Here is a 230,686-nt window from a genome sequence, read left to right as displayed (position 1 = left end):
TTGCACGCTACAGCAGCCTGATCGAAAGTCTCGGTCTGCGTCGCTAAGTCTGAAGAATCTGATCGTCGGGGCATTATGCGGGCTTTTGCACTCTGTGCAGCTTACGATCAGATTTGTGCGAGTTTCGTGAAGAGGGGGCCTTTATGGCCCCTTTTTTCGAGCAATCGGCAGCAATCCGGACCAAACTGATGTATTGTTGCTTAGTGTGATCTTTAGTTTGCAGAATTTCGCGCGGCTAATGAGAGGCTTTACCGCAGGGGCGGTCGAGGGTTGTCATTAGTCGCGAGGATGCAACTGAAGATTGGTAATCAATGGCGGGCTACAGATAGCCATGCCCCGAAGTTAAGGACTTTGATTTTGCTGAATCCGATCGTACGCAAATTCCAATATGGTCAACATACCGTCACGCTGGAAACCGGCATGATGGCTCGCCAGGCGACAGCCGCTGTTATGGTGAGCATGGACGATACTGCAGTATTCGTCACTGTAGTAGGTCAGAAAAAATCTAAACCAGGTCAGGATTTCTTCCCACTGACCGTGAACTATCAGGAGCGTACTTACGCTGCTGGTCGTATCCCAGGCAGCTTCTTCCGTCGTGAAGGCCGTCCAAGCGAAGGCGAAACCCTGATTTCGCGTCTGATTGACCGCCCGATTCGTCCGCTGTTCCCGGAAGGTTTTGTTAACGAAGTTCAGGTTATCGCCACTGTTGTCTCTGTGAACCCACAGGTTCATCCGGACATCGTTGCCATGATCGGTGCTTCTGCTGCACTGGCGCTTTCTGGTCTGCCGTTCAATGGCCCAATTGGTTCTGCGCGTGTTGGTTACATCAACGATCAATATGTCCTGAACCCAACCGCAGATGAGCTGAAACAGTCTCGTCTGGATCTGGTGGTTGCCGGTACGCAGAATGCCGTTCTGATGGTTGAATCTGAAGCTGAGATCCTGTCAGAAGAGCAGATGCTGGGCGCCGTGGTCTTTGGTCACGACCAGCAGCAGATTGTTATCGAAAACATTAATGCTCTGGTTGCTGAAGCGGGCAAACCACGCTGGGACTGGCAGCCAGAAGCGGCCAATACCGCACTGATTTCTCGCGTTGCTGCCCTGGCAGAAGCGCGCATCAGCGATGCTTACCGCATCACTGACAAGCAGGAGCGTTACACCCAGGTTGGCGTCATTAAAGACGAAACCATCGCTGCGCTGCTGGCTGAAGATGAAACGCTGGATGGTTCAGAAATCGGCGATATCGTGCATAGCCTTGAAAAAACCGTTGTTCGTACTCGCATCCTGAATGGCGAGCCACGCATCGATGGTCGTGAAAAAGATATGATCCGTGGTCTGGACGTGCGTACTGGCGTATTGCCACGTACACACGGTTCATCACTGTTCACCCGTGGTGAGACGCAGGCACTGGTTACTGCAACGCTGGGTACGACCCGCGATGCGCAGAACCTTGATGAGCTGATGGGCGAACGTACCGACAGCTTCCTGTTCCATTACAACTTCCCTCCATACTCTGTCGGCGAAACCGGCATGGTAGGTTCGCCGAAGCGTCGTGAGATTGGTCACGGTCGTCTGGCGAAGCGCGGCGTGTTAGCGGTAATGCCTAAAGCGGAAGATTTCCCTTACACCATTCGTGTTGTTTCTGAAATCACCGAATCTAACGGCTCTTCTTCAATGGCCTCTGTCTGCGGTGCCTCACTGGCGCTGATGGATGCAGGTGTGCCAATCAAAGCCGCCGTTGCCGGTATCGCAATGGGTCTGGTGAAAGAAGATGAGAAGTTTGTTGTTCTGTCTGACATCCTGGGCGATGAAGATCACCTGGGCGACATGGACTTCAAAGTAGCCGGTAGCCGTGAAGGTATCACCGCGCTGCAGATGGACATCAAAATCGAAGGCATCACGCGTGAAATCATGCAGGAAGCGCTGAACCAGGCCCGGGGTGCACGTCTGCACATTCTGGGCGTTATGGAACAGGCTATCAGCACGCCGCGTACTGAGATTTCTGAATTCGCACCACGCATTTACACCATCAAAATCAGCTCTGACAAGATCAAAGATGTGATCGGTAAAGGCGGCTCAGTGATTCGTGCACTGACCGAAGAGACCGGCACAACGATTGAAATTGAAGATGACGGCACCGTGAAAATCGCTGCGACCGATGGTCTGAAAGCGAAAGAAGCGATTCGTCGTATCGAAGAGATTACCGCAGAGATCGAAGTGGGCCGCGTTTACAGTGGTAAAGTGACCCGTATCGTTGACTTCGGCGCCTTCGTTGCAATCGGTGGTGGTAAAGAAGGTCTGGTTCACATTTCACAAATCGCTGATAAGCGCGTTGAGAAAGTGACTGACTATCTGCAGATGGGTCAGGAAGTACCGGTTAAGGTGATGGAGGTTGATCGCCAGGGCCGTGTACGTCTGAGCATCAAAGAAGCGACAGAATCTAAGCCGCAGGCTGAAGAAGCTGTCGCGGTGACCACGCCTGACGCTGCTGAATAAGTCGTTGCTGATTTGCCCCTCTCTGCCTGGCAGAGAGGGGCGTTTGTATCATCGCGAGGGCGGGAATCCTTGTGCACAGCAGGCGGATGACAGGATGGTTATCCCAATGTTTGTATTCGGGAGTGGGAAATGAAGCCTTTTCTGCGCTGGTGTTTTGTTGCGACAGCTTTGACGCTGGCAGGATGCAGCAACTCCAATTGGCGTAAGAACGAAGTTCTTGCAGTGCCTTTACAGCCCACACTGCAGCAGGAAGTGATACTGGCGCGCATGGAACAAATTCTTGCCAGTCGCGCTCTCACCGATGATGAACGCGCACAGCTGTTATATGAGCGCGGAGTGTTGTATGATAGTTTAGGTCTGCGGGCATTAGCGCGGAACGATTTTTCGCAAGCGCTGTCTATAAGACCAGATATGCCCGAAGTGTTTAACTACTTAGGCATATATTTAACGCAGGCGGGCAACTTTGATGCCGCCTATGAAGCGTTTGATTCTGTACTTGAGCTTGATCCAACTTACAACTATGCGCATTTAAACCGTGGTATCGCCCTCTATTACGGCGGTCGATACAAGTTAGCGCAAGATGATCTGCTGGCGTTTTATCAAGACGATCCTAACGATCCTTTCCGCAGTTTGTGGCTCTATCTCGTTGAACGTGAGATGGATGTCGACAAGGCAAAAGTCGCGCTTCAACAGCGTCACGACAAAGCGGTCAGAGATCAATGGGGATGGAATATTGTCGAGTTCTACCTTGGAGATATCAACGAGAAAACGTTGATGGAAAGTCTCAAGGCGGACGCAACGGATAACACCTCGCTCGCTGAACATCTCAGTGAAACCAACTTCTATTTAGGTAAGTACTACCTAAGTCTGGGGGAGAAGGACGACGCGAAAGCGTTGTTCAAACTGGCGGTGGCCAACAACGTCAATAACTTTGTTGAACACCGATACGCATTGTTGGAACTGGCGCAACTCGGCCAGGCACAAGACGATTTATCAGAATCTGACCAGCAATAGCTGACGAACTTAATTTGCCTGTAAAACCTGTTAAGTCATCATCTTAAAGGATGAAGGCTTTTCTGTTCGTCAAAACTTTTAATTTGAGCCGGTTCACACTTTTTGATGAAAATGACTGAAAGTTTTCACGACGAGTTATGTAGACTGGCCGCCGCAATCTAAGAGGCACGTGTACTACATGACTGATATTCAAACCACTTTTGCTGACCTTGGCCTGAACGCCGACATCCTTGAATCACTGAATGGCATGGGCTACGTAAAGCCATCCCCAATCCAGGCTGAGTGTATTCCTCACCTGCTGGCGGGCCGTGACGTGTTAGGCATGGCGCAGACCGGGAGTGGTAAAACCGCGGCGTTCTCTCTGCCGCTGTTACATAACATTGATCCTACTGTTAAAGCGCCACAAATCCTGGTGCTGGCACCTACCCGCGAACTGGCGGTACAGGTTGCTGAAGCAGTTACCGAATTCTCTAAACACATGCGTGGCCTGAACGTGGTTGCCCTTTACGGCGGCCAGCGTTATGACGTGCAGCTGCGCGCACTGCGTCAGGGACCACAGGTTGTTGTGGGTACGCCTGGCCGTCTGCTTGACCACCTGAAACGCGGCACGTTAGACCTTTCTAACCTGCGTGGCCTGGTGCTGGATGAAGCAGACGAAATGCTGCGCATGGGCTTCATCGAAGACGTTGAAACCATCATGGCGCAAATTCCAGCCGATCATCAGACCGCGCTGTTCTCTGCAACCATGCCGGAAGCGATTCGTCGTATCACCAAACGCTTCATGAAAGATCCACAGGAAGTGCGTATTCAGTCAAGCCTGACCACGCGTCCTGATATCAGCCAGAGCTACTGGACCGCTTACGGTCGTAAAACAGACGCACTGGTTCGCTTCCTGGAAGCAGAAGACTTTGATGCTGCCATCATCTTCGTGCGTACCAAAAACGCAACCATGGAAGTAGCAGAAGCGCTGGAACGTAGTGGCTATAACAGCGCCGCGCTGAACGGTGACATGAACCAGGCTCTGCGTGAGCAGACGCTTGAGCGCCTGAAAGATGGTCGTCTCGACATTCTGATTGCAACCGACGTTGCGGCCCGTGGCCTGGACGTTGAACGCATCAGCCTGGTTGTTAACTACGACATCCCGATGGACTCAGAATCTTACGTTCACCGTATCGGCCGTACCGGTCGTGCTGGTCGTGCTGGCCGTGCGCTGCTGTTCGTTGAGAACCGCGAACGCCGTCTGCTGCGTAACATCGAACGTACCATGAAGCTGACTATTCCTGAGGTAGAACTGCCTAACGCAGAACTGCTGGGTGAGCGTCGTCTGGCTAAGTTTGCTGCTAAAGTTCAGCAGCAGCTGGAAAGCAGCGATCTGGATCAGTACCGTGCTCTGCTGGCTAAAATGCAGCCAGAAGAGGAAATGGATCTGGAAACACTGGCAGCCGCACTGCTGAAGATGGCACAGGGCGAACGTCCTCTGATTCTGCCACCAGAAGCACCGCGTCCGGCACGTCGCGAATACCGCGATCGTGACGAGCGTGATGGCCGTCGTGACAGCCGTGAAGCGCGTGGCGATTCTCGTGCTCCGCGTGAAAACCGCGAAAGCCGTGATGGCGATCGTCCACGTCGCGAACGTCGTGACGTTGGCGAAATGCAGCTGTACCGCATCGAAGTAGGCCGCGATGATGGTGTTGAAGTTCGTCACATCGTTGGCGCTATCGCTAACGAAGGCGACATCAGCAGCCGTTACATCGGTAACATCAAGCTGTTCGGTACCCACTCGACTATCGAGCTGCCGAAAGGCATGCCAGGCGATGTGCTGCAGCACTTTACCCGTACCCGTATTCTGAACAAGCCGATGAATATGCAGTTACTGGGTGATGCACAGCCGAACGAAGGCCGTGGTGACCGTCGTCCAGCTGGTGCTGGCGGTGAGCGTCGCAGCGGTCCAGGTGCAGGCGGTCCGGGCGCAGCTAACCGTGAAGGTGGTCGTCGCTTCTCTTCTGAACGCCGTGAAGGTGGTCGTGAAGGCGGCGGACGTACTTTCAACCGTGAAGGTAGCCGTGGTCCACGTCGTGAAGAGGGCGCAGCCGCCGCTCCACGTCGTCGTGATGCATAACGACTTAGCGTCGTAACAAAAAGGGAAGCCAATGGCTTCCCTTTTTTTATGCCTGTCAGGCACCGCCGCTGATCATCACGCGCTCGCCGCTGACCCAGGCGGACTCTTCAGAGGCCAGAAACAGCGCAACCTGCGCCACATCTTCCGGCAGACCAAAGCGTCCCAGCGGCGTGGCAGCCAGCAGTTGCGCTTTGAGCTGCGGGCTCATTCTCTTCGCGGCCAGTAATCCCTCCGTCAGAATCATGCCTGGTGCCAGGGCATTAACCCGGATGTTCTTTGCGCCCAGCTCGCGCGCCAGTCCCTGGGTCAGGGTATCCACTGCGCCTTTGGTTGCCGCCCAGAGCACGGAACCTGGCGTGCTGTTTTTACTGTTCAGGGCGCTGAGATTAATAATGCTGCCGCCGTGCGCCGGGAAGTGACGAATCGCCTGCTGACAGACCATCAGCGTACCCAGCAGGTTAACGTTAATCTGCTGCTGCATCTCCTCCAGCGTCAGCGCCGCAAACTCGCCGTGATGAAAACTGCCCGCATTGTTCACCACAATGTCGGGCGCGCCGAAGCACTCTGCGGTGGTGGCGAACAGCCGTTCCACATCCCGCAGGAGAGAGATATCTGCCTGTACCGCCACGGCTTCACTGCCCAGGTTGACGATATCGCTGACCACGTCAGCCGCTCCCACTTCATCCTGACGATAGTTGACCACGACGCGGGCGCCAGCCGTGGCAAAAGCGATGGCAATCGCCGCACCAATGCCTTTTGAGGCGCCTGTTACCAGCGCGATTTTATTCTGCAGTGCCTTCATTATGTTGTTCTCCGCCGTAATGATTGCGTCGAAAGACTATGCGCGCTGGCGCCGAAAAGCGGGTAGTGCAATCCTGCAAGCTTCTTGCACGATCCTGCAAAAGTAACGCAACGGGACAGGTATTCCGCTCAGCGTCAGGTAATATCAGCACAGATAGCGGGAGGGGAGAACACAGTGACAGAGAGTGAGAAGTGGCAGGGGCTGGCACAGTTAATTGCCCGTCATGCTCCGGAGGATGGGCGGCATTCAAGTGCCATAGATTGCCTGTTTTTTGGCCGGGTTTCAGCACCGACTGAGCCGATGCACTTTGCTCAATGGGCCAGTTTTGCCCTGGTGGCACAGGGCGGTAAGGCGCTGCATATCGGTGATGAGGTGCTGCACTATGGTCCGGGCGATCTGCTGCTGGTGACGCTGGATATGCCGGTGCGCGCCTGCGTCACCGTCGCCACGCCGGAAAAACCCAATCTGGGGATTGGTATTGCCATCAATGAATCCCGGCTGATGCGCTACCTCGAACAGTTTCCCCCGACGCTGCCGCTGGTGACACCAGACAGTGAACGCGGCGTCACCGTGCATAAGGTCTCACCTTTGCTGGTGGATGCGGTTATCCGGCTGGTACGCCTGCTTGACCATCCTGAGGACATTGAGGCGCTGGCCCCGCTCATTGAGCAGGAGATTTTCTACCGGCTGCTGACCGGGCCGGAAGGTTCGCGCATCCTGAATATGGCGCTGGCTGAGCGGCCGGGCAACCGGGTCGCGCAGGCTGCCCGCTGGCTGCGGGAAAATTTTCATCAGCCACTGAAGATCGATCGGCTCGCCAGCAGTGTCGGCATGAGCATCTCTTCGCTGCATCATCACTTCAAAGCCGTGACGGCTATGACGCCGATGCAATACCAGAAACAACTGCGGCTGAATGAGGCGCGACGTTTGATGATGGTAGAAAAGCTGGATGCCGGTACGGCAGGCTATCGGGTGGGGTATCAGAGCGCGTCACAGTTCAGCCGGGAGTATCGCCGCCTGTATGGGCAATCTCCGGCCAGGGATAGTCGTCAGCTGGCGGTGAGCCCGGAGAGATTGCGCCCACCGCAGAACTGATTACAGGCTGTTAGCCGCTTCCATCGCAATGGCGAAGGAGCGCAGGCGCGCTTCGGAATCAAAAATCTGGCCATTGACCATAATTTCATCCGCCTGGGTTTCACGCATCAGCGAGGCCAGCCCATGACGCACTTTGTCCGTATCGCCGACCAGCGACATGCTGAGCGCCTGCTGTACACCATACTGTTCTGATGGCGACCAGAGGTTATCCATATTTTCAACCGGTGCCGGTAACGGGCCCGGTTTGCCGCGGCGCAGGTTGATAAACTGCTGCTGCTGCGAGGTAAACAGGAAGCGCGCATCACGCTCACTGTCTGCGGCGATCACGTTAATGCAGACCATGGCATAAGGCTTGTCGAGACGCGCCGATGGCTGGAAGTTTTCACGGTAGACGTGCAGCGCCTGGAACAGTTGGTCAGGGGCAAAATGGGAGGCAAACGCAAACGGCAGGCCCATTTTCGCTGAAAGCTGTGCGCTGTAGAGACTGGAGCCGAGCAGCCAGACCGGAATCTGCAGGCCCAGACCGGGTACAGGCTGCACTGGCGGCTGCGCATCCGCTTCGGCATCGAACCAGCTAATCAGTTCAGCCACATCCTCGGGGAACGTGTCGATGTGCATGTTGGCCTGATGACGGCGCAGTGCCATCATGGTGCGCTGGTCAGAACCTGGCGCGCGACCTAAGCCGAGATCGATACGGCCAGGATAGAGAGAGGCCAGCGTACCAAACTGCTCGGCGATCACCAGCGGCGCATGGTTAGGCAACATAATGCCGCCGGAGCCCAGCTTCAGAGTCTCGGTATTCGCCGCCAGATAGCCAATCAGCACGGAGGTGGCTGCGCTGGCAATCCCCGTCATGTTGTGATGTTCAGCCAGCCAGTAGCGTTGATAGCCCAGTTTTTCAGCCTGACGCGCCAGCGCCAGCGAATTATGGAACGCATCCCGAGCGGTCGCGCCCTGTGGAATCGGCGCGAGATCCAGCACGGACAGGCGAAGAGGTTTTTTATCAGACATGACTACTCCCGTTGTATGGCGCAGGCGTTAAGTTAAGGCCTGCACCATTTAGTATTACGCATCATTCCTTATATTAAAACTGCTAACCTCAGCAGGAATATAGCCGGTATGTGCTTTTATTCAGGATGCCAGCGTCATGCCCGCCAGTTTGCGCCAGTAACCGTTACAATCACTGCCTTTTGCGACCATTAGCGGAGCCTGACCGTTTTCATTGGCGCGGAAACGGTCGATCTCTGCCAGCGTCGTCACATCCTGCGGCGAGAGCCGTATGCAATCGACCTGGCCGTGCATACCAGCCAGATCGTTACCCAGGTTATAGCAGTAGCCGCTCATGGTCTGAATGCCATTGAGGACGAACACCTGCTGCCCCTCCTGTGAGTTGACGCGCCGGCCTGTCGGATAGTTGATACAGCAGGTTTCGCAATCATCTTTCGCGCGGTTTTCCGAGCGGGCGGTGAAGCAGCGCGCTGAGAGCGCCAGCGGCAGATGACCGTAGCCCAGCACCTCCACCTCAAACTGCTGCCGGATACCCCGCGTCTCGCACTGCTCCAGCAGCTGTAGCAGCCAGTCACGTGACATCTCCACCGGCATACACCAGCGCGTCATGCCCTCTTTGACCAGCAGCTGCAGCGTGTCGGCGTTATAAACATTGAGCGTCGGACCCGCGACAAAGGGCAGATGACGCTCAGCGGCCATGTTAACCGTGCCGATATCATTGGCTTCAATCAGGAACTCACCGTTCTCTACGTAACGCTGCAGCTCTTTCAGCTCAGAGGGCGATTGCAGCAGCGCCAGCGTGCTCAGCACCACCTGTTTGCCGCTGGCCGCGAGTTCACGAGCCAGCGCCATCCAGCGGGCATAGGGCGTGGCGCGACGTTTACTGCACACCGCTTCGCCAAGGTAGATAATATCCGCGCTACTGCGGGCAGCCTGCTGGTAAAAATCTTCCAGCGTATCGGTCGGCCAGTACCAGAGCACCGGCCCAAGGGCATATTGCATCATGACTCCTTATTGCCATTCACGGTGATAAGCACCCAGCGTGGTTTGCGAACCTTCTGAGAGATCGCCCAGCGTCTGCATCCACTGTGGTGCGACTTCAAACTGTTCCGGCTGCGCCTTGCAGCGATCAATTGCCTGACGCCAGACGCGCGCCACGTCAGCGACATAGGCAGGGCTGCGCTGACGGCCTTCGATTTTCACCGAGGCGATGCCTGCCCGCAGTAGTTCCGGCAGCAGCTCCAGCGTGTTCAGACTGGTGGGCTCCTCGAGCACGTGATAACGCTTGTCGTTAACCATATAGCGTCCTTTGCAAAGTGTCGGATAACCCGCGCTTTCGTCCGGGGCGTAGCGATCGATCAACACTTCATTAAGACGTGACTCCATGCCCTGCGGCGTCTGCTGCCAGCGCACAAACTTCGCCGGAGAGCAGGCACCGGCGCTGTTAGGCGATTCACCGGTCAGCCAGGAAGAGAGGTAGCAGCGGCCTTCCGCCATGATGCACAGGCTGCCAAAGGCGAACACCTCCAGCGGCACCGGTGTGCTGCGCGCCAGCTGTTTAACCTGGTGAATCGACAGGACGCGCGGCAGCACCACACGCTGCAGATTGAAGTGGCGATGGTAAAAGCGAATCGCCTCCAGATTGGTTGCCGAAGCCTGTACAGAAAGATGACGTTCAACCTGGGGATAGTGCGTCGCGGCATACTCCAGCGTGGCGATATCCGCCAGGATCAGCGCGTCGGCTCCGTTTTGCGCCGCCACATCAATCGCCCGCTGCCAGCGACCCATGCCATCCGGATGGGCAAAGGTGTTGATCGCGACATGCAGTTTGCGACGATGCTGATGAAGATAGCGCGCGGCTTCAGCCAGTTTCTTATCGGTGAAATTCAGACCCGCAAAATGACGGGCATTGGTGTCATCTTTCAGCCCCACATACACCGCATCAGCGCCATTCTCTACAGCGGTGCGCACTGCGGGTAAGTTTCCTGCCGGGCAGAGCAGTTCCATAGATATTCCTCTCAACATGCAGATGGGCGTCGAGTCTAGGCATCTGGTCCGGGCAGCGTGTTGATTTGGGGCAGTGAAATTCAAATTCATCCGCCCGGCGGCGCTTTTTTTACCTGCATGGCAGCGGTTTTTATTGATCTCAGAGGAGGCGCGCAGAAAAGGATATGGCAATATACGTAAAATTTTCTGAAGGGAGTGACGAAAGTGTTAGAGCGGATACATGCCCATTGTGTGAAAAACGGTCCTAAAATCTTAGGGTTACCCGCTGCGTTCACCCCATTCCCGGTCAAAAAGTTGCTTCTGCAACAACTCTTAAACTGGCAATTTCGTCATGCTTTGGCTGAAGGTGAGTTAGACTTTCTGGATGGTCGACTGCTGGGTATTGAAATTGCCGATCTCAATCTGCAATGGATAACCACGCTGCAGGACGGCCGACTGGCGGTATTGCAACAGTCCGAAGCGGATGTCTGGTTTCGGGGCAATGCCAATGATCTGTTGCTGGTGGCAGCACGTAAAGCAGATCCCGACATGCTGTTCTTTCAACGCCGGCTGGTGATTGAAGGTGACACTGAACTGGGACTTGAGGTGAAGAACGTAATGGATGCTATTGAACCCGAGGCTATGCCCACCGCGTTACGCACGGCAATTGAGCAGATGGCGGCATTTGTCGACGCCGGCATGAAACAGGACGCGAAGGCCGCACAGGCGCGCGCAGGTGCTGCATGTTGATTCGTAGTGAAATTGGCGTGGATGCCGCAGGCATCGACGCGCTGCTCAGACGCTGCTTCAGTACCTCTGCAGAGGCGGAACTGACTCAGGCGCTGCGTGAAGATGGCTTGCTGACCTTAGGTGTGGTCGCGACGGATGACGAGGGACAGGTGCTGGGTTATGCCGCATTCAGTCCGGTCAGCGTGCAGGGTGAAGATCGCGGCTGGGTTGGGCTGGCACCGCTGGCCGTCGATGAGACGCTGCGCGGTCAGGGAATTGCCAGCAAGCTGATCTATGAGGGGCTGGATACGCTCAATGAATTTGGCTACAGCGCGGTAGTGGTGCTGGGCGATCCGGCGCTGTTCAACCGTTTTGGTTTTGAACCGGCGGCACGCCACGGCCTGCGCAGCCGCTGGCCGGGCACAGAGGCAACGTTCCAGGTCTACCGTCTGGCGGATAATGCGTATGACGGGGCGGAAGGGCAGATCGACTTCGCCGAACCCTTTAATCGCCAGCCGTAATACCCAGCCAGCTCTCCAGACAGCCGGGCTGGCCCGCCACCAGCAGTAATTTCTGCTGGCGAGTCAGCTGCTTGACCTGATACTCCAGTCTGGAGGCGCTGGCGCGATCGCCCGCGTCACAGTGAAACACCAGGTCCAGCGGCCCTTTGCCGCGCAGCGCGCGGGCGCCGCGTCCGCTCTGGTGCTGAGCGACCCGACGCACCACATCCGTGGTGATACCGGTGTACAGGCTCCCTTTCGCCGTACGGACGATGTAGAGTTGCCACTGCTGACTCATCGCAATCATTTCCCAAAAAAAGGTGCCGGGCAGTGTAGCGCGCTTCACTCTCCGGTGCACCGCCAGGAGTTTATCTTGTCCGATCACGCCCATCTGGTTCGCTATCTGAGAAAGCAGCATGTGCTTTCACTCTGCTGTACCGCCGACGATCAACTATGGTGCGCTAACTGCTACTACGTCTTTGACGAGACGCGCATGGCCTTCTGGATCATGACGGAACCCGATACCCGCCACGGTGAGTTAATGGTGCAGAATCCGCAGGTTGCGGGCACCGTCAATGGCCAGCCAAGAAGCGTGCTGCTGATTAAAGGCGTGCAGTATCGTGGTCATGTCAAACGGCTGGAGGAGACAACAGAGCAGATCGCCAGAGCCGCTTACCAGAAACGTTTTCCGGTCTCACGCAAAGTGTCGGCACCGCTGTGGGAGATTGTGCTGGATGAAGTGAAGATGACGGATAATGCGCTGGGATTCGGCAAGAAAATTGCCTGGCAGCGGGAGAAATAGGAACGCCCTTTTCAGCAGAAAAGGGCGTCGCGGCTTACAGCGCTTCGAGGATCCGCAGGGATTCACGATTAAAGGCCGGTAAATCGGCCGGGGTGCGGCTGGTGACCAGCTTATCGTCGTCTACTACCACTTCCTTATCATGGAAGTCGGCACCGGCATTGATCAGGTCAATGGCAACGGCCTTAACGGTAGTCATCTTGCGACCGCGCACGCCGTTAGCGCTAATCAGCAGCTGTGGCCCGTGGCAGATGGCAAAAATTGGCTTGCCGCTGGCGACAAACTCTTTGGTAAAAGCGACAAAACGATCGTCGCCGCGCAGGGCATCGGGCGAGTGACCGCCAGGCAGGAGCAGGGCGTCAAATTCAGCCGGGCTGACGTCATCAATGCTGCGATCGATGGTCACTTCCGCTTCGCCTTTCTTGCCTTTAACGACATTACCGGCTTGTTTCTCAATGGTAACCACCTCAAAACCAGCGCGTTTGTAAACTTCCGCAGGTGAGGTAAATTCTGAGTCTTCAAATTCATCGGTAATTAAAACCGCCACTTTCTTGCTCATTTTTTTCCTCCTTCAGCATGTGGAGCGCGAGACGCGCTTTCCGGATAACGCTATAAGCCTGGTCGCTGAGAGTGAGAACGCAAGCCAGCCCGTTAAGATCAGCTATCTTTTAACCAGTCAGCAGTGAAATAAGGATGAATCTGAGATGAATCGCGTATTACTGACCGGTGCCACCGGCTTAGTCGGGTCGCATCTGCTGCGCTTACTGATTGAGGATCCACGCGTCGATGAGATCATCGCGCCAACCCGTCGGCCACTGCCCGCGATGAACAAGGTGGTGAATCCGGTTGAGGCCGATCTCACCGATGTCCTCGGGCCGCTGCAAAGCTCGCTGGACACGGTGTTCTGCTGCCTGGGCACCACGCGTAAGCAGGCGGGCAGTAAACAGGCTTTTATCCACGTTGATTACACCCTGGTGGTGGACAGCGGGTTAAGCGGATTACGTCTGGGGGCGAAGCAGATGCTGGTGGTCAGCGCGCACGGGGCCAGTCGTCACTCACCGTTTTTATATAATCGCGTCAAAGGCGAAATGGAGAATGCGCTGCGCCATCAGGGCTGGCCGCGCCTGACGCTGGTGCGGCCTTCATTGCTGCTAGGGGATCGCGCGCAGAAGCGCCGGGGTGAAAGCCTGGCGGGACCGCTGTTCTCGCTCCTGCCGGGCAACTGGCGGGCGGTCAGCGCGCACGACGTGGCACGCTGTCTGCACCAGCAGGCTTTTACGCCGGGGAGTGAGAGCGTCAAAATCATTGAGTCTGGCGAAATCCCGCGCCACTCAGCGTAACTGCCAGATAATCTGATTACGGCTGCCGCGCCATTGCAGCGTGGCATCCTTCTCCTCTTCGACAAAACGGCCATCGATCAGCACGTCGAGATAGACCAGCACAGCGCGCTGCGCCGCATTCAGCTCCTGCATCCGGTAACCGGTCCAGAGCCAGATATCTTTACCGGGACACGTCTGTCGCACCCGTTTCACCAGACGGCGAATGTGCGGCACGTTATGCGGATGCAGCGGATCGCCGCCGCTCAGCGACAATCCCTGGCGCGGAATGCGGGTGTCCTGCAAATCCGCCAGCAGTTGCTCCTCCATCTCAAGCGTAAAGGGCACGCCGGAGTCGAGCCGCCAGGTGCTCTGGTTATAACAGCCGCGACACTGATGTTCGCAACCAGCGACAAACAGCGTGCAGCGGGTGCCAGGTCCATTAACGATATCCACATCATAGTAGCGATGGATATGCATCATCCCAGCGGTCCTTCAGACAGATGCTTCACCCGACGCTGCACTTCCTGCTGTTTACCGGCATTAAAGGGCCGCGCATCCGGGCTGCCCAGATAGCCGCAGACCCGCCGGGTGACGGAGACGCGCGCCGGATCGTGGTTGCCGCAATTCGGACAGGTGAAGCCGCGGCTGGTACAGGTGAACTCGCCGTTGAAGCCGCACTCGTAGCACTCATCAATCGGGGTATTAGTGCCGTAATAGGGCACGCGGTCGTAGCTGTAATCCCAGACATCCTCCAGCGCCTTGAGGTTGTGCTGCACATTCGGGTATTCGCCGTAACAGATGAATCCGCCATTCGCCAGCGGCGGATAGGGCGCTTCAAAGTCGATTTTGTCGTAAGGATTGACCTTCTTCTCAACGTCGAGATGGAAGCTGTTGGTGTAGTAGCCCTTGTCGGTAACGCCTGGCACCAGGCCAAACTGCGCCGCATCAAGACGGCAGAAACGGTCGCACAGATTCTCACTTGGCGTGCTGTAAAGGCTGAACCCATAGCCTGTTTCAGCTTTCCAGCGCTCGGTGGCATCGCGCATGTAAGCAATGATCTCTACCCCTTTGGCGCGCAGGGCCGCGTCATCGTAAGGATGCTGATGACCGCCGCTGAGCGCATTCAGGGTTTCATGCAGGCCGATATAGCCCAGCGACAGCGACGCACGGCCATTACGGAAAATAGGACCGACTTCATCATCCGCATTCAGCCGAACGCCACAGGCGCCTTCCATATAGAGGATGGGCGCGACGCGCGCTTTGGTCTTCTCCAGCCGCGCCACCCGCGTCATCAGCGCCCGCTTAGCCAGCTGCAGTCGCGCATCGAGCAGCCTCCAGAAGCGCGCTTCATCCCCGCCCGCTTCCAGTGCGATGCGCGGCAGGTTCAGGCTGATTACCCCGATATTGTTGCGGCCCTCATGAATCTGCTCGCCGTTCTCTTCATAAACGCCCAGGAAACTACGGCAGCCCATTGGGGTTTTAAACGAGCCGGTGACTTTAACCACCTGATCGTAATTGAGGATGTCGGGATACATCCGCTTGCTGGCGCACTTCAGCGCCAGTTGTTTGATATCGTAATTAACGTCGCCCGCCCGGCGGTTGACGCCTTCGCGAATGCTGAACACCAGTTTAGGGAACACCGCCGTCTTGCGATTTTTACCCAGTCCGGCCAGCCGGTTAAGCAGAATCGACTGCTGAATCAGCCGGGCCGCCCAGTCCGTCCCCAGGCCAAAACCAAAGGTGACAAACGGCGTCTGGCCGTTGGCGGTGTGCAGGGTATTCACCTCATACTCCAGCGACTGAAAGGCGTCGTAGCACTCTTTCTCCGTACGCTGGCGCGCATACTGCTCGGCCTGCGGGATCTGCCACTGCTCAGCAATCGCCAGATGCCGGGCATAGCTCTGCTCAACAAACGGGGCCAGCACTTCATCAATACGGTTAATGGTGGTGCCGCCGTAAATATGGCTGGCGACCTGCGCGATGATCTGCGCCGTCACGGCGGTAGCGGTGGCGATCGATTTAGGCGGCTCGATTTCAGCATTGCCCATTTTGAAACCGTTGGTCAGCATGCCTTTCAGATCGATCAGCATGCAGTTGAACATCGGGAAGAAAGGGGAGTAGTCGAGATCGTGATAGTGGATCTCGCCGCGCTCGTGCGCCAGCACCACATCGCGTGGCAGGATCTGCTGCTGTGCGTAGTGTTTTGCCACGATCCCGGCCAGCAGATCGCGCTGCGTCGGGATCACTTTGCTGTCTTTGTTGGCATTCTCGTTCAGCAGCGCCGCATTGGTCTGATCGACCAGTCCACGAATGGCGTGATGTAACTGGCTCTGACGATCGCGGGCGACATCGCGATCGTGGCGGTATTCAATGTAGGCGCGGGCCAGTTGAGGGTAAGGACCCGCCATCAGCGTCTCTTCTACTGCACACTGAATTTCACGGATATCCACTTCCGGACAATCGGCCAGCCGCAATGCCACGCGCTCAGCGACCTGCGCGCACCAGGCCGCGTCTTCTACTTCGGCTGCCCGTGCCGCCGCCGCCACGGCCTGCTCAATACGCTGCGCATCAAAGCCTGTCCGGCATCCATCACGCTTGATTACCACCGTCGCCATTTCTCTCTCCATAAACTACATATAGGGGTCGAAAGGATTCTATTCGCTACATGTAGTGATTGCTGAGAATTATTGCGATCAGATTTGACCTGAAACAAGGAAGCCTCAACCCGCTGGAAAACTCTGGCTGATGTAAAAAATCGGGTGCTGGTTCAGGTTTCCTGCAGGATCCACTGGCGGATTGGCGTGCAGCAACTTTAATCAACGTTCTGCCCTGTCAAAACGTTGACGTTACAAGGATGCCCGCCAATGTGGTTACCCCGTTCTTTGCTCCTGCTCCTGCTCCTGCTCCCGGCCCTCAGCCCAATCGCCCTGGCCAGTTCGCTGCCGCTGATGCCCTGGCCGCAACAGGTGGAACAGCCCGCCAGCGGCGGCACGCTTACCCTGACGCCGCAGCTGACGCTGCAAATCTCTGGCGATCATCTGGCGGGTGCTGAAGCGCGCTGGCTGGAGCGGATCAGTAATCAGACCGGCTGGCCGCTGTTGCCCGCCACCCAGCCGATAGCAGTACCGACTATCCGCATCGTCATTGCGAAGGCGGTGGATCCGCAGCCGCTGCCTGATAGCGATGAGAGCTATCAGTTGCAGGTCGATGGCGACGGCGTCCTGTTAACCGCGCCCAGCCGTTTCGGCGCGATGCGCGGCATGGAAACCCTGCTGCAGCTGATACAAAACGGCGCACAGGGGACAACCATTCCTTACGTCACCATCCACGATCATCCGCGCTTTCCGTGGCGCGGCGTGCTGATCGACACGGCGCGTCACTTTATGCCGGTGGAGACGCTTAAACGTCAGATCGACGGCATCGCCGCCGCGCGCATGAACGTCTTTCACTGGCATCTTACTGACGATCAGGGCTGGCGCTTCGCCTCCAGCCACTATCCCCAGCTGCAGCAGAAAGCCAGCGATGGCAACTATTACAGCCAGCAGCAGATGCGGGAGATCGTGAAATATGCCACCGATCGCGGGGTGCGTGTGGTGCCCGAGCTGGATATGCCGGGACATGCGTCCGCGCTGGCGGTGGCGATGCCAGAGCTGATTAGCGCACCCGGCCCCTGGCAGATGGAGCGCGGCTGGGGCGTCTTTAAACCGCTGCTCGATCCCAGCAACGAACAGGTTTATCAGGTGATCGACACGCTGGTGGGTGAGATGGCGGCGATCTTCCCCGATCCCTGGCTGCACATTGGCGGCGATGAGGTGGATCCGACACAGTGGAACGACTCGCCTGCTATCCAGCAGTTTATGCGCGATCACGATCTGAAAGATGCCCATGCGCTTCAGGCATATTTCAATCAGCGGGTAGAGAAGATCCTGGAAGCCCATCACCGTCAGATGGTGGGCTGGGATGAGATTGCCCATCCCGATCTGCCGCGCAGCATTCTGATCCAGTCGTGGCAGGGTCAGGATGCGCTGAGCGCGCTGGCAAAAGAGAACTACCGCGGCATCCTCTCCACCGGTTTCTACCTCGATCAGCCTCAGCCTGCCAGCTATCACTACCGCAATGAGGTCACGCCACAGGGCCTCAACGGCCAGGATCGTCTGCGGCCAGGCGATCAGGCGCAGAGCTGGTCATTCACCATGCCGCGGCTGAAAGGCAGCCCGGTGAAGGGCAGCTTTACGCTGATACAGGGAGAACCAGGCTGGCGCGGTTTTATCGACTTCGATGGCAAAGCCCGCCGGATGGTCAGTCAGATTAACTGGCTCTCGACGCGGCAGGTGCGGTTTAGCGTGGATAGCTGGATGGGGCCGTTCCAGCCGGTGGTCACGCTGCAACAGAACGCTCTTAAAGGTTATGCAGAGGTAGGCAACGTGCGTTATCCCACCAGCGGTCAACGGCTGGCGCAGACGCCTGCGGGCATCGCGCCCGCGCTGCCCACACCTGAGCAGGTGCAGCAAAATCTGCTGGGTGGCGAGGCGGCGCTGTGGGCGGAAAACATCAACAGCCAGATTATTGATACCAAACTGTGGCCGCGCGCCTTCGTGGTGGCCGAGCGGTTATGGTCGGCGCAGGATGTCACCAATACCGACTCGATGTATTCGCGGCTGGCGGCGATGGATCGCTGGAGCAGCGTGTCGGTCGGAACGCTGCAACATGCGCAGACGGAGCAGCAGATGATGCGGCTGGCCAGTGGGCATGACATCGCCCCACTGCGGGTTCTGGCCGAGGTGCTGGAACCGGCGCAATACTACACGCGTCAGCATCTCAAGTTTCAGGCGGGCCATTACGACTACCATGAACCCCTGAACCGGCTGGCAGATGTACTGCCCGCTGAGAGTGAGGCGGTACGTCAGCTGGAGCAGCAGGTCGCCGTGTTAATCGCCAATCGTAATAATCCGGCTGCCGCCTCTGCGGTTCGCGCGCCGCTGCAGCGCTGGCAGGCTAACACCAGCGCGGTGCTGCCGATCATTAACGCCAGTGCAACGCTGAAGCCGCTGGCACAGAGCGTGCAGCAGATCGAGGCGCTGAGCGCCATGGGCCTCGCGCTGGTTAATGCTTACGTTCGCAATCAGGCGTTTGGTGCCAGTGAAGTGGCGGAGATGCGTGCGACACTGGATGCCGCCGCAGAGGTACAGGATGAAACAGTGATTGCGCTGGTCAGGCCGCTGGAGACGCTGCTGCGCGCCTTTCAGTAAACGCTGCGGCCGGATTAACCGGCCATAGCGTCCTCAGGCCGGGCCGCTGACCGAGTGGCGGCGCACCAGGGTCGGGCTGAACATGTGGGTCACTTCCGGCAGCGGCTGATTGTTGGCCAGCGCCAGCGCCAGCTGGGCCGCCTGCTGCGCCATGGTGACAATCGGATAGCGGATGGTGGTGAGGCGCGGTCGCACATAGCGCGAAACCAGCACATCATCGAAGCCGATCAGCGACATCTCTTCCGGCACCCGAACACCGTTATCGCTCAGCACCGCCAGCGCGCCGGCGGCCATTGAGTCGTTGTAGCAGGCGACGGCGGTGAAATTCTTGCCGCGACCCAGCAGTTCCGTCATCGCCTGCTCACCGCCCACTTCATCTGGTTCGCCCCAGGTGACCAGCCGATCGCTGCACGGCAGGCCATGTTCTTTCAGCGCATCGTAGTAACCCTGCAGGCGATCTTCTGCATCGGAGATGGTGTGGGTCGAGCAGATAAAGGCGATATTCTGGTGGCCAAGCTGGATCAGATGACGGGTTGCCAGCCAGGCGCCGTAGCGATCGTCGAGCGCGATACAGCGCTTTTCAAAGCCTTTTATCAGCCGGTTCAGCAGCACCATGCCAGGCACCTGCTTCATCAGCACTTCCAGCTCTGCATCGGGGATTTTCTTGGCGTGAACCACCAGCGCCGCGCAGCGGTGACGCATCAGTTGTTCAATCGCCTGCCGCTCTTTTTGCTCATTATGGTAACCGTTACCAATCAGCAAAAAGTTACCGGTGTCACCTGCAACCTCATCCACGGCTTTAACCATTGCGCCAAAAAAGGGATCGGAGACGTCACCGACAATCAGGCCGAGCGTTTCGGTCGATTGCTGCGCCAGCGCGCGTGCGTTGGCGTTCGGGTGATACTGAAGCTGCTCCATCGCCTGACCTACGGCCTGTCGGGAGCTGTCGCTGGCTTTGGGAGAATTATTGATTACACGGGAGACTGTGGCGACAGAAACGCCAGCCAGTCGCGCAACATCCTTTATGGTAGCCATGCGTTGACCTGCTTTGGGGAAAACGTTTACACATCGCATCAGTGTTACGGAAAAGGGCGGACACATCAACCCGACAGAATGCCAGCGTCGTCGCAAAAAGGGGTAAAAACGGTCACTGCTGCACGTCTTCTGCTGAGGCGTCGCACCATGCTATGCTCAATCTCCCACCTGGCTACCGTGAAAAACAACGATGAAAACCAAAGTGCCACATCTGGCGCACTGGGGCGCCTTTACCGCCGTCACTGAAAACGATCGCCTGATTGGCTGCGAACCTTTCTTCGCCGATGCCGATCCGTCACCGATGATCCACACCATTCCTGAACTGGTCTATTCCGACAAACGCATTCGTCAGCCGATGGTGCGGCGCTCGTGGCTGAAGTCACGCGAAAAAAGCGACCGTACGCTGCGTGGCCGGGAGGATTTTGTTGCCGTCGACTGGGAAACCGCACTGGATCTGGTGGCGGAGGAGAATCGCCGCATTCGCGAGCGCTATGGCGCATCGGGCATTTTCAACGGCTCCTACGGCTGGTCATCGGCCGGACGTGTTAACCATGCCCGCACCCTGATTCGTCGCTTCTACTTTCAGGGCGGCGGCGGTGTTGATCAGCAGGGTAACTACAGCTGGGGCGCCGCGCAGTTCTTCCTGCCCTATGTGATTGGCACCTACATGCCGCTGACCGGGCGCGTCACCGAATGGCCGCAGGTGGTGGAACATGCCGAAATTTTTGTCGCCTTTGGTGGGCTGGCGCTGAAAAACGCCCAGGTCGCCTCGGGGGGCGCAGGGCAGCACAGCCTGAAACCGGCGCTGATGCAGCTGGCGGCCAAAGGCACGCCGGTGATCAACATCAGCCCGATGCGGGATGACTGCCCGGAATTTGTTAACGCCGAGTGGATTCCGATTCGCCCCAACACCGACGTGGCGCTGATGCTGGCGCTGGGTCATGAGATCACCCAGCGCGGTGCAGTTGACGAAGCGTTTCTCGCCAGCCACTGCACCGGCTGGCCGCAGCTGCGCGCCTATCTGCTGGGCGAAACCGACGGCGTGGCGAAAACCGCCGGCTGGGCCAGCCGTATCACCGGCATCCCGGCCGATCGCATTGTGCAGCTGGCGCAGCAGCTCACCGGCAAGCGCAGCTTTATTACCTGCTCCTATTCCGTTCAGCGCGCCCATCGCGGCGAGCAGCCTTACTGGATGATGATTGCGCTGTCGTCGATGCTTGGCCAGCCAGGCCTGCCGGGCGCAGGTTTCTCTTTTGGTCACGGTTCGATGAACAGCGTCGGCAACCCGCGCCAGGAAGGTCCTGCTCCGATGATGAGCACCGGCCCCAATCCTTCCGGGCTGTCGATTCCGGTGGCGCGGATCAGCGATATGCTGCTCAATCCCGGCCAGCCTTACCGCTTTCAGGGCGAAACCCTGCACTATCCCGACATTCACATGGTGCACTGGGCGGGCGGCAATCCTTTCCATCATCACCAGCAGCTCAACCGGCTGGTGGAGGGCTGGCAGCGGCCCGATACGGTCGTGGTGCAGGATATCGTCTGGACACCCGCCGCGCAGATGGCGGACATCGTACTGCCCGCGACCACCACGCTGGAGCGCAATGACATCGGCGGCTCCTCCCGTGACCGCTTTGTGCTGGCGATGCATCAGGCGATTAAACCGCAGCATCAGGCGCGCAACGACTTCGATATTTTTGCTGACCTGGCGGAGCGCCTCGGCTACCGCGATACCTTCACCGAAGGGCGCAACGAGATGCAGTGGATCGCCCATCTTTATCAGCAGTGTGCGACGGCGCATCAGCGTAAAGGCATCGATTTCCCGTCGTTTGAGGAGTTCTGGCAGCGCGGCTTTGTGGAGATCCCCGAAGGGGGCAAACCCTATCAGTTTATGGATGATTTCCGTGCCGATCCGCAGGCCAATCCGATTAAAACTGCCAGCGGCAAAATCGAGCTCTTCAGCCAGACCATTGCGGACTACCAGCTGGACGATTTCGCCGGCCATCCGGAATGGCGTGAACCGCAGGAGTGGCTCGGTTCGCCGGTCAGCCGCGACTATCCGCTGCACATGATCTCAATTCAGCCTTCCGACCGGTTACACAGTCAGCTGGATGCTACAGAAACGGTGCAGGGTAATAAAACCGCCGGACACGAAACGCTTTACATGCATCCGCAGGATGCGGCCGCGCGCGGGCTGGTGGAGGGCGACGAGATAGAGGTGAGCAACGCACGCGGCGTGATGCTGGCGGGCGTGCGGATCACCGAGGGCGTGACGCAGGGCGTGGTGATTATCGCCACCGGCGCCTGGTTTGATCCCGGCTTTGGCAAGGCGTGGCAGCCGCACGATCGCGCGGGTAACCCCAACGTGCTGACGCTCGACATCGGCACCTCGTCGCTGACGCAGGGGCCAAACGCCATGAGCTGCCTGGTGGAAATCAAAAAACATCAGGATTGCACAATAGCGTAAGGATCTCATGGCTGGTTACATTTTGCCGGTAACTGTTGCGTTTGAGAGATGGCAGCCGATCGATCCCTCTTGCTACATTCAGGGTCCCAGAGGTATTGATGGGTGAACATCAATAGATTTTCTTGATTACACCAACCTGCGCAGATGCGCAGGTTTTTTTTTGCCAGAAATCGGCTGCCGATAACGAACTGATACACAGTTTTCCTGTTATACGGCCAGCGCTTTCTTTATAACTGCTGGCACCAGCCCCTTTCTCTTTATTTTGCGCAGCGGAATGCCATGCCCCGGATTAAAAAACTACTGGGAAAAGACCAGATAAAAGCGCCGTTTAACCCTTTTCGTTTCCGACTGATCTGCCTGGGTGTCACGACCTGTCTGGTGGTGCTGCTGGCGCGCGTCGCGGACCTGCAGTTCCTGAATCAGCCGATGCTGGAGCACGAAGCGGATCAGCGATCGCTGCGTACCGTGACGCTGCCGACCAGTCGCGGCACGCTGCTGGATCGTAACGGTGAAGCGCTGGCGCTCAGCGTCCCGTCGCGCGACGTGATTGCCGATCCGCAGCGCGTGCTGGAGAGCAACCCCGATTTTACCAGTGCCAAATGGGCCTATCTGGCGGCGGCGCTCAACACCCGTCCCGAAGAGCTGGCGGCGCAGATCACCGCCAACCCGAAACGTCGCTTCCTCTATCTGGGGCGTAAAGTCGAGCTGGGCATCGCCAAAGATATTAAAGAGCTGAAGCTGAAAGGCATCAGCGAAGTCTATGACGACAGCCGTTTCTACCCGATGAGCGAGGCCTCTGCGCCGCTGATCGGCATCGTCGGGGCGGATAACGTCGGCCTGAACGGACTGGAAAAGGGCTTTGATAAAGTATTGCAGGGCGAGCCGGGCAAAGAGGTCTATCGGCAGGATGCCGCGGGCAATATCATCGCGATGATCAACTATCAGCCGCCGACCCAGCCGCCGACGGTACAGCTCAGCATCGACAAATATGACCAGTACACGCTCTACAGCAAACTGCGCGACGGCGTACTGATCAACAAGGCGGACTCCGGTGCGGCCGTGCTGGTGAAAATCGACACCGGCGAGATTCTGGCGATGGCCTCCTATCCGTCGTTCAACCCCAACAATTATGAAGGGGCAACGCCCGCGCAGATGCGTAACTCTGCCATCAATGACAGCTACGAACCGGGATCGACCGTCAAGCCGTTAGTGGTGATGGAAGCGCTGGAGCGCCACCTGGTGCGCCCGGATTCGGTGATCGACACCACGCCTTACAGCGTTAACGGCCACCTGATCCGCGACGTCGGCCACTGGCCGCGCCTGACCATGACCGGCATTTTGCAAAAATCGAGCGACATCGGCGTGTCACACCTCGCGCTGGCGATGCCCGCCGAAGCGCTGGTCAACACCTATCATGCGTTCGGCCTTGGCAAACCGACCGGCTTAGGGCTGACCGGCGAAAGCGTCGGCTACTTTCCGTTGCACCGCACCCGCTGGGCAGATATCGAGCGGGCCACCTTCTCCTTTGGCTATGGCCTGCGTGTGACGCCGTTGCAGATTGCCCGCGAATACGCCACGCTCGGCTCCTATGGCATTTACCGTCCGCTGTCGATCACCCGCGTTACGCCACCGGTCATGGGACGCCAGGTCGCCAACCCGGAAACGGTGAAAGAGGTGGTGCACATGCTGGAGAGTGACGTCCTGCCGGGCGGAACCGGGCTGAAAGCTGCGGTGCCGGGCTACCGTCTGGCAACCAAAACCGGTACGGCGGAAAAAATGGGCACCAGCGGCAAGTATGATGGCGGCTACGTCAACTACACCGCCGGTCTCGCTCCCGCCAGCCATCCTGAAGTGGCGCTGGTGGTGATGATCAACCATCCGACGGCGGGCGATCACTTCGGTGGCTCGGTTGCTGCACCGGTGTTCGGCAATATCATGGGGCCGGTACTGAAACACATGAATATTGCACCGGATGCCATCTACACCAAACCGGCCGCCACTCCTTCAGATAAATCTTAGAAAAATCAGAGTGTAAGCGAGGCGTGAAGGATATTCACACCTCGTTGCACTTCCCCGAATTCGGTTGCGTTTTCCTGCTGTCTCCGCGCGGTCAATCAGTGCGAGGATAGCAGTCCCAGAGGTATTGATGGGTGTGAAAACAACACCGCTTCGGCAGTGAGACCCTGTTATTACACCGACCCACGCAGATGCGTGGGTTTTTTTTGCCTGCTCGCCTGAGCCTGCCGTTACCGCTGTAAAAACCGCCGCTAAATCAACATCGTTCTTAACGAAACCCTGACAGTTTGCCAATAGAAAGGCGCGTCGCCTTTCACTGATAATGGCCGCCGTGAAGCCTGGCGCTTTTTTGTCCGCCGCCGCTCACTGCCGCATTCCGCACGTTCCGGGATTTCTTTTTCTGCTTATCTGAAGAGTTCGACGATGACTCACCTTTCTCGCCCCGCGCGTTCCTTTGGGCTTAAATGGCTGCTCCTGTTGCTGGTGGCGGCGATTGTCGCTGGGGTTATCTGGCGTCTGCTGGCGGCAGGTCACGGGCCGGGCGAGGGGATGCCGTCGGGCAGACCGGGTGCGCATGGCATGATGGGCGGAGGGGCAACGCTGGTTCACAGCGGTGTCGCCAGCACGGCGGATGTGCCGGTGTGGCTGAATGCACTCGGCACGGTCATCCCCAACGCCAGCGTCACGGTGACCAGCCGCGTTGACGGCCAGCTGGAGCAGGTTTTCTTTACCGAGGGGCAGAAAGTCAGCGCCGGGCAGCTGCTGGCGCAGATCGATCCGCGCAGCTTTCAGGCCACGCTGAACCAGTATCAGGGCGAACTCAGCGAAAACCAGGCGCTGCTGAAAAGTGCGGAGCTGACGCTGGCGCGCTACCGCAAACTGGCGGCGCAGGATGCACTGGCGCGTCAGGATCTGGACAGCCAGATTGCCACCGTCGGGCAGTATCGCGGTGCCGTCGCCGCCGATCAGGCGCAGATCGCCAGTGCCAGACTCAGCATTGAATATGCCCGGATCACCGCCCCGATCAGCGGGCGCGTCGGCCTGCGTCAGGTCGATCCCGGCAACATGGTTCAGAGTGCCAGCAGCACCGGTCTGGTGACCATCACCCAGATGCAGCCTGCCGCCGTGACCTTTAGCGTGCCACAAAGCGAAATCCCGACGCTGGTCAGCGTGCTGCATCAGGGGCAGAGCCTGCCCGCCACGCTGTATGATCAGGACAACCAGCATCAGCTCGGCAGTGGCGAAGTGAAGTTCATCAGCAACCAGATCGACACCGCCACCGGCACCGTGGCGCTGAAAGCGGTGTTCGCTAACCAGGATGAGTCGCTGTTTGCCAATCAGTTTGTGAATCTGCGGCTGCAGACCCGGGTGCTGAAAGGCGCGACGGTGATCCCGGCCCAGGCGCTGCAGCTGAGCAGCGACGGCAGCTTTGTCTTTGTGATCAATCAGGATCACAGCGTTACGCGCAAAGCGGTCACCACTGGTCCCGCTTTCGGAGACGAACAGCAGGCGATCCTCAGCGGCGTTTCGCCGGGCGATCGGCTGGTGACGGAAGGGATCGATCGTCTGACCAGCGGCAGCAAAGTGTCGCTGGCCGATGAGACGCCCGCCGCTGCGGGTGCTGTGTCGAAATGAACCCGTCGCGCCTGTTTATTCTGCGTCCGGTCGCCACCATTCTGCTGATGGTCGGCGTGCTGATCGCCGGCATTTTTGCCTGGAAATTCCTCTCTACCTCGGCGCTGCCGCAGGTCGACTATCCGATCATTCAGGTCACCACGCTCTATCCGGGTGCCAGCCCGGATGTGATGGCATCGTCGGTCACCTCACCGCTGGAGCGCCAGTTAGGGCAGATGGCCGGGCTGAGCCAGATGAGCTCCACCAGTGCCAGCGGCTCCTCGATCATTACCCTGAAGTTCAGCCTCGATCTGTCGCTGGATGTCGCCGAGCAGGAGGTGCAGGCAGCGATCAATGCGGCGAATAACCTGCTGCCCGACGACCTGCCCAATCCGCCGACCTACAAAAAGGTCAATCCGGCGGACAGCGCGGTGGTGACGCTGGCGGCGAGCTCCAGCACGCTGCCGTTGACCGCGGTGCAGGATCTGGTCAACACCCGGGTGGCGCTGAAGCTGTCGCAGATCTCCGGCGTCGGGATGGTGACGCTGGCGGGCGGCCACCAGCCGGCGATTCGGGTGCAGATGAATCCTCAGGCGCTGGCGGCGCATCATCTGACGCTGGAGGCGGTAAATACGCTGATTGGCAACAGCAACGTCAATGGCTCCAAAGGCGGCTTTGACGGGAAATATCATTCGGTGACCATTGACGCCAACGACCAGCTGCGCACCGCAACCGAGTACGGCAACCTCATCCTCAGCTATGAGAATGGCGCGGCGCTGCGCCTGAAAGATATCGCCCACATTGAACAGGGCCCGGAAAACAGCTTCCAGTCGGCGTGGGCCAACAACCAGCCCGCGATTGTAATCAGCGTGCAGCGTCAGCCGGGCGCGAACGTCATCCAGGTGGTGGACAACATCAAGGCGCAGCTCCCCGCGCTGCAGGCGGCACTGCCGGAGGGGGTGAAGATGACCATTCTCTCCGATCGCACCCAGACCATTCGCGCCTCGATCAGCGACGTGCAGTTTGAACTGATGCTGTCGATTGCGCTGGTGGTGATGGTGACTTTCCTGTTCCTGCGCAACGTTGCTGCCACGCTGATCCCGAGCGTGGCAGTGCCGCTGTCGCTGGTCGGCACCTTTGGTGTGATGTATCTGGCGGGCTTCAGCCTGAATAATCTGTCGCTGATGGCGCTGACCATCGCCACCGGTTTTGTCATTGATGACGCTATTGTGGTGGTCGAGAACATCTCCCGGCGGCTGGAGCAGGGCGAGTCACCGATGGAAGCCGCGCTGAAAGGCTCCCAGCAGATTGGCTTCACCATCATCTCGCTGACCTTTTCGCTGATTGCGGTGCTGATCCCGCTGCTGTTTATGGGCGATGTGGTCGGGCGACTGTTCCGGGAGTTCGCGATTACGCTGGCGGTGGCGATTCTGGTGTCAATGCTGGTGTCGCTGACCCTGACACCGATGCTGTGTGCATATCTGCTGCGCCACATTCCGCCCGAACAGCAGTCAACATTTGCCCGCAAGGGCGGCGAACTGTTCGACCGCCTGGTGCGCGGCTATGACCGGCTGCTGACCGTGGTACTGAACCATCAGAAACTGACGCTGCTGGTGACGCTGGCCACCTTCGGGCTGACGGCGCTGCTCTACATAATGGTGCCGAAAGGCTTCTTCCCGACCCAGGATACCGGGCTGATTCAGGGTATTACTGTCGCCTCACAGGATGTCTCGTTTAACGCCATGGCAACGCGGCAACAGGCGTTGTCGGCGCGGATCCTGAAAAACCCGGCGGTGGAGAGCGTCTCATCGACGATCGGCATCGACGGCACCAACACCAGCCTTAACAGCGGGCGGTTGCAGATCAACCTGAAGCCGTTTGGCTCGCGTGATGTGAAAGCGGGTGAGGTGATTAAACAACTGCAACAGGCGACCGCCGATGTGCCGGGCATCCGGCTCTATCTGCAACCGGCGCAGGATCTCACCGTCAACGATCAGGTCTCACCGAGTCAGTATCAGTTCACCCTCGATGATGCCGACAGTGAAAATCTGGTCAGCGAGTCGCCGAAACTGGTGGCGGCATTGCAGCAGCGGCCCGAGTTTAATGGGGTGGTGAGTAACCTGCAGGATCAGGGGCGCGTCTCTTACGTTGAGCTGAACCGCGATAAAGCGGCGCGCTTCGGCATTACTGCCTCGGACGTGGACACCGCGCTCTATAACGCCTTTGGTCAGCGGCTGGTCTCGACCATCTTCACCCAGTCGAATCAGTATCGGGTGGTGCTGGAAGTGGCTCCGGCATACCAGCAGGGTCCGGCGTCGTTTGATGATGTCTGGCTGCAATCGTCCGGCAGCAGCAGTTCGGCGTCGTCATCCACCAGTACGGCTTCATCAGCGTCAACGTCTTCGTCAACATCGTCGTCTTCGTCGACGTCCACTTCAGCCTCTGACACCAGCGCCAGCCCGACCAGCAGCGGCATGGTCAAACTCACTTCTATCGCCACCATCCACCAGCGCACCGGTTCGCTGATGCATATGCGGCTGAATCAGTTCCCGGCGGTGATGATCTCCTTCAACCTTAATCCGGGCTATTCGCTGGAGGATGGACAGCGGGCGATCGCGGACGTGCGGGAGCAGCTGCATCTGCCGGAGAGCACCACGCTGCGTTATCAGGGGGAAACCTCGGCGTTTCAGAGCGCTACCGGCAACACGCTGTGGCTGATTCTGGCGGCGCTGATCACCATGTATGTGGTGCTCGGCATCCTCTACGAAAGCTTTATCCATCCGGTGACCATCCTCTCTACGCTGCCGTCGGCGGCGGTGGGCGCGTTGCTGACGCTGCTGCTGGCGGGCACCGAATTCAGCCTGATTGCGCTGATTGGGGTGATACTGCTGATCGGCATCGTGAAAAAGAACGCCATCATGATGATCGACTTCGCGCTGGAGGCGGAACACCATCAGCAACTCAGCGCGCGCGACGCGATTCATCAGGCCTGCCTGCTGCGCTTCCGCCCGATTCTGATGACGACGATGGCGGCGCTGCTGGGTGCGCTGCCACTGATGCTGGCCTCCGGCTCCGGGGCGGAGCTGCGTCAGCCGCTGGGGCTGGTGATTGTCGGCGGGCTGATTGTCAGTCAGGTGCTGACGCTCTTCTCCACGCCGGTCATTTACCTCCTGTTTGATGGGCTGGCGCAGCGCGGTAACGCCTGGGTGAAACGCCGTCAGCAGCGGGCGCGGAGCGGGCAATGAATCTGACCCGGCTGTTTATCTTTCGTCCGGTGGCGACGCTGCTGCTGACGCTGGCGATCCTGCTGCTGGGCGCGCTGGGCTACCGGCTGCTGCCGGTAGCACCGCTGCCGCAGGTCGATTTTCCTACCATCATGGTCAGCGCCAGCCTGGCAGGCGCCAGCCCGGAAACCATGGCGGCGACGGTCGCTACGCCGCTGGAACGTTCGCTGGGGCAGATTGCCGGTATCAGTGAGATGACCTCCAGCAGCTCGCAGGGCTCCAGCAGCATCATCCTGCAGTTTGAACTGGACCGCGATATCAATGGCGCGGCGCGCGACGTTCAGGCGGCAATCAACGCAGCGCGCAGCCTGCTGCCCAGCGCAATGGCCTCGCTGCCGACCTATCGCAAAGCCAACCCGTCAGACGCGCCAATAGTGATGCTGGCGCTGACCTCTGCCACCCGCACACCAGGCGAACTCTACGATCTGGCGGAGAGCAAAATCGAACAGGCGATGGGGCAGGTACAGGGCGTTGGCGAAGTGTCGCTGATGGGCAGCGCCTTACCGGCGGTGCGGATTGATCTGCAGCCGCTGAAGCTGACCCATTACGGCATCTCGCTGGAGACGGTGCGTGCCGCCGTCGCCAACAGCACCACTAATCTGCCTAAAGGGATCTTACAGGGCAGTGACCAGTCGTGGCTGGTGGACAGCAACGGCCAGCTGGAGAAGGCGGCCAGCTACCGCGATCTGATCATCAATTATCAGCAGGGCAAGGCGGTGCGACTGCGCGACGTCGCCACGGTCTATGACTCGGTGGAAGATCGCTATCAGGCAGGGTTTCTGAATGCCACACCGGCGGTGATGATCGGTATCAAACGTCAGGCGGGTGCCAACATGCTGGAAACCATCGACGCGATAAAAGCGCAGTTGCCACAGCTGGAAAAGAGTCTGCCCGCTGACAGCCAGCTGAAGGTGGTGGTTGACCGTTCGCCTGGCGTGCGCGCCTCACTGTATGACACCGAAGAGACGCTGCTGATCGCGGTGCTGCTGGTGATTGCGGTGGTGTTTATTTTTCTGCGCAATCTGCAGGCGGTGATCATTCCGGCGCTGGCACTGCCGGTGTCGCTGATCGGCACCTGCGCGGTGATGTATCTGCTGGGATACAGCCTGGATAACCTGTCGCTGATGGCGCTGATTATCGCCACCGGCTTCGTGGTGGATGATGCGATTGTGGTGCTGGAGAACATCACCCGTCACATTGAGCGCGGGCTGAGCCCGTTGCGGGCAGCGCTGCGCGGGGCGCAGGAGGTGAGCTTCACCGTGCTGTCGATGACCGTGTCGCTGATCGCGGTGTTCATCCCAATCCTGCTGATGGGCAGCATTGTCGGGCGGCTGTTCCGCGAATTCGCCGTGACGCTCACCGTGTCGCTGCTGATCTCGCTGTTTGTTTCGCTGAGCCTGACGCCGATGCTCTGCGCCCGCCTGCTGAAACCAAAGCCGCCCGTCAGCCAGCGGCCGCATCCGCTTTATCAGTTGATTGAAAACCAGCTGAATCGCCTGCTGGCCGCCTACGGGCGCGGGCTGGCCTGGGTGATGCGCCATCAGAAACTGACGCTGCTCAGCCTGCTGCTGACCGTACTACTGAATGTTTTTCTCTTCGTCGTGGTGCAGAAGGGCTTCTTCCCCAATCAGGATACCGGGCTGCTGATGGGTGCGCTGCGCGCCGATCAGAACATCTCGTTCCAGGCGATGAAGCCGAAAATGCTGATGTTCACGCAGATCATTCAGGAAGACCCGGCGGTAGAGAGTGTGATGTCGTCGATGGGCAGCGGGATGTTTGGCTCCCGCAACAGCGCCAACTTCTTTGTGCGGCTTAAAGATTTTGATCAGCGCGATGCGACCGCCACCGAGGTGGCCAACCGGCTGACGCGCAAAACCAGTCACATCGCCGGGGCGCAGATGTTCCTGATGGCGGCGCAGGACCTGCACATTGGCGGACGCAGCGCCAACGCCACGTATCAGTACAGCCTGCAGGCGGACGATCTCGATCTGCTGCGCACCTGGACGCCGAAAGTGCAGGCGGCGCTGGCGGCGATCCCCGAGCTTAACAGCGTGGACTCCGATTCGCAGACCGGCGGCCAGGAGGTAGAGCTGAACATTGATCGTGATCGCGCCACCCGGCTGGGCGTCAACGTGAACATGCTGGATACGCTGCTGAACAATGCGTTCAGCCAGCGGCAGATCGCCACGCTCTATCACACTCTGAATCAGTATCACGTGGTGATGTCACTGCAGGATAGCGACACCGCCAATCCTGATACGTTGCAGCAGCTTTATGTGATTAACGACAGCGGTGACCGCGTGCCGCTCTCCGCCTTGGCCCGCTTCAGCGGCGGCAACGCGCCGCTGTCGGTGGCGCATCAGGGCCAGGCCGCGACCAGCACCCTGGCGTTTAATCTCAACGAGGGGGTGTCACTGGAACAGGCGCAGGAACTGATAAAACAGGCGATGGCGAAGCTGGGCCTGCCGTCGACCCTTCATGCCGGTTTTGCCGGCACCGCCGCCGCCTTTTCTCAGCTGACCGCGACCATGCCGTGGCTGATTCTGGCGGCGCTGGCGGCGGTCTATCTTGTGCTCGGCGTGCTCTATGAGAGCTACATCCATCCGCTGACCATTCTTTCGACCCTGCCGTCAGCGGGCGTCGGCGCGCTGTTACTGCTGCTGCTGACCGGCACGCAGCTCACGGTGATCGCGCTGATTGGCATCATCCTGCTGATCGGCATCGTGAAAAAGAACGCCATCATGATGATCGATTTCGCCATCGACGCGGAGCGGCAGCAGGGCATGTCGCCACAGCAGGCGATCACCCAGGCGTGCCTGATGCGCTTCCGGCCCATCATGATGACCACGCTGGCCGCCTTTTTCGGCGCGTTGCCGCTGGCGCTGGGCAGCGGCGGTGATGCCGATCTGCGCAGCCCGCTGGGCATCGCTATTGCGGGCGGACTGGCGCTCAGCCAGCTGCTCACGCTGTTTACCACGCCGGTTGTTTATCTTTGGCTTGATCGTCTGGGCCGTGCCACTCAACGTCAATGGCGTCGTCTGCGCCCTACGGAATCCTGATCCATGAAACCGCTTATCCCCTTTGTTGTGATGCTGCTGAGCGGCTGTAGCGTCGGTCCCGACTATCAGCGCCCCGCGGTGTCTGTGCCGGTCCACTATAAAGAGGCCAGAGGCTGGCAGCAGGCGACGCCGCTTGATGCGCAAAGTAAAGGCGAATGGTGGGCGGTTTATCACGACGCCACCCTGAGCGGGCTGCTGAACCAGGTGAGCATCTCGAACCAGAACGTGGCGAATTATGCCGCGCAGTACCGGCAGGCACAGGCGCTGGCGAGTGAGTCACGTGCGGCGCTGTTTCCCTCGCTGGGCTATGACGGCAGCGTGACGCGCAGCGGCAGCCACGCGACTGACAGCAGCGTTCGCACCACCAGCAGCAGCCATCAGGCGGAGCTGAGTGCCAGCTGGGAGCTGGACCTGTGGGGCAAACTGCGACGCACGCTGGAGGAGAACCGCGCCAGCGCCTCGGCCAGCGCGGCGGAACTGGCCAATATCACCCTGAGCGCCCAGTCTGAGCTGGCGCAGGACTATTTCCAGCTGCGCATCATGGATCAGAAAATCGCGCTCTATCAGCAGAGCGTTGATGCTTATCAGCGCTATCTGAAAGTGATTACCAGCCAGTATCAGGCGGGCACCGCGTCGCGTGCCACCCTGGCTCAGGCGCAGCTGCAGCTGGAGAGCGCCAGCGCCTCGGCGCAGGATTATCAGTGGCAGCGCGCGCAGATGGAGCACGCCATTGCGCTGCTGATCGGCAAAGCACCCGCTGAATTCAGCCTGACCGCCGCGCCGCTGACGGCCACGCTGCCCGCGATTCCGGCAGCCCTGCCGGGCGAGCTGTTGCAGCGCCGTCCCGACATTGCTTACGCCGAACGTAACATGGCCGCGGCCAATGCTGCGGTGGGCGTGGCGGTGGCCGGTTACTATCCCGACCTGACCCTGAGCGCCAGCGGTGGCGTCAGTTCTTCCGTGCTGCATTCGCTCTTCTCGCTGCCGAATCGCGTCTGGTCGCTGGGGCCGGAGCTGAGCGGCACGCTGCTGGATTTTGGTGCGACCGCAGCACAGGTCGATCAGGCACGAGCGGGCTGGGATGCCAGCGTTGCGACCTATCGTCAGACAGTGCTGACCGCAATGCAGGAGGTGGAAGATAAGCTGGTGGAGCTGAACACGCTGCAGGGTGAGATCGCCGCGCAGCAGCGCGCCACCGACGCGGCGCAGACCTCTGCGCGGGTAACCCGTTTGCAGTATGAGGCGGGCATGATTACGTATCTGGATGTGGCGACCACCGAAAACAGCCGCCTGAGCGCGCAGCAGAGTTTGCTGACGCTGCAGAGCACGCAGTGGGTCAGCAGTGTGGCGCTGATTGCGGCACTGGGCGGTGGCTGGCAGGCACCCTGAAGGCGGCGTCAGGTTACCGATAATTCTGTTGTCGAACCGCCTCAAATCCTGCATCGTGAGGGGCTATTTTCACGATGCTAAGGAGCCGGCATGGTTTTCACACTATTGCGCCTGATATTTCGCCTGTTATGGCGGGTCGAACTGCGTGGCGACGTCGCCGAACTGCATAAGCAGAAGGTATTGATCACGCCGAACCATATGTCGTTTCTCGACGGCATATTGCTGGCGCTATTTTTGCCGATTAAGCCGGTCTATGCGGTCTATTCGACCATCAGCGAAAGCTGGTTTATGCGGCTGGTTAAACCCTTTATCGACTATGTGCCGCTCGATCCCACCAAACCCATGGCGCTCAAACAGCTGGTCAGGCTGATCGACAGTGGCCGTCCGGTGGTGATCTTCCCGGAAGGACGCATTACCGTCACCGGCTCGCTGATGAAGATCTACAGCGGGGCGGGTTTTGTCGCGGCGCGTTCGGGCGCGAATGTGGTGCCGATGCGCATTGAAGGCGCAGAGTACACGCCGTTTGGTCGTCTGGCGGGCGTGTTTAAACGTCGCCTGTTCCCCCGCATCACCCTGACGATTCTGCCCGCCACCCGCATTCCGATGCCGGAGGCGAAACGGGCGCGCGATCGGCGCGTGCTGGCCGGTGAGCATCTGCATCATGTGATGATGGAAGCGCGCATGGCGGTGCGTCCGCGTGAAACCCTGTTTGAGGCGTTTCTGGCGGCGCGTACGCGTTATGGCGCGTTTAAGCGCTGCATCGAAGATGTCAATTTCAAACCTGACAGCTACAACGGACTGCTGAAGAAGGCGCTGGGCGTGGGCCGTATTCTGGAACGCTACAGCCAGCCGCGCGAAGTGGTAGGGCTGCTGCTGCCCAATACCACCGTCACGGCGGCGGCGATTTTCGGAGCATCCCTGCGCGGACGCGTTCCGGCGATGCTCAACTATACGGCCGGCGTGAACGGCATGCGGGCGGCACTGACCGCCGCGCAGATCAAAACGGTCTTCACGTCTCGCCAGTTCCTGGACAAAGGCAACCTGTGGCATCTGCCGCAGGGGCTCGATGATGTGCAGTGGATCTATCTGGAAGATCTGAAAGATACCGTGACCAGTAAGGACAAACTGTGGATCGTCGCCCATCTGCTGATGCCGCATCGCGCGCAGCTGCCCCAGCAGCCGGAAGACGCCGCGATGGTGCTGTTTACCTCCGGCTCGGAAGGCAACCCCAAAGGGGTGGTGCATTCGCATAAAAGCCTGCTGGCGAACGTTGAACAGATCCGCACCATCGCCGACTTCACCCCGCGCGACCGCTTTATGTCGGCGCTGCCGCTGTTCCATGCGTTTGGTCTGACCGTCGGGCTGTTTACGCCGCTGATGACCGGCGCCCAGGTGTTCCTCTATCCCAGCCCGCTGCACTATCGCATCGTGCCGGAGCTGGTCTATGACCGCAACTGCACCGTGCTGTTTGGCACCTCGACCTTCCTCGGCAACTACGCGCGCTTTGCCGCGCCCTATGATTTTGCCCGCCTGCGCTATGTGGTGGCGGGGGCGGAGAAGCTGCAGGAGAACACCCGTCAGCTCTACATGGAGAAGTATGGCATTCGCATTCTTGAAGGCTACGGCGTAACCGAATGCGCGCCAGTGGTCGCGATTAACGTGCCGATGGCGGCGAAGGCGCACACCGTCGGACGCATTCTGCCGGGCATGGATTCGCGGCTGATGTCGGTGCCGGGCATTGAGCAGGGCGGACGGCTGCAACTGCGCGGACCGAACGTGATGAAGGGCTATCTGCGCGTCGAGAATCCAGGCGTGCTGGAAGTGCCGGTCGCCGACGATGGCGAAGGCAATCAGGAATCGGGCTGGTATGACACGGGTGATATCGTCAGCTTTGATGACGGCGGTTTCTGCCAGATTCAGGGGCGTGCCAAACGCTTTGCGAAGATTGCCGGTGAGATGGTGTCGCTGGAGATCGTCGAGCAGATCGCTCTGAAGGCGTCGCCGGATAAACAACATGCCGCCTCGCTGCGCCCGGATGGTCAGCGTGGTGAGGCGCTGGTGCTGTTCACCACCGACGCTGAACTGGCGCGCGACAGCCTGCAGAAAGCGGCCCGCGAGCTGGGTGCGCCAGAACTGGCGCTGCCGCGTGATATCCGGGTGATGAAGCAGTTGCCGCAGCTGGGCAGCGGTAAACCCGATTACGTCACGCTGAAAAAAATGGCGGAAGAGGAGCAGGCATGAGCCTTGATCGTAATGCGCCGCTGATGTCACGCGGCATGATCGCCGTGATTATCGCCCAGTTCTTTTCGGCCTTCGGCGATAACGCGCTGCTGTTTGCCACGCTGGCCGTGCTGAAAAGCCAGTTCTATCCCGACTGGAGCCAGCCGGTGCTGCAGATGCTCTTTGTCGCAGCCTACATTCTGCTGGCACCGTTTGTCGGTCAGGTCGCGGACAGCATGGCAAAAGGGCGGGTGATGATGCTCGCCAACAGCCTGAAGCTGCTGGGCGCGCTGGTGATCTGCTTCGGCTTCAACCCCTTCCTCGGATATACCCTGGTGGGCGCTGGCGCAGCGGCCTACTCCCCGGCTAAATATGGCATCCTCGGTGAGATTACCCACGGTGAGAAGCTGGTGAAAGCCAACGGGCTGATGGAGGGATCGACCATCGCCGCCATTCTGCTCGGCTCAGTGGCGGGCGGGATGCTGGCTGACTGGCATCTGCTGGCGGCGCTGGGGATCTGTGCGGTGACCTACGGCATTGCCGTGGTAGCCAACCTGTTTATCCCGAAACTGCAGGCGGCGCGTCCTGGTCAGAGCTGGCAGCTGGGTATGATGGTACGCAGTTTTTTCAGTGCTGCCGCGCTGCTATGGCGTGATGCGGAGACGCGCTTTTCGCTGCTCGGCACCAGCCTGTTCTGGGGCGCAGGCGTGACGCTGCGTTTTCTGCTGGTGCTGTGGGTGCCGGTGGCGCTGGGCATCAGTGACAACACCACACCAACGACCCTGAATGCTATGGTGGCGATCGGGATTGTGATTGGGGCGGCGGCGGCGGCGAAGCTGGTGACGCTTGAAACGGTGCGTCGCTGTATGCCAGCCGGTGTGCTGATTGGTGTGATGGTCGTCGTCTTCGCGCTGCAGCATTCTCTGCTGAATGCCTATCTGGTGCTGATGCTGATTGGCGCGCTGGGCGGTTTCTTTGTGGTGCCGCTGAATGCGCTGTTGCAGGCGCGGGGCAAAGAGAGCGTCGGTTCAGGTAATGCGATTGCGGTGCAGAATCTGGGTGAGAACAGCGCCATGCTGATCATGCTGGGGTTCTATACGCTGGCGATCAAGGCGGGTGCACCTGCGGTGGCGACGGGCGTCGGTTTTGGCGTGCTGTTTGCGCTGGCGATAGCGCTGCTGTGGCTGTGGCGACCGGCTAAGCGTTAAGCGATTCACCGCCTCTCTCCGGGATAGCCGGAGAGAGGCGGGCGCCCTCGTTAACAATAGATGTTAACAACGGAGATTAGCGACGAAGGGCAATCGCTTCGATTTCGATCTTCACATCTTTTGGCAGACGCGCCACTTCGACACAGGAACGCGCCGGGAAGTGAGCTTCATGCTCGGTGAAAAACGCCTCATAAGCCGCATTGACCGTGGCGAAGTCATTTAAGTCTTTCACGAACACCGTGGTCTTCACGATGTCGCCGACCTTCAGACCCGCTGCTTCAACAATCGCCTTCACATTTTCCAGTGACTGACGCGCCTGTGCGGCAACGTCATCCGCCACCTGGCCGGTCGCCGGATCCACCGGGATCTGGCCAGAGGTGATGATCATGCTGCCCAGATCGACACCCTGAACATAGGGGCCGATAGCGGCAGGGGCTTTTTCAGTACTGATTTCACGAGACATCATTGCTCCTTTGATTACGTCGTCAGGCGGCCATGCCGCCGGTGTTGCCCATTATAAGGTCGGGCAGGGCGATTACCAGTGACCCAGCACCACATGGCGGGCGAACTCTTTTTCGCAATATTTGCACTTAAGATGGACATCGTCGGCGCGCTGCTTCACGGCAAAGCTGGAGAAGACCGGCTCGCTGCGGCTGATGCAGTTGCTGTTCGGGCAGGTCAGCACCCGTTCAACGTGGTCCGGCAGCGTCGGGGCGATCTTCGCCACTACTTCATAATCGTCGATGCGGTTGACCGTGGCATGGGGCGCATAGACCGCCAGCTGATTGACCTGATCGTCAGTGAGAAAGGTGTTCTCAATCTTGATCAGATCTTTGCGGCCCATCTCGCCTGAGGGCAGATTCAGGCCAATAGTAATGCGCTGATCGGTTTCGGTCAGCCGGAACAGAGAGAGCAATTTAAAGCCGATCTGCGCCGGAATATGGTCGATGACCGTGCCGCGTTTGATCGCTTCGACCTGCAGTTTGTTGTCCTGCGTCATGGGGGTATCTCCTTACAGGGCGAGTTCGCTGTTTAAAACCAGTGCCAGCAGAGCCTGGCGCGCATAGATGCCGTTACCCGCCTGCTGGAAATACCAGGCATACGGGGTTTTATCGACATCGGTGGTGATTTCGTCGATGCGCGGCAGCGGGTGCAGTACCTTCATATTGTCGCGCGCTGTAGCGAGATCGGCAGCGCGCAGAATGAACTGCGCTTTGACGTTGGCATATTCTGACGGATCGAGCCGCTCTTTCTGCACCCGCGTCATGTAGAGGATATCGAGCTGCGGCATCACCTCTTCAAAGCTGTCGTGACGTGACCAGCTGATATTCTTCTCATCCAGCATGTCGGTGATATAGGCTGGCATCGCCAGCGCATCGGGCGCGATAAAGAAGAAGCGGTTGCCGTCAAACTTCGCCAGCGCCTGGGTCAGGGAGTGGACGGTGCGGCCATACTTCAGGTCGCCGACCATCGCCACATTCAGCTGATTAAGACGGCTCTGCGTCTCCTGAATGGTGAAGAGATCAAGCAGTGTCTGGGTCGGATGCTGGTTCGCGCCGTCACCGGCGTTGAGAATCGGGATGCCGCCGGAGAACTCGGTCGCCAGCCGCGCCGCGCCTTCCTGCGGGTGACGCATCACGATCGCATCGACGTAGGTGCTGATCACTGAAATGGTGTCGGCCAGGGTTTCGCCTTTTTTGCCCAGCGACGTATTACTGCCGTCAGCAAAGCCCACCGCTGACGCGCCGAGGCGATGAATGGCGGTTTCAAACGACAGGCGGGTACGGGTAGACGCCTCAAAGAAGCAGCTGGCGATAACCTTGTGCTTCAGCAGTTCCGGCTGCGGGTGGGCTTTCAGCTTTGCGGCGGTGTGCAACGCCAGTTCCAGCTCTTCACGACTGAGGTCGTTAATTGAAATAATGTGTTTGCGATATAGCGGGTTAGCCATAGCTTTCTCCTCTGCGCGGCCGGATTGCGGACAAAAAAAAGCCCCTGCTTAAGGGGCTTTTTTAAGATCGGGTCGATGACCGAAAGAAACAGTAGCACCGCCTGCGGTCAGGCGTGATTGAGCGTCAAGTTGTCCGCTGTGCTGTAGCATATTTCCTCCGGCAAATTGGGCCGCATTATACCCGTTCGCGGTGGGTCAGCAAGAGGAAAACGTTTGCGCCTGCCTGGCCGATCGGAGGCCGGGCCAGATCAGACGGTGAATCGCCCGCTATGAGCGGGCGCGACTCAGCGTCCTCAGCTGCGCGGTGCTGGTCGATCAGCGCTGGCCCAGCGTGGCCACCATTACCGCTTTAATCGTGTGCATCCGGTTCTCAGCCTGGTCGAACACAATGCTGTGTGGTGACTCAAACACCTCGTTGCTCACTTCCATGCCGTTGGGCAGATCGTACTGTTCCGCCATCTGCTGGCCCAGCGTGGTCTGATCGTCGTGGAAGGCGGGCAGACAGTGCAGAAATTTAACCTGCGGGTTGCCGGTCAGATCGAGCATCGCCCGGTTCACCTGATAGTCACGCAGCAGCGCGATACGCTCGGCCCACACCGCTTTGGCTTCGCCCATCGACACCCAGACATCGGTGTAGATAAAGTCAGCGCCTTTCACGCCGTCGGCAATATGTTCGGTGAGGGTGATTTTCCCGCCGGTCTGCTGCGCGGCTTCACGGCACTGCGCCACCAGTTGCTCCTCTGGCCAGCAGCTTTTCGGTGCCACCAGACGCAGATCCAGCCCCACCTGTGCGGCGGCTTCCAGCATGGTGTTGCCCATGTTGTTGCGCGCATCACCCACATAAACCAGCGTCATCTCGCTGAGTTTTTTGCCCGGCAGATGCTCCTGCATGGTCAGCAGGTCGGCCAGCAGCTGGGTCGGATGAAACTCGGTGGTCAGGCCGTTCCACACCGGCACACCGGCATGTTCCGCCAGTGTTTCCACCAGTTCCTGTCCGTAACCGCGATACTGAATGCCATCGTACATCCGGCCCAGCACCCGCGCGGTGTCGCGCATCGACTCTTTATGGCCGATCTGGCTGCCACTCGGGCCAAGATAGGTGACGTTTGCACCCTGATCGTAAGCGGCAACTTCGAAAGAGCATCGGGTACGGGTCGAGTCTTTTTCGAAGATGAGCGCGATGTTTTTACCTTTCAGATGCTGCACTTCCTGGGCGCTTTTTTTCGCCCGTTTCAATTCAGCGGAAAGGGTAAGCAGGTGATCAATTTCGGCGGGAGTAAAATCCAGAAGCCTGAGGAAATGGCGCTGATACAGCTGACTCATACAACACTCCGGTAATCATTAAAGTGAATTAAAATTCAATCTAACCGTATGAATATGCATTTTCAAGTGCGGGGCTAATAAACTTTTCGTTTTGTGTAGTGGCGCGACGGGCAGTATGGGAAAATAATTGATTATTGCCGAACTCAGAGAGGATATCGTCATGGCATATGAAGCATTACTGGAAGAGCAGCAGGAAGAGACGCGGCAGATTATTGAAGAGCTGCTGGAGGATGGCAGCGATCCTGATGCGCTCTATACCATCGAGCACCATCTCTCATGCAATAATTTTGATTCGCTGGAAAAAGCGGCCGTTGATGCGTTCAAGCTGGGTTATGAAGTGACCGAGCCGGAAGAGCTGGAGCTGGAAGATGGCACCACCGTGATGTGCGTCGACATCATCAGCGAATCCGCCCTGAAGCCTGAACTGATCGATGTGCAGGTTGAGCAGCTGGTGAACCTGATTGGTAAGTACAACGTCGATTACGACGGCTGGGGTACCTATTTTGAAGATCCCGATGCCGAAGATGAAGATGACGACGCCATCGAAGATGAAGATGATGATGGTATTCGCCACTAAGTAGCCGGGGCGGAGAGTTCTCCGCCTGTCACCCCTGCCACCTGTTTTAACATCATGAACTACGCACCCTTACTTGAACCGATCTATCAGTTTCTGCACTGCCGCACGCCACAGGCCTGGATTGATGAGGCGCGCAAGCCGGAAAATCTGACCCTGCTGTTAACCGACCATCTGGTGTGCGAGCTCAAAGCCGCACAGACCGCGGTGTGGTTGATCCGCAAATATGTTGCCGACAAACCCAGCGGCGACGCCATTCTGGCGTGGCTGAAACCCTATGAAGATTTTATCTTCCGCGAAGATGGCGACAGCGACTTTATCAACGCCCATAAGAACCTGACAAAACGTATCATCGTGCGCAATGCGCTGCCGTGGGCGGATGAGCTGGTGGAGAAGATGGTGCTGCTGATTAAAGAGGAGCTGCATCACTTCTATCAGGTGTGGGAAATTATGCAGTCGCGCGGGCTGGTCTATCAGAAGATCACTTCCAGCCGCTATGCCAAATCGCTGCTGCGCGAAGTCACCACCCATGAACCGGAAACGCTGGTGGATAAGCTGATATGCGGCGCTTACATCGAGGCGCGCTCCTGCGAACGTTTCGCCAGTCTGGCACCTTATCTTGATGACGAACTGGCGAAGTTCTATCTGTCGCTGTTGCGCTCAGAGGCGCGGCATTATCAGGACTATTTAACCCTGGCGGCGCAGATTGCCACCAGAGATATCACGCCGCGGGTGCAGGTGATTGGGGCAACAGAAGGGCGGTTAATTAGCGAACCCGACAACGAATTACGCTTTCACAGCGGCGTACCGGCGTTCTGATTAGAGTAAACGGCGCTCTTACGATGGCCGTTTATTTTTTATATTGAACCGGGTTGATTTTATTAATAATAAAAAGATAAGTATTAACTGTTAATCTAATATGAACGCGTTACCTCCGAAAAATATAATTTGAGTGACCCCTCACAAAATATTTTATCTCTTCTGTTTTTTCTTTGCGGAATAACTATAGTGCTCTTGCCGGATTAGGATTGTTATTTTTCAAGCAAAACCTGATTCATAACGCCTCTTTGCCAGAGAGGGTTGTGAATCAGGTTTTTTTTGCACCGGCTATAGCCGGGGAAAAGAATCAGCGACTTTTTTTTGGCGTCCAGTTTTGCTAATAAGCATTTAATGGAAGGAGTCATTAACATGAGGGGAAAGCGCGGTATTCCGTTATTTATTTTACTGTTTTTGCAGCCACCTGGCGCATGGGCTGACTTTTCCGACGCATTATCGTTCTCTGACACTGCTTTCCTGCGTGATTCGCAACTCGATCTCAGACTGCGTAATCACTGGAAGTATCTCAAGGAAAATGAAGCGCAGCCTACCGCTGTTCATAATGCCTGGGGACAGGCGTCAAGCCTGAATTTTCGTTCCGGCTATCAGTGGGACTGGCTGGGTTTCGATGCAACTTATACCCGAGCGATCAGGCTGGGAGCCAGCGACTACTTTGCCACGCGCGGCCTGCTTTACGACAGCGGCGGTCATCAGCAAAAAGCTGACGCGCAGGGCTTCAGCAAGTTTGGTGAACGCTATCTGAAAGTGAAGCTGGGGGACGCGAATGCGGGATTTAAAGGAAAAGTGGGCTGGCAGGAGTTTAAAAACATCGGCGTGCTGACCACCACGGACCGCTTGTCACGCAACAGTTACTCAGGCTATAGCGGCGCGCTGAACGTGCAGAAGATACGGCTGGATTTGGCTTACGTGACCAAAACGCTTCGCCACGACTCGCCGGAGAGTCTTGCCCTGCAAACCCAGGACCGACGAAAAATTAATGCGATCTATACCGGCGCACTGAGCTATACCGGTGATCGCGGACGTCTCGCCTACGCATTTGGCGAAGCGGAAGCCTACCAGCGGCGTCATGTTATCGAAGCGAATTACTCGCTCTCGCCGGACTGGCGCTTGTCCTCTCAAATTTATGGCAGTCAGGGGCTGGAAAATTATAAAAGCATGGCGGCCAGCAAAAGATCGTTCGATAACCACGCGTGGCACTATGTCGGTGAAGCAGACTGGATTAACGACAGATGGACACAGAAATTCGCTGCCGCCTGGACTTCGGCGCCCAAACATAATGCGGTGGGATATTATGTGCGCCCGCTGACAAAAAATACCCGTGGGCGTTTCAACGCCCTGACCTCTGCCGGAAAAGATTATACCCGTGATAAAGAACTGGCGCTGGTGTCGCAGACGGAATTTGAAATTTCAAAAGGCATTTTTAGCGGATTTCAGATTAACTATGGACAGTTTAATTATCGTAATACGCGTATACGTTCGGGGGAAGTCGCGCTCATAAACCGCTTCATCGAACCCCATCCGGTCCTGAAGGATTTATCGGTCTTTACGCTATTCGGTTATGGCTGGTCATACAAGAATAATAAAGAAACTCCGGTTTTTAATGCGCAAGGGAAATATATGCGTTCTCCCAGCCTTTCTGCAGAGATCGCGGTTGAATATAAATTAAATCTGTTCAGATAAGGAAAATACGATGAAAAGAATTTTTAAAGCGTTGCTGATTCTTATTGTGGTTGGGGCTGTCGCAGGCGAAGCCCTTGCCGCCGATGTCACTCTCTACGTTACGCGGCATGGTAAAACGATGTTCAACACGGTGCATCGCGCGCAGGGATGGGCAGATACTCCGCTAACGCCAGCGGGGGTAGAGGTGGCGCAAAAGCTGGGACGCGGTCTGCAGACGATCCCGTTTATCGCCGTCTGGTCCAGCGATGCTGGCAGAGCGAGAGAAACCGCGCAGCTTGTGATGCAGGCATGGAAAACGCCGCTGCCGCTGAACGAACGCCGGGAATTGCGGGAAGTGGGCTTTGGCCTGTATGAGGGCGATCTGAATAATAATATGTTGAACGATGCCGCCCATCAGTTGGGATTTGCATCCGATACGGCGCTAATGGAGGCCTATGGCAAAGGCAAGGTTCATGTCGACAGGATCATAGACGCTATCCGGCAGGCGGAAGCGTCAGGCACGCCGGCACTGAGAGGCATTAAATCAGCAGGCATGGCCGAAAGCTATCAGCAGGTTGCGAAGCGAATGGTCGATAGCCTGACTGAGATAGCGCAGCAGGCCCGGCAGCAGGGCGGCGGTAACGTTCTGGTGGTCACGCATGGCCTGGCGATTACAGCGCTACTGCAGGCGCTTGGCGATACATCGTTAAACCAGACGCTGGACAATGCGAGCGTAACCCGGCTGCGCTATACCGACAGCGGAGAGTTCGTGATTGAATCCATCAACGATATGAGTTACGTAGAGCGCGGCTTATAACTTCCGCAACATACGCACTTCGCAGTCGACATGGCCTGTGCAGCCCATCGCGCTGTCGATATGCTCAAAGCCGAGTGACTCATAAAGTTTAATGGCCCGCGTCAGGCTGGCGGTGGTTTCCAGATAGCAGCGACGGAAACCGTGGCTGCGTGCATGTTCTATCGCCCGCAGCGCCAGTTCGCGTGCCAGACCCTGACCGCGCACCTCTGGCAGAAAGTACATCTTTTGCAGTTCGCAGATATCGGGTGCGCTGCAGGCGAGCGGCGCAACACCGCCGCCGCCGACCACCTTGCCCTGATACTCAACAATCCAGTAGGCGCTCTGTTCGGCACTGTAGAGCTCAAACAGCTGGTCGAGCTGCGGATCGGAAACGGTGTAGCCCTTGTCAGCCGTCAGGCCGAACTCCGCGGAAACATCGCGGATCACCTGGGCGATATGCGGATTATCGGCGGCAGTAATCGGCCGCACCTGGAGGTGCTGAGAGTCAGAAATCATGTGGGAGTTGAGCTATGTAAATCGGTTAGACATTTACCAGAAGTAACATTATCGTCATGTAAAAGCAATATTCCTGACAATGCAGGGAGGCTTTAAAAGCGTCATGTTTTTTAACGTCACTTGAAAATCTGTTTTATCATTTACACATTACTATGTTCAGTAATAAGGGATTGTTTCTATCTTCTGGTCTTAATAGTGCTGATTACTTCACAATCAATTTGTTTGTCTTAATTGATGTGAATCAAAAATGCTGACTGCTACTCCTGTAAGTTAATACCTTTAACGCTAATTAAAGGATTAATTTCATGGCAATTCCAGCTTACCTATGGCTGAAAGATGATGGTGGCGCAGATATCAAAGGATCAGTTGACGTCCAATATCGAGAAGGAAGTATTGAAGTACTTAGTTTCATGCATGGTTTGAGCATACCGGTCGATCCTCACACCGGTAAACTCACAGGGACGCGTGTTCATAGTGCATTAGAATTCGAAAAAGAATTCGACTCATCCAGCCCTTATCTCTATAAAGCAGTCTCCTCCGGGCAAACACTCAGGTCAGCTGAAATAAAATGGTACCGTATTAATCACGCTGGCCAGGAAGAGGAGTACTTCAATATGTTCATTGAAGGAGTGAAAGTGGTGTCGGTTAATCCACTCATGCATAACATCAAATCCATTGAAAATATGAACCATCTTGAGTCAGTAACGCTGCGCTACGAAAAAATCACCTGGAAGTACTGTGATGGCAATATTCAGCACTCCGATTCATGGAAGGAACGCACATAATTCAACTATCAATGGCGCTGCAATTCTGTGAGTCATTTTAAGGAGCGTGTATGACATGGGTCTATGACGTCAGGAAGCGATCTTTTACACGAGATGGTGTCTATAAATTCGATGCGTTATATGCCGGGGCTGAAGGATATAAAGACGATCCTGCATTAGCATGTGAGGTGAACAAAGGTCCTTTGCCAGCAGGAAAGTATAAGATTGCCAGTCCTATAGCAAAGCATCCTACAGCCGGACGATTTGTTCTCCGTCTGATACCTTATGCGGGTAACAATATGTGTGGTCGCGCCGGATTTCTTATTCATGGAGATAACGGCTTTGGTACCGCTTCGAATGGCTGTATTGTCGCGTCTTTCAATGTAAGAAAAAGTATTGCGGATAGCGGCGACAGGGAGTTAATAGTGAAATGAAATGGCTCATTATTTTGCTATTAGCATTTTTTTCCGTCTCCTGTTCATCAGGAAGGTTCAATTCTGCAGAACATGTTTTGTCAGATAAAGTGATTACGGCATCCCGCAATAACGACAGCAGTTCACTTTCAGATGCTGATTATGACAAGATAACAGAATATCTTTCTCAGGGCCGGACACGCTGGATTGAACTTTACCCCATTCTTAATCGATCGCCATTCTTAGGCGCAACCTCTTTTCAGGAAGGTCTGGACATCGCGATGGCCTATGCTCTACCTGAAAATCCTGGCGCGGTAATGAAATACGTTAATCAAGGCAATGTTAATAAGCTATGCGGCATGCCATTTATTGAGCCGACGCCGGATGAAACAGATGCGTACTTTTTAAAAGCCCGCACGGCGCTTACTCAGTTAACGTCAGAAAGTGACCGGGAAAAAAGATGCCTGTCTGTATTAGAAAAGAGTCATGATCATCTTGCTGCTGAAACAAGGACGGGAAGGGTGTCATCGAAAAAATGATTTAAAAAACCCCGCGCCAGAGCGCAGGGTTTTTTCAGAGCGAGGAATCAATCAGAGCGCCGCAATGACCGCCTGCTGTTCAATCAGTTTTGCTTTTGATTGTTGCAGGTCCGCTACGCGTTCGCGCTCTTTCGCCACCACCGCTTCCGGGGCGCGCGAAACAAAGCCTTCGTTCGCCAGCTTGGTCTCGATCTTCTCGATTTCTACATCCAGCTTAACCAGCTCTTTCGCCAGACGCTCCAGCTCAGCGGTTTTATCCACCAGATCCGCCATCGGGATCAGCAGCTCTGCGCCTTCAACCAGTTTGGTCACCGACACCGGACCTTTCTCGCCCGCAGGCAGAATGGTCAGGCTTTCCAGACGCGCCAGGCGCGACAGGAAGTTGCGGTTAGCTTCAACGCGACGCAGTGCCGCAGGCGAGCAGTCACGCAGCAGCACATCCAGCGGCTTGCTCAGTGCGATGTTCATCTCGGCACGGATATTACGCACCGCCACGATCGCCTGTTTCATCCACTCGATGTCCGCTTTCGCTTCGGCATCTTCTTTCGCCGCATCGTACTGCGGGAAAGGCTGCAGCATGATGGTGTCGTCGCTGATATTCTTCAGCCCCTTCACGCGCTGCCAGATGGTTTCAGTGATAAACGGAATGATCGGATGCGCCAGACGCAGCAGCGCCTCGAGCACGTGAACCAGCGTATGACGGGTGCCACGCAGTTCAGATTCACTGCCGCTGTTCATGACCGGCTTGGTCAGCTCCAGATACCAGTCGCAGAACTGGTTCCAGGTGAAGTCATACAGCAGGTTAGCCGCGATATCGAAACGGTAGCTATCCAGCGCTTCACGGTACGCTTTCACCGTGTTGTTAAACTCGGTCAGGATCCAGCGATCTGCCAGCGACAGCGTCATTTCGCCGCCATTCTGTCCGCAATCCTGCTCTTCGGTGTTCATCAGCACAAAGCGGCTGGCGTTCCACAGCTTGTTACAGAAGTTGCGATAGCCTTCCAGGCGCTTCATGTCCCAGTTGATGTCGCGACCGGTAGAGGCCAGCGCCGCCAGAGTGAAACGCAGCGCATCGGTGCCTGATGGCTCGATGCCGTCCGGGAACTGCTTCTCGGTACGTTTGCGGATTTTCTCCGCCAGCTGTGGCTGCATCATGTTGCCGGTGCGTTTTTCCAGCAGCGCTTCCAGTGAAATGCCGTCGACCATATCCAGCGGGTCAATCACGTTGCCCTTGGATTTCGACATCTTCTGACCTTCTTCATCACGGATCAGACCGGTCATGTAGACGGTTTTAAACGGTACCTGTGGTTTGCCGTTTTCATCTTTGATGAAGTGCATGGTCAGCATGATCATGCGGGCAATCCAGAAGAAGATGATGTCGAAGCCGCTGACCAGCACACTGGTCGGATGGAAAGTACGCAGCGCTTCGGTGTTTTCCGGCCAGCCCAGGGTGGAGAAGGTCCACAGACCTGAGGAGAACCAGGTATCCAGCACGTCATCATCCTGACGCAGCGCCACATCGGCGGCCAGGTTGTTCTCAGCGCGCACTTCGTCTTCGGTGCGGCCGACGTAGACGTTACCGTTGTCGTCATACCACGCCGGGATGCGGTGACCCCACCAGAGCTGACGGGAGATACACCAGTCCTGAATATCGCGCATCCAGGAGAAGTACATGTTTTCGTACTGCTTCGGTACAAACTGGATGTCGCCGTTTTCAACGGCTTCAACCGCGACTTTCGCCAGCGGTGCGGTACGCACATACCACTGGTCAGTCAGCATCGGCTCGATAACCACGCCGCCACGGTCGCCGTAAGGCACGGTCAGATCGTGGGGTTTGATCTCTTCAAGCAGGCCGAGTTCATCGACAGCGGCAACAATCGCTTTACGCGCCGCAAAGCGTTCCATGTTCTGGAAAGCCGCCGGGATCTCATCGGAACAGGCATCGCTGGCTTCGCCATTGGTGTCATACACCTGAGCACGGTCGCGGATATCGCCGTCGAAGGTCAGGATGTTGATCATCGGCAGTTTGTGACGACGGCCGACTTCATAGTCGTTGAAGTCATGCGCCGGGGTGATCTTGACGCAGCCGGTGCCTTTTTCCATGTCGGCATGTTCGTCGCCAACGATAGGGATAAGACGGCCAACCAGCGGCAGCATCACAAATTTGCCGATCAGATCTTTGTAACGTGGATCTTCCGGGTTAACGGCGACGCCGGTATCGCCCAGCAGGGTTTCCGGACGGGTGGTGGCGACCACCAGGTAATCTTTGCCGTCGGCGGTTTTTGCGCCGTCAGCCAGTGGATAGCGGATATGCCACATCGAGCCTTTGCTCTCGCGGTTTTCCACTTCCAGATCGGAGATTGCGGTACGCAGTTTTGGATCCCAGTTCACCAGGCGTTTGCCACGGTAGATCAGGTTCTCTTTATAGAGGCGAACAAACACCTCTTTCACGGCGTTGGAAAGGCCATCGTCCATGGTGAAGCGCTCGCGCTCCCAGTCGACGGAGTTGCCCAGACGGCGCATCTGGCGGGTAATGGTGCCGCCGGATTCTGCTTTCCACTGCCAGATTTTGTCGATGAACGCATCACGGCCATAGTCCTGGCGCGTCTTGCCCTCTTCAGCCGCAATTTTGCGCTCAACCACCATCTGCGTGGCGATGCCCGCGTGGTCCGTACCCGCCTGCCACAGGGTATTTTTCCCCTGCATGCGCTGGTAACGGATCATGGTGTCCATGATGGTTTGCTGGAAGGCGTGACCCATGTGCAAGCTACCGGTGACGTTCGGCGGCGGGATCATGATGCAAAAGCTTTCCTGGCTGGTATCGCCATTCGGTTTGAAGTAGCCCTGCTTTTCCCAATGCTCGTAAAGCGGCTGCTCGATATCTTGCGGGTTATATGTCTTTTCCATTTCTGCTATGTCGTTTGCGGCTGTGGTGGCGCTGCCGTATTCAATTGGAATCCAACGCTGCGATACGCTTTATAGCGGTCGCGCGCCAGTTGTTTGAGCGTGTCTTCGTAAGGAACGAAGTCTATCACTTCATGGAAAGCAGTAGCAAAATCTGCGAAGTGGGGCAGCAGGCTAATCAGCAGGTCGCGCGGTGAACTGCCGCGACGCTGTGGCCAGGCCAGCTCAACCGGCGCACCGTAGCGCGGGCCTTCACCCGCCAGATTATGCGGCACGAAGGCGTTTGCCGGTCGTTGCCACAGCGCTTCGTCAAGTCGAATGGCTTGCTGTTCATCTTCGCAGGCGATCAACACCCGCTTTCCGGCCCGCCAGCGTGTTTCCGCCAGATTGCACACCAGCGCTTCAACGGCGCTAAGGCCATCGCTCGTTGCATCGGTTTCCAGCACGTAGAAGGTTGCGTTTTTCATCGGTTTGCTCATCAGAAGATCAAGGGCGGAATGATATCCGCCCTTGCTGTCAGAAAAGAGGGCGCTTAATCGTCGCCGTTCAATCCTGCCCGATTCAACAGAAATTGCGACAGCATCGGCACCGGACGTCCGGTGGCGCCTTTGGCCTTGCCGGAGCGCCAGGCGGTACCGGCGATATCCAGGTGTGCCCAGTTATATTTGCGGGCAAAGCGTGCCAGGAAGCAGGCGGCGGTAATCGCGCCGCCGGGACGGCCACCAATGTTCGCCATATCGGCAAAGTTGGACTCCAGCTGCTCCTGGAACTCATCCGCCATCGGCAGACGCCAGGCGCGATCGCCTGACTGCTCCGAGGCGCTGATCAGCTCATGCGCCAGCGGATTGTGGTTCGACAGCAGGCCGCTGATGTGATGACCCAGCGCAATCACGCAGGCACCGGTCAGCGTCGCCACGTCAATCACCACTTCCGGATCGAAACGTTCAACATAGGTCAGCGCATCGCACAGGACCAGGCGGCCTTCGGCATCGGTGTTCAGCACCTCAACCGTCTGGCCAGACATGGTGGTCAGCACGTCGCCCGGACGCATCGACCGGCCATCCGGCATGTTTTCACAGCCCGCCAGCACGCCAACCACGTTCAGCGGCAGATTCAGCTCTGCCACCATACGCATCACGCCATAGACGGCGGCCGCGCCGCACATGTCATACTTCATTTCGTCCATGCTGTCGGCAGGCTTGATGGAGATGCCGCCGGAGTCAAAGGTCAGCCCTTTACCCACCAGCACAATCGGGCGCGCTTCCGCATCCGGATTGCCTTTGTATTCAATTACCGACATCAGCGATTCGTTTTGCGAACCGGCCCCGACAGCGAGATAGGCGTTCATGCCCAGCTCTTTCATCTGCTGTTCGCCAATGACGCGGGTGGTGACATTTTTGCTGAAGGCATCCGCCAGCTGACGCGCCTGTGACGCCAGATAGGCGGCGTTACAGATATTAGGTGGCATGTTGCCGAGATCTTTAGCCGCTTTCATACCGGCAGCGACCGCTAATCCATGCTGGATAGCCCGTTCGCCGCTGGTCAGTTCACGGCGGGTCGGCACGTTAAAGACCAGCTTGCGCAGCGGACGACGTGGCTCCGCTTTGTTACTTTTTAGCTGGTCAAAGTTGTAGAGCGCCTCTTTAGAGGTCTCTACTGCCTGGCGCACTTTCCAGTAGGTGTTGCGGCCTTTGACATGCAGTTCGGTCAGGAAGCAGACCGCTTCCATTGAGCCGGTGTCGTTGAGCGTGTTAATGGTTTTCTGAATGACCTGCTTGTACTGGCGTTCATCCAGCTCACGCTCTTTACCGCAGCCAATCAGCAGAATACGCTCGGACAGGATATTTGGCACATGATGCAGCAGCAGTGTCTGGCCCACTTTTCCTTCCAGCTCGCCGCGGCGCAGCAGGGCGCTGATGTAGCCGTCGCTGATTTTATCCAGCTGCTCGGCAATCGGTGACAGACGACGCGGTTCGAAAACGCCAACGACAATGCAGGCACTGCGCTGTTTTTCCGGGCTTCCGCTTTTTACACTGAACTCCATGCACTCTCCTGAATCTTAAAGACAACGGCCGCTGCTGCCGCTAGAATGTAGCGCGCTCATGACCCATTTATTCATCGTCGCAGCATGACATTCTGCTGCTGGAGGTCATAATGAATCAGGGTGACAAGATGTTGTTTTTTCACCACCCGGACGCGTTTTTCATACAAATTTAGCTACGGCGACGGCCATTGATGAAGAAAAATGGCTGATAAGCGTTGAAACTAGCGATTTTCCTGCAAAAAGACAAGTTTTCACAGGCGTACTAAGCGTGATCATCATTAGATATCTGGTTCGGGAAACGCTCAAAAGCCAGCTGGCTATCCTGTTTATCCTGCTACTCATCTTCTTTTGTCAGAAGTTAGTCAGGATCCTGGGTGCCGCGGTGGATGGCGAAGTGCCGACAAACCTCGTTCTGACCTTGTTAGGACTCGGTGTGCCTCAAATGGCACAACTTATACTGCCCTTAAGTCTGTTTCTGGCGATCCTGATGACGCTGGGGCGGCTCTACACGGAAAGTGAAATTACCGTGATGCACGCCTGCGGCCTGAGTAAGGCCGTCCTGGTGAAAGCAGCGATGGTGCTGATGCTGTTTACCTCGATAGTGGCGGCAGTAAACGTCATCTGGCTGGGGCCGTGGTCATCCCGCTATCAGGATGAGGTGACGCAGAACGCCAAAGCGAACCCGGGTGCGGCAGCAATGGCTGCCGGGCAGTTCCAGACCTCCAGCGACGGCAGCGCCGTGCTGTTTGTCGAGGATGTGAAGGGCAACAACTTTGGTAACGTGTTCCTGGCGCAGTTACGGCCAAAAGGTAACGCGCGTCCTTCAGTGGTGCTGGCTGACAGCGGTCACATGGAGCAGCATAAAGATGGCTCGCAGGTGGTGACGCTGGATAAAGGCACCCGTTTTGAGGGCACCGCTCTGCTGCGTGATTTCCGTATCACCGACTTCACCAATTATCAGGCAATCGTAGGCTATAAAGCGGCAACGCTCGATCCTAACGATGCAGAACAGGCGAGTCTGACTGACCTGTTCGCGAATAAGACACCTGAGTTTCAGGCCGAGCTGCACTGGCGTCTGACGCTGGTGTTTGCGGTGCTGGTGATGGCGCTGATGGTGGTGCCGCTCAGCGTGGTGAACCCACGTCAGGGGCGCGTGCTGTCGATGCTGCCCGCCATGATGCTCTATCTGATTTTCTTCCTGTTGCAGAGCTCGCTGAAGTCGAGCGGCGCGAAAGGGCGGCTCGATCCGGCGCTCTGGATGTGGGTGGTGAATATCAGCTATCTGGTGCTGGCGGTGCTCCTTAACCTGTGGGATACGGTGCCGATGCGTCGGATTCGCGCCCGCTTTACCCGCGGAGGGTCGGTCTGATGTTTCGCGTACTTGACCGCTATATCGGTAAAACCATTTTCAATACCATCATGCTGACGCTTTTCATGCTGGTGTCGCTTTCCGGCATCATCAAGTTCGTCGATCAGCTGCGCAAGACCGGCCAGGGCAGCTACAACGCGCTGAGTGCCGGTTACTACACCCTGCTGAGCGTACCGAAAGATATTGAGATCTTTTTCCCGATGGCGGCCCTGCTGGGCGCACTGCTGGGACTGGGCGCGCTGGCGCAGCGCAGTGAACTGGTGGTGATGCAGGCGGCGGGCTTTACCCGCATGCAGGTTGCGCTGTCAGTGATGAAAACGGCGATTCCGCTGGTGTTGCTGACTATGGCGATTGGCGAGTTTGTTGCGCCCTCGGGCGAGCAGATGGCGCGTAACTACCGGGCGCAGCAGCTTTACGGTGGCGCACTGGTGTCGACGCAGAACGGTCTGTGGGCGAAAGATGGCAATAGCTTTATCTTTATCGAGCGCATTAAAGGCGACAACGAAATTGATGGCGTGAGCATCTACAGCTTTAACGATCAGCGTCGTCTGCAGAGTGTGCGTTACGCGGCGACGGCGACCTGGGATGCGGCTAAGAAGCGCTGGATACTGTCGCAGGTTGATGAGTCTAACCTGACCGATCCTAAGCAGATTACCGGTTCACAGAGTCTGAGTGGCGAGTGGAAAACCAATCTGACGCCGGACAAGCTGGGTGTGGTTGCGCTGGATCCTGACGCGTTATCGATTCGCGGTCTGCATAGCTACAGCAAATATCTGAAGCAGAGCGGCCAGGAATCGGGACGTTATCAGCTGAATATGTGGAGCAAAATCTTCCAGCCGTTGTCGGTGGCGGTGATGATGCTGATGGCGCTGTCGTTTATCTTTGGACCGCTGCGTAGCGTGTCGATGGGTGTGCGTGTCGTAACCGGTATCAGCTTTGGCTTCCTGTTCTACGTGCTGGACCAGATTTTTGGCCCGCTGAGCCTGGTTTACGGTCTGCCGCCGATTCTGGGAGCGATTCTGCCGAGTTTTGCGTTCTTCGCTATCAGTATGTTTATGTTGATTAAGCGGCGCTAAGCGCAATGAATGCAGTAAAAGAAAAGGCCGCGCAAGCGGCCTTTTTTGTGACCGGTGTTCAGGCTCAGGACAGGCTTCCATCGCTTTACGTTTGGTCTCCGTCTGGAAGATGCGGTTTCAGCGGCTTTATTCTGCGCTGATGCCCTGTTTATGCGGAGTGCCGGGTCGTCTCATTCAGTGTCCTGGTGAGTTGCTCTCTGTTCAGGGCTACGCAATAGGCGGGCGTCCCACGCTCGAAACGCCAGCCTTCCGCTAACGAGCCCGCATCCACGGCATCAAATCCAAAGGCTTCATATAATGCCGTGGCGGTCGCTTTCCCTTCGCTATCATCCCCCGCCAGCGGTAACGCCTGCCGGTTAGCATCGCCCGGCGGCAGGCCCTGAGTTTCAAGATCGGTCATGCGGATGGCATTGAATGCCTTAGTGATGCGGCTGCCAGGAAGCAGGCGGGCAAGCCGTTCACTGGTGCTGATGCTGCCATTGAGCAGCTCTTCAATTTCGCCATCGCGGTCGGGATAGTAATTGACCGCATCAAGCACGATTTTTCCCCACAATTCTGTGGCCGGAAGTTGTTCCGTTGCCGTGAGCGGCACGGCAATCACCACCACGTCACCGAACTCTGCGGCCTCGGTGGCGGTGCCGGTTTCACAGCCAATCATCGGTTTCAGGCTGAACAGCGTTCGTGGATCGCGCGAGTTGCTGAGCATCACCTGATGTCCCGCCTGAATCGCCAGTTTTGCAATCGCCCGGCCAACAAAGCCTGCGCCAATAATGCCTATTTTCATACGTTTCTCCTCGATGAGTTTCACGCACTGACCTTAATTAAAAACAGGAGGTGAATAAATCGACAAACAGACGCAATATAAACAACCAACAGGAGGGAATCATGGATCGGCTTATCAGCATGAACGTGTTCGTTACCGTCGCGGAATCGGGCTCGTTTGCCGCCGCAGGCGGGCATTTGCAAATCTCACCGCAGATGGTGGCGAAGCATATCGCCATGCTGGAGAAGCATCTCGGTACGCTGCTTCTGCATCGCACCACCCGACGACAAAGCCTGACGGATGTGGGCCGCAACTATTACGAACGCTGCAAAATCGTGCTGGCAGAGGTGCAGGAAGCGGATGCGATCGCGCTGGATATGCAGCAGCGGCCGTCCGGTACGCTGAAGGTCAGCGCCCCGGTCACGTTTGGTTCTTTTAGCCTGGCGCCGTTTGTGACCCGCTATCTTGACCGGTTTCCGGAAACGCAGGTCGATCTTGAACTCAGCGATCGGCTGGTCGATCCGTTTGAAGAGGGTTATGAGGTGGTGATCCGGATTGGTGCGCTGGCGGACAGTTCGATCATCGCCCATCCACTGCAGCCCTACCGGCTGATAGCCTGCGCGTCGCCAGCCTATCTGGCGCGGCACGGTGTGCCCGCCACGCCAGCAGAGCTGGTGAACCACGCCTGTCTCGTTTATGGCATCTGGTCGCCCTCAAAACCCTGCCGCTGGGTATTCAGCCAGGCCGGTAAGGTTGAAGAGGTGCATCCGCAGGGGCGCATGCGGTCGAATGACTGGAAAGCGCTCCTGCATGCGGCGCTGGAGGGGTATGGCATTACCCTGGGGCCGGCCACCATTCTCTCTGAAGAGATCAGACAGGGTCGGCTGGTCCAGGTGCTGCCCGATTATGCCGGGCCAGCACGACCCATGCATGTGCTGATCCCGGCGGGCCGCCGCCAGACGGTGAAAATCCGCAGCTTTGTTAGCGCCATTATTGCCGAGTTTGGCCTCTATCCACCCACATCCGGCTAAACCAGGCGGTTATCGGCTCAGCAGCGGGAGTAACTGGGGCAGCTGCGACAACAGGTAGAGGAGCAGCCCGATGGTGCCGCCAACCAGCGTGCCGTTGATGCGGATAAACTGCAGGTCTTTGCCGATATTAAGTTCGATCTGCTGCGACATGTCGCGTGCATCCCAGCTCTTCACGGTGTCGCTGATGTGACGCGTCAGGAAGCCAGCAAACTCTGGCGCAACGCTGCGTGCGGCCTGTTCCAGATGCTGATTCATCGAGTCACGCAGCGCCGGGTCGGCCGCCAGGGTTTCGCCCAGCCATAAGGCTGCACCGCGCACTTTCTCCTGCACCCGTGAGTCATCACTGCTGAGATCCGCCTTAAGCCAGTTGCGCATATCATTCCACAGCTCGCCGATGTAACGATTGAATGAGGCATCTTCTTTCAGCCAGCCTTTGATCTCCTCGGCACGCTCTGCCATCTCCGGGTCGTTCTGCAGTTTAACGATCAGCTTGTCGACCGCCCGATTGAAGCCGAGGCGTAGCTCATGGCCCTGATCCAGCGCCACATCATCCAGCAGTGAATCGACCGCGTTTGCCACCAGCTCGGCGCTGTGCTCGCCCAGCCATTCGGTCGGCAACATTTTGGCTTTGATCGGATGCTCGCGTTTGAGCCAGCGCACCAGCTGCATGGCAATAAACTCGCGGGTACTGGGCTTATGCAGCAGCTTCAGCAGCTGTTCGATTGCCGCGTCCAGCAGCGCCTGATGACGGTTGTTTTTCGTCAGGCTCTCCAGCAGCAGGGCGCTGGTCTGGCTGAGATCGACCTTGTCGATGGCGCGATGTACTGCGCGGCGCATAAAGGTCTGGATCCGCGCATCATCGGTCAGATCAAGGAAGCCGCGCATGACCTGCAGCAGATGACGTCCGATGCGGTCAGCATTGCCGGGCGCATTCAGCCATTGCGCCAGCAGGTTGGAAGGATCGTGACGGCGAATCAGATTGAGCAGCGAGTCGGTATCAAGAAACTTCTCCTGCACAAAGCGACCGAGGTTTTCACCGATACGATCTTTGTTGCGCGGAATGATGGCGGTATGACGCGAGATAAAGGGCACCGGCACGCGCCGGAACAGGGCGACCACCGCGAACCAGTCCGCCAGCGCGCCGACCATCGCAGCTTCCGCAATCGCTTTTACGCCGCTGACCCAGAAGCCGGGCGGCAGAAAAAGCGTAACGATAAAGGTAATTGCAGCCAGCAGTAACAGCAGCAGCGCCAGACGTTTCGTCCGTTTCAGTTCGTGTTGTTTATCCATATCCTGATCTTAGCAGAGAGCCGGTTTCATCGGCGACGACCACCCAGCAGGCTGCCGAGTACGCCACGGATGATCTGATTGGTAATCTGGCGCGTGGCGCTTTTCGCCATGGTCTGCACCACGCCATCGTGCTTGCCGCCGCGCGGGCCGGTTCGGCCAAACAGGATCTCTTTCAGCCCGCCGAGAATGCCGTTATCTACCGCGACATCGTCGCCTTTCGCCGGAGGCGCGCTGGCCTGATCGCTGGCGGCCTGAAACCCTTTTTGCAGCTTCTCAAATGCCGATTCGCGATCAACTTCGCTGTCATATTTGCCATAGAGCGGTGAATGGTTGATCAGGCCGTTGCGTTCATCGCCTGTGACCGGACCCATACGTGAGCCGGGGGCGATCACCATGGCCCGTTCTACCACCGACGGACTGCCTTTGGCATCCAGGAAGGAGATTAGCGCTTCGCCGGTGCCCAGCGCCTGAATCGCCTCGACGCTGTCAAACGCCGGATTGGCGCGCAGGGTATCGGCGGCGGTTTTTACCGCTTTCTGATCTTTAGGGGTGAAGGCGCGCAGGGCGTGCTGAACGCGGTTGCCGAGCTGGCCCAGCACCCGATCGGGAATATCTGCCGGGTTCTGGGTGACGAACCAGACGCCGACCCCTTTGGAGCGGATCAGCCGCATGACCTGTTCTATTTTCTCCAGCAGCACCGGCGGCGCGTCGGTAAACAGCAGGTGCGCCTCATCAAAGAAGAACACCAGCTTTGGCTGATCGAGATCGCCCGCTTCCGGCAGATGCTCATAAAGCTCCGACAGCAGCCACAGCAGGCTGGTGGCGTAGAGTTTTGGCATCTGGTAGAGCTTCTCAGCAGAGAGGATGTTGATGACGCCTTTGCCGTTGCTGTCGACGCGCATCCAGTCGGCGATATCCAGCATCGGTTCACCAAAGAAGTGCTCCGCGCCCTGTTGCTCCAGCGTCAGTAACCCGCGCTGGATGGCGCCGACCGAGGCGCTGTTGATGTTGCCGTAGTGGGTCTGGAAGCTTTTGGCGTTGTCACCGATGTACTGGGTCATGGCGCGCAGATCTTTGAAGTCCAGCAGCAGCAAACCCTGGTCATCGGCGATGCGGAAAATAATCTGCAATACGCCGCTCTGCACCTCATTCAGGTTCAGCAGCCGCGCCAGCAGCAGCGGCCCGAGATCGGAGACGGTAGCGCGAACCGGATGGCCTTTCTCGCCGAAGATATCCCACAGCACCACCGGATTGCTCTGCGGCTGCCAGTCGGTGACGCCGATTTTCGCCAGCCTCTCCTGCAGTTTTTCGCTGGACTGCCCAGCCATCGCCACGCCGGTCAAATCGCCTTTAACGTCAGCCATAAAGACCGGCACGCCGCTGGCGGAGAACGATTCAGCCAGTTTCTGCAGCGTAACGGTTTTACCGGTGCCGGTCGCGCCGGTGATCAGGCCATGGCGGTTGGCCATTTGCTGCAACAGATGAAGTTCGACGTCTGGCGTACGGGCAATCAGTAGCGGGGAAGTCATGATTTTCCACTCTCAGGCATTGGATTATGCCTGAAGGATAGCAAGCCGGAGCGGCACAGGAGGAGAACTATTCACCAAAAAAAGGCCGCTGCCCGGGGAACAGCGGCCTGCAACAGTGGTTTACTTCTGAACCTCTTCAAAATTGAGCAGGCTGACCCCGATGCCCTGCTGCAGATGACTGAGGTTGCTGCGCACCGCCACCTGGGTTGCGCCCTGTAACAGCATGACAAACGGAGAATCCTGCTGGATGCGGGTTTGCAGCCCGGTGTAGAGGTTGCGACGTTTCACCGCATCGCTCTCTCCGGCGGCGGCGCGGGTCTGTGCACTCAGCTCCGGAATCGTCCAGCCGACGCGCCACGCCAGGGTTTTGCCGCCGCCCGGCACGTTATAGGCAAAGGTGCTGGCATTGGTGTTGGGATCGATGTAGTCCGCGCCCCAGTAAGTAAAGATGGCCTGGAAGTCCCGGCTGCGCATTTTGCTCCACAGCTCCGATTCCGCCACCGGCTGGATATCAAGCTGCACATCCGCTTTGGCAAAGCTGGCCTGCAGTGCCTGCGCCACATCAATGTAAGGCGGCTGGTTCACCACCGTCAGCGCGATATGGGTGCCAGGTTTGATGCCGCCTTTTTGCAGTATCGCCTGTGCCTTTTTCAGATCGTAATGGAACGGTGTCGTGTTCAGTGCACCATCGAAGCCGTCCGGCAGGAAGCTCTGATGAATGCGGTACTGACCTTTCAGCAGCTGGTTCGCCAGGCTGTCATAGTCAACCAGCCAGCGTGCCGCCTGCCACAGCGCCGGATTCCCCAGCGCCGGTTGCTGTGGGCTTTGAGTGTTAAAGCCGATGTAATAAACCAGGCTGGACGGGAAGGCATCAATACGCACATTGGCGGTGTTCTTCAGCGCGGTAATCTGATCCGGGCCGAGCTGATAGGCGACATCCACATCGCCCTGCTGGATCAGCAGACGGCGGCTGCCCGGATCGGCCACACCTTTCAGCAATACCCGCTTCAGATGCGGCTTCCGGATGCTATTGGGATTGGCTTCCAGCACCAGCGCCTGCAGCGGGACAAACTGTTTTATGGCATAGGCGGCGCTACCGGCGGAGTGCACCTTCAGCCAGCTATTGCCGTAATCGTTGTTGCTGGCGTGCTCTTGTGCCAGTTTGCTGTCGACGATGGAGGAGACTGGCGCGGTCAGCAGGCGCAGCGCCAGATCGCTGCCGATCTCCGCTGGCCAGCGCAGCTCAAGCTGGTGGTCATTAATTACCGTGAACTGCTGATCGATGTTTTCTGGCGTCCAGCCAAATTCACCCAGAATAAAAGAGGGCGCTTTATTGAGTTTTACCGCGCGGGTTAATGAGAAGACCACATCCTGTGCGGTCACGGGATGACCACTGGCGAAGCGGGCCTGCGGATTAAGATCAAACACCAGGCTATGAGGTGTTTTGCCTGCCTGCCAGCTCGTGGCAGCCAGCGGCGAGAGCTGCTGCGGATTCTGATGATCAGGTTCCAGCAGCGTCTGGTAGATATTGCGCAGGCTACTGTTGCTGACGGTCTCAAAACTTTCCGCCGGGTCGAAACTGATGATGCCATCAAGCGGAACGGCAATTACCAGCGTGTCGCCAGGCGTGGCGGCGTGTGCCGGGTGAACCAGTGCCAGAGCCGTAAACAGGGACAAGAGTGTTTTTCGCATGGAGGGTTATCCTGAGTCGTTGATAGCTCTACTCTATCGGGCGCCGGATAATCTCCAAATGCGGGTTTCTTATGAGCTTTGCACAATTATTAGCGTAGTCATTCAGGCAAAGAGACAAAATAAGATAATGACGGTCAGTAATTATTTTATTGTCATTTTACAGCGGGCGGAATAAAGCCGGTTTTACTCAGCCGATCACAAATTGCGCACAGTCTGATTGTATGACTATCAAAGTCACTATAGTGTTAACGATAAGAATGATTCTCTTGTATGGAAGTATGATATTTTTTTATCGGTTATCTGGCGTGATGATGTCAGGGCGAAAATAATAACCCTCATTCCTGCGTTAAAAGAGTTAAATACCCGATGTTTATGCGGTTTTACCCCCGATTTTCGCGCTGTAAATCTTTTACCTCTCCGCAACCCTTTCGCAACACCATGATAAACTTTTACTAAGACACATCTTAAATTCAATTTTTACATCCAGACATATCTATATCCCTAAGATTGCCAGGTTATTAACCGATAAGTTCCGTTAGTCACCGAACCATAATTCTACCTGCCCTTGTCTGTTCTGCCGTCGTCTGTGCCGCGTGCGTTGATCTCTGCGGGGAATTTTCCGCCTGCACTCAGCCTTTCAGCTTCATAACAAATAAAGCGGGTATTTAGCAGATGAGAGTCGTGCGGATATGCTTTTAGAAAAACCCACCACCAGGCGTAAATTTTTGCTCGGTTCACTGCTGGCGTTGCCATTAAGTGAACTGGTCTTCAAAGGCATTACTGCGGCACAGGCGGCAGAGATGGCCGCACCGGAGTTAGCCGATTACAAACCGATCTTTTTTAGTGCCGATGAGTGGCAGTTTATCCTGGCCGCCACTGACCGTTTGATTCCGGCAGGCGGCAAAGGCAAAGCGCCGGGCGCGCTGGAAACTAACGTGCCGATCTTTATCGATCAGCAGCTGCACAGCGAAGCGTTTGGCAGCGAAATCTACATGCAGGGGCCGTTCAATACGCAGGCGCCCGCAACCATGGGTTACCAGATCCCGTTCCGCCCACAGCAGATGTATCAGACCGGTATCCGGCTGATTAATCAGTGGTCGCAGAACACCCATCAGAAAGCGTTTCATGCGCTGACGCTGGAAGAGAAAGATGCGGTGCTGACCCAGGTAAACAAAAACGAGATCGACTTTGCTGCACTGGGCGAAGCCGATCTTAAGCCTGCGCATTTCTTCAGTCAGCTGCTTTCCGATACCAAGCATGGCTACCTTGCTGACCCGATGTACGGCGGTAATAAAGGCATGAAAGCCTGGATCGCCATCGGCTTCCCCGGCGCGCGTGCCAGCTTCACCGAATGGGTGAAACAGCACAACGTTCCTTATCCGCTGGGTCCGGTCAGTGTGAAGGGCGAACGCGCGTAGGGCGCGTCCACATCAGGTATTTGAAACAGGATTATCATGGCACAGGTTACTAAAAAAGAAGTCGACGTCGTGGTCTGCGGCCTCGGCTGGGCAGGCTCGCTGATGAGCATCGAGCTGGCACTGGCAGGTCTGGATGTGCGCGCCCTTGAGCGCGGCGGCGATCGCGATTATGACGAGTTCGCCTACCCGAAACCGGCGGATGAATACGCCTATGCGGTGCGCAATAAAGTGTTTGCCACCCCCGCCGAAGTGGCGGTCACCGTCCGCTACAACAGCAGCCAGACGGCATTGCCAACCCGTAAATGGGGTGCGTTTGCTCCGGGCACCGGCGTAGGCGGTTCCGGTCTGCACTGGACGGCGGTACTGATCCGTCCGACACCAACCGATATCAAACTGAAGACCTATGTCGACGAGGCTTACAAGCCGGGCATTCTGCAGGATGATATGCGGGTGATGGACTTCCCGTTCAGCTGGGAAGAGATCGAACCTTACTACTATAAATTCGAACTGATTTGCGGCCAGTCGGGCAACACCGGCAACCTGCGCGGCAAAATTCTGGAAGGCGGCGATCCGTTTGAAGGCCCGCGTTCTGAGCCTTATCCGCTGCCTGCGCTGGATGACACGCTGAACAACGTGATGTTCAAAGAGGTGGCGACCAAACTCGGTTACCATCCGTTCCCGAACCCGTCGGCCTGCGTGTCGCGTGCGTGGAAAAACCCGTACGGCAACCAGATCGCGCCGTGCAACTACTGCGGCTACTGCAGTAAATATCCCTGCCTGAACTATTCCAAAGCGTCGCCGCAGACCGCCGTAATGGATTCACTGAAGCGTATGCCGAACTTCTCCTATGAAGTGAATGCGGAAGTGATCAAGGTCGTGCTGAACGATGATAAGAAAACCGCGAAAGGCGTGATCTACATCGATGCACAGGGCAACGAGTGCTTCCAGCCAGCGAAAATCGTGGTGCTGAGCAGCTTCCAGCTCTACAACGTGCGTCTGATGCTGCTCTCCGGCATCGGCAAGCCTTACAACCCGATTACCGAAGAGGGTGTGGTAGGGCGTAACTACGCGTTCCTGTCCAACGGCGGCGCGACGCTGTTCTTTAAAGATAAAAACTTCAATCCGTATGCGACGGCGGGCGCGACCGGCCAGATGTTTAACGATATCTCGCCAGGCAACTTCGACGGCCCATCACTCGGCTTCCTCGGCGGCGCGAAGATCCACAGCTCACAGGCGACCGGTACGCCGATCAGCACCTCGCTGCCAAAAGGCACGCCGACCTGGGGCATGGGATACAAGGAAGGTCTGGAGGAGTGGTACGGTCATTCAATGAAGATCAGCATCACCACCACCTGTCAGTCTTACCGCGATATCTATCTGGATCTCGATCCGAACTACAACGATCACCGTGGCCTGCCACTGCTGCGCATGACCTTCAACTGGAAAGAGAATGAGCTGAAGCTGCAGCAGCACCTGAAAGGCATCGTCGGCAATATCGCGAAAGAGCTGAACCCTGACAGCATGAGCATGAGCTTCCTGCCAATGGGCGCGGATTTCGATCTGACCAAATATGTCTCTACCCACAACGTGGGCGGGGCCGTGATGGGCGATAACCCGAAAACCTCGGCGCTGAACAAGTATCTGCAGAGCTGGGACGTGCATAACGTCTTTGTGCCGGGCGGCAACGCTTTCCCGCAGAACTTCCAGGCGAACCCGACCGATACCATCGGTGCGATCACCCTGATGGCGGCACAGGCGATCAAAGATCAGTATCTGAAAAATCCCGGCCCACTGGTACAGGCATAAGCGCATGAATAAGCTGAAACTGAAATCTTTTATCTTTGCCAACGCGGTGCTGTTAGCCAGCGGATTTGCGCTGCCGGTTCACGCCGAAGATGAAGCGCAACTGATTAAGCAGGGCGAATATCTCTCGCGGCTGGGCGACTGCATGGCGTGCCACTCCCTGCCTGGTAAGCCTGACTATTCGGGCGGGCTGGCGATTGAGTCGAACCTTGGCACCATCTTCTCCACCAACATCACGCCCGATAAGCAGCACGGCATCGGCAACTACAGCGAGCAGCAGTTCTCTGACGCGGTGCGCAAAGGGGTATTACCGGACGGTTCGCATCTCTATCCGGCGATGCCTTATCCTGATTACGCCAAAATCAGTGATGCCGACATCCACGCGCTTTACGTCTACTTCATGAAAGGCGTGCAGCCAAGCGCAGAACAGCCGCCGGAAACCGATCTGAGCTTCCCGTTCAGCCAGCGCTGGGGCATGCGTTTCTGGAACTGGGCGTTCGCCTCGGATAAGCCGTTCCAGCCGATTGGTGGCGCTTCTGAAGAAGTTAATCGCGGTGCCTATATCGTGGAGAGTCTGGGCCACTGCGGCAGCTGTCATACGCCGCGCGGTCTGGGCATGAACGAGAAAGCGCTGGATAGCGGTGACGATAAATTCCTGGCAGGCGGCAGCCTGAACAACTGGGATGTGCCGTCACTGCGTGGCCTGCCGCGCTGGAGCGAGCAGGAAGTGGTGGACTACCTGCAGACCGGCCGTAACGATAAAGCGGCGGTGGGTGGCGAGATGACCTCGGTGATTGAGCACAGTAGCTCACACATGACCGACGCCGATCTGAAAGCCATCGCGGCCTACCTGAAGTTCCTGGGCGGCAACCCGCCATTGCAGGCGTACAACGTGCAGGCGCAGCAGGCAACGGAAGCGAAACTCACTGCCGCGAAGAACCTGAGCGAAGGCGAGCGTCTCTATCTGGATAACTGCGGTGCCTGTCACTTCGTGACCGGCAAAGGCGCCCCGGGGATCTTCCCGGAGCTGGATCAGGCGACGATCGTCAATGCCAAGGATCCAACCGGTCTGATCCACACCATCCTGGCCGGCGCACAGCAACCTTCCACCGCGAAGGCCCCGTCGAAACTGGCGATGCCAGGCTTTGGTCAGCGTCTGAGTGATGAAGAGGTGGCGCAGCTGGCGACCTTTATTCGCCAGGGCTGGAGCAACACCGCGCCAGCGGTGAGCAAAGATCAGGTTGCTGAAGTGCGTAAAACGCTGAAGTAATCGAGTTTTCCCCTCTGCCCGTTCGGAGAGGGGAAATCCCGGATTAGTGAAAGGTGCGCACCACTTCCAGCACGCCGTTAATGATAAACTGCACGCCCATACAGACCAGTAAAAATCCCATCAGGCGCGATATCGCCTCAATGCCGCTTTTACCCACCAGCTTCATGATGGCACCCGAGCTGCGCAGTGAAATCCACAGGATCAGACTCACCAGCAGGAAGATCAGCACTGGCGCGACGGTGATGACCCAGGCCGGAAAGTCGACGCCGCTTCTTACCGTCGAGGCAGAGGAGATGATCATCGCAATGGTACCCGGCCCCGCCGTACTCGGCATCGCCAGCGGCACAAAGGCGATATTCACCGGCTCTTTGGCTTCATCCAGCTCATCCAGTTTCTGCTTTGCTTCGACAGAATGGCCGGCAGGTTTAGCCGGAAACAGCATCCGAAAACCGATAAAAGCGACGATCAGGCCGCCCGCCATGCGCAGGCCAGGAATGGAGATGCCGAAGGTATTCAGCACCGCGCTGCCCGCATACCACGCCACCATCATGATGGCGAAGACATAGATTGAAGCCTGGCGCGCCTGTCGGTTGCGCTCCTGGAAGTTCATCTCACCCGCCAGCCCCAGGAACAGCGCCACGGTGGTGAGTGGATTGGCGAGCGGCAGGATCACCACCAGCCCCAGGCTGACTGCTTTAATTAACTCCAGCATGACAAATCGCCTTTTCCGTGGTGATTAGTGCTTAGGACGCTCCAGCGCCTCAAGCAGTTCCGGGAAGAAGTCCTGCAGGATTTCAGGCGTCATCAGTTCGGGATACTGCATCAGATGCTCGCGGATACGCTCATTGATGTCCGGCAGCAGACGCTGGGCCGCGGCGCTGGCGGTGATTTTGTGCTTCTTCATGGCGCGCAACAGATCGCCTGGCAGCGCGTCTTCGTCGTCGGCGTCATCCACCATCTCCAGCGCGTCCAGCTCGTCGAACATCTCCATCAGCGCTTCGGTCTGCGGCGTGCGCGACTCATATTCACGCGGATGTTCATCTTCCAGGAAACGCAGCATGGCGCGCATCGGCGTGCCGTCTGGCGTGGAGGGGGGCTCGGTGGCGAACCAGCTCAGCAGCTGATGCATGGTGACCTGATGGACGCGAAAGCCGCTGTCGACCAGCTCATCCGCCAGCAGCTCGGCAGTTTCGTTTTCAATCACGCAGATGTGGGTACGTTTGGGTTCGTACTGCTCCAGCCACTGGTAGATCTCTTCAATCACGCCATCGTCATACTCGAATTTTTTGGTGACATAGCTGTCGTCCTGTTCGTGAACGCAGGCCTGAATCTGATCGGGGTCGAAGTAAAGTGCGATGTTGATGCCTTTCATGCGTGCTGTCCTGTAGAAATCAAAACAACACTATAGCGCTCAACCCCAGGTTAAGGGAATGTCAGGCATCACAGCATGGGGGCGTTTAACGCTCCCCTCAGAGCAGAGAGGGGAGAGAGAAGGGAAGGAGATCAGGAGATAAAGTTTTTGCCCTGCTTCAGCACTACGTCACAGGCTTTGGTTTTCAGCTTCTCACCCATCGGCGAGTTGCTCAGGCTTTGCAGATTCAACTGCTGGCCGTTACCGGTATTCAGCAGACCGGCCACGCCCTGGGTGTAATCGGTTTTCTGTTCCTGCGCGGTGGTGGTGTTCAGACCGAGCTTGCTCAGCACCTGATCTTTTACCGACTGCACATTGTTTTTCACCACGTTGTGTTCGACGCAGTACTGCATCACACCAGCGGCGTTGGTCATGCTGTTGGCGCTGACCGCTTTATCGCCGCCGCCCAGCATGCTGGTAATGGTAGAAAGCGACATGCCGCCATTCTGCTGTGTGGTGCCGGTGGTGCTGCCGTTGTTCTGCTGGCTGAGCTGCGATGCTGCACTGCTCAGCTGATCCTGCCAGCTTGCCGCTGATGCACTGCCTGCGACCAGAAGTGCCGCCAGTCCCCATCCCCACGCACTGCGTTGTGCTTGCTTCATTTCAACCTCGGTATGTGCTTATTCAGTTTTCCTAAGAAAGGCTGACGGGCAGAAAGTTCCTGACTTCCTTTTATAAAAAGCGTCTTAAATAGCACTTTGGGAATCTTCTGTAATAAGAGCGATAAAATATTCAGATGCTTGTGGGTGTTATTATTCTGTGAAGTGATTAACTGAAGGCTGTAATAAGCACATCCCGCGGAAACATTATTTAATATCCTCACCACTTTTATCAGGAATTGTCCTGGTTTAAATTAAAGTTACCGCTTTGCTTATAGCGTGCTTTCTAAGCGCTTGCGTCTGGTCTGGTAATATTTACCTACGAAATCAGCTTAATATAACTTCATGTATTTTAGTTATTTTTTATTTTTAGCGTAGCGGTGATTTAAGCCAGGTTGCTGTTTTTTGATGCGGTTTTTTGTGCCGTAATTAAATTGAGTTGGCGGAATTTTTTATTATTCCGGCTTGCGAAATCAGCCAGAGTGTTCATGCTTAATCACTGTGTCAGGCAGTTGTGGCAGATATTTAATTTAACGGGAGCGATATTATGGCTGGACAGCCAGAGCACAATAATAATGCAGAGGTCACGCTTAAACTCGCTGAAGAGCAAATAGCCCTGACGAAGCAAAAGATTGTGGATGGACATGTCCGTGTTACCCGTTCCACAACTGAGCATGACGAGGTCATCAGTACACTGCTTAACCGGGAGAAGGTTGAGGTTGAGCATGTAGCGAAAGCGCAACCCGTTGAAACGATGCCCGAAATCAGGGAAGAGAACGGTGTACTGATTGTCCCGGTAGTAGAGGAAGAAATCCAAATCGTCAGAAAGCTGGTGCTTAAAGAAGAGATCCACATCCGAAAAGTGCAGGAGAATGTTCCTTTTCAGGAAGTGGTGACCCGACGTGAGCAGCAGGTGAACGTTGAAAGAGATGACGATCAAATTAGCTAACAGAGAGGAACCTATCATGGCACATGAAAAAATCGTAACACTGTTCGATTCTGCAATTCAGGCAGAGGCCGCGAAAAGAAATCTCGTGAAAGCAGGCTTTTCTGATCGGGACATCAGTCTTATCAGTGGAGAACGTTTGCAGGAGGAAGGACACTCTATCCGCCATCCCAGCATCTGGCAGCGTCTGTTTGGTCACTCCGTTGATAAAGAGCAGGCCGATGTTTACACCAGAGCGATGGACAAGGGCGGCGTCGTGCTGACCATCCGCACCGAGGAGGAGAAGCTGGCTCGCGCCATGACCATTCTCCATTCTCATGACTCGGTGGACGTTCCGTCACGTATGCAAAGCTCGGTTGAGAATGGCACCACCGCGCCGGGCATCAACCCGACGACGGCAGGCAAGCAGTTTGCTGGTGAGACCAACGACCGACAGGTTGAACCGCGACGCACCTCACTGACCGGTGATGAGAGCGAAGCTGACATTCTGCGTCTGGCCGAAGAGCAGGTTGAAGTGGGTAAACGTCTGGTGAGCGAAGGTTCCACCCGCGTACGCCGCTATACCGTGACCGATACCGTATCTGAAGATATCTCGCTGCATGAGCAGCACGCTGACATCTTCCGCCGTTCGGTGAATGAACCCGCGCTGGCTGGTGAAGTGGACTGGTCCGAGAAAACCGTCGAGGTCGCTGAGACCCATGAGCAGCCGGTAATCAACAAAACGACCCACGTGAAAGAAGAAGTGGTGGTGCGTACCGACGGCAGCGATCGTACCGAGACCATTAACGACACGGTGCGTCGTCAGGAAGTGGATATCGACCATGCACGAGGTGGTCTGGAGCGCGAACTGCCGGGTACGATCGCAGGGGTAAAACCTGCGACCGCCGCAGCAGGCACGCAGTCACCAGGTGCACATAACCGTGACCACAAAGAGAGCCTGACTGAGAAGGTGAGTGAAAAAGCCAGCGAAGTGAAGGATAAGGTCGGGAACAAACTGCACGATCACTCGCATTGAGGCGCTTATCCTGACAACAACAGGCGCTAATGGGCACCACTGATGCCCGATGCTGAGCATGCAAGATGCAAGAAGGGGCCAACCGAGAGGTTGGCTCTTTTGCGTTATTTTTTCCTGATAATCGCATTCAGCCAGACTTCGTCGCCGCGTCCCGCACGTACATCACCGGTCTGCCAGATTGTTTCTGCTTTAAGAGCGAATCTATTTACCGCTATGTTCTTAGTGCCAGCCTCTCTTTTTATCCCTATCTTATTTGTAGCCAGAATGTCACCGCCGAGTGTATTTACCCCATCTACCAGTTTCAGTAACCCAGCCCTATCCATATCCGTAAATCTGCGCCCGTCCTTTTCCCGTTCGCCGCGGCCATATTTAAAAGAGAGATACCCTACGCCGCCAGGCTTCAGCGCCATGGCCAGTTTTGTCATGACGCCGGGTAGTTCAGCTTTGGAAACATGCAGCAGCGAGGCGCAGCACCAGATACCGTCATATCTTTCAACCGCATCCACATCCTGAAAGCGCATCTGCATTACAGCCTTTCCGGATAACTGGCGGGCCAGCGCAACCAGCTCCGCCGAGGCATCAAAGGCTTCGACGATAAAACCCATTTCGCTGAAGACTTTAACGTCACGACCTGAACCACAGCCTGCATCAAGAATGCGAGCGCCCGGCGGCAGGCAGTCAATAAAAGGCGGGTAAAGCGCAGACATATCCACGCTGGCCGTATCGGTAAAAAACCGCTGAGCGTTCTGCCGGTAATAATCTTCGTTGTTCAAAACAGGCTGTCTCCCTGTGCCGTTGGCTGCCACTCGTGGAGCAGGGAAAATTTTGCCGTATCCCAGCTGTTTTGCAGGAAACTATGCCGCAGTATCGGCGTTCCGCCGGTCTGGCGGATTAACGTCTCCCGCAGTGGCAGATGACTGTTAATAAAGTATTCGTTTCGATCATGCAGTCGCTGCAAAAGTTTTATCGAAGGGATACGCGCAAACTTACCCTGGGCGCCGCGATTACAGGTCTGGCAGGCCAGCACCAGATTCCAGACACCGTTAAGGTTGCCGATTTGCTCGCTGAGCATCAGTGGCAGAAAGTGATCGACATCCGCCAGGTTCTCTTCGCCACCCGTCACGCCAATGGCGCGAAAGCAGTAAAAGCACCGGCCTTTCTGGTAGCCGTTCAGGCTGCTGCGGCAGCTGGTAATGGTGACGCGGCGACCGCTCTGGCGGCTGAAAAGCATCTTGTCATTATCGTCATAATCAACCGCAATCAGGTTGCGTGAAACGTTCATCGCCCAGGCTTCTTCTACCAGCCGCCATCTGGCATCCGTTTCCGCTTTCAGACTGGCAAACTGTTCGTTTTCCGTCAGCTGATAAAAGTTATCCGTAAGCCTAATGCCTTTATGGCTTCGCCGTTCATCCAGGAAAAAGCGTTTGTCGATCTCGGCGTGATTCACATTATGAAAAGCATCGATGACGTTAGCGAACCCGCGTTTGACGGTAATAGCAATTAACTGTTCTTCGCTGATTTCGCCTGCGTTGAATTGTCTGCATGCCTCCAGAAATTCGCTGCTTTTACTGGTGATCTGCTTTGGCGCATGACGCAGGTGGGCACATAAATGCCGCACAAAAGGCACGGCCAGCGCTTCCAGCGTAATTAAATCGTTGTCCGGCTGCTTCAGGTCGTACAGCGCATGGGCAAGAGCAAACTTATAGGACGCGACGTTTTTGCCAAAAAGGATAACGCCGCGCCAGTAGTTTTCAAGGCGGGGATCGGCCTGGTAAAAGCGCATGCAGGATCCTGTTTTGCGAGACAGCTCGAAAAAATCACGTAACAGGATCACATAACAAATGCAGGTAAATGTAAATCGTAAAGGTGGGGAGGAGTTGGGCGTTTCTAAGGGCGAACAGGCGCTGTAAGACAATCAAGACAACATCAGCGTGAGAGGTAAGTAGAGGGAGGATTCTCAGGCTAAAACGTTGGGCCATAGCCGGATTTATTCAGGCAACTCAGTTGTGCGGCAGGTGCGCAGCGCTGTCTGGAACTGGCACTCGTCAGACAGATCGTACTGCACTGAAAGATGATCGGGCAGTGCGGTAAAAACGGATAACGGCGTCATATCTTCTTCGATATAATCAGGAGCTATCCGAACAGGTCGGGTCATTTAAATGCATCAGTTTGTTTATTTTATTTTCTCACTGCTGTCGTTAGCTTTCTTCATTTTGCTCATCTGGTATTGCTTCAAGCCTTTGCCCTTTAAAAAAGGGCTCCCTCCTTCTCCTGGCGAGATGAAAAAGATATCGGCTAACACTCCGATATTGTAAAAATTGGGCATGAATACGGAAGATTATTACTATGACAGCGACTTCCTGTATCAGCAGCGTGAAGGCGAAACGCTTTGCAAAGTTCCGCTGGAAAATATTATCAGGATAAAAGTTACCGGAACTGAAGTCAGCAGTCGCCGGGTATGGTTGGTTCGTTACGTTACCGGAGCTTATAAAACCGGAAGGGAGTTCAGAGTCCTGAACAACTACACCCTTTTTAATCGGGATTTTGCCGGTTTTCTTGCCGCCGTGAAAGAGGCCAATCCAGCGGCTGAGGTGCAGGAAATGACCCTGGGGCGACTGTAAAATGACAGGATGGCGCGGAGCGCTTTAGCATGAGCAATGATATGGAACCCTCAATGGCGGACGTTATCGCTTTTGTCCGCGATTTTGCAGGATGCAGACGTGAAATAATCGATGAAAACACCTGGCTGGAAAAGGATCTGGGGATTACCGGCGATGATGGTGTTGAATTGCTGGAGGAGGCCGAAAAAGTTTTCGGCGTGAGCTTTTCTGCAGAAGAAGGTGGTTTCAGGAAGGCGTTCTTTCTGAAAGAAAACGAATATCTTTTCCATAGTGAAGGCATCGATTTTTTTGGCATTGTTTATCTTTGCAGACGTCTGCGCGGTATTCCTGCGCCTGTTGTCCGCGATCTCTCTGTCGGCCAGTTGCACAGCGTGCTGGTTGAAGCGCTTAACAAAACAGAGAGAGTTACCCGATAGGCGCATCGTCCAGGACGGAGCGTAGCCTTTTTTCAAAGCCTGGCGGCGATTAACAATGGCTTTGGGTTCCCTCACACCGATGGTGAAAGAGTGATACCTGTGTTGATATCAGAAATACAACCTGAGGGAATAAAGTGAACTGTAAACCAATGCTTTTCGTGCTGGCGGCGTTCTCCCTGTCGGCTCAGGCCGCCCAGAGCGGAAAAACGCTTGAGCACAAAGACTGGGAAGTTGTCTGTGATAACACCCTGACCTGCCGCATTGCGGGTTATGCCAAAGAAGAGGATCCATCCGGCTCCATCCTGCTCACCCGTGCCGCTGGACCTGGAACGGAGACAGTGGGAGAGGTGACGCTGGGCGACACCGAAGATGACAGCAAACCGGCGGAAAAGTTGACGCTGTGGATCAACGGAAAATCAGCTGGCGATCTGGTGGCGGCTGATGACAACTGGCGGCTGTCTGCCAGCCAGACCGATGCGGTAATCAGCGCCGTCAAAGGCAGCGGTAAAGTCGAATTTAAAGGCGGCACAAAGCCGTTCCTGCTTTCCGGCGAGGGCGCTTATGCCGTGCTGCTGAAAGCGGACGACGTGCAGGGCCGTATCGGCACGCCAGGCGCGCTCACCAAAAAGGGCAGTAAACCGGAAAGCAGCGTGGCTAAGGCTGTGCCCGCACCGGTTATTCAGGCGGCTAAAACCCTCAGTGGCGAACCCCGTTTGCTGACCGCACCAGAAATGGACGCGCTGAAAACCCGACTGCTTGCAACGGTCAATCATAATGACGATGACACGTGCGACAGCCTGTATTCACCTGCAGAAAACAGCGATCCGGAAACTGACGGACTCACTCTTACGCCACTGGACGACACACACGCTTTGCTTTCGGCGCTCTGCTGGCGTGCCGCTTATAACGAAGGATATGGCTACTGGGTCATTGATAACCAGCTCAAAGGCACGCCGGAGCTGGTGACGATTTCCGGGTCGGATTATGACAAGGGCGAGATTACCAATGTGCAGAAAGGCCGGGGGATCGGTGACTGTATGAGCCAGGAAAGCTGGGTGTGGGACGGCCAGTCTTTCCGCAAAAGCTATGACGGCGGGACCGGTATGTGTCGTTATATCCATGCGGGCGGCACCTGGGATCTGCCAACTCTGGTAACGGACGTGAAGCCTGTTTCGGGTTAGAGCTTTTGATGTGCCAGTGAAACATGATGGCTGAAGCGACTGCTTTACGGCGGGGCGGGCGAGGGTGAGTGAAGAATTTCTGACAAGGATGTCACGCAGCGTCGCTGAGAACCCGAAAGACGTTTTTTTCAGCAGTTGCACCTTAGCCTGCCGATAAGGGTTGCGGAAACAGGGGGTAACGGTATAATCCTCAACGTTTTCCGCATACCCTTCAGTGCCGAAGTGGCGAAATCGGTAGACGCAGTTGATTCAAAATCAACCGCCGCGAGGCGTGCCGGTTCGATTCCGGCCTTCGGCACCAGCAAGAGATACGAGAACGTTTTGGGCAGTCAGTAAGCCCATAAAATTAAAGCCGAAAGGCTTTTTTTTTGGTCCAAATTCGTCCGGGTATATCCGTTGACATCCAGCATCGTTGGGGGTGGTCAAGATAGGGGCACTTCGCTTCGATAAACTTTTGACCCTCCTATAATAGCTATAACTGACTTCGCGGCCCGTACCGCAAAGCCTCGCGAAAAAAATACAAGCTCACTGATGGTCTTGGGATATATGATCTCATCAAACCAAGCGGATCCAAACGCTGGTATCTTAAATATCGCTATGAAGGCAAAGAGAGCAGAGCTGCACGCGGTACATATCCCCTGATCACGCTGGCTAAAGCGCGCGAAAAACGCGATGAAATCCGCCTTCTGCTTGCCTATGGCATCAGCCCCAATGCCAAAAGAAGAAATTAAACAACAAGAGCAGGCTACGCTTAACACTTTTGAGAAAGTGGCTCGCGACTGGCATGCGAGTAACAAACACTGGTCGGTAGGCCATGCAGAGAGAGTATGGCGGGATATGGAGCGCAACATACTTCCAGCTATCGGAAAGCGGAACATCGCCGACTTAACGACACGGGATCTATTGCATCCTTTGCGTGAAGTAGAGCAAAGCGGTCGGCTGGATGTGGCCTCCCGTCTACCGGACTTGCAGATGCTCACTGGCAGTCAGCCCTGCGCAACGTGAGTCCGTCGCCGCTGTGTGCTATTAAACTGCGTATCCGTCGTGAAGAACTTTCCCCGACGTTTGCCGGAGACGACCGGGACCGGATTAAAGACGTGGCTTATCAGGTTGGTGAAGCACTGACGCAAGCAGCGGCGGCCCTGCCGGACAGCGTAATGGAAGAGGCTCCGCTATTGGAGAATATTGGTCTGTAGCGCCTGCCGTTAACGGGTATTGATATGGAGCTTTACCGCCATCCTATGCGTCGCCATAAGCTGGCTGAATCAATCCGGGAGTAGCGTGCAAAGCTTCAGGAGGGCAGCCAGAAATGATGCACTGCCCTTACTGCAAAAGTGCAGCGCACACCAAATCGAGCCGCTATATGTCCGAACAGGTGAAAGAGCGTTATCATCAGTGCACTAACCTGGGCTGCTCATGCACTTTCAAGACGAATGAGAGCATCACAAAGGTCATTACCGCACCGCCACAGCCGGAAAACATACCGGAAGCACCGCCGGAAACGGTAAGAGAATGTCAGACGCTGGGACGTTACGGTTCTGCATTCCGCCAGGTTCATTAATCCCGCACAGCCGCTGCCCGGCCAGCGGCTTTTTTATGCCTATGCTTTGTCTTTCTGATGCACTTTTTCTGGTCAGCCGCCTTGTTGAGAGCAATGCATGCATAGCGTGCATGGATCTGCATGCAAAATCATGCGCCGCTTTGCCTCGTTCAGGCCATGCCGGGCGCGGCCAGGCCCGTAGCATGCACCTGCATGAAAAGTGATGCATAAAGCGGGCAGGCGTGGCGGGGATAGCATTGCGCGCTATGGCTTATAGCTTTACACAGGGTATAGAGCCCATAATACTTATGCGGTGCTCAATCAGTAAAACAAGTGGAGCTTGATATTAATTTATATAGATAGATTGTATAATGGTTCTACTTAAGAAAAGGTAAATTAAAATGCTTAATGATAGGGCGATACGAGAGACACTAGTAAGATCACTAATAAATAAAAAGAATCGGCCCCAGCGTATCATACATGAGCTGTCTGTCAGTAATGGAAATGCAATTGCAGACGTAGTGGCTATATATAGAGAAAGCCATTGTTTTGAAATTAAAGGTGAGGGAGACAAAATTGAACGTTTAAAAACTCAGGGGAAATATTATAATGCTGCTTTTAGAAAGATAACATTGGTTACAACAGAAAAACATGGCAGAAAAGCTCTAAAGCATACCCCAAGTTTTTGGGGGATAATAATTGCAAAGGAAGTTGCAGGTAAAATAATCCTTTATTACTTAAGGAAAGCACTTAGCAACCCATTTTTTGATAAAAAAATTGCTGTGCAGACTTTATGGAAGGAAGAAATGCTTGGGATTTTATCCGAAATGGAAATTCTTCTTAAGAGAAGAGACATGACGAGAGAAAATATTGGTTTTATATTGGCAGAGGAGATGGGTAAAAAAGAGCTGAGTGAAAAAATCAGCTCTGCGCTTATATTACGGCAAAGTTCATTTATTAAGCATGTAAGTTAAGTGTAAGTTTATCAAATGTGGAACGATGGATGCTGCAGTTGCAGCACTGCCAATTCCATTAGATTGATTATGTATATATTTATCTCCATTTGAATAAACATCGCCACGATAAATATGGCTCTTGTTGACTAATTTAGTTGCGAGGTCTTTGATTTGTTTTCTGTCACTTTTAAATCTGCCTCCACGTATAACTAGGAGGTTGTTTTTATATGGGTATATTATTTTTGCAGTAGTAACATTATCCATATCCTCGTCAAAAAGTTCGACGTCTGAATAGTCAGGACTGACGCAAGTATAATCCCCAAAATATAACTTACTTATTTGAGCTTGAGGTGTAATTAAAAGCATTTTTTGAAAAATAACCAATTCTTCACGACTGATGTCTTTCTCAGATCTTGGTTCTATCAAATCTTTAATTGATGCTGGTATAGATGAGCCGCTAATAATAAATTTAGAGATTTCATAAATTTCTTTTCGTAATTCATTTATGAAATCAGTGATCATTACGGCGAGATTGTGCCCACTATTTGAATGGCATATTCTGCAATCAAATATTATTTCAATGCTTTCAAACTCAAGAAAGACGGCATCAAGTATATTTAGCAATTCTTTTTGGGAGAATTTATATGATTCAAAATCGTCTAATGTAAGCCTGATTGCTATTTGATCAGGTTTTAAATTCCCACTATGTAGGCCATCAAGAATGCTAGGTAAATGATCACTATGGCGATCTAAACCAATGACCGGTATCATACCAAGTGGTCCAAATGTTTGAATAATACTCCTGTAAGTATATTGCCCTTTATAAGAAATTGTGTCTTCCACGTCAAAGTTGTCTAAATAGAATTTCTTTAGAAAAGATAAATTGAGCTCAAATTTTCTTTATAATCTAACAATGTCTTTGGCAAAAAGCTCATCTTTTGTGCTTGGGAGCGGGGCATCCAGTCTTCTTGATTTTTTTGGCTTTTTTCTTGGGAAATCAAAAAACGGAACAAACTCGTTGCCTTTGTGTTTTTTTTCCAGTGCCTTAATTGCACTGATTTCACTTCCTTTAAATTTCAAAAAAGGTATATAGTTGTCCATTAAAATAACTCCTTTCTTAAATCCGTTTTAAATATAATATCAGTAAGTATTTTATAGTTCTTAGTTTCTCGCCGGATTCTTCCTGCAATTATAGCAGGGTGAACATTTATTTCTGTTGCATAACTTATAACATCATATGATTTTGAGGATGACTTCACAGGGCTACTTCTCCATGTCGCCCGAGGAATTAATAAATCAGCCGCTAATCTATTTGCTTCATATTCAATATGCTCTTCATCTAACTTATCAAAATCATCAATAATTATTGTGTCGAGTTGGTCGTAATGCAAAATTATATGAGAAATCTCATGCGCTAATGTGAACCAGAAATTGTCTAGTCTGTTATGTCTGATGCTAAGAGCAATGACAGGATTCCCATTTGAGTTTTTATAAACGACACCATCCACATTTAGGCCCGGGATTGACTTTTCATAAACAAGTATAATTCCATACTTAAGCAATAAATATGGCATCTCAAGGAATGATGCTGTAGTAAAATTAACAGATAAGATATCAAATGCCTGTTCAATAGTAAATTCATTAAATTCTATGTTATTGAACAACCTGATAATGTTGGATTTTTTGTTGACTTTGGATAACCAATAATCAGTAACGTAATCATTAGCTTTATTATTCTTGCGGAAAAACTTCCTGTGATTTTCCAATTGATCGCGGCTCTGGAAAATGTCGTCTATTTTCAAGTTGTTTTTTATATCTTTTTTTAGTAATTTTTTAAATTCACAGGGTGCATTTTTCAAATCTATAATGCAAGATTCATATTCTCGGTAAAAGCTACCGAAGTCGGATGAACTATATTTTCCTAAGAATGTTTCTTCATAATCATCTTTCATTTTAAGCCCTCATAAACTCTATGAACTTATGATCATTCATTTCGTAGTAATATAAAGGCCCCTTATCTTCATCAGAAAAGTGAACCATTCCAAGCTTTTCCTCATAAAAGCTTTTAGCTTGAGGAAGGGAGTGTAAGCACATACCAGCTTCGAAATTTAACTTAATAGTGCAATATTTCATTATTTCTTTTAAAAGAATTGAGCCTATATTTTTGTGCTTTTTTTCACTGCAGGGGTTATATCTATTCCATGGGGCCACCGCTATAAATTCAATATAGAAAACATCTTTTTTCGAACTTACTGATTTTTTTGGATGATATATCAGGCAGACTGCTTCAATACTATTGTCCGTCTTAAAGAAAAACCATTTATACTCATCTTTTTTCAGTAAGGCTGATTTGTCCAACCACTTCCAATGCCCGTCCTCATTCGGAATCATTTGCAGCTCTTTCTGACGATCTGGCTCTGACATTGTTGCTAACAAAGCAGCTATTTGAAGTCTGAAGCTGGTCCATTGTTTATCGCATTCATAAGCCGATATTAAATCCCAGCCTAATGTAATCTTGTAAGGATTATCGCAGCCAGTTAATTTATTGTGTACAAAACCAGTCGATACAGTAACTTCTGGCGGCTTACTGAGAACCTTAAGTTTTATAAGTTGTTGTAATTCCTCATCCATAAAATTTCCTCAAAACATGGTTTAAGTTATTTTAGGAATATTTACCTTGTTTTTCTGCTATGTCAATGACTTCGCCAGTTTCATTAGAAATATTTCAGCTTTTTGATAAAGGCATAGAAATTTAGATGGTGGTCAAATAAGGGGGCATTACTTTGTTTTTTTTATAAAAAACCATATAAATACAATTGGTTAAATAGAGTTTGTTGGTCCGGCCTTCGCACCAGGTATGTAAATTTAAGTCGCTTAAGGGCGGCTTTTTTGTGCCTGGGATCTATGCTTCCAAAGCCTGAATCAACCTGCCTCAATCCCCATCAGGTAATGGATGCAGGCAGATCTTGGGGTCCATCCCGTTTCGATAAGGTTTTACCTGCACATGATCCGGAAGAAAGATTTTTCGTAGCCATGGTTATATGAAGGTCCATACAGCAAAGCCTGAGATGTCTCGTATCCATAATAATTAGCCACAAATCATGGGATATCGGATGGGTTTATAACCTTGCCGATTTGCCCCAATAACTGGTGTCCTTGCTCAGATACGCGATACCTTGGTTTTGATGAGGTCTCGTTATAAACAGTATCTACCATTCCATCGTTCATCAGGTTGGTTACTATCGTCGCAACATTGCTAAATCCGGGAATACCCCGTGTAGCAAGGGTGCGATCCAGTATCATCCATGTCCAGTCTATGTCTTTTTCTGCCATGATTTTCAGGACGTTGAGCTTTGTAGTGGTTAACACGTATTTCTTTGATATCATGAGAAATTATGCCAAGTGTGAATGACGCCTTCCCGGAATGTTTTAAGGCGAGATACTTCATCAAGCCATTAACCAAAAATGAATGGCTGAACCGCCAACAGAGCTTCTGAGGCGGTTCCTGAAACGACTGTTATGATAAATCGGTCTGGATTAAATCTTGATGATCAAGTTCTTCCAGAAGTCGAGAGCCTTGCTCTGATATCTGATAGTGATCCATACCTGCTGGGGTTCTTGGTATTATGTCAACTAATCCCGCTTCGGATAAGCCCCTAATAAGCCGTGCAACATTACCCACTCCATCCATTTTTCGCTTTGACATAGCGCGATCAAGATTATACCAATTCCAATTTACGTCATTTCTTGAAGCTAACAGCTTAAGAATGTTTAGTTCAGTGTTGTTTACCATGATGGGGCATCCGGATGATAAAGGTCATCGCCAGTTATTCTATAATCTTCGAGAGTTGCAGTGTGCGTGTTGTTCCATAAATCATAAGATTCAATGTCATCGGCTGGCCTGCCTGTTTCCCAACCTAAATTACAGTAACGCTGATATTCTCGACACTCATGAGTATAGTAATTCAAGTCTACTTTTTCAGGAGGTATTTCACCGTTTGCAATTTTTTTCAATCTGGAAACCATAAAGTCGTTGCCAGGATCGGGATCAAACCGTGATATGTGTTTTTCTACGATTTGAATCCCTTCATGAGTGATTTTTATTCCGTCTGTTGTCAGGTGCTCTATTGCCCCACCTGCTTTTTCTGGGTCAAATGTTCTTGACGTAAATGTGCCTTTAGCCCCGAATACTTCTGGTTTCTCTAACTCAGGAAATCGCATTCTTCCCATTGTTAGCCCGGCAGCAACAGATGCACCGGTGATAAGTAACCCCTTGTTATCCATGACCTGTTCGTAACCCGCTGGTGCATCCCCGCCGAGTTGCTCTGCGGTCTTCCTGAATCCCTCAATATTGCCGTTGTAAACACCCCCAGCGGCCAGAAGCCGACCCGCTGCTTTACTGTTGATGGTTTTTGCAGCCTGAGCATGTTGAATGGGTGCTGACGGAAGAACGCAGTATACCGGGCGTTTTAGTTGATGTGAGATCAAGTAGCTAAGCCGGGAGTGTAGGAACAAAGGCAGGTCATTTCGGAGGTTGCCAGAGGATGTTTGCACCCCCGTTATGACATGACCAATTGCGTCATTTCCCAGTAAAACAACCTTCCCGGATCGAATGTCATCCAGCACGTCCCGGTACGCCATCCAGGGCTGCTGAAAGTGGAACTGACGATATCGGCTGACAAAAAGACCATAGTTGCCCGGTAAATCCCACTCCCGGATGATTCTATTTGGCCGAGCGGTTTCCTCAAGGTAACGCGCTGCCGTATTCGGGTGGATGATGTAGGGAAAGTCATCAAGGTAGATATCATCCACTGATTTTGCCTGATAGTGATGAAGCATAATGTCCCTATTAACGCTACCATTGAACACAGCTTACAAAACGACCGATGTTGAGTGAGGTTTAAGACTATCCCTTCATTTAAGAAGAGTGAAGTGTCTGGCGATATTCAGGCGACTAATCAAAAGGTATTTTGGGACTACATGTAAATTATTGTCTGGCACCTCTGACAGAGGGGTTATAGAGGAAAAATACCAATCATCCTGGTGGTGGTGTTTACAAGAAGCGCTGAACCAGAATCGCGATCGCGCCATTATCCTGGTGAAAAGTGGGGAGCACTGGTTTTACACGTTCCTTTATGCCAAACAGGATATGGCAAATATTGATAATCGCGAGCTGGCCGGATTTCGCGAGTTAGCAAAGCACTATGCTGCTCTTAGCGATGAAAAGATCACGGCACTGATTAAGAGTAAAGAACTGGTGGAGATTTGCCGTGACTGTAAAAAGTAAATTTAACAGTCCTGCATTTGAGGCCATCCACAGCGCGGCTTCTGGATTATTAAGCGTCGATGCTATCCCGCAGGAAACGATGCGCAACTTTGATAAAGCGTGCCTCAACAATGTGGATGAGCTGCAACCCATCGAGATTAAGGCGTTGCGTGAGAAGCTGAACGTCAGCCAGCCCGTTTTTGCCAGCTATCTGAACACCAGTGTGTCAACGGTGCAGAAATGGGAAAGTGGGGTAAAGCGTCCAGGTGGATTATCGCTGAAATTGCTTACCGTAGTGCAGAAGCATGGGTTGAAGGTATTGGTTTGAGTGAGTTGTACTGGCTGCAGCATTAAATGGAAACCTGACTGAATCACGGCGCAGAAAGAACAATTTTAACCTCGATAATTGAGAGAAATCAGCTTTAAGCCCTACACTGAAAAATTGAGGCCGGGAAAATTCTTAAATGTATTGAAACACCATCTCATGAGCAACAATATGAGACTGTAAGGATTAGTGCAGTAACCTGGCGAGAATACAATGAGGAAGAAAGTTAAACTCTCCCTGATAACTCTCTACTTATTGAGTCAGGAAGAATAGCTGTTGGTAATTTTATGATATCCAGGGCTAATGCTCTTGAGCTATTTTCCTGGCGTGTTCCTTATTATTTCCTGCCAGATAAAACTTACGCTTTATATTAAAATGATTTTATAAATTACTTATTTCACTCTGTTTTAGCTGGACTTTTCTTCTCTTTCCTGATGATATATACAGGTATTTAGCGCGGTGCGGATGTGCGCCAACACACCCGCGCCGCTAATCACAATCACTATTTATAGGGAATAGTAATCATGACTGACGCCCATTCTATTGCACAACTGTCTGAACCAGAAGTCTCTCCTGCAGATAACCGGAAATTAACCGTTAGCTATGCAAGCCGCTATCCGGATTACAGCCGTATACCCGCCATCACTATGAAAGGACAATGGCTGGAAGCTGCCGGTTTTGCCACTGGCACAGCAGTAGATGTAAAGGTAATGGAAGGCTGTATTGTGCTCACCGCCCGGCAGGAGAGCGAACTGATGCAGTCTCTGCGCCAGGTATGCAAGCTGTCGGCGCGGAAACAAAAGCAGGTGCAGGAGTTTATTCAGGTCATTGCCGGTAAACAGAAAGTCGTCTGAATGAAAAGCCGCTCCCGACATCGCATCGGGAACGGTTAACTATCAGGATGCGTAAAGTAGAACGATGGAATTTCAGACTACATCCTCGCGAGCCTCTTTAACCTACGGAACGCTTAACATCAAAGACGTCGGCCGGTTACTCGCTGCTGGCGGTATCTGTAACGATAATGGTGAGGGGTTTCGTATAACGGCTGAACAGTTTGGTGGCGATGTCTTCAGCAACTGATTAGTGTCAAGTGGGGAAAGCCACGGTTAACCTGTATCACAGATTAGATAATAGTTGCTTTAGTCAATGCAACAGGAAAGCTTGCCCCTTAAAATTATAAAGGGCAATAATTAAACTATAGTTAATTGATGCTTTTCGTATTTTAATATAATTATCGTTTGAGCGCTTATTGCACTCTGTACCCGGTACCTGAAATATCAGATAATCGCGGGTGGGTTTTCCCTGGTGTTGACTTGGTCTTTGACCTCCTGACCGCTAAGCATGGTGAGTGCCTGGTGGTCAGGTACTTTTTTAAGTATAGGGTCTGTGCAGGTGTAATAAAAGCTGTCTTAAAAGACAGGGGTAATGGTTCCCATGTGTGATTATCAGGAATGAACGAATGAATTCTGCTATTGAGTTTTTTTTGCGTGATTACGATGAATTTCCGCCAGAATTATCAACCGAACTCTACCGGCTCAGAAGAAAAACATTTCGTGAGAGGCTCGACTGGAAAGTCGAATGCATTGACGGCATGGAAAAGGATCAATTTGACAACGAAAATACGACTTACCTGCTGGGCATGCATAACGGGAAGTTGCTATGTGGTGCACGGTTTATAGATTCAACGCAGCCGACGATGATGAGCGAAATTTTTCATGAATATTTCGAGGGTATAAGTGGTCTCCCCACAGATATCCCCTGTTGTGAGATTAGCCGGCTGTTTTTAGATAAAGAAAGACGTGACTCTGCAGGCCTTCATGGCTTGCCCGCCAGTAAAGTGTTATTCCTTGCAATGATTTTTTATTGCATGAAGAGAAACTATCGGGGGATGTACGCTGTGGCAAGTCGCGGCATGTATGCAATATTTCGCCATGCGAACTGGAAAATAGAAGTTATTCAGAAAGGCCTTTCTGAAAAAGGAGAAGTTATCTACTACATTTTCATGCCTGCCAGCATGAGCATTGTGGAAGATATTATCACCAGGGACAAAGCCAGTGGCTGGCTTCGTGAGATGTCCCGGCACTTACGCCATCTTTAACCCGTAACGCTGGCTCAGTTGTCCAGCAGCCGGAGCTCCGTCCCTAGTTTTACCGCATGTGTGGCGTTATTCACTCCGAGCTTTTTCATGACGTTGCCCATATGGAATTTTACGGTGCGCTCCGCAATAGATAAAATGACCGCAACTTCGGCGTATGTTTTCCCGGCGCCGACCCACTTAAGTATTTGTCGCTCACGCGGTGACAAAAAAACGTTTTTTTTCTGATGGTGTTGACTGTATAAGTTAAGCGTTTTCTGATGCAATTTAATAAGGAAACTAACTATTTTCGAACGATTTTTTTCCATATCAATACCAGAATCTTTCTGACTGATAATGGATAGCAAAGCCAGGTTGTTCAGGTAGTCATGCAGAGGGAATGTCTGCCCCTGGAAAATATTATATTGAAAACTTTCATTGAAAATTCGCGTGAGATTGTAGCCGCCTGACAGAATGACGTTGTTTTCCCAATAAAAATCTTCAATACAACGTAAACTCTGAATGATGACAGGATCAATAAACTGATACTTTCTTTCAAGGTATATATCGAACCACTCAGGGTTGTTATTAATAATACGCATCTGTGAAGGGTCTTTCTTGTTCATAATGGCGTAGGCATAGATAATACCCTTGTAATCCTCAAAGAATGCATTCAGTTCATTCTGGATTAACAAATTGATTCTTGTATCGTTGTAGTATGTATCCTTCACGTCAGTTTCTACCTCCGGGATGAGTGGATAAACCAGTATAATCCGCTTCGTTAGCTGTTGCTAATCGTATTTTAAACCAGTTAAAGGACAGTGCAAACGACATCTGCCAGCAAAGTTCTGGATATTTTTGCTTTACAAAACGGATGGAAAGAGCAGCTTACAAGACTACAGATGAATTATCGGGATTCACAAAGATCTGCGGGGACAGCAGGAACATTCGAATAATGATTCGCGATTTTAAGTAATTGCTGACTGGAGTGAACCGACAGCAGCATTTTTCATAACAAAACTCATGCTGGCAGGCGTAATTAAACAGACGCCGAGTCAGTATCTGACTGCTGACGGTTTTTAAATCCTGATGCTCATGCTCGCCTTCGGCTCTCCGGCGTTACCGGGTCGTCAGTTCTGCTGCGCTAACCCCTGTGGGTTTCGGACATAGAGCCTGATGGCAAACGTTCAGGTCAACCCTGCAGCCGGCTTAACGCCTGCGCTTTCACTGGCCATATAGATGATGACAAGCGAGTGTTAATCAGCTGGAGGCACATCAGGTCGTGTAAGCAGGCCAGTAACCTGATTACTCTCCTGAACAGTAAGTCTCTATTTTAGCTGACTATTGGTTACTACTGGTTTATGGGATGAGTAAGTGTTTTTTCTATCAGAGGACAGGGCGCATGGGGATGTACAGGGGCAATAATATGTTGCAGGATGTCCCCACGCTTTATCAGAAAAGCGTAACAGGGAAGGGGCGTTAATCATGAAAAACAAGATGATGCTGGGTGCCATATTTCTCTTAACGGGATGCCCTGGGCCTGGCGACCGAATGGTGGAGCGCGAATCTACAACGGCATTTATCAAAGACAAGCAAGTTTGTGTGGTGTCGCCACTGGAGCCACAAGAAAGGATTACTGCCATTCAAATCAACAGCGATAAAAGCAACTCTCTTCACAAGGTTTTTGATGACAAACCTGTTTATGTTCCAAAAGGTGAGTGCCTTCCTGTGTTTAGATTTAAGTTCACAACTGGAGAACGTTACTATTTCGCCTATGATGTTCAATCTGATAAATCAATGTCGCATTTAGTCACTGCTGATTTTTCTTATCCAAAAGAATAGGGGGCATAACGGCCCTTTGATTCTCATAAACGCACGCATGTCATCAGGCCAGGCTTAACGACTTCACATCTGCGGTAGTTAAGGTAGTTACCAATGATGGGACATCACTCTTATTCATGGGGACGAGGCAATGAAAAACCTGTTTAAGTGGTCCGCACTTGTGGCTGCCACCGTCCTCATTCTCATTGGCTTGTTTTTCTGGCTTATTGCATCGGGCTCTGATGAAACGACTGTCTATAAAGAAAATGACTTCTTCAGCTATCACACACTGACAGACAAGGACATTGAAAACGCGCCGCGTATAACGGACAACTACTATTTTGAAGCGCACCCTGGCGACGGATACTCACCTTCAAATAGTATCGTATTTAAGGGGGCTACAGATACTGCATCGCTGCAGGCTTATCTCGAAAAGCTGGGATACGTGAAGCAAAATCGCAGTCTGGGCGAGAAGGAAATATGGGCAAGGCCTGATAAGTTGGATGGGGATCTGTTCTATCTGTACTTTAATCCCACAACCCATGAGGTTGAGCTGACCAGGGTTCTGAATAATTGAGTCGCCTGAACGGGAAATTGTTACGGCGATGCCGGTCTCTGCCGCTGGTCATCGTGCTGCTGCTGACAGGATGCGCCCGCTCTGACGCGCTGTGGACGGTCACGCATGACCTCTGCATGAATAACTATCACTATCGTCGCGATCCGGCTCCCTGCCAGCAAATCTATCTGCCGCAGGACAACACGCAGGGCTTCAGTATTATCCAGAATCCTCGCCACAGGCTGCACTTTATTCTTGTGCCCACGATGGCGATGTCCGGCATTGAGAGCATTGCGCTGTCGCGCCCCGGACGTCCCGACTATTTCGGCTACGCCTGGTTAATGCGCTATCGTCTGATGGCGGCCTATGGCGCTAAAGTGCCTGAGGATCGGCTCGGCATGGCGCTGAATTCCGCTTATGGCCGCAGCCAGAATCAACTACATATTCATCTGACCTGCCTGCGGGAAGATGTCTATCGCCAGCTTCAGGCCGAGCGCCCCTATATTAATAATGACTGGCGACCCTTGCCCGACCGATTGCTGAATCACACCTACTATGCCCGTCGCGTTATACAGCCGACGGCGATGGGGATCTATCCTGTCTCCTCCGTAGCGCGCCATTTCCATCTGTCGCCGCCGCAGCTGGCAGAGTCTGGTGTGGCGCTCATCCCGGCGACGTTTTCGGGAGAGAAAGGGTTTATCCTGCTAACTACCCGGCGCGGCTGGGATAAGGGCAATCGGGCGTCCGTTGAGTCGCTACTGGATAAACGCTGCGCTATTCTTTCAGCGCCGTCAGCTGACGTTTCAGACGGGAAGTAACTAAACCTTATCACCCTTAATCCTCCACCGACCCAGCCACTCTGCTGTAATCAAACGCTCTGCCAGCAAGAACCCGGCTGACGAGGACGATCGCCCGTGCATCGGTTTCGTAAACATTGAATCAGGTTCGTGTCCGCCCTGTTTCAGTTCCTGCTCCAATGCCACGAAAAATGCCTTCTTCATGTCGCTGAAGATATTGATTTTACCGACACCATAACGAATTGATTCCGCCACCTCGCTGTCTTTGTTGCCCGAACCGCCATGCAGTACACGTGGAATATTAATTAATAGTAAGCTTGTTACAAGCTTGTCATTTATACATGGTTGTTGAGCTATAACATCTCTGTTACTCTCAGGTTAAATAACAAGCCATAAACGCATATTAATTACATCTGTTAAGTGACTTATTACTAACATAATCATCCTATTTCTTAAACTCAGACTTTTTCCAGGAAAAATTATTGCTCATTTTCTTTTCACCAGCGTAGGATAAGCGCACAAAGGATTATAGATGCAAGGATTATCAATGGCTCTACATGGAAAGTTTGTTATTAATGATGCTGACTACTCACCGTTATCCTTTCCGGGTGTGGGAACGTTTTTAGCGTTCTCTGGCAATGGTGCTTATCGTAATCGTGGTGCCTGTGGAATGATTCCTAAAGAGGGGCCTGTACCAGCGGGTAAATACTGGATTGTTGACCGTCCTGAGGGAGGCCTCCGATCACAACTAAATGCCGGTGTAAGGGATATTTATAATCATTTTGCCAGCGGTGCTACGTTCAGGCATTCCGAATGGTTTGCAATATGGCGGGATGATTGGGCAATTGATGATTACACTTGGGTTGATAGCGTTAAGCGTGGTAACTTTCGTTTGCACCCCGGCGTTCTTTCTGAGGGTTGTATCACACTTCCGCATGATTCTGATTTTTCCCTGTTACGCAATGCATTATTAAGGACCCAGAAAATAGAGGTTCCTTGTATGAGGAAGTTAAAGGCCTATGGAACGATTGAGGTAATTGCCAATGGCAAAACATGTCCTTAGTCTCTTTATAAAATTGGCGCTCTTTACTGTGATTATGCTGTTCGTAGCTAAAGAAGTTCCCTATGATGGATTAGTTGACTCTATAACAGCCTTATTTGATTTCCAAAGCGCTCTGAACGTTACCCATTTCATTCTGGGTGAACCTGACTTAGAGGCCTGGGAGTCGTTGCGAGATTACTTTTCTATTTTCATTAATACTCTAATCAGCATTCCGGTTATGAGTTCGATTATCACCCTTTTTAACGGCCTTACTCACAAAGTGACCCCGTCTTGTCTCCCTAAAGATTGGGCTTTCTCTACCGTGCGACGATTGATAAAAATAATCATTTTTGTAATGCTGCTTTGGTTATTCGTCCGCTTTGTACCTTATCAGGCTGTTTTTCCGGACATAGAAAAATTTTCAGATGTTGCTATGGCTGCACTTATGGCTTTCAACCTGATTTTAGCCATTTTCTGCTATTACTTTATTATGAAGAAATGCACATTCAAAAGGAGTTTGTAAAATGCCTATTCCAGCTTACATGTGGCTTAAAGATGACGGCGGTGCAGATATTAAGGGATCTGTAGACGTTCAGGATCGTGATGGTTCTATCGAAATTGTTGGCTTCAGTCACGGTTTAAATATTCCAGTGGATAGTGCCAACGGTAAAATCACCGGCAAGCGATCACACTCTCCCATTATGATTGAAAAAGAGTTTGATAGCGCCAGCCCATACTTATACAAAGCCGTTGCTACTGGTCAGACGCTGAAAAGTGCGGAGATTCGCTGGTATCGCATTAACCATGCCGGGCAAGAGGAATGCTATTTTGTTATGACTATCGAAGGGGTGAAGGTGACTGGCATTAATCCGGGGATGCCAAATGCTAAAATGGCAGGAAACTCGCAGATCAACCATATGGAAAGCCTTTCCCTGATGTACGACAAAATCACCTGGCGTTACGTTGATGGTAATGTGCAGTATACGGATGACTGGAATGTTCGGTCCTGAGATTAAAATCCTGTTTCCTGTGGTATAGCTAAGTTCTCCTTGGCAGTGAAGCAGTAATTAAAACGTTACCGGGGTGTAATGGGGGATTTAGTGACGACCTCCATGCATGCTCGAAAAACGTTACGACCGCGTTATCCGGTTGTACAACATCTAATAAAGGCACCTATTCATCGGTGCCTTTTCCCAGCCTCCCTGGCAGTCTTCAAGCCACCATCCACGCCACACAATCCCTTACCGATACAACGCCGCTTTCCCCACCGAACTAAACAGCGCCATCTTCGCCGCGACCACTTCACTCGCTGCCTGCATCGGTTTAACAAACAGGGAATTAGGCTCGTGACCCCCAAGCTTCAGCTCCTGTTCCAGCGCCACGAAGAACGCCTTCTTCATATCACTGGAGATATTGATTTTACCGACGCCATAACGAATTGATTCCGCGACCTCGCTGTCTTTGTTGCCCGAACCGCCATGCAGCACCAGCGGGATATCAACCAACTTACGGATCTGCTGCAGGCGCTCGATATCCAGCTTTGGCTGTTTACCTTTGGGGTAGAGGCCATGCGAGGTACCGATGGCAACCGCCAGCGTGTCGGTGCCGGTCTCGCGCACAAAGGTCTCGGCCTGCTGCGGATCGGTGTAGAGAATCTCGTTACTGCCGCCTTCGCCGCTGCCTTCCGCCACGCCGATGGTGCCCAGCTCCGCTTCCACAGAGACATTAATCGTGTGCGCTATCTCGACAATCTTTTTCGTCAGCGCAATGTTCTGCTCAAAAGGATGAGAGGAGGCGTCAATCATCACTGAAGTAAAACCGGCGTAGATCGCTTTCATCACCTCTTCCAGCGAGCGGCCATGGTCCAGATGGATCACCACCGGCACGCGCGCCTGAATCGCCAGCGTCCGCAGATAGCCGATAAATTCCGGGCCGGTGAAGGCCATCTCTTCAGGATGGATCTCCAGAATCAGCGGTGAATCCAGTCGCTCGGCAGTCTCAACCGCCACACGGCCAAACTCCGCGCTGGCGATGTTAAACGCACCAACGCCAAACTGATGACGCTGGGCAACGCTGAGCAGATCTTTCATGTTGTAAAGCATAGGTTTTATCCTTGTTTTGCAGGAACGGAGATATCTTTTTTCAGGAACAGCAGGATCAGTGCTGTCAGTAAACTGCCTGCGGCAATCGCAAACAGATAACCCATGACATTGCTGATCACGTTAGGAATGAAGATGACGAAAATGCCGCCGTGCGGGGCGCGGGAGGCACAGCCCAGCATCATTGAGAGTGCGCCCGCTAACCCGGAACCTGCCACGATGGCCGGGATGACACGCAGCGGATCGGCGACCGCGTATGGGATCGCGCCTTCGGTAATGAATGACAGACCGAGAATGTAGGTGACCTTGCCGGTCTCGCGCTCCTGCTCGGTAAACTTGCGGCGGAAGAGGGTGGTCGCCAGCGCGATGCCCAGTGGTGGCACCATGCCCGCCGCCATACAGGCGGCAATCGGTCCGTAAACCCCGCTCGACATCAGGCCAATCGCAAACATACAGACGGTTTTATTCAGCGGGCCACCCATATCAAAGGCCACCATCATGCCGAACAGCAGGCCGAGAATGGCCGCATTGGTGTTACCCAGCGAACTGAGGAAGTCGGTCAGCCAGCCGAGCAGCATTTTGATCGGCTCACCAATCAGCAGCGACATCAGTGCGCCGGTCAGCAGCACGCTTAACAGAGGCACGATTAAAATAGGTTTCAGCCCGGCAACCGCTTTGGGCAGATGGATATGGTTGTTGATCAACAGCGTGATGTATCCGGCCAGGAAGCCGGCAATCAGCGCGCCGAGAAAGCCGGAGCCGGTGTGGATCGCCATCATCCCGCCCACGGCGCCCGCCACGATGCCCGCTTTGCCGCTGACAGACTGGCTGATCCCCAGCGCCAGAATCGGCAGCATTAGGGCAAAGGCGGAACCGCCACCGATGTCAGAGAGCATCTTCGCTATCGGGCTGAAATTAGCGTCCCCTGGTGTGGCCGCCGTAATCCCGAATGAAAAACTGAGCGCGATCAGAATGCCGCCCGCCACCACAAAGGGGATCATCAGGTTCACGCCGGTGATCAGGTGCACATAAATCTCTGAAATCCAGGAGCGGGAACCCGACGCCTCGCGGGCACTGTTAGCCGGTTCAGATGCACTGGCCTGCGGAGCGGAGTTGGCCAGCCTGGGAGCCAGCTCGCCGTTAACAATGGCATTTAACAGGCCTTCAGCGTCCTTCGCGGCACGGGTAACGGGCACCTCAATCACGTTTTTATGCTGGAAGCGTGCCATCTCAACTTTTTTATCTGCGGCGATCAACACGACGTCCGCCCGATGAATATCGTCTTCGCTGAAAATATATTCGCTTTCAATCGCACCCTGGGTTTCAACTAATACATTCAGGCCCAGTTTTTTAGCCGCTTTTTTTAAATTACTTTCGGCAAGGTAGGTGTGGGCGACACCTGTAGGACAGGCGGTAATGGCAATAATGTTCATAAATGTTCTCCAGTGAAAATTTTATATTTATGTTTTTCGGTCTGAAGGGATGGCTACAACCTGGAATACCTCCTTAATTTTTTAATTCATGTTGCTCTCCGGTTTATTCAGGCTCCCGATCGGGATAACAGTAAATGAAACATCTCTTCGCGATGCGGGACATTAAGCAATTGCTCGACGACATCCTCATCGCCTAACGCAATGGATATTTTGGCGAGCATTTTGATATGGCCCACATCTTTATCGGACTCTTTTACCGCGAACAGAATAACCAGCCGGACTTTAGTGCCGTCGATGGTCTCCCACGGAATATCCTGGCGTAAACGACCCACGGCAATGCGGGTTTTGGCGACGGCGGCAGATTTGCCGTGCGGAATAGCAATATGATTTTCAAATCCAGTAGAGCCTAATTCCTCACGCAGATAAACATCTTTCAGGAAAGCGACTTTATCGGTGACGGCCCCGGTCTGGCAGAGCAGGTCGGTCAGTTGAGAAATAATCTGCTCTTTGGTCTGGCAATCGACATCGAGAATAATGCACTCTTCTTTTAATACTTCGTTAATAGCCACGGCTGTCGTCATTTTGCTTCTCCATTATCATTAATTAATCGAATTCGATACCAGACACTCCGTTACTCTTGCGATATCTTTCGTCGAGAACAGGGCAGAGACATACACCACCGGTTTTTCCAGCGGTTCCAGCCGGATGGTGGAAATCACCACGTCACACTCATGTCGTTTCAGGGAGTCAGCAATATTTTTCCCTGGCACGATGTCGATAATTTTCCAGTCGGGAAAGGCGCGGATAATGCGTCCGTAAAGCAGCTGCGAGGTGCCCAGACCGCTGGAGCAGACCAGCAAGACCCGTTTTACCTTGATGCTGTTTTCGATGGCTGCCTGAATATGCACCGTCAGGTAAGCCACTTCGTCATCACTGATCTCATCCAGGCTGTACTCCTGCGTCAGCTGGCTGATTACCGCTTTCACGGCGGCAAACACCGTTCCCAGCTCGGTCTGGATATCATGCAGCAGCGGATTTTTAATCCGGATGTGATATCTGAGGCGGTTCAGCATCGGCTTGATATGCGAGGACAATGACGCCTGCAGGTTCTGGTCGGTGGTGATTTCAATGTTGATGCGCTGCGCCACCCGGGCGATCAGCGCCTCAGCAAAGCGGGTCTCACGCTCTGAAATCAGCGAGTCATCGTGCTGTGGTGACTCACCGCCCGCCTTACCGGAGGAGACCAGATACTGATAGATGGAGTGAGACTCCTCGGCCACCAGTACCGTGTTGTAAGCGGTCTCAATGCGTTCTATCACCGCCAGTGACACCTGCCAGGCGTGATGGTCGCTGACCCGGTTCATCGACACCGCGCGGGCGTCGGTCCTGTGCATCGGCGAGTGACTGCGGTGGATCAGTACCAGAATATGCGTAAATAAATTGATGTAGTAAGGATCGCTTATCGTATATTGCAGTTGCTGTTCAATAAAATTAATTAATTGCAGGGTAAAATGGACAGCCTGCTGACCAAACTTCTCTGAAAGCTCCTGCAGCGTGCTTTCATCCAGACGGCTTTCCATCATGTCCTGACGGTTATAAATCGATTTTAACACCAGCGCTTTCATCGCCATGCGAATATTATGGTCGCTGCCTTTTATGCTGGTTCCGACACGACTTTTTAACAAGGTTAAATCAAACTGATGTAACCATGCTTCTAATGTTTTTAAATCATTCACTATCGAAGCGCGGCTGATAAAATATTTATCCGCCAGTTCGCTGATGGATGAACCTTTTGGTGACAGCATTAATAAATCCGATGCTATTTTCAGCATCCTGAAGTTGCTGCTGAAATCATCCACCTCGGTTGAGAAAATCCGGCGCGCGGCTATTTCCGACTGCGCATCAGCGAATTTAATTGTGATCCCTCTCCCACTTTTTCCACTGAGATTGATTCCCTGGTCAGAAAGTTTTTCGTTAATATCGGCGATGTCGCGGCGTAAGGTTCGGGTGGTGATTGCTGTTTTTTCTGAAATAGCGTGCAGGCTCACATAACTGTTATGAGAAATAAGCTGTCGCATAATCGTCAGTTGCCGTTCAGTCAGCGCCTTCATCATCATCAGGTTCCGCTTAATCCGTTATTCGCCTTGTCAGTTATCATCTAAACAAAGGCACTATGCCATGTAAATATTAAAAAATGGCCACAACCTGGTGGTCAGGCTGACCACCTGACAGTGAATTTCTTAAATAATCGGGGACGAGGTGAAAGAATAAGTGAAAGGGGATGGGAGGGTTTGGCGGGCTGACTGGCAGTGATCAGATTGGTGGGGCTACATCAATGGCTGAGGGCAGAACCTGGCGGGAAAGCCCGGCTTACGCCGGGCCTGATTTTATCTTTACGCCATCTTCAAACGCTGCAATCGTTTCTCGCGGCGAATCTTACGCTCTTCCATCACGGCAACCAGCGCCATCAGGCAGATACAGGCGATAGCAGCGGCATCCAGTGCGGCAAAGGTGCCCGCCCAGCCGGTCAGGCCAAATATCGGCGTGCCGTCGGCAATCATGCCCAGGCCCAGTTTGGCGAAGCTGTCACCAATCAGATAGGCGAAAGTGCCTTTGATACCATCCGCTGCGCCAATCGCTTTTTTCGGTACAAAGCCGACCGCGGCGACGCCGATTAACAGCTGCGGGCCAAAGACCAGGAAGCCCAGTGCGAACAGCGACGCCAGATAAACATATTGGTTGCTGGCATGCTGATAGATCCCGAGCGTGGCAATAATCAGCGCTAATGCAACGCAGGCGACCAGCGCACGGCGGCCATTGGCCAGATCGGATAACCAGCCCCACATCAGTGTGCCCACCAGTGCGCCGACTTCAAACAGGGTAAAGCCCTGAATCGCCACTTCTTTAGAGAGCTTCAGCTCCTGGAAGGCGTAAACCGTTGACCACTGATCGATCCCGATGCGCACCACATAGAGGAAGATGTTGGCGAAGCAGAGCAGCCAGATCACCTTGTTCTTCAGTACGTACTCGACAAAGATCTGCCATTTGGTCATCGACTCATCTTCAGCTTCTTTGTCCTCATCGCTCAGCTCTTCGTCAAACAGCTCTTCGGCCTTGCCCAGGCCATAAGATTCCGGAGAGTCGCTGCCGTAGCGCAGGCCGATAAAACCAACTATCAGCGCGATAATAGAGGGGAAGATAAACATCCCAATTACGTGGCCGTTGAACAGCACATTGGCGCCAAACAGCGCAACGCCTGCCGCACCGGCACCGCCGAGGTTATGCGAGATATTCCACATGCCAAGATAGGTGCCACGCTTACGGCGCGGCGTCCACTTAGTGATGGTGGAGTAGCTACAGGAGCCGCCGGTACTCTGGAAGAATCCGCTTAAGGCATAGAAGGCGATCATCAGGAACAGGCTGAAGGAACCGGTGCCCATGCTGGCGCTGAAACCCAGCATACAGATGGCCGAGAGGATCAGCATAAACGGCAGGAACTGCTTGGTATTTTTGCCGTCAGCATAATAGGAGACCAGGGTTTTCCCGACGCCATAGGTGATGGAGAAGCCCAGACCGATCATCCCCAGCTGCGTCATGCTCAGTCCGTAGGTGGTGATCATATCGTTCTGCGCGATATTGAAGTTTTTGCGGATCAGATACATGGTCAGGTAGCCGATAAAGACCACCAGATAGGACTGCATAAACGGCTTGAACCACATCTTGCGCCGCAGTTCGATGGGCAGATCCAGCGTCGGTCTGCGCACCTGTTTGAGGAATGCCAGCATGGAAGGGGATTCTCCTGGTTGGAATCGCTGCAATGGGCAGCGAATGGCTGGCATTGTAAAAACCTGCCGCCAGACTGGCCTGAGACAGTATCCAGGCGAAACCAGGAAAATTTCTTAGTTTTGCCCCAATCGGGGCAAAAAGGAGAGGCGTATCACGCTTCAGGCAGGGCGCGCGGCGCCTGAGCATTTAAAAACGGCAGCAGCAGTAACGCGGAGATCCCCGCCGCTGTGGCAATCACCGCAAAGAAGCCGCTCCAGTGCCAGACGTCGATAACCCACGCCAGCGGCCAGCCGGAGAGTGACGCACCAAGATAGGCGAAAAGGCCGACGAAGCCGGTTGCCGCGCCCGCCGCATCTTTATGGGAACATTCGGCTGCCGCCATACCAATCAGCATCTGCGGGCCAAAGACAAAGAAACCGGTAGTAAAAAAGCAGGCTGCCTGCATCACGTAACTGGTAAAGGGCATCAGCCACAGTGAGCCGACGGAAAGTAAAATCCCGGCTGCAAAAATCAGGTTCATCGGGCCACGGTTGCCGTTAAACAGCTTGTCCGAGCCCCAGCCCGCGACCAGTGCACCTATCACACCGCCCAGCTCAAACAGGGTGACTACCGAGTTGGCCGTGACCAGATCCACCCCCAGCGTGTCGGAGATGTAGAGATTTCCCCAGTCATTGAGCGCCGCGCGAACCACATAGACCAGCACGTAACAGAGTGACAGCAGCCAGATATAGGGGTTGAATAGCACGTAGCGGGTCAGGATCGCCTTGCGACTCAGACCTGCGCCTTCCTGCTGCTGCGCCATCTCCATCTCATCCTGTCGCCAGTCGCCTACCGCGGGCAGGCCGACAGTCTGAGGCCGGTCGCGCAGACGCCAGCAGAGAAACAGTCCGGCGAGGATCGCTAAACTGCCCGCAATCATCATCCCGATTCGCCAGCCATAGTGCAGCGCCACCGCGCCGATAACGATCGGGATGACCGCGCCGCCAACGTTGTGCGCGGTGTTCCATAATGCCCACCAGCCGCCGCGCTCGTTGCGCGAATACCAGCTGGTCAGCAGGCGCGCGCAGACCGGCGCGCCCCAGCCCTGGAAAAAGGCGTTAATGGTCCACAACAGCGCAAAGGCCCACAGTGAGGTGGAGAAGCCAAACAGGATATTGACCACGCCGGTAGCGATCAGCCCCAGCCCCATAAAGTAACGGGCGTTGGAGCGGTCGCTGACGATGCCGGAGAAGAACTTCGACAGGCCGTAGGTGATGTAAAATAGCGTCGCCAGCAGGCCAATATCGGTGCGCATCATCACGCCGCTGGCGATCACTTCCGGCGCTGCCGCATTGAAGCTTTTGCGGGTAAAGTAGAACAGGGCATAGCCGATCCAGATGGTCGACATGATGTGCCGTCGCCAGTAGCGATAGCGGCTGTCAATCTCACTTTTGTCCTGCAGCGGAGCGGCGTTAGCGGGCGTTTTCAGAAAGTTAAACACGGTGGTTCCTCAGGCCATACGCAGCGGCAGATGCACGCTGACGCGGGTTCCATGGGTGCAGGAGATAGTCAGCGATCCGCCCAGCGCACTCACGCGTTCGCGCATCCCGACCAGACCAAAGCTTTGCTGACCGGAACCTGGCGGCAGACCGCAGCCATCATCTTCAATCACCAGCAAAACGCGACCATTCTGTTGCCAGCCTTTGAGCATCACGGCGCTGGCGCTGGCGTGTTTCACAATGTTGTTCAGCCCCTCCTGACAGACGCGAAACAGCGTGACGCGCTGCGCTTCGCTCAGCAGCGTCTCATCAATACGCCACTCAAGGTGACTGACGATGCCGCAATCCTCCAGCTCCATCTCACGCATCAGGGAGCGAACTGCCTGTTCAAGTGACAGGTCATCTAGCTGGCGGGGTCGCAGACGTCCCAGCAGTCGCCGCACTGAATCGTAGACACCCAGTGAGAGCTGCTCAATATGGACGCCGCTCTGGATCACCCGGCCATTATCCGGCGCAAGGCGCTGCACAATGCCCGCCTGGGTGCGGATTGCTGTAATCGTCTGACCGATGTCATCGTGCAGCTCGCGCGCCACCTCCTGGCGCACGTTCTCTTCTGTCTCGACCAGCCGTTCCGCCAGGCGCCGGTTGCGTGCCAGCTCACTCTGCAGCGACTGATTCAGCTCGCGCAGCCGCTGAATACCGGCACCCAGCAGCAGTCCGGTCAGGCTTTGCGCCAGCAGCGAGAGCAGAAGATCGACCGGATGATCGTGCCAGGTCTGGCTGGCGATCAGCGCGATTGCGTTCATCAGCGTAGCAATCAGCGCACCCTGCCAGCCGTAGTGCCAGGCCAGCGCAATAATCGGCAGCGCCAGACAGAATGGCGTAAAGCGCGACAGTTCAGCGGGCAGGCCAAGCTGCAACCAGAGACTGATGACAAACAGCAGCAGATACCAGATAAGATGCCGGGCGCGCCAGTTGACCGGGTGCGAGACCAGCGCCGGTCCCAGCGGCTGCCAGCGGGTGCTGGTGAGGTAGTGCCAGATGACCAGGCAGGTCGGGGCCAGCGTCAGACCACCGGTGAGCGTTAGCAGCAGCGCGTTCAGCATCTCCTGCTGTCCCGCCCACGCCAGGGATTGCAGCAGCGCCGCGGCGATCAGAGCCGCGCCCTGGCTCAGCAGCGTGCGCCAGTCACGCTGATGGCGGTAATGGGAGATCAGCGCCACCGGCAGCAGCGTCAGTACACTGCCCGCCATTAACAGCGGCAGATGCGCCAGCGCGACCACCTTCGCCAGCCAGATCAGCATGATCCACTCAGCTGCCAGCAACACCGGCCAGTAAGCGCGTGGACATTGCAGCATCAGCCCCAGACGCAGGCCAAACGGAAATAGCAGCACCGCCAGCTCCGGGCGTTCCACCAGGTGCAGGCTGATACTCCACAGGCAGAACCAGGCCGCCGAGAAGATGAAAAAGCTGGCGACAATGGAGATCAGCCGCGAAACACAGGGGCTCATTGCCAGCCATCAAACATGCGGCGCGCCAGCTCCACATCATTGCTGACGCCGAGCTTCTCCATCAGATTCGCGCGATGGACATGTACGGTTTTCGGTGACAGCGCCAGCTCAACGGCAATTTCCTTTACCGCCATGCCCTGTGACAGTTTTTCCGCCACCTGACGTTCGCGTCGGGTCAGCGGGTCCTGCCGACCGGCGGCCAGCTTGATCGCAATCTCTGGCGTCAGATAACAGCCGCCTGTGGAGACCGTGCGCACCGCCGCGATCAGCTCATCGGGACGACAGCGTTTAGAGAGGAATCCGCGCGCACCGGCATTAAGCGCCTGTTCCACCAGTGCCGGACTGTCATGGACTGACAGCATGATGGTGGCCAGGCCCGTCGGCAGCTTGCTCAGCAACTCCAGCCCGGAGAGATCCGGCATCGAAATATCGCAGATACAGACCTGAACGCCCCGGCCCGGTAAACCTGCCAGCGCCTCACGGCCAGAACCAAATTCCGCTACGACCTGGAAATCCGATTCCAGGCCCAGCAACTGGGCAAAGCCGGAGCGGACGATAAGGTGATCGTCAATAAGCGCGATGGTGATCATGTTTATTCCTGGCGGGTAAAATCGCGCTTACCTTAGCGATAAGCACGAAGCTGTTCAAGTCGTGAGCAGTCTATTCAGGTAAGGGAGTGGGTAGAATGATGCAGGTCAAACTGTCGTGGATCGTGAGAGAAGCATGCCGGGCTGAATCGCCGCCCGGCAGATCGTGAGGCTAAGGAGCCGATCAGTGCAGACAGCACTGCTTATATTTTTTGCCGCTGCCGCACGGGCAGGGATCGTTGCGGCCGGGCAGCTTCTCTGCCGCGACAGGCTTCTGGGGAACGGGAATCGCTTCTGGCTGGGAGATCCAGTGATCGTGCAGCGCCAGCGCAGCAGGACGAATAGCTTCAATGCTGGCTTCCATCTCGTCCGGCGTCATGGCATCGATCTTTTCAAGATTCTCTTCCACGCCGTGCAGAGCGATGGCGTCCAGCGCGGGTTGCAGGTCCTGCGGCAGGGCAGTCCAGTCGGTCAGCGCGACACCGCGCATGTAGCCGAAGCACCACTCTTCCACCACGGTAAATTCCAGACCTTCCATTTCACGGATGCCAAACAGCGGTTCGAACTGCTCAGGGAATTCAGATAAGCGGTCAGCCACATCATTCATATGCTGGAAGCAAAGCGACATAAAGCGCGTCATTTCACGCTCGTTGCTCCATTTTGGGATCTGCTTCTCGCCACCCCACAGTGCCACCAGCCACTGGCTTGGCTCGACGGTGACGGGACCGGAGAGAACGGCAGTCAGCAGGCCGTCGAGCTCGGAGACATCAATAATCGATGCTTCGCTGCCATATTTTTCCAGCATATCTTCCAGCCATTGCAGCTCTTTTTCGGACAGTGGGCCTTCTTTCATGCGGTTGCCTCCCGGGCATTTCAAAATTTCAGCGGCGTTGAGCCTTAAAACCGCAGCAGTGTACACCCTTGTGGACTGCAACACAGCTAACCCTGTTCGGGCGAGCTGCGGTGATTAAACCGCGTTTAGCACCACTTTCACCCCGTTGTGCAGGCGATAGCCCACAGCACTTTATGGTACATTTTTGCGCTCCAGCCAGACAGTTACGTGTTAAATAATAATAAGTAAATGATTAATATATGAAAAATGGATTTACTGGCAGGCCGGCTGTTGCAGTCTCCCTTGCACGGCTGACCCCTGGTGGCCAGTGGATCAGCAGATTAATGACGCGATTCATGCCAGCCTTTATCTTCCTGCTGGCGGGATGTGGAACCCTGTCGCAAACCTCCGCCCCGGTGGGCGATCGCGTTTATCTGACACACGCCACCTTTCATGAAAATGTCGATGACATCGTGCAGCATTACATGCAACAGAAGCAGGTTCCCGGCATCAGCATCGCGGTCATTCATCGCGGTGGCCCGACCCGCGATTACTCTTTTGGCGTCACCGATCGTGTGCATCGCTATCCGATCACGCCCGATACCCTGTTTGCGCTGGGATCGCTGAGTAAAGGCGTGACGGCAGAAGTGATTATCCAGCTGGTTGATCAGGGTAAGCTGCGCTGGAGCGATACACTGGCGGATCTTCTGCCGGAAGGCGTTCGCCTCAGCGCTGACGCGCGGCGCATCACGCTGCTGCAGCTGGTGACGCACACCTCGGGTCTGCCGCGACAGGATATGGATCTGACGATGCTGCAGCAGTTCGTTCGTTATCTGGACACCGGCGAGAACTTCTATGGCAATCTTGATAGCGACAAGCTGCTGAGTTATCTGGCGGACTTCTCTGCACCTGCGGTACGCATGCCACACTACTCTAACCTCGGCTATGCGCTGCTCGGTTATATCCTGCGCACGCGTTGTCATCAGGATATTCAGACGCTGGCATCACAGCTTATCTTCACACCGTTAAAGATGAACCAAAGCAGTTTTGTACCGGAAACGCTGGCGGGCTATCCGCTGCGTGCGCTGGGCCATGCAGGCGATCAGCCGAAATTTATTCGCCGCGGCACGCTGACGCCTGACTGGCATTTTCACGGCAACATGGTGGCCGCGGCCAGTCTCTACAGTAATGCGCGCGATCTGAGTGCTTATTTGCGCGCACATCTCAGCGCTACCGGTGATGCTGCGCGGGACCGGGCTTTCGCGGCGGTAGATCAGGCGTGGTATCAGCAGGGCGCGCAGGCGCAGAATATCGCCTGGGTGACCGACACTTTCGAAGGGCAGCAGATCACCTATCAGGTGGGCTATATCGGCGGCTATGCCAGTTTTATCGGCTACGATAAACGTAACGGCAATGCGATTGTGGTGCTGCAGAACGGCTTTAACTGGAGTAACTATTTAGGCATTGCGTTGTTGGTCGATCTGGCAACTCAGGATAAAGTGGTCGGACAGTGATCCGCTACCTGGCCTGTGTGCAGTAAAGTGAATAGCGCTGTTTTTCCTTACACATAGCGTCAGTGCGCCGGAACTGAAGTGCGATAAACATTGTCTTTAGCCTGACTGTCAAAATTCAACGTGGAAATCATTATGCGCAGGACTCAACGTGTACTTTTATCAATGGGATTACTGGTTGGCTCGCTGAGCCTGATCCCCGCTGTACAAGCCGCTGGCGAAGCAACGGATACCGTTCCGCCACCGCCGCAGATTCAGCCTGCTAATCCGGATGCGCAGCCCGCTACGCCTGATACGGGCAGCGTTCAGCCGGATGCCGGTGGCGCGCAAAGCCAGGCACCGACCAGCTCACAATCTAATGATGGTATTACGCCGACCACGCCGGCACCTTCCAATGGCGCGCACCCTAATTACGACCTCAGCACCATCATCATCGACTACAAACAGTACCAAATCGGTGACACAGTGCCAGAGAAGTACACCGATAAAACGTACACCATCAATGAGTGGCAAAAGCGTAATCTGCCTGCTCCGCAGGAAAATACCCACTGGGCCTATATCAACGCCAACTACATTCTTATTACCAATGACACCGGCAAAATCGTCATGGGTAAATCGGGCGATATCTTCTTCCGCGGTTAAAATAAGCGCGGTTAAAATAAGCGGTAAAAATCAGCCGGTCGTGATGACCGGCTTTTTTTAGCTGAAACGCTCAGCACCAAAGCTTGCCAGCATCGGATGCTTTTCACCGCTTACAATCTCCTCCGCCAGTAATTCACCGACAATCAGCGCCAGGGTTGCGCCCGAATGCGTGAACGCCACATAACAGCCCGGCACCTTCTGCAGTTGCCCCAGCACCGGATCGCCATCGCCTGGAATCGGCTTCAGGCCAATTTTCCAGCTCTGGACGCTGAGCGGCTCGTCACCCCGTAACAGCTGACTCGCTTCCTCGGCCAGCTTTGCTACAACCTGCTTATCAATATGGTAATCGCCTCCGGCCAGCTTCTGGATATCAGCCTCGTACCAGTCATGATCCAGGGCGTAACGGTTGCCGGGGTTTGGCCGGATGGCGGCGCGAGGCGTGTTCAGCACCGCCTTGAGTTCATGTTTGCCCGGCTCAGTGATCACCAGCATGGAGACGGGCGATCCGTTGGGAATCGTCACGCCCAGTGGCGCAATCACATCCGGTGTCCAGGGCCCGCAGGCGACCACCACCGCATCTGCCCGCAGTTCGCCCAGCTCACTGCGAATGCCGCAGGCCCGGCCCTGATCGGTGATCACACTGGCTTTACCGGCGTGTTCAATCACTTCACCACCCCGCGCCCGGAACTGATTCACCAGATACTCTGACAGGTGCGGCAGGCTGACCCAGCCTTCACCGGGGTTAAATATCGCCTGCGACGGCAGCGCGTCAGGATCGATCGTCGCATCCGCCTGCGCCACGTTATCAGGTGTCATGAGTTGTGAGTCGTAGCCGTGTGCTTTCTCATAGGCGTGCCGCGCCTGCGTTCCTGCTGCATCATTGCTGAACCAGCAGACCCCGCCATCAAAACGCAGCCAGTCGAGGGTAGGTTGTTGAGCAAACAGGGTGCGATAGCGATCAATGCCCGCCATGCGCAGCGCGTGATAGGGGCGGGAGCGTTCACCCGCCGAGTTGAGCCAGGAGAGTGAACGTCCCGATGCGCCAGAACAGAGCGCGGCTTCGGTCACCAGGGTCACCGCCGCTCCCCGTTTTGTCAGCTCCAGCGCCGTCGAGACACCTATTACGCCACCGCCCAGTACAACTACTTTCATTTCAGTTTTTACCGCCATTATCAGGTTCCTTGCTCAGTTACAGCACTTCAGAGAGAAAACGTTGCAGTCGCGGCGACTGTGGCGTATCAAAAATGGCGCCCGGCGGCCCGGCTTCAACAATCTCGCCTTCGTCCATAAACACCACCTGATCCGCCACTTTGCGCGCAAAGCCCATTTCATGTGTCACCACAACCATCGTCATGCCGCGACGACAGAGATCCGCCATCAGCGTCAGGACACCCTTCACCAGTTCGGGATCGAGCGCGGAGGTCGCCTCATCAAACAGCATGACCTCGGGATCCATCGCCAGCGCGCGGGCAATCGCGACACGCTGCTGCTGGCCGCCGGAGAGATCGCGTGGCCGGTGATCGGCGCGCTGACCCAGACCCACTTCTTCCAGCCGCTGACGCGCAATCGCCATCGCCTGCGCTTTGGGCAGGCCTTTAACCCGCCACGGTGCCAGCGCCACGTTCTCCAGCGCGCTGTGATCGGGGAAGAGATTGAAATGCTGAAACACCATGCCGATCCGTAACCGCAGCGCATCTGGCTTGTCGCGCAACACTGACCGATCAGCCAGAAGTACATCCCCCGATTGCGGTTCATGCAGCCGGTTGATGCCGCGCAGCAGCGTCGACTTACCCGAACCGGATGGCCCGATAATGCAGGTGGTGCTGCCGGGCGCGACCCGCAGCGAGACGTTACGCAACACCTCAATCGGGCCGTAAGCCAGAGTCAGATCGCGCAGCTCCAGGCTGGCACCGTGCCAGCTCGCGGCAGTGATGCTGTTCAGGTTATTCATGGTTGCCTCCGATCCGGGGATGAGTGACCAGTGCGCCGCCGGGCGCTCTGACTTCCTCCACCTCTTTTAAGCCACTTTGCGGGGCAGTCAGGCGACGTCGGCCGGTGCGATAACGCACATCGACATAGTTGACCATGTGCGTCAGCGGCACAGTGATAATCAGATAGAACAGCCCTGCCAGCATCAGGGGCGAGAGGTTGCCGGTGAGCACCGCCGCGTCCTGGCCCACGCGAAACAGTTCCCGTTGTTGTGTCATCAGGCCCAGCAGGTAAACCAGCGAGGAATCTTTAATGATGGCGATGAACTGGTTAACGATGGCGGGCAGTACGCGGCGGATCCCCTGCGGGATCACCACCAGTCGCATTGCCCGGCCATAACTCATCCCCAGCGCACGGCAGGCTTCCATCTGGCCGCGTTCAACACTCTGAATACCGGCGCGGAAAATCTCGCCCATGTAGGCGCTGGCGATCAGGCTAAGGGCGAAGATCCCCAGCGGATAGGGCGTAGGACCGAACAGCTGATAGCTGAAGCGCGCCAGGCCCTGACCAATCAGCAGAATGGTCAGAATCGATGGCAGACCGCGGAACAGATCGGTATAGAGCCGGGCAGGCAGACGCAGCCAGCGTGAGGGCGAGATGCCCATCAGCGCCAGCAGAAGGCCGAATAGCGTGCCGAGCAGCGTTGCCGCCAGCGAGATAATCACCGTGTTGACCAGCCCGGTGGTCAGCATCTGCGGCAGTACTTCCATCATTGATGGAAAATCAAAGAAGGTGCGGGAAAGAATCGTGAGCAAGTCCATCGCCGTCTCCATGCAGGGTGGGGGATCCCCCGGTTAACTCAGGACGCGAACGTCCGCATCTTTACTGCCCGCCAGGCAGATACTGTTTTGGCATCGGCGATCCGGGGAACCACTTCTGATAGAGCCGTTGCCAGGTGCCATCCTGCATGGCTGCTTTAATGGCGCTGTCCAGCGCGGCCTTGAAGGCGGGTTTGCCTTTGGCAATGGCAATGCCGGCCGGTGCATCAAATGAGGGGATGTCGGCGGCAGAGACCAGCTTAAAGCGGTCGGCGTAGCTTTTTGCCGCCTCGTAGTCGAGGAAGATCGCGTCGAGCGTACCGTTGTTGAGCGCAGAGACTGCGCTGTTGTTATCCGGGAAGCGTACGAGATCGGTCTGGGTGAAGTGTTCGACGGCATAGCTCTCCTGCAGCGTACCCTGAACCACCCCGAGCCGGTGTTTTGCCAGGCTGGCGACATTCTTCACGCCGCTGTCGTGGCGGGTCAGCACGGTGAGAAATCCCGCCAGATAGCCGGTTGAAAAATCCACCGTCTTTTCACGCGCAGGGGTGATGCCGATGGCCGCTACCGCCGCGTCATACTGACCGTTGGCCACCGCCGGCATGATGGCCGAGAAGTCCTGTCCAATAAAATCGACCTTATCGATCCCGATACGATGGGCGACATCTTTGAAGAATTCGACGTCAAAGCCGGTGAACTGACCGCTGGCATCCGTGAAGGTGTAAGGTTTTGAGTCGCCGACGCTGGCGATGCGTAGCTGACCCGGTTCGATCAGCCCATAGGGATTGTTATCGCTGGCAGCCAGCGTACAGAACGACAGTGAACAGAGTGCGAGCGTGGTGCCGAGCAGTTTGCCCAGGGTGGTTTGCGATTTCATAGCTCATCCGTTTTTGCAGGTTTAAACATCAGAGACTGTTGAGCCAGCGGTTATAATTGAGACCGGTCTCAACACAGGTGGCACCTTAAGACACTGATGTTGTGAGACCGGTCTCAAGGGGTTACAATGAGTTTAAGCACAGCCTTTTTTCGGCGTCAATATTCCTGTCATCAACCTGTGATTCAAAATAATTATGACCAGCCAGAAACGACAATCTAAAGCGCCCACCGTAGCGGATGTGGCGCGCGCAGCAAAAGTATCCAAAGCCCAGGCGGCGCGTGCGCTGGGTGGCTATGGGGCAGTCAGTGATGAGGTGCAGGAGCGGGTCAACAGCGCGGCCTCCGCGCTGGGCTACCGTCTGAATGCCCTGGCCCGCAGTATGAACACCGGACGTTCCAATACCATTGGTGTGATTGTCGGCGACATTGAGAATCCCCATTTTGGTCTTGCGCTGCGCGGCATGGCGGATGTGGCGCGCACTGCCGGTTACCATCTGCTGCTCAGTAACAGCGATGAGAAGTTGCAGGCTGAGCAGGATGCGGTGCGGGTGATGCTGGAAAAGCGGGTCGACGGCATCATCGTTGCGCCCTGCTGTTCAGAACACCATCACAACAGTCACCTGACTCAGGTACTGGAAGAGGGCAGAGCGCTGAAATTATTTGATCGCGCAGTGACTGACCTTGATGTGGAGGCGATCTGCTGCGAATTTACCGAAGTGGCTGCAGAAGCAACCTCGCAGTTACTGGAAGCGGGCCATCGCCACATCGCTTATATCACCAGCATGGCACTGGCAACCGACTACAGCACGCCAGGGGATTTTGGCCTGACGCCGGTCGCCCAGCGCGTGGGCGGCATGATGCAGGCATTTGCTGCCGCGGGCTTGGAATTTGATCCGACGATGGTGAAAGTGAATGCGCTGGACGAAGCGGAGATTGCCCGTATCGTGGCCGAGCTGTGGCAGCGTCCGCAGCCGCCCACTGCGCTGGTGGCTTCTGACAGCGTGGTGGCGATGTGGCTGCTGCGCGAAGTGACGCAGCGCGGACTGCGAATCCCTGCTGATCTCTCTTTCGTGATGTATGACAATTTTCCGTGGAGTGAGATTGTCACGCCACCGCTGACGGTGGTAGCGCAACCGGTGTATGAGATGGGCCGTGAAGCGGCACGACGCCTGATCGCGGAGATACGCGGCGAAGCCGTCGGACCGATGCCGCGCTTTGATGCCCGTCTGATGATTCGCCAGTCCATTGCCGCACCGGCCAGCCTCATCAGTGGGAAATAATAGGGTTAACCCGGCCAGCCCGGTAACCGGTATATCGCCTGGCTGATGCGTTCGCAGGCAATGGTTCTATCATTTTCGCCAGTTTTGGTCCTTTTTAATCAATTATGATCGTGGCAATCTGCAGAGATAATCTGTAGCCAGGAGACAACATGCCACAACATACCAATCAGTTCGGACAGCCGGTCGGTGAGCCAATGCCAGACTGGCAGCCCCGGCCTCTGCCCCAGCATCAGGTTTTTACTGGCGAAGTTTGTCGGCTGGAGCCGTTCAGTGTGGCGCGTCATGCTGAGGCACTGTTTGAGGCATGGGCGCTGGCTGAAGATGGGCGTGACTGGACTTACCTGCCTGCCGGTCCCTTTACCGAACGTCCGGCATGGCAGGCGTATGCCGCACAGCTTGAAATGAGTCGTGATCCGCTGCATTTTGCCGTGATCGATCTCGCCACCGACCAGGCAGTAGGCAGCCTGTCGTTAATGCGCATCCAGCCTGAACATGGCGTGATGGAAGTCGGGCATGTCATGTTTTCGGCCCGGCTGAAGCAGACCCGCATGGCAACGGAGGCGCATTTCCTGCTGATGCGTTACGCCTTTGAGACGCTGGGTTATCGCCGCTATGAATGGAAATGCGATAGCTGTAATGCCCCTTCCCGTAAGGCAGCGGCACGTCTCGGTTTTCGTTATGAAGGCGATTTCCGTCAGGCAATCATCTACAAAGGGCGTTCACGTGACACCAGCTGGTTCTCGCTTATCGAGAGCGAATGGCCGCAGGTGAAAAAGGGCCTGCAGCGCTGGCTGGCGGAGGATAACTTTACCGCCGACGGTCAGCAGCGCGAAAAGCTGGAGGCGCTGCGCGACAGACCCTGACAGGGTGATAACGGGATCACATTAAAATATCTTTCAGGACCGCCGCCAGCAGGGTGGTGGTCATGAGAATAGATAACCGTTTGATCCAGCGCATATCGGTGGTCAGGGTAACAACGTCATTTCTGAGGCTGTCCACAGCCGAAGTTAATCGGAAATTCATTTCACTGAGAGCGACATCCAGCTTATCCACCTTGGCTTCTAACTGATTAAAACGGATGGCCAGTTTGTCTGTTTTTCTTTCAACATGGCCAAGCCGCTCGTCTATCTGATGTACTTTTGTTGTGAGCTGACCAAGCTGCCCATCTATCTGATCGACTTTGGTTGTAAGCTGCCCGAGCCGAATATCTATATGGTTGGCTTTGGTCTGAATCTGACCGAGTTGCTTTCCAACCTGTCCGCCTGGCTGCCTCTGCTGCATATCAGTAAACACCTCCACCATCGCCTCCGCTTGCTGATCGTCGATCCCTGCCTGTTGCAGCGCTTTAAAGGCTTTGTGGGTACTCATCATTGTGCTTGTCATCACGACACCTCCCTGTGCACTTCAGCGATAACGGCATCATGACAGGCAAAAGACGTATCGCCACTAAGCCGGTTATATTTTGCGCGTCTCGCCGAAAAATATCAATTAGTACAACAAGTAACGTGCAGCAGAGTGCGGGCTGTCTCGCAACATTTAGCTGATGGCAGGATGAGGCGACTCTGCGGAAATCCGCAGAGTCGGAAAGAAAAAAGCGGGCGTCAGGGCTGTGGCACGATTTTAATTTCAACCATGCCGATGCCCAGTTTGCGCGGATCCTGACCGGTGATATTGCCGGTGTTACTCAGCTGCGGTTCAGGTGGTGCAATCACCAGACGATGGCTGGCGCCTGGGTTATCAAAATGCAGGGTATGTGTCGATATCTCTTCACTCAGTGACAGCAGTTGCTGCTGATCGCCGACCCGCACCGGAATCGCCCGGTGCGCGTTGGGGCCATACGCACGCGCGGTGATCACCAGATCGAACTTCGCGGGCAGCGCATCGATATAGTCGATATGAACCTCGGGCGCGAGATTAGCGTTAGACCAGCGTCCCCAGCTCTCTGGCCGTGAGATGCCGCTGAAGCTTTTAACACTCTCCGGTGCGCCAGGCACGTCAAGCCTGAAGCTATCGGCGCTGTAGCGAATGTTGTTATCTTCAATACGGATCTGCGCGAGGTTCTGCTGGTAACGCGCATCGCTGATAGCGCTCTCGGGGAAACGGACTTTGCCTTTCCACTGCGGTTTGTCGACATGCGTCACCGACGGCGTGCCGCCGAGCTGTCCCATCGCCACACAGAGATCGCCGGAAAGTGCCAGCGAAGGCTGCCAGAGTCGCGCCATTTTAAAACAGCGATCCACCCAGAGAAATTTATCGGCTGAGGCGAAATCCGCCAGCTGATAGCGCAGCGGTGCCGAATATTCCCCCTCCGGCATCGGCTCAACGTGCTTATCACTGATGCGGAACAGAATCGGCAATTTGAAGGTGGTTCCCGAGAAGCTGAAGATATTCTTCGCCTGATCCACCGTGAAGTTGTCTATCTTCTTCGGGAAGTTCCACAGCTGGATAATGTCGGGCTTCCAGCTCGTCACCTTACTCTTCATATCGTCGAACTGGGTGGAGAGTGAAAGCGATGAGAGGCTGCTGCGGCCCAGGCCAATCGCGTTATCGCCGCCGAGAATATCGAGCAGGGTGGCGCCGTTATCCAGCGTGCTGCGCTTCGCCTCCATCAATTCCGCCTGCGGCTTGTCACCACGGATCACCATGAAAAGATTGCGACGGGGCTGTTTGACCAGCCACGGATGCGCAGTGTTGTTCATCGCCAGATGATCCGAGCTCACCACAATCACGGTGTTTTTGAACCACGGCGACGCTTTAATGCGCGCAATCAGACGCGACACATGCTCCTGCGAGCAGGCGACCGCACTGAATGACTGATTCGGTTTGCCCTCAATGCTGTAGCTCCTGCGATCGCAGCTGCGTGAGATAAATCCGTCAGGATGATGGGTGTCGACGGTCAGCGTAAACAGCGCAAAAGGTTTACCGGCCTGAGAGAGTTCCTGATACTTCTCAAACACCTCATCCATTACCGTATCGTCGTAATAACCCCAGTTATTACGGTAGGTGGGATCGGCGACGCGGCTTTTCAGCTCCTGCGAACCATAAAGGTTAGCGGGATCAAAACCGTGTGATTTCAGGAAGACATCTTTCCCGGCGAAACGCAGATCGGCACCCTGAATAAACCAGTTCTCGTAGCCGGAGTTCTTCAGGATGTCGCCCAGACAGACGTTCTGAGGATAGAAGCTGGAGAGCGATGCTGACGCATTGCCATCAAACGGGGCAAACAGCGGAATGCCACACTGTGAGGCGACCATGCCCGCAATGGTGTAATCGGTACCTGGCAGCTGTTCGGTTTCGCTGAAGTCGATGCTCTGCTCTTTCTGCCGGCTCAGCTCCGGCGCTAAGCCGGGAAAGGCGATAGGGTCAAAATAGGTGCGCTCTAAGCTTTCACCATAGATGTAAACCACGTTGAGGTGCGGCTGTTCAATGCGATTACGCGGCACTTTATAGAAGTTGTCGAAGTCAGAATCTGCCAGCTGGGTATGCGACACAATCAGGGTCGCGACCTGGCGAAAGGCCGGGGTAGTCTGCACCGAGCCGAGTGCGCAGGCGGCGGCCAGCAGCGACCAGCCCATGTGATGCGGACGCTTACGCCGCCGCAGAATCCACGACAGCAGGCAGAACAGCAGAAACAGTACGATGATCAGGCCAATCGCCGGCACTACATATTTACTGACGCCCGCGCCGGTCAGACTGTTGGTCAGGGTATAGAGCACCGCATCGTTGATGCCGTCACCGGTAAAATAGTTGCTGGCATAGAGGGTGGCGTTCAGCACAACGAAAAGCACCAGCAGAATAAGAACGACAATAAACCAGAATTTGTTACGCCCGGCTTTACAGGAATAGATTGCAATAGCGGCCAGAAACAACGCGACGGACACCAATTCGGACAACGGCAAATCCTCTCTTCAGGGCTACGCGAGGCTTCACGCAACCGGCCACCTTCGGGGGATGGTTTTTCGACAATCTATATTGGCTGTAATCCGGCTGCAACATATCCGGCCCGATTTGTGCGGTGAAGAGCAGATTGGTTTATTGTCATTTCAGAAGTGAGGTTATCAGGCGTGACGGTGGCTGGCGCGCACCGTCAGCAGAGCAGAAGTCAGGGCGATTTTCAGAGTTTGCCGGTGAGATATTGTGCTTCGCCGTCGGCAAAACTCCAGTCACCTTTGTCATTGGTGATAAAGCTGATCATTAAATCGTTGCCCTGCACACCACAATGCTCACGCAGCTCACGCGCCAGCTCGGCCATGAACAGCTGTTTCTGTTCACTGCTGCGTGGGCTGGTATAGACCCGCACCATCACCAGATTATCGCTCCGGCTGAATCCCAGTCCGGTATCCTGGAACACCATCTGATAGCGCTTGTTTTCCTGAACAATCTGGTAGCGATCGCGTTCCGGCACCTTAAAGGCCGTGAGCACGGCGCGGTGTGCCGCATCCAGCAGTGTACGTAGCTCTGATTCTGAACGACCCTGGATAACATCAAATTGCAGCAGTGGCATAGCGAACTCCTCCCGGTGATTAAGAACCCTATGGTGACCCCTTTATCCGGCGGGAAAAAGCGCGTAGCCTGAAATGATTATTCACTATAGTGAACAATCGTGATGAAAGAGATGAAAACGGATACGCTTTGGGATCATCTGCACTGGCTGACCGTACTGGCAGAGCAGGGCAGTTTTACCCGCGCGGCAGAGCGGCTCGACGTCAGCAAGGCGGCGATGAGTCAGAAAATTAAAGAGCTGGAGGAAATGGCCGGTGTGTTGCTGGTACAACGCACTACGCGCAGCGTGCGGCTGACCTCTGCCGGTGAGAAGCTGGTGGAGGAGCTACGCGAGCCTTTTGCCCGCATTGAACAGAGTTTTTTCAGCGTGCGGGACATCGCCGGGCCGGTCCGTGGCCTGGTGCGCATTACCGCACCGGTGGCGTTTGCCCGTCAGCAACTGGTGCCGATTATCGGTGAATTTCTGCGTGATTATCCGCAGGTGCGTCTGCAGCTGGATGTGACTGACCGCATTGTGTCGCTGAGCAGCGAGGGATTTGATCTGGCCATTCGACACAGCGACACCCTGCCGGAAACCCACGTGGCACTGCCGCTGTGTGACACACGGACATTACTGGTGGCATCACCCGCCTATCTCAACGAACAGGGGATACCGCAGTCGCCGCAGGATCTGGCGCAGCATAACTGCCTTTACTATCCACGCGGCGTCGAATCACCGCGCTGGCGATTTACCACCTCCGCGGATAGCGAACAGGTCCAGATACGGATTCAGGGCAGCTTTGCCACTAACAACAGCGAGTCGATACGCGATGCGGCCCTGCAGGGGTTAGGGATCGCTATGCTGCCCGATTTCAGCGCCCGGGAGGCGCTGGCAGCAGGGTCATTGCAGCAGGTGTTGCCTGCGTGGCAGCCGGTTGAGGCCTTTGCCGCCCGCCTGTGGATCGTACGACCCTGGGCGGCGCAGGTGCCCCGCGCGGTCACCACGTTTACACACTGGCTACGCGCGCGCTTTGACCGTTGAAGGCAATGCCAGCGCAGGTGGCGTGGTGTGCATCATCTCGCCAATCAGGCTGCTGCGGTTATATAAACCAAGCCGCAGATTGAAGTCGAGATGCAGCCGCTCGTTGCCGGTTAATTTTATAATGGGTGGCGGCGTCTGTGGCCGCTGCTGAAACATCACAGACTGCGCAAAGGCGCTGCTGCTGTCGGCATGCAGGCGCTGATAGAACCAGGCGCTGGCTTCACTTTTACGCAGATAGAGATTCGCCCGCCGGTATTCCCGCATCGCAACCTGCTGCGCCAGCGACAGGAGCTGACGAGACGGATTCTCCATATTCTGCACAATCAGCGGAAAATCATCACGCTTCTTCAGCTCATGGAAATAGTTGCGGATACCGACGTTTTTAACCGGTGCCAGCTGTTTCAGCCATTCGCGGATAAACGGATTTTGCGGGGCGGCAGCAAGAAACCAGCTCTCGGTGACCGGCGCAAGCAGATTCAGCGTCGATTGCTCGTTATAGTAACCAATGAGATCCATTGACCGCGCTTCGTGAACGCGATGCACCCAGGCGAGATTCTCAAACAGCAATGTGCTGCAATCAATGCCGATGCCGCCATAACGGTGAATCAGCTCAAGCCGGATGATTTCACTTTTATGTGCCAGCGTCAGATCGGAAGAGATAAAGTTGAGATCGGGCAGCCACTGCGACAGGGTGCGCTGCGTAATCAGATAAACCTGGTGGTCGGGGTTGTCCCGCCGGATTTTACTGATATTCAGCGCCATTGAGGCAGGCAGGTGATCGTTATGCCAGACCATCCAGACGATTTTTGGAATCTCCGGCAGATCTTTCTGCTGCGCGATCAATACGACATTATCTTCCTGACCCGGATCATATTCCGGTGCCCGACAGAGTTTCTGCTGTTTTCTATTCCATAACATCTGGCTACTGAACGATATTCTTTTCCAGTTACGCCAGATTTTATGCGCTGGACGTTGGCGATGTGAAGTCATGGTACACCTGTTATTTTTATTTTCCCGTCATAGTGCAGGCTCTGCCCGTTCCGCCAGCGGCGGGAACGGCCGGAATTACATACTGACTGCAATCCCGATGAGTGCGGGAATTAATGAATAGTTTTCCCTGGTGGCGACGCAGTGCTGGAGCGCGCGATAGTTTCCTCACGGCTGTTTAATTGCACTGCACCTTTTTAATAAAACATTATTTACACATTAGCTATGTCTTTTTTTGACTTTAGGATAATACGGAAATAATCCGGTCACGTTATGAAAATAATAATGTCGTCACTGTTAATCATTTATTTAAATGCGGGAATAAACGCAGTTAAGGAATATCTGAATATTATTCTTAACCTGCGCGTTATCCTGCGGCCCGGGCCACAGGAACAGTGGCTATTGTACTTAACTGGTGGTGTAAGCCCGGCTCATCAATCCGCGGAATCAGACAGCCTGAAGAGGATTGTCTACGCTTAAGAAGAACTTACTGAGAAAGGAGCGCGCATGCAGAGTGAATCTTACGGGTTACTGGCGGTTGATAAGCAGGGTAATCGCGTCCTGTTTCTTAATCCGGAAACCTTCGCGGTCGAGCGGGAACTGAACGCTTTTCCACCGCGGCCGCATGAACTCCTGATGCTGGCCCCCTGGGGTAAAGCCTATGTACCCATTTTTGGCGACGGCGTTCATGGTAATAACCCGCATCCGGGTCACAAAGTGGCGATTATCGATTTACAGCGTCGGGAGATCAGTGGCTTTATCGATCTGTCGCCGCTGCGGGCACCCCACAGCGGGCAGCTGGGCCGCGATGGCAAAGTCTATCTCTGCTGTGAGCAGAGTGCCGCAGTGGCGGTGATCGATCCGCAGAGCGACAAAGTGGAAAAAATCATTCCAGTTCCTTCTCACAACGCGCATCGCCTGACGCTGTCACCCAGCGGCCGCAAGCTGTTCACCGATAACGAAGAGGATGCGACCATCACCGTGGTGGATCTCTGTGAAGCAGAGGGGCGGGTCATCGACACCATCCTGCTGCCCGGGCCGATTGCGGGCATCGCTGCCTCTCCGAAACACCCCTATCTGGTCGCCAGCGCCGCTGATGCACCGTTGCTCTATGTGATTGATCGGCAAAGCCACCGCATTCGCCAGCGCCTGACGCTGCCGGGTCATGAACGGCCCTGTCAGGTGGTACGCTTCAGCGCCGATGGCGAGCAACTGGTGGCGATAGGGGATCAGGAACCGCTGGTGACGCTGTTTGACGATCTGCTGAATCCGCTGGGCGACATCCGGGTAGGTAACATGCCGATGGACGGCTGTTTTACGCCAGACAGGCAACAGCTGCTGATTGCCAATCAGGATGATGGCACGCTGAGCGTGATCGATCTGGCGCAGCGTAAAGTGATTGCCACGCCGCGTGTCGGAACGGGTTGTGAGGTGCTGGGTTATTTTCCAATCGGTCAGATAAACGGACGATGATAGATCGCGGAACTCCAGTGGCGGCTGCTGGCGTGCTTCTCCGCCTGCCAGCCGCGTTTACGTAATTCGCGCGCAATCATCTTATTCATGATGCCGTGGCCCAGCAGCAGCACCGTGCCATGCCGTGAGTGATCGATCAGCTTCTCTGCCGCCGCGGAGGCGCGGCTGCGCGCATGTTGCAGCGACTCCGCTTCACCCGCATACCCGCAGAACCACAATAGCCGCAACAGGGCCAGCCAGCACAGGGTAGGCAGCTGCACCGCGCCGGTTCGCAGCAGTGGCACGGCGACTTCGCTGAACACGGCATCAACCTCATGGGGCTGCAGACCGAGCTGGCTCAGGGAGGATTGCGCGCGGGGCAGGGGACTGCAGACAATAAACGTAGCCTGACGGGCAATTTCGATGCTGCGCGGCGGCGGTCCGTCACTAACCTGTGACAGATCGTAGGCTTCGCACCAGTCTGCCAGTGCCTGCACGCTCTGGCGACCCGCAGCCTGGTGGTCAGGTTTACCGTGTCGCATCAGGATAATTTTCATAGCATCTCTGTCCGCCCTTTTTGTCAGGGTAACGTATTGTCTGCGCTTACAGCGATTTTTCAGATTAAATACACGTGTCATCTCATGGTCACAGGCGTGTGCGACAACAGAGCGCGATGAAAGGATTTTACCCTGTCTTATAACGCTTAAACATAAGAGAAAATGGTAACTTATAGTCGATGGTGATTTTTTTCAGGCGATGTGTTGCGGGTAACTGGCTGAATTTGCGCTAAAAATGCGTGATGACGGGATGTGATAGTGAAGTTTTACTAATAATTTTCATCAGGATCTATTGATTTATCTACGCGCGTAGATACACTAGGTCCCCAGTGATTGCTCACGGTGCCCGATGCACAGTAGGCCCATCGATTGTTAAGTTACATTCGCTCAGTTTAAGCGACCGGTGAAAAATACACCGGCGAAATGGGGCGAAGAACAAGATTCCAACACCAGGGAATCCTTTAACCTTTCATCATGGTTAGTCAACTGAACGTCGTCACCGGGGAATTTCCGCTTTTATCAGGGAATCGACCCATGGACGGGCGTTTATCGATCTGCATACTCATTCAGGGATAGGGTTATGACGGCACACAACTCCGTTAATCAGCAGGCATCACTGTCATCCACTTCAGCCGCCGATGAGCGGTTTAACACCCCTTCAGGCCGCAAAGATTTCTGGCGCGCCACTTTCTCATGCTGGCTCGGAACGGCAATGGAGTACGCGGATTTCGCGCTCTATGGCCTGGCGGCCGGTATTATCTTCGGCGACGTCTTCTTTCCGGAATCAACCCCTGCCATGGCACTGCTCTCCAGCTTTGCTACCTGGTCAGTGGGCTTTGTTGCCCGGCCTATCGGCGCACTCTTTTTCGGCTGGCTCGGTGACCGCAAAGGCCGAAAGGTGGTGATGATCTCCACCATCATTCTGATGGGCGCTTCCACGACGTTTATCGGCTTAATCCCGAGCTATGCCTCTATTGGCGTCTGGGCGCCTGCCTGTCTGGTTCTGCTGCGCTTTACGCAGGGTTTCGGCGCTGGCGCGGAGTTATCGGGCGGCACGGTGATGCTGGGCGAATATGCGCCGACAGAGCGTCGCGGACTGATCTCTTCCGTGATTGCGCTGGGTTCTAACAGCGGCACACTGCTGGCTTCGCTGGTCTGGTTGCTGGTGGTACAAATGGATCAGCAGAGCCTGCTGGAGTGGGGCTGGCGTATTCCGTTCCTCAGCAGTGCGTTGATTGCGCTGGTTGCCTTGTGGATTCGACGTCATCTGCGCGAAACGCCGGTGTTTGAGCGCAGAAAAGCGGAGATGGAAGCGGAACGCGCAGGCGTGCTGGCCGCTCCGGTGGTGGATCAGCGGCCTTTCTTCCAGCGTACCCGTGCCTTCTGGACCATGGTTGGCCTGCGTATCGGCGAAAATGGCCCCTCCTATCTGGCGCAGGGCTTCATCGTCGGTTACGTCGCGAAGGTGCTGATGGTCGACAAGTCCGTACCAACCACTGCTGTGTTCCTCGCGTCGTTGCTGGGTTTCCTGATCATTCCTTTAGCGGGCTGGCTCTCTGACCGCTTTGGTCGCCGGGTGGTTTATCGCGTGTTCTGTCTGTTACTGATGTTCTACGCCTGGCCCGCCTTTACGCTGCTCGACACGCGTGAACCGATGCTGGTGATCCCGGTTATCGTGGTCGGTATGGCGCTGGCGTCGCTGGGTATTTTTGGTGTGCAGGCGGCATGGGGCGTGGAGATGTTCGGCGTTCATCATCGCTACACCAAAATGGCAGTGGCTAAAGAACTGGGTTCCATTTTGTCCGGCGGAACCGCACCACTTATTGCCGCTGCTATGCTTTCTTATACCGGTCACTGGTGGCCGATTGCGGTTTATTTCTCGGCGATGGCCGCAATTGGGTTCTTTACCACCTTTGTCGCGCCTGAAACGCGAGGGCGGGATCTCAATCTGCCTGAAGATGCCATCTAGCTTTGCCTGAGGATGCCATCTGCCAGGATAGCGCGAAAAGCAGCAGGCCGTGTAAAGCGGCCTGTTTTTTTATGGAGGAACGTGATGTGCCTAAGTCGTTAACGGGAAAAGTGACCCGAAGTGAAGTTGCGAAAGCGGCAGGCACCTCAGTGGCAGTTGTCAGTTATGTCATCAATAACGGGCCTCGCCCGGTTGCCGAGGCGACCCGTCAGCGGGTACTGGAGGCGATTAAAGCCACCGGTTACCGGCCAAATGCGGCAGCACGCGCACTGGCATCCGGTAACACCAAAACCTTCGGATTGGTGGTGCCCAACATCGGCAATCCTTTTGTGGCCTCAATGGCGCACGTGTTGTTGCAGGAGTCGATGAATCACGGCCACGTTATGCTGCTGGGTGATGCAGGTGATGACCGGAAGCGCGAACTGGAGTTAATTCAGGGACTGCTGAATCGGCAGGTCGATGGACTCTTTTACAACAGCGTCGATCGCCATCCTTACATTGACCTGATTAAAGCCAGCGGTACGCCACTGGTCATGCTGGAGCGGGTTGAGCCTCAGCCGGGCGTTAACATGCTGCGGGTCAATGAGCGTCAGGCCGCCTGGCAGGTGACGGCACATCTGTTGAGTCATGGTTATCAGCAGGTCGGCATAATCAGCGGCCCGGTCGATATGCTTAACGCGCAGGATCGTATTCAGGGCTGGCGTGATGCCATGCAGGATCGCGGGCTGCCGATTGATGAATCGCTGATGTTTCCCGCCAGCTACACCCCACAGGGCGGATACGCTGCGGCACAAACCATGATCGCCCGGGGTCGTGTGCCTCGTGCACTGTTTACCAGCAACGAAGGTCAGGCGATTGGCGCGCTTCGCGCCTTTTCCGAACATCAGATCCGTGTGCCACAGGATGTGGCGCTGGTCTGTTTTAACGGTACCAATCACTCCTCGTTTCACGTCCCGACATTAACGACCGTGCGCCAGCCACTGCGTGAGATGGCTCGCTCTGCGATTCATATGCTGAAAGAGGGACAGAGCGAAGCGCAATTAAAGGAGTTTCCACACTACCTTGAAATCGGTGAATCCTGCGGCTGTGAGCCGCAAAGCCAGAGTTAGCCTATAAAAATATGAAAAGAATTATTATTGACTGCGATCCCGGCAACGGTATCGCGGGTGCCAACACCGATGATGGGCTGGCGATTGCGCTGGCCTTAGCTTCACCTGCACTGTCGCTGGAATTGATCACCACCGTGGCCGGTAACACGCCATGTGAAGTTGGCGCGCGCGTCGCCAAAGATCTGATCGTCCGGCTGGGATTATCTATCCCGGTAATCCAGGGGGCGACGCAGGCGCTACAGGAAGATCCTGCGCCGTGGCGCGAGACGCTGGATAACCGGGTCAATCAGCTTGCGCTGGGTGAGATGTGGCAGGGCGTGCGCCAGCCAGCGGATGTCGCGGCGGATGCGATTGATGCCGCTGACGCTATCGGCAAACTGATTTGCGACAATCCGGGCGAGATTACCCTGGTGGCGATTGGCCCGCTGACGAATGTGGCGCTGGCAATGCAGCGCTATCCCGCCATGGCCGACGCTGTGGCGGAAATTGTCATTATGGGCGGCGTATTTACGCTGGATGATTATATCAAAGACACCAATTTTGGACTGGATCCGGAAGCGGCCCATCAGGTGCTGCACAGTGGTGCAGCAGTAACGCTGGTTCCGATGGATGTCACCACGCAGACGCTGCTGACCCAGCAGGATTTGACCCGCCTGACCGCCGTCGATCATCCACTGACCGAATTTGTGCGCGACACGCTGCGTCCGTGGATCGACTATTCGATGGCGACCCGGCATCTGGCGGGATGCTGGATCCACGATGCGCTGGTAGTCGCCTGGTTGCTGAATCAGCGGGTCGCGGCAGGCATCGATTACCGGGTGGATATTGAACTGCGTCCCGGTGCGACGCGCGGCAAAAGCTGGCGTTATCGTCAGCCCCTTCGGCTCACTGTCGGCGTGCCTGAGCAGTGCGGCGCATCGGTGCATGTGCTGCATCGTGTCGATAACACGCTGCTGTTATCGATTATTGAACAGGCATTTAAGCGCCTGAAATCCTGATGTCGTGGGCGATTAACTCGCCCGCGTGCTGGCGGCAGCGGATCGGTTTCCAGAAGGGCGCGGTGGCCATCAAACGCTGACGGTATCCGTCAGTTTGTCAGCCGCATCAGGACGCGGGCAGAAGGTGCAGGGCTTGTGTGAGCTGATACCCGGCATTACATTGCTTCGCACACATCGACCCAGCGGGCGTTAGTCAGTTCAGCCATCAGCTGTGGGGTAATGCGGACGGCGCTGTGGATAGCGCCGGCGGCGGGCAGGACTTCCTCGAAACTGCGTAGTGAGACATCACAGTAAACGGTCAGCGGATTCTCAAGACCGAAAGGACAGACGCCGCCCACCGGATGGCCGGTCCAGTTAATCACCTCGTCCACGCTCAGCATTCGCGCTTTCGCCCCCAGCGCCGCTTTCAGCTTGCGATTATCCAGCCGGGCATCGCCTCGTGTCACAATCAGCACCACGTCGTTTTTCACTTTCAGTGACAGGGTTTTGGCAATCTCTCCTGGCGTCACGCCATGGGCGCGGGCAGCCATCCCGACCGTCGCAGTGCTTTCGGCCAGTTCAATAATTTCAATTTCAGGGGCGTGTTCGGCGAAGAACTGGCGCACGGACTCCAGGCTCATCTTTCTCTCCAGGCTGATCGAAGGCGTAAAAATTGCCACAAGCCTCAGTGCCTGTAAACGAGATAAACGGAGAATTCAGCGTAATTAAGTCTGTTTAGCTGCCGCTCAGGGTGCAGTTGCCGCATTGTTCGACATCGGGAATGCGATAACGCTGGCAGCAGCTGCGACGGACCAGTTCGCCGTTGCGCGGGATCATGGTGCGGTAGAGCGGGTTTTCGCTGCCATCCAGCAGCCGCTGGTTGAAGAACAGCGCCTGCTCCAGTTGCAGCACCAGCGACTCATCGATCTGGCTTTTCAGCTCACCCAGGAACCACTGAAATGAGTAGCCCATATTGTTCCAGATGAGTCGGGCGTTGATATCACCATGCTGCGTAATACCATTGACCACCGGGATCAGATGCTGCTGAATCAGCCGATCGATACGCTGCTGAGGGTTAAGATAGCGCGCTTCTTCATCCTCCTGCACATCGATCCAGAAAGTGGCCGGATGACCATTCTCATGAAAACCGACGCGGATATGCTCTGGCGAGCAGTCCAGCGCACGCGACTCCTGCAACAGCGCCATGATCAGTGTTGGCAGCAGCAGGCCAAAATACCATTGCGCCCAGAGTGACAGCACCGGTTTCGCTTCACGAACGGCATCAGGATGATCGCGATAGAGATAATCGCTGTAGCGCTGAATAATTGGGGTAAAGGCTTCTGATTGTGACCAGGCGGCGAGGGTCAGCGTGTCGCGCGGCGCAGGCTGGCTGAGCTTCGTGGATTCAAGCAGATAGCTGCGCTGTTGTTGCAGCCGCTCATGCAGACTTTCCGCCAGTGGACGGTCATTCTGCCGGAAGATCATCGACTGAGCGTTAAAACGCTGTTCCTGAGCTGAAACGGTTGCCATGACGACTCGCGAAAAGTGTAGATAAGAAAGCAAATGATAATCGTTATTGATTAACTCTACAAGTCGTGTAAAAAATCGTCGTTGCGGGTGGGAAAACGGCAGGGTTGAGGTCAGTTATCCGATCGGGCAGAGCAGCAAAGAGCCGGGCATATCGCGCCGAAGCTTCAGTGATTACCGATGGCGTTACGTTTAATTATGCATGTTCACTGGCGGTCTGATGCTGTTTTCGGGGTAAATCTTCCCAGGCGAGAATGGTATTCCGGCCCTGATTTTTAGCCACATATAATGCGCTGTCAGCATTGGCGACCGCCAGGTCAAATTCATTATCGTAAATAGGCGCGATGCCGGCACTGATGGTGACGTGGGTTGAAACGGTTTCATTAAAAAGATGAGGAATTTCTAAATCCAGCACGTACTGACGGATTCGCTCTGCCAGTTTCATGGCGATGGAACTGTTCACATTGGTCATCAATACCAGAAACTCTTCGCCGCCATAGCGGGTGACAACATCGCGTGAACGCACCGCATCACGAATTGCGACAGAGACCCGCGCCAGCGCCTGATCGCCCATCGCATGCCCGTAATTGTCGTTATAGGACTTAAAGTGATCGATATCCAGCAGCAGCACATAGTGGCTGCCAGCATGGTTTTCCAGAATATTATCCAGCCGGTTCTTAAGACCACGACGGTTATAAAGCCCGGTCAGCGGGTCGAGCATGCTGAGGTCGCTGAATGTCTCTTTCTCTTCGTAGAGCTGATGCATCAGGCGCAGAGTAAAGTTGTCGGCACGGCGGCGCATCAGATGCTGTAGTGAAAAACCAATCAGCGGCAGCGTAATGGTCAGCAGGATCAGCGGCAGGTGCTGCGCATTGTCGAGCAATAAAACGGTGAGCACCGGTGGCGTGACATGCAGACAAAAAGCCCCCAGATAGTCGCTCAGGGCGATGGCACTGATAAATAACACACTAATCAAACTGATAATAAGAAAGCCACCATCAAAATAGAACACCTGATGAAAGCGATAATTAATATGCCAGGCCCAGAGCATTCCCAGCAGCAGCGCCACAGGATTTAACAGGGGAAGTTTTACTTTAGGCCATATTAAAAGAGCAATTAACATGATGCCGCTAAAGGCCGCGACACTCATTACCGGCAGGGTCGTCTCACTTTGCTCACTGTTCATTATTGGCAGCAGATGAAATAGCGAAACGGCGATATTCAGAAACAGAAAAAGCATGACTGAAAGCCGGTATTTACTCTGTTTCAGTTCTTCATAAGATTGTAATTTCATTATAAGTACTCGTGACGACCCTGAAATACCAAAGCACACGCCAGCAAAACCAGGTTCTGCCAGACAATGAGCAAATTATTGCTGTTGCTGTTATTAAAGGTGTTATCGGCCGCAATCTAGCATTTTCCAACTGGTCTGTCATCTTCGTTGCCGGGCGTGACAAAAACAGGCTGCAGTGCAGGCAAAACTGTCATATGATAATGGGAATGCTTATCATTTGAGGTTTGTGTCATGGGGATAGCGATTATCGCGGCCTGCGGCCTGTGGGGAGTCAGTTGGGCACTGGGTAAAAAGCTGGATAGTGCGTGGGGCGTGTTGCTGCCGTGCATTGCGCTGCCGCTGTTCGCCTTATGGGAACCGAGCTTCAGCCAGTGGCGGATGGTGATGACGGTTGCGCTGCTGCTGACAGTCGTGATGCTGTTTAACCAGCGGCTGCGTCACTATCTGCTGCTGCCATCCTGTCTGGCGTTAGCGGGCGGACTGGCGGCTGTCTCTGTGAATTTTCATCTGAATTAACATAAGCGGAGTGGTTAAAACCGGCGTACAGGATAAAGCGGCTGGAAAAGGTAAAGCGACCGGAAAACAGAACAACTGAAAAAGGTAAAACGAGCAGGGGGTAAAACGAAACTACAGGGGAACAGAAGAGATGAGCGGGAAAGGCCTGAAGATGACAACGTTGGTGCGAAGAGAGGGACTTGAACCCTCACGTCCGTTAAGACACTAACACCTGAAGCTAGCGCGTCTACCAATTCCGCCACCTTCGCATCGAGTTGTCTGTTCATATCACCGCAATGGTGCGAAGAGAGGGACTTGAACCCTCACGTCCGTTAAGACACTAACACCTGAAGCTAGCGCGTCTACCAATTCCGCCACCTTCGCGCAGTGCTCGCGATATGAAACTTGTGATTTTGGTGCGAAGAGAGGGACTTGAACCCTCACGTCCGTTAGGACACTAACACCTGAAGCTAGCGCGTCTACCAATTCCGCCACCTTCGCATACCCGTAACACCTTGAGAATGTTACAACCACGGAGGCGCATTCTAGAGATTTTACTCTTTGCGTCAACAACTATTTCGTCGGGCTGAAACGATCGCTGTAAAAAGCAACGTTTTCAGCCCGGCAAAGCAGTTAACAGCAGGAAAAACCCTTAGCGCGTTTTGGCACCGCGACCATAGACGGCACGGTAAACTTTAAAGCGCCCGGTTTGCGCGATGACTTCGTGACTGCCGAAGGCTTCATCCAGCGCCTGCGGATAGGGCAGGAAGGTGTTAGCAACGATACGCAGCTCGCCGCCGGTATTCAGGTGCTTCACCGCACCACGAATCAGCGCCTGTGCGGCGTCGAGGCTGGTCTGAGTGCCTTCATGGAAGGGCGGATTAGAGATAATCATGTCGAAACGACCGGTCACGTCAGAGAAGACATTGCTGGCGAAGACTTCGCCCTCGATGCCATTGGCGGCCAGCGTCGCTTTACTTGCTTCAATCGCCGCTGCATGCACGTCACACAGCCACAGACGCACTTTAGGCGAACGAGCAGGCAGCGAGGCGGCAATCACGCCCGCGCCACAGCCCATATCCAGCACTTTACCTTTGGTGTGTGGGGTAAAGGTCGACAGCAGCAGGGCGCTGCCGCTATCCAGACCGTCACGGCTGAAGACGCCAGGCAGGGTATGAATCGTCAGACCATCGAGCTGATACTGGTGACCAAAGGTGCTGGCATCGAATTCAGGCTGTTTGTCGAGGCGACCGTGGTAGAGACCACAGCGACGCGCGCTGTCGATCTTCTCCAGCTTCACCCATGACTCCATCATGCCTTCGGCGCTGCGCACGCCGCTGCGGTTTTCACCGACCACGAACACGTCGCAGCCCACCGGCAGCAGCGACAGCAGGTTCTGCAGCTGGAACTGCACTTCCGGCTTATTCTTGGTCCAGAAGTAGACCAGGGTATCGCAGCCCTGCACATCTTCGGCCTGCGCAACCATTCCGTAACGCGCCTGCTCGCCCATACGGCGGCTCAGGTTTTGCCAGTGATGATATTGCTGGGTGTGAACGCGCGACGAGGCGGTTTCCAGCTGAGCGGGCAGGTCATCCTGCAGATCGCCAGCAAATAAAACATGGCGGGCGGTAAATTCATCACTGTGGCGCAGAATGACTTCGCTGGCCGGGGTAAAAGCAGACATGTAGGGCTCCTGTAAGATCTGAGCGGGGATTATAGTGGTTTGTTGGCGCATGTTCGATGGGTTTGCTAGCATAGCGTCGCATTCAGGCAGCAGAACAGGTAACACCATGACGTCCAGGCGCGACTGGCTTTTACAGCAAATGGGAATTACGCAGTACCAACTGCGCCGCCCGCGCGTGCTTCAGGGCGAAATTGCCGTCACGCTGGCACCGGACACGCAGTTAATTATTGTCGCTGACGCGCCCCCCGGTTTACATGAACCGCTGATGCGCGATGTGCTGCATGCCCTCAATCTGCAACCCGCTCAGGTAATGACCGTGACACCGGATCAGCTGCAAATGCTGCCGGAGACGCTGAACTGCGCGGGCTGGCTGCTCGGCGTAGAGAGCGAACAGACTTTCAATGGCGTGGCATTAACCAGCGCCTCTTTTAATGAACTGATCAGCAGCGGCGTCGCCAAACGCGCGCTCTGGCAACAGATGTGTAACCATGACAGCCATCTCTTTACTCACCCCTGACGATCTGGCGCAGGCCTTCGCCATTGAGTGTCGTAGTCACGCGTTTCCCTGGAGTGAAAAGACGTTTGCCAGCAATCAGGGCGAGCGCTTTATCAATTTACGTCTCGACGTTGACGGCAAAATGGCCGCCTTTGCGATTACGCAGGTGGTACTGGACGAAGCCTCGCTGTTTAACATCGCGGTCGATCCCGCTTTTCAGCGCCGGGGATTGGGCCGCCAGCTGTTGCAGCATCTGATCGATGAGTTGATCAAACGCGACGTGCTGACGCTGTGGCTGGAAGTGCGGGCCTCGAACCTGCCCGCCATCGCGCTCTATGAACAGCTTGGATTCAATCAGGTCAGTCGTCGCCCCAACTATTATCCCACCGCCAGCGGCCGTGAAGATGCCATTCTCATGGCACTGACGCCGTAGCGGTGTTAAGGAGCTTTAATGATTGATAACTGGGATTGCATCCTGTTTGATGCCGACGATACCCTTTTTCATTTCGACGCCTATGCCGGTTTGCAGCGCCTGTTCGCCGGTTATGACGTGCAGTTCACCGACCAGGATTACAGCGATTATCAGGCGATAAACAAGCCGCTGTGGGTCGATTATCAGAACGGTGCTATCTCCGCGTTACAGCTGCAGACTCAGCGTTTCAATCACTGGAGCGAAAAGCTCAGCGTTGCGCCGGAGATCCTCAACAGCGGCTTCCTCAGCGCAATGGGAGAGATCTGCACGCCGCTGCCGGGCGCGGTCAGCCTGATGAATCAGCTGCATGGCCGGGTGAAAATGGGCATCATCACCAACGGTTTTACTGCGCTGCAGCAGACGCGTCTGGAGCGCACCGGTTTCCGTGATTACTTCTCGGCGCTGGTAATCTCCGAGCAGGTCGGCCAGCCAAAACCGGCGCCAGAGATTTTTGATTACGCACTGAATCTGATGGGCAACCCGGATCGTGAGCGGGTGCTGATGGTGGGTGATACGCCAGAGTCAGACATTCTGGGCGGCATGAATGCCGGTATTAAAACCTGCTGGCTCGATCATGGCACCCGGCCATTGCCGGAACATATTAAGCCCACCTGGCAGGTCAAATCACTGGGCGAGCTGGAAGCGCTGCTCATCGGCTAACGCAAGACGCCTCGCAAATCAGCATCTTTCCCATAAAAAAGGCCCGCACAGCGGTAATACTGGTCAGTTAAGATTAGATTTGTAAAGGCTGTCACGGTCAAACGTGGCAGCTTTATTTCCGGGCGAGCGAGCCGCAGTGCGGGCCAGAGCACCTCTGCTGCTGCCGGGCCGTCCTCGCGCCGCTCACGCGGTACCTTCGGCTTTGACGTCGTGCCGACGAACCGTTCGGGGATCGGCCCTCCCTGGCCGGCCCCGAACTGTCCACGCTTCCCGGCGTGGACTTCTGGCCCGCCGTCACGCCTCAGCGCTGCGGATAGCCCTTTCAGCAGCAGAGGCGCTCAGGCCTCCACTCTCGTGCCCTTTTTAACAATACACACTGAAGTTTCAGAGCAGGCCGGGGTCGCTCAGGGGCAGGCAATCCGCAGCGCTGAACAGAATGAGTCTGCCAGGAGAGCCCGCAGGACGCGGGCGAAAGGCGGGGCGGCACAGGATGTGCCATCCCCGGCGGTCCGTCAGGCAGGCGAATGAAGTGAAGGAACCGCGCAGCGGCGCGAGGACCGCCAGCCCCTGAGCGGCACCAGACTGCGTTATCACCTGTCGCTTAACTGACTGGCATTACCGCATAGCGGGCCTTTCTTGTTTTATCTTTACAGCAGCGCCGGAACACTACTCTTTCTTCTCGTCGTCCTCATCCCGATCCTCTTTCACCGGTGTACTGGCGGTGAGCAGGAACGGCGACTGCTGCCAGCGGGTGCGGCGGTGGCGCAGCAGAGTGCGTGAGAGAATAATGCCAATTGCCAGCGCCAGCAGCATCATCAGACGCAGAATATTGGTGGTGTTATCGACCTGATGCGAGTCGGTGACGAGCACGTGGGTATCCAGCGTCACGCGCAAAAAGCCCAACGGACCCTCGTTTCCGGCCAGCGGCTGCACAATCTGATGGTTGAAATAGCTGCCCGCGCGCTGGCCGTCGAGCGCCAGCCGATCGCGTACATTGATGTTTTCACCGCTGTGCGCCACTAGACTTCCGTCGCCGTCATAGACCGATGCATCCAGAATACGGCTGTTAGCCGTCATCTGATTAAGAATGGCTTCTATCTGAGTCCGGTTATTTTCACTGTTGTCCATCAACGGCTTAAGGCTGAACGCCACCTGGCTGGTCAGCGTATGCGCCAGCTCCTCGACCTGTTCAGAACGCGCCGCCTGATGGCCGAGGCTGAACCAGGATGCGCCCTGCATCAGCACGACCAGCAGCGCCATCGAGATGAGAACGATCACGGTACGATGTAAGCGAAATTTCAGTGCGGTTTTAGCCATTAATCATCCGGGTCATATCACAACAGAAAGCCTGGAGATTATGTTGCCAGAAGCGGCGCAGACAAGGTAGCCTCTTGCGTGGTTTTGTTGTCCCTACAGGAGCTCTGATGCCAAATCGTTTAACCTGGTGCGATCTTCCCGCCGATGTCTCCCTCTGGCCGGGTTTGCCCCTTTCTCTTAGCGGTGATGAAGTGATGCCGCTGGATTATCGCGCTGGCCGTACCGGCTGGCTGCTGTATGGCCGCGGGCTGGATAAGCAGCGGCTGACCGATTACCAGCACCAGCTGGGTGCCGCCATGGTGATCGTCAGCGCCTGGAACGTCGATGAGTATCAGGTGATTCGCCTGGCGGGATCGCTGACGCCGTTTGCCAGCAAGCTGGCGCACGACGCCGGACTGGATGTCGCGCCGCTGGGCAGAATCCCGCATCTCAAAACGCCAGGCCTGCTGGTGATGGATATGGACTCCACCGCGATTCAGATCGAGTGCATCGATGAGATTGCAAAACTGGCGGGCTGTGGCGAGCAGGTGGCGGAAGTCACGGAACGTGCGATGCGCGGCGAACTCGACTTCACCGCCAGCCTGCGTCAGCGCGTGGCCACGCTGCAGGGCGCGGACGCCAATATACTGAAACAGGTGCGTGATGCCCTGCCGCTGATGCCAGGCTTAACCACCCTGACGCAGAAGCTGCAAGCGCTGGGCTGGCAGGTTGCCATCGCGTCTGGCGGCTTTACCTACTACGCCGAATACCTGCGCGACAAGCTGCATCTGTCGGCGGTGGTTGCTAATGAACTCGAAATTCGCGACGGCAAACTGACCGGCAACGTGCTGGGACCGATTGTCGACGCACAATACAAAGCCGATACCCTGAAGAAGCTGGCGCAGCGTTTTGACATCGCGCCGGAACAGACGGTGGCGATCGGCGATGGTGCCAATGACCTGCTGATGATCAAAGCCTCAGCGCTGGGCATTGCGTTCCATGCTAAACCTAAGGTGAATGAGCAGACTGCGGTCACCATTCGCCATGCCGATTTAATGGGGGTGTTCTGCATCCTCACCGGCAGCCTGATCCACGAAGAGCGTTAACTGAGGTATTGATTTGGCCAAAGCGGCAAAACGCGCATTTGTCTGTAACGAATGTGGCGCAGATTACCCACGCTGGCAGGGGCAGTGCAGCGCCTGTCACGCCTGGAACACCATCACCGAGGTGCGCATTGCCGCCTCGCCCGCGGCTGCGCGTAACGAGCGCCTGAGTGGCTATGCCGGCAGCGCCGGAACCAGCCGGGTGCAGAAGCTCTCTGAAATCAGCCTGGAGGCGTTACCGCGCTTCTCGACCAGTTTCAAAGAGTTTGACCGGGTGCTGGGCGGCGGGGTGGTGCCGGGCAGCGCCATTCTGATTGGCGGCAGCCCCGGCGCAGGCAAATCCACGCTGCTGCTGCAGGTGATGTGCCGGTTGTCAGAGGGGATGAAAACCCTGTATGTCACCGGTGAAGAGTCACTGCAGCAGGTGGCAATGCGCGCCCATCGTCTGGGATTACCCACCGAAAATGTGAATATGCTGTCGGAAACCAGCATTGAGCAAATCTGCCTGATCGCCGAACAGGAGCAGCCGCAACTGATGGTGATCGACTCGATCCAGGTGATGCACATGGCGGAGATCCAGTCATCGCCCGGCAGCGTCGCCCAGGTGCGTGAAACCGCCGCTTACCTGACGCGCTTCGCCAAGACGCGCGGCGTGGCGATCATCATGGTTGGTCACGTTACCAAAGATGGCTCCCTGGCCGGACCGAAAGTGCTGGAACACTGTATCGACTGTTCAGTGCTGCTGGATGGCGATGCCGATTCCCGCTTCCGCACCCTGCGCAGTCATAAAAACCGCTTCGGCGCGGTCAATGAACTGGGTGTGTTTGCCATGACCGAGCAGGGCATGCGTGAAGTCAGCAACCCGTCAGCTATTTTCCTGTCGCGCGGCGAAGAGATCACCTCGGGCAGTTCGGTGATGGTGCTGTGGGAGGGAACGCGACCGCTGCTGGTGGAGATTCAGGCGCTGGTCGATCACTCGATGATGGGCAATCCACGCCGCGTGGCGGTAGGTCTGGAGCAGAACCGCCTGGCGATTCTGCTGGCAGTATTGCACCGTCACGGCGGATTGCAGATGGCGGATCAGGATGTGTTCGTCAACGTGGTCGGCGGCGTCAAAGTCACCGAAACCAGTGCTGACCTGGCGCTGATGCTGTCGATGGTGTCGAGCCTGCGCGATCGTCCGTTACCGCAGGATCTGGTGATCTTCGGCGAAGTGGGACTGGCGGGCGAAATCCGTCCGGTGCCCAGCGGTCAGGAGCGCATCGCTGAAGCGGCGAAGCATGGCTTCAAACGCGCCATTGTGCCGGCAGGGAATGCACCGAAAAAACCGATTGCCGGGATGCAGGTTTTCAGCGCGAAGAAGCTGGCCGATGCGCTGGCGATTCTGGACGATCTGTAACGCGCCTGCGGCCGCCAGCGAAAAGCCGCTGGCAGGCCGCTCCCACCTTAACCGCATTGATGCAGGAGGCACGACATGTCGTCGTTTGATTATCTGAAAACGGCCATTCGCCAGCAGGGCCACACGCTGCAACAGGTCGCTGATGCCAGCGGCATGACCAAAGGCTATCTGAGCCAGTTGCTCAATGCCAAAATCAAAAGCCCCAGCGCGCAAAAGCTGGAGGCGCTGCACCGTTTTCTGGGTCTGGAGTTTCCGCGACGCGATAAAACGGTCGGCGTGGTGTTTGGTAAATTCTATCCGCTGCACACCGGCCATATCTATCTGATTCAGCGCGCCTGTAGCCAGGTCGATGAGCTGCATATCATTATGGGCTACGACGAGCCACGTGACCGCGAACTGTTTGAGAACAGCGCGATGTCACAACAGCCCACGGTCAGCGATCGACTGCGCTGGCTGCTGCAGACCTTTAAGTATCAGAAAAATATCCGCATTCACGCCTTTGATGAGGAGGGGATTGAGCCCTATCCACACGGCTGGGATGTCTGGAGTAAGGGCGTCAGCGCGTTTCTCAGCGAGCATGGTATTGCGCCGGATTGCATCTACACCAGCGAAGCGCCCGATGCGGAGATGTATCAACAGCATCTTGGCATTCAGACCGTACTGGTCGATCCCAGCCGATCCTTTATGAGCATCAGCGGCGCGCAGATCCGTCAGGATCCGTTCCGCTTCTGGGATTATATCCCGACCGAAGTGAAACCTTTCTTTGTGCGCACCGTGGCGATCCTCGGCGGGGAGTCGAGCGGTAAATCGACGCTGGTGAATAAACTCGCCAACATCTTCAATACCACCAGTGCCTGGGAATATGGCCGCGACTATGTCTTCTCCCACCTGGGCGGTGATGAAATGGCGCTGCAATATTCAGATTACGACAAGATCGCGCTGGGCCAGGCGCAGTACATCGATTTCGCGGTTAAATACGCCAATAAAGTGGCGTTTATCGACACCGACTTTGTGACCACGCAGGCGTTTTGTCTGAAGTATGAAGGGCGTGAACATCCGTTTGTGCAGGCACTGATCGATGAATATCGCTTTGATCTGGTGATCCTGCTGGAGAACAACGTGCCGTGGGTTGCCGATGGCTTGCGCAGCCTGGGCAGTTCCGTGGATCGACGGGAGTTTCAGTCGATGCTGGTGACGATGCTGCGGGAAAACAACATCGAATTCCTGCACGTGCAGGAAGATGATTATGACACCCGTTTCCTGCGCTGCATTGAACTGGTGAAAGCGATGCTGGGCGAGAAAAACGCCCAGCCGTAACGCATGCTGTAACCCGGTCTGCCGCAGGGCAGCCGGGTCAGCGCATTAATACACCATCACTACTTTGCCGCGCATGTGGCCTTCCAGTACGCGCTGATGGGCGGCGGTTAAGGTCTCAACGCTTAAGCCGTGCAGCGTCTCGCTCAGTGTGGTTTGCAGCTTACCTTCATCCAGCAACGCCGAGACGGCATCCAGAATCTCACCCTGACGCGCCATATCCGGCGTGTTAAACATGCTGCGGGTGTACATCAGCTCGAAATGCAGGGCAGCACTCTTCAGCTTCAGCTGATCCATCGACAGCGGATGTTCGTTTTCCACGATGGTGCAGATATGACCCTGCGGGGCAATAAGCTTTGCCATGGTTTCCCAGTGACCGTCGGTATCATTCAGGCAGAAGATATAATCGACCTGTTTAATGCCCTGTTTTTCCAGCTCTCCAATCATATCTTTGTAGTTGATCACCAGATCGGCGCCGCGATCGCGGCACCACTGCGCGGAATCTTCACGCGAAGCGGTGGCAATGATCTTCACCTTGCTGCGCAGTTTTGCCAGCGGGATCGCCAGCGATCCGACGCCGCCTGCGCCGCCCACGATCAGCAGCGTCTGATCTTCCGTTGCTGACTCAAGGTTCAGTCGCTCAAACAGTCCTTCCCAGGCGGTCAGGGCCGTCAGCGGGATCGCGGCCGACTGCGCCCAGTCCAGGCTCTCTGGCTTGTGACCGGTGATGCGTGAGTCAACCAGCTGCTCGGTGCTGTTACTGCCAGGACGGGTCAGGTCACCCGCATAAAAAACTTTATCGCCTGGCTTAAAGTTGCTGACTTTGCTGCCCACTTCCAGCACCACACCGCTGGCATCCCAGCCGAGGATGCGTGGCTGCTCTAATCCGTTCTTCTTCGCCCCTTTGTGAACCTTGGTATCGACCGGGTTGACCGACGCGGCTTTGACTTCGACCCGCAGGTCATACTCCCCTGGCGCTGGGGTGTCAGGGAAAATTTCAGTGAAGTTTTCAGGACTTTCCGGATTAATTGCGATAGCGCGAATAGACATACATTTTTCCTGTTTAGTCAGGCTGGAAGCCTGGATCTGGTAGTTGCCATTCTGGCCCTGAAGAGTGCTCACACTCCGCAGGAGTCTGTGCCACGCTGTCCGTGGCAGACTGGCTGATGATTCGGAACAGGCTTTAAGTGTAGAACCTGATTTTAGCGGTGATAAGATGGACAATCTTTCATAGAGTGTTCGTCTGAGGTGAACAATGGCATTTCGTCAGTGGCAGGATATGGCACTGTTTGCGCTGGTGGCGGAGTGCGGCAGCTTTACCGGCGCGGCAGAACGCGCAGGGCTGCCAAAATCGAGTGTCAGTCAGCGCATCAGCCAGCTGGAGCAGCGGCTGGGGATTCGTCTGCTGAACCGCACCACCCGCCAGCTCAATCTGACCTTTGCCGGTGAGCGCTATCTGCTGCATTGCCAGGAGATGATGCAGGCCAGTGAACGCGCCGATCAGGCGATCGCCAGTCTGCGCGAAAACCCCAGCGGGCGTCTGCGCATCACCAGCCCGGCGGGGATTGGTGCCACGCTGCTGGCGCGCTGTAACGCGGCGTTTTTACGTCTCTATCCCGATGTGACGCTGGATGTCTCGATCTCCGATGAGATGCGTGATCTGGTGCAGGAGGGCTTTGATGTAGCGCTGCGCACCGGTCAGCCGCAGGAGTCCTCGCTGATTGGCCGCCGGATAGGCAACTGCCCGCGACTGCTGGTCGCTTCACAGCGCTATCTTGATCAGCATCCGCCGCTGGTTCATCCACAGCAGTTGTCGGCCCACCGCTGTATAGCGCATCGCGCCTGGAATGAATGGGTGTTGCAGCGCGATGACGAGTTCTACCGCTGGCTGCTGCCGCCAGGCCATCTCACGGATAATTTACTCTATGCGCGCGAATCTGCGCTGGGCGATGCGGGCATTACGCTGCTGCCGCACTTTCTGACCGACGGGGCGATGGCGGATCCCCGGCTGGTGCCGGTATTGCCGGAATGGGAAATCGAGGGGAATGAGCTCTGGCTGGTCTATCCGGGCCGTAAACTGAATTCACCTGCGCTGGCGCGGTTTATTGAGTTCGCGCTGCAGTCACCGGTGTTCAGGGAGTTTTATCGCTGACCGGTACAATGTGGCGCAGGAAGAGTGCCGCCATTTTTTCCGGGCCACTCTGGTAACCCGCGATATTTGCCGCTAACCAGTCGCTGGGGCTCACGCCTTCCCAGTTCACCTGATAGCCTGCGTGAAGAATGATATGTTCGAACAGAATGCGTAATGCCCGACCGTTTCCTTCCCGAAAGGGATGCAGGATATTGAACTCGCAGTAATACCAGGCAACCTGATGACAAAAAGCTTCATGGTCAGCCTGCTCAAGCCATCTTTCACATGCCAGTTTTGCACATAATTTCTCCGCTTCACGCAGAATAAAAGCGGGCTGGCAAAAGCGGGTCTCTCCTTTGCTGATAGAGATATCGCGTATCTGCCCCGCCCAGCTATAAAGCTCGTTAAACAGGCAGTAATGAATGTGACACAGTGACTGAAGGGTAAAAGGAGGATGAGAGAGCTTAATGGTGTGAATGGTCAGCGCGGTCACATCACGCTCAGCCTGATCCAGCAGGGTTTGTTCGCGAATATCATAGCGATTGATCAGCACATCGGAATCGGGATAACAGTAGTGATCTCGCCAGACAAGATAACGATTCACGTTGGCTTCCTGCTACTGCTTATAGCGGCGTCGAACCTGTTCCAGGGTCGATAATTCAGCATCTGCTGAAATACGTATCCCCTCCAGCAGGGAACTTGCGGCAAAGTTTGCGACTTTAGTGGCTTCATAAATCGCTTCAGCTTTTTTAGCCACTGGCCGCTCAGCTTTTTTCTTCATTGCATTCAGCCCTTAAAACGTCACTGGTGAAGCAGGAGGAGGCCTGAGCCTCCCCCTGACATCGTTACTTCGTCATACGCTTGTACTTGATGCGCTTCGGCTCCAGCGCTTCGGCGCCGAGGGTACGCTTCTTGTACTCTTCATATTCGGTAAAGTTACCTTCGAAGAATTCGATGTTGCCCTCATCCTGATAATCCAGGATGTGCGTGGCGATACGGTCCAGGAACCAGCGGTCATGCGAGATCACCATGGCACAACCCGGGAACTCCAGCAGGGCGTTTTCCAGCGCGCGCAGGGTTTCAATGTCCAGGTCGTTGGTTGGTTCATCGAGCAGCAGCATGTTGCCGCCAACCTGCAGCAGCTTCGCGAGGTGCAGACGACCACGCTCACCACCCGACAGTTCGCCTACGCGTTTGCCCTGATCGACGCCTTTAAAGTTAAAGCGGCCGACATAGGCGCGGCTTGGCATCTCGGTGTTACCGATGCGCATGATGTCCTGACCGCCGGAAACCTCTTCCCACACGGTTTTGGCGTTATCCATGCTGTCGCGGAACTGATCCACAGAGGCCAGCTTGACGGTTTCACCCAGTACAATCTCACCGGAATCAGGTTGTTCCTGACCAGACATCATGCGGAACAGCGTTGATTTACCCGCGCCGTTCGGACCGATAATCCCGACAATCGCACCTTTCGGTACCGAGAACGAGAGATCGTCAATCAGCACACGGTCGCCATAAGACTTACGCAGATTGCTGACTTCCAGCACTTTGTCACCCAGACGGGCACCTGGCGGAATGAACAGTTCGTTGGTTTCGTTACGCTTCTGGTAGTCGGTGTTGTTCAGCTCTTCAAAGCGTGCCAGACGGGCTTTGCCTTTAGACTGCTGGCCTTTTGGCCCTTTGCGCACCCACTCCAGCTCTTTCTCAATCGACTTGCGACGAGCGGCTTCAGAGGAGGCTTCCTGCGCCAGACGCGCATCTTTCTGCTCCAGCCAGGAGGAGTAGTTACCTTCCCACGGAATCCCTTCACCGCGGTCAAGTTCCAGAATCCAGCCTGCAACGTTATCCAGGAAGTAACGGTCATGCGTAATCGCGACGACGGTGCCTTCGAAGTCGTGCAGGAAGCGCTCCAGCCAGGCGACAGATTCGGCGTCCAGGTGGTTCGTTGGTTCGTCCAGCAGCAGCATGTCTGGTTTTTCCAGCAGCAGGCGGCAGAGGGCGACGCGACGACGTTCACCACCGGAAAGGGTGGCAATTTTCGCGTCCCAGTCAGGCAGGCGCAGCGCATCGGCAGCACGTTCCAGCTGGGTATTCAGGTTGTGACCATCGTGAGCCTGGATGATCTCTTCCAGACGGCCCTGTTCCGCGGCCAGTTTGTCGAAGTCTGCATCTTCTTCAGCATAGAGCGCATAGACTTCGTCGAGACGCTTCAGTGCGCCAACGACTTCTGACAGCGCTTCTTCTACCGACTCACGCACGGTGTGTTCAAGGTTAAGCTGCGGTTCCTGCGGCAGGTAGCCAATCTTGAGGCCTGGCTGCGGACGCGCTTCCCCTTCGATATCTTTATCGATGCCAGCCATGATGCGCAGCAGGGTAGATTTACCCGCGCCGTTCAGGCCGAGTACGCCAATTTTTGCGCCAGGGAAGAAGCTGAGCGAGATGTTTTTCAGGATATGTCGCTTCGGCGGAACCACTTTGCCGACGCGATGCATGCTATAGACGAATTGAGCCACGTTGGTTTGAGCCTCTGGGTCTGTTGGTCGTTTGAATGATGTCGAAGTTTAGCCTTTTTCACCGTTTAATCCCAGCCGGGGGGCGGCGAATATTAGCGTGGCGGAGCCGATGCCGGGCGATCCAGGCATAACTGACTGATTTCCACACTCAATCGCTGACAGAGTCAGGAGAGGATGTCAGAAAGAGGCGTCAGGGCAGGCGCAGCGGGATCGCCTGCTGGGCCAGCCAGTTTTGCAACGCCTGATCGGGCGCGCTGTCACTCACCAGCAGATCAAAGCGCTGCAGCTCGGCGATGCGGGCAGGCAGCACCTTGCCATATTTACTGCTGTCAGCCACCAGCACCGACTTTCGGGCGCGCAGCATGGCGTGATGTTTCATCATCAGCTCATTGGTGTTGTAGCAGGTTGCACCCTGATCTTTATCGATGCCCGCCGCAGAGATAAAGGCCAGCGTCGGGCAGAGATCGTCAAGGATGGTATGCACGCCAATCGGCGTAAACAGCGCGTTGTCGGCATGAAATTCACCGCCGCTGAGAATCACGTTACAGGCCGGTTTCTCTTTCAGGGTCAGAAAGGTATTCATGGCGCAGCAGATGGCGGTAAACGACAGGGTGTCGGGAATCGCATCTACGATGTAGGGCAGGGTAGTGCCGCAGTCAAAAAAGACCGTGTCGTTCTCATTGATCAGGCTGGCGGCCGCCTGTGCCAGTCGCTGCTTTCTGGCGGCATTCTGGCCATGCTGATCGCTGACAAAATAGTGGCTGGCATGACTTTTCGGATCGCTGACGATATAGCCGCCCAGCAGGACCACGCTGGAGCCCGGCTCGGTTAAATCGCGGCGAACCGTCATCTCTGAGACGCCGAGCAGCTGGGCCGCATCTTTCAGATGCAGTTTGTCGGTGCGTTTCAGCGCCTGCGTCAGCTTGTGAATGCGTTCGTCGCGCCGGGTTTCCATGGTCATCTCTCTGTTCCCTATCCTGCAGTGCGGAGGAAAGACGCCGGGATCGACGTCAATACGCTACAAACCTCACAGATTTGAATGAGTTGCGTCTCATCCGCCAGGCTGGCAGTCAATCTTACCCGCATTCCGTGAGGGCCGCAAACCTCCGCCGTGCTGTCAGCGCGTGGTGATATCGGCACGTCACCACAGGCGGTTGTGGCTTTCATACAGCGCGTTCAGTGATGTTAGCTTGTTATAATAATAACACTGAAAATCCCCTTTTATGGCGTAATTTGCCTATTATCACCGCCTCAGGATGTGGTTTTTGTCACATATTTAACCTTTAAGAATTGTTATTGTTACTTTAATAACATTTTAAGTTTAAAAAACATCCGGGAGAAAAGGTCATGACAATTGCGGTCATCGGCTCAAACATGGTCGATCTGATTACCTATACCAACAGCCTGCCGAAAGCGGGCGAAACCCTTGAAGCGCCCGACTTTGCCATTGGCTGCGGCGGTAAAGGGGCCAACCAGGCGGTCGCGGCGGCAAAAATGGGCGGCAACGTGATGATGGTCAGCAAGGTCGGTGACGATCTCTTTGCTCCGAACACCGTTGCAAATCTTCAACAACAGGGCGTGGACACGCGCTTCGTCACCACCGCACCGGGCACCTCCAGCGGCGTGGCACCAATTTTTGTCGATGACCAGTCGCAGAACCGCATTCTGATTATCAAGGGTGCTAACCAGCAGCTGAAACCGGCCGATATCGACGACGCGGCAGAGGCGCTGAAAGCCTGCCAGCTGATCATCCTGCAGCTGGAGATCCCACTGGAGACGGTCTATTACGCCATCGATTTTGCCCGCCAGCATCAGATCAACGTGATCCTTAATCCGGCTCCGGCCGTCGCCACGCTTGATATTGATTACGCCTGCAAATGCGACTTCTTTATGCCCAATGAAACCGAGCTGGAGATCCTCACCGGTCTGCCGGTCAGCAGCGATGAAGAGGTGATCCTCGCCGGACAGTCGCTGCTGAAGCGCGGCCTTAAAAATCTGATCATCACCCTGGGCAGCCGGGGATCGGTCTGGATGAGCGGCGACGAGATCCATCGCGTGGATGCCACACCGGTTCAGGCGGTAGACACCAGCGGCGCGGGCGATGCCTTTATCGGCTGCTTTGCGTATCTGCTGGTGGAAACCGGCGATGTGGCCGCCGCCATGACCCAGGCGTCTGCCTATGCCGCCTGCAGCGTCACCGGGCGCGGCACCCAGCGCGCCTATCCCGACGCAGAGAGTTTCCAGCGCTTTCTCAACCGTAACTGAGGGTCTGCCATGCAACAGAAAATTGTTCAGCAATCTGATGGCTATCTGAATAAAACGCCGCTGTTCCAGTTCATTCTGCTGTCGTGCCTCTTTCCGCTCTGGGGCTGTGCGGCGAGTCTTAACGATATCCTGATCACCCAGTTTAAAAGCGTATTTGCCCTGAGCGACTTTGCCAGTGCGCTGGTGCAGAGTGCCTTTTATGGCGGCTATTTTCTGATTGCGATCCCCGCGTCGCTGGTGATCCGCAAGACCAGTTACAAGATGGCGATCATGATCGGCCTGGCGCTCTACATCGCCGGCTGTATCGCCTTCTATCCCGCCTCGCACATGGCGACTTACACCATGTTCCTGGCGGCGATATTTGCCATCGCCATCGGCCTGAGTTTCCTGGAAACCGCCGCCAACACCTACAGCTCGATGATTGGCCATCGTGATCACGCCACGCTGCGCCTCAACGTCAGCCAGACCTTCTATCCGATCGGTGCGCTGATGGGGATTGTGCTGGGCAAATATCTGGTGTTCCAGGACGGCGACAGCCTGGAGAGTCAGATGGCGACCATGACGGCAGAGCAGGCGCATGCGTTCCGCCTGACGATGCTGGAACACACGCTGGAGCCCTACAAATATCTGGTGATGGTGATGGTGCTGGTGGTGGTGATGCTGCTGTTTATGTTCACCCGCTATCCGCGCTGTAAACCCGAAAGCAGCGAGAGATCGCGCCCTTCGCTGGGCGAGACTTTCCGCTATCTGGCTGGCAACCGACACTTTAAACGCGGAATTGTGACCCAGTTCCTCTATGTCGGCATGCAGGTGGCCGTCTGGTCGTTTACCATTCGTCTGGCGCTGACGCTGGGGGCGACTAATGAACGTTACGCCTCAAACTTTATGATCTACAGCTTCATCTGCTTCTTTATCGGCAAGTTCGTGGCGAACTTCCTGATGACCCGTTTCCGCGCAGAGAAGGTGCTGATTGCCTATTCGGTGCTGGGCGTGCTGACGCTGGCTTATGTGATGCTGGTGCCGAACTTTACCGCCGTCTACGCCGCCGTCTTTGTCAGCGTGCTGTTTGGTCCCTGCTGGGCGACGATCTACGCGGGAACGCTGGCGACGGTCGATAACAAATACACCGAAGTCGCGGGCGCGTTTATCGTGATGGCGATTGTCGGTGCGGCCTTTGTCCCGGCGCTGCAGGGCCTGGTTTCGGACTCACTGGGTTCTATGCAGCTGGCATTTGGCGTCTCGCTGCTCTGTTTCGCCTGGGTCGGATTCTACTTCTATGGCGAACTGCGCCATAAAAAACAGCCGGTTGCGACCGGTCGTCTGGCGGAGGAGTTACCATGAAAACCCGTTTACCCTTAGCGCGTGAACAGTTTCACACCACACCCTGGGTGCTTTTAGAGAGCGATGATTTCCGGGTTGAGCTGTTTCGCTATCCGGCGGGCATTGAGGCGGTGCGCATTCATAACCTACGCGGCAGCGTGACCGTGCTGCCGTTTCTCGGGCAGATGATCTGGGACGCAGAGTTCGACGATCATAACCTGACCATGGGCCACAGTTTTAAGCAGCCGCTGCCCGCAAATTCGATCATCGACACCTATGGCTGTTTTGCGTTTCATTCGGGACTGCTGGCCAACGGCTGTCCCGCACCAGAGGACGATCATCCGCTGCACGGTGAGATGGCCTGCGCCCGCATGGACAGCGCCTGGCTGGTGCTGGAGGATCAGACGCTGTCGCTGGAAGGGGAGTGTGAATATGTCAAAGGCTTCGGCCATCACTACCTGGCCGCACCCGCCGTCCGCATTCCGGCCGATCAGCCCCGGCTGACGATTGAAATGACCGTCACTAATCTGGCTGGCGCGCCGATGCCGCTGCAGTATATGTGTCACCTTAACAGCGCGTGGATCGATCAGGGCCGCTTCCGGCAGTCGATCCCCGAACAGGCATTCCAGCTGCGTCGCTCGATCCCGGCGCATCTGCGACCGACGCCCGCCTGGGGGGATTACACCGATCGGCTGGCGCGCGATCCGCAGGCGTTACAGCAGCTCGATCAGCCGCAACTCTGCGATCCGGAGATCGTCTTCTTCGCGGACGATCTGCCGCAGTATGGCGATGAGGTGCAGTTTGAGTTGCATGCGCCGCAGGGCTATGCGCTGATGACGCGCTTCTCTACCGCACAGTTCCCGCACGCCACTCGCTGGCTGCTGCACAACCACGATCAGCAGGTGGCGGCCTATATTCTGCCCGCCACCTGCCGGCCAGAGGGCTTTCTTGCCGCGCAGCAGGCTGGCACGCTGATCACCCTGGCGCACGGTGAACAGCGCCACTTTTCTGTCGAGACCGGCTTACTCTGAGCCGGGTTTAAATTGCCACCAGGCCGCGCACACCCTCTGCTTCCATGGTATCGCCGCGGCCACGCTGCACAATTTCTCCGCGCGACATCACCAGATAGCTGTCCGCCAGCTCCGCCGCGAAGTCATAAAACTGCTCCACCAGCAGGATCGCCATATCTCCCCGTTGCGCCAGCTGGCGGATCACCGCGCCGATCTCTTTGATCACCGAAGGCTGGATCCCTTCGGTCGGCTCATCAAGGATCAACAGCTGGGGCCGACAGGCCAGCGCCCGGCCAATCGCCAGCTGCTGCTGCTGACCGCCAGAGAGGTCGCCGCCCCGGCGTGACTTCATCGCCAGCAGCACCGGAAAGAGCTGGTAGATCTCTTCCGGCACTTCACGCGCCTGCGCAGCCGGAAAGCGTGACAGCCCCATCAGCAGATTCTCTTCCACCGTCAGACGCGGAAAGATTTCCCGCCCCTGGGGCACCCAGGCGATGCCAGCCTGCACCCGCTGGTGCGGCTTGCGGCCATTCATGCGCTGCTGCTGCCAGTGTATCTCGCCCGACTTCGCCGGGATCAGCCCCATCAGGCATTTCAGCAGCGTGGTCTTCCCCACGCCATTGCGCCCCAGCAGACAGGTAATTTCGCCAATCTTTACCTCAAAAGACAGGCCGCGCAGAATATGACTGCCGCCATAATATTGATTCAGTTCAGTAACCTGTAACATTTCAGCGCCCCAGATAAACGTCGATAACCTGCTCGTTGGCCTGCACGTCGCGCAGCGAACCCTCGGCCAGCACCTGACCCTGATGCAGCACTGTCACGTGGTCGGCAATGGTTTCGACAAAGCCCATGTCATGCTCCACCACCATCAGCGAATGCTTGCCCGCCAGGCTGCGGAACAGCTCGGCGGTGTAGTCCGTTTCGGCATCGGTCATGCCCGCGGCCGGTTCATCCAGCAGCAGCAGATGCGGCTCCTGCACCAGCAGCATGCCGATCTCCAGAAACTGCTTCTGGCCATGCGACAGCAGGCCTGCGCGACGCTGGCGTTCGCCGCCCAGCCGCAGCAGTTTCAGCACCTCATCAATGCGGTCACGCTGTTCGCCGCTGAGGCGGGCGCGCAGGCTGGCCCAGACCGATTTATCGGCTTTAAGCGCGATCTCCAGATTTTCGAACACGGTTAACGCCTCAAACACCGTGGGCTTCTGGAACTTGCGGCCGATCCCGGCGCGGGCGATCTCCACCGGCGAGAGACGGGTCAGATCGCTGTCCTGGTCGTAGATCACCCGGCCGGCATCGGGCCGGGTTTTGCCGGTGATCACATCCATCAGCGTGGTTTTGCCCGCACCGTTGGGGCCGATCACGCAGCGCAGTTCCCCGACGCCGATCTGCAGCGAAAGATCGGTCAGCGCCCGGAAGCCTTCAAACGACACGCTGATCTTCTCCAGTTGCAGCACCGGATCGCGCTGCACCCGATGGCGATCCGCCAGTTGAGTTTGGGTAAACAGGGCATCACTCATTTTTTCCTCCGGCGCAGCAGGCCAATCACGCCGTGCGGCAGAAACAGCGTGACCAGGATAAACATCAGCCCCAGGAAAAAGAGCCAGTATTCGGGAAAGGCGACGGTGAAGAAGCTGCGTGCGCCGTTAACAATCGCCGCGCCCAGCAGCGGGCCTATCAGCGTGCCACGTCCGCCCAGCGCCACCCAGATTGCCGCTTCAATCGAGTTGGCCGGTGACATCTCACCCGGATTGATAATGCCGACCTGCGGCACATAGAGCGCCCCGGCCAGGCCGCACAGCACGGCGGAGAGCGTCCAGACAAACAGCTTGAAACCGCGCGGGTCGTAACCACAGAACATCAGGCGGTTCTCCGCATCCCGCACCGCAGTCAGCACCCGGCCAAATTTGCTGCGCGCCAGGGCGAAGCCGATCGCCAGGCTCAGCAGCAGCAGCAGCACCGTGGCGATAAACAGCCCGATACGGGTGGGGGTTGCCGTCACCGAAAAGCCGAGCAGGGTGGTAAAGCCGGTAAAGCCATTGTTGCCGCCAAAACCGGTTTCGTTGCGGAAGAACAGCAGCATCCCGGCGTAGGTCAGCGCCTGGGTCATGATGGAGAAGTAGACGCCTTTAATCTTCGAGCGAAAGGCGAAGAAGCCAAAAATCAGCGCCAGCAGGCCCGGCACCAGCATGCTCAGGCAGAGCGCCCAGGCGAAATAGTCGGTGCCGGTCCAGAACCAGGGCAGTTCCCGCCAGGAGAGAAAGGACATAAAGGCGGGTAAACCCTCGCCTGCGGCCTGGCGCATCAGATACATGCCCATGGCATATCCACCCAGGGCGAAAAAGAGGCCGTGGCCCAGCGACAGCAGTCCGGCGTAGCCCCACACCAGATCCAGCGCCACCGCGACCACCGCGTAGCAGAGGATTTTGCCGACCAGCGTCAGGGTATAGGTGGAGATCGCCAGCGGATGCGTGGCGGGCAGCAGCGCCAGAAACGGCATCACCAGGAGCGCTACGGTAATCGCCAGGCCGATGCTGATGGTCAGGCGCGGCGCGGTGCGCGCCACGCGAAGCGTGATGGGTTGCGTCATCAGTCAGTCACCCTTCCTTTTACCGCAAACAGCCCCTGCGGACGTTTCTGAATAAACAGCACGATAATCACCAGAATCAGGATCTTGCCCAGCACGGCGCCAATCTGCGGCTCCAGCACTTTGTTGAGAATGCCCAGGCTGAACGCGGCAACCACGGTGCCCGCCAGCTGACCGACGCCACCCAGTACTACTACCAGGAACGAGTCGATAATGTAGCCCTGGCCCAGCTCCGGCCCGACGTTACCGAGCTGCGACAGCGCCACGCCACCCAGCCCGGCAATCCCCGAGCCAAGGCCAAACGCCAGCATATCGACGCGGCCGGTCGGCACGCCGCAGCAATCCGCCATGGCGCGGTTCTGGGTCACGGCGCGCACGTTCATGCCAAGGCGGGTCCGGTTCAGCAGCAGCCAGGTGAGCGCCAGCACAAACACCACAAACAGGATCACCGCGATGCGGTTCCACGGCAGCACCAGATTGGGCAGCAGCTGCAAGCCACCCGAAAGCCACGCCGGATTCGCCACCTCCAGGTTTTGCGCCCCGAACAGCACCCGCACCAGCTGGATCAGCATCAGGCTGATCCCCCAGGTGGCGAGCAGCGTCTCCAGCGGACGGCCATAGAGATGGCGGATCACCGTGCGTTCCAGCGCCATGCCGATGGCGGCGGTGACCAGAAAGGCGACCGGCAGCGCCAGCAGCGGATACCAGGCTAAATAGTGCGGCGCAAACTGCTGAAACAGGCTCTGTACCCACCAGGTGGCGTAAGCACCGAGCATCAGCATTTCACCGTGCGCCATGTTGATCACCCCGAGCAGGCCATAGGTGATCGCCAGACCCAGCGCGGCCAGCAGCAGGATGGAACCCAGCGACAGGCCGCTGAAGGCCTGCCCCAGCAGATCGCCCCACATCAGCCGTTTCTGAATCTGTTGCAGACTTTCCGCCGCGGCGGCCCGTACCGTGGCGTCCGGCTCATTCGCGGGCTGGGTCAGGCGTTGCAGGCTGGCTTGCGTATTGGGATCGCTGGACTCACCCAGCAGTTTCACCGCCCGCAGGCGCACCATCGGCTCGCCATCCGCCAGTTGCAGATTCGCCAGCGCCAGTGCCAGTGCGGCATGAACCCGGCTGTCCTGCTCGGCGGCAAAACGCTGCTCCAGCAGCGGCAGCTGGTCGGCAACGCCCTCACTTTGCAGCTGCTGCGCTGCACGCAGACGCAGGGCCGTATCAGTGCTGACAAGCTGGTGGGCGGCCAGCGCGTTGTTAACCAGCACGCGCAGGCGATTGTTCATAAACAGCTTTTTCAGGTTGCCCGTGGGCTGCGCCACCGCATCCAGCGGCTGCAGCGTGGATCCCTGCTGGCTGAACGGCTGTTTATTCTGGTCGATGACCACCGTTTCGGCATGCAGCGCTTCCAGCAGCGGCAGACGATGGCTGTCCGGTGCGGCGGCCCACTGCTGCAGCAGCGTGGCCTGCTGACTGCGGCTGGCGGCGGCAAAGTCAGCCGCCGGTCCGGCACTGGCCAACAGCGGCATCAGCAGCAGCAGGCTGAAAAAGCAGCGACATAGATTCATAAAAGGAGCCTCGTCAGGGGAGGGCAGCACGGCGGGGTGCCGTGCTGCCGCTTCACAGCGGGTGACGCTGCGTATCTATCAGCAACCCGCGATTACTGCGCGGTCTTCACCGGGTGATCGGGTTTTTTGTCGTTACCGGCAATGTACGGGCTCCACGGCTGCGCACGTACCGGCTGATCGGTCTGCCACACCACGCTGAACTGGCCGTTCTCTTCCACTTCGCCAATCATGACCGGCTTATGCAGATGATGGTTGGTCTGATCCATGGTCAGGGTAAAGCCATCCGGCGCTTTAAAGGTCTGACCGGCCATCGCCGCCCGCACTTTGTCCACATCCGTGGTGCCCGCTTTTTCCACCGCCTGCGCCCACATATGAATGCCAACATAGGTCGCTTCCATCGGGTCGTTGGTGACGACGGTGGCGGCGTTCGGCAGGTTATGTGCTTTGGCATATGCGCGGTAGTCGGCGACAAACTTCGCGTTGGTCGGATTATCGATAGACTCGAAATAGTTCCAGGCGGCTAACTGCCCCACCAGCGGTTTGGTGTCGATGCCGCGCAGCTCCTCTTCGCCCACCGAGAAGGCGACCACCGGAATGTCAGTGGCTTTAATCCCCTGGTTCGCCAGCTCTTTATAGAACGGCACGTTGGAGTCGCCGTTGATCGTGGAAACCACTGCCGTTTTGCCGCCAGCCGCAAACTTTTTGATGTTGGAGACAATGGTCTGGTAGTCGCTGTAACCAAACGGCGTGTAGACCTCTTCGATATCTTTATCCGCCACGCCTTTGCTGTGCAGGAAGGCGCGCAGGATCTTGTTGGTAGTACGCGGATAGACATAGTCGGTACCAAGCAGGAAGAAGCGTTTCGCGCTGCCGCCATCTTCGCTCATCAGGTACTCCACCGCCGGAATCGCCTGCTGGTTAGGCGCAGCGCCGGTGTAGAAGACGTTGGGTGACATCTCTTCCCCTTCATACTGCACCGGATAGAACAGCAGGCCGTTCAGCTCTTCAAACACCGGCAGCACCGATTTGCGCGACACCGAGGTCCAGCAGCCAAACACCACCGCCGCCTTATCCTGAGTCAGCAGCTGCCGTGCCTTCTCGGCAAACAGCGGCCAGTTAGAGGCGGGATCGACCACCACCGGCTCCAGCTTTTTCCCCAGCACGCCCCCTTTGGCGTTGATCTCATCGATGGTCATCAGCGCCACATCCTTCAGCGGCGTTTCCGAAATCGCCATGGTGCCGGAGAGCGAATGCATGATCCCCACTTTGATGGTGTCAGCCGCCTGCACACTCCAGGCGAACCCCATGCTGACAACGGTGGCGGAGAGGGCGAAAGCCTTGATCAACGAACGTCTTTTCATCATCTGAAACCCCTGAGTAGTTGTTGTGTTATTCGGTGAGCTGGAGCCGGGCCTGCTGAAGACGGTGCAGCGTGATCTTTCTGACCTCCGCCTTACTCACGGCGATGTGATCGGTCAGGATGCGTTGCGCCCCGGCGGTCTGCTGCTGAAAAATTGCCTGTAAAATCTGTGCATGTTCCTGATAAGTGGCACAGATGCGATCGTCACGAGTGAAGTCGAGCCGGCGGATAATGCGGATCTTCTCGGTGAGTTCGGCGTGAATGCGTGCCATCTCCGGGTTACCCGCTGCCGCCACCAGCGTCATGTGAAACGCTTCGTCATGCTGCGACACCACCAGGCCCTCTGTAAGCGCCTCCGCCTCGCACCAGAACTGGTTCAGTTCGTTTAACAGCGCGGCACACTGCGGCGCGGGCAGGGCGCAGAGGCGTTTGACCGCCTCGCACTCCAGCACGGTGCGCAGGTCATACAGCGATTCGAACCAGGCGAAATCGAAGTTCTTAATCTGCCAGCCGCTGCGAAACCAGACGTCGACAAAGCCTTCGCGTTCCAGCCGGAACAGCGCCTGACGGACCGGGGTGCGGCTGACCGCCATCCGTCCGGCGATTTCGCTTTCGCTGAAGCGATCGCCGGGCATCAGGCGAAAGGCGAAGATATCGGCCTTCAGCGCCTGATAAACCCGTTCCGCCAGCGCTTCCGGGCGGGCTTTAGGGGAGTGGGGTTGCGTTGTCATTACCGCTCCTTATTCCAGCCACAGCAGGTTATCGCCAGGACTGACCGGACGGCCCGCCTGGCAGGCAATCCGCGTCACACGACCGGCCTGCGGGGCGATAATCGCCAGCTCCATCTTCATCGCCTCCACGATAATCAGCGTCTGCCCGGCGCTGACCTCGTCGCCCGGCTGCACCAGCACTTTCCAGATGTTGCCATTGAGATCCGCCTGCACCGGTAGCCCGTTCTCCTCCTCTTCGCTGACGCTGGTGAGCGTTTCATCCTCCGGCGACGCGTTCTGCTCCTCCTGCGCCCATAGCTGCACTTCCTGTTCAAAAGCGGCGGCCTGGCGCTGGCGGAACGCTGCAATTTCAGCGGCGTGGTCGGCGAGGAACTGCTGGTGGGCGTCAAAATCAAACTGTGTCTCTTCAATACGCAGGCTGGCGCGGCCTTCGCGGAAATCTTCGCGCAGCTGGGTCAGTTCGGTTTCACTCACCGGATAGAAGCGCACCTGATCGAAGAAGCGCAGCAGCCACGGCGCATCGGTAGCGAACTGCGGATTTTTCAGGAAGGTATTCCAGATGGGCAGCGTGCGGCCCACCAGCTGATAGCCGCCGGGCGAATCCATGCCGTAGATGCACATGTACATGCCGCCGATCCCTACGGTGCCTTCGGCGGTGAAAGTGCGCGCCGGACTGTATTTGGAACTCAGCAGGCGATGGCGTGGATCGATCGGAACGGCACAGGGCGCGCCAAGGTAGACGTCGCCCAGCCCCAATACCAGATAGCTGGCGTCGAACAGGGTGTCGCGCACCTCATCGCGGCTGCTTAAGCCATTAATCCGCTGGATAAAGTCCACGTTGTTGGGCAGCCAGGGGGCGCTGGCGCGCACCGTCTCCTGATAGCGGCTGACGGCGCCCAGCGTGGCGCTGTCTTCAAATGCCATCGGCATCCACACCACGCGGGAGGGCACTTTCAGCGTGCTGACGTCGCCCAGCGTCGCTTCCAGCGCCAGCAGCAGCGACATCAGCCCGGACTGGTGAATGATGCGGCTGTCGTAGCGCACCTGCAGCGAACGCACGCCAGGCGACAGCTCTTCTACGCCAGGCTCCGCCTGCGCCGTCAGCGCATTCATCAGCAGATGGACACGCAGACGCAGCGCCAGATCCAGTACATTGTCGCCATACTCAATCAGCACATATTTGTCGCCCGCCTGGCGATAGACCACTTTCGGCGTGCTGGCGGTGGCCTCCAGAGCGGCCAGAATCGTGGCGGAGCCGTGGGCAGTTTCGGCCAGTGACGGCACGGCAAACGTGGGCGGATGCTCAGGCCGCAATGTCTCAATCAGATGCATCTGCGCTTTTTCCCGCGCCAGCGCATCGTCTGCGGTGATGGGGTGGAAGCGGATGGTGTCGCCAGGTTTAACCTGGCCCACTTTCCACAGCTCGGCTTTGGCAATGGTCACCGGACAGACAAAGCCGCCGAGGCTCGGGCCGTCGTGCGTCAGGATCACCGGGAAGTCGCCGGTGAAATTGACCGCGCCAATGGCATATTCACAGTCGTGAACGTTGGAGGGATGCAGGCCCGCTTCGCCGCCGTTGGCGCGGGTCCAGGTCGGTTTCGGGCCGACCAGCCGCACGCCGAGGCGGTTGGAGTTGTAGTGCACCTGCCAGTCACTGGCGAAGAACGCATCGATGGCGGCCTGGGTGAAGAAGTCCGGTGCGCCGTGCGGGCCGTAGAGCACGCCGATGCGCCACTCGCTGCCGTAGTGCGGAATCAGCGCCGCATCGAGCGGCTGCGGATCGCTGACCGGGGCAGGCGTGGTGCAGGCTGCCCGCTCAGGCTGGGAGATCGCCAGCATATCGGCAACCCGGAGGGTGCGTCCGGCGTGACCGCCAAACTGGCCCAGCGAAAAGGTGCTGCGGCTGCCCAGATACGCCGGCACGTCGAAGCCGTTACGCACGGCCAGATAGCTGCGGCAGCCCGTCCGGGCGCGTCCCAGCGCCAGAGTCTCTCCCGCTTTCACCGCCAGCGGCTGCCAGGTGCTGACCGGTTCGCCCTCCAGCGTGGCGTCGCAGTCAGCACCGGTCAGCGCCACGATGGCATCACAGTGGAAACGCAGCGTCGGCCCCTGCAGGGTAAATTCCAGCCCCGCCGCCGCGTCATGATTACCGACGATGCGGTTAGCCAGCCGGAAAGCGAAGTCATCCATCGGGCCGGAAGGCGGCACGCCGATATCCCAGTAGCCGAGGCGGCCAGGATAGTCCTGAACCGAACTGAAGGTACCGGGTTGCAGCACTTCCACCACGGAGGAGGCAGGCACCACGCTGTCGAGGTAGCGCGTCCAGACGTTGCCGCTGCGAAACGCGTCGCTGGCGGTAATCTGGCGCAGATAGTCGAGGTTGGTGGCGATGCCGTGCAGCTGAGTGGCATCCAGCGCATGGCGAAGTTTTTTCAGCGCCGCATCGCGGGTGTCGGCATGCACGATCAGTTTGGCGATCATCGGATCGTAGAAGCTGGAGACCTCGCTGCCGGTTTCGATGCCGCTGTCAATCCGCACGCCGTCAGGGAAAGTTACGCCGGTTAGCAGGCCGGGGCTGGGCTGAAAGTTCTTGAGTGGATCTTCCGCATAGAGCCGCACTTCAATGGCGGCGCCCTGCGGCGCCTGCTGCAGACGTGACCAGTCAACCGCATCGCCCGCCGCCACCTGCAACATGCACTCCACCAGATCGAGTCCGGTGACGCACTCAGTGACCGGATGCTCCACCTGCAGGCGGGTGTTCACTTCCAGAAAGTAAAAGGCCTGCTGGTCGACGTCGTAGATATACTCCACGGTGCCTGCGCTGCGGTAGTTCACCCGCTCGCCGAGCCGCACCGCCGAGGCGAGCAGGGCGTCACGCGTCGCCGGAGACAGACCGGGCGCGGGCGTCTCTTCCACCACCTTCTGATTGCGGCGCTGCAGTGAGCAGTCGCGTTCACCCAGCGCGACCACAGTGCCGTTACCGTCACCAAAAATCTGCACTTCTACGTGGCGGGCGCGATCGATGCAGCACTCCAGAAACACGCCCGCATCACTGAAGAACTGCTCGCCAAGACGGCGTACGCTCTCCCAGGCGCTGGCGAGCGCTCCGGCGTCGGCACAGCGCGTCAGGCCAATGCCGCCGCCGCCCGCCGTGCTTTTCAGCATCACCGGATAGCCGATCTTATCGGCCGCCTGCATCGCCTCCTCCAGCGACGCAAGCAGCGGTGTGCCGGGCGTCATTGGTACACCCGCACTGGCTGCCAGCTCACGGGCACGGTGCTTAAGGCCGAACTCACCAATCTGCTGCGCGGTGGGGCCGACAAAGGCGATCCCCGCCGCTTCACAGGCTTCGGCAAACGGCTGGCTTTCTGAAAGAAAACCGTAGCCCGGCCAGATAGCCTGGGCGCCGCTCTGCTGAGCCGCCGCCAGAATTTTGTCGATGCGCAGATAGCTGTCGCTGGCTTTATCGCCGCCCAGCGCGATAGCGATATCCGCCTGCTTAACGTGCTGCGCGTTGCGGTCAGTATCTGAATAGACCGCGACACTTTTGACGCCAAGGCGCTTCAGCGTCCGAATGGCGCGACAGGCAATTTCGCCGCGGTTGGCAATCAGTACGGTGGTGAACATGATCAGTGACTCCCCTGTGATGCCAGCCAGTTGCGCCAGCCGCCCGTCTCAGTAATCTCCAGCGCGTTGTTCAGCGCCGCGCCTTCGCAGATAAAGCCTTTCACCACCCGCCCATCCGCCAGCGTCAGACTGCCGATGCCCAGCGGTGCGGGAATCTCCGCCACAAACTCACCAAAGCGCGCCAGCGGGATATCCCACAGCTCCACGGTGATAGCGGCGCCCTGTTCGTCACGCATCAGGCCGGGTTTTTTGATCGCGCCCTCCAGCAGGGCAAACAGGCGATAGTGTGGCGCGGTCTTCGTCTCTTCCACCCAGACGGCATGGCGATCGGTGAGCTGAAAATTAAGCGGCATTCCGGTGAGATGCGCGCCCACCACCGCCAGCCGGACATGGTCGGCGGAGGCGGGCAGGCTGGTGCGCCAGGCAGGGCAGGGCTGGCCGGTCGCGCCCAGTGGCAGAGCAAGCTGCTGCTGCCAGCGAATGCCAAACTCAGCCAGCGCCCGATCGTGCCAGGCGGGCGCAATCAGCGTGATGCCTGCCGGGAGATCGTCATTGCGAAACGGTGCGGGCAGCGCCAGCGCGGCGAGGTCGGCAAGGTTGGTAAAGTTGGTATAGGTGCCGAACTGCGAGTTGAAGTGAATCGGCTCCTGCTTCATCTCCTCCAGGGTATGAATCGTGGGCGAGGTCGGCACCACCAGCGCGTCAAACTGTGCCAGCGTCTGCTGAATCTGACGCGTCAGTTCGGCCCGCAGATACTCCGCCTTATAGGCATCGACTGCGCTGTATTTCAGGCCACTGGCGATAATCTCGTGTACCACCGGATCCATCTCCGCCGGGCGATCAAGCATCCCGCCCACCGCCGCCGTGCGTTCGGCGACCCAGGCACCGTAGTAAAGCTGTTCAGCCAGCTTCCTGAACGGGGTGAAGTCGATAGGGTGTAGCGTCACGCCACCCGCCTGCAACGCCTCCAGCGCCTGGTCCCAGGCGGCTTCGGCGGCGGCATCGTCAAAAAACTCCGGGTTCAAAGGTACCGCAAAATGGGGATGGACGGGCAGGCTGGCCGGGGCGGTGCGCGGATTAATGCGCGAATAGGCGTCACCGGCATCATAGCCACCCATGACGCTGGCGACGCTAAAGGCATCTTCTGCCGTCAGCGCAAACACGGAAATCGTGTCGTTGAGGCGGCAGGCGGGCACCACGCCGCGTGCAGAGAACCAGCCCTTGGTCGGCTTCAGTCCGACAATATTGTTAAAGCCCGCCGGAACGCGGCCCGATCCCGCGGTATCGGTGCCCAGTGAAAAGGCGACCAGCCCGCGAGCCAGCACCGACGCGGAGCCGGAGCTGGAGCCGCCACTGACGTAATCGGCATCAAAGGTGTTACTGACCGTGCCAAACGGGGAGCGGGTGCCCACCAGGCCGGTAGCGAACTGATCGAGGTTGGTTTTGCCGATGACTATCGCGCCGGCGGCTTTCAGCCGGGCGACGGCGACCGCATCTTCGCTGGCGGTATAGGTAAAGGCGGGGCAGGCGGCGCTGGTCGGCCAGCCCGCCACATCAATGTTGTCTTTGACGGCGAAGGGAACACCAAACAGCGGCAGCGATCCGGGATCGCGCTGATAGTGCGCCAGCAGTGGCTCAATCTGAGCCGCTAACTGCTCCGGTGTCGCCAGATAGATCCAGGCATTATCGTGCGTGTCGAGAGCCGCCAGGTGGGCGCTCAGCAGTGACGTAATCTGTTGCGGCGCCTGCTGATAACGCTGCTGCCAGGCGTGAAGCGTCAGGCCAAAGGTTGAAGTCATACGAAGAATTCCAGCTGGTATACAAGATGGAATTCAACAGAGCAAAGGCTGTGCCACTTTTTTAACGCAATGATTCAACAGTTTAATGCGTTCAGTGATAAGATTTTCTGATGATAATTTGCACAATTACGGCGCGCACGCTGAACGATGACGGTGCGTTTACCTTTCGTATGCGTAAATTTTGTGAAGAACATGGCAAGAGTCCGGTGGCCTGGTTAGCATGAAGACTGTCTGGCAACTCGCCGGCCCCAGCAACAGAGGAGATTTACGTGGTGAAGTGGCGTAACTGGATGATAGGGATCTGCATGGCCGGCACGGCCAGCAGCGCATGGGCCGATTCGCTTGATCAACAACGGCAACGTTATCAACAAATTAAACAGGCCTGGGACAGCAATCAGATGGCCACCGTGGATCAGCTGTTGCCCACGCTACAGGATTATCCGCTCTATCCTTATCTGCAATATCGCCTGCTGGCACAGGATCTCGATCAGGAGACCACCCTGGCGGTACAGAACTTTATTCGCCAGTATCCAACGTTGCCACCCGCGCGTTCGCTCAGCACCCGCTTTATTAATGTGCTGGCTTACCGACAGGACTGGCAGGGTGTGCTGAACTTCAGTCCGACCGAACCTAAGCCGGTGCAGGCACGCTGTAACTGGTATTACGCCAAATGGGCCACCGGTCAGCAGCAGGCCGCGTTTGACGGCGCGAAGCAAATCTGGCTGCGTGGCACGGCGCTGCCCGCGGACTGCGATAAGCTCTTTTCGGTCTGGCAGGCGTCCGGTCAGATTTCGCCAATTACGATCCTGGAGCGTATCCGGCTGGCGATGAAAGCAGGCAACGACAGCCTGGTGAGCTATCTGGCGAAAACGTTGCCAACTGACTATCAGACCATGTCTGACGCGATACAGGCCCTGCAGCAGGACCCGTTAACGGTCAGCACCTTCGCCAGCGCCGTCGGGCCAACCGACTTTACCCGCCAGGCGACGATTTACGCCTTTACGCGTGTGGCGCGGCAGGACATGGAAAATGCCCGCAGCCTGATTCCGATCCTGGTCCGGGCGCAGAAGATGGGACCGGAGGATGAGCAGGCGCTGAAGGAGATTGTGGTCTGGCGCATGATGGGCAGCGATCTCACCTCTGAGCAGGCACGCTGGCGCGATGCGGTGGTGATGAACAGCGAGTCTACCGCGCTGGTAGAACGCCGGGTACGACTGGCACTCTCTCAGCATGACCGACGCGGCCTTAACACCTGGATCGCCCGTCTGCCGCTGGAAGCCAAAGAGAAAGATGAATGGCAGTACTGGCAGGCCGATCTGCTGTTTGAGAAAGATCGCAAAGAGGAAGCGGAAGAGATCCTGCGCAAACTGATGCAGGCGCGTGGCTTCTATCCAATGGTGGCCGCGCAGCGGCTGGGCGTTGACTACCCGTTGCAGGTGGATGAAGCGCCGAAGCCTGACAGTGCCACGGTGCAGGGACCGGAACTGGCCCGCGTTCGCGAGCTGATGTACTGGGGTCTGGATAACCTGGCGCGCAGCGAGTGGAGCAATCTCATCGGCAGCCGCACGCACACGCAGCAGCAGATGCTGGCGCGCTACGCCAATGAGCAGGACTGGTGGGATCTCAGCGTGCAGGCGACCATCACGGCCAAAATGTGGGACAGCCTGAAAGAGCGTTTCCCGCTGGCGTGGCAGAGCGTCTATGAGCGCAACACCGCGGTGAAGCAGATCCCGCCAAGCTATGCGATGGCGATTTCGCGTCAGGAGAGCGCCTGGAATCCGAAAGCGCGTTCACCGGTCGGCGCCAGCGGTCTGATGCAGATTATGCCTGCCACGGCGGCGCATACCGTGAAGATGTACAACATCCCTGGCTACAGCAACACCAGCCAGCTGCTCGATCCGGAAACCAATATTCAGATCGGCACCCAGTATCTGGAATATGTCTATCAGCAGTTCAATCAGAACCGGATCTTCGCCTCGGCGGCCTACAATGCCGGGCCGGGCCGGGTGCGAAGCTGGCAGAAAACCAGTGCGGGCAATCTTGATGCCGTCGCGTTTATCGAGACCATCCCGTTCTCTGAAACGCGTGGCTATGTGAAGAATGTGCTGGCGTACGACGCCTACTATCGTCACTTCATGGGCAAGCCTGACAAGATCCTGTCAGATGCTGAGTGGAATCGCCGTTACTAGCTGTGCTAAGCTTCCGTACTCTTTAGTGAGTACGGAAGCCTCTTCATGACCCATTCTGATTCCCCCACCGATGCGCATCCGGCACAAGATAGCTGGCAACGCTTTGTCGTGCTGATGCAGCAGGCCTTTGCTGATGGTCATGCGCTGCCACTGATGCACCTGATGATGACGCCCGACGAGCGGGAAGCGTTCGGCACCCGTCTGCGGATTATCGAAGAGTTAATGAACGGCGAGATGAGCCAGCGCGAACTGAAAAATGAGCTCGGCGTTGGCATCGCGACCATTACCCGTGGCTCGAACAGCCTGAAAGAGGCGCCGCCGGAGCTGAAACGCTGGCTGGAGGCGCGTCTGGGACGCGCCTGATCACTGCTGGTAAAGCGGATGGATGAACGGGCAGAGCGCCAGAATCAGTGCCTGATGATAAACACTGGAGCGGCTGAGCAGGCCGTTTGTGAACGCCCCGATAGCGCCACCCTGGTGTTTAATATTTTCGATGCCGGTTAACCGCGCCATCTCTTCGCCCAACTCCCGCCCTTCACGCAGACCCGCCAGCACCACCGGCGGCAGGGTGAAACTGGCCGAACGCGATTCGCCGCGCTGCTTCTGATTTTCTACCACCATCCAGGCAAACGCGCTGTCATCTTCAATGCCCGCCTCAATCGCTACCCAGAACGCCGCTTCTGGCCGGACCTGCCGGGCATTCATCACGCGCTGACGTGCGCCAGTTCGCGTTTCGAGATGGGTTAACGGTTGTGCTGCTACGCCGCTATCGACCTCGACCCCTTCAATATGGCAGGATCCCTCGCCGAAAACGTCGTTGAATGCCTGAGCAATCGCATGAATTTTCGCTGGATTGGTGGTGGCTGCGACAACATGGTACATAATTGGTTGAACCCTCAGGTGATTAAGCGCCTGGCCCATCGGGCTGTTTGATTTGTCATTCTGAACCCGGGCAGTGCTCACAATCCTCACGTACTTTCCGTACGCGCCGGTTGTTTCGCGCTCTCCGTGTGCAGACTGACTGCAACAATGACGCCTGATGGGGTAAGCTCTAAAGCGATTTTTGTCGCAGTATAACGGAAACTAACATGCTACAGGTCTATCTTGTTCGTCACGGTGAAACGGTATGGAATGCGGAGCGTCGCATTCAGGGTCAGTCCGACAGTCCGCTGACGGAAAAAGGTGAGCAGCAAGCCTGGCAGGTGGGTGAGCGCGTGAAACATCTGGGCATTACGCACATTATTGCCAGCGATCTGGGGCGAACGCGCCGCACCGCGGAGATTATTGCGGATGCCTGCGGTTGCTCAGTCACGCTTGATCCGCGGTTGCGTGAGCTGAATATGGGGGTGCTGGAGAAGCGTCCGCTGGATGGCTTAACCGCGGAAGAAGAGCAGTGGCGCGCCACGCTGGTCAACGGTACCGAAGGGGGCCGTATTCCTGAAGGGGAGTCGATGACTGAGATGGCGACGCGCATGCACGCCGCGCTGAATGCCTGTCTTGATCTTCCAGCCGGAAGCCGTCCACTGCTCGTCAGTCACGGTATGGCGCTGGGGGCGCTGGTTAGCACGATCCTCGGTCTGCCCGCCTATGCGGAACGTCGTCTGCGTCTGCGTAACTGCTCACTCTCACGTGTTGATTATCAGCAGAGCGCCTGGCTGGCAGAAGGCTGGATTGTCGAGACGGCGGGGGATATTTCCCATCTGGATGCGCCTGCACTCGACGAGCTTCAACGCTGATTTACCTGAGGCTGCCGTCGCGATGACGGCAGCCTTAACGTCAGCTGGCTACGGTCTGGCGGCGAATGGGAATCAGATATTCGCAACGGATCTCGGTCGGTGGCTCAGCGCGTTTTTTACCGCCATCGGTGTAAAAGCGTTCGATGTCCTGTCCCTGACGGCGGGTCAGCCCCAGCGTCGGCATGCAGGTACCATAGAGCAGCAGGATAAATTCCTGCAGATTGACGCGCGGGCCGGTATAGGTGAACTGCACGTAGTCGCCCGCTTCCAGAATCACGTTCTGGCCGGAGTGCAGGTTAACCGCGCTGTCAGCAGGCACCGCCGTGGTGTAGAGAATCTCCTGCTCATCATCTTTGTCCTGGCTGGCGCGCACCTGATGCAGGCCATACAGTACCGGCGGCACCGTGTCGGTTTCCAGCAGGAACTGCTTCCAGAAATGAATACGCATTTCGTCGCGGTAGCTGGAAATCTGCTCCAGAATACAGGTGTAGTTCTGGGTTTGTCCTACCAGCACCGTCTCCGGTAAGGTGACGAAAGCCGGTTCCGGCTGCGTCTCATCGTCCAGGCGAATAGGGGGGCGAATACCGAATGAGTTCCAGTCGGAAGAGCGGCGATACCACGCCGGTGTCTGAGCAAACTGCTTCTTGAATGCGCGAGTAAAAGTCTGTTGTGAATCAAAACGATACTGTAGTGCGATGTCCAGAATCGGGCGGCTGGTCAGGCGCAGCGCCACGGCGGCTTTAGACAGACGACGCGCACGAATATAGGCACCTATTGCGTGTCCGGTTACGTCTTTAAACATCCTCTGTAAATGCCATTTAGAGTAACCGGCTTTCTGGGCAACATTGTCCAGTGAAAGGGGTTGATCCAGATGGCTCTCCAGCCAGACAAGCAAATCGCGAATGATACCGGCTTGGTCCATAAAACATCCTCATACTCTGGTGGTGCAGCTAAACGCATTCGAAGAATATTAGCACTCATTGCTCAAAAGACGTGGGCCGTTTTCCGGGGAAGGTTGTGCTAAATCAGTACGGGCTTCAACCCGTTTTGGTTTGGTCATTAACTCGATTAACAGTACATTACATTCTCATCTATTCCATTTGCAATGGTAACTCCATGACAATATTCCGACTTATGATCGCTGCGCTGACCACGCTGACCTTTTCCAGCCCGCTGTTTGCCGAACAGATTGGCTCTGTTGATACGGTATTCAAGATATTCGGGCCTGACCACAAGATTGTCGTTGAGGCTTTCGATGATCCGGACGTTAAAAATGTAACCTGTTATATCAGCCGGGCGAAAACCGGGGGTATTAAAGGCGGACTGGGTCTGGCAGAAGATACCTCTGATGCCGCGATTTCCTGTCAGCAGGTGGGTCCGGTCGAACTGAGTGATAAAATCGCGCAGGGCAAAGCAGAGGGTGAAGTGGTATTCCGCCAGCGCACCTCATTGATCTTCAAGAAGCTGCAGGTTGTACGCTTCTTCGACAAAAAGCGCAACGCCCTGGTCTATCTGACCTATTCCGATAAAGTGGTTGATGGCTCACCGAAAAATGCGATTAGCGCTGTGCCAATTATGCCGTGGCACTGATTATGCCGTCACGCTAAGGACAAAAAAAACGCCCGCAGGGGCGTTTTTTATTTGCCGCGTCTGACAGGGGCTTAATCCTGCAGGTCACCGCAGAAGCGATAACCTTCACCATGAATGGTGGCGATGATCTCTGGCGTGTCCGGCGTTGATTCGAAATGCTTACGAATACGACGGATGGTGACATCGACAGTGCGATCGTGTGGCTTGAGGTCGCGGCCGGTCATTTTTTTCAGCAGATCGGCACGGGTCTGAATTTTACCCGGGTTTTCGCAGAAGTGCAGCATGGCGCGGAACTCACTGCGTGGCAGTTTGTAGTGCTCGCCGTTCGGGTTGATCAGTGAGCGGCTGTTGATATCCAGCTCCCAACCGTTGAACTTGTAGCTCTCCACCTGACGACGCTCTTCGCCTGGCATGGCCAGATTCATGGTGCGCGACAGCAGGTTGCGGGCACGAATAGTCAGCTCACGCGGATTAAACGGTTTGGTGATGTAGTCGTCAGCGCCAATTTCCAGACCAAGAATTTTATCGACTTCGTTGTCACGGCCGGTCAGGAACATCAGGGCGACATTGGCCTGCTCACGCAGTTCACGGGCCAGCAACAGGCCGTTTTTACCGGGCAGGTTGATGTCCATGATGACCAGGTTAACGTCATTGTCGGTCAGCACCTGATGCATTTCAGCACCATCAGTCGCCTCATACACCACATAACCTTCCGCCTCAAAAATACTCTTGAGGGTATTACGCGTGACCAGTTCGTCTTCAACGATAAGAATGTGCGGGGTCTGCATGTTTAGCTACCTAAAATTTGCCAACAAATTGAAAACAGGGCGTACAGCGGTATGGCGTTCTCCATCATCGAGAGCGGCGGGCCGCGCTGAACCGTTGTACGAAATCATATTTTGATAAGCCATCTATCAACGTCAACAACAGTATTAGCTCAGCCAGTCAGGATGAAAATTGCATGCCCCGGGCGTTAATGATAATGGCGCATATCCTAACTGTATTAACAGCAACCTAACAGCACCAACTACAACCGATAAGCATAAAAACAACGCTTCGTTGACTTATATCAAATGCAATTGTAGCACGTTAACACTTTTGTGAAAAACTTCTCGCAGATTGCCTGTTTAGCTCACAAAAAGCATCATTTCCGTTACATTTTTTACGCAGTCGGGCCAAAATAAAACCCGCCGGAAATCACATTCTATCTCTTTGAAGTTAAATGGTTTAATAATGATTTCTTTAATAAAGCTCGTTTCAGGGATAAAAAGATTCAGGCCATCACTTTTAACCAGTTTTAACATGGTTAACACACGATTTTCTTATTACCTTCTGGCGACTGAATCATTAACAGCCATGTTAATATGGCGTTATGTTAATGGACCAATGGAATAAATATGCTTTTTCCCCTGATTCTCGTCTCGCCCGCGCGGCCAGAAAATATCGGCGCTGCGGCGCGTGCCATGAAAACCATGGGATTCAGCCAGCTGCGCATCGTTGCCAGTGACGCCTGGCAGGATCCCGCCGCGCGCCGGGTGGCACATGGTGCCGGCGAAATTCTCGACAACGTTCAGACCTTTGCAACCCTGGCCGACGCGTTAGCGGACATCGATTTTTCGGTCGCGACCACCGCGCGCAGCCGGGCAAAGTTTCGTTATTACGCCACACCGGAGCAGGTTGAAACGCAACTGCTGGAGAAACGCCAGTGGGTAAACAGTATGGCGCTGGTGTTTGGCCGCGAAGATAGCGGGCTGACCAACGAGGAGCTGGAGCTTGTAGACCTGCTGACCGGCATCCCGATGGCGAATGACTATCCTTCACTCAATCTCGGACAGGCGGTGATGGTCTACTGCTATCAGCTGTCGAAGCTGAATCAGGTTGAGGCACCAAAAGCCTCTGCGGCGGATGGGCAGCAGTTGCAGGCGCTGCGTCAGCGTTTCCATCAGCTGCTGGCGCAACTGGAGGTCAGTGATGATGAGAAGCTGTCAGACTGGATTGATCAGCGGGTGGGGCTGCTGGAACAGCGCGACAGTGCGATGCTGCATCGTCTGCTGCACGATATTGAAAAAAAACTCACAGATAAATCCTCGGCAAAAAGCTGATTTTACAGCAACAGATCGCAGGGAATTTCTGCATAGCAACCGATCGAACAGCGTTTTACGCTTTCACCGGTGGCTGTGCGCAGTGGTGGAAATCTGTCCGCTGGACAAATCGGGTTGACTTAATGTGCGCTTTGCTTTACTTCTGGAAGCAAGACGGACAGACAAAAACAGACAGAAAATAAATCTAAATGCGTAAAATCAGCCTGAACACCACAATTATTACCACCACCATTACCACAGGTAACGGTGCGGGCTGACGCATACAGGAAAAACAGAAAAAAAGCCCGCACCTAAACAGTGCGGGCTTTTTTTTCGGCTTAAATTCAGGAGAGTTTATATTATGCGAGTGCTGAAATTCGGCGGGACCTCGGTAGCGAATGCGGAGCGGTTTCTTCGCGTCGCTGACATTCTGGAAAGTAATGCGCAACAAGGACAGGTTGCAACCGTGCTCTCTGCGCCAGCAAAGATCACTAACCATCTGGTGGCGATGATTGAAAAAACCATCAGTGGTCAGGATGCTTTGCCGAATATCAGCGACGCCGAACGCATCTTCAGCGAGCTGTTGCAGGGACTGGCTGACGCGCAGCCGGGCTTTGAGTACGATCGACTGAAAACCCGCGTTGACCTGGAGTTTGCGCAGCTGAAGCAGGTTCTGCACGGTATCAGCCTGCTGGGACAGTGCCCGGACAGCGTCAACGCGGCGATTATCTGCCGCGGTGAAAAACTCTCGATTGCGATCATGGAAACGCTGCTGCAGGCGCGCGGCCATGAGGTCAGCGTGATCGATCCGGTGGAGAAATTGCTGGCGGTCGGCCACTACCTTGAATCCACTGTTGATATCGCCGAATCAACTCGCCGCATTGAAGCGAGTCAGATTCCGCCGCAGAACATGATCCTGATGGCAGGCTTCACGGCTGGTAACGAGCGAGGCGAGCTGGTCGTACTGGGCCGTAACGGTTCTGACTATTCAGCCGCTGTGCTGGCCGCCTGTCTGCGCGCCGACTGCTGTGAAATCTGGACTGATGTGGATGGCGTCTATACCTGCGATCCGCGTCAGGTGCCGGATGCGCGCCTGCTGAAGTCGATGTCCTATCAGGAGGCGATGGAGCTCTCCTATTTCGGCGCCAAAGTGCTGCATCCCCGCACCATCGCGCCCATTGCCCAGTTCCAGATCCCCTGCCTGATCAAAAACACGGCCAATCCGCAGGCACCCGGCACCCTGATTGGAGCAGAAGGCGAACAGGATGAGAACCCGGTAAAAGGCATCACCAACCTGAATAATATGGCGATGGTCAACGTCTCCGGTCCTGGCATGAAAGGGATGGTCGGGATGGCGGCCAGAGTCTTTGCGGCGATGTCGCGCACCGGCATCTCGGTGGTGTTGATCACCCAATCCTCTTCCGAATACAGCATCAGTTTCTGCGTGCCGCAGAGCGAGCTGGCGCGGGCGCGTCAGGTGCTGGAGGAGGAGTTCTATCTGGAGCTGAAAGATGGCCTGCTGGATCCGCTGGATATCATTGAAAACCTGGCGGTGATTTCGGTGGTGGGCGATGGCATGCGCACGCTGCGCGGCATTTCAGCCAAATTCTTCTCGGCGCTGGCGCGCGCCAATATCAATATCGTGGCGATTGCTCAGGGCTCCTCCGAGCGTTCAATCTCGGTGGTGGTGAACAATGATGAAGTGATCACCGGGGTTCGCGTGGTGCATCAGATGCTGTTCGCCACCGATCAGGTAATCGAAGTGTTTGTGGTCGGCGTCGGCGGCGTCGGCGGCGCGCTGCTGGATCAGTTACATCGCCAGCAGGCGTGGCTGAAGAAAAAGCATATCGACCTGCGCGTCTGCGGCATCGCTAACTCCCGGGCGCTGTTAACCCACGTCCACGGCATCGATTTAAGCAACTGGCAGGCGGCATTAGGCGAAGCGAAAGAGCCGTTCAATCTCGGTCGTCTGACCCGTCTGGTGAAAGAGTATCACCTGCTCAATCCGGTGATTGTGGATTGTACTTCCAGCCAGGCGGTCGCCGATCAGTATGCTGACTTTCTCAGCGAAGGCTTCCATGTGGTGACGCCAAACAAAAAGGCCAACACCTCATCCTGGAATTACTATCAGCAGATGCGCGCCGCCGCTGCCAAATCGCGGCGTAAATTCCTTTATGATACCAACGTCGGCGCCGGACTGCCGGTGATCGAAAACCTGCAGAACCTGATGAACGCCGGTGATGAGCTGCTGCGCTTCTCCGGTATCCTCTCTGGCTCGCTGTCCTACATTTTCGGCCAGCTGGATGACGGAATGTCACTGTCGCAGGCGACAACGATGGCGCGTGAGATGGGCTTTACCGAGCCCGATCCGCGTGACGACCTCTCCGGCACCGATGTGGCGCGTAAGCTGCTGATCCTGGCCCGTGAAGCGGGTCATCAGCTGGAGCTGAGCGACATTGAGATTGAGCCGCTGCTGCCCGCCAGCCTGACCGAAATCCAGGACATTGAGCAGTTTATGCAGCGTCTGCCTGAGCTGGATAACGCTTTTGCCGCCCGGGTTGCGCAGGCGCAGGATGAGGGCAAAGTATTGCGCTATGTTGGCGTGATTGAAGAGGGCGGCATCTGCAAAGTGAAGATCGACGCCGTTGACGGCAACGATCCACTCTATAAGGTGAAAAACGGCGAGAATGCGCTGGCGTTTTACAGCCGCTACTATCAACCGATTCCGCTGGTGCTGCGCGGATACGGTGCAGGAAATGATGTCACAGCGGCCGGTGTCTTTGCCGACCTGCTGCGGACACTGTCATGGAAGTTGGGAGTTTAATCATGGTAAAAATTTACGCACCGGCCTCGATTGGTAACGTCAGCGTCGGCTTCGATGTGCTGGGCGCGGCGGTTTCGCCGGTAGATGGCTCCCTGCTGGGTGACTGCGTCTCCGTGGAAGCGGCAGAGCAGTTTTCACTGACCAACGCCGGACGTTTTGTCAGTAAGCTGCCCGCCGATCCGAAAGAGAATATTGTTTACCAGTGCTGGCAGCGTTTCTGCCAGGAAATCGGCAAAGCGATCCCGGTGGCGATGACGCTGGAGAAGAACATGCCCATCGGCTCCGGGCTGGGTTCCAGCGCCTGCTCGGTGGTGGCCGGTTTAATGGCGATGAACGAGTTTTGCGGCAAGCCTCTCAGCGACAGCACGTTACTGACCCTGATGGGCGAGCTGGAAGGGCGAATCTCGGGCAGCGTGCACTATGATAATGTCGCCCCCTGCTTCCTCGGCGGCATTCAGCTGATGCTGCAGGAGAATGACATTATCAGCCAGGCGGTGCCGGGCTTTGATGACTGGCTGTGGGTAATGGCCTATCCGGGCATTAAAGTCTCAACCGCAGAAGCGCGCGCCATTTTACCGGCGCAGTACCGCAAAGAGGACTGCATCAGGCATAGCCGCTTGCTGGCTGGCTTCATTCACGCCTGCCATACGCGTCAGCCGCAGCTGGCAGCTAAACTTATGCAGGATGTGATTGCCGAACCTTACCGGACCCGGCTGCTGCCAGGCTTCACCGAGGCGCGGCAGGCCGCGAAAGATATTGGCGCACTGGCGTGCGGTATCTCAGGCTCTGGTCCGACACTTTTCGCCGTTTGCAATCAGATGGAAACGGCACAGCGGATGGCTGACTGGCTGAGCCAGCACTATCTGCAGAATGATGAAGGCTTCGTCCATATCTGCCGTCTCGACACGGCTGGCGCACGACAATTGGGATAACGCATGAAACTCTACAATCTTAAGGATCACAACGAGCAGGTCAGCTTCGCCCAGGCGGTGAAACAGGGTCTGGGTTCGCAGCAGGGTCTGTTCTTTCCGCTGGAACTGCCGGAGTTTGAACTGACCGACATCGACGCGATGCTGGAGATGGATTTTGTCAGCCGCAGCAGCAAAATTCTCTCGGCTTTCATTGGTGACGAGATTCCGGCCCAGCAGCTGCATGAGCGTGTTAAAGCCGCTTTTGCTTTTCCGGCCCCGGTGAAAGCCGTCAGCGAAGATATCGCCTGCCTGGAGCTGTTCCACGGCCCGACGCTGGCGTTTAAAGATTTCGGCGGCCGTTTTATGGCGCAGATGCTGTCGTATGTCTCAGGCTCAGATGAGCAGATCACCATTCTGACCGCCACCTCCGGTGATACCGGCGCGGCCGTGGCGCACGCCTTTTACGGCATGAAGAACGTGCGCGTGGTGATCCTCTATCCGCAGGGCAAAATCAGTCCGCTGCAGGAGAAACTCTTCTGTACCCTGGGCGGCAACATCGAAACCATCTCTATCGACGGCGATTTTGATGCCTGCCAGTCGCTGGTGAAACAGGCGTTTGATGACGAAGAGCTGAAGCGCGCGATTGGCCTGAACTCGGCTAACTCCATCAACATCAGCCGCCTGCTGGCGCAGATCTGCTACTACTTTGAAGCGGTCGCACAGCTGCCTCAGGAAAAACGTAATCAGCTGGTGGTGTCAGTGCCGAGCGGCAACTTTGGTGATTTGACCGCCGGTCTGCTGGCGAAATCGCTGGGCCTGCCGATCAAACGTTTTATCGCCGCCACCAACGCCAACGACACGGTGCCGCGCTTTCTGGGCAACGGCGAGTGGCAGCCAAACCAGACGGTCTCTACGCTGTCGAATGCCATGGATGTCAGCCAGCCTAATAACTGGCCGCGTGTGGAAGAGCTGTTCCGCCGTAAAACCTGGCGCTTAACCGATCTGGCCTGTGGTGCGGTCTCGGATGAGACCACGCGCGCCGCCATGCGTGAACTGGCTGAGATGGGCTACATTTCCGAGCCGCATGCCGCCATCGCCTGGCGTCTGCTGCGCGATCAGCTGCAGGAAGGGGAATATGGTGTGTTCCTGGGAACCGCGCATCCGGCGAAATTCCGCGAAAGTGTGGAAGCGATCCTTGAGCAGACCCTGACGCTGCCACCGGAGTTAGCGGAGCGTGCCGACCTGCCGCTGCTGTCGCATCAGATGAAGGGTGATTTCGCCTCGCTGCGGGCGTTTCTGCTGAAGTAAACCTGTGAAAGGCTTCCCGGTTGCGGGAAGCCTGTTTGTGGAAAGCAGAGGGCGCGGGGTGTTACTGCTCTGCGCGCTTAAAGACCAGCTCGCTCTCGCTGCTGCTGGCTGCATCAAAACGATAGCCATCCAGATCAAACGCCTTAAGCTGTTCCGGCTTTGTCAGACGCTGCTGAATCACATAGCGACTCATTAATCCACGCGCCTTTTTGGCATAGAAGCTAATCACTTTGTAACTGCCATTCTTTTCGTCGAGGAACACCGGCTTAATCATCTGTGCCCGCAGCGTCTTCGGCTTAACGGCCCGGAAATATTCGTCCGAGGCGAGGTTGATCAGCACCTCATCACCCTGTTCCGCCAGCGCAGCATTCAGCGTTTCAGTGATGAGATCGCCCCAGAAGGTGTAGAGATCTTTGCCCGCCGGATTCGCCAGGCGAATGCCCATCTCCAGACGGTAAGGCTGCATTAAATCGAGTGGACGCAGCACGCCATACAGGCCTGACAACATACGCAGGTGCTGCTGAGCAAAATCGAAATCCTGATCGCTGAAGGTCTCTGCCTGTAAACCGGTGTAGACATCACCTTTGAATGCCAGGATCGCCTGACGGGCATTCTTAGGGGAAAAATCGGGCTGCCAGCTGTTGAAGCGCTCGGCATTGAGGTGCGCCAGTTTATCGCTGATGCCCATTAACGAGGCGATGCTGGCGGGTGACAGCTCGCGCGCAATTTCAATCAGCTGTTGTGACTTTTCTAACAGCGCAGGCTGGGTGAAACGCGTTGTCGCCAGCGGGCTTTCATAATCCAGCGTCTTGGCGGGAGAGATCACCATCAACATAGTTGCTTCCTCGGTTAATGCCTGGTTTAACAGGGCATTGGCTGCTTATCAGGCTTCGCAGTGTACCAAAAAAGCCGCAAAGAATGACGAATCACACCTATTTGTTCGCGCTATCGTAAACGGCATTCCCTGACCTTGCGCCACCGTTGCCGCGTGATATTATCGCAACAGCCTTTTTTCACACTGACAGTTAACTAAGAGAAAAGAACATGACGGACAAACTTACCTCCCTGCGTCAGCTCACCACCGTCGTCGCCGACACCGGTGATATTGCAGCCATGAAGCTGTATCAGCCACAAGACGCCACCACCAACCCTTCTCTGATTCTCAACGCCGCGCAAATTCCTGAATACCGTAAACTGATCGATGAAGCGATCGGCTGGGCGCGTGATCAGAGCAGCAACAAAGAAGAGCAGCTGCAGCTGGTTTCTGACAAGCTGGCCGTGAACATTGGTCTGGAAATCCTCAAACTGATCCCAGGCCGCATCTCGACGGAAGTGGATGCGCGTCTCTCTTACGACACTGAAGGCAGCATCGCCAAAGCCCGCAGCCTGATCAAACTCTACAATGATGCCGGTATCAGCAACGACCGCATCCTGATCAAACTGGCCTCTACCTGGCAGGGCATCCGTGCTGCAGAGCAGCTGGAAAAAGAGGGTATCAACTGTAACCTGACGCTGCTGTTCTCCTTTGCTCAGGCGCGTGCCTGTGCTGAAGCGGGCGTGTTCCTGATCTCTCCGTTTGTTGGCCGTATCCTCGACTGGTACAAAGCCAACACCGACAAGAAAGAGTATGCCGCGCACGAAGATCCAGGCGTGGTTTCAGTTTCTGAAATCTACAACTACTACAAGCAGCACGGCTATGAAACCGTGGTGATGGGCGCCAGCTTCCGTAACGTCGGCGAAATTATCGAGCTGGCTGGCTGTGACCGTCTGACCATTTCTCCTGCGCTGCTGAAAGAGCTGGCGGAGAGCGAAGGCACCCTGGAGCGTAAACTGAGCTACAGCGGCGAAGTGAAAGCGCGTCCGGCGCGCATGACCGAGTCTGAGTTCCTGTGGCAGCACAACCAGGATCCTATGGCGGTTGCGAAGCTGGCAGAAGGTATCCGCAATTTTGCCGTTGATCAGGGCAAACTTGAGAAGATGCTGGCAGAACTGCTGTAATCTGTTGACCGTGGCGGCGCAGGCTGCCACGGTTTTCCCTTTTCCGACCCTTTCACTTTATATTATCCTCTCGGCTATTCCCCTTTTACTCCAACCGCACCGCGGTAAATCACAGCGAAGCTAATCATGAATACATTACGCATTGGCCTGATCTCGGTCTCCGATCGCGCCGCGAACGGCATTTATCAGGATCAGGGTATTCCCGCGCTGGAGAGCTGGCTCGGCAGCGCAATCAGCAGCCCGTTTGAGATTGAGTCCCGACTGGTGCCCGACGAGCAGCCGATGATTGAGCAGGCGATTTGCGAACTGGTCGATGAACGTTTTTGCCATCTGGTGTTAACCACTGGCGGCACCGGTCCGGCCCGACGTGATGTCACGCCCGATGCCACCTTAGCCGTTGCCGATCGTGAAATGCCTGGTTTTGGTGAGCAGATGCGCCAGATTAGCCTGCAGTTCGTGCCGACCGCGATTCTGTCGCGTCAGGTCGGGGTGATCCGCAAACAGTCGCTGATCCTCAATCTGCCTGGTCAGCCGAAGTCGATCAAAGAGACGCTGGAAGGGCTGAAGGATGAGCAGGGCAACGTAAAAGTTCACGGCATCTTTGCATCTGTACCTTATTGTTTACAGTTGCTGGAAGGGCCTTACGTCGAAACGCATTCCAGCGTAGTAGCAGCATTTCGGCCTAAAAGCGCTATACGTGAGATAAATAACTAAATATTCCCCATTTCAGGCATAAGCTATAGCCTTGCTGGTGTGGCAAAAGATTGACGGTATAGTAATAAGATCTTTACAACTTTATCTCTTTTGCCTCTGGAATATTATGAATCCGACTCACACTCAGCGTCTGACCGGTAAGGATTACAAGACCCTGGCGCTGGCCGCGCTGGGCGGCGCGCTGGAATTCTACGACTTCATTATCTTCGTCTTCTTCGCCACCGTGATTGGCGAACTCTTTTTCCCTTCGGATATTCCGGAATGGCTACGTCAGCTGCAGACGTTTGCCATTTTTGCCGCAGGCTATCTGGCTCGTCCGCTGGGCGGCATCGTGATGGCGCATTTTGGCGATAAGCTCGGGCGCAAAAAGATGTTCAGCCTGAGCATTCTGCTGATGGCGCTGCCGACCCTGATGATGGGCGCTTTACCCACCTGGCAGACGATTGGCATTGCTGCGCCACTGCTGATGCTGCTGATGCGGATGTTACAGGGCGCGGCGATTGGCGGTGAAGTGCCGGGCGCCTGGGTGTTTGTCGCGGAACACGTGCCCTATAAACGTATCGGCATCGCCTGCGGCACGCTGACGGCCGGGCTGACTATCGGCATTTTACTGGGTTCGCTGGTGGCCACGCTGATCAATACCTCAATGTCGCAGCAGGCGATCCATGATGGCGGCTGGCGCATCCCGTTCTTCCTCGGCGGCGTGTTCGGGCTGGTCGCGATGTACCTGCGTCGCTGGCTGCATGAGACACCGGTGTTTATTGAGATGCAGCAGCGTAAAGCGCTGGCTGAAACTCTGCCGCTGAAGACCGTGCTGGCAGAGCATAAAAAGTCGATTGTCATCTCTATGCTGCTGACCTGGCTGCTCTCCGCCTGCATCGTGGTGGTGATCCTGATGTCGCCGGTCTGGCTGCAAAAACAGCAGGGCATCGCGCCCGCGCTGACCCTGCAGGCCAACAGCATCTCCACCGTAATGCTCTGCATTGGCTGCATTATTGCCGGACTCGCGGCCGATCGCTTTGGTGCCAGTCGTACGCTGTGTGTCGGCAGCCTGCTGCTGGCGATCTGTAGCTGGCAGTTTTATCACCTGACCGCCCTCTATCCACAGCAGCTCTTCCTGCTTTATGGTGTGGCGGGTCTCAGCGTCGGTATCGTCGGCGTGGTGCCCTTTGTGATGGTGCGCGCCTTTCCGGCAGAAGTGCGTTTTACCGGACTCTCATTTTCCTACAACCTCTCCTATGCGATCTTTGGCGGGCTGACACCGATCTTTGTGTCGCTGCTGATGAACGTCTCAGAGATGGCACCCTGCTGGTATGTGATGGCGCTGGCGCTGGTAGGATTGCTGACGGGGATCTGGCTGCGGCGTGATGTCAGCCACGAGCCTGGCCTGCAGCAGGGGATTAACTCTTTGTAATGCGGGGACGCGGAGCCAGGCTCCGCGTCTTTTTTATGCGTAAAGGCAGGCTTAGAGTGATTTCGCGCCAATCGGCAGAATGGTGCGGCCAAAGGTTTCGTTCAGCACTTCACCCATCGCCAGATAGCAGGCGCTGGCTCCACAGAGTATCCCGACCCAGCCCGCGGAGACCACCAGCGCCGGCAGGTGCATAAGATGAGCCACGGCCAGCAGCAGAAACAGCAGCGTGAGCGAGCCGAAAACAAACTGCAGCATCCGCGCACCTTTCAGCGTACCGACGAACATAAACAGCGTGAAAATGCCCCACAGTGCCAGCCAGGCCCCCAGGAAACGTTCGTCTGGCGCTTTTGCCAGACCCATTTCAGGTAACAGCAGGATCGCCACAAAGCTTAACCAGAACATGCCGTAAGAGGTAAAGGCGGTCAGCCCGAAAGTGTTGTTCTTTTTAAACTCCAGCAGACCGGCCAGCACCTGCGCAATCCCGCCATAAAAAATGCCCATGGCTAAAATCGCCACGTCCATGGCAAACAGGCCCGTGTTGTGCAGGTTCAGCAAAATGGTCGTCATGCCAAATCCCATTAATCCCAGCGGGGCAGGGTTAGCCAGCGTTGAATTTGCCATAGTTCCTCGGCAGTAAAATGATCGTTGATGTAATAAACGGATTTCGTCCTGCTCCCTGAGGGGAACAAGGCGACGCATCATATTCAGCGTTGTGGCAGCGTTCTTTGATCCCGACAGGGCCAAAGGTAAAAATTTTTTTTTGGTTTAGCCCTTGATGCGCATCGAAGCGGCCCCATTTACTTGTCATCGAGCGTTGTGAACGTTGGAAAAAAAGCATGTGCTGGCAGTTGAATGCAAACAACCCGCCCACATAAAAGGTTCACAACCCAAATTGGCAACGAATTTAAGTGGGAGATGTTTAGATGGGTAAGATTATTGGTATTGACCTGGGTACAACCAACTCTTGTGTTGCGATCATGGATGGCACTAAAGCACGCGTGCTGGAAAATGCCGAGGGCGATCGCACCACGCCTTCAATTATTGCGTATACACAGGATGGCGAAATTCTGGTCGGTCAACCGGCTAAACGTCAGGCAGTGACCAACCCGCAGAATACCCTGTTCGCAATTAAGCGTCTGATCGGTCGTCGCTTCCAGGACGAAGAAGTACAGCGTGATATTAAAATCATGCCGTACAAAATCACCGGCGCTGACAACGGCGACGCATGGCTGGAAGTGAAAGGTCAGAGAATGGCACCGCCGCAGATCTCTGCTGAAGTGCTGAAGAAAATGAAAAAGACCGCCGAAGATTACCTCGGTGAGCCAGTGACTGAAGCGGTTATTACCGTACCTGCTTACTTCAACGATGCGCAGCGTCAGGCAACCAAAGACGCCGGCCGTATCGCAGGTCTGGAAGTCAAACGTATCATTAACGAACCGACTGCTGCTGCACTGGCATACGGTCTGGATAAAGGCCAGGGTAACCGCACCATCGCGGTTTATGACCTGGGTGGCGGTACCTTCGATATCTCAATCATTGAGATCGACGAAGTTGACGGCGAAAAAACCTTTGAAGTTCTGGCGACCAACGGTGATACCCACCTGGGTGGTGAAGACTTCGATAGCCGCCTGATTAACTATCTGGTTGCTGAATTCAAGAAAGACCAGGGCATCGATCTGCACAACGATCCACTGGCGATGCAGCGTCTGAAAGAAGCGGCAGAGAAAGCGAAAATCGAACTTTCTTCTGCACAGCAGACCGACGTTAACCTGCCATATATCACGGCAGATGCGACCGGTCCTAAGCACCTGAACATCAAAGTGACCCGCTCTAAACTGGAGTCACTGGTTGAAGATCTGGTTGCTCGCTCAATCGCGCCACTGAAAGTTGCGCTGCAGGATGCGGGTCTGTCTGTTTCAGACATCAACGACGTCATCCTGGTGGGTGGTCAGACTCGTATGCCACTGGTTCAGGCCAAAGTGACTGAGTTCTTCGGTAAAGAGCCACGTAAAGACGTGAACCCGGACGAAGCGGTCGCGGTTGGTGCTGCGGTTCAGGGTGGTGTACTGGGTGGCGACGTGAAAGACGTGCTGCTGCTGGACGTTACCCCGCTGTCACTGGGTATCGAAACCATGGGTGGTGTGATGACTTCGCTGATCAGCAAGAACACCACCATCCCAACCAAGCACAGCCAGGTCTTCTCGACTGCTGAAGATAACCAGTCAGCCGTGACCATTCACGTGCTGCAGGGTGAGCGTAAGCGCGCCAATGACAACAAGTCACTGGGCCAGTTCAACCTCGACGGTATCCAGAACGCGCCACGCGGTCTGCCGCAGATCGAAGTGACCTTCGACATCGATGCGGATGGTATCCTGCACGTGTCAGCGAAAGATAAGAACAGCGGTAAAGAGCAGAAAATCACCATCAAAGCCTCTTCAGGTCTGAGCGATGAAGAGATCCAGAAAATGGTGCGTGATGCGGAAGCGAACGCTGAATCTGACCGCAAGTTCGAAGAGCTGGTACAGACGCGTAACCAGGGCGATCAGATTGCCCACAGCACGCGTAAGCAGCTGGAAGAAGCGGGCGACAAACTGTCAGCTGATGACAAAGCGCCAATCGAAGCCGCTCTGGCCGCGCTGGAAACTGCGCTGAGAGGCGAAGACAAAGCGGAAATCGACGCCAAAATGCAGGCGCTGATGGAAGTGTCCGGCAAACTGATGGAAGCGGCACAGCAGTCTCAGGCGGGTGCAGCGGATGCCGGTGACGCGTCAGCGAAGAAAGATGACGACGTTGTCGATGCTGAATTCGAAGAAGTGAAAGACAACAAGAAATAATTGCCCCTGACCGGGCGCGACGGTTGGCCTGACAGCCGTTGAAACCAGCACGGGCGTAGGAGATCTCTCCACGCCCGTGCGATCATGTTAAGGGCTAAATAAACATGGCGAAGAGTGATTACTACGAGATTTTAGGCGTCGCCAAATCCGCGGACGAGCGTGAAATCAAAAAGGCTTACAAACGCCTGGCAATGAAATTTCACCCGGACCGTAATCCCGGTGACAAAGAAGCCGAAGCCAAATTCAAAGAGGTCAAGGAAGCGTACGAAATCCTGACCGATGCGCAGAAGCGTGCGGCCTACGATCAATATGGTCATGCAGCCTTTGAACAGGGCGGTATGGGTGGCGGTGGATACGGCGGCGGCGGCTTTGGTGGCGGCGGCGCAGACTTCAGCGATATCTTTGGCGACGTGTTCGGTGACATCTTTGGTGGTGGACGCCGTCAGCGCGCATCCCGTGGCGCCGATTTACGCTACAACATGGAGCTGTCGCTGGAAGAAGCGGTACGCGGCGTGACCAAAGAGATCCGCATTCCAACGCTGGAAGAGTGTGACGTCTGCCACGGCAGCGGCGCGAAAGCGGGAACGCAGCCACAAACCTGTTCAACCTGTCACGGTGCAGGCCAGGTGCAGATGCGCCAGGGCTTCTTCACCGTTCAGCAGGCCTGTCCGACCTGTCATGGTCGCGGCTCGGTGATTAAAGATCCGTGCAACGCCTGTCATGGTCATGGCCGCGTTGAGAAGTCGAAAACGCTGTCAGTGAAAATCCCGGCAGGGGTCGACACCGGCGATCGCATTCGTCTGAGCGGCGAAGGCGAAGCGGGCGAGCAGGGCGCACCAGCAGGCGATCTCTACGTTCAGGTCTCGGTGAAGAAACACCCGATCTTCGAGCGTGAAGAGAACAATCTCTACTGTGAAGTGCCGATCAACTTTGCGATGGCAGCGCTGGGCGGTGAGATTGAAGTACCGACCCTGGATGGTCGCGTGAAGCTGAAAGTGCCGTCAGAAACTCAGACCGGCAAGCTGTTCCGCATGCGCGGACGTGGCGTGAAATCTGTGCGTGGCGGCGCGGTCGGCGATCTGCTGTGTCGTGTCGTGGTGGAAACACCGGTCAGCCTGAATGAGAAACAGAAAGCGCTGTTGCGTGAACTGGAAGAGAGTTTTGGCGGCCCGAGCGGCGAGCATAACAGCCCACGCTCCAAGAGCTTTTTCGACGGCGTGAAAAAATTCTTTGATGATCTGACTCGTTAAGTCTGCCTGATAAAAAGCGGAGCTCCGGCTCTGATGCCAGTCAGTTAAGCGACAGGTGATAACGCAGTCTGGTGCCGCGCAGGGGCTGGCGGTCCTCGCGCCGCTGCGCGGTTCCTTCACTTCATTCCTCTGCCTGACGGACCGGCGGGGATGGCACATCCTGTGCCGCCCCGCCTTTCGCCCGCGTCCTGCGGGCTCTCCTGGCAGACTCATTCTGTTCAGCGCTGCGGATTACCTGCCCCTGCCCGACCCCAGCCTGCTCTGAAACTTCAGTGTGTAGTGTTAAAAAGGGCACGAGAGTGGAGGCCTGAGCGCCTCTGCTGCTGAAAGGGCTATCCGCAGCGCTGAGGCGTGACGGCGGGCCAGAAGTCCACGCCGGGAAGCGTGGACAGTTCGGGGCCGGCCAGGGAGGGCCGATCCCCGAACGGTTCGTCGGCACGCCGTCAAAGCCGAAGGTACCGCGTGAGCGGCGCGAGGACGGCCCGGCAGCAGCAGAGGTGCTCAGGCCCGCACTGCGGCTCGCTCGCCCGGAAAAAAAGCTGCCACGTTTGACCGTGACAGCCTTTACAAATCTAATCTTAACTGACCAGCATTGGAGCCCCGGCTCCGCTTTTTTTTACTTTAAATCCCCTGCCTGTGATGGCTGCATTATCTCTCCCTTACCGCAGCACTCATAAAAATGTCGACGTTTACTGCTATTACTGCTCGGCGAAACCGAGCATATAGCGCGGTATAAGCTGCTTTTAACGAACTATATGAATCGTTACACTGTTTAACATTCTGTCTCTGCTCAGGAAGATGAACGTTGAACAAGCCGCGCAAATTAAAAAATCTGCTAAAAAGTTTTATTGAAAGTGATGCCAGCAATGGCGTGATGTTGATCGTGGCGGCGGTCGCGGCGATGATCCTCGCCAATACGGCCGCTACCGCCCAGGGTTACCAGGCGTTGCTGAATGAACCGGTACAAATCCGCTTCGGGGCGCTGGATATCAGCAAAAACTTGCTGTTGTGGATCAACGATGCGCTGATGGCGCTTTTCTTTCTGGTTATTGGCCTGGAAGTAAAGCGTGAGTTGATGGTCGGCGAACTTGCCAGCCGTGACAAGGCTATCTTCCCGGTCATCGCGGCAATAGGCGGCATGGCGTTACCCGCTCTGATCTTCCTGCTTTTCAACCATGGTGATGAGATTGCACGTAACGGCTGGGCCATTCCTACCGCAACCGATATTGCTTTTGCGCTGGGTGTGCTGGCCCTTCTGGGCAGCCGTGTTCCTGTTGCGCTGAAAGTCTTTCTGATGGCACTGGCGATTATTGATGACCTGGGTGCCATTGTGATTATCGCTCTGTTCTATACCAGTGACCTCTCAGTGCTCTCCCTGTGCGTGGCTGCAGGCGCAATTGTCGTGCTGGCACTCCTGAACCGCTTTAACGTCCGTAGAATCTCAGTCTACATACTGGTGGGTATCGTACTCTGGACCGCCGTGCTGAAGTCGGGCGTCCACGCAACCCTGGCTGGCGTCATTGTGGGCTTCTTCGTGCCTCTGGAGAAGAAAGAGGGGCACTCCCCGGCGGAACATCTGGCGCATGGTCTGATGCCGTGGGTGAACTGGATGATTCTGCCGCTGTTTGCCTTTGCTAATGCCGGTATCTCACTTGCTGGCATTACGCTGAGTGATGTCCTCTCGCCTGAACCGTCAGGCATCATCTTCGGCCTGTTAATCGGTAAGCCATTAGGCATTACGCTCTTCTGCTGGCTGGCGGTAAAACTGCGGCTGGCAGTATTACCCAACGGCACAACCATACGCGATATTATGGCGATTGGTGTGCTGTGCGGAATTGGCTTCACTATGTCAATTTTTATCAGTTCGCTGGCCTTTGATGCCGCGCATGAACAGCTGGTGACCTTTTCTAAACTGGGCATTCTGACCGGCTCTCTGCTTTCAGCCGTCATCGGCTATACGCTGCTGCGAATTAAACTGCGCTAATGGAGAGGAGGCGTAAGCCTCCTTTTTTCTATGAATCAGCTCAATTTCAATCATCTCTACTACTTCTGGCACGCCTGCCGTGCGGGATCAATTACGGCGGCAGCAGAGGCACTCTCCCTGACGCCACAGACCATTACCGGGCAGATTAAGGCACTGGAGGAGCGCCTGCAGGGCAAGCTGTTCCGGCGTCAGGGACGGGGCCTGGTACCGACGGAGCTGGGGCAGCTGGTTTTTCGCTATGCTGACCGCATGTTTATGCTGAGTCAGGAGATGCTGGATATTGTGAATTACCGCAAAGAGTCTCATCTGCTGCTGGATGTTGGCGTGGCAGATGCGCTCTCAAAGCAGCTGGTCAGCAAGGTGCTGGAGACGGCGGTGGTCGCAGAGGAGAAAATTCATCTGCGCTGTTTTGAATCGACCCACGAAATGCTGCTGGAGCAGCTCAGTCAGCATAAGCTGGATATGATTATTTCTGACTGCTCCATCGACCCCACCCAACAGGAAGGGCTGTTTTCGGTGAAGCTGGGGGAATGCCCGATCAGCTTCTGGTCAACCCAGCCGCTCAGCGATCTCTCTTTTCCGGCCTGCCTGGAGACGCGTCCCCTGCTGATTCCGGGGCGCCGCTCCATGCTGGGGCGCAAAATCCTCAACTGGATCAGCACCCAGGGAGTGCAGGTGGAGATTCTCGGTGAGTTTGATGATGCGGCACTGATGACGGCGTTTGGTGCGCGACAGAATGCGATTTTTGTCGCGCCTTTGCTGGAGATGGGTCAACGTGAGGGGATATATGAAGTCGGGCGGCTCGACGCGGTATCAGAGGAGTATCACATACTCTTCGCGGAGCGGATGATTCAGCATCCGGCGGTGCAGCGACTCTGTCACGCAGACTTCAGCGAACTCTTTCCCCGCCAGGGTACAGACGAAAAAAAACCGGCGTAAGCGCCGGCTTTTTTAACAAAGCGATTAACAACAGGCGATTAAGCCAGTTTGTTGATCTGTGCAGTCAGGTTAGACTTATAACGTGCAGCTTTGTTCTTGTGGATCAGACCTTTAGCAGCCTGACGGTCCACGAGTGGTTGCATTTCATTGAATGCGTTCTGCGCAGCAGCTTTGTCGCCTGAAGCGATCGCCGCGTATACTTTCTTAACGAAGGTACGCATCATAGAGCGGCGGCTAGCGTTATGCTTACGGCGTTTCTCAGATGTTACGGCGCGTTTCTTAGCTGATTTGATATTAGCCAAGGTACAACTCCCAAATGTGTTCTATAGAGACAAATCAAAGGCCGAGGACTATGCCCTTCTAACCTGATTTTGTCAATGGATTTGTGCAAATAAGCGTCGCCCTGAGAGCGGCACTCGGTTACGTATTTGATGGCGCAGGATTCTACCAGCTTCCCCTCGCTGAATACAGTATTTCGCGACAAAATTCTTAACATGCGCTTCTGCAACAGGAAATGCAGCGCCTAAAGCATGAAAGGCGTGCTGACGGGTTAACCTGAGTCGCTTTCAAGGGTATAATCCGCCGATTTCCACCGGTTTGGGCCAGCCATGAAGTTTATCCGCGGTATTCATAATCTTAACGAGCAGCATCGCGGCTGCGTTCTGACCATTGGTAATTTCGATGGCGTGCACCGTGGGCATCAGGCGCTGATGTCGCGGCTGTGTGAAGAGGGACGTAAGCGTAATCTGCCGGTGGTGGTCATGGTTTTTGAGCCACAGCCGTTGGAGCTGTTTGCCGGTGACAAAGCGCCGGCTCGTCTGACGCGTCTGCGTGAAAAACTGCGATACATGGCGGAAGCCGGCGTCGATAAAGTGTTGTGCGTGCGGTTCGACCGTCGCTTTGCGGCCTTGTCCGCCCAGCGTTTTATCAGTGACCTGTTAGTCGAAAAGCTGGACGTAAAGTACCTTGCGGTAGGCGATGATTTCCGCTTCGGCGCTGGTCGCCAGGGTGATTTCCTGTTATTACAGAAAGCCGGTGCGGAGTACGGCTTTGAGGTCGTCAGCACCGAAACCTTCTGTGATGGCGGTAAGCGAATCAGCAGTACTGCCGTGCGTCAGGCGCTGGCCGTGGATGATTTAGCGCTGGCGCAGTCGCTGCTTGGTCACCCTTTCACTATTTCCGGCCGCGTTGTGCACGGTGATGCACTGGGACGCACGCTGGGTTTCCCCACGGCGAACCTCCCTTTACGCCGCAGCGTCTCGCCGGTGAAAGGGGTTTATGCGGTGGAGGTACGGGGTCTGACGCCCGAGCCACTGCCAGGCGTCGCCAATATCGGCACCCGTCCGACCGTAAAAGGTTTACGCCAGCAGCTTGAAGTTCACCTGCTCGACATCAATATGGATCTCTATGGTCGTCACATTGATGTGGTGCTGAAACAGAAAATACGAAACGAGCAGCGCTTTGCCTCACTGGAGGCGTTGAAAGAACAAATTGCGAACGATGTGGTAACGGCCCGGCAGTTCTTTGGGCTGCTTTAACCTGAGCGAAAAACGGAATCGAGAATCTGATGAGTGACTATAAATCTACCCTGAATTTGCCGGAAACGGGATTCCCGATGCGTGGCGATCTGGCCAAACGCGAACCGGGAATGTTGCAACGCTGGTATGCCGACAATCTGTACGGCATCATCCGCGAAGCCAAAAAAGGGAAAAAAAACTTTATCCTGCATGATGGCCCTCCGTATGCGAACGGCAGCATTCATATTGGTCACTCCGTTAACAAGATTCTGAAAGACATTATCGTTAAGTCGAAAGGCATGGCGGGTTATGACTCGCCGTATGTGCCGGGCTGGGACTGTCACGGTCTGCCAATCGAACACAAAGTTGAGCAGATGATCGGCAAGCCAGGCGAGAAAGTCACCGCTGCTGAATTCCGCGAAGCGTGCCGCAAATACGCCGCGGAACAGGTTGAAGGCCAGAAGGCGGACTTTATCCGTCTGGGTGTGCTGGGCGACTGGGATCGCCCTTACCTGACCATGGATTTCGGTACCGAAGCCAACATCATTCGTGCGCTGAGTAAAATCATCGGCAACGGCCACCTGCACAAAGGCGCGAAGCCCGTGCACTGGTGCCTGGATTGCCGTTCTGCCTTAGCAGAAGCGGAAGTGGAGTATTACGACAAAACGTCACCGTCGATTGATGTGATGTTCAACGCCATTGATGCCGACGCGGTGCGTCAGGCGTTTGGTGTGGCACAGGTTAATGGTCCGATTTCACTGGTGATCTGGACGACGACACCGTGGACGCTGCCGGCTAACCGCGCCATCTCGTTAAACGCGGAATTTGAGTATCAGCTGCTGCAGATCGACGGTCGCGCGCTGATCCTGGCAAAAGATCTGGTCGAGAGCGTGATGAAGCGCGCGGGCGTCAGCGAATGGCAGGTACTGGGCGAATGTAAAGGCGCGGCGCTGGAGCTGCAGAAATTCCAGCATCCGTTCCTGGCGCTTGAGTCGCTGGTGGTACTGGGCGATCACGTCACCCTGGAAGCGGGTACCGGTGCAGTCCACACGGCACCTGGCCACGGCCCGGATGACTATGTTATCGGTCAGAAATATGGCATCGAAACCGCTAATCCGGTCGGACCGGATGGCCGCTATCTGCCAGGCACCTATCCGACGCTGGATGGAGTCAACGTCTTTAAAGCCAACGACATGATCGTTGAGCTGCTGAAAGAGAAGGGCGCGCTGCTGCACGTTGAGAAACTGCTGCACAGCTACCCGCACTGCTGGCGCCATAAAACGCCGATTATTTTCCGCGCCACGCCGCAATGGTTCATCAGCATGGATCAGAAAGGATTGCGTGCGCAGTCGCTGAAGGAGATCAAAGGCGTACAGTGGATCCCGGACTGGGGCCAGGCGCGTATCGAATCGATGGTGGCGAACCGTCCCGACTGGTGTATCTCTCGTCAGCGTACCTGGGGCGTACCGATGGCGCTGTTCGTTCATAAAGAGAGCGAAGAGCTGCACCCGGACACGCTGGCGCTGATGGAAAAAGTGGCGCAGCGCGTTGAGCAGGAGGGGATTCAGGCCTGGTGGGATCTCGATCCGCGCGAGCTGATGGGCGACGATGCCGATCATTACGTAAAAGTGCCGGATACGCTGGATGTCTGGTTTGACTCCGGTTCAACCAGCTATTCCGTGGTTGATGCGCGTCCGGAATTTGACGGACATGCGCCTGACCTCTATCTGGAAGGGTCCGATCAGCATCGCGGCTGGTTTATGTCCTCGCTGATGATCTCCACGGCGATGAAGGGCAAAGCGCCTTATCGTCAGGTACTGACACACGGTTTCACCGTGGATGGTCAGGGCCGCAAGATGTCGAAATCGATCGGTAACACGGTTGCGCCGCAGGATGTGATGAACAAACTGGGCGCCGATATTCTGCGCCTGTGGGTGGCATCAACCGACTACTCGGGCGAAATGGCGGTCTCCGATGAGATCCTTAAACGTTCTGCCGATGCCTATCGCCGCATCCGTAACACCGCGCGTTTCCTGCTGGCTAACCTCAGCGGCTTTAACCCGGCTACCGATCTGGTGAAACCGGAAGAGATGGTGGTGGTGGATCGCTGGGCCGTCGGTCGCGCTCAGGCGGCACAGGCCGATATCGTTGCCTCTTACGAGAACTACGATTTCCACGAAGTGATCCAGCGTCTGATGCAGTTCTGTTCAATTGAGATGGGCAGCTTCTATCTCGACATCATCAAGGATCGTCAGTACACCGCGAAAGGCGATGGCCTGGCGCGTCGCAGCTGCCAGACCGCGCTGTGGCATATCGTCGAAGCGCTGGTACGCTGGATGGCACCGATCATGTCCTTTACGGCGGATGAGATCTGGGGCTACCTGCCGGGCGAACGTGCGCAGTATGTCTTTACCGAAGAGTGGTATCAGGGGCTGTTTGGCCTGGCTGAAGATGAAGCGCTGAATGACGCCTACTGGGCTGAGCTGCTGAAAGTGCGTGGCGAAGTGAACAAGGTGATCGAGCAGGCGCGTGCGGATAAACGTATCGGTGGCGCACTGGAAGCAACGGTCACGCTCTATGCCGATCCGGAGCTGGCGGCTAAACTGCAGGCGCTGGGTAATGAGCTGCGCTTTGTGCTGCTGACCTCTGGCGCACAGGTGGCTGATTACGCCCTGGCGAACGACGAAGCGCAGCAGAGTGAGCTGCTGAAAGGTCTGAAAATCGCGCTGCACAAGGCGGAAGGCGAGAAATGTCAGCGCTGCTGGCATTACACTACCGACGTCGGACAGAATCCTGAGCATGCTGAGGTCTGTGGTCGTTGTTACACTAACGTAGCCGGTGACGGCGAACAGCGTGAATTTGCCTGATGCGTAAACCTATTTTATCAACCGGATTGCGCTGGCTGTGGCTGGTGCTGGTGGTGATTGTTGTCGACTTCGCCAGCAAGCAGTGGGTGATGAACAACATGATGCTGCATGAAACCCAGCCACTGATGCCCTACCTGAACCTGTTCTACGCGCACAACTACGGCGCGGCGTTCAGTTTCCTGGCGGACAAAGGCGGCTGGCAGCGCTGGTTCTTTGCCGGTATTGCGCTGGCTATCGTGATCTCACTGGTCGTGATGATGTATCGTAATCATGCCAGTCAGAAGATCGCTAACATCGCGTATGCCCTGATCATCGGCGGCGCGATAGGCAATCTGTTTGATCGCTCATACCATGGCTTTGTGGTCGATTTTATCGATTTCTATGTCGGTAACTGGCACTTCGCTACATTTAATATCGCTGACTGCGGCATCTGTATCGGTGCTGCATTGGTGGTGCTGGAGGGCTTTTTCAGCCCGAACGGCAAACAGGCTAAACAGAAAGGGTAAGTGATGACTGAGTCCGTACAGCGCGAAAGCGCGGTGTTGGTGCATTTTACGCTGAAGCTGGAAGATGGCTCGACGGCGGAATCGACCCGTGCAAACGGCAAGCCCGCGCTGTTCCGTCTCGGTGATGGCAGCCTCTCTGCGGCACTTGAGCAGGCACTGCTGGGGCTGAAAGCGGGTGAAACTAAACAGTTTACCCTGGAACCGGACGACGCCTTTGGCGGCGTCAGCCCTGACCTGATCCAGTATTTCTCGCGTCGGGACTTTATCGATGCGGGTGAGCCGGAAGTGGGAGCCATCATGCTGTTCAGCGGCATGGGCGGCAGTGAAATGCCTGGCGTGATCCGTGAAATCTCTGGTGACTCTATCACTGTGGATTTCAACCATCCGCTGGCAGGTCGTCGTATTCAGTTTGATGTAGAGGTGCTGGAAATCGATCCCGCACTGGAGGCCAACGATGCAAATCCTGTTAGCTAATCCGCGCGGCTTCTGCGCTGGCGTTGATCGTGCCATCAGTATTGTTGAGCGCGCGCTGGAGATGTATGGCGCGCCAATCTATGTCCGTCACGAAGTGGTGCATAACCGTTACGTGGTAAACAGCCTGCGTGAGCGTGGTGCCATCTTCATTGAAGAGATCAGTGAAGTGCCGGATAACGCGATTCTGATCTTCTCTGCGCACGGTGTTTCTCAGGCGGTGCGTGCCGAAGCCAAAGCGCGCAATCTGACCATGCTGTTTGACGCCACCTGTCCGCTGGTGACCAAGGTGCATATGGAAGTGGCTCGCGCCAGCCGTAAAGGCGTTGAGGCAATACTGATTGGTCATGCAGGTCATCCGGAAGTTGAAGGCACCATGGGGCAGTACAACAACCCTAATGGCGGCATGTATCTGGTGGAGTCACCGGAAGATGTCTTCAGACTGACAGTAAAAGACGAAAACAATCTGAGCTTCATGACGCAGACCACGCTCTCTGTGGATGACACCTCTGACATCATTGATGCCCTGCGTCAGCGTTTCCCGGCGATCATCGGGCCGCGTAAAGATGATATCTGCTACGCCACCACCAACCGTCAGGAAGCGGTTCGTACTCTGGCTAAAGATGCGGAAGTGGTGCTGGTGGTGGGGTCGAAGAACTCCTCTAACTCTAACCGTCTGGCTGAGCTGGCTCAGCGTGCCGGTAAGCTGGCGAAGCTGATCGACTCTGCGGATGATATTCAGGAAGAGTGGGTAAAAGGCGTGGCCTGCATCGGCGTCACCGCAGGCGCGTCAGCGCCCGATATTCTGGTGCAGCAGGTGATCCAGCGGCTGCGTGAACTGGGCGGCGAAGCGGCAATTGAGCTGATTGGCCGTGAAGAGAATATTGTCTTCGAAGTGCCCAAAGAGCTGCGTGTCGAAGTGCGTAACGTGCAGTAACTCATCGATATTACTGATAAAAAGGCCGACTCTGTTCGGCCTTTTTTGTTTTTTGAATCTGACAAAAAAAGTCGTTATTTGCTGCGGTGATTGCTTTTACTGATAATCACGGGCGGCTGGCATAAAATTCTTATTATCACGGATTAATAGTGGCGTGACTGTTAACTCATCGTTAACCTGATGACGCTTTGGATGCATAGTTTTGTTTTAGGAATGAATAAATATGAACACAATCCGCATTGCTATTGTGGGCGCGCCGGGCCGTATGGGCCGTAATCTGATTCAGGCGACGCAGCAGGCAGAAGGCGCAGAACTGGGTGCGGCACTGGCTCGCCCGGGCTCATCGCTGACCGGCAGCGACGCTGGTGAATTAGCGGGCATCGGAAAAAATGGCATCATCATCGCTGACGATTTACGCGCGGTGATTAACGATTTTGATGTGCTGGTCGACTTCACCCGCCCGGAAGGCACGCTGGAGTATATGGCGATCTGCCGTGAGCAGGGCAAAGCGATGGTGATCGGCACCACCGGTTTTGATGAAGCAGGCAAAGCGGCCATTCGGGCCGCGGCGGAAGATATCCCTATTGTATTCGCCGCTAACTTCAGCGTGGGGGTTAACCTGGTGCTGAAGCTGCTGGAGAAGGCTGCCAAAGTGATGGGGGAGTATGCGGACATTGAGATCGTTGAAGCGCACCACCGCCATAAAGTGGATGCGCCCTCCGGAACCGCGCTGGCGATGGGTGAGGCGATTGCCGATGCGATGCAGTGGAAACTGGATGAGCATGCGGTCTATACGCGTGAGGGCCACACCGGCGAACGCCAGCCGCAGAGCATCGGTTTTGCGACAGTACGCGCGGGCGACATCGTCGGTGAGCATACTGCGATGTTTGCAGATATTGGCGAGCGCGTAGAGATAACCCACAAGGCTTCAAGCCGTATGACCTTTGCAAATGGCGCGGTTAAGTCCGCTTTATGGTTGAAAGATAAGAAATCTGGCCTGTTTGATATGCGGGATGTGCTGGATTTGTCGATGTTGTAAGTGTTGTGAACCATCGTGATGTGGTTGTTTCAATCGATAATCGCTTGATTGAAAAGGGGCAATGTTTTCATTGCCCTTAATTTTACCTTAAATGTGCCTTCCCGATATAAAAGTTAGCTCTGACTTCTTTTTTTGCCTGTTTTCTTCATTTATTTGCTCTGCCGGATGCTGTTTTTGACCATTTGGTCAAAAATAAAGGCCGCGCTGCTTCTGTTTTGCTTTTACGCTGCCTGGCAAACGATTATTCCGCCGAGTTTTCCTCTCTTTTTGCTGCTTATGCCCGTTATTTTCCTCAGAAGGCAGATAAGGGTGAAAAAATCCCGCCGCAGGGTAGACAATGGCCAGGGCGATCATTAGAATGCGCGCAATTTGCCAAAAATCGACAATTCAGGCGGTTTTTGCATTGATTCAGGCGGCTATTTTGAATTAATATGCAGATATTGTGACTGTTTATTCCCTGGAGGATGTTTTGATTAAGTCAGCGCTCTTGGTTCTGGAAGACGGAACCCAATTCCACGGTCGGGCCATCGGGGCAACAGGGTCGGCAGTGGGAGAAGTCGTTTTCAATACCTCAATGACCGGTTATCAAGAAATCCTCACTGATCCTTCCTATTCCCGCCAAATCGTTACTCTCACTTATCCCCATATCGGTAATGTCGGCACCAATGCCGCCGACGAAGAATCCAGCCAGATTCATGCGCAGGGCCTGGTTATCCGTGACCTGCCGCTGATTGCCAGCAACTTCCGTAGTGAAGAGGGCTTATCCGCCTACCTGCAGCGCAACAACATCGTGGCGATTGCCGATATCGATACCCGCAAGCTGACGCGCTTGCTGCGTGAGAAAGGTGCGCAAAACGGCTGCATCATTGCGGGCGATAATCCGGATGCCGCGCTGGCGCTGCAAAAAGCTCAGGCGTTCCCGGGACTGAAAGGGATGGATTTGGCGAAAGAGGTCTGCACCACTGAGACCTACAGCTGGCAGCAGGGCAGCTGGACGCTGGAGGGAGGGCTGCCAGAGCAGGCCGACGCTGAATCACTGCCTTACCATGTGGTGGCTTACGATTACGGTGCCAAGCGCAACATTCTGCGGATGCTGGTCGATCGCGGCTGTCGTCTGACCGTCGTTCCGGCACAGACGCCTGCGGAAGAAGTACTTAAGCTTAATCCGGATGGCATCTTCCTCTCCAACGGTCCTGGCGACCCGGAGCCGTGCGACTACGCCATCAGCGCAATTCAGGCCTTCCTGAAAACAGAGATCCCGGTGTTCGGAATCTGTCTGGGTCATCAGCTGCTGGCGCTGGCCAGCGGGGCTAAGACCGTGAAGATGAAGCTGGGCCACCACGGCGGCAACCATCCGGTGAAAGATCTCGATAACAATCGCGTGATGATCACCGCGCAGAACCACGGTTTTGCGGTCGATGAGAACAATCTTCCCGCTAACCTGCGTGTAACTCACATTTCGTTGTTCGATAAAACCGTGCAGGGCATTCACCGCACTGACAAGCCCGCATTCAGCTTCCAGGGACACCCGGAAGCCAGCCCGGGCCCAGGCGATGCTGCGCCGCTGTTTGACCACTTTATTGAATTGATTGACGCATTCCGTCTGCAAGCGAAGTAATCAGGAGCTAATTCATGCCAAAACGTACAGACCTAAAATCCATCCTGATTCTTGGTGCCGGTCCGATTGTGATCGGCCAGGCCTGCGAATTTGACTATTCCGGTGCGCAGGCGTGTAAAGCGCTGCGTGAAGAGGGTTACCGTGTCATTCTGGTGAACTCCAACCCGGCGACGATCATGACCGACCCGGAAATGGCTGATGCGACTTACATTGAGCCGATTCACTGGGAAGTGGTGCGCAAAATCATCGAAAAAGAGCGCCCGGACGCGGTACTGCCGACCATGGGCGGTCAGACAGCGCTGAACTGTGCGCTGGAGCTGGAACGTCATGGCGTGCTGGAAGAGTTTGGCGTCACCATGATCGGCGCAACGGCTGATGCGATCGACAAAGCAGAAGATCGTCGTCGTTTCGACGTGGCGATGAAAAGCATCGGTCTGGATACCGCGCGCTCCGGCATTGCGCACACCATGGAAGAAGCGCTGGCCGTGGCTGAAGATGTCGGTTTCCCCTGCATTATCCGTCCCTCATTTACTATGGGCGGAACCGGTGGCGGCATCGCCTACAACCGCGAAGAGTTTGAAGAGATTTGCGAACGCGGTCTGGACCTTTCACCGACGAATGAGCTGCTGATTGATGAGTCGCTGATTGGCTGGAAAGAGTATGAGATGGAAGTGGTGCGCGATAAAAACGACAACTGCATCATCGTCTGCTCAATTGAAAACTTCGATGCGATGGGGATCCACACCGGTGACTCCATCACGGTGGCACCTGCCCAGACGCTGACCGACAAAGAGTATCAGATCATGCGTAACGCCTCGCTGGCGGTACTGCGTGAGATCGGTGTTGAAACCGGTGGCTCCAACGTGCAGTTCTCGGTTAACCCGAAAGATGGCCGCCTGATTGTCATTGAGATGAACCCGCGCGTGTCACGCTCCTCGGCGCTGGCCTCCAAAGCGACCGGTTTCCCGATTGCTAAAGTGGCGGCCAAACTGGCGGTCGGCTATACCCTCGACGAGCTGATGAATGATATCACCGGCGGTTTAACGCCAGCCTCGTTCGAGCCTTCCATCGACTACGTTGTCACCAAGATCCCGCGTTTCAACTTCGAAAAATTTGCCGGTGCCAACGATCGCCTGACCACGCAGATGAAGTCGGTCGGGGAAGTGATGGCAATTGGTCGTACTTTCCAGGAATCCATGCAGAAAGCGCTGCGCGGCCTGGAAGTAGGCGCTAACGGCTTCGACCCGAAAGTCCACCTCGACGACCCGGAAGCATTAACCCGCATCCGCCGTGAGCTGAAAGATGCCGGTTCAGACCGCATCTGGTACATCGCAGACGCTTTCCGTGCCGGCATGTCAGTGGATGGCGTGTTCAACCTGACCAATATTGACCGCTGGTTCCTGGTGCAGATCGAAGAGCTGGTGCGGCTGGAAGAGCAGGTTGCCCGTGAAGGGGTTAATAGCCTGGATGAGACGTTCCTGCGCGCCCTGAAGCGTAAAGGCTTTGCTGATGCACGGCTGGCGACACTGGCGGGCGTGGCAGAGAGCGAAATCCGCAAGCTGCGTCAGCAGTTTAACCTGCACCCGGTTTATAAGCGCGTGGATACCTGCGCCGCAGAGTTCGCGACAGACACCGCCTATATGTACTCCACCTATGAGGAGGAGTGCGAAGCCAATCCAAGTCCGGATCGCGAAAAAATCATGATTCTGGGCGGTGGGCCAAACCGTATCGGTCAGGGTATCGAATTCGACTATTGCTGCGTTCACGCCGCCCTGGCGCTGCGTGAAGATGGTTACCAGACCATTATGGTCAACTGTAACCCGGAAACAGTCTCGACCGATTACGACACCTCTGATCGCCTCTACTTCGAGCCGGTCACGCTGGAAGATGTGCTGGAGATTGTGCGCATTGAGCAGCCAAAAGGTGTGATTGTGCAGTATGGCGGTCAGACTCCGCTGAAACTGGCGCGTGCGCTGGAAGCCGCAGGCGTACCGGTTATCGGCACCAGCCCGGATTCTATCGACCGTGCTGAAGACCGTGAACGTTTCCAGCAGGCGGTTGATCGCCTGAACCTGAAGCAACCCGCCAACGCCACGGTGGCGACACTGGAGCAGGCGGTTGAGAAAGCCGCGGGTCTGGGTTATCCGCTGGTGGTGCGTCCTTCTTATGTGCTGGGTGGCCGTGCCATGGAGATCGTCTACGACGAGATCGACCTCAAGCGCTACTTCCAGACGGCGGTCTCGGTTTCCAACGATGCACCGGTGCTGCTGGATCGCTTCCTGGATGATGCGGTCGAAGTGGATGTTGATGCGATTTGCGACGGTGAGCGGGTGCTGATTGGCGGCATCATGGAACACATCGAGCAGGCTGGCGTCCACTCCGGTGACTCCGCCTGTTCACTGCCGGCCTACACCCTGAGTCAGGAGATTCAGAATGTGATGCGCCAGCAGGTTGAGAAGCTGGCGTTTGAGCTGAACGTTCGTGGCCTGATGAACGTCCAGTTCGCGGTGAAAGACAACGAAGTCTACCTGATCGAAGTTAACCCTCGCGCGGCGCGTACCGTGCCGTTCGTCTCTAAAGCGACCGGTGTCCCGCTGGCGAAAGTTGCCGCGCGCGTGATGGCAGGCAAAACGCTGGCAGAGCAGGGCGTCACTGAAGAGGTGATTCCGCCTTACTACTCTGTCAAAGAAGTGGTGCTGCCGTTTAACAAGTTCCAGGGCGTTGACCCGATTCTGGGGCCAGAAATGCGCTCTACCGGTGAAGTCATGGGCGTGGGCCGCACCTTCGCTGAGGCGTTTTCCAAAGCGATGCTGGGCGCACAGAGCAACATGAAGAAGTCGGGCCGTGCGCTGCTGTCGGTGCGTGAAGGCGACAAGAAACGTATTGTCGACCTGGCCGCTAAGCTGCAGAAGTTTGGTTTCGAACTGGATGCGACTCATGGCACGGCGGTTGTGCTGGGCGAAGCGGGCATCAATCCGCGCCTGGTGAACAAGGTGCACGAAGGGCGTCCGCACATTCAGGACCGTCTGAAGAACGGCGAGTATAGCTACATCGTCAATACCACGGCGGGTCGTCAGGCGATTGAAGATTCGAAACTGATTCGCCGCAGTGCTCTGCAGTATAAAGTGCACTACGACACCACGCTGAACGGCGGCTTCGCCACCGCGATGGCGCTGAATGCAGACCCGACGGAACAGGTTATCTCCGTTCAGGAGATGCATGCCCAGATCAAGGCGATGTAAGGCGATGTAATGTGAAAAACGGCTCCTGCGGGAGCCGTTTTTTTTGACCAAAATCTGGCCCGGTCAGCTGTGAGATCGAGCCTGCGAAGGGAACACGGTCAGATCGGAAAGTCGCTTAAGCCAATCCCTGGCCGCTCGGCCCGCGCGATTACGCACCTCATCCCTGAGGTGCGCCCGTAGCCGGGCCAACGCGTTGCGTTGTTCAAAAACGCTCCTGACGTTTTTGTCCATGGCGCGGGACGCTTTCCTCTTCTGCCCGTGTTCCCTGCGCGTTGAGCCTATGCATTGTGGAAAAAAAACCTGAATTGAATTTGTCAGCTGTCTGAACGGCTCCTGCGGGAGCCGTTTTTTTTGACCATCTTATTGGCGATAATCCGAAAACAGGGTCCAGGGAAAGCAAAGAGTTTGCGTTAAAGTGACTGATTTGGCTTAATTTTTTAGCTATAGGTGCGAATAAGGCCGGTTCGCACAAATTTATAATATAAACACTTCCTGTGCGGATTTTTCGTCAGTACTATGCCTGCCGCTCATCACTGGAGCGTATCAGGACATAAATAAAAAATGAAAATGCGTACTTTTTCTCTGAGTGCAGTGGCTGCACTGATGGCAATTCTTCCTTTCGCCAGCCAGGCGGAAATTACCCTGTTAAAACAGGATCCGCAGGCAGGCGATCCGCTTAGCCGTCTTAACTTTACTTTTGGCGGCAGCATTCGTGCTCAGTTCAATCATCAGACCGGCGTGGATGATAAATCCTACAAGCGCGACGGTTTTGACGGCGGCACCCGTTTCCGTTTCGGCGCTGACTACTACCTGTTTGATGACGTCAGCTGGATCAGCTACTACGAGCTGGGCGTTAACGTCCCGGCGGTCTTCAGCTGGGATCGTCACTATGCGGACGGTGCCAATAACACCACGCGTCGTCAGCTCTACACCGGTCTGAAAAGCAAAACCTGGGGCCAGCTTACCTTTGGTCAGCAGAACAGTGTCTATTACGATACCGTGGGCGCCAAGACCGATATCTGGGATTACGACATGGTCGGCCAGGCTCCGGGTAACGGGATCAACGGCGACTACGACGGATCTTACCGCTCACGCAAACAGCTGAAGTATAAAAACAGCTTCGGCGATGCGGATCTTTACGCCTCTTATCTGTTCGAAGATAACGAGTATCTGCCAGGCAACGGCCTGCGCTATAAGCGCAAAGGCGGCGGCTCGCTGGGTGTGGACTACCACATCACGGACGATCTGAGTTGGGGCACGGCGTGGAACTACACCCGCGCGGCGATGCGTAACCCGAACAACGGCGACAGCCGCGATTACGATCAGAACATTTACGGCACCGCGCTGAGCTGGACTCCAGGCAACTGGACGTTTTCAGCCGGCGGTGGCTGGTATGAGAACTTCATGACCACCAAACGCAAAGATGTGCATGACTACTTTGCCGGCGACGCGTGGGGCATTGAATATTTCGCCGGTTACAAGATTCCGGTGGGGCAGTATGGTCTGAAAGCGGTACAGCCATATGTCATGGGCGATCGCATTGAGTATGCGACAGGCCGGGATTATCAGCGCATCGACAACGGTCTGGGTGTGGTGCTGTTCCTCGACTACGGTTTCCGTGTCGATTACGAACATGTGTTTACCTCCAGCACCGATAACCTGGGTGATATGAATCTGGTGCGTCTGCGCTACGACTTCTGATAACCCTGACGGCTCCTCCTGGAGCCGTTTTCTTTTGCGCACGACTTTTGTGCCAGCCTGAGGCCGATCGCTGGCGAGCTGCGGCAAACTGACGCGATTAGGCGGTGAAAAACGCTGCACAGGCCGTGAAAAACGACGTCATGAAAAGCTTTACGCAATTAGACCTTTCCCCCTATCGACGAAAGTTTCACCTTTACGTATCATGGCGCCAATTTTTTTCAGTGAGTGGTTAACATGATTAGTCTTATCGCGGCATTAGCAGCAGATCGCATTATTGGAATGGAGAACGCCATGCCGTGGGACCTGCCTGCAGATCTGGCGTGGTTCAAGCGCCATACGCTGAAGAAACCGGTGATTATGGGCCGACTGACCTTTGAATCTATTGGCCGTCCGTTACCTGGCCGACTGAATATCGTGGTCAGCAGCCAGCCGGGCACCACCGAAGGCGTTACCTGGGTCACTTCGCTGGATGAGGCGTTACAGGCAGCCGGTGACGCTGAAGAGATCATGGTGATTGGCGGTGGCCGCGTCTATGAGCAGATGCTGAAGCGTGCCGATCGTCTCTATCTGACGCACATTGATGCGGAAGTCGAAGGTGATACGCAGTTCCCGGATTACGAGCCGGATGAGTGGCAGTCAACGTTCAGCGAATTCCACGACGCTGACGAGCAAAATTCCCACAGCTACTGCTTTGAGATCCTTGACCGTCGTCGCTAATCCCACCCCTGCCGGGCTGTAACCTGGCTGTCATCTTTATTCATTAGCATTGCTTCTTTTCTGGGATCGACACAAAGGAAGCAATCACTAATGAAAATCGAACTCTCCGCATTAAGCACTGACCGCCTGCCTGATCCACTGCGTCGTAAATTCCTTGCCGGTTCCGGTGCTATCGGCCTGACCGGCTTTCTCAGCGGCGGCCTGACGCTCTCGGGCAGCGCACTGGCGCAGGAGAAGCCTGCGGGCAGCCCACTGCTGGGCTTTCAGGCGATTGCCGCGTCCACGGCCGATGAGATTGTGGTAGCCCCTGGCTATCGCGCCGACGTGTTGATCTCCTGGGGTGATCCGCTGGTGAATGGCGCAGCCGCGTTTGATCCGCAGGGCAATAACAGCGCCGAAGACCAGGAAAAGCAGTTCGGTGACAACAACGACGGTATGAGCTTCTTCGCGATTAATGACCATCGCGGCGTGATGGCGATTAACAATGAATATGTGAATGAGCCGACGCTGTTCGCCCACGGCGGCAGTAAAGCGACCAGCCTGGAGGATGTCAAAAAGTCGCAGGCGGCGCACGGTATCTCCATCGTTGAAGTCAAACGGGGTGAGGACAATCGCTGGCAGGTGGTACGTCCTTCTGACTATAACCGCCGCATTACTGCCAATACCCCGATGCGCTTCTCCGGTCCGGCAGCGGGGGATAAAGCGCTGCAGACTGCCGCCGATCCGCAGGGAATGCATGTCCTGGGCACCTTTGGTAACTGCGCCAACGGCAAAACGCCGTGGGGCACCTATCTCACCTGTGAAGAGAACTACGACACCTACTTTGGCACCCATCAGGCGGACTTTACGCCGACCCCACAGCAGAAGCGCTATACCCTGAATGCCGCTGAGCCGGAGCGCAACTGGGCCGATTTTGATCCCCGCTTCGATATCGCTAAGAATCCCAACGAATTTAACCGGCACGGCTGGATTGTCGAAATCGATCCTTTCGATCCTCACTCCGTGCCGGTAAAGCGGACCGCACTCGGCCGCTTCAAGCACGAGAATGCCGCCGTGACGGTCGCGAAAACCGGCCAGCTGGTGGTTTATATGGGCGACGATGAGCGCGGCGAGTATATCTATAAATTTGTCTCAGATGACAAGGTCACTCCGGATGATGCTAAAGCCAATCACGGGCTGCTTGATAAGGGCACGCTCTATGTGGCGCAGTTCAACGGCGATGTGCAGGGCACGCCGCTTAAAGGCACCGGGCGCTGGCTGGCGCTGAAGTGGGGCGAAAATGGACTCACTGCTGAAAAGGGATTCAATAGTCAGGCAGATGTTTTGATCAATGCGCGTGCCGCGGCAGATGTGGTCAACGCAACGCGAATGGACCGGCCGGAGTGGATTGCGGTTAACCCGCATGACGGCCGTGCCTACTGCACTCTGACCAACAACAACAAGCGCGGAAATGAAGGCATGCCGGTCAATGCAGCGAATCCGCGGCCAAAAAATATCTACGGTCAGATTATTCGCTGGGATGAGAAAGGCGATGCTACCGCGCAGACGTTTGAGTGGGATATCTATGCGCTGTGTGGCAACCCGATAGCGCATCCTGAGGGGATCTATCGTGGCACACCGAACATCACCGCGGAGAATACCTTTAACAGTCCGGATGGGCTGGGGTTTGATGCGCAGGGGCGGTTATGGATCCTGACCGACGGCAAATACAGCAACAAAGAGGATTATCAGGGGCAGGGGAATAATCAGATGCTGGTGGGTGATCCTGATAGTGGCGAAATCCGCCGGTTTATGGTCGGTCCAAAATCGTGCGAGCTGACCGGTATTACCTTCACGCCCGATTACAAAACGCTGTTCGTGAATGTGCAGCATCCCGGCGAAGAGGGTGACTCGCACTTCCCAGACAACAGTCCGCGTCCGCGGTCGTCGGTGATTATGATCACCCGTGAAGATGGCGGCATTATCGGCGCATAAAACAGGATGCTGGCCTGATGGCCAGCATCGCCGTTATAGCGTGGGCGGTGCCAGACTTTCGCTGGAGGCCAGTGCTTTTTCGCGATTAGAGGGCTGCACCACATAGCGCTGCGTCTCCCAGTGCAACAGGGTCAGCGTTCCGCCCCAGCAGCAGCCGGTATCCAGCCCGATAATGCCCTCTGGCGTGCCTTTGCCTTCCAGCGAGGCCCAGTGACCAAAGACGATGGTGTAGTCACGTGCGACCGGCCCCTCAATGTTAAACCAGGGTTTCAGCGGCGGAAGCGCTGATTCCGGGGCATCTTTGCAGATCATGTCCAGCTGGCCGTTGGGGAAGCAGTAGCGCATGCGGGTGAGGGCGTTGGTGCTGAAGCGCAGACGCGCCAGGCCGGTCAGATCCTCACTCCAGTTGTTCGGCATGTCGCCATACATGGCATCCAGGAACAGCGGATAACTGTCGCTGGCGAGAACCGCTTCGACTTCACGCGCGCACTTTTTCGCGGTCTCAATATCCCACTGCGGCGTGATACCGGCGTGTCCCATCACCAGCTTTTTCTCTTCATCAACCTGTAACAGCGGCTGACGACGCAGCCAGTTGATCAGCTCATCCGCATCATCCGCTTCCAGCAACGGAGTCAGGCGATCTTTAGGCTTGTTACGGCTGATGCCGGCGTAGACCGCCAGCAGATGCAAATCGTGATTGCCCAGCACCAGACGCACTGCATCGCCCAGCGATTTAACGTAGCGTAAGACTTCCAGTGAGCCAGGACCGCGCGCCACTAAATCGCCGGTCAGCCACAGGGTATCCTGCTCAGGATTGAAGTCGACCTGTTGCAGCAATGCACGTAATTCATCGTAGCAACCGTGAACGTCGCCAATCAGGTATGTGCTCATAACGTTTTATCCATCAGGAAGGTGCCCGACTTAACGGGCAAAAAGCGTGTGAATCAATGAATGTGGGTCTGAATGGCGAGGCGGAACACCGGGATCTCTACGTGAAAGGTGTCGCCCTGTTCGTCGACCATCACATAGTGCCCCTGCATGGTGCCCATCGGTGTTTCGATCACGGCACCGCTGGTGTACTGAAATTCATTGCCTGGCGCGATAAGCGGCTGTTCACCGACCACGCCTTCACCCTGAACTTCCGTTTCGCGGCCGTTACCGTTGGTAATCAACCAGTAGCGTCCCAGCAGTTGCACTGAGGAACGGCCCAGATTGCGTATCGTAATGGTATAGGCGAAGACGTAGCGATCATCATCCGGTGAGGATTGTGAGGCGACGTACTGGCTTTGCACATGGACGGAGACGCGGGCCGTTTCACTCATGACTTACTCCTGCGATTTTCCCTGATGATTCGCCAGCCAGTTCGCCAGCTGACAATATTGCGCCACCGAGACGTTCTCAGCACGCAGGGTTGGATCTATGGATAACTCTTCCAGCGCACCGGCGGCCACCATGTGGCTCAGGCTGTTACGCAGCGTTTTACGACGCTGGCCGAACGCTTCAGTGGTAATGCGGCTCAGGATACGCACATCGCTGACCGGATACGGCGGCTCGGCATACGGCACCAGACGCACCACGGCAGAGTCCACTTTCGGTGGTGGCGTGAAAGAGTGCGGAGGCACTTCCAGCACCGGAATGATCTGGCAGTAGTACTGCGCCATCACCGTCAGACGACCGTAGGTCTTGTTACCCGGACCGGCAACCAGACGATTAACCACCTCTTTCTGCAGCATGAAGTGCATATCTTTGATCGAACCAGTATAGCTGAAAAGGTGGAACATCAGCGGGGTCGAAATATTGTACGGCAGGTTACCGAATACCCGCAGCGGCTGGCCTCTCTCCTGCGCCAGTGCGGCGAAGTCGAATGTCATGGCATCCTGCTGGAAGATAGTCAGTTTCGGGCCAAGGAACGGATGCGTTTCCAGACGCGCAGCGAGATCGCGGTCCAGCTCTATCACCGTTAATTTATCGAGGCGTTCGCCTACTGGCTCGGTTAAGGCACCCAGGCCTGGGCCGATCTCCACCAGCGCTTCGTCGCGCTGAGGATGGATGGCAGAGACAATGCTGTCGATAATGTACTGATCGTTCAGGAAGTTCTGCCCGAAACGTTTACGGGCGTAGTGCCCCTGATGGACGCGATTATTCATTACTGCTCTTGATCATAGTGATGGCGAGGTTAAGCGCCGTGATGAAGCTGCCCGGTTCAGCCTGACCCAAGCCAGCGAGTTCAAGCGCGGTGCCGTGGTCAACTGAAGTCCGGATAAAGGGCAGGCCCAGGGTGATATTTACCGCCCGGCCAAACCCCTGAAATTTGAGTACCGGCAGGCCCTGGTCGTGATACATCGCCAGCACCGCATCGGCGTATTGCAGATATTTGGGCTGGAAAAGGGTATCCGCAGGCAGCGGGCCGGTCAGATTAATGCCCTGCTGACGCAGTTCATTGAGTGCCGGCGTGATGGTCTCGATCTCTTCCCGCCCCATGTGACCGCTTTCGCCGGCATGAGGGTTAAGACCACAGACGTAAATATGCGGCTCGGCAATCGCAAACTTCTGCTGCAGATCACGATGCAGAATCGTAATCACTTCATGCAGACATTCACGGGTTACCGCAGCGGGCACATCTTTCAGCGGCAGATGGGTGGTGGCCAGTGCGACTCGTAGCTCTTCTGTCGCCAGCATCATGACCACCCGATGGCCGCCTGCGCGATCGGCGAAGAATTCGGTATGGCCGGTAAAGGCGATGCCGGCATCGTTAATCACGCCTTTATGCACCGGGCCGGTAATCAGGGCAGCGAATTCACCGTCGAGACAACCGTCGCAGGCGCGCGTCAGCGTGGCCAGCACATAGTCGCTGTTGGCGACGCAAAGCTCGCCGGGTGTGACCGGCGCTGCCGTTTCAATTGGCAGGATAGTCAGTGTACCCGCCTGCTGTGGCTCGGCTGCCACATCAGGCTGGTAGGGCCGCAGCGTCAGCGGCAGACCGAGTTGCGCCGCACGCTGCTGCAACAGGGCAGGCGAGGCGCAGACCACCAGTTCAACCGGCCACGACTGCTGGGCCAGCTGAACGGTAAGATCGGGACCAATCCCGGCAGGTTCGCCGGGCGTGATCACCACACGGGCATTACTGCGCATTGCCATCCAGAATCTTCACGTAGGCACTGGCACGTTGTTCCTGCATCCAGGTCTGCGCTTCTTCCGCGAACTTACGGTTAAACAGCATACGGTAAGCACGCTCTTTCTGGGCCGCATCGGTTTTATCCACCTGACGGGTATCCAGCAGCTGAATCAGATGCCAGCCGAAAGAGGAGTGAACCGGCTGGCTGGTCTGACCTTTCTGCAGGCGCAGCAGCGCGTCACGGAACGCCGGGTCAAAGACTTCCGGAGAGGTCCAGCCGAGGTCGCCGCCCTGGTTCGCCGAACCCGGATCGTCAGAGTACTGTTTAGCCGCCGCCGCAAAGGTGGTTTTGCCACTGCGGATATCGTTAGCAATCTGCCCCAGCTGCGCGCGTGCCTGATCGTCTGTCAGGATCGGCGATGGCTTCAGCAGAATGTGACGCGAATGGACTTCGGTGACCGAGACATTTTTGCTTTCGCCACGCAGGTCGTTCACTTTCAGGATGTGGAAGCCCACACCAGAGCGCACCGGCCCGACGATATCGCCTTTTTTGGCGCTTGAGAGTGCCTGAGCAAACAGGGTCGGTAACTCTTCGATTTTACCCCAGCCCATGTTGCCGCCTTTCAGCGCCTGGGAGTCGGCGGAGTAGGTCACGGCCATCTTGCCGAAGTCAGCGCCATTTTTCAGTTCGCCAACCAGCTGTTTCGCCAGCGTTTCCTGCTCATCAACCTGCTGTTGCGTCGGGTTTTCCGGCAGCGGCAGCAGAATATGACTGACGTTCAGTTCAGTACCCTGGCTGTTCTGAGAGCCGATCTGGGTAGCAAGCGTATCCACTTCCTGCGGCAGAATCGTGACACGACGTCGCACTTCGTTGTTGCGCACTTCGGCGATAGTCATCTCTTTGCGGATCTGAGAACGATACACGCTGTAGTTCATGCCGTCATAAGCCAGACGGCTACGCAGCTGATCAAGGCTCATCTTGTTCTGCGCAGCGATGTTCTGAATAGCCTGGTCCAGCTGCTCGTCGCTGATCTGAATTCCCGCTTTATCACCCATCTGCAGAATGATGTTGTCCATGATCTGACGTTCCAGAATCTGATGGCGCAACGTTTTATCATCCGGCAACTGCTGACCAGCCTGCTGGGCCTGAGATTTAACGGTGCTCATCATGCCATCCACGTCACTCTCAAGAACCACGCCGTTATTGACCACGGCTGCAACTTTATCAACGACTTGTGGTGCTGCGAACGCGGTGTTGGCACTGATTGCCACACCAAGAATCAGCATTCTCCAGTTCTTCATACTTTATCCATTGTTGGTTCCGCACTGCGGGATTGCCTGTCAAACATCACAACATCAGAAAGCAGGCTGGTAAGGGATAATGCCCTGACGCAGCATATCGTTGGTGCCTAAGCCATAGTTCGGACTCAGACCACGCAGCTCAATGTTGAATGAGATTTGGTTGTCATACTTACTGTCGTTGTTTTCCCAACCGTTAATTTTGCGTTCATAACCGACCCGGATAGCGTAACAGCATGAGCTGTATTGCAGGCCAACCAGTTGTGAAGCCGGACGCGTGTTGCGGGTATCGTAGTAGTAAGCGCCTACGACAGACCATGCATCCGCGATCGGCCAGCTGGCGGTGGTACCGACCTGAGAGATCCCGTTTTTGTAGATAGGATTCGTGACCAGGCTGCTATCGTTCAGCGCGGTCGCAACATACTCCGGGCTGCTGTAACGGTAGCTCAGCTGCACCATGCGGTCGGCATCCCGACGGTATTCCAGTACGGTATTGCCCTGGGAGACGTTGTCGAGTTTGGTGTCATATTGCAGCCCACCACGGACGCCCCAGCGATCGCTGATTTTCCAGTATGTATCGCCAGCCCAGATCAGGCTGCCGGTATCATCTTCTTTACTGGTTTGATTCACACCAGTACGAGAAGGGGTAAACGAGTAGATTTGACCTACAGAAACGTTAAAACGTTCAACCAGATCGTTATCATAAATACGCGAGGTGACGCCGGTAGCCACTTCATTGGCGGAAGCGATGCGATCCAGGCCGCTATAAGTACGATCGCGGAACAGACCGGTGTAGTCGGTTTGCAGCAACGTTGAGTCGTACGGATAGATATTGCTCTGATTACGATACGGGATATAAAGGTACTGCACGCGCGGTTCCAGCGTCTGGGTATAACCCACCGCCGAGTTCATATCGCGGTCAAACACCAGACGACCATCAACTTTAAATTGCGGCAGGGTGCGGTTGACTGACTCATCCAGTTCGCCGCTCTTATCACCCCTGAGACCATTGGCTGCGTTGTTATAGAAATCAACGTCAGTCTGCTGATAGTGGGTCGCCAGGAACTTCGCTTCGGTATCCAGGCTGGCCCAGCCGTTTGACAGCGGCAGGTTCAGCGTTGGCTCAATGTGTAAACGGGTCGCTTCCGGATAGCGGCTGCTGACGTTGGTGAACTTCACCGCCTGGGCATAAACCCGGCCATCAAACGGGCCGATATCGTTCTGATAGAGATTGACGTCCAGCTGCGGCATGGCGCGGTAGACGTTATTGCTGGTGGTATCGCCGAACACCTGGAAATCTTTGGTGGAGAGCGTGGCGTCCCAGTTGGTGTCCGCATAGCCGATGCTGAATTTCTGCGTGGCGTAGTTGTCGGTCGAGCTGTAGTACTTCGAGTCGAGATCGTTGAAGTAGTACTTATCACTGACCTTGGTATAGTCCGCGCTGAAACGCCAGTTCTGGTCATAGACACCGGCATGACGCCAGTAGAACAGCCAGCGATCGGAGCTGTCATTTTCGGCGATGCCACGCACCGCTTTGTCGTTATCGTACTGTTTGTCCGAGCCGAGGTAGTCGAATTCAACCAGACCTGCACCCAGCGTGGTCAGATAACGGAATTCGTTTTCAAACTGCATGCCGCGCTTACTCATGTAGTGCGGCGTGATGGTCGCATCGGCCTGCGGCGCGATGTTCCAGTAATAGGGCAGTGTGAACTCAAAGCCGTTGTTGCTGCCATATTTTGCATTCGGGATCAGGAAACCGGAGCGGCGACGATCGCCAATCGGTAACTGCAGATAGGGGCTGTAGAACACCGGAACGGATCCGATCTTAAAGCGGGCGTTCCAGATCTCCGCCACTTCCTCTTCGCGATCCTGGATGACCTCTGAACCCACCACGCTCCAGCTGTTGGAGCCGGGCAGACAGGAGGTAAAGGTACCGTTTTCCAGAATGGTGTAGCGGTTATCGCCGCGCAGCTTCATCTGATCTGCGACGCCGCGTCCCTGACGATCTACCATCTGGTACTGACCATTCCAGACGTTGGTATCTTTGCTGTTGAGGTTTGACCAGGCTTTCGGACCTTTCAGGATGACCTGATTGTCATCGTAGTGCACATTACCCAGCGCATCGACGGTACGTACGGGCGCGGTCTGGCCTTCCTGCTGACGCTGATGAAGCTGGACTTCATCCGCCTGCATACGGCTGTTGCCCTGCTCAATATTCACATTACCGGTGAATACCGCATCGTTGGGATAGTTCCCTTTGGCGGCGTCGGAGTGAATGGTGACGGGCATCTGATTCGTATCGCCATTCACCAGCGGGCGGTTATAACTCGGCACGCCTAACATACACTGCGACATCAAATCGTCGGCAAAGGCTTGCTGGCTAATGGCTGCGCCGATCAGTGTGGCCAGCAGGGTAGGTATATGTTTTTTCATACGCGGTATCGAGAATTCCATGAAAACTGGCATCATGCCGACAATCGGGTCAGAGACTAACTTACTGCCCGGCGTTGCGCCAGTGTTAATCCTGGTCAGTCAGCGTTGCCGTTAGGCGCTGAGATAAATGACAGGTATGATAATGCAATTTTCAGCCGCAAGCATGGCGAATTGAGGAGTTTATGCGCTACTGGGGAAAAGTTGTGGGTCTGGCGGTGGGATTACTTTCCGGCGCAGGCTTTTGGGGTATTGTGATCGGTTTGATCATTGGCCATATGATTGACAAAGTACGCGGCGCGCAAGGCAAGGCTTACTTCTCAAATAATCAGACCCGACAGACGCTGTTTTTCAGCACCACCTTTCAGGTGATGGGCCATCTGACCAAGTCAAAAGGGCGCGTCACGGAAGCGGATATTCAGATTGCTTCGCTGTTAATGGAGCGGATGCAGCTGCACGGTGACTCTCGCACGGCTGCCCAGCGCGCGTTCCGCGAAGGCAAGCAGGCGGATTATCCGTTACGCAGCAAACTGCGTGAACTGCGCAGCGCCTGTTTTGGCCGGTTTGATCTGATTCGGATGTTCCTGGAGATCCAGATTCAGGCCGCCTTTGCCGACGGTTCACTGCATCCCAATGAGCGCCAGGTGCTCTATGTGATTGCCGAAGAGCTGGGCATTTCACGCGGTCAGTTCGATCAGTTCCTGCGCATGATGGAAGGTGGCCAGCAGTTTGGCGGTGGTCAGCGCAGTTCAGGCGGTTTTCAGCAGGCGCAACGCGGGCCAACGCTGGAAGATGCCTGTAGCGTGCTGGGTGTGAAGAGCAGCGATGACGCCACCACCATCAAACGCGCCTACCGCAAACTCATGAGCGAACATCATCCTGACAAGCTGGTAGCGAAAGGGTTGCCGCCAGAGATGATGGAGATGGCGAAGCAGAAAGCGCAGGAAATTCAGGCGGCGTACGATCTGATTCGCAAAGAGAAAGGCTTTAAGTAAACACCCTGTTCCGTGGCCGCTTCTGCAACAGAGGAGGCCACGGTGACAGGCGAGCAGTAAACCTTAAAAATCGGCGGGCTGACGAAACGTCATGGCATTACCAAATGCCGGATGGGTAATGGTTAGTGACTCCGCATGCAGCAGTAAACGGGGCGCCATCGCTTTGGCCTCCGGATGCGCATAGAAGTTATCCCCCAGAATCGGATGGCCCAGCGCCAGCATATGCACCCGCAGCTGGTGTGAGCGGCCGGTAATCGGTTTCAGCGAAACTCGCGCACTGTTATCCGCACGATATTCCAGCACCTGATATTCCGTCTGCGCGGCTTTGCCGGTCTCGAAGCAGACCATCTGCTTCGGACGATTTGGCCAGTCGCAAATCAGTGGCAGGTCAACCAATCCCTCTTCCTTCGCCGGATGACCCCAGATGCAGGCCACGTAAGTCTTGGAAGGCTCCCGCTCACGGAACTGTCGTTTCAGCTCGCGCTCAGCAGCCTTAGTCAGCGCCACGACCATCACGCCGCTGGTCGCCATATCCAGTCGGTGGACAGATTCAGCCTGCGGAAAATCACGCTGAACCCGCGTCATCACGCTATCTTTATGTTCGTCCAGCCGACCGGGTACCGAGAGCAGACCGCTGGGTTTGTTCACCACCATGATGTGCGCATCCTGATAAAGGATGTGCAGCCAGGGTTCACGCGGTGGATTGTAAGGTTCCATGGGGCTTTCCAAAAATAAGGGGCCATGCGGCCCCTGAGCTTACTGGTGTGTCACCACAATCAGGCGCAGCGCGTCGAGACGCCAGTTGGCCTGATCGAGACTTTCCAGCACCTGTTCACGGTTGCTTTCCAGCGCCTCGACTTCATCGTCACGGATGTTCGGGTTCACCGCTTTCAGCGCGTTGAGACGGGAGAGTTCTGCGCCCAGCTTCTCGTTCGCTTCGGCACGCGCTGCATCAATCACCGCACGCGCTTCGCTGACCACGCTCTCTTCGCCCTGAGTCAGAATCGCATGCACATCCTGCTGCACCGCATTCACCAGTTTACTGGCGGTATGACGGTTAACCGCATTCAGCTGACGGTTAAAACTTTCGAACTCTACTTTGTCCGCCAGGTTAGTGCCTTTGGTATCCATCAGCAGACGGATTGGCGTTGGCGGCAGGAACCGGGTCAGTTGCAGATGCTTCGGTGCCTGTGCTTCAACCACATAGATCAGCTCGACCAGCAGCGTCCCCACCGGCAGCGCCTTGTTCTTCAGCAGTGACAGTGCGCTGCTGCCGGTATCGCCCGACAGAATCAGATCCAGACCGTTGCGGATCAGCGGATGTTCCCAGGTAATGAACTGGGTATCTTCGCGCGACAGCGCCTGATCGCGGTTAAAGGTGATGGTGCAGCCATCTTCCGGCAGGCCAGGGAAATCGGGCACCAGCATGTGGTCGGAAGGGGTCAGCACGATCAGGTTATCGCTGCGATCTTCCTGATTAATACCAACGATATCAAACAGGTTGAGCGCGAAGTTCACCAGACCGGTGTCGTTATCCTGCTCGCTGATGGCATTGGCCAGTAGCTGAGCCGATTCGCCGCCGTTGGAGTTCAGCTCCAGCAGGCGATCGCGACCCTGTTCCAGCTGCAGTTTCAGCGCATCATGCTGTTTACGGCAGTCGGTGATAAACGCATCAAAACCTTCGCTGTTTTCCGGCGCGGCCAGATAGCCGATCAGTTGCGAATGGACGCTGTCATAGATTGTCCGGCCGGTCGGGCAGGTGTGTTCAAACGCGTCCAGCCCTTCGTGATACCAGCGCAGCAGCACCGCCTGTGCGGTCTGCTCCAGCCACGGTACCAGAATCTGAATGTCGTGTGCCTGACCGATACGATCCAGACGACCGATACGCTGCTCCAGCAGGTCCGGGTTAAACGGCAGGTCGAACATCACCAGACGGCTGGCAAACTGGAAGTTACGGCCTTCAGAACCGATCTCGGAGCACAACAGCACCTGCGCGCCATTCTCTTCTGAGGCGAACCAGGCGGCAGCACGGTCACGTTCAATGATCGACAGCCCTTCGTGGAACACCGCTGCGCGGATACCTTCGCGTTCACGCAGTACCTGCTCCAGCTGCAGCGCGGTGGCCGCTTTGGCGCAGATCACCAGCACTTTCTCTTTGCGGTTGGTGGTGAGATAGCCCATCAGCCATTCCACGCGCGGATCGAAGTTCCACCAGGTGCCGCTGTCGCCTTCAAATTCCTGATAAATCTGCTCCGGATAGAGCAGGTCACGCGCCCGCTCTTCTGCACTTTTGCGCGCGCCCATAATGCCGGAGACTTTAATCGCCGTCTGATACTGCGCAGGCAGCGGCAGGCGGATCTGGTGCAGTTCGCGTTTCGGGAAGCCTTTAACCCCGTTACGGGTGTTACGGAACAGCACGCGGCTGGTGCCGTGGCGGTCCATCAGCATGGAGATCAGCTCCTGACGCGCCTCCAGCTTGCCGTCACGGTCGCTGTTGGCGACCTGCAGCAGTGGCTCAATATCCTGCTCGCCGACCAGATCGTTGATCCGGTTCATCTCCTCCTGGGAGATCGCTTTATCGGCCAGCAGCGCCGTGACGGCATCGGCAATCGGACGGAAATGCTGCTGCTCTTCAACAAAGGCGGCAAAGTCATGGAAACGATTAGGGTCGAGCAGGCGCAGACGGGCGAAGTGACTCTCCATGCCCAGCTGCTCAGGTGTTGCAGTCAGCAACAGAACCCCGGCGGTTTTCTCAGCCAGCTGTTCGATAACCTGATATTCACGGCTGGGCTCGCCTTCTGACCAGGCCAGATGGTGCGCTTCATCGACCACCAGCAGATCCCATTCGGCATCGGCCAGCATCTCAAGACGCTGCTTGTTACGGCGCACGAAGTCCAGTGAGCAGATAATCAGCTGCTCCGTTTCAAACGGGTTATCGCTGTCGTGCTGCGCTTCGGTATAGCGATCGTCATCAAACAGCGCAAAGCGCAGGTTGAAGCGGCGCAGCATCTCGACCAGCCACTGATGCTGTAAAGTTTCAGGTACCACGATCAGGACGCGGTCGGCGCGGCCAGCCAGCAGCTGCTGCTGGATGATCATCCCGGCTTCAATAGTTTTACCCAGGCCAACTTCGTCGGCCAGCAGGACGCGCGGCGCATGGCGGCGGCCGACATCGTGGGCGATATGCAGCTGGTGAGGGATCAGATTGGTGCGCATGCCGCGTAATCCGCTGATTGGCAGGCGATATTGCTCACTCTGGTATTTACGGGCGCGGAAGCGCAGGGCAAAACGATCCATCCGGTCGAGCTGGCCGGCAAACAGGCGATCCTGCGGCTTACTGAACACCAGCTTGCTGTCGAGCATGACTTCGCGCAGCATCACTTCGCTCTCTTCGGTATCCAGACGGGTACCGATATAGGTCATCAGGTCATTTTCGTTGCGTACTTCATCGACGCGCATCTGCCAGCCTTCGTGGCTGGTGATGGTATCACCCGGATTAAAGATGACGCGGGTAACCGGCGAATCGTTGCGGGCGTAGAGGCGGTTTTCCCCCGTGGCCGGAAACAGCAGGGTGATCATGCGGGTATCGATCGCCACCACGGTGCCCAGTCCCAGTTCACTTTCCGTATCACTAATCCAGCGCTGACCTAATGTAAAAACCATATATTTTTTGCTCGAATTTTAACGTTTTTAGAGGTGTTCCCAAAGCTCAGGCAATAGCGTTACCGCCAGACAACAAGGCCTGGAGCGTACTTAAGAGCGGTGAGTTTCAGGAAGGGCGCTATGGTACTGGATGGCAGGACGTTCGTCACCTGTCAAAAAAGCCCCAGCTGTCCGGTAATAAGTGTAGCAAAGTCCCCCTCGACAAAAGGCAGAATCCCCTCTGCAACCGGCTGAAGTTGCTTCGTCACGTAGTGGTCATAGTCCAGCGGCGTGCTGCGCGCCTCCAGTGGCTCGGGGCCTGCGGTGGCGATGACATAACGGATCCGGCCACCATTCTGGTACTGCAAGGGCCGGTTTAATTTACGATTGTACTCATCGGCCAGCCTGGCGGCGCGCACGTGCGGGGGCACGTTTCGTTCATATTCTTTCAGCGGACGCCGCAGCCGCTTTTTGTAGATCAGCTGATCGTCGAGTTCACCCGCCAGCAACTGCGCCACGGTAGTACGGATATAATCCTGCCACGGCTGACGGTGGAAGATACGGTGGTAGAGCTGCTGCTGGAATGCTTTTGCCAGCGGCGTCCAGTCTGTTCGCACCGACTCCAGCCCCTTAAAGACCATGCGCTCACCGGCGGCGTCACGAATCAGTCCGGCGTAGCGTTTCTTGCTGCCCTGTTCCGCGCCGCGAATGGTGGGCATCAGAAAACGGCAGAAGTGATTTTCATACTCCAGTTCCAGTGTGCTGGTCAGCCCCTGCGTCTGCTGCAGATGGTCGCGCCACCAGGCGTTCACTTTCTGCACCAGCTGCTGACCAATCGCGGCGGCATCTTCTTCATTGTGCGCCGACTTCAGCCAGACAAAGGTGGAGTCGGTGTCGCCATAGATGACGTCGTAGCCTTCCGCCTCAATCAGCGTTCGGGTCTGCTGCATGATGGCGTGACCGCGCAGCGTAATAGAGGAGGCGAGCCGCGGATCAAAGAAGCGGCAGGCGCTGGTGCCCAGCACGCCATAAAAGGCGTTCATGATGATTTTCAGCGCCTGAGACAGCGGCTGATTATTCTGCTTTTTCGCCGCTTCGCGACCCAGCCAGATCTGTTCAACTATTGCAGGCAGGCAGTGGGTATGCCGCGAAAAACGGGCTTCACGGAAACCCTCAATCGAATCGGCATCATCAGGATGGGCCAGCCCTTCCACCAGACCCACCGGGTCAATCAGGAAGGTGCGGATAATCGACGGGTAGAGGCTTTTGTAATCCAGCACCAGCACTGAGTCATACAGGCCGGGGCGCGAATCCATCACATAACCGCCAGGACTGGCTTCCGGGGCCACATCACCCATGTTCGGGGCGACAAACCCGGCGCGATGCATCCGCGGAATATAGAGATGACCAAAGGCCGCTACCGAACCGCCGTGGCGATCCACCGCCAGTCCATTGACCGCCGCGCGTTCCAGCAGAAACGGCATAATCGCCGTTTTGTGAAAAATGCGCGTCACCAGTTCGCAGTCTTTCAGGTTGTAGCGCGCCAGCGCCGGTTTATCGTTGGCAAAGCGCCAGTTGATCTCCTCCATGCGCTGCCAGGGATTATCAATCGCTTTCCCTTCTCCCAGCAGTTGCTGCGACACTGACTCCAGGCTGAATGAGGGAAAATCCCAGAACGCCGATTTCAGCGCGTCAATGCCATCGATAATCAACCGGCCACTGGCCTGAGCGAAAAATACGCCGGGTTTGAAGCCATGTTCACGCCACTCCAGCGCGGCCTGCTGGCGTCCCAGGCGCAGCGGAATGCCGTAACGATCGGCATGCTTTTGCAGCACCCGCAGGTCAAACTGCACGACGTTCCAGCCAATTAAGACATCCGGATCATGCTCTGCAAACCACTGGTTCAGCGCTTCAAGTAACTGCGGCCGGCTGTCGAGATAGATCAACTCGAAATCCAGCGTGCTGGCATCACCGTTGGCCGGGCCGAGCATAAAGACCTGGCGCTGACCGCCTCCCTCCAGCCCGATGCAGTAAAGCTCGCCATGCTGAGTGGTTTCAATGTCCAGCGAGACCCATTTCAGCGGCGGGCGATAGTCGGGATGGGGTTTGAGCCGCGCATTGACCACGCTGTCACCGCGCTGCTCGCCGTCAAACCAGACCGGCGCGGTAATAAAACGCTCCATCAGGTAGCGCTCCGGCGGACGGATATCGGCTTCATAGACCGGAATACCCTCTTCGCGCAGCCGTTTTTCAATGCGCTGTAGCTGGCGGTTCTGCTGGCAGTAGAGGCCGAAAACCGGGCGACGCCGAAAATCTTTCAGCGCCAGCGACTGAAGCCGAAACTGACGTTCATCTTTCAGTAATTCGCTGACCTGCGCCTGAAATTCCTCAGGAATAAACGCGACGGACTCCTGCACCGGCAGCACCACGCGCTGCGCGCCCGCATCGGTCGCGAGCCAGAGGATAATTTCGGTGCCATGCGGGCTGTCGCGCCAGTGGCGGGTGAGCAGAAAACCTGCGCGGGGCATATTCAGATGTTCTCCGGACTCAGCATTTCAGGATGACAAAACCGCTTCAGTATAACATGGATATTTATACAGTTCCCGCCACCCGGTTTTGTCAACATTGTCCTACAATTCTTGCCTTGACGCTGTGTGGCTGGCTCAGGACAATCCAGCCTTCTGCTTTTACTTAGGATGATTATGGAAGCCTGGATTCAACAACTGATTACGCAGTCCCTGGAGTGGGCGCTGTTTGCCGTTGCGCTAGTGACGTTTCTGGAGTCGCTGGCGCTGGTCGGGCTGTTGCTGCCAGGTACGGTGATGATGGCCAGTCTGGGCGCGCTGGTCGGCAGTGGCGAACTTGGCCTTTATCCGGCCTGGGCGGCGGGCTTTGCGGGCTGCCTGATTGGTGACTGGGTTTCCTACGGCATCGGCTGGAAATTTCAGGGGCCGCTGCACCGCTGGAAGTATCTGCAAAAGTATAAAGGCCTGCTGGATAAAACCGAGCACGCCCTACATCAGCACAGCATGTTTACGATTCTGGTCGGACGCTTTGTTGGCCCCACGCGTCCGCTGATCCCGCTGGCGGCCGGTATGCTGGAGCTGCCGGTGCGTAAATTCCTGCCGCCGAACATTATCGGCTGCATTCTCTGGCCGCCTCTCTATCTGCTGCCCGGTATTCTGGCGGGTGTGGCGATCGATGTGCCCAAAGCCGCGCAGGGCGGCAGCTTTAAATGGCTGTTACTCGGCGCAGCACTGCTGATCTGGCTGGGTGTCTGGTTATGCTGGCGCTGGTGGCGCAGCGGCAAGAGTCGCGACTGGGCATCGGCCTGGCTGCCGCCTGAGCGCCTGCGCTGGGCAGGGCCGCTGGGGCTGGTGATTGCCGTCGCGGCTTTCGTCGGCATTCAGTTCCATCCGATGATGCCCATTTTCCGTCATCTGCTGTGGCAGGTTTTCTTCGCCTGAATCGCTTAACGACGCGGGATGCCGAGCACGTCGGCCTCCCGCGTGTCGCCCGACAGTAACTGTCGGGTCTCGCCATCCCAGTAAACCCGGCCATCCACAATCACCACGCTGCGCGGCGCAATCTGCTGGGCATCTTCCAGACTGTGCGACACCATCAGCAGCGTGATGCTGCGCGCTTCACACACCGAACGCACCAGTTGCAGCATCTCTCCGCGCAGCGCGGGATCCAGCGCAGAAAAAGGCTCATCCAGCAGCAGCACCGGACGGTCACGCAGCAGACAGCGTGCCAGCGCCACGCGCTGTCGCTGTCCGCCTGACAGCTCGCCCGGCAGGCGCGTCAGCAGATCGCCTAATCCCACCTGATCGGCCAGCGCAGCAAGCTGCTGGCGCTGCCCGGCGCTCAGCTTCAGTCCGGGGTGCAATCCCAGCGCCATGTTCTGCTGCACGCTGAGGTGCGGAAACAGGTTGTTCTCCTGAAACAGCATCGAAACCGGCCGTCTGGCCGGCACGCTGTGGGTGTGCTCCTGGCCGTCAATCATCAGGGTGCCCTGTGTTACCGGCAGGAAACCGGCAATCAGGCTCAGCAGGGTGCTTTTACCGGCCCCGCTGGGGCCGAGGATCGCGATGCGCTCGCCGCGGGTGGCGTTGAGACTAAAGCGCATCGGCAGATGCTGATAAAGGTACGTGAGGTTATTCAGTGTCAGCATGGCGGCCTGGTAATTTTTCCATCAGGGTGAACAGCAACAAACAGAGCAGTAGCAGCAGCAGCGCGGTCACTGCACCGTCAGCACCGCGATAGGCACCGATCTGTTGATAGAGGTAGAACGGCAGGGTGCGGAAATCGGCAGTACCAAACAGCGCCACCACGCCAAAATCACCGATCGACAGCACGCAGGCAAAGGCCAGCGCCTGGGCCAGCGGACGTTTCAGCGCCCGCAGTTCAATCAGCCGCAGCCGGTTCCAGCCGTGGATATCCAGCGAATCACAGAGTCTGCCGTAACGCTCCGCGACGTCACGCATCGGGTTCTCCAGCACTTTCAGCGCATAGGGAATGGCGATCAGCGCATTGGTGAAGATCACCAGCCCGTCCGCCGACGCCGGCAGACCAATGGTGGCGTTAAACAGCAGGAAAAAGCCGGTGGCGAGCACGATGCCTGGCATCGCCAGAATCAGCATGCCGCTGGTGTCGATAAGGGTTGCCGCCGCCGGGCGCTGACGCAGGCGCAGCTCGCGACTGCTCCACAGCAGCATCATGGTCAGCACCACACAGAGCAGACCGGCGCCGGTGGCGATGCGCAATGAGGTAAACGTCGCCTGCCAGAGAGCAGGCTGCGCCAGCGCGCCGCGCAGTCCGCCGTGCAGACCATCGATGATGACCGCCGCCAGCGGGGGCAGCAGCAGGATCAGCGCCAGCAGGATCAGCAGCGCATCAACCAGCTGCGCCCCGCGCGAATCCTGCGGATCGCGCCAGCCGTTCAGCTGGCTGGTTCCGGCGGGAATGGCCTTGCTGAAGCGCTGGCTGAGCAGCACCAGCGTCATGCAGCAGCCAAGCTGGATCAGCGCCAGAAGTGCAGCGCGTCCCGGATCGTAGTCATAACTCAGCGCCTGGAAAATCGCCAGCTCGATGGTCGTCGCCTGCGGGCCGCCGCCCAGTGAGAGCACGGTAGCAAAGCTGGCGAAACAGAGCATGAAGATCAGCGCGCCGGTCGGCAGCAGCTGACGCCGCAGCCATGGCCACTCCAGCAGACGAAAATGGTGCCAGCCGCGCAGGTCGAGCTGTGCCGCCAGCTGACGCTGTTCCGCCGGAATGCTCTCCAGCGCCTGCAGCATCAGGCGGGTCGCCAGCGGCAGGTTAAAGAAGACGTGCGCCAGCAAAATGCCCGACAGACCGTAGGGAGAGAAGTGGTAATCAATCCCTGCCAGCTGGCACAGCTGCGCCAGCCAGCCGACACGACCATAGACGGTGAGCAGACCAAATACCGCCACCAGCACCGGCAGCACCAGGGTCATGGCGCACAGACGCAGCAGCAGCTGACGGCCAGGGAAACGGCGTCGATAGAGCGCGCGCGCCAGCGGCACCGCTGGCAGCAGCGACAACAGCGCGGAGAGCAGCGCCTGACCAAAAGAGAAGGCGATAACGTGATGCAGGTAATCATCCTGCAGCACGCTGCGCCAGTCATTCTCTGGCGCGGCGCTCCAGAGTGCACCGAAGGCCAGCAGCGCCACGCTGATTAACAGCAGCGTGGCGAGCGAACCGGGGATAAGCCAGCGCGGCATCAGCGGCTGACGGCGCGTTGCCACTGGCTGATCCAGCCTGAACGCTGGCTGGCAACCTCTTCCGGCGAGAACTGCAGGGCGGTGGCGGGCACAGTGAGCGCGCTAAAACCGGCAGGCAGCGGCGTGTCGATTACCGGGTACATCCAGTTACCGGTCGGGATAGTGCGCTGGAAGTCGGGTGACACCATAAACTTCATGAATTGCTGTGCCAGCGCCGGCTGTTTGCTGCTGGCTAACTGCGCGGCAACTTCAACCTGCAGATAGTGGCCCTCTGCAAACGGCGCGGCGGCATAGTTCTCTTTTTTCTCTTCGATGATGTGGTAAGCCGGTGAGGTGGTGTAGCTCAGCACCAGATCGCCTTCGCCCTTGAGGAACAGGCCATAGGCTTCACTCCAGCCTTTGGTCACCGTCACGGTTTTCTGCGCCAGCTTTTGCCACGCCTGCGGTGCCTGATCGCCATAGACTTTCTGCATCCACAACAGCAGACCTAAGCCGGGGGTGCTGGTACGGGGATCTTCGTAGATCACCCGCCACTTTTCCGGGCTGTCGACCAGCTCTTTCAGGCTTTTTGGCGGATTCTTCAGCCGGGTTTTGTCATAGACAAACGCGAAGTAGCCATAATCAAACGGCACGAAGGTGGTGTTGTGCCAGCCGCCGGGCAGTTTTAATGTCGAGGCATCGACCTGACTTTCGGCAAACAGACCGGTTTTTTGCGCCGCCTGTACCAGATTGTTATCCAGCCCCAGTACCAGATCGGCTTTGCTGTTTTTTCCTTCCATGCGCACGCGGTTCAGCAGCGACACGCCATCTTCCAGCGTGACGAATTTCAGCTCGCAGTTGCACTGCGCCTCGAAGGCTTTTTTAACCGCCGGGCCAGGGCCCCAGTCAGCGGAGAAGGAGTCGTAGGTGTAGACCGTGAGAACCGGCTTAGCCGCCAGAACGGGGGCGGAGAGTAACAGCAGCACCGGCAGAACTTTGTTTAACACTTTGCGCTCCTTCAGGAGAATAGGGGATGAGTCGCAAAGGATCTGAGCACAGAGGCCTCCCAAATCCCTACGTCGGTATTAACCGAATCAGGTTCGACGGGTATCTCTCAGCTGCTTGCTGGTGGCAGGCGGCACCCCGTTGAGAACGTCACATTCTAGTCATTTCAGCGCCGGGGCGAAAGCCTCACAGCGCGGGTGGCGCGAACCAGGCGGATTTAAAATCAAACCAGCCCAGCGTATTCATCCGAACGCCGCGCATGCTGCGCTGACCTTCAAGCAGCAGCCAGTGGTGAAACAGCGGATGAAGACCCGCTTCTTCGACTAACTGTTTACTCCATTCGGCCAGCGGCAGCGTTTTCTCGCGCCAGCGGGCCGCATCGCTGTGCCAGTCGATCGGCAGACAGTGATGCAGCAACGGGATCTCATAAAGCTGCGCAAACAGAGAGTAAGTCAGCGGCAGGGTAAAGTTTACGCTGCCAAGCCAGATATCACTTTCCGCTTCGCCCTGATACCAGCTTTCGTAGCTGATCTCGCGGGTCTCCAGCGTGACGCCATGCTCTGCCAGCAGCGGACGCAGCGCGTTAGCGATGCCTTCATGCTCCACGTGCTGGCTGTACCAGGTCAGCGTCAGGTGGGTTAAGCCGGGCGGTTTTTCCACTGGCGTCAGGTCGCGCCGATGATGCCAGCGCGGCAGCAGGCCATATGCCGGAAACCAGTAGCGCTGGTAGCCGACACCGGCGTGATTGAGCAGGGCGATAGGATTAAACAGGTAGCTGACCCAGCGCCGGACCGCCTCGTTGCGTCCCTGTTCTGAACGCTGGTCGAACAGCAGATAGTAGCAGCCCTCTTCAAGGCGGCTCTCCTCCTGAACCTCATCGGCTCCATCGCCCTGCAGACGGACACCGGCATAGACCAGCTCATCGCTGATGTCGGGCAGTACCCAGATAGAGACATCATCAATCAGGGCGCGAAAACCAAAATAGTCATCAAACGCTTCGATCTTCAGCTGACTCTCCTGATTGCGGATCACCCGGTAAGGACCGGTGCCAACCGGCTGGCGGGCAAAATCGTGCAGCGTCGGCCATTCGCGCGGCAGGATCATCGCACTGACGCTGCCCAGCAGCCAGGGTAATCCCTCGTCGGGCTGGCTTAAGCGGATATCCAGCGTCCAGGGCGCGGGCGAGTCGATCTGCTCGATATGGGAAAAGAGCGGATGAGGGCGCTGACGCTCAAGCGTGGCCAGCACATCCTCCATTTCCAGTTCTCTGCCGTGATGAAAGCGAATCGCCGGACGCAGAAAAAAGCGCCAGTGAAGCGGGGAAGTCTGCTGCCAGTGGTGCGCAATATCGGGCTCGATTTCCCCGTTTTCCTCATTTATCCGCGTCAGGCCGTTGAAAATCTGTCGCGCAATGTGGGTTTCGGAGCGCCGCAGCGGCGAACCGGGCAGCAGATTGAGCAGCGGACGATAGTAGAGCACCCGCAGGATATGCTTGCCCTGACGGAAACTGCGGCCCAGATGCGCGGCGATCATCTGCCGTACCTGATTTTTATCGCCCACCAGCTGGACCAGCTGATCGATGCGATCCTGCTCCAGCAAATCCTCGGCACGTTGCTGCTGCAGGGCCAGTCCGGTATAGCAGAAGGTAAGCTGTGAACGCTTGCCGCGTCCGGCTTCCGCCTGCCAGATCAGCCAGCCCGCGGCCTGCATCCGGTTGAGCAGATTGCGCATATGGCGGCGCGAGCAGTGCAGCAGGTCAGCCAGTTCGCTAAGGGTAATCTCCTGCGTTTGCCCCTGACAGCTCTGCCACAGGCGAATGAACTGCTGCTTCAGACGTGATGAGGACATAAAAGAGGAACTCCCGGTGAAAAGCGCTCTGTTTTTCTTGCCCTATTTTAAGAGCAAACTTTGCGTTATGGGAAGAGCGGGAGGCATTCAGCACTGAATGGCGTTCGACCCTGACTTCGCTGTTCAGCGGAGTGCTTTTCTGAGTAGGGTGCATTTACACCGCCAGCAGATGATCTCTGCTGGCTTTTTTCATGTTGCGCGGTATCGTCTACCCTTCTTTTTCCCCTCTGTTTGTTCTGTAAGGGATTTCGGTATGAAATCGCTGTTAACGCGGCAGCGCCGCATCAATCCGGTTTACCTCGCTTTTATGGTCGCCTCGTTCATGCTGGGCATCGCGGGCGCACTGCAGGCGCCGACGCTCAGCCTGTTTCTGACGCGCGAGGTGCAGGCGCGGCCCTTCTGGGTCGGACTGTTTTTCACCATCAATGCGGTGGCCGGTATCGTGGTGAGCATGCTGGTGGCAAAGCGCTCTGACAGCGTCGGCGATCGTCGTCATATCATTCTCTTCTGCTGCCTGATGGCGCTGGTCAATGCGCTGCTGTTTGCCTTTACCCGCCACTATCTGACCTTGCTGACGCTGGGCGTGCTGCTGTCGGCGCTGGCCAGCGTCTCGATGCCTCAGCTGTTTGCGCTGGCGCGGGAATATGCCGATCAGTCGGCGCGTGAAGCGGTGATGTTCAGTTCGGTGATGCGTGCACAGCTGTCGCTGGCGTGGGTGATTGGGCCGCCGCTCTCCTTCGCGCTGGCGCTGAACTACGGCTTTGTGACGCTATTTATGGTGGCCGCCGCACTGTTTCTGATCTGTATCTTGCTGGTCTGGTTCACCGTGCCGTCGGTGCCACGTTCGCAGCCCCTGATGCAAAGCGGCGGGCTGCCGCTAAGTGGCTGGCGCGATCGGGATGTGCGTTTACTGTTCCTGGCCTCAGTCGCGATGTGGACCTGCAACACGATGTATATCATCGATATGCCGCTCTATATCAGCACCACGCTGGGGCTGCCTGAGAAGCTGGCCGGTCTGCTGATGGGAACGGCTGCGGGGCTGGAGATCCCGGTGATGCTGCTGGCTGGACATTACGCGCGGCGTATCGGCAAGCGCCGGTTAATGCTGATCGCGGTGGCGGCTGGCGTACTGTTTTATCTGGGGCTGGTGCTGTTCAATTCCCGCACGTCGCTGATGGTGTTGCAGCTGTTTAACGCGGTGTTTGTCGGGATTATTGCTGGCATAGGGATGCTGTGGTTTCAGGATCTGATGCCAGGACGGCCTGGTGCGGCGACCACCATGTTCACCAACTCGATCTCGACCGGCATGATTCTGGCTGGCGTTATTCAGGGCACGCTCAGTGAGCGACTGGGACATGAGGCAGTTTACTGGCTGGCATTCGGGCTGGCTATTGTGGCGCTGGTGATGTCGGCACGGGTGCGCGACGTATAAAGAAGAAGGGCGACCCGATGTCGTAATGCCAGTCAGTTAAGCGACAGGTGATAACGCAGTCTGGTGCCGCTCAGGGGCTGGCGGTCCTCGCGCCGCTGCGCGGTTCCTTCACTTCATTCTTCTGCCTGACGGACCGCCGGGGATGGCACATCCTGTGCCGCCCCGCCTTTCGCCCGCGTCCTGCGGGCTCTCCTGGCAGACTCATTCTGTTCAGCGCTGCGGATTGCCTGCCCCTGCCCGGCCCCGGCCTGCTCTGAAACTTCAGTGTGTATTGTTAAGAAGGGCACGAGAGTGGAGGCTCAAAGCCGAAGGTACCGCGTGAGCGGCGCGAGGACGGCCCGGCAGCAGCAAGAGGTGCGCTGGCCCGCACTGCGGCTCGCTCGCCCGGAAAAAAAGCTGCCACGTTTGACCGTGACAGCCTTTACAAATGTAATCTTAACTGATCAGCATTACGACCCGATGTCGCCCTGCTTTAACTCAATCAGCGCAGGAAGGCGGGCTGATTCTGCTCATACTGCGAAATGGAGGCTTCGTGCTGCAGCGTCAGACCGATGCTGTCCAGGCCGTTAATCATGCAGTGGCGGCGGAAGCTGTCGAGCTCGAACGAATAGACTTTATCGCCAGCGGTGACCGTCTGCGCCTCCAGGTCTACCGTAAAGCTGATGCCGGGCTGGGCCGCAACCAGTCTGAACAGCTCATCCACTTCCTCTTCGCTTAACTTCACCGGCAGCAGCTGGTTGTTGAAGCTGTTGCCATAAAAGATATCCGCGAAGCTCGGCGCAATCACCACGTGAAAACCAAAATCGGTCAGCGCCCAGGGCGCATGTTCACGTGAAGAGCCGCAGCCAAAATTTTCACGCGCCAGCAGGATGCTGGTGCCTTTGAACTCAGGCTTGTTCAGCACAAAGCCGGGCGTTGGCACGGTGCCCGCGTCATCTTCAAAGCGCCAGTCGTGGAACAGATGCTGTCCAAAACCGGTGCGGGTGACCTTCTGCAAAAACTGCTTGGGAATGATCGCGTCCGTATCGACGTTCGCGGCATCCAGCGGCGCAACAATGCCAGTGTGCTGAGTAAATTTATTCGCCATGACTTAAGCTCCTGTCGTCAGTTCACGGATGTCGGCAAAGTGGCCGGTTACGGCAGCCGCCGCGGCCATCGCCGGGCTGACCAGATGGGTACGTCCACCACGGCCCTGACGGCCTTCAAAGTTACGGTTGCTGGTTGACGCGCAACGCTCGCCCGGATTCAGGCGGTCATTGTTCATCGCCAGACACATTGAGCAGCCTGGCAGACGCCATTCAAAGCCCGCTTCCAGGAAGATTTTGTCCAGACCTTCAGCTTCGGCCTGCGCTTTCACCGGGCCGGAACCCGGCACCACCATGGCGACCACGCCAGGCGCGACTTTGCGGCCTTTGGCGATGGCGGCGGCGGCACGCAGATCTTCAATACGTGAGTTGGTGCAGGAGCCGATAAACACTTTATCAATCGCCACATCGGTCAGTTTGATGCCTGGCTGCAGGTTCATGTAGGCCAGGGCTTTTTCGGCTGAGGCGCGCTCAACCGGATCGGCGAACGAGGCCGGATTCGGGATCACCTGATCAACGGCAATGACCTGACCCGGATTGGTGCCCCAGGTGACCTGCGGTGCAATCTCTTCAGCATGCAGCGTTACCACCGCATCATATTTCGCGCCTTCGTCAGACTTCAGGGTGCGCCAGTAATCAACGGCCTGCTCCCATTTCTCACCCTGCGGCGAGAACTGACGACCTTTCAGATAGTTGAAGGTGGTCTCATCCGGTGCCACCAGGCCCGCTTTCGCACCCATCTCAATCGCCATGTTGCACAGGGTCATACGACCTTCCATGCTCAGCGCCTGAATCGCCGGACCGCAGAATTCGACCACATAGCCGGTTCCGCCTGCGCTGCCGGTTTTGCCGATGATCGCCAGCACGATATCTTTAGCCGTAATGCCGGTTGACGCCTGGCCCAGTACTTCAATCTTCATGGTTTTTGCCCGACCCTGTTTCAGGGTCTGGGTAGCAAACACATGTTCAACTTCAGAGGTGCCGATACCAAAGGCCAGCGAGCCAAACGCACCGTGCGTGGCGGTGTGCGAGTCGCCGCACACAATCGTCATGCCCGGCAGCGTCATGCCCTGCTCAGGACCGATAACGTGGACGATGCCCTGGAACGGATGATTCAGGTCATACAGCTGTACGCCAAACTCAGCGCAGTTCTTCATCAGCTCCTGCATCTGAATACGCGCCATCTCGCCCGACGCATTGATATCTTTGGTCTGGGTTGAGACGTTGTGATCCATGGTGGCAAAAGTTTTGCCCGGCTGACGGACTTTACGTCCGTGGGCGCGCAGACCATCAAAGGCCTGGGGCGAGGTCACCTCATGGATCAGATGGCGATCAATGTAGAGTAACGGTGTTTCTTCTGGCGTTTCGTGGACGACATGTGCATCAAATAACTTCTGGTATAAAGTTTTCATTTTTTTATTTTTCCTCGGCGATAAAGCGGGCAATGATGCTGCCCATCTCATCTGTGCTGACCGCTGGGCCATCACCGGCTAAATCTTTGGTGCGGTAGCCCTGTTCCAGCGCACGGCTGATGGCGCGTTCGATACTGTCGGCAGCCTCATCGGCATTCAGGCTGTAACGCAGCAGCAGCGACAGCGACAGGATCTGGGCGACCGGGTTGGCAATATTCTGACCGGCGATATCCGGCGCCGAGCCACCCGCGGGTTCGAACAGGCCAAAGCCCGCTTCATTCAGGCTGGCGGAAGGCAGCATCCCCATCGAGCCGGTGATCATGGCGCACTCATCAGAGAGAATATCGCCGAACAGGTTGGAGCAGAGCAGCACGTCAAACTGCGACGGGTCTTTGATCAACTGCATAGTGGCGTTGTCGATATAGATGTGGCTCAGCTGCACGTCCGGGTACTCTTTGGCCACTTCGTTGACGATTTCACGCCACATCACCGAGGTCTGCAGCACGTTGGCTTTATCAACCGAGGTGACTTTGTTACGGCGTTTGCGCGCCGATTCAAACGCGATGCGGGCGATGCGCTCAATTTCGAAACGGTGATAAACCTCGGTATCAAATGCACGCTCTTCCGGGCCGCTGCCTTCACGTCCTTTCGGCTGACCAAAGTAGATGCCGCCGGTCAGTTCACGCACGCACAGAATGTCGAAGCCTTTGGCAGCAATGTCGGCGCGCAGCGGGCAAAACGCCTCCAGTCCGCTGTAGAGTGCAGCCGGACGCAGGTTACTGAACAGCTTAAAATGTTTGCGCAGCGGCAGCAGCGCACCGCGCTCCGGCTGCGATGCCGGCGGTAAGTGCTCCCACTTCGGGCCGCCAACGGAACCAAACAGGATCGCGTCGGCCTGCTCGCAGCCTGCAACCGTTGCGGGTGGCAGGGGTTCGCCATGCTGATCGATAGCAATGCCGCCGACCGCATACTCCTGGGTGGTGATCTGCATATCAAAGCGCTGACGAATGGCATCCAGCACTTTCATAGCCTGCGCCATCACTTCCGGGCCGATACCATCACCGGGTAAAACTGCGATATGAGATGAGCTGGACATGGTTATACGGTTTCCTTCTGATCTTTAAATTTGCGCTGCAATTCTTGTTCAACCTGACGGGCACGCCAGATATTGTTCAGAGCGTTGACCATCGCTTTGGCGGAGGACTCCACAATATCGGTCGCCAGACCAATGCCGTGGAACTTGCGGCCGTTGTAGCTCACGACGATATCGACCTGACCCAGCGCATTCTCGCCGTGGCCTTTCGCGGTCAGCTTGTAGTTAACCAGCTCAGCGTCGAACTGGGTGATACGGTTAATCGCCTGGTAGACCGCGTCAACCGGGCCATTACCGGTGGCTGCATCCGATTTAGCGACATCGCCGCAGCCCAGATTGACAGAGGCGGTGGCGGTGATGCTGGAACCGGTCTGGACGTTAAATTCGTGCAGCTGGAAATGTTCCGGCTCTTCATTCTGCTTGTTGATGAAGGCCAGCGCTTCCAGGTCGTAATCGAAAACCTGCCCTTTTTTATCGGCCAGTTTCAGGAAGGCGTCATACAGCGTATCCAGATTGTAATCCTGCTCGGCATAGCCCATCTCTTCCATACGATGTTTTACCGCCGCGCGGCCAGAACGTGAGGTCAGGTTCAGCTGGATTTTGTGTAAGCCGATCGATTCCGGCGTCAGGATTTCATAGTTCTCGCGGTTCTTCAGCACGCCATCCTGATGGATACCCGAGGAGTGAGCGAAGGCGTTAGAGCCGACCACTGCCTTGTTCGCCGGGATCGGCATGTTGCAGATCTGGCTGACCATCTGGCTGGTACGGTAGATTTCCTGATGATTGATATTGGTATGCACGTTCATGATCTGCTGGCGGGTTTTAATCGCCATGATCACCTCTTCCAGCGCACAGTTACCGGCACGTTCACCCAGGCCATTCATCGTTCCTTCAACCTGACGCGCGCCCGCCTGTACGGCAGCCAGGGCGTTGCCGGTTGCCATACCCAGGTCATCGTGGGTGTGAACAGAGATAATTGCTTTGTCGATGTTAGGAACGCGATTCATCAGTTCGCCGATGATGTGGGCATACTCGCCTGGCAGGGTGTAGCCAACGGTGTCCGGGATGTTGATGGTGGTGGCACCGGCGTTAATCGTGGCTTCTACCATCCGGCACAGGTCATCAATCGGGGTACGGCCGCCATCTTCGCAGGAGAACTCAACGTCGCTGGTATAATTACGCGCACGTTTCACCATATGCACCGCACGCTCAATCACTTCCGGCAGCGTGCTGCGCAGTTTGGTGGCGATGTGCATCGGCGAGGTGGCGATAAAGGTATGAATACGGAAGGCTTCGGCAACACGCAGTGATTCGTACGCCGCATCAATATCTTTTTCCACACAGCGTGCCAGACCGCAAACCCGACTGTTTTTAATGGTGCGCGCAATGGTCTGCACAGACTCAAAGTCGCCCGGTGAGGAGACCGGGAAACCGACTTCCATCACATCCACGCCCATGCGCTCCAGCGCTAAAGCAATCTGCAATTTTTCTTTCACACTCAGGCTGGCCTGTAATGCCTGCTCACCGTCGCGCAGAGTGGTATCGAAAATAATGACTTGCTGGCTCATCGTAATCATCCTTATGCTTTTTCTGGCCTGGCAACGAGCATAAAAAAACCCGCGACAGGCGCGGGTTTTTAACTTTCAGCAGGTTTGAATCAGTGTTTGATTCCGCCCACAAGTCTACCGCGCAAGCTGAGTGCGTTTAGTAGTAGACCGAGAAGGCGAACAGAACGAAACATGGATTCAAACCTTATAAAATGTTGTGCTGTACATATTGGTACTGGAATCACTCAGGGATGTCAACCTTCAATGCAGGGGTATTCTTAGTGGTGCCAGAGGAAGATATTCTGTTATTTAACGGTCAGGCAGCGTAATGAACAGCGCCGTAGTGGCTGCGGAGGCAATCGACCCGGGAATGAGCACTGATTCTGCGGGTGTTTGATTTTATTGTGTTGAAAATCAAAGACTTTATCGGGAGGGTGTCTCACGAGGATACAGGATATATCACCTGCTCTTTAGCATAATCGAATGCGCTTCAGCGATTTACTGGTTAATTACGCCAGAAAAGAAAAGTGTCAGGCGATTGTGGGCCAGGGCAGCCGGGTAATAAGTTTTCGTTATTTCTTAGATCACGCTGAAAATAATTTCTTAATCAGCATTTTCCTCTGCGGTTCTGCCGCGTAATTAGTTTAATCCGCGCAGCCAATTCTTATCGGGCAGAGCCTTTACGCCCCTGCCTTTTAATTTACGTGGGTTTGCGGTTTGCCTGCCCGGTTAACTGCGGTTATGGTAATCGACCTACTCTCAGAAAAATAAACTCAACAGATTTCTCTGTAACCGGACAGCGGCAGTTGTTTCCGCTGTCATGCATAAACATAAGATTTTGATTGGCAAAGCAGGCACCAGGGCTTTGTGGTACGCGCTAACGGGCGTATTAACAGAGCCGGGTCCGCAAGCCTGGAGGCAGAAGATGGAGATGTTGTCAGGAGCCGAAATGGTCGTCCGTTCGTTAATCGATCAGGGCGTTAAGCAGGTATTCGGTTATCCGGGTGGCGCAGTGTTGGATATCTATGATGCGCTGCAAACCGTCGGGGGTATCGATCACATTCTGGTGCGTCATGAGCAGGGTGCGGTGCACATGGCTGACGGCCTGGCGCGCGCCACCGGTGAAGTCGGCGTGGTGCTCGTCACCTCCGGACCCGGCGCAACCAATGCGATTACCGGTATCGCCACCGCCTATATGGACTCGATTCCGCTGGTGATCCTCTCGGGTCAGGTTCCCTCGTCGCTGATTGGCTATGACGCCTTTCAGGAGTGCGACATGGTCGGCATCTCTCGTCCGGTAGTGAAGCACAGCTTCCTGGTGAAAAGTACCGAAGAGATCCCAACCGTGTTGAAAAAGGCGTTCTGGCTGGCTTCCACCGGACGTCCGGGGCCGGTGGTGATCGATCTGCCAAAAGATATTCTGAATCCGGCCAACAAGTTGCCTTATCACTGGCCGGATACGGTGAGCATGCGCTCCTACAATCCGACTATTCAGGGCCATAAAGGTCAGATTAAGCGTGCGCTGACCACATTGCTGGCCGCGAAGAAGCCGGTGATCTACGCCGGTGGTGGTGCCATTACCGCCGGCTGCGAAGCGGAACTGTTAAAGCTGGCCGAAAGCCTGAATATTCCGGTGACGACCTCGCTGATGGGCCTGGGCGCGTTCCCTGGCACTCATCGTCAGTGCGTTGGCATGCTCGGTATGCACGGCACGTACGAAGCCAACATGACGATGCACAATACCGACCTGATTTTTGGTATTGGTGTTCGCTTTGATGACCGCACCACCAACAACCTGGCGAAGTATTGTCCCAACGCCACAGTGATGCATATCGATATCGACCCGACCTCTATCTCTAAGACGGTGGCGGCGGATATCCCGATTGTCGGTGATGCGAAGCAGGTGCTGCAGCAGATGCTGGAGTTACTGGCACAAAGCGAAAGCCAGCGCGCTGAGAGCCTGCACGACTGGTGGCAGGAGATTGAGGGCTGGCGCAGTCGTCACTGCCTGGAATTTGATCGCACCAGCGACAAAATCAAGCCGCAGGCGGTGATTGAAACCATCAGCCGTCTGACCAAAGGCGATGCGTATGTGACGTCGGACGTGGGCCAGCACCAGATGTTTGCTGCGCTCTATTATCCCTTCGACAAACCGCGTCGCTGGATCAACTCCGGCGGTCTGGGCACCATGGGCTTTGGCCTGCCTGCTGCGCTGGGCGTGAAGATGGCGCTGCCGGATGAAACAGTCATCTGCGTAACGGGCGATGGCAGTATCCAGATGAACATTCAGGAGCTTTCCACGGCGCTGCAGTACGATCTGCCGGTGCTGGTGCTGAACCTGAATAACCGGGTGCTGGGTATGGTGAAACAGTGGCAGGATATGATCTACTCCGGTCGTCACTCCCAGTCTTATATGGAGTCACTGCCTGACTTCGTGCGTCTGGCGGAAGCCTACGGCCACGTCGGGATCGCGATTGAGCACCCGGCTGAGCTGGAAGAGAAGCTGGCGCTGGCGCTGGAAACCCTGGCGAAGGGACGTCTGGTATTTGTGGATGTCACCGTTGACGGTAGCGAGCATGTTTACCCGATGCAGATTCGCGGTGGCAGCATGGATGAGATGTGGTTGAGCAAAACGGAGAGGACATAATTATGCGTCGTATTTTATCAGTTCTGCTGGAGAACGAATCCGGCGCATTATCCCGTGTCGTCGGCCTGTTCTCGCAGCGCGGCTATAACATTGAGAGCCTGACCGTGGCGCCAACGGATGATCCTACGCTGTCGCGGATGACCATTCAGACGGTGGGCGATCAGAAGGTGCTGGAGCAGATTGAAAAGCAGCTGCACAAGCTGGTAGATGTGCTGCGCGTTACCGAGCTGGGGCAGGGCGCCTATGTTGAGCGCGAAATCATGCTGGTGAAGATTCAGGCGAGCGGTTATGGCCGCGAAGAGGTGAAGCGTAACGCCGAGATCTTCCGCGGTCAGATCATCGACGTGACGCCGACGCTGTACACGGTTCAGCTGGCAGGCACCAGTGACAAACTGGACGCCTTCCTGAGTACCGTCCGCGACGTTGCCGAAATTGTTGAAGTGGCACGCTCCGGTATCGTCGGCGTTTCACGCGGCGATCGTATCATGCGTTAATCACGCAGCGTCATCATCAATCCTCACCTAACCCGGCGAAATGCCGGGTTTTTTTATTTTTTATGCGCCAGGCGAGTTACATTCAGAAAAGCGGTTGCTCCGCGCACTTTTCTGCTGTTAGATGATAGCCATGAGTTATCCATAGCTTAACTGCGGCTATTTCTGCCGTAAAAGCGGATTTGATGGTGGGGTTATCGTGAAACTGGATGAAATTGCGCGTTTGGCAGGCGTGTCGCGCACCACGGCCAGTTATGTGATCAATGGCAAAGCGCGGCAGTATCGTGTCAGCGACAAAACCGTTGAGAAAGTCATGGCGGTGGTACGTGAGCATAATTATCACCCTAATGCGGTGGCTGCCGGGCTGCGCGCCGGGCGTACGCGCTCTATTGGGTTAGTGATCCCCGATCTGGAAAATACCAGTTATACCCGTATTGCGAACTATCTTGAGCGGCAGGCCCGTCAGCGCGGCTATCAGCTGCTGATCGCCTGTTCTGAAGATCAGCCCGATAACGAGATGCGCTGCATTGAGCATCTGTTACAGCGCCAGGTCGATGCGATCATCGTCTCTACTTCGTTACCGCCAGAGCATCCCTTTTATCAGCGCTGGATCAACGATCCCCTGCCGATTATTGCGTTAGATCGCGCGCTGGATCGTGAACATTTCACCAGCGTAGTGGGTGCCGATCAGGACGATGCTCATATGCTGGCGGCTGAACTGCGTCAGCTTGAGGTCAAAAATGTGCTGTTCCTCGGTGCGTTACCCGAGCTGTCGGTAAGTTTCCTGCGCGAGCTGGGTTTCCGCGATGCATGGAAAGACGATCCCCGGCCGATTGACTATATCTACTGCAATAGCTTCGAACGCACAGCCGCCGCGGCACTGTTTGAACAATACCTTGAAGATCACCCGATGCCGGAGGCGCTTTTTACCACCTCATTTGGCTTGCTGCAGGGTGTGATGGATGTGACGCTGAAACGAGACGGACGGCTTCCGACCGAGCTGGCCATCGCCACCTTTGGCGACCACGAATTACTGGACTTTCTTGAGTGTCCGGTGCTGGCGGTAGGTCAGCGTCATCGTGACGTGGCAGAGCGCGTGCTGGAATTAGTTTTAGCCTCGCTGGATGAACCCAGAAAACCAAAACCCGGGTTAACCCGCATTCGCCGTAATTTATACCGTCGCGGACAATTAAGCCGAAAAGTTAAATGAGCCACGGGCAGTATTACGCTGCCCGCCCATTTTATTTAACGATTTAACTGATTAAATAAACAGGTCGACGTAAAAAAGCGTAAATTCTGCTCATCAAATCTAACAAAGCAGAAAGGGTTATTTTTATTATCTGCTTACAACTTCAACAAACTTACTTTCCCGTCTGGCCTTAAGCCGCTGGGCTTCCTTTCGGAAATCCCCTAAAATGCCGCCGCTGTCTCAGAAACCACGATTAATATTTAGCCCTTTACATTGTTTCATTTTTAGTCGTTTTTTCCCGGGTCGTTTTTTTTATTCAGGTATTCATCGGCTTAATTTTTACTTTCCCCTTTTATTCGTTTATATCGTCGCCAGAGATTAATTCTTCACTCTGTAAATAGTGATATTCACCTGCCGCTCCGGCTTGACAAGGATTTCATGGGATCCTTAAACTCGTTTCGTGGTAAAAAGTGGGATAAAGTGGCGTAAATGGGTGATGAGGAGAAGAGACTGGCATGTTCCGCGGAGCAACGTTAGTCAATCTCGACAGCAAAGGGCGGCTCGCCGTACCTACGCGATATCGCGATTTGCTGATTGGGGAGTCTCAGGGGCAGATGGTCTGTACCATCGACCTCCACCAGCCATGCCTGTTGCTTTATACCCTGCCCGAATGGGAAATCATTGAAAAAAAGCTGGCACGCCTTTCCAGTATGAATCCACTTGAGCGCCGCGTGCAGCGTTTGCTGCTGGGGCATGCCAGTGAATGTCAGATGGATAATGCAGGCCGCCTGCTGCTGGCGAATACGCTTCGGCAGCACGCAAAATTAACCAAAGAAGTGATGCTGGTTGGACAGTTCAATAAGTTTGAGCTGTGGGATGAACAGACCTGGTATCAACAAGTCAGGGACGATATTGACGCAGAACAGTCGGCTCAGGAGCCTTTATCTGAGCGGTTGCAGGACTTGTCGCTATAGCTATGCAGGAAAATTTCAAACATACCACCGTGCTGTTGGATGAGGCGGTTAACGGCCTCAATATCAGGGAAGACGGTATTTACGTCGACGGCACTTTTGGTCGTGGTGGCCATTCACGCCTGATTCTTTCGCAGCTGGGAGAGAAGGGAAAGCTGATCGCCATCGATCGTGATCCGCAAGCTATCGCCGCTGCCGCAGAGATCACCGACCCGCGTTTTTCAATTATTCATGGCCCTTTTTCCGCGCTGGCAGAGTATGTCTCTGAACGGGATCTGGTCGGAAAGATTGACGGCATTTTGCTGGACCTGGGGGTTTCATCACCGCAGCTGGATGACGCCGAACGTGGCTTCTCCTTTATGCGTGACGGACCGCTGGATATGCGAATGGACCCGTCGCGCGGGCACTCCGCCGCAGAATGGTTACTGCACGCAGAAGAGGCGGATATCGCGTTTGTCCTGAAGACCTACGGTGAAGAGCGATTCGCCAAACGCATCGCCCGGGCCATTGTCGAGCGTAATCGTGAACAGCCGATGACCCGGACCCGGGAACTGGCTGAGGTGATCTCAATTGCCATGCCGGTAAAAGATAAGTTTAAGCATCCGGCTACGCGCAGCTTCCAGGCGATTCGTATCTGGATTAACAGCGAACTGGAAGAGATCGATATTGCCCTGAAAGGCGCTGTTGAAGTGCTGGCTCCGCAGGGCCGCCTCTCTGTTATCAGCTTCCATTCACTGGAAGATCGGCTGGTGAAGCGCTTTATGCGCGATCAGAGTCGCGGGCCGCAGGTGCCGCCTCAGGATTCCCATGACTGAACATCAGCTGCGTGCCCTGGGTGGGCGTGAACTGAAGTTGCTCGGCAAAATGTCGCCGGGTGACGCTGAAGTCTCTGAAAACCCACGTGCGCGCAGCTCGGTATTACGTATCGCGGAGAAAACCGACGCATGATCGGTAATGAGCGTCACAGTCTGCCTGCCGTTATCGGCGGGGATCTGCTGCGAAAAGGCAAGATTCCGGTGCTGTTGCTGATCGCTGTGGTGGTTTCTGCCGTGCTGGTGGTGACTACCACCCATAAAACACGACTGTTAACCGCGCAGCGCGAACAGCTGGTGCTGGAGCGTGACGCACTCGATATCGAGTGGCGCAACCTGATCCTGGAAGAGAATGCACTGGGCGATCACAGCCGTGTTGAACGCATCGCCACCGAGAAGCTGCAACTGCAGCACGTTGATCCTTCACAAGAAAATATCGTGGTGCAGAAATAAGGACCTCAGATAGCGAATGAGCGGCACAGGCAGAACGCTGAAATTGAAGAAACCGGAAGATAAAGCCAGCTTTGTAAGCTGGCGTTTTGCGTTGCTGTGCGGCTGTATTTTACTGGCGCTGGGTGGATTGCTGTCACGTGTGGCCTGGCTGCAGGTGATTAATCCTGGCAAGCTGGTAAAAGAGGGCGATCTGCGCTCGCTGCGTGTTCAGGCGGTGCCCACCTCACGCGGCATGATCAGCGATCGCGCCGGACGCCCGCTGGCAGTCAGCGTGCCGGTCAACGCTATCTGGGCCGATCCCAAAGAGCTGCACGCCGGTGGCGGCGTGACGCTGGACAGCCGCTGGAAGGCGCTTTCCGATGCGCTCTCTATTCCCCTTGATCAGCTGGCCGCCCGCGTGAATGCCAATCCCAAAGGCCGCTTTGTCTATCTGGCGCGCCAGGTCAATCCGGCTATCGGCGACTACGTTAAAAAACTCAAACTTCCCGGTATTCATCTGCGCGAAGAGTCGCGCCGTTACTATCCTGCCGGGCAGGTCACCTCCCATCTCATTGGCTTTACCAACATCGACGGGCAGGGCATTGAAGGCATCGAGAAGAGCTTTGATAAGTGGCTGACCGGTGCACCCGGCGAGCGGACGGTGCGCAAAGATCGGTACGGTCGGGTCATCGAGGATATCTCTTCGGTGGACAGCCGGGCCGCTCATAACCTGACGCTGAGCATTGATGAGCGGTTGCAGGCGCTGGTTTACCGTGAACTGAATAACGCCGTTGCCTTTAACAAAGCGGAATCGGGTACGGCGGTGCTGGTGGATGTCAATACCGGTGAAGTGCTGGCGATGGCCAACAGCCCGGCTTACAACCCGAACAATCTCGGCAATACGCCAAAAGATCTGATGCGTAACCGCGCCATCACCGACATTTTCGAACCTGGCTCTACCGTGAAGCCGATGGTGGTGATGACGGCGCTGCAGCGTGGTGTGGTGAGAGAGAACAGCGTCCTGAATACCGTGCCGTACCGCGTCAATGGTCATGAGATCAAAGATGTGGCGCGCTACAACGAATTGACCCTGACAGGGGTTTTACAGAAGTCGAGTAACGTCGGTGTTTCACGTCTGGCGTTAGCGATGCCTTCCTCAGCGCTGGTAGAAACTTACGCGCGCTTTGGACTGGGCAAACCGACCAATTTGGGGCTGGTCGGGGAAAGCAGTGGCTTATACCCTAAAAAACAACGGTGGTCTGACATAGAGAGGGCCACCTTCTCTTTCGGCTACGGGCTAATGGTAACGCCGTTACAGTTAGCGCGAGTCTACGCAACGATTGGCAGCTATGGCATTAATCGCCCGCTGTCGATCACCAAAGTGGATCCGCCCGTCGCGGGACAACGCGTTTTCGATGAGTCACTGGTGAAAACCGTGATGCACATGATGGAAAGCGTGGCGCTGCCCGGTGGTGGGGGCGTCAAAGCGGCAATCAAGGGTTATCGCATTGCGATAAAAACCGGTACGGCGAAAAAGGTCGGGCCGGACGGACGCTACGTCAATAAATACATTGCCTACACCGCAGGCGTCGCGCCTGCCAGTCATCCCCGATTCGCGCTGGTGGTGGTGATCAACGATCCCCAGGCCGGCAAGTATTACGGCGGTGCGGTCTCTGCACCGGTATTTGGAGCCATCATGGGTGGCGTACTGCGTACCATGAACATCGAGCCGGACGCGTTACCGACCAATGACAAGAATGAGCTGGTGACTAACAGAAGTGAGGAATCAAGTGACAGATCGTAACCTGCGCGATTTACTCGGCCCCTGGGTGCCAGGCGCGCCGGCGCGCCCACTGCGTGACATGACCCTGGATAGCCGCATTGCGGCTTCTGGCGATCTGTTTGTCGCTGTTGCAGGCCATCAGGTTGATGGACGCCGTTTCATTCCGCAGGCAATTGCGCAGGGCGTTGCCGCTGTGGTGGCGGAAGCTGAGGGTGAAGCGGTCGACGGCGAAATCCGTGAAATGCACGGCGTACCGGTTATCTATCTGGCGCAGCTGCATCAGCGCCTTTCGGCCCTGGCAGGCCGTTTTTATCAGCAGCCGGGCGAAAAACAGAAGCTGATTGGCGTCACCGGCACCAACGGTAAAACCACCACCACCCAGTTGCTGGCGCAGTGGGCGACGCTACTGGGTGAGACCAGCGCGGTGATGGGCACCGTCGGAAATGGGCTGGTAGGTCACTTAGCGGCGGCAGAAAATACCACGGGTTCAGCGGTTGATGTTCAGCATCTGCTGCACGATCTGGCTGAAAAAGGGGCGACCCTGACCGCAATGGAAGTCTCGTCACACGGACTGGTTCAGCATCGCGTCGCTGCGCTGCCGTTTGCCGCAGCGGTCTTCACCAATCTCAGCCGCGATCACCTCGATTACCACGGTGATATGCAGAGCTATGAGTCAGCTAAATGGCTGCTCTTTTCTGAGCATCAGGTCGGGCAGGCGATTCTTAACGCGGATGACGAAGTCGGTCGTCGCTGGCTGGCGCGCTTACCTGATGCCGTTGCGGTCACCATGGAGGATAACCTCCAGCCGGGCTGCCACGGGCGCTGGCTTAAAGCCGATGCGGTGGATTACCACGATAACGGCGCACATATTCGTTTCAGCTCCAGCTGGGGCAACGGCGAAATCGACAGTCCGCTGATGGGTGCCTTCAACGTCAGCAATCTGATGCTGGCGCTGGCGACGCTGCTGTCACTGGATTATCCGCTGGCGACGCTAATCAGCGTTGCACCGCAGTTGCAGCCGGTCAACGGGCGTATGGAAGTGTTCAGCGCCGCAGGAAAACCGACGGTTGTCGTGGATTATGCCCACACCCCGGATGCGCTGGAAAAAGCGCTGGAAGCGGCACGTCTGCACTGCAAAGGAAAACTCTGGTGCCTGTTTGGCTGCGGCGGTGACCGTGACAAAGGCAAACGCCCGTTAATGGGCGCGATTGCTGAGCAATATGCGGATGTGGTGGTGATTACGGATGACAATCCGCGCAGCGAAGATCCGCAGGCGATTGTAAAAGATATTCTGACCGGTTTGCTGGACCCAGGCCGCGCCCGCGTGGTCTCTGGTCGTGCGCAGGCGGTCACTAACACTATTATGCAGGCGCAGCCCGACGATATCGTGCTGGTGGCTGGCAAAGGCCATGAAGATTATCAGATCATCGGCAATCGCCGTCTCGACTACTCCGATCGTGCCACCGTTGCGGCACTGCTGGGAGGCGTTGCATGATTCCGGTTTCATTAAAAACCCTGGCGGAGATCACCGGCGGCACGCTGCATGGCAGCGATTTAACGCTGAGTGACGTGACCACCGATACCCGCAAAGTCACGGCGGGCAGCCTGTTTGTTGCGCTGGTGGGCGAACGCTTTGATGCGCACGACTTCGCCGGCGATGCCATTGCGAATGGCGCACAGGCGCTACTGGTAAGTAAGCATTTACCTGTCGCTGTGCCACAGGTGGTGGTTGAAGATACCCGTCTCGCCTTTGGCAGGCTGGGCGCATGGGTTCGTCAGCAGTCGAACGCCCGTGTAGTGGCGCTGACCGGCTCCTCCGGCAAAACCTCGGTTAAAGAGATGACGGCGGCGATTCTGCGTGAGTGTGGCGAAACGCTCTACACCGCAGGCAATCTTAACAACGATTATGGCGTACCGATGACGCTGTTGCGACTGACCACAGAACATCAGTATGCGGTCATCGAACTCGGTGCGAATCATCAGGGCGAAATCGCTTACACCACCGATTTGGTTCAACCAGAAAGCGCGCTGGTGAATAACCTGGCCGCGGCGCATCTGGAAGGTTTTGGTTCGCTGGCCGGTGTCGCTAAAGCCAAGGGCGAGATCTTCCAGGGCTTACCGGCTCACGGCATTGCGATTCTGAACGCAGAGAGCAATGACTGGCCCAACTGGCAGCGCACGCTGCAGGATAAAACCGTGTGGCGTTTCTCACCGCAGACGGCAGAGTGTGAATTCTCCGCCCGTGATATCCGCATTGCTCAGGATGGTACTCATTTTGTGATGATAACGCCGCGTGGCGAAGCTGAGATCGTGCTGCCATTGCCGGGTCGGCATAACATCGCCAACGCCCTGGCGGCGGCGGCACTGGCTCTGTCAGTGGATGCACCGCTTAGCGCCGTTCAGCAGGGGCTGAAAAACCTGCAGTCGGTGCCAGGTCGCTTGTTCCCGGTTCGCCTCTCTGCGCATCAGCTGCTGCTGGATGACAGCTACAACGCTAACGTCGGTTCGATGACAGCAGCTGTTCAGGTCCTGTCAGAGATGCCGGGTTACCGGGTGCTGGTCACAGGTGATATGGCGGAACTGGGTGAAGAGACCGAAAGTTGTCATCGCGAAGTGGGGCAAGCGGCACGTGATGCAGGCATTGATCGCGTGCTGAGCACCGGAAAATTCAGCCATTTCATCAGTGAAAGCAGTGAAGTTGGCGAACATTTCAGCGATAAGACTGCGCTGACTGAACGTTTGCGTCAATTGTTGTCCGAACACTCAGAAATTACCGTCCTGATAAAAGGTTCACGTAGTGCCGCCATGGAGCAGGTAGTACAGAGCTTAAAGGAGAAAGGAACATGTTAGTTTGGCTGGCCGAGCATCTGGTCGCTTTTTATTCGGGATTTAACGTCTTTTCCTATCTGACGTTTCGCGCCATTGTCAGCCTGCTGACCGCGTTATTCATCTCTCTCTGGATGGGGCCGCGCCTGATCGCCTGGCTGCAGAAATTACAGATTGGCCAGGTCGTCCGTAACGATGGCCCGGAATCGCATTTCAGTAAGCGCGGCACGCCGACCATGGGCGGCATCATGATTCTGACCTCCATCACCATTTCGGTGCTGATGTGGGCCTATCCGTCGAATCCTTATGTCTGGTGCGTGCTGTTCGTGTTAATCGGCTTTGGCATCATCGGCTTTGTCGATGACTACCGCAAAGTGGTACGCAAAGACACCAAAGGCCTGATCGCCCGCTGGAAATATTTCTGGATGTCGGTGATTTCGCTGGGCGTCGCGTTCGGGCTCTATGCGGCGGGTAAAGATACCCCCGCGACCCAACTGGTCGTGCCCTTTTTCAAAGACATCATGCCGCAGCTAGGTCTGTTTTATGTGCTGCTGGCTTACTTTGTGATTGTCGGAACGGGTAATGCGGTCAATCTGACCGATGGCCTGGATGGGCTGGCGATTATGCCAACCGTCTTTGTCGCCGCGGGCTTTGCGCTGGTTGCCTGGGCCACCGGTAACGTGAAGTTTGCTGAATATCTGCATATTCCCTATCTGCGTCACGCCGGTGAGCTGGTGATTGTCTGTACCGCCATTGTCGGGGCAGGGCTGGGCTTCCTGTGGTTCAACACCTATCCGGCTCAGGTCTTTATGGGCGACGTGGGTTCGCTGGCGCTGGGCGGCGCGCTGGGCACCATTGCGGTGTTGCTGCGTCAGGAATTTTTACTGGTGATCATGGGCGGCGTGTTTGTGGTTGAAACGCTGTCGGTGATCCTGCAGGTGGGATCGTTTAAGTTGCGCGGCCAGCGTATTTTCCGCATGGCGCCGATCCATCACCACTATGAACTTAAGG

The 230,686-nt window shown here is 55.9% G+C and carries 205 protein-coding genes, 4 tRNA genes, 4 pseudogenes, 1 riboswitch and 1 other annotated feature (2 of these 215 running past the window's edge); of the genes and pseudogenes, 114 read left to right on the top strand and 99 right to left on the bottom strand.

All coding sequences use genetic code 11. The features are described 5' to 3' along the window. The 5 genes from rpsO to ACX8ZY_RS17575 all read left to right on the top strand — a co-directional run. Positions 1–47, top strand: the end of a protein-coding gene (rpsO, locus tag ACX8ZY_RS17595; protein WP_003851063.1) for a 30S ribosomal protein S15. Its footprint begins 223 nt before the window's first position; only the last 47 of its 270 coding nucleotides appear in the window; its start codon lies off the left edge, out of view; its stop codon occupies positions 45–47. A gap of 310 nt (positions 48–357) precedes the next feature. After that, on the top strand, positions 358–2,496 hold the full coding sequence (pnp, locus tag ACX8ZY_RS17590) for a polyribonucleotide nucleotidyltransferase (RefSeq protein ID WP_010251767.1): 2,139 nt from the start codon (positions 358–360) through the stop codon (positions 2,494–2,496). A gap of 129 nt (positions 2,497–2,625) precedes the next feature. Then, positions 2,626–3,510 carry a lipoprotein NlpI gene (nlpI, locus tag ACX8ZY_RS17585; protein ID WP_010251765.1) on the top strand — a complete coding sequence of 295 codons (885 nt, stop codon included), beginning with the start codon at positions 2,626–2,628 and terminating at the stop codon, positions 3,508–3,510. A 105-nt stretch (positions 3,511–3,615) separates the two neighbouring features. After that, complete coding sequence (yrbN, locus tag ACX8ZY_RS17580) at positions 3,616–3,672, top strand: protein YrbN (RefSeq protein ID WP_098053093.1); 57 nt, start codon at positions 3,616–3,618, stop codon at positions 3,670–3,672. A 16-nt stretch (positions 3,673–3,688) separates the two neighbouring features. After that, complete coding sequence (locus ACX8ZY_RS17575; protein ID WP_031592043.1) at positions 3,689–5,629, top strand: DEAD/DEAH family ATP-dependent RNA helicase; 1,941 nt, start codon at positions 3,689–3,691, stop codon at positions 5,627–5,629. Between the two features lie 55 nt (positions 5,630–5,684). Here ACX8ZY_RS17575 and ACX8ZY_RS17570 read toward each other — a convergent pair whose 3' ends face one another. Beyond that, on the bottom strand, positions 5,685–6,431 hold the full coding sequence (locus ACX8ZY_RS17570; RefSeq protein ID WP_421665132.1) for an SDR family NAD(P)-dependent oxidoreductase: 747 nt from the start codon (positions 6,429–6,431) through the stop codon (positions 5,685–5,687). Between the two features lie 174 nt (positions 6,432–6,605). On the opposite strand from ACX8ZY_RS17570, the gene ACX8ZY_RS17565 reads away from it, so the two are divergent. Then, positions 6,606–7,526 carry an AraC family transcriptional regulator gene (locus tag ACX8ZY_RS17565; RefSeq protein ID WP_022625283.1) on the top strand — a complete coding sequence of 307 codons (921 nt, stop codon included), beginning with the start codon at positions 6,606–6,608 and terminating at the stop codon, positions 7,524–7,526. On the opposite strand, the gene ACX8ZY_RS17560 is transcribed toward ACX8ZY_RS17565, so the two are convergent. From ACX8ZY_RS17560 to ubiU, 3 genes are all read right to left on the bottom strand, one after another. Then, complete coding sequence (locus tag ACX8ZY_RS17560) at positions 7,527–8,537, bottom strand: luciferase-like monooxygenase (RefSeq protein ID WP_010251755.1); 1,011 nt, start codon at positions 8,535–8,537, stop codon at positions 7,527–7,529. It abuts the gene before it with no gap. 120 nt (positions 8,538–8,657) lie between these two features. Continuing rightward, positions 8,658–9,536, bottom strand: coding sequence for a U32 family peptidase (locus ACX8ZY_RS17555; protein ID WP_033759648.1), 879 nt, complete (start codon positions 9,534–9,536; stop codon positions 8,658–8,660). 9 nt (positions 9,537–9,545) lie between these two features. Next, positions 9,546–10,541 carry a ubiquinone anaerobic biosynthesis protein UbiU gene (ubiU, locus tag ACX8ZY_RS17550; protein ID WP_052271171.1) on the bottom strand — a complete coding sequence of 332 codons (996 nt, stop codon included), beginning with the start codon at positions 10,539–10,541 and terminating at the stop codon, positions 9,546–9,548. A 204-nt stretch (positions 10,542–10,745) separates the two neighbouring features. Between ubiU and ubiT the strand changes: the two genes are divergently transcribed. Then, positions 10,746–11,270, top strand: coding sequence for a ubiquinone anaerobic biosynthesis accessory factor UbiT (gene ubiT, locus ACX8ZY_RS17545; RefSeq protein WP_010251750.1), 525 nt, complete (start codon positions 10,746–10,748; stop codon positions 11,268–11,270). Beyond that, positions 11,264–11,770 carry a GNAT family N-acetyltransferase gene (locus ACX8ZY_RS17540; protein WP_033759650.1) on the top strand — a complete coding sequence of 169 codons (507 nt, stop codon included), beginning with the start codon at positions 11,264–11,266 and terminating at the stop codon, positions 11,768–11,770. Before ubiT ends, ACX8ZY_RS17540 begins: the two co-directional genes overlap by 7 nt. Here the strand turns inward: ACX8ZY_RS17540 and ACX8ZY_RS17535 are convergent. Next, positions 11,754–12,047, bottom strand: coding sequence for a GIY-YIG nuclease family protein (locus ACX8ZY_RS17535; RefSeq protein ID WP_031292823.1), 294 nt, complete (start codon positions 12,045–12,047; stop codon positions 11,754–11,756). The two genes, ACX8ZY_RS17540 and ACX8ZY_RS17535, sit on opposite strands and share 17 nt — an antisense overlap. Before the next feature lie 75 nt (positions 12,048–12,122). Here ACX8ZY_RS17535 and ACX8ZY_RS17530 point away from each other — a divergent pair, with 75 nt between their 5' ends. Then, positions 12,123–12,551 (top strand): YhbP family protein, encoded by a 429-nt coding sequence (locus ACX8ZY_RS17530; RefSeq protein ID WP_029519474.1) that lies wholly within the window; start codon positions 12,123–12,125, stop codon positions 12,549–12,551. A gap of 34 nt (positions 12,552–12,585) precedes the next feature. On the opposite strand, the gene ACX8ZY_RS17525 is transcribed toward ACX8ZY_RS17530, so the two are convergent. Continuing rightward, positions 12,586–13,107: a type 1 glutamine amidotransferase domain-containing protein gene (locus ACX8ZY_RS17525; RefSeq protein ID WP_010251739.1), complete on the bottom strand. Its 522-nt coding sequence runs from the start codon at positions 13,105–13,107 to the stop codon at positions 12,586–12,588. 145 nt (positions 13,108–13,252) lie between these two features. On the opposite strand from ACX8ZY_RS17525, the gene ACX8ZY_RS17520 reads away from it, so the two are divergent. Then, positions 13,253–13,888 (top strand): NAD(P)H-binding protein, encoded by a 636-nt coding sequence (locus tag ACX8ZY_RS17520; RefSeq protein WP_022625290.1) that lies wholly within the window; start codon positions 13,253–13,255, stop codon positions 13,886–13,888. On the opposite strand, the gene nrdG is transcribed toward ACX8ZY_RS17520, so the two are convergent. Further along, positions 13,880–14,347: an anaerobic ribonucleoside-triphosphate reductase-activating protein gene (nrdG, locus tag ACX8ZY_RS17515; protein ID WP_033778405.1), complete on the bottom strand. Its 468-nt coding sequence runs from the start codon at positions 14,345–14,347 to the stop codon at positions 13,880–13,882. The genes ACX8ZY_RS17520 and nrdG overlap by 9 nt on opposite strands. Next, positions 14,344–16,482, bottom strand: coding sequence for an anaerobic ribonucleoside-triphosphate reductase (gene nrdD, locus ACX8ZY_RS17510; RefSeq protein WP_421665131.1), 2,139 nt, complete (start codon positions 16,480–16,482; stop codon positions 14,344–14,346). The genes nrdG and nrdD overlap by 4 nt, the downstream gene beginning before the upstream one ends. 249 nt (positions 16,483–16,731) lie before the next feature. Between nrdD and ACX8ZY_RS17505 the strand changes: the two genes are divergently transcribed. Then, on the top strand, positions 16,732–19,116 hold the full coding sequence (locus ACX8ZY_RS17505) for a beta-N-acetylhexosaminidase (protein ID WP_421665130.1): 2,385 nt from the start codon (positions 16,732–16,734) through the stop codon (positions 19,114–19,116). Between the two features lie 33 nt (positions 19,117–19,149). Here ACX8ZY_RS17505 and galR read toward each other — a convergent pair whose 3' ends face one another. After that, positions 19,150–20,151 (bottom strand): HTH-type transcriptional regulator GalR, encoded by a 1,002-nt coding sequence (gene galR, locus ACX8ZY_RS17500; protein ID WP_010251726.1) that lies wholly within the window; start codon positions 20,149–20,151, stop codon positions 19,150–19,152. 190 nt (positions 20,152–20,341) lie between these two features. Between galR and ACX8ZY_RS17495 the strand changes: the two genes are divergently transcribed. From ACX8ZY_RS17495 to lplT, 8 genes are all read left to right on the top strand, one after another. Continuing rightward, positions 20,342–22,615, top strand: a complete 2,274-nt coding sequence (locus ACX8ZY_RS17495; protein ID WP_323169155.1) for a molybdopterin guanine dinucleotide-containing S/N-oxide reductase — start codon at positions 20,342–20,344, stop codon at positions 22,613–22,615. A gap of 279 nt (positions 22,616–22,894) precedes the next feature. Then, positions 22,895–24,634, top strand: coding sequence for a penicillin-binding transpeptidase domain-containing protein (locus tag ACX8ZY_RS17490; protein ID WP_010251720.1), 1,740 nt, complete (start codon positions 22,895–22,897; stop codon positions 24,632–24,634). A 420-nt stretch (positions 24,635–25,054) separates the two neighbouring features. Further along, on the top strand, positions 25,055–26,266 hold the full coding sequence (locus ACX8ZY_RS17485; RefSeq protein ID WP_060681593.1) for an MdtA/MuxA family multidrug efflux RND transporter periplasmic adaptor subunit: 1,212 nt from the start codon (positions 25,055–25,057) through the stop codon (positions 26,264–26,266). Further along, a complete protein-coding gene (locus ACX8ZY_RS17480) occupies positions 26,263–29,490 on the top strand; it encodes an efflux RND transporter permease subunit (protein WP_421665129.1) in 3,228 nt (1,075 codons plus the stop codon). The genes ACX8ZY_RS17485 and ACX8ZY_RS17480 overlap by 4 nt, the downstream gene beginning before the upstream one ends. Continuing rightward, a complete protein-coding gene (locus tag ACX8ZY_RS17475) occupies positions 29,487–32,588 on the top strand; it encodes a multidrug efflux RND transporter permease subunit (RefSeq protein WP_421665128.1) in 3,102 nt (1,033 codons plus the stop codon). The genes ACX8ZY_RS17480 and ACX8ZY_RS17475 overlap by 4 nt, the downstream gene beginning before the upstream one ends. 3 nt (positions 32,589–32,591) lie before the next feature. Next, positions 32,592–33,977, top strand: coding sequence for an efflux transporter outer membrane subunit (locus tag ACX8ZY_RS17470; protein ID WP_158132046.1), 1,386 nt, complete (start codon positions 32,592–32,594; stop codon positions 33,975–33,977). 90 nt (positions 33,978–34,067) lie between these two features. After that, a complete protein-coding gene (gene aas, locus ACX8ZY_RS17465) occupies positions 34,068–36,218 on the top strand; it encodes a bifunctional acyl-ACP--phospholipid O-acyltransferase/long-chain-fatty-acid--ACP ligase (RefSeq protein WP_089414629.1) in 2,151 nt (716 codons plus the stop codon). After that, a complete protein-coding gene (gene lplT / locus ACX8ZY_RS17460) occupies positions 36,215–37,405 on the top strand; it encodes a lysophospholipid transporter LplT (RefSeq protein ID WP_089414628.1) in 1,191 nt (396 codons plus the stop codon). Before aas ends, lplT begins: the two co-directional genes overlap by 4 nt. Positions 37,406–37,481: 76 nt before the next feature. Here lplT and ridA read toward each other — a convergent pair whose 3' ends face one another. The 4 genes from ridA to argF form a co-directional block, all read right to left on the bottom strand. Beyond that, the gene (gene ridA, locus ACX8ZY_RS17455) at positions 37,482–37,868 is read right to left on the bottom strand and encodes a 2-iminobutanoate/2-iminopropanoate deaminase (protein ID WP_010251687.1); all 387 of its coding nucleotides are present in this window, start codon (positions 37,866–37,868) and stop codon (positions 37,482–37,484) included. A 72-nt stretch (positions 37,869–37,940) separates the two neighbouring features. Beyond that, positions 37,941–38,405: an aspartate carbamoyltransferase regulatory subunit gene (gene pyrI, locus ACX8ZY_RS17450; protein WP_010251684.1), complete on the bottom strand. Its 465-nt coding sequence runs from the start codon at positions 38,403–38,405 to the stop codon at positions 37,941–37,943. Positions 38,406–38,417: 12 nt separating this feature from the next. Further along, complete coding sequence (gene pyrB, locus ACX8ZY_RS17445) at positions 38,418–39,353, bottom strand: aspartate carbamoyltransferase (protein WP_010251681.1); 936 nt, start codon at positions 39,351–39,353, stop codon at positions 38,418–38,420. Between the two features lie 315 nt (positions 39,354–39,668). After that, the gene (gene argF, locus ACX8ZY_RS17440) at positions 39,669–40,676 is read right to left on the bottom strand and encodes an ornithine carbamoyltransferase (protein WP_061901816.1); all 1,008 of its coding nucleotides are present in this window, start codon (positions 40,674–40,676) and stop codon (positions 39,669–39,671) included. Between the two features lie 160 nt (positions 40,677–40,836). Here argF and rraB point away from each other — a divergent pair, with 160 nt between their 5' ends. The 4 genes from rraB to ACX8ZY_RS17420 all read left to right on the top strand — a co-directional run bounded on the left by rraB (position 40,837) and on the right by ACX8ZY_RS17420 (position 44,563). Beyond that, the gene (gene rraB, locus ACX8ZY_RS17435) at positions 40,837–41,253 is read left to right on the top strand and encodes a ribonuclease E inhibitor RraB (protein WP_010251675.1); all 417 of its coding nucleotides are present in this window, start codon (positions 40,837–40,839) and stop codon (positions 41,251–41,253) included. 54 nt (positions 41,254–41,307) lie between these two features. Further along, positions 41,308–42,069, top strand: coding sequence for a tRNA isopentenyl-2-thiomethyl-A-37 hydroxylase MiaE (gene miaE / locus ACX8ZY_RS17430; protein ID WP_010671789.1), 762 nt, complete (start codon positions 41,308–41,310; stop codon positions 42,067–42,069). Positions 42,070–42,438: 369 nt separating this feature from the next. After that, positions 42,439–43,767 (top strand): hypothetical protein, encoded by a 1,329-nt coding sequence (locus tag ACX8ZY_RS17425; protein ID WP_425020993.1) that lies wholly within the window; start codon positions 42,439–42,441, stop codon positions 43,765–43,767. Positions 43,768–43,777: 10 nt separating this feature from the next. Further along, positions 43,778–44,563: a histidine phosphatase family protein gene (locus ACX8ZY_RS17420; protein WP_061901813.1), complete on the top strand. Its 786-nt coding sequence runs from the start codon at positions 43,778–43,780 to the stop codon at positions 44,561–44,563. Here ACX8ZY_RS17420 and ACX8ZY_RS17415 read toward each other — a convergent pair. After that, positions 44,558–45,058 (bottom strand): GNAT family N-acetyltransferase, encoded by a 501-nt coding sequence (locus ACX8ZY_RS17415; protein ID WP_010671786.1) that lies wholly within the window; start codon positions 45,056–45,058, stop codon positions 44,558–44,560. The genes ACX8ZY_RS17420 and ACX8ZY_RS17415 overlap by 6 nt on opposite strands. A 305-nt stretch (positions 45,059–45,363) precedes the next feature. On the opposite strand from ACX8ZY_RS17415, the gene ACX8ZY_RS17410 reads away from it, so the two are divergent. From ACX8ZY_RS17410 to ACX8ZY_RS17400, 3 genes are read left to right on the top strand one after another with little or no spacing between them, the layout of a single operon-like run. Further along, positions 45,364–45,843 carry an Hcp family type VI secretion system effector gene (locus tag ACX8ZY_RS17410; RefSeq protein ID WP_089414625.1) on the top strand — a complete coding sequence of 160 codons (480 nt, stop codon included), beginning with the start codon at positions 45,364–45,366 and terminating at the stop codon, positions 45,841–45,843. Between the two features lie 50 nt (positions 45,844–45,893). Next, positions 45,894–46,256: a tlde1 domain-containing protein gene (locus ACX8ZY_RS17405; protein WP_421665126.1), complete on the top strand. Its 363-nt coding sequence runs from the start codon at positions 45,894–45,896 to the stop codon at positions 46,254–46,256. Further along, positions 46,253–46,774 carry a hypothetical protein gene (locus tag ACX8ZY_RS17400; protein ID WP_081276223.1) on the top strand — a complete coding sequence of 174 codons (522 nt, stop codon included), beginning with the start codon at positions 46,253–46,255 and terminating at the stop codon, positions 46,772–46,774. The genes ACX8ZY_RS17405 and ACX8ZY_RS17400 overlap by 4 nt, the downstream gene beginning before the upstream one ends. Before the next feature lie 51 nt (positions 46,775–46,825). On the opposite strand, the gene ACX8ZY_RS17395 is transcribed toward ACX8ZY_RS17400, so the two are convergent. The 3 genes from ACX8ZY_RS17395 to pepA form a co-directional block, all read right to left on the bottom strand. Further along, entirely contained in the window at positions 46,826–49,681 is a 2,856-nt protein-coding gene (locus tag ACX8ZY_RS17395; protein WP_010671782.1) for a valine--tRNA ligase, read from the bottom strand. A 5-nt stretch (positions 49,682–49,686) separates the two neighbouring features. Next, a complete protein-coding gene (locus ACX8ZY_RS17390) occupies positions 49,687–50,145 on the bottom strand; it encodes a DNA polymerase III subunit chi (RefSeq protein WP_010251657.1) in 459 nt (152 codons plus the stop codon). 65 nt (positions 50,146–50,210) lie between these two features. Continuing rightward, positions 50,211–51,722, bottom strand: coding sequence for a leucyl aminopeptidase (pepA, locus tag ACX8ZY_RS17385; protein ID WP_010251654.1), 1,512 nt, complete (start codon positions 51,720–51,722; stop codon positions 50,211–50,213). A gap of 268 nt (positions 51,723–51,990) precedes the next feature. Here pepA and lptF point away from each other — a divergent pair, with 268 nt between their 5' ends. Both lptF and lptG read left to right on the top strand, forming a co-directional pair. Next, positions 51,991–53,091: an LPS export ABC transporter permease LptF gene (gene lptF, locus ACX8ZY_RS17380; RefSeq protein ID WP_010671780.1), complete on the top strand. Its 1,101-nt coding sequence runs from the start codon at positions 51,991–51,993 to the stop codon at positions 53,089–53,091. Further along, the gene (gene lptG / locus ACX8ZY_RS17375) at positions 53,091–54,167 is read left to right on the top strand and encodes an LPS export ABC transporter permease LptG (RefSeq protein ID WP_010251648.1); all 1,077 of its coding nucleotides are present in this window, start codon (positions 53,091–53,093) and stop codon (positions 54,165–54,167) included. Before lptF ends, lptG begins: the two co-directional genes overlap by 1 nt. Before the next feature lie 148 nt (positions 54,168–54,315). Here the strand turns inward: lptG and ACX8ZY_RS17370 are convergent, their stop codons facing one another. Then, on the bottom strand, positions 54,316–54,951 hold the full coding sequence (locus ACX8ZY_RS17370; RefSeq protein ID WP_421665125.1) for an NADPH-dependent F420 reductase: 636 nt from the start codon (positions 54,949–54,951) through the stop codon (positions 54,316–54,318). A 101-nt stretch (positions 54,952–55,052) separates the two neighbouring features. Between ACX8ZY_RS17370 and ACX8ZY_RS17365 the strand changes: the two genes are divergently transcribed. Next, a complete protein-coding gene (locus ACX8ZY_RS17365; RefSeq protein WP_421665124.1) occupies positions 55,053–55,961 on the top strand; it encodes a LysR substrate-binding domain-containing protein in 909 nt (302 codons plus the stop codon). A gap of 9 nt (positions 55,962–55,970) precedes the next feature. Here ACX8ZY_RS17365 and ACX8ZY_RS17360 read toward each other — a convergent pair whose 3' ends face one another. The 3 genes from ACX8ZY_RS17360 to ACX8ZY_RS17350 form a co-directional block, all read right to left on the bottom strand. Continuing rightward, a complete protein-coding gene (locus ACX8ZY_RS17360; RefSeq protein WP_421665123.1) occupies positions 55,971–57,251 on the bottom strand; it encodes a DUF445 domain-containing protein in 1,281 nt (426 codons plus the stop codon). Positions 57,252–57,277: 26 nt separating this feature from the next. Beyond that, a complete protein-coding gene (locus ACX8ZY_RS17355; RefSeq protein ID WP_421665122.1) occupies positions 57,278–58,780 on the bottom strand; it encodes a helicase HerA-like C-terminal domain-containing protein in 1,503 nt (500 codons plus the stop codon). 120 nt (positions 58,781–58,900) lie between these two features. Continuing rightward, a complete protein-coding gene (locus ACX8ZY_RS17350) occupies positions 58,901–60,472 on the bottom strand; it encodes an ABC transporter substrate-binding protein (protein ID WP_421665121.1) in 1,572 nt (523 codons plus the stop codon). Between the two features lie 689 nt (positions 60,473–61,161). Here ACX8ZY_RS17350 and ACX8ZY_RS17345 point away from each other — a divergent pair. From ACX8ZY_RS17345 to ACX8ZY_RS17335, 3 genes are read left to right on the top strand one after another with little or no spacing between them, the layout of a single operon-like run. Then, a complete protein-coding gene (locus ACX8ZY_RS17345) occupies positions 61,162–61,890 on the top strand; it encodes a gluconate 2-dehydrogenase subunit 3 family protein (RefSeq protein ID WP_010251628.1) in 729 nt (242 codons plus the stop codon). Between the two features lie 36 nt (positions 61,891–61,926). Further along, positions 61,927–63,696 carry a GMC family oxidoreductase gene (locus ACX8ZY_RS17340; RefSeq protein ID WP_421665120.1) on the top strand — a complete coding sequence of 590 codons (1,770 nt, stop codon included), beginning with the start codon at positions 61,927–61,929 and terminating at the stop codon, positions 63,694–63,696. Between the two features lie 4 nt (positions 63,697–63,700). Continuing rightward, the gene (locus ACX8ZY_RS17335) at positions 63,701–64,963 is read left to right on the top strand and encodes a c-type cytochrome (protein WP_010671773.1); all 1,263 of its coding nucleotides are present in this window, start codon (positions 63,701–63,703) and stop codon (positions 64,961–64,963) included. Positions 64,964–65,006: 43 nt separating this feature from the next. Here ACX8ZY_RS17335 and ACX8ZY_RS17330 read toward each other — a convergent pair whose 3' ends face one another. The 3 genes from ACX8ZY_RS17330 to ACX8ZY_RS17320 all read right to left on the bottom strand — a co-directional run bounded on the left by ACX8ZY_RS17330 (position 65,007) and on the right by ACX8ZY_RS17320 (position 66,976). Further along, a complete protein-coding gene (locus ACX8ZY_RS17330; RefSeq protein ID WP_010671772.1) occupies positions 65,007–65,675 on the bottom strand; it encodes a MarC family NAAT transporter in 669 nt (222 codons plus the stop codon). Between the two features lie 24 nt (positions 65,676–65,699). Beyond that, entirely contained in the window at positions 65,700–66,335 is a 636-nt protein-coding gene (locus ACX8ZY_RS17325; protein WP_010251615.1) for a hypothetical protein, read from the bottom strand. 131 nt (positions 66,336–66,466) lie between these two features. Further along, complete coding sequence (locus ACX8ZY_RS17320) at positions 66,467–66,976, bottom strand: YjjA family protein (RefSeq protein ID WP_010251612.1); 510 nt, start codon at positions 66,974–66,976, stop codon at positions 66,467–66,469. Between the two features lie 544 nt (positions 66,977–67,520). Here ACX8ZY_RS17320 and ACX8ZY_RS17315 point away from each other — a divergent pair. Both ACX8ZY_RS17315 and ACX8ZY_RS17310 read left to right on the top strand, forming a co-directional pair. Continuing rightward, positions 67,521–67,922: a DUF2382 domain-containing protein gene (locus tag ACX8ZY_RS17315; protein WP_010251609.1), complete on the top strand. Its 402-nt coding sequence runs from the start codon at positions 67,521–67,523 to the stop codon at positions 67,920–67,922. A 16-nt stretch (positions 67,923–67,938) separates the two neighbouring features. Next, positions 67,939–68,934, top strand: coding sequence for a YsnF/AvaK domain-containing protein (locus ACX8ZY_RS17310; RefSeq protein WP_421665119.1), 996 nt, complete (start codon positions 67,939–67,941; stop codon positions 68,932–68,934). Positions 68,935–69,038: 104 nt separating this feature from the next. Here ACX8ZY_RS17310 and ACX8ZY_RS17305 read toward each other — a convergent pair whose 3' ends face one another. Both ACX8ZY_RS17305 and ACX8ZY_RS17300 read right to left on the bottom strand, forming a co-directional pair. After that, positions 69,039–69,707, bottom strand: a complete 669-nt coding sequence (locus ACX8ZY_RS17305) for a class I SAM-dependent methyltransferase (RefSeq protein WP_421665118.1) — start codon at positions 69,705–69,707, stop codon at positions 69,039–69,041. Continuing rightward, positions 69,704–70,717, bottom strand: coding sequence for an HNH endonuclease family protein (locus ACX8ZY_RS17300; RefSeq protein ID WP_459260415.1), 1,014 nt, complete (start codon positions 70,715–70,717; stop codon positions 69,704–69,706). The genes ACX8ZY_RS17305 and ACX8ZY_RS17300 overlap by 4 nt, the downstream gene beginning before the upstream one ends. Positions 70,718–71,258: 541 nt before the next feature. Here ACX8ZY_RS17300 and ACX8ZY_RS17295 point away from each other — a divergent pair. The 9 genes from ACX8ZY_RS17295 to ACX8ZY_RS17255 all read left to right on the top strand — a co-directional run bounded on the left by ACX8ZY_RS17295 (position 71,259) and on the right by ACX8ZY_RS17255 (position 75,666). Beyond that, entirely contained in the window at positions 71,259–71,555 is a 297-nt protein-coding gene (locus ACX8ZY_RS17295; protein WP_421665116.1) for a hypothetical protein, read from the top strand. A gap of 29 nt (positions 71,556–71,584) precedes the next feature. Next, complete coding sequence (locus ACX8ZY_RS17290) at positions 71,585–71,971, top strand: hypothetical protein (protein WP_122889235.1); 387 nt, start codon at positions 71,585–71,587, stop codon at positions 71,969–71,971. Between the two features lie 149 nt (positions 71,972–72,120). Next, the gene (locus tag ACX8ZY_RS17285) at positions 72,121–73,152 is read left to right on the top strand and encodes a DUF1176 domain-containing protein (protein WP_421665384.1); all 1,032 of its coding nucleotides are present in this window, start codon (positions 72,121–72,123) and stop codon (positions 73,150–73,152) included. A gap of 216 nt (positions 73,153–73,368) precedes the next feature. Next, positions 73,369–73,453, top strand: a tRNA-Leu gene (locus tag ACX8ZY_RS17280). A gap of 241 nt (positions 73,454–73,694) precedes the next feature. Then, positions 73,695–73,883, top strand: coding sequence for an Arm DNA-binding domain-containing protein (locus tag ACX8ZY_RS17275; RefSeq protein WP_311977777.1), 189 nt, complete (start codon positions 73,695–73,697; stop codon positions 73,881–73,883). Next, positions 73,825–74,157 carry a phage integrase central domain-containing protein gene (locus tag ACX8ZY_RS17270; RefSeq protein WP_421665114.1) on the top strand — a complete coding sequence of 111 codons (333 nt, stop codon included), beginning with the start codon at positions 73,825–73,827 and terminating at the stop codon, positions 74,155–74,157. Before ACX8ZY_RS17275 ends, ACX8ZY_RS17270 begins: the two co-directional genes overlap by 59 nt. Beyond that, complete coding sequence (locus ACX8ZY_RS17265; protein WP_237164942.1) at positions 74,154–74,348, top strand: hypothetical protein; 195 nt, start codon at positions 74,154–74,156, stop codon at positions 74,346–74,348. The genes ACX8ZY_RS17270 and ACX8ZY_RS17265 overlap by 4 nt, the downstream gene beginning before the upstream one ends. A 113-nt stretch (positions 74,349–74,461) precedes the next feature. Next, a complete protein-coding gene (locus ACX8ZY_RS17260) occupies positions 74,462–74,713 on the top strand; it encodes an ogr/Delta-like zinc finger family protein (protein ID WP_069025767.1) in 252 nt (83 codons plus the stop codon). Positions 74,714–75,093: 380 nt separating this feature from the next. After that, a complete protein-coding gene (locus ACX8ZY_RS17255; protein ID WP_421665113.1) occupies positions 75,094–75,666 on the top strand; it encodes a sce7726 family protein in 573 nt (190 codons plus the stop codon). Here ACX8ZY_RS17255 and ACX8ZY_RS17250 read toward each other — a convergent pair. The 7 genes from ACX8ZY_RS17250 to ACX8ZY_RS17220 all read right to left on the bottom strand — a co-directional run bounded on the left by ACX8ZY_RS17250 (position 75,643) and on the right by ACX8ZY_RS17220 (position 80,487). Continuing rightward, positions 75,643–76,491 carry a beta family protein gene (locus tag ACX8ZY_RS17250; protein ID WP_459260411.1) on the bottom strand — a complete coding sequence of 283 codons (849 nt, stop codon included), beginning with the start codon at positions 76,489–76,491 and terminating at the stop codon, positions 75,643–75,645. The genes ACX8ZY_RS17255 and ACX8ZY_RS17250 overlap by 24 nt on opposite strands. A gap of 57 nt (positions 76,492–76,548) precedes the next feature. Further along, the gene (locus ACX8ZY_RS17245) at positions 76,549–76,749 is read right to left on the bottom strand and encodes a hypothetical protein (RefSeq protein WP_459260409.1); all 201 of its coding nucleotides are present in this window, start codon (positions 76,747–76,749) and stop codon (positions 76,549–76,551) included. After that, complete coding sequence (locus ACX8ZY_RS17240) at positions 76,749–77,600, bottom strand: ImmA/IrrE family metallo-endopeptidase (protein ID WP_069025769.1); 852 nt, start codon at positions 77,598–77,600, stop codon at positions 76,749–76,751. Before ACX8ZY_RS17240 ends, ACX8ZY_RS17245 begins: the two co-directional genes overlap by 1 nt. A gap of 1 nt (position 77,601) precedes the next feature. After that, on the bottom strand, positions 77,602–78,279 hold the full coding sequence (locus tag ACX8ZY_RS17235; RefSeq protein ID WP_069025770.1) for an N-acetyltransferase: 678 nt from the start codon (positions 78,277–78,279) through the stop codon (positions 77,602–77,604). A 468-nt stretch (positions 78,280–78,747) separates the two neighbouring features. Further along, positions 78,748–78,981: a hypothetical protein gene (locus ACX8ZY_RS17230; RefSeq protein WP_064690629.1), complete on the bottom strand. Its 234-nt coding sequence runs from the start codon at positions 78,979–78,981 to the stop codon at positions 78,748–78,750. 184 nt (positions 78,982–79,165) lie between these two features. Then, positions 79,166–79,441 (bottom strand): hypothetical protein, encoded by a 276-nt coding sequence (locus tag ACX8ZY_RS17225; RefSeq protein ID WP_033759756.1) that lies wholly within the window; start codon positions 79,439–79,441, stop codon positions 79,166–79,168. After that, complete coding sequence (locus ACX8ZY_RS17220; protein WP_421665111.1) at positions 79,435–80,487, bottom strand: hypothetical protein; 1,053 nt, start codon at positions 80,485–80,487, stop codon at positions 79,435–79,437. Before ACX8ZY_RS17220 ends, ACX8ZY_RS17225 begins: the two co-directional genes overlap by 7 nt. 203 nt (positions 80,488–80,690) lie before the next feature. On the opposite strand from ACX8ZY_RS17220, the pseudogene ACX8ZY_RS17215 reads away from it, so the two are divergent. The 5 genes and pseudogenes from ACX8ZY_RS17215 to ACX8ZY_RS17195 form a co-directional block, all read left to right on the top strand. Further along, positions 80,691–80,935, top strand: a pseudogene (locus ACX8ZY_RS17215) (type II toxin-antitoxin system RelE/ParE family toxin); the annotation flags it as partial. Next, positions 80,919–81,242 carry a helix-turn-helix domain-containing protein gene (locus ACX8ZY_RS17210; protein ID WP_033759758.1) on the top strand — a complete coding sequence of 108 codons (324 nt, stop codon included), beginning with the start codon at positions 80,919–80,921 and terminating at the stop codon, positions 81,240–81,242. The pseudogene ACX8ZY_RS17215 and the gene ACX8ZY_RS17210, both read left to right, overlap by 17 nt. Before the next feature lie 521 nt (positions 81,243–81,763). Next, the gene (gene symE / locus ACX8ZY_RS17205) at positions 81,764–82,093 is read left to right on the top strand and encodes an endoribonuclease SymE (protein WP_033787451.1); all 330 of its coding nucleotides are present in this window, start codon (positions 81,764–81,766) and stop codon (positions 82,091–82,093) included. Between the two features lie 103 nt (positions 82,094–82,196). Next, positions 82,197–82,304, top strand: a pseudogene (locus tag ACX8ZY_RS17200) (hypothetical protein); the annotation flags it as partial. A gap of 394 nt (positions 82,305–82,698) precedes the next feature. Continuing rightward, entirely contained in the window at positions 82,699–83,337 is a 639-nt protein-coding gene (locus tag ACX8ZY_RS17195) for an acyl-homoserine-lactone synthase (RefSeq protein ID WP_031593697.1), read from the top strand. 14 nt (positions 83,338–83,351) lie between these two features. Here ACX8ZY_RS17195 and ACX8ZY_RS17190 read toward each other — a convergent pair whose 3' ends face one another. Further along, the gene (locus ACX8ZY_RS17190; protein WP_115759047.1) at positions 83,352–84,044 is read right to left on the bottom strand and encodes a helix-turn-helix transcriptional regulator; all 693 of its coding nucleotides are present in this window, start codon (positions 84,042–84,044) and stop codon (positions 83,352–83,354) included. Between the two features lie 754 nt (positions 84,045–84,798). On the opposite strand from ACX8ZY_RS17190, the gene ACX8ZY_RS17185 reads away from it, so the two are divergent. The 3 genes from ACX8ZY_RS17185 to ACX8ZY_RS17175 all read left to right on the top strand — a co-directional run bounded on the left by ACX8ZY_RS17185 (position 84,799) and on the right by ACX8ZY_RS17175 (position 86,508). Next, positions 84,799–85,155 (top strand): putative T6SS immunity periplasmic lipoprotein, encoded by a 357-nt coding sequence (locus tag ACX8ZY_RS17185; protein ID WP_421665110.1) that lies wholly within the window; start codon positions 84,799–84,801, stop codon positions 85,153–85,155. Between the two features lie 130 nt (positions 85,156–85,285). Then, the gene (locus tag ACX8ZY_RS17180) at positions 85,286–85,711 is read left to right on the top strand and encodes a hypothetical protein (RefSeq protein ID WP_187484356.1); all 426 of its coding nucleotides are present in this window, start codon (positions 85,286–85,288) and stop codon (positions 85,709–85,711) included. After that, positions 85,708–86,508, top strand: a complete 801-nt coding sequence (locus tag ACX8ZY_RS17175; RefSeq protein ID WP_459260403.1) for a CDP-diacylglycerol diphosphatase — start codon at positions 85,708–85,710, stop codon at positions 86,506–86,508. Before ACX8ZY_RS17180 ends, ACX8ZY_RS17175 begins: the two co-directional genes overlap by 4 nt. Here ACX8ZY_RS17175 and ACX8ZY_RS17170 read toward each other — a convergent pair. Next, positions 86,509–86,796: pseudogene (locus ACX8ZY_RS17170) on the bottom strand (class II fructose-bisphosphate aldolase); the annotation flags it as partial. 238 nt (positions 86,797–87,034) lie between these two features. On the opposite strand from ACX8ZY_RS17170, the gene ACX8ZY_RS17165 reads away from it, so the two are divergent. Genes ACX8ZY_RS17165 through ACX8ZY_RS17155 form a run of 3 tightly spaced genes read left to right on the top strand, consistent with a single transcriptional unit; the run spans position 87,035 to position 88,539 of the window. Beyond that, positions 87,035–87,550: a DUF2778 domain-containing protein gene (locus ACX8ZY_RS17165; protein ID WP_010671743.1), complete on the top strand. Its 516-nt coding sequence runs from the start codon at positions 87,035–87,037 to the stop codon at positions 87,548–87,550. After that, positions 87,531–88,052: a hypothetical protein gene (locus ACX8ZY_RS17160; RefSeq protein WP_179256865.1), complete on the top strand. Its 522-nt coding sequence runs from the start codon at positions 87,531–87,533 to the stop codon at positions 88,050–88,052. Before ACX8ZY_RS17165 ends, ACX8ZY_RS17160 begins: the two co-directional genes overlap by 20 nt. A gap of 1 nt (position 88,053) precedes the next feature. Next, entirely contained in the window at positions 88,054–88,539 is a 486-nt protein-coding gene (locus ACX8ZY_RS17155) for an Hcp family type VI secretion system effector (RefSeq protein ID WP_010671741.1), read from the top strand. 231 nt (positions 88,540–88,770) lie between these two features. Here ACX8ZY_RS17155 and ACX8ZY_RS17150 read toward each other — a convergent pair whose 3' ends face one another. The 9 genes from ACX8ZY_RS17150 to ACX8ZY_RS17110 all read right to left on the bottom strand — a co-directional run bounded on the left by ACX8ZY_RS17150 (position 88,771) and on the right by ACX8ZY_RS17110 (position 99,276). Further along, the gene (locus ACX8ZY_RS17150; RefSeq protein ID WP_421665108.1) at positions 88,771–89,631 is read right to left on the bottom strand and encodes a ketose-bisphosphate aldolase; all 861 of its coding nucleotides are present in this window, start codon (positions 89,629–89,631) and stop codon (positions 88,771–88,773) included. Positions 89,632–89,636: 5 nt separating this feature from the next. Beyond that, complete coding sequence (locus ACX8ZY_RS17145) at positions 89,637–91,061, bottom strand: PTS fructose transporter subunit IIC (protein WP_331842980.1); 1,425 nt, start codon at positions 91,059–91,061, stop codon at positions 89,637–89,639. Positions 91,062–91,168: 107 nt separating this feature from the next. After that, the gene (locus tag ACX8ZY_RS17140) at positions 91,169–91,642 is read right to left on the bottom strand and encodes a PTS sugar transporter subunit IIA (RefSeq protein WP_010251532.1); all 474 of its coding nucleotides are present in this window, start codon (positions 91,640–91,642) and stop codon (positions 91,169–91,171) included. Between the two features lie 18 nt (positions 91,643–91,660). Beyond that, positions 91,661–93,178: a BglG family transcription antiterminator gene (locus tag ACX8ZY_RS17135; RefSeq protein ID WP_459260399.1), complete on the bottom strand. Its 1,518-nt coding sequence runs from the start codon at positions 93,176–93,178 to the stop codon at positions 91,661–91,663. Between the two features lie 276 nt (positions 93,179–93,454). Then, positions 93,455–94,846 (bottom strand): hexose-6-phosphate:phosphate antiporter, encoded by a 1,392-nt coding sequence (gene uhpT, locus ACX8ZY_RS17130; protein WP_421665107.1) that lies wholly within the window; start codon positions 94,844–94,846, stop codon positions 93,455–93,457. Between the two features lie 152 nt (positions 94,847–94,998). Beyond that, positions 94,999–96,327 carry an MFS transporter gene (gene uhpC, locus ACX8ZY_RS17125; RefSeq protein WP_050679764.1) on the bottom strand — a complete coding sequence of 443 codons (1,329 nt, stop codon included), beginning with the start codon at positions 96,325–96,327 and terminating at the stop codon, positions 94,999–95,001. Positions 96,328–96,336: 9 nt separating this feature from the next. Then, the gene (gene uhpB / locus ACX8ZY_RS17120; protein WP_010671735.1) at positions 96,337–97,836 is read right to left on the bottom strand and encodes a signal transduction histidine-protein kinase/phosphatase UhpB; all 1,500 of its coding nucleotides are present in this window, start codon (positions 97,834–97,836) and stop codon (positions 96,337–96,339) included. Beyond that, positions 97,833–98,426, bottom strand: a complete 594-nt coding sequence (gene uhpA, locus ACX8ZY_RS17115; protein ID WP_010251517.1) for a transcriptional regulator UhpA — start codon at positions 98,424–98,426, stop codon at positions 97,833–97,835. The genes uhpB and uhpA overlap by 4 nt, the downstream gene beginning before the upstream one ends. Positions 98,427–98,607: 181 nt before the next feature. Continuing rightward, entirely contained in the window at positions 98,608–99,276 is a 669-nt protein-coding gene (locus tag ACX8ZY_RS17110; protein WP_010671734.1) for a YecA/YgfB family protein, read from the bottom strand. Between the two features lie 239 nt (positions 99,277–99,515). Here ACX8ZY_RS17110 and ACX8ZY_RS17105 point away from each other — a divergent pair, with 239 nt between their 5' ends. Together ACX8ZY_RS17105 and ACX8ZY_RS17100 are read left to right on the top strand one after the other, a co-directional pair. Then, on the top strand, positions 99,516–100,769 hold the full coding sequence (locus ACX8ZY_RS17105; protein WP_266093850.1) for a serine hydrolase domain-containing protein: 1,254 nt from the start codon (positions 99,516–99,518) through the stop codon (positions 100,767–100,769). A 132-nt stretch (positions 100,770–100,901) separates the two neighbouring features. After that, complete coding sequence (locus ACX8ZY_RS17100) at positions 100,902–101,408, top strand: RcnB family protein (RefSeq protein ID WP_033759783.1); 507 nt, start codon at positions 100,902–100,904, stop codon at positions 101,406–101,408. 57 nt (positions 101,409–101,465) lie between these two features. Here the strand turns inward: ACX8ZY_RS17100 and ACX8ZY_RS17095 are convergent, their stop codons facing one another. From ACX8ZY_RS17095 to ACX8ZY_RS17080, 4 genes are all read right to left on the bottom strand, one after another. Next, on the bottom strand, positions 101,466–102,578 hold the full coding sequence (locus ACX8ZY_RS17095; RefSeq protein WP_022625354.1) for an NAD(P)/FAD-dependent oxidoreductase: 1,113 nt from the start codon (positions 102,576–102,578) through the stop codon (positions 101,466–101,468). Positions 102,579–102,597: 19 nt separating this feature from the next. Beyond that, positions 102,598–103,359: an amino acid ABC transporter ATP-binding protein gene (locus ACX8ZY_RS17090; protein WP_031593264.1), complete on the bottom strand. Its 762-nt coding sequence runs from the start codon at positions 103,357–103,359 to the stop codon at positions 102,598–102,600. Beyond that, a complete protein-coding gene (locus ACX8ZY_RS17085) occupies positions 103,352–104,158 on the bottom strand; it encodes an amino acid ABC transporter permease (protein WP_010671730.1) in 807 nt (268 codons plus the stop codon). The genes ACX8ZY_RS17090 and ACX8ZY_RS17085 overlap by 8 nt, the downstream gene beginning before the upstream one ends. Positions 104,159–104,219: 61 nt before the next feature. After that, on the bottom strand, positions 104,220–105,032 hold the full coding sequence (locus ACX8ZY_RS17080; RefSeq protein WP_031593265.1) for an ABC transporter substrate-binding protein: 813 nt from the start codon (positions 105,030–105,032) through the stop codon (positions 104,220–104,222). A gap of 193 nt (positions 105,033–105,225) precedes the next feature. Here ACX8ZY_RS17080 and ACX8ZY_RS17075 point away from each other — a divergent pair, with 193 nt between their 5' ends. Continuing rightward, complete coding sequence (locus ACX8ZY_RS17075; protein ID WP_320503201.1) at positions 105,226–106,311, top strand: LacI family DNA-binding transcriptional regulator; 1,086 nt, start codon at positions 105,226–105,228, stop codon at positions 106,309–106,311. 149 nt (positions 106,312–106,460) lie between these two features. Continuing rightward, positions 106,461–107,174, top strand: coding sequence for a GNAT family N-acetyltransferase (locus ACX8ZY_RS17070; RefSeq protein WP_421665106.1), 714 nt, complete (start codon positions 106,461–106,463; stop codon positions 107,172–107,174). A gap of 16 nt (positions 107,175–107,190) precedes the next feature. Here the strand turns inward: ACX8ZY_RS17070 and ACX8ZY_RS17065 are convergent, their stop codons facing one another. The 3 genes from ACX8ZY_RS17065 to ACX8ZY_RS17055 form a co-directional block, all read right to left on the bottom strand. Further along, positions 107,191–107,694, bottom strand: a complete 504-nt coding sequence (locus ACX8ZY_RS17065) for a hypothetical protein (RefSeq protein ID WP_346541348.1) — start codon at positions 107,692–107,694, stop codon at positions 107,191–107,193. A 218-nt stretch (positions 107,695–107,912) separates the two neighbouring features. Further along, positions 107,913–110,204, bottom strand: a complete 2,292-nt coding sequence (opgB, locus tag ACX8ZY_RS17060; RefSeq protein ID WP_459260391.1) for a phosphatidylglycerol--membrane-oligosaccharide glycerophosphotransferase — start codon at positions 110,202–110,204, stop codon at positions 107,913–107,915. A 221-nt stretch (positions 110,205–110,425) separates the two neighbouring features. After that, on the bottom strand, positions 110,426–110,815 hold the full coding sequence (locus tag ACX8ZY_RS17055) for a tautomerase family protein (protein WP_010251498.1): 390 nt from the start codon (positions 110,813–110,815) through the stop codon (positions 110,426–110,428). Positions 110,816–110,917: 102 nt separating this feature from the next. Between ACX8ZY_RS17055 and ACX8ZY_RS17050 the strand changes: the two genes are divergently transcribed. Next, positions 110,918–111,835 carry a LysR substrate-binding domain-containing protein gene (locus ACX8ZY_RS17050; RefSeq protein ID WP_459260389.1) on the top strand — a complete coding sequence of 306 codons (918 nt, stop codon included), beginning with the start codon at positions 110,918–110,920 and terminating at the stop codon, positions 111,833–111,835. On the opposite strand, the gene ACX8ZY_RS17045 is transcribed toward ACX8ZY_RS17050, so the two are convergent. Beyond that, a complete protein-coding gene (locus ACX8ZY_RS17045; protein ID WP_033769592.1) occupies positions 111,812–112,825 on the bottom strand; it encodes a glycosyltransferase family 32 protein in 1,014 nt (337 codons plus the stop codon). The genes ACX8ZY_RS17050 and ACX8ZY_RS17045 overlap by 24 nt on opposite strands. A gap of 504 nt (positions 112,826–113,329) precedes the next feature. Here ACX8ZY_RS17045 and ACX8ZY_RS17040 point away from each other — a divergent pair. Then, positions 113,330–114,295: a beta-propeller fold lactonase family protein gene (locus ACX8ZY_RS17040; RefSeq protein WP_033759801.1), complete on the top strand. Its 966-nt coding sequence runs from the start codon at positions 113,330–113,332 to the stop codon at positions 114,293–114,295. Here the strand turns inward: ACX8ZY_RS17040 and ACX8ZY_RS17035 are convergent. Beyond that, positions 114,277–114,831 carry a histidine phosphatase family protein gene (locus ACX8ZY_RS17035; RefSeq protein WP_010671720.1) on the bottom strand — a complete coding sequence of 185 codons (555 nt, stop codon included), beginning with the start codon at positions 114,829–114,831 and terminating at the stop codon, positions 114,277–114,279. The genes ACX8ZY_RS17040 and ACX8ZY_RS17035 overlap by 19 nt on opposite strands. Positions 114,832–115,411: 580 nt before the next feature. Between ACX8ZY_RS17035 and ACX8ZY_RS17030 the strand changes: the two genes are divergently transcribed. From ACX8ZY_RS17030 to ACX8ZY_RS17020, 3 genes are all read left to right on the top strand, one after another. Then, positions 115,412–116,800, top strand: coding sequence for an MFS transporter (locus tag ACX8ZY_RS17030; RefSeq protein WP_031593277.1), 1,389 nt, complete (start codon positions 115,412–115,414; stop codon positions 116,798–116,800). 86 nt (positions 116,801–116,886) lie between these two features. Beyond that, the gene (locus ACX8ZY_RS17025) at positions 116,887–117,909 is read left to right on the top strand and encodes a LacI family DNA-binding transcriptional regulator (RefSeq protein ID WP_029519642.1); all 1,023 of its coding nucleotides are present in this window, start codon (positions 116,887–116,889) and stop codon (positions 117,907–117,909) included. A gap of 11 nt (positions 117,910–117,920) precedes the next feature. After that, on the top strand, positions 117,921–118,907 hold the full coding sequence (locus ACX8ZY_RS17020) for a nucleoside hydrolase (RefSeq protein WP_045140801.1): 987 nt from the start codon (positions 117,921–117,923) through the stop codon (positions 118,905–118,907). Positions 118,908–119,062: 155 nt separating this feature from the next. Here the strand turns inward: ACX8ZY_RS17020 and ACX8ZY_RS17015 are convergent, their stop codons facing one another. The 3 genes from ACX8ZY_RS17015 to ACX8ZY_RS17005 form a co-directional block, all read right to left on the bottom strand. Next, the gene (locus ACX8ZY_RS17015) at positions 119,063–119,527 is read right to left on the bottom strand and encodes a YbaK/EbsC family protein (protein WP_010671716.1); all 465 of its coding nucleotides are present in this window, start codon (positions 119,525–119,527) and stop codon (positions 119,063–119,065) included. A 94-nt stretch (positions 119,528–119,621) separates the two neighbouring features. Further along, positions 119,622–120,416 (bottom strand): siderophore-iron reductase FhuF, encoded by a 795-nt coding sequence (gene fhuF / locus ACX8ZY_RS17010; protein WP_010251473.1) that lies wholly within the window; start codon positions 120,414–120,416, stop codon positions 119,622–119,624. Between the two features lie 193 nt (positions 120,417–120,609). Then, positions 120,610–121,707, bottom strand: coding sequence for a GGDEF domain-containing protein (locus tag ACX8ZY_RS17005; protein ID WP_421665101.1), 1,098 nt, complete (start codon positions 121,705–121,707; stop codon positions 120,610–120,612). Between the two features lie 231 nt (positions 121,708–121,938). Here ACX8ZY_RS17005 and ACX8ZY_RS17000 point away from each other — a divergent pair, with 231 nt between their 5' ends. Next, on the top strand, positions 121,939–122,223 hold the full coding sequence (locus ACX8ZY_RS17000; protein WP_010251467.1) for a DUF1435 domain-containing protein: 285 nt from the start codon (positions 121,939–121,941) through the stop codon (positions 122,221–122,223). Between the two features lie 161 nt (positions 122,224–122,384). Here ACX8ZY_RS17000 and ACX8ZY_RS16995 read toward each other — a convergent pair. The 4 genes from ACX8ZY_RS16995 to rsmC all read right to left on the bottom strand — a co-directional run bounded on the left by ACX8ZY_RS16995 (position 122,385) and on the right by rsmC (position 123,886). Continuing rightward, positions 122,385–122,471 (bottom strand) — tRNA-Leu (locus ACX8ZY_RS16995). A 28-nt stretch (positions 122,472–122,499) separates the two neighbouring features. After that, positions 122,500–122,586 (bottom strand) — tRNA-Leu (locus ACX8ZY_RS16990). A 30-nt stretch (positions 122,587–122,616) separates the two neighbouring features. Beyond that, positions 122,617–122,703, bottom strand: a tRNA-Leu gene (locus ACX8ZY_RS16985). Positions 122,704–122,854: 151 nt separating this feature from the next. Next, on the bottom strand, positions 122,855–123,886 hold the full coding sequence (gene rsmC / locus ACX8ZY_RS16980; protein WP_010253598.1) for a 16S rRNA (guanine(1207)-N(2))-methyltransferase RsmC: 1,032 nt from the start codon (positions 123,884–123,886) through the stop codon (positions 122,855–122,857). 106 nt (positions 123,887–123,992) lie between these two features. Between rsmC and ACX8ZY_RS16975 the strand changes: the two genes are divergently transcribed. From ACX8ZY_RS16975 to yjjG, 3 genes are read left to right on the top strand one after another with little or no spacing between them, the layout of a single operon-like run. Next, entirely contained in the window at positions 123,993–124,403 is a 411-nt protein-coding gene (locus tag ACX8ZY_RS16975) for a DNA polymerase III subunit psi (RefSeq protein WP_022625367.1), read from the top strand. Continuing rightward, a complete protein-coding gene (rimI, locus tag ACX8ZY_RS16970) occupies positions 124,375–124,815 on the top strand; it encodes a ribosomal protein S18-alanine N-acetyltransferase (RefSeq protein WP_010253603.1) in 441 nt (146 codons plus the stop codon). Before ACX8ZY_RS16975 ends, rimI begins: the two co-directional genes overlap by 29 nt. An 18-nt stretch (positions 124,816–124,833) precedes the next feature. Further along, positions 124,834–125,514, top strand: coding sequence for a pyrimidine 5'-nucleotidase (gene yjjG / locus ACX8ZY_RS16965; RefSeq protein WP_010671712.1), 681 nt, complete (start codon positions 124,834–124,836; stop codon positions 125,512–125,514). A 666-nt stretch (positions 125,515–126,180) separates the two neighbouring features. Here the strand turns inward: yjjG and ACX8ZY_RS16960 are convergent. Further along, entirely contained in the window at positions 126,181–126,831 is a 651-nt protein-coding gene (locus ACX8ZY_RS16960; RefSeq protein WP_010253606.1) for a YtjB family periplasmic protein, read from the bottom strand. 107 nt (positions 126,832–126,938) lie between these two features. On the opposite strand from ACX8ZY_RS16960, the gene serB reads away from it, so the two are divergent. The 3 genes from serB (at position 126,939) to nadR (ending at position 130,629) form a co-directional block, all read left to right on the top strand. After that, complete coding sequence (gene serB, locus ACX8ZY_RS16955) at positions 126,939–127,916, top strand: phosphoserine phosphatase (protein WP_010253608.1); 978 nt, start codon at positions 126,939–126,941, stop codon at positions 127,914–127,916. A 13-nt stretch (positions 127,917–127,929) separates the two neighbouring features. Further along, on the top strand, positions 127,930–129,312 hold the full coding sequence (gene radA, locus ACX8ZY_RS16950) for a DNA repair protein RadA (RefSeq protein WP_010253610.1): 1,383 nt from the start codon (positions 127,930–127,932) through the stop codon (positions 129,310–129,312). Positions 129,313–129,387: 75 nt separating this feature from the next. Beyond that, positions 129,388–130,629 (top strand): multifunctional transcriptional regulator/nicotinamide-nucleotide adenylyltransferase/ribosylnicotinamide kinase NadR, encoded by a 1,242-nt coding sequence (gene nadR / locus ACX8ZY_RS16945; RefSeq protein ID WP_010253612.1) that lies wholly within the window; start codon positions 129,388–129,390, stop codon positions 130,627–130,629. 45 nt (positions 130,630–130,674) lie between these two features. On the opposite strand, the gene ACX8ZY_RS16940 is transcribed toward nadR, so the two are convergent. Continuing rightward, positions 130,675–131,676, bottom strand: coding sequence for a zinc-binding alcohol dehydrogenase family protein (locus ACX8ZY_RS16940; protein ID WP_033756486.1), 1,002 nt, complete (start codon positions 131,674–131,676; stop codon positions 130,675–130,677). Between the two features lie 205 nt (positions 131,677–131,881). On the opposite strand from ACX8ZY_RS16940, the gene ACX8ZY_RS16935 reads away from it, so the two are divergent. Continuing rightward, a complete protein-coding gene (locus ACX8ZY_RS16935) occupies positions 131,882–132,778 on the top strand; it encodes a LysR family transcriptional regulator (RefSeq protein ID WP_010253616.1) in 897 nt (298 codons plus the stop codon). On the opposite strand, the gene ACX8ZY_RS16930 is transcribed toward ACX8ZY_RS16935, so the two are convergent. The 4 genes from ACX8ZY_RS16930 to deoR form a co-directional block, all read right to left on the bottom strand. Further along, positions 132,759–133,361, bottom strand: a complete 603-nt coding sequence (locus tag ACX8ZY_RS16930) for a putative adenosine monophosphate-protein transferase Fic (protein ID WP_192034203.1) — start codon at positions 133,359–133,361, stop codon at positions 132,759–132,761. The two genes, ACX8ZY_RS16935 and ACX8ZY_RS16930, sit on opposite strands and share 20 nt — an antisense overlap. Positions 133,362–133,373: 12 nt before the next feature. Beyond that, complete coding sequence (locus tag ACX8ZY_RS16925; protein WP_109652447.1) at positions 133,374–133,538, bottom strand: YhfG family protein; 165 nt, start codon at positions 133,536–133,538, stop codon at positions 133,374–133,376. 64 nt (positions 133,539–133,602) lie between these two features. After that, the gene (gene ettA / locus ACX8ZY_RS16920; RefSeq protein WP_031593292.1) at positions 133,603–135,270 is read right to left on the bottom strand and encodes an energy-dependent translational throttle protein EttA; all 1,668 of its coding nucleotides are present in this window, start codon (positions 135,268–135,270) and stop codon (positions 133,603–133,605) included. A 190-nt stretch (positions 135,271–135,460) separates the two neighbouring features. Next, positions 135,461–136,225 carry a DNA-binding transcriptional repressor DeoR gene (deoR, locus tag ACX8ZY_RS16915; RefSeq protein WP_010253621.1) on the bottom strand — a complete coding sequence of 255 codons (765 nt, stop codon included), beginning with the start codon at positions 136,223–136,225 and terminating at the stop codon, positions 135,461–135,463. Between the two features lie 392 nt (positions 136,226–136,617). Between deoR and rbsK the strand changes: the two genes are divergently transcribed. From rbsK to ACX8ZY_RS16900, 3 genes are read left to right on the top strand one after another with little or no spacing between them, the layout of a single operon-like run. After that, positions 136,618–137,535, top strand: a complete 918-nt coding sequence (rbsK, locus tag ACX8ZY_RS16910) for a ribokinase (RefSeq protein ID WP_010253623.1) — start codon at positions 136,618–136,620, stop codon at positions 137,533–137,535. Between the two features lie 9 nt (positions 137,536–137,544). Further along, positions 137,545–138,876: an L-fucose:H+ symporter permease gene (gene fucP, locus ACX8ZY_RS16905; RefSeq protein ID WP_459260377.1), complete on the top strand. Its 1,332-nt coding sequence runs from the start codon at positions 137,545–137,547 to the stop codon at positions 138,874–138,876. Next, positions 138,873–139,886 (top strand): aldose 1-epimerase family protein, encoded by a 1,014-nt coding sequence (locus tag ACX8ZY_RS16900; RefSeq protein WP_320503863.1) that lies wholly within the window; start codon positions 138,873–138,875, stop codon positions 139,884–139,886. Before fucP ends, ACX8ZY_RS16900 begins: the two co-directional genes overlap by 4 nt. A 7-nt stretch (positions 139,887–139,893) precedes the next feature. Here the strand turns inward: ACX8ZY_RS16900 and urtE are convergent, their stop codons facing one another. The 8 genes from urtE to atzF all read right to left on the bottom strand — a co-directional run bounded on the left by urtE (position 139,894) and on the right by atzF (position 151,537). Then, a complete protein-coding gene (gene urtE / locus ACX8ZY_RS16895) occupies positions 139,894–140,592 on the bottom strand; it encodes an urea ABC transporter ATP-binding subunit UrtE (RefSeq protein WP_010253632.1) in 699 nt (232 codons plus the stop codon). Position 140,593: 1 nt separating this feature from the next. Beyond that, complete coding sequence (gene urtD, locus ACX8ZY_RS16890) at positions 140,594–141,385, bottom strand: urea ABC transporter ATP-binding protein UrtD (RefSeq protein WP_010671705.1); 792 nt, start codon at positions 141,383–141,385, stop codon at positions 140,594–140,596. Continuing rightward, complete coding sequence (urtC, locus tag ACX8ZY_RS16885; protein WP_010671704.1) at positions 141,382–142,455, bottom strand: urea ABC transporter permease subunit UrtC; 1,074 nt, start codon at positions 142,453–142,455, stop codon at positions 141,382–141,384. Before urtC ends, urtD begins: the two co-directional genes overlap by 4 nt. Then, on the bottom strand, positions 142,455–144,020 hold the full coding sequence (urtB, locus tag ACX8ZY_RS16880) for an urea ABC transporter permease subunit UrtB (protein ID WP_010253640.1): 1,566 nt from the start codon (positions 144,018–144,020) through the stop codon (positions 142,455–142,457). The genes urtC and urtB overlap by 1 nt, the downstream gene beginning before the upstream one ends. Before the next feature lie 92 nt (positions 144,021–144,112). Then, the gene (gene urtA / locus ACX8ZY_RS16875; protein WP_033756912.1) at positions 144,113–145,381 is read right to left on the bottom strand and encodes an urea ABC transporter substrate-binding protein; all 1,269 of its coding nucleotides are present in this window, start codon (positions 145,379–145,381) and stop codon (positions 144,113–144,115) included. Positions 145,382–145,409: 28 nt separating this feature from the next. Beyond that, positions 145,410–146,111: a GntR family transcriptional regulator gene (locus tag ACX8ZY_RS16870; RefSeq protein WP_122889260.1), complete on the bottom strand. Its 702-nt coding sequence runs from the start codon at positions 146,109–146,111 to the stop codon at positions 145,410–145,412. A gap of 9 nt (positions 146,112–146,120) precedes the next feature. Further along, entirely contained in the window at positions 146,121–149,738 is a 3,618-nt protein-coding gene (gene uca, locus ACX8ZY_RS16865) for an urea carboxylase (RefSeq protein WP_421665100.1), read from the bottom strand. 2 nt (positions 149,739–149,740) lie between these two features. Continuing rightward, positions 149,741–151,537: an allophanate hydrolase gene (gene atzF, locus ACX8ZY_RS16860; protein WP_111534781.1), complete on the bottom strand. Its 1,797-nt coding sequence runs from the start codon at positions 151,535–151,537 to the stop codon at positions 149,741–149,743. A gap of 269 nt (positions 151,538–151,806) precedes the next feature. Between atzF and sltY the strand changes: the two genes are divergently transcribed. Further along, the gene (sltY, locus tag ACX8ZY_RS16855) at positions 151,807–153,726 is read left to right on the top strand and encodes a murein transglycosylase (protein WP_010253653.1); all 1,920 of its coding nucleotides are present in this window, start codon (positions 151,807–151,809) and stop codon (positions 153,724–153,726) included. 45 nt (positions 153,727–153,771) lie between these two features. Continuing rightward, entirely contained in the window at positions 153,772–154,089 is a 318-nt protein-coding gene (gene trpR / locus ACX8ZY_RS16850; protein WP_346451414.1) for a trp operon repressor, read from the top strand. On the opposite strand, the gene yjjX is transcribed toward trpR, so the two are convergent. Next, positions 154,090–154,608 (bottom strand): inosine/xanthosine triphosphatase, encoded by a 519-nt coding sequence (yjjX, locus tag ACX8ZY_RS16845; protein WP_010253660.1) that lies wholly within the window; start codon positions 154,606–154,608, stop codon positions 154,090–154,092. 206 nt (positions 154,609–154,814) lie between these two features. Between yjjX and gpmB the strand changes: the two genes are divergently transcribed. Further along, positions 154,815–155,462 carry a 2,3-diphosphoglycerate-dependent phosphoglycerate mutase GpmB gene (gpmB, locus tag ACX8ZY_RS16840; RefSeq protein WP_010253664.1) on the top strand — a complete coding sequence of 216 codons (648 nt, stop codon included), beginning with the start codon at positions 154,815–154,817 and terminating at the stop codon, positions 155,460–155,462. 40 nt (positions 155,463–155,502) lie between these two features. Here gpmB and robA read toward each other — a convergent pair whose 3' ends face one another. Continuing rightward, a complete protein-coding gene (robA, locus tag ACX8ZY_RS16835; protein ID WP_033756504.1) occupies positions 155,503–156,384 on the bottom strand; it encodes an MDR efflux pump AcrAB transcriptional activator RobA in 882 nt (293 codons plus the stop codon). Positions 156,385–156,578: 194 nt separating this feature from the next. Here robA and creA point away from each other — a divergent pair, with 194 nt between their 5' ends. Continuing rightward, positions 156,579–157,052 (top strand): protein CreA, encoded by a 474-nt coding sequence (gene creA / locus ACX8ZY_RS16830; protein WP_010253671.1) that lies wholly within the window; start codon positions 156,579–156,581, stop codon positions 157,050–157,052. A 71-nt stretch (positions 157,053–157,123) separates the two neighbouring features. On the opposite strand, the gene arcA is transcribed toward creA, so the two are convergent. Further along, complete coding sequence (arcA, locus tag ACX8ZY_RS16825) at positions 157,124–157,840, bottom strand: two-component system response regulator ArcA (protein WP_010253677.1); 717 nt, start codon at positions 157,838–157,840, stop codon at positions 157,124–157,126. Between the two features lie 609 nt (positions 157,841–158,449). Between arcA and ACX8ZY_RS16820 the strand changes: the two genes are divergently transcribed. The 5 genes from ACX8ZY_RS16820 (at position 158,450) to thrC (ending at position 164,176) form a co-directional block, all read left to right on the top strand. After that, a complete protein-coding gene (locus tag ACX8ZY_RS16820) occupies positions 158,450–159,154 on the top strand; it encodes a tRNA/rRNA methyltransferase (RefSeq protein WP_064703485.1) in 705 nt (234 codons plus the stop codon). A gap of 188 nt (positions 159,155–159,342) precedes the next feature. After that, positions 159,343–159,411, top strand: a complete 69-nt coding sequence (thrL, locus tag ACX8ZY_RS16815; protein WP_071591720.1) for a thr operon leader peptide — start codon at positions 159,343–159,345, stop codon at positions 159,409–159,411. Further along, positions 159,350–159,468: a sequence feature (Thr leader region), on the top strand. It overlaps the preceding gene by 62 nt. 26 nt (positions 159,469–159,494) lie before the next feature. Further along, positions 159,495–161,957, top strand: a complete 2,463-nt coding sequence (gene thrA, locus ACX8ZY_RS16810) for a bifunctional aspartate kinase/homoserine dehydrogenase I (protein ID WP_061703622.1) — start codon at positions 159,495–159,497, stop codon at positions 161,955–161,957. Positions 161,958–161,959: 2 nt separating this feature from the next. Then, entirely contained in the window at positions 161,960–162,889 is a 930-nt protein-coding gene (thrB, locus tag ACX8ZY_RS16805) for a homoserine kinase (protein ID WP_421665099.1), read from the top strand. Between the two features lie 3 nt (positions 162,890–162,892). Then, positions 162,893–164,176: a threonine synthase gene (gene thrC / locus ACX8ZY_RS16800; protein ID WP_010671693.1), complete on the top strand. Its 1,284-nt coding sequence runs from the start codon at positions 162,893–162,895 to the stop codon at positions 164,174–164,176. A 61-nt stretch (positions 164,177–164,237) separates the two neighbouring features. Here thrC and yaaA read toward each other — a convergent pair whose 3' ends face one another. Then, complete coding sequence (gene yaaA / locus ACX8ZY_RS16795) at positions 164,238–165,011, bottom strand: peroxide stress protein YaaA (RefSeq protein WP_010253688.1); 774 nt, start codon at positions 165,009–165,011, stop codon at positions 164,238–164,240. 209 nt (positions 165,012–165,220) lie between these two features. Between yaaA and tal the strand changes: the two genes are divergently transcribed. From tal to ACX8ZY_RS16780, 3 genes are all read left to right on the top strand, one after another. Further along, positions 165,221–166,174: a transaldolase gene (gene tal, locus ACX8ZY_RS16790; RefSeq protein ID WP_010253690.1), complete on the top strand. Its 954-nt coding sequence runs from the start codon at positions 165,221–165,223 to the stop codon at positions 166,172–166,174. Positions 166,175–166,300: 126 nt separating this feature from the next. Next, entirely contained in the window at positions 166,301–166,888 is a 588-nt protein-coding gene (gene mog, locus ACX8ZY_RS16785; RefSeq protein WP_010253692.1) for a molybdopterin adenylyltransferase, read from the top strand. A 106-nt stretch (positions 166,889–166,994) separates the two neighbouring features. Continuing rightward, a complete protein-coding gene (locus tag ACX8ZY_RS16780; protein ID WP_421665098.1) occupies positions 166,995–168,302 on the top strand; it encodes an MFS transporter in 1,308 nt (435 codons plus the stop codon). Between the two features lie 51 nt (positions 168,303–168,353). Here ACX8ZY_RS16780 and satP read toward each other — a convergent pair whose 3' ends face one another. Continuing rightward, positions 168,354–168,923 (bottom strand): acetate uptake transporter, encoded by a 570-nt coding sequence (satP, locus tag ACX8ZY_RS16775; RefSeq protein ID WP_010253696.1) that lies wholly within the window; start codon positions 168,921–168,923, stop codon positions 168,354–168,356. Between the two features lie 302 nt (positions 168,924–169,225). On the opposite strand from satP, the gene dnaK reads away from it, so the two are divergent. The 4 genes from dnaK (at position 169,226) to nhaR (ending at position 175,309) form a co-directional block, all read left to right on the top strand. Next, positions 169,226–171,136 carry a molecular chaperone DnaK gene (dnaK, locus tag ACX8ZY_RS16770; protein WP_010253698.1) on the top strand — a complete coding sequence of 637 codons (1,911 nt, stop codon included), beginning with the start codon at positions 169,226–169,228 and terminating at the stop codon, positions 171,134–171,136. A gap of 104 nt (positions 171,137–171,240) precedes the next feature. After that, a complete protein-coding gene (gene dnaJ, locus ACX8ZY_RS16765; protein ID WP_010253699.1) occupies positions 171,241–172,386 on the top strand; it encodes a molecular chaperone DnaJ in 1,146 nt (381 codons plus the stop codon). An 805-nt stretch (positions 172,387–173,191) separates the two neighbouring features. After that, a complete protein-coding gene (gene nhaA, locus ACX8ZY_RS16760) occupies positions 173,192–174,370 on the top strand; it encodes a Na+/H+ antiporter NhaA (protein WP_010253702.1) in 1,179 nt (392 codons plus the stop codon). Positions 174,371–174,400: 30 nt separating this feature from the next. Next, complete coding sequence (gene nhaR, locus ACX8ZY_RS16755; RefSeq protein WP_033770947.1) at positions 174,401–175,309, top strand: transcriptional activator NhaR; 909 nt, start codon at positions 174,401–174,403, stop codon at positions 175,307–175,309. Positions 175,310–175,347: 38 nt separating this feature from the next. Here the strand turns inward: nhaR and rpsT are convergent, their stop codons facing one another. Next, positions 175,348–175,611 carry a 30S ribosomal protein S20 gene (gene rpsT / locus ACX8ZY_RS16750; protein ID WP_008925553.1) on the bottom strand — a complete coding sequence of 88 codons (264 nt, stop codon included), beginning with the start codon at positions 175,609–175,611 and terminating at the stop codon, positions 175,348–175,350. 306 nt (positions 175,612–175,917) lie between these two features. On the opposite strand from rpsT, the gene ribF reads away from it, so the two are divergent. From ribF to dapB, 6 genes are all read left to right on the top strand, one after another. Then, positions 175,918–176,847 (top strand): bifunctional riboflavin kinase/FAD synthetase, encoded by a 930-nt coding sequence (gene ribF / locus ACX8ZY_RS16745; protein WP_010253714.1) that lies wholly within the window; start codon positions 175,918–175,920, stop codon positions 176,845–176,847. A gap of 29 nt (positions 176,848–176,876) precedes the next feature. Next, on the top strand, positions 176,877–179,693 hold the full coding sequence (gene ileS / locus ACX8ZY_RS16740) for an isoleucine--tRNA ligase (RefSeq protein WP_421665097.1): 2,817 nt from the start codon (positions 176,877–176,879) through the stop codon (positions 179,691–179,693). Further along, complete coding sequence (gene lspA / locus ACX8ZY_RS16735) at positions 179,693–180,199, top strand: signal peptidase II (RefSeq protein WP_010253719.1); 507 nt, start codon at positions 179,693–179,695, stop codon at positions 180,197–180,199. The genes ileS and lspA overlap by 1 nt, the downstream gene beginning before the upstream one ends. A gap of 3 nt (positions 180,200–180,202) precedes the next feature. Then, a complete protein-coding gene (gene fkpB, locus ACX8ZY_RS16730; RefSeq protein ID WP_010253720.1) occupies positions 180,203–180,673 on the top strand; it encodes an FKBP-type peptidyl-prolyl cis-trans isomerase in 471 nt (156 codons plus the stop codon). Next, positions 180,654–181,607, top strand: a complete 954-nt coding sequence (gene ispH / locus ACX8ZY_RS16725; protein WP_010253724.1) for a 4-hydroxy-3-methylbut-2-enyl diphosphate reductase — start codon at positions 180,654–180,656, stop codon at positions 181,605–181,607. Before fkpB ends, ispH begins: the two co-directional genes overlap by 20 nt. Positions 181,608–181,830: 223 nt before the next feature. Beyond that, complete coding sequence (gene dapB / locus ACX8ZY_RS16720; protein WP_010253726.1) at positions 181,831–182,646, top strand: 4-hydroxy-tetrahydrodipicolinate reductase; 816 nt, start codon at positions 181,831–181,833, stop codon at positions 182,644–182,646. Positions 182,647–182,832: 186 nt separating this feature from the next. On the opposite strand, the gene ACX8ZY_RS16715 is transcribed toward dapB, so the two are convergent. Then, positions 182,833–183,000, bottom strand: a complete 168-nt coding sequence (locus tag ACX8ZY_RS16715; RefSeq protein WP_160166498.1) for a hypothetical protein — start codon at positions 182,998–183,000, stop codon at positions 182,833–182,835. A gap of 115 nt (positions 183,001–183,115) precedes the next feature. On the opposite strand from ACX8ZY_RS16715, the gene carA reads away from it, so the two are divergent. The 5 genes from carA (at position 183,116) to ACX8ZY_RS16690 (ending at position 191,898) form a co-directional block, all read left to right on the top strand. Next, positions 183,116–184,264, top strand: a complete 1,149-nt coding sequence (gene carA / locus ACX8ZY_RS16710; protein ID WP_010253731.1) for a glutamine-hydrolyzing carbamoyl-phosphate synthase small subunit — start codon at positions 183,116–183,118, stop codon at positions 184,262–184,264. A 14-nt stretch (positions 184,265–184,278) separates the two neighbouring features. Next, the gene (gene carB, locus ACX8ZY_RS16705; protein ID WP_010253739.1) at positions 184,279–187,506 is read left to right on the top strand and encodes a carbamoyl-phosphate synthase large subunit; all 3,228 of its coding nucleotides are present in this window, start codon (positions 184,279–184,281) and stop codon (positions 187,504–187,506) included. Between the two features lie 561 nt (positions 187,507–188,067). Beyond that, positions 188,068–189,207, top strand: coding sequence for a porin (locus tag ACX8ZY_RS16700; RefSeq protein ID WP_421665096.1), 1,140 nt, complete (start codon positions 188,068–188,070; stop codon positions 189,205–189,207). A 234-nt stretch (positions 189,208–189,441) separates the two neighbouring features. Next, positions 189,442–189,924: a type 3 dihydrofolate reductase gene (gene folA / locus ACX8ZY_RS16695; protein WP_010253752.1), complete on the top strand. Its 483-nt coding sequence runs from the start codon at positions 189,442–189,444 to the stop codon at positions 189,922–189,924. A gap of 90 nt (positions 189,925–190,014) precedes the next feature. Beyond that, positions 190,015–191,898 carry a PhoX family protein gene (locus tag ACX8ZY_RS16690; protein ID WP_421665095.1) on the top strand — a complete coding sequence of 628 codons (1,884 nt, stop codon included), beginning with the start codon at positions 190,015–190,017 and terminating at the stop codon, positions 191,896–191,898. 33 nt (positions 191,899–191,931) lie between these two features. On the opposite strand, the gene apaH is transcribed toward ACX8ZY_RS16690, so the two are convergent. The 6 genes from apaH to lptD are packed head-to-tail and all read right to left on the bottom strand — an operon-like array spanning position 191,932 to position 198,745. Continuing rightward, positions 191,932–192,789 carry a bis(5'-nucleosyl)-tetraphosphatase (symmetrical) ApaH gene (gene apaH, locus ACX8ZY_RS16685; protein WP_033787393.1) on the bottom strand — a complete coding sequence of 286 codons (858 nt, stop codon included), beginning with the start codon at positions 192,787–192,789 and terminating at the stop codon, positions 191,932–191,934. Positions 192,790–192,842: 53 nt separating this feature from the next. After that, complete coding sequence (gene apaG / locus ACX8ZY_RS16680; protein ID WP_003854807.1) at positions 192,843–193,220, bottom strand: Co2+/Mg2+ efflux protein ApaG; 378 nt, start codon at positions 193,218–193,220, stop codon at positions 192,843–192,845. Positions 193,221–193,223: 3 nt separating this feature from the next. After that, the gene (gene rsmA, locus ACX8ZY_RS16675; RefSeq protein ID WP_003854805.1) at positions 193,224–194,045 is read right to left on the bottom strand and encodes a 16S rRNA (adenine(1518)-N(6)/adenine(1519)-N(6))-dimethyltransferase RsmA; all 822 of its coding nucleotides are present in this window, start codon (positions 194,043–194,045) and stop codon (positions 193,224–193,226) included. After that, the gene (pdxA, locus tag ACX8ZY_RS16670; protein ID WP_124889686.1) at positions 194,038–195,030 is read right to left on the bottom strand and encodes a 4-hydroxythreonine-4-phosphate dehydrogenase PdxA; all 993 of its coding nucleotides are present in this window, start codon (positions 195,028–195,030) and stop codon (positions 194,038–194,040) included. Before pdxA ends, rsmA begins: the two co-directional genes overlap by 8 nt. Continuing rightward, the gene (gene surA / locus ACX8ZY_RS16665) at positions 195,020–196,315 is read right to left on the bottom strand and encodes a peptidylprolyl isomerase SurA (protein WP_421665094.1); all 1,296 of its coding nucleotides are present in this window, start codon (positions 196,313–196,315) and stop codon (positions 195,020–195,022) included. The genes pdxA and surA overlap by 11 nt, the downstream gene beginning before the upstream one ends. 54 nt (positions 196,316–196,369) lie before the next feature. Next, positions 196,370–198,745 carry an LPS assembly protein LptD gene (lptD, locus tag ACX8ZY_RS16660; RefSeq protein ID WP_157353434.1) on the bottom strand — a complete coding sequence of 792 codons (2,376 nt, stop codon included), beginning with the start codon at positions 198,743–198,745 and terminating at the stop codon, positions 196,370–196,372. Between the two features lie 182 nt (positions 198,746–198,927). Here lptD and djlA point away from each other — a divergent pair, with 182 nt between their 5' ends. Then, on the top strand, positions 198,928–199,737 hold the full coding sequence (gene djlA, locus ACX8ZY_RS16655) for a co-chaperone DjlA (protein WP_010253811.1): 810 nt from the start codon (positions 198,928–198,930) through the stop codon (positions 199,735–199,737). 63 nt (positions 199,738–199,800) lie between these two features. On the opposite strand, the gene rluA is transcribed toward djlA, so the two are convergent. From rluA to polB, 3 genes are all read right to left on the bottom strand, one after another. Then, on the bottom strand, positions 199,801–200,454 hold the full coding sequence (gene rluA, locus ACX8ZY_RS16650; protein ID WP_010253813.1) for a bifunctional tRNA pseudouridine(32) synthase/23S rRNA pseudouridine(746) synthase RluA: 654 nt from the start codon (positions 200,452–200,454) through the stop codon (positions 199,801–199,803). Positions 200,455–200,493: 39 nt separating this feature from the next. Then, positions 200,494–203,400 carry an RNA polymerase-associated protein RapA gene (gene rapA, locus ACX8ZY_RS16645; protein WP_010253817.1) on the bottom strand — a complete coding sequence of 969 codons (2,907 nt, stop codon included), beginning with the start codon at positions 203,398–203,400 and terminating at the stop codon, positions 200,494–200,496. Between the two features lie 152 nt (positions 203,401–203,552). Beyond that, positions 203,553–205,913, bottom strand: a complete 2,361-nt coding sequence (gene polB / locus ACX8ZY_RS16640) for a DNA polymerase II (RefSeq protein WP_421665382.1) — start codon at positions 205,911–205,913, stop codon at positions 203,553–203,555. A gap of 168 nt (positions 205,914–206,081) precedes the next feature. Here polB and ACX8ZY_RS16635 point away from each other — a divergent pair, with 168 nt between their 5' ends. Continuing rightward, positions 206,082–206,846 carry a DedA family protein gene (locus ACX8ZY_RS16635; RefSeq protein ID WP_010253821.1) on the top strand — a complete coding sequence of 255 codons (765 nt, stop codon included), beginning with the start codon at positions 206,082–206,084 and terminating at the stop codon, positions 206,844–206,846. A gap of 5 nt (positions 206,847–206,851) precedes the next feature. Here ACX8ZY_RS16635 and thiQ read toward each other — a convergent pair whose 3' ends face one another. From thiQ to sgrR, 4 genes are all read right to left on the bottom strand, one after another. Continuing rightward, entirely contained in the window at positions 206,852–207,553 is a 702-nt protein-coding gene (gene thiQ, locus ACX8ZY_RS16630; RefSeq protein WP_421665093.1) for a thiamine ABC transporter ATP-binding protein ThiQ, read from the bottom strand. Continuing rightward, on the bottom strand, positions 207,537–209,147 hold the full coding sequence (gene thiP, locus ACX8ZY_RS16625) for a thiamine/thiamine pyrophosphate ABC transporter permease ThiP (RefSeq protein ID WP_163763219.1): 1,611 nt from the start codon (positions 209,145–209,147) through the stop codon (positions 207,537–207,539). The genes thiQ and thiP overlap by 17 nt, the downstream gene beginning before the upstream one ends. Then, positions 209,123–210,109 (bottom strand): thiamine ABC transporter substrate binding subunit, encoded by a 987-nt coding sequence (gene thiB, locus ACX8ZY_RS16620; protein ID WP_010671816.1) that lies wholly within the window; start codon positions 210,107–210,109, stop codon positions 209,123–209,125. The genes thiP and thiB overlap by 25 nt, the downstream gene beginning before the upstream one ends. Before the next feature lie 46 nt (positions 210,110–210,155). Then, positions 210,156–210,258, bottom strand: a riboswitch (TPP riboswitch). Between the two features lie 35 nt (positions 210,259–210,293). Next, complete coding sequence (gene sgrR / locus ACX8ZY_RS16615) at positions 210,294–211,955, bottom strand: HTH-type transcriptional regulator SgrR (protein WP_045140778.1); 1,662 nt, start codon at positions 211,953–211,955, stop codon at positions 210,294–210,296. 253 nt (positions 211,956–212,208) lie between these two features. On the opposite strand from sgrR, the gene ACX8ZY_RS16610 reads away from it, so the two are divergent. After that, entirely contained in the window at positions 212,209–213,387 is a 1,179-nt protein-coding gene (locus ACX8ZY_RS16610; RefSeq protein ID WP_010253833.1) for an MFS transporter, read from the top strand. Between the two features lie 481 nt (positions 213,388–213,868). On the opposite strand, the gene leuD is transcribed toward ACX8ZY_RS16610, so the two are convergent. From leuD to leuL, 5 genes are all read right to left on the bottom strand, one after another. After that, a complete protein-coding gene (gene leuD, locus ACX8ZY_RS16605; protein WP_008925570.1) occupies positions 213,869–214,474 on the bottom strand; it encodes a 3-isopropylmalate dehydratase small subunit in 606 nt (201 codons plus the stop codon). A 3-nt stretch (positions 214,475–214,477) separates the two neighbouring features. Continuing rightward, a complete protein-coding gene (gene leuC, locus ACX8ZY_RS16600; protein ID WP_010671818.1) occupies positions 214,478–215,884 on the bottom strand; it encodes a 3-isopropylmalate dehydratase large subunit in 1,407 nt (468 codons plus the stop codon). Positions 215,885–215,888: 4 nt separating this feature from the next. Then, a complete protein-coding gene (gene leuB, locus ACX8ZY_RS16595; RefSeq protein WP_022625403.1) occupies positions 215,889–216,980 on the bottom strand; it encodes a 3-isopropylmalate dehydrogenase in 1,092 nt (363 codons plus the stop codon). 2 nt (positions 216,981–216,982) lie between these two features. Beyond that, on the bottom strand, positions 216,983–218,545 hold the full coding sequence (leuA, locus tag ACX8ZY_RS16590) for a 2-isopropylmalate synthase (protein ID WP_010253843.1): 1,563 nt from the start codon (positions 218,543–218,545) through the stop codon (positions 216,983–216,985). 89 nt (positions 218,546–218,634) lie between these two features. Further along, positions 218,635–218,718: a leu operon leader peptide gene (gene leuL / locus ACX8ZY_RS16585; RefSeq protein WP_099257765.1), complete on the bottom strand. Its 84-nt coding sequence runs from the start codon at positions 218,716–218,718 to the stop codon at positions 218,635–218,637. A gap of 731 nt (positions 218,719–219,449) precedes the next feature. Between leuL and ilvI the strand changes: the two genes are divergently transcribed. The 10 genes and pseudogenes from ilvI to mraY all read left to right on the top strand — a co-directional run. Beyond that, entirely contained in the window at positions 219,450–221,171 is a 1,722-nt protein-coding gene (ilvI, locus tag ACX8ZY_RS16580) for an acetolactate synthase 3 large subunit (protein ID WP_010671820.1), read from the top strand. 2 nt (positions 221,172–221,173) lie between these two features. Then, complete coding sequence (ilvN, locus tag ACX8ZY_RS16575; RefSeq protein WP_003854770.1) at positions 221,174–221,665, top strand: acetolactate synthase small subunit; 492 nt, start codon at positions 221,174–221,176, stop codon at positions 221,663–221,665. Between the two features lie 196 nt (positions 221,666–221,861). After that, positions 221,862–222,872 (top strand): catabolite repressor/activator, encoded by a 1,011-nt coding sequence (gene cra, locus ACX8ZY_RS16570; protein WP_010253851.1) that lies wholly within the window; start codon positions 221,862–221,864, stop codon positions 222,870–222,872. A 494-nt stretch (positions 222,873–223,366) separates the two neighbouring features. Then, complete coding sequence (gene mraZ, locus ACX8ZY_RS16565; protein WP_009092149.1) at positions 223,367–223,825, top strand: division/cell wall cluster transcriptional repressor MraZ; 459 nt, start codon at positions 223,367–223,369, stop codon at positions 223,823–223,825. Between the two features lie 2 nt (positions 223,826–223,827). Then, a pseudogene (rsmH, locus tag ACX8ZY_RS16560) lies at positions 223,828–224,770 on the top strand (16S rRNA (cytosine(1402)-N(4))-methyltransferase RsmH). After that, positions 224,767–225,087 carry a cell division protein FtsL gene (gene ftsL / locus ACX8ZY_RS16555; protein ID WP_003854764.1) on the top strand — a complete coding sequence of 107 codons (321 nt, stop codon included), beginning with the start codon at positions 224,767–224,769 and terminating at the stop codon, positions 225,085–225,087. Before rsmH ends, ftsL begins: the two are co-directional and overlap by 4 nt. 16 nt (positions 225,088–225,103) lie before the next feature. Next, on the top strand, positions 225,104–226,870 hold the full coding sequence (locus ACX8ZY_RS16550) for a peptidoglycan glycosyltransferase FtsI (RefSeq protein WP_010671821.1): 1,767 nt from the start codon (positions 225,104–225,106) through the stop codon (positions 226,868–226,870). Then, complete coding sequence (gene murE, locus ACX8ZY_RS16545) at positions 226,857–228,344, top strand: UDP-N-acetylmuramoyl-L-alanyl-D-glutamate--2,6-diaminopimelate ligase (protein WP_010671822.1); 1,488 nt, start codon at positions 226,857–226,859, stop codon at positions 228,342–228,344. Before ACX8ZY_RS16550 ends, murE begins: the two co-directional genes overlap by 14 nt. Continuing rightward, positions 228,341–229,699 carry a UDP-N-acetylmuramoyl-tripeptide--D-alanyl-D-alanine ligase gene (gene murF, locus ACX8ZY_RS16540; protein ID WP_132499961.1) on the top strand — a complete coding sequence of 453 codons (1,359 nt, stop codon included), beginning with the start codon at positions 228,341–228,343 and terminating at the stop codon, positions 229,697–229,699. Before murE ends, murF begins: the two co-directional genes overlap by 4 nt. Beyond that, a protein-coding gene (mraY, locus tag ACX8ZY_RS16535; RefSeq protein WP_003854755.1) for a phospho-N-acetylmuramoyl-pentapeptide-transferase crosses the window boundary here: on the top strand, positions 229,693–230,686 show its 5' portion. It continues 89 nt past the right edge of the window; the window shows 994 of its 1,083 coding nt (coding positions 1–994); the start codon lies at positions 229,693–229,695; the stop codon falls past the right edge of the window. Before murF ends, mraY begins: the two co-directional genes overlap by 7 nt.

Source organism: Pantoea sp. XAF26B01_ASV70 (genome assembly GCF_054512635.1).
This window is presented reverse-complemented; position numbering and strand designations above follow the sequence as displayed.

Coding starts and splice junctions, on each gene's coding strand:
- nlpI (WP_010251765.1), top strand. CDS start 2,626: ATGAAGCCTTTTCTGCGCTGGTGTTTTGTTGCGACAGCTTTGACGCTG.
- ACX8ZY_RS17575 (WP_031592043.1), top strand. CDS start 3,689: ATGACTGATATTCAAACCACTTTTGCTGACCTTGGCCTGAACGCCGAC.
- ACX8ZY_RS17570 (WP_421665132.1), bottom strand. CDS start 6,431: ATGAAGGCACTGCAGAATAAAATCGCGCTGGTAACAGGCGCCTCAAAA.
- ACX8ZY_RS17560 (WP_010251755.1), bottom strand. CDS start 8,537: ATGTCTGATAAAAAACCTCTTCGCCTGTCCGTGCTGGATCTCGCGCCG.
- ACX8ZY_RS17555 (WP_033759648.1), bottom strand. CDS start 9,536: ATGCAATATGCCCTTGGGCCGGTGCTCTGGTACTGGCCGACCGATACG.
- ubiU (WP_052271171.1), bottom strand. CDS start 10,541: ATGGAACTGCTCTGCCCGGCAGGAAACTTACCCGCAGTGCGCACCGCT.
- ACX8ZY_RS17540 (WP_033759650.1), top strand. CDS start 11,264: ATGTTGATTCGTAGTGAAATTGGCGTGGATGCCGCAGGCATCGACGCG.
- ACX8ZY_RS17535 (WP_031292823.1), bottom strand. CDS start 12,047: ATGAGTCAGCAGTGGCAACTCTACATCGTCCGTACGGCGAAAGGGAGC.
- ACX8ZY_RS17525 (WP_010251739.1), bottom strand. CDS start 13,107: ATGAGCAAGAAAGTGGCGGTTTTAATTACCGATGAATTTGAAGACTCA.
- ACX8ZY_RS17520 (WP_022625290.1), top strand. CDS start 13,253: ATGAATCGCGTATTACTGACCGGTGCCACCGGCTTAGTCGGGTCGCAT.
- nrdG (WP_033778405.1), bottom strand. CDS start 14,347: ATGATGCATATCCATCGCTACTATGATGTGGATATCGTTAATGGACCT.
- nrdD (WP_421665131.1), bottom strand. CDS start 16,482: ATGGCGACGGTGGTAATCAAGCGTGATGGATGCCGGACAGGCTTTGAT.
- ACX8ZY_RS17505 (WP_421665130.1), top strand. CDS start 16,732: ATGTGGTTACCCCGTTCTTTGCTCCTGCTCCTGCTCCTGCTCCCGGCC.
- galR (WP_010251726.1), bottom strand. CDS start 20,151: ATGGCTACCATAAAGGATGTTGCGCGACTGGCTGGCGTTTCTGTCGCC.
- ACX8ZY_RS17495 (WP_323169155.1), top strand. CDS start 20,342: ATGAAAACCAAAGTGCCACATCTGGCGCACTGGGGCGCCTTTACCGCC.
- ACX8ZY_RS17490 (WP_010251720.1), top strand. CDS start 22,895: ATGCCCCGGATTAAAAAACTACTGGGAAAAGACCAGATAAAAGCGCCG.
- ACX8ZY_RS17485 (WP_060681593.1), top strand. CDS start 25,055: ATGACTCACCTTTCTCGCCCCGCGCGTTCCTTTGGGCTTAAATGGCTG.
- ACX8ZY_RS17480 (WP_421665129.1), top strand. CDS start 26,263: ATGAACCCGTCGCGCCTGTTTATTCTGCGTCCGGTCGCCACCATTCTG.
- ACX8ZY_RS17475 (WP_421665128.1), top strand. CDS start 29,487: ATGAATCTGACCCGGCTGTTTATCTTTCGTCCGGTGGCGACGCTGCTG.
- ACX8ZY_RS17470 (WP_158132046.1), top strand. CDS start 32,592: ATGAAACCGCTTATCCCCTTTGTTGTGATGCTGCTGAGCGGCTGTAGC.
- aas (WP_089414629.1), top strand. CDS start 34,068: ATGGTTTTCACACTATTGCGCCTGATATTTCGCCTGTTATGGCGGGTC.
- lplT (WP_089414628.1), top strand. CDS start 36,215: ATGAGCCTTGATCGTAATGCGCCGCTGATGTCACGCGGCATGATCGCC.
- ridA (WP_010251687.1), bottom strand. CDS start 37,868: ATGTCTCGTGAAATCAGTACTGAAAAAGCCCCTGCCGCTATCGGCCCC.
- pyrI (WP_010251684.1), bottom strand. CDS start 38,405: ATGACGCAGGACAACAAACTGCAGGTCGAAGCGATCAAACGCGGCACG.
- pyrB (WP_010251681.1), bottom strand. CDS start 39,353: ATGGCTAACCCGCTATATCGCAAACACATTATTTCAATTAACGACCTC.
- argF (WP_061901816.1), bottom strand. CDS start 40,676: ATGAGTCAGCTGTATCAGCGCCATTTCCTCAGGCTTCTGGATTTTACT.
- rraB (WP_010251675.1), top strand. CDS start 40,837: ATGGCATATGAAGCATTACTGGAAGAGCAGCAGGAAGAGACGCGGCAG.
- miaE (WP_010671789.1), top strand. CDS start 41,308: ATGAACTACGCACCCTTACTTGAACCGATCTATCAGTTTCTGCACTGC.
- ACX8ZY_RS17425 (WP_425020993.1), top strand. CDS start 42,439: ATGAGGGGAAAGCGCGGTATTCCGTTATTTATTTTACTGTTTTTGCAG.
- ACX8ZY_RS17420 (WP_061901813.1), top strand. CDS start 43,778: ATGAAAAGAATTTTTAAAGCGTTGCTGATTCTTATTGTGGTTGGGGCT.
- ACX8ZY_RS17415 (WP_010671786.1), bottom strand. CDS start 45,058: ATGATTTCTGACTCTCAGCACCTCCAGGTGCGGCCGATTACTGCCGCC.
- ACX8ZY_RS17410 (WP_089414625.1), top strand. CDS start 45,364: ATGGCAATTCCAGCTTACCTATGGCTGAAAGATGATGGTGGCGCAGAT.
- ACX8ZY_RS17405 (WP_421665126.1), top strand. CDS start 45,894: ATGACATGGGTCTATGACGTCAGGAAGCGATCTTTTACACGAGATGGT.
- ACX8ZY_RS17400 (WP_081276223.1), top strand. CDS start 46,253: ATGAAATGGCTCATTATTTTGCTATTAGCATTTTTTTCCGTCTCCTGT.
- ACX8ZY_RS17395 (WP_010671782.1), bottom strand. CDS start 49,681: ATGGAAAAGACATATAACCCGCAAGATATCGAGCAGCCGCTTTACGAG.
- ACX8ZY_RS17390 (WP_010251657.1), bottom strand. CDS start 50,145: ATGAAAAACGCAACCTTCTACGTGCTGGAAACCGATGCAACGAGCGAT.
- pepA (WP_010251654.1), bottom strand. CDS start 51,722: ATGGAGTTCAGTGTAAAAAGCGGAAGCCCGGAAAAACAGCGCAGTGCC.
- lptG (WP_010251648.1), top strand. CDS start 53,091: ATGTTTCGCGTACTTGACCGCTATATCGGTAAAACCATTTTCAATACC.
- ACX8ZY_RS17370 (WP_421665125.1), bottom strand. CDS start 54,951: ATGAAAATAGGCATTATTGGCGCAGGCTTTGTTGGCCGGGCGATTGCA.
- ACX8ZY_RS17365 (WP_421665124.1), top strand. CDS start 55,053: ATGGATCGGCTTATCAGCATGAACGTGTTCGTTACCGTCGCGGAATCG.
- ACX8ZY_RS17360 (WP_421665123.1), bottom strand. CDS start 57,251: ATGGATAAACAACACGAACTGAAACGGACGAAACGTCTGGCGCTGCTG.
- ACX8ZY_RS17355 (WP_421665122.1), bottom strand. CDS start 58,780: ATGACTTCCCCGCTACTGATTGCCCGTACGCCAGACGTCGAACTTCAT.
- ACX8ZY_RS17350 (WP_421665121.1), bottom strand. CDS start 60,472: ATGCGAAAAACACTCTTGTCCCTGTTTACGGCTCTGGCACTGGTTCAC.
- ACX8ZY_RS17345 (WP_010251628.1), top strand. CDS start 61,162: ATGCTTTTAGAAAAACCCACCACCAGGCGTAAATTTTTGCTCGGTTCA.
- ACX8ZY_RS17340 (WP_421665120.1), top strand. CDS start 61,927: ATGGCACAGGTTACTAAAAAAGAAGTCGACGTCGTGGTCTGCGGCCTC.
- ACX8ZY_RS17335 (WP_010671773.1), top strand. CDS start 63,701: ATGAATAAGCTGAAACTGAAATCTTTTATCTTTGCCAACGCGGTGCTG.
- ACX8ZY_RS17330 (WP_010671772.1), bottom strand. CDS start 65,675: ATGCTGGAGTTAATTAAAGCAGTCAGCCTGGGGCTGGTGGTGATCCTG.
- ACX8ZY_RS17325 (WP_010251615.1), bottom strand. CDS start 66,335: ATGAAAGGCATCAACATCGCACTTTACTTCGACCCCGATCAGATTCAG.
- ACX8ZY_RS17320 (WP_010251612.1), bottom strand. CDS start 66,976: ATGAAGCAAGCACAACGCAGTGCGTGGGGATGGGGACTGGCGGCACTT.
- ACX8ZY_RS17315 (WP_010251609.1), top strand. CDS start 67,521: ATGGCTGGACAGCCAGAGCACAATAATAATGCAGAGGTCACGCTTAAA.
- ACX8ZY_RS17310 (WP_421665119.1), top strand. CDS start 67,939: ATGGCACATGAAAAAATCGTAACACTGTTCGATTCTGCAATTCAGGCA.
- ACX8ZY_RS17300 (WP_459260415.1), bottom strand. CDS start 70,717: ATGCGCTTTTACCAGGCCGATCCCCGCCTTGAAAACTACTGGCGCGGC.
- ACX8ZY_RS17295 (WP_421665116.1), top strand. CDS start 71,259: ATGAATACGGAAGATTATTACTATGACAGCGACTTCCTGTATCAGCAG.
- ACX8ZY_RS17290 (WP_122889235.1), top strand. CDS start 71,585: ATGAGCAATGATATGGAACCCTCAATGGCGGACGTTATCGCTTTTGTC.
- ACX8ZY_RS17285 (WP_421665384.1), top strand. CDS start 72,121: ATGCTTTTCGTGCTGGCGGCGTTCTCCCTGTCGGCTCAGGCCGCCCAG.
- ACX8ZY_RS17270 (WP_421665114.1), top strand. CDS start 73,825: ATGAAATCCGCCTTCTGCTTGCCTATGGCATCAGCCCCAATGCCAAAA.
- ACX8ZY_RS17260 (WP_069025767.1), top strand. CDS start 74,462: ATGATGCACTGCCCTTACTGCAAAAGTGCAGCGCACACCAAATCGAGC.
- ACX8ZY_RS17255 (WP_421665113.1), top strand. CDS start 75,094: ATGCTTAATGATAGGGCGATACGAGAGACACTAGTAAGATCACTAATA.
- ACX8ZY_RS17245 (WP_459260409.1), bottom strand. CDS start 76,749: ATGGACAACTATATACCTTTTTTGAAATTTAAAGGAAGTGAAATCAGT.
- ACX8ZY_RS17240 (WP_069025769.1), bottom strand. CDS start 77,600: ATGAAAGATGATTATGAAGAAACATTCTTAGGAAAATATAGTTCATCC.
- ACX8ZY_RS17235 (WP_069025770.1), bottom strand. CDS start 78,279: ATGGATGAGGAATTACAACAACTTATAAAACTTAAGGTTCTCAGTAAG.
- ACX8ZY_RS17230 (WP_064690629.1), bottom strand. CDS start 78,981: ATGGCAGAAAAAGACATAGACTGGACATGGATGATACTGGATCGCACC.
- ACX8ZY_RS17225 (WP_033759756.1), bottom strand. CDS start 79,441: ATGGTAAACAACACTGAACTAAACATTCTTAAGCTGTTAGCTTCAAGA.
- ACX8ZY_RS17220 (WP_421665111.1), bottom strand. CDS start 80,487: ATGCTTCATCACTATCAGGCAAAATCAGTGGATGATATCTACCTTGAT.
- symE (WP_033787451.1), top strand. CDS start 81,764: ATGACTGACGCCCATTCTATTGCACAACTGTCTGAACCAGAAGTCTCT.
- ACX8ZY_RS17195 (WP_031593697.1), top strand. CDS start 82,699: ATGAATTCTGCTATTGAGTTTTTTTTGCGTGATTACGATGAATTTCCG.
- ACX8ZY_RS17185 (WP_421665110.1), top strand. CDS start 84,799: ATGAAAAACAAGATGATGCTGGGTGCCATATTTCTCTTAACGGGATGC.
- ACX8ZY_RS17180 (WP_187484356.1), top strand. CDS start 85,286: ATGAAAAACCTGTTTAAGTGGTCCGCACTTGTGGCTGCCACCGTCCTC.
- ACX8ZY_RS17165 (WP_010671743.1), top strand. CDS start 87,035: ATGGCTCTACATGGAAAGTTTGTTATTAATGATGCTGACTACTCACCG.
- ACX8ZY_RS17160 (WP_179256865.1), top strand. CDS start 87,531: ATGGCAAAACATGTCCTTAGTCTCTTTATAAAATTGGCGCTCTTTACT.
- ACX8ZY_RS17155 (WP_010671741.1), top strand. CDS start 88,054: ATGCCTATTCCAGCTTACATGTGGCTTAAAGATGACGGCGGTGCAGAT.
- ACX8ZY_RS17150 (WP_421665108.1), bottom strand. CDS start 89,631: ATGCTTTACAACATGAAAGATCTGCTCAGCGTTGCCCAGCGTCATCAG.
- ACX8ZY_RS17145 (WP_331842980.1), bottom strand. CDS start 91,061: ATGAACATTATTGCCATTACCGCCTGTCCTACAGGTGTCGCCCACACC.
- ACX8ZY_RS17140 (WP_010251532.1), bottom strand. CDS start 91,642: ATGACGACAGCCGTGGCTATTAACGAAGTATTAAAAGAAGAGTGCATT.
- ACX8ZY_RS17135 (WP_459260399.1), bottom strand. CDS start 93,178: ATGATGATGAAGGCGCTGACTGAACGGCAACTGACGATTATGCGACAG.
- uhpT (WP_421665107.1), bottom strand. CDS start 94,846: ATGCTGGCATTCCTCAAACAGGTGCGCAGACCGACGCTGGATCTGCCC.
- uhpB (WP_010671735.1), bottom strand. CDS start 97,836: ATGAGCCCCTGTGTTTCGCGGCTGATCTCCATTGTCGCCAGCTTTTTC.
- uhpA (WP_010251517.1), bottom strand. CDS start 98,426: ATGATCACCATCGCGCTTATTGACGATCACCTTATCGTCCGCTCCGGC.
- ACX8ZY_RS17110 (WP_010671734.1), bottom strand. CDS start 99,276: ATGAAAGAAGGCCCACTGTCCGAAAAAGAGCTGCAATGGCTGGAAGAT.
- ACX8ZY_RS17105 (WP_266093850.1), top strand. CDS start 99,516: ATGAAAAATGGATTTACTGGCAGGCCGGCTGTTGCAGTCTCCCTTGCA.
- ACX8ZY_RS17100 (WP_033759783.1), top strand. CDS start 100,902: ATGCGCAGGACTCAACGTGTACTTTTATCAATGGGATTACTGGTTGGC.
- ACX8ZY_RS17095 (WP_022625354.1), bottom strand. CDS start 102,578: ATGGCGGTAAAAACTGAAATGAAAGTAGTTGTACTGGGCGGTGGCGTA.
- ACX8ZY_RS17090 (WP_031593264.1), bottom strand. CDS start 103,359: ATGAATAACCTGAACAGCATCACTGCCGCGAGCTGGCACGGTGCCAGC.
- ACX8ZY_RS17085 (WP_010671730.1), bottom strand. CDS start 104,158: ATGGACTTGCTCACGATTCTTTCCCGCACCTTCTTTGATTTTCCATCA.
- ACX8ZY_RS17080 (WP_031593265.1), bottom strand. CDS start 105,032: ATGAAATCGCAAACCACCCTGGGCAAACTGCTCGGCACCACGCTCGCA.
- ACX8ZY_RS17075 (WP_320503201.1), top strand. CDS start 105,226: ATGACCAGCCAGAAACGACAATCTAAAGCGCCCACCGTAGCGGATGTG.
- ACX8ZY_RS17070 (WP_421665106.1), top strand. CDS start 106,461: ATGCCACAACATACCAATCAGTTCGGACAGCCGGTCGGTGAGCCAATG.
- ACX8ZY_RS17065 (WP_346541348.1), bottom strand. CDS start 107,694: ATGACAAGCACAATGATGAGTACCCACAAAGCCTTTAAAGCGCTGCAA.
- ACX8ZY_RS17055 (WP_010251498.1), bottom strand. CDS start 110,815: ATGCCACTGCTGCAATTTGATGTTATCCAGGGTCGTTCAGAATCAGAG.
- ACX8ZY_RS17050 (WP_459260389.1), top strand. CDS start 110,918: ATGAAAGAGATGAAAACGGATACGCTTTGGGATCATCTGCACTGGCTG.
- ACX8ZY_RS17045 (WP_033769592.1), bottom strand. CDS start 112,825: ATGACTTCACATCGCCAACGTCCAGCGCATAAAATCTGGCGTAACTGG.
- ACX8ZY_RS17040 (WP_033759801.1), top strand. CDS start 113,330: ATGCAGAGTGAATCTTACGGGTTACTGGCGGTTGATAAGCAGGGTAAT.
- ACX8ZY_RS17035 (WP_010671720.1), bottom strand. CDS start 114,831: ATGAAAATTATCCTGATGCGACACGGTAAACCTGACCACCAGGCTGCG.
- ACX8ZY_RS17030 (WP_031593277.1), top strand. CDS start 115,412: ATGACGGCACACAACTCCGTTAATCAGCAGGCATCACTGTCATCCACT.
- ACX8ZY_RS17020 (WP_045140801.1), top strand. CDS start 117,921: ATGAAAAGAATTATTATTGACTGCGATCCCGGCAACGGTATCGCGGGT.
- ACX8ZY_RS17015 (WP_010671716.1), bottom strand. CDS start 119,527: ATGAGCCTGGAGTCCGTGCGCCAGTTCTTCGCCGAACACGCCCCTGAA.
- fhuF (WP_010251473.1), bottom strand. CDS start 120,416: ATGGCAACCGTTTCAGCTCAGGAACAGCGTTTTAACGCTCAGTCGATG.
- ACX8ZY_RS17005 (WP_421665101.1), bottom strand. CDS start 121,707: ATGAAATTACAATCTTATGAAGAACTGAAACAGAGTAAATACCGGCTT.
- ACX8ZY_RS17000 (WP_010251467.1), top strand. CDS start 121,939: ATGGGGATAGCGATTATCGCGGCCTGCGGCCTGTGGGGAGTCAGTTGG.
- rsmC (WP_010253598.1), bottom strand. CDS start 123,886: ATGTCTGCTTTTACCCCGGCCAGCGAAGTCATTCTGCGCCACAGTGAT.
- ACX8ZY_RS16975 (WP_022625367.1), top strand. CDS start 123,993: ATGACGTCCAGGCGCGACTGGCTTTTACAGCAAATGGGAATTACGCAG.
- rimI (WP_010253603.1), top strand. CDS start 124,375: ATGACAGCCATCTCTTTACTCACCCCTGACGATCTGGCGCAGGCCTTC.
- yjjG (WP_010671712.1), top strand. CDS start 124,834: ATGATTGATAACTGGGATTGCATCCTGTTTGATGCCGACGATACCCTT.
- ACX8ZY_RS16960 (WP_010253606.1), bottom strand. CDS start 126,831: ATGGCTAAAACCGCACTGAAATTTCGCTTACATCGTACCGTGATCGTT.
- serB (WP_010253608.1), top strand. CDS start 126,939: ATGCCAAATCGTTTAACCTGGTGCGATCTTCCCGCCGATGTCTCCCTC.
- nadR (WP_010253612.1), top strand. CDS start 129,388: ATGTCGTCGTTTGATTATCTGAAAACGGCCATTCGCCAGCAGGGCCAC.
- ACX8ZY_RS16940 (WP_033756486.1), bottom strand. CDS start 131,676: ATGTCTATTCGCGCTATCGCAATTAATCCGGAAAGTCCTGAAAACTTC.
- ACX8ZY_RS16935 (WP_010253616.1), top strand. CDS start 131,882: ATGGCATTTCGTCAGTGGCAGGATATGGCACTGTTTGCGCTGGTGGCG.
- ACX8ZY_RS16925 (WP_109652447.1), bottom strand. CDS start 133,538: ATGAAGAAAAAAGCTGAGCGGCCAGTGGCTAAAAAAGCTGAAGCGATT.
- deoR (WP_010253621.1), bottom strand. CDS start 136,225: ATGGAAACCCGGCGCGACGAACGCATTCACAAGCTGACGCAGGCGCTG.
- rbsK (WP_010253623.1), top strand. CDS start 136,618: ATGACAATTGCGGTCATCGGCTCAAACATGGTCGATCTGATTACCTAT.
- fucP (WP_459260377.1), top strand. CDS start 137,545: ATGCAACAGAAAATTGTTCAGCAATCTGATGGCTATCTGAATAAAACG.
- ACX8ZY_RS16900 (WP_320503863.1), top strand. CDS start 138,873: ATGAAAACCCGTTTACCCTTAGCGCGTGAACAGTTTCACACCACACCC.
- urtE (WP_010253632.1), bottom strand. CDS start 140,592: ATGTTACAGGTTACTGAACTGAATCAATATTATGGCGGCAGTCATATT.
- urtD (WP_010671705.1), bottom strand. CDS start 141,385: ATGAGTGATGCCCTGTTTACCCAAACTCAACTGGCGGATCGCCATCGG.
- urtC (WP_010671704.1), bottom strand. CDS start 142,455: ATGACGCAACCCATCACGCTTCGCGTGGCGCGCACCGCGCCGCGCCTG.
- urtB (WP_010253640.1), bottom strand. CDS start 144,020: ATGAATCTATGTCGCTGCTTTTTCAGCCTGCTGCTGCTGATGCCGCTG.
- urtA (WP_033756912.1), bottom strand. CDS start 145,381: ATGAAAAGACGTTCGTTGATCAAGGCTTTCGCCCTCTCCGCCACCGTT.
- ACX8ZY_RS16870 (WP_122889260.1), bottom strand. CDS start 146,111: ATGACAACGCAACCCCACTCCCCTAAAGCCCGCCCGGAAGCGCTGGCG.
- uca (WP_421665100.1), bottom strand. CDS start 149,738: ATGTTCACCACCGTACTGATTGCCAACCGCGGCGAAATTGCCTGTCGC.
- atzF (WP_111534781.1), bottom strand. CDS start 151,537: ATGACTTCAACCTTTGGCCTGACGCTTCACGCCTGGCAGCAGCGTTAT.
- trpR (WP_346451414.1), top strand. CDS start 153,772: ATGACCCATTCTGATTCCCCCACCGATGCGCATCCGGCACAAGATAGC.
- yjjX (WP_010253660.1), bottom strand. CDS start 154,608: ATGTACCATGTTGTCGCAGCCACCACCAATCCAGCGAAAATTCATGCG.
- gpmB (WP_010253664.1), top strand. CDS start 154,815: ATGCTACAGGTCTATCTTGTTCGTCACGGTGAAACGGTATGGAATGCG.
- robA (WP_033756504.1), bottom strand. CDS start 156,384: ATGGACCAAGCCGGTATCATTCGCGATTTGCTTGTCTGGCTGGAGAGC.
- creA (WP_010253671.1), top strand. CDS start 156,579: ATGACAATATTCCGACTTATGATCGCTGCGCTGACCACGCTGACCTTT.
- arcA (WP_010253677.1), bottom strand. CDS start 157,840: ATGCAGACCCCGCACATTCTTATCGTTGAAGACGAACTGGTCACGCGT.
- ACX8ZY_RS16820 (WP_064703485.1), top strand. CDS start 158,450: ATGCTTTTTCCCCTGATTCTCGTCTCGCCCGCGCGGCCAGAAAATATC.
- thrA (WP_061703622.1), top strand. CDS start 159,495: ATGCGAGTGCTGAAATTCGGCGGGACCTCGGTAGCGAATGCGGAGCGG.
- thrB (WP_421665099.1), top strand. CDS start 161,960: ATGGTAAAAATTTACGCACCGGCCTCGATTGGTAACGTCAGCGTCGGC.
- thrC (WP_010671693.1), top strand. CDS start 162,893: ATGAAACTCTACAATCTTAAGGATCACAACGAGCAGGTCAGCTTCGCC.
- yaaA (WP_010253688.1), bottom strand. CDS start 165,011: ATGTTGATGGTGATCTCTCCCGCCAAGACGCTGGATTATGAAAGCCCG.
- tal (WP_010253690.1), top strand. CDS start 165,221: ATGACGGACAAACTTACCTCCCTGCGTCAGCTCACCACCGTCGTCGCC.
- mog (WP_010253692.1), top strand. CDS start 166,301: ATGAATACATTACGCATTGGCCTGATCTCGGTCTCCGATCGCGCCGCG.
- ACX8ZY_RS16780 (WP_421665098.1), top strand. CDS start 166,995: ATGAATCCGACTCACACTCAGCGTCTGACCGGTAAGGATTACAAGACC.
- satP (WP_010253696.1), bottom strand. CDS start 168,923: ATGGCAAATTCAACGCTGGCTAACCCTGCCCCGCTGGGATTAATGGGA.
- dnaK (WP_010253698.1), top strand. CDS start 169,226: ATGGGTAAGATTATTGGTATTGACCTGGGTACAACCAACTCTTGTGTT.
- dnaJ (WP_010253699.1), top strand. CDS start 171,241: ATGGCGAAGAGTGATTACTACGAGATTTTAGGCGTCGCCAAATCCGCG.
- nhaR (WP_033770947.1), top strand. CDS start 174,401: ATGAATCAGCTCAATTTCAATCATCTCTACTACTTCTGGCACGCCTGC.
- ribF (WP_010253714.1), top strand. CDS start 175,918: ATGAAGTTTATCCGCGGTATTCATAATCTTAACGAGCAGCATCGCGGC.
- ileS (WP_421665097.1), top strand. CDS start 176,877: ATGAGTGACTATAAATCTACCCTGAATTTGCCGGAAACGGGATTCCCG.
- lspA (WP_010253719.1), top strand. CDS start 179,693: ATGCGTAAACCTATTTTATCAACCGGATTGCGCTGGCTGTGGCTGGTG.
- fkpB (WP_010253720.1), top strand. CDS start 180,203: ATGACTGAGTCCGTACAGCGCGAAAGCGCGGTGTTGGTGCATTTTACG.
- ispH (WP_010253724.1), top strand. CDS start 180,654: ATGCAAATCCTGTTAGCTAATCCGCGCGGCTTCTGCGCTGGCGTTGAT.
- dapB (WP_010253726.1), top strand. CDS start 181,831: ATGAACACAATCCGCATTGCTATTGTGGGCGCGCCGGGCCGTATGGGC.
- ACX8ZY_RS16715 (WP_160166498.1), bottom strand. CDS start 183,000: ATGATCGCCCTGGCCATTGTCTACCCTGCGGCGGGATTTTTTCACCCT.
- carB (WP_010253739.1), top strand. CDS start 184,279: ATGCCAAAACGTACAGACCTAAAATCCATCCTGATTCTTGGTGCCGGT.
- ACX8ZY_RS16700 (WP_421665096.1), top strand. CDS start 188,068: ATGAAAATGCGTACTTTTTCTCTGAGTGCAGTGGCTGCACTGATGGCA.
- folA (WP_010253752.1), top strand. CDS start 189,442: ATGATTAGTCTTATCGCGGCATTAGCAGCAGATCGCATTATTGGAATG.
- ACX8ZY_RS16690 (WP_421665095.1), top strand. CDS start 190,015: ATGAAAATCGAACTCTCCGCATTAAGCACTGACCGCCTGCCTGATCCA.
- apaH (WP_033787393.1), bottom strand. CDS start 192,789: ATGAGCACATACCTGATTGGCGACGTTCACGGTTGCTACGATGAATTA.
- apaG (WP_003854807.1), bottom strand. CDS start 193,220: ATGAGTGAAACGGCCCGCGTCTCCGTCCATGTGCAAAGCCAGTACGTC.
- rsmA (WP_003854805.1), bottom strand. CDS start 194,045: ATGAATAATCGCGTCCATCAGGGGCACTACGCCCGTAAACGTTTCGGG.
- pdxA (WP_124889686.1), bottom strand. CDS start 195,030: ATGCGCAGTAATGCCCGTGTGGTGATCACGCCCGGCGAACCTGCCGGG.
- surA (WP_421665094.1), bottom strand. CDS start 196,315: ATGAAGAACTGGAGAATGCTGATTCTTGGTGTGGCAATCAGTGCCAAC.
- lptD (WP_157353434.1), bottom strand. CDS start 198,745: ATGAAAAAACATATACCTACCCTGCTGGCCACACTGATCGGCGCAGCC.
- djlA (WP_010253811.1), top strand. CDS start 198,928: ATGCGCTACTGGGGAAAAGTTGTGGGTCTGGCGGTGGGATTACTTTCC.
- rluA (WP_010253813.1), bottom strand. CDS start 200,454: ATGGAACCTTACAATCCACCGCGTGAACCCTGGCTGCACATCCTTTAT.
- rapA (WP_010253817.1), bottom strand. CDS start 203,400: ATGGTTTTTACATTAGGTCAGCGCTGGATTAGTGATACGGAAAGTGAA.
- ACX8ZY_RS16635 (WP_010253821.1), top strand. CDS start 206,082: ATGGAAGCCTGGATTCAACAACTGATTACGCAGTCCCTGGAGTGGGCG.
- thiQ (WP_421665093.1), bottom strand. CDS start 207,553: ATGCTGACACTGAATAACCTCACGTACCTTTATCAGCATCTGCCGATG.
- sgrR (WP_045140778.1), bottom strand. CDS start 211,955: ATGTCCTCATCACGTCTGAAGCAGCAGTTCATTCGCCTGTGGCAGAGC.
- ACX8ZY_RS16610 (WP_010253833.1), top strand. CDS start 212,209: ATGAAATCGCTGTTAACGCGGCAGCGCCGCATCAATCCGGTTTACCTC.
- leuD (WP_008925570.1), bottom strand. CDS start 214,474: ATGGCGAATAAATTTACTCAGCACACTGGCATTGTTGCGCCGCTGGAT.
- leuC (WP_010671818.1), bottom strand. CDS start 215,884: ATGAAAACTTTATACCAGAAGTTATTTGATGCACATGTCGTCCACGAA.
- leuB (WP_022625403.1), bottom strand. CDS start 216,980: ATGTCCAGCTCATCTCATATCGCAGTTTTACCCGGTGATGGTATCGGC.
- leuA (WP_010253843.1), bottom strand. CDS start 218,545: ATGAGCCAGCAAGTCATTATTTTCGATACCACTCTGCGCGACGGTGAG.
- leuL (WP_099257765.1), bottom strand. CDS start 218,718: ATGTTTCGTTCTGTTCGCCTTCTCGGTCTACTACTAAACGCACTCAGC.
- ilvI (WP_010671820.1), top strand. CDS start 219,450: ATGGAGATGTTGTCAGGAGCCGAAATGGTCGTCCGTTCGTTAATCGAT.
- ilvN (WP_003854770.1), top strand. CDS start 221,174: ATGCGTCGTATTTTATCAGTTCTGCTGGAGAACGAATCCGGCGCATTA.
- mraZ (WP_009092149.1), top strand. CDS start 223,367: ATGTTCCGCGGAGCAACGTTAGTCAATCTCGACAGCAAAGGGCGGCTC.
- ftsL (WP_003854764.1), top strand. CDS start 224,767: ATGATCGGTAATGAGCGTCACAGTCTGCCTGCCGTTATCGGCGGGGAT.
- ACX8ZY_RS16550 (WP_010671821.1), top strand. CDS start 225,104: ATGAGCGGCACAGGCAGAACGCTGAAATTGAAGAAACCGGAAGATAAA.
- murF (WP_132499961.1), top strand. CDS start 228,341: ATGATTCCGGTTTCATTAAAAACCCTGGCGGAGATCACCGGCGGCACG.